The 230686-nt window shown below is 53.6% G+C and carries 186 protein-coding genes, 17 pseudogenes and 1 other annotated feature (2 of these 204 cut by a window edge); of the genes and pseudogenes, 81 read left to right on the top strand and 122 right to left on the bottom strand.

Going from position 1 to position 230686, the window contains the following annotated elements; translation table 11 throughout:
- The 3 genes from rssA to galU form a co-directional block, all read left to right on the top strand.
- Positions 1 to 870: the 3' portion of a patatin-like phospholipase RssA gene (gene rssA, locus K6K13_RS10370; protein WP_222160710.1), read on the top strand. The gene continues 45 nt to the left of window position 1, outside the view; the window shows 870 of its 915 coding nt (coding positions 46-915); its start codon lies beyond the left edge, outside the window; its stop codon occupies positions 868 to 870.
- Between the two features lie 111 nt (positions 871 to 981).
- The gene (rssB, locus tag K6K13_RS10365; RefSeq protein WP_222160709.1) at positions 982 to 1998 is read left to right on the top strand and encodes a two-component system response regulator RssB; all 1017 of its coding nucleotides are present in this window, start codon (positions 982 to 984) and stop codon (positions 1996 to 1998) included.
- 236 nt (positions 1999 to 2234) lie between these two features.
- Positions 2235 to 3149, top strand: coding sequence for a UTP--glucose-1-phosphate uridylyltransferase GalU (galU, locus tag K6K13_RS10360; protein ID WP_222161046.1), 915 nt, complete (start codon positions 2235 to 2237; stop codon positions 3147 to 3149).
- Between the two features lie 114 nt (positions 3150 to 3263).
- Here galU and hns read toward each other — a convergent pair whose 3' ends face one another.
- Positions 3264 to 3671, bottom strand: coding sequence for a histone-like nucleoid-structuring protein H-NS (hns, locus tag K6K13_RS10355; RefSeq protein WP_222160708.1), 408 nt, complete (start codon positions 3669 to 3671; stop codon positions 3264 to 3266).
- A 161-nt stretch (positions 3672 to 3832) separates the two neighbouring features.
- On the opposite strand from hns, the gene K6K13_RS10350 reads away from it, so the two are divergent.
- The 4 genes from K6K13_RS10350 to K6K13_RS10340 all read left to right on the top strand — a co-directional run bounded on the left by K6K13_RS10350 (position 3833) and on the right by K6K13_RS10340 (position 5731).
- Entirely contained in the window at positions 3833 to 4024 is a 192-nt protein-coding gene (locus K6K13_RS10350) for a hypothetical protein (RefSeq protein WP_222160707.1), read from the top strand.
- Between the two features lie 81 nt (positions 4025 to 4105).
- Positions 4106 to 4237: a hypothetical protein gene (locus K6K13_RS23440; protein WP_286206788.1), complete on the top strand. Its 132-nt coding sequence runs from the start codon at positions 4106 to 4108 to the stop codon at positions 4235 to 4237.
- A 53-nt stretch (positions 4238 to 4290) separates the two neighbouring features.
- Positions 4291 to 4899: a thymidine kinase gene (locus K6K13_RS10345; protein ID WP_222160706.1), complete on the top strand. Its 609-nt coding sequence runs from the start codon at positions 4291 to 4293 to the stop codon at positions 4897 to 4899.
- Between the two features lie 80 nt (positions 4900 to 4979).
- A protein-coding gene (locus K6K13_RS10340; RefSeq protein ID WP_252120469.1) for an IS5 family transposase occupies positions 4980 to 5731 on the top strand; the annotation gives its coding sequence in 2 pieces (ribosomal slippage) (positions 4980 to 5313 and positions 5313 to 5731; 753 coding nt in all).
- 361 nt (positions 5732 to 6092) lie between these two features.
- On the opposite strand, the pseudogene K6K13_RS10335 reads toward K6K13_RS10340, so the two are convergent.
- A pseudogene (locus tag K6K13_RS10335) lies at positions 6093 to 7640 on the bottom strand (iron-containing alcohol dehydrogenase); the annotation flags it as partial.
- 259 nt (positions 7641 to 7899) lie between these two features.
- Here K6K13_RS10335 and K6K13_RS10330 point away from each other — a divergent pair.
- From K6K13_RS10330 to oppF, 5 genes are all read left to right on the top strand, one after another.
- Complete coding sequence (locus K6K13_RS10330; protein ID WP_222160705.1) at positions 7900 to 8823, top strand: IS5 family transposase; 924 nt, start codon at positions 7900 to 7902, stop codon at positions 8821 to 8823.
- A 172-nt stretch (positions 8824 to 8995) separates the two neighbouring features.
- Entirely contained in the window at positions 8996 to 9916 is a 921-nt protein-coding gene (oppB, locus tag K6K13_RS10325) for an oligopeptide ABC transporter permease OppB (protein WP_222160704.1), read from the top strand.
- Between the two features lie 11 nt (positions 9917 to 9927).
- Entirely contained in the window at positions 9928 to 10833 is a 906-nt protein-coding gene (gene oppC / locus K6K13_RS10320) for an oligopeptide ABC transporter permease OppC (protein WP_222160703.1), read from the top strand.
- Positions 10834 to 10842: 9 nt separating this feature from the next.
- Positions 10843 to 11856, top strand: coding sequence for an oligopeptide ABC transporter ATP-binding protein OppD (gene oppD / locus K6K13_RS10315; RefSeq protein WP_222160702.1), 1014 nt, complete (start codon positions 10843 to 10845; stop codon positions 11854 to 11856).
- Positions 11853 to 12860 carry a murein tripeptide/oligopeptide ABC transporter ATP binding protein OppF gene (oppF, locus tag K6K13_RS10310; RefSeq protein ID WP_222160701.1) on the top strand — a complete coding sequence of 336 codons (1008 nt, stop codon included), beginning with the start codon at positions 11853 to 11855 and terminating at the stop codon, positions 12858 to 12860. The genes oppD and oppF overlap by 4 nt, the downstream gene beginning before the upstream one ends.
- Before the next feature lie 43 nt (positions 12861 to 12903).
- On the opposite strand, the gene K6K13_RS10305 is transcribed toward oppF, so the two are convergent.
- Both K6K13_RS10305 and cls read right to left on the bottom strand, forming a co-directional pair.
- Entirely contained in the window at positions 12904 to 13227 is a 324-nt protein-coding gene (locus tag K6K13_RS10305; protein WP_222160700.1) for an HI1450 family dsDNA-mimic protein, read from the bottom strand.
- A 94-nt stretch (positions 13228 to 13321) separates the two neighbouring features.
- Positions 13322 to 14782 carry a cardiolipin synthase gene (gene cls, locus K6K13_RS10300; RefSeq protein WP_222160699.1) on the bottom strand — a complete coding sequence of 487 codons (1461 nt, stop codon included), beginning with the start codon at positions 14780 to 14782 and terminating at the stop codon, positions 13322 to 13324.
- Positions 14783 to 14984: 202 nt separating this feature from the next.
- On the opposite strand from cls, the gene K6K13_RS10295 reads away from it, so the two are divergent.
- Positions 14985 to 15161 carry a YciY family protein gene (locus K6K13_RS10295; RefSeq protein WP_196907077.1) on the top strand — a complete coding sequence of 59 codons (177 nt, stop codon included), beginning with the start codon at positions 14985 to 14987 and terminating at the stop codon, positions 15159 to 15161.
- 76 nt (positions 15162 to 15237) lie between these two features.
- Here the strand turns inward: K6K13_RS10295 and K6K13_RS10290 are convergent, their stop codons facing one another.
- Positions 15238 to 16893, bottom strand: a complete 1656-nt coding sequence (locus tag K6K13_RS10290; protein ID WP_222160698.1) for a methyl-accepting chemotaxis protein — start codon at positions 16891 to 16893, stop codon at positions 15238 to 15240.
- A gap of 216 nt (positions 16894 to 17109) precedes the next feature.
- Positions 17110 to 17406: a YciI family protein gene (locus tag K6K13_RS10285; protein ID WP_222161045.1), complete on the bottom strand. Its 297-nt coding sequence runs from the start codon at positions 17404 to 17406 to the stop codon at positions 17110 to 17112.
- Positions 17407 to 17544: 138 nt separating this feature from the next.
- Here K6K13_RS10285 and tonB point away from each other — a divergent pair, with 138 nt between their 5' ends.
- Positions 17545 to 18309, top strand: coding sequence for a TonB system transport protein TonB (tonB, locus tag K6K13_RS10280; RefSeq protein ID WP_222160697.1), 765 nt, complete (start codon positions 17545 to 17547; stop codon positions 18307 to 18309).
- 87 nt (positions 18310 to 18396) lie between these two features.
- On the opposite strand, the gene yciA is transcribed toward tonB, so the two are convergent.
- The 4 genes from yciA to K6K13_RS10260 all read right to left on the bottom strand — a co-directional run bounded on the left by yciA (position 18397) and on the right by K6K13_RS10260 (position 20853).
- Positions 18397 to 18831, bottom strand: a complete 435-nt coding sequence (gene yciA, locus K6K13_RS10275) for an acyl-CoA thioester hydrolase YciA (RefSeq protein ID WP_222160696.1) — start codon at positions 18829 to 18831, stop codon at positions 18397 to 18399.
- Positions 18832 to 18858: 27 nt separating this feature from the next.
- The gene (locus K6K13_RS10270) at positions 18859 to 19413 is read right to left on the bottom strand and encodes a septation protein A (RefSeq protein ID WP_222160695.1); all 555 of its coding nucleotides are present in this window, start codon (positions 19411 to 19413) and stop codon (positions 18859 to 18861) included.
- 188 nt (positions 19414 to 19601) lie between these two features.
- The gene (locus K6K13_RS10265; RefSeq protein WP_222160694.1) at positions 19602 to 20354 is read right to left on the bottom strand and encodes a YciC family protein; all 753 of its coding nucleotides are present in this window, start codon (positions 20352 to 20354) and stop codon (positions 19602 to 19604) included.
- A 136-nt stretch (positions 20355 to 20490) separates the two neighbouring features.
- Positions 20491 to 20853: a YkgJ family cysteine cluster protein gene (locus tag K6K13_RS10260; protein WP_222160693.1), complete on the bottom strand. Its 363-nt coding sequence runs from the start codon at positions 20851 to 20853 to the stop codon at positions 20491 to 20493.
- A 283-nt stretch (positions 20854 to 21136) separates the two neighbouring features.
- Here K6K13_RS10260 and ompW point away from each other — a divergent pair, with 283 nt between their 5' ends.
- A complete protein-coding gene (gene ompW, locus K6K13_RS10255) occupies positions 21137 to 21769 on the top strand; it encodes an outer membrane protein OmpW (protein WP_222160692.1) in 633 nt (210 codons plus the stop codon).
- A gap of 187 nt (positions 21770 to 21956) precedes the next feature.
- On the opposite strand, the pseudogene K6K13_RS10250 reads toward ompW, so the two are convergent.
- The 6 genes and pseudogenes from K6K13_RS10250 to K6K13_RS10220 form a co-directional block, all read right to left on the bottom strand.
- Positions 21957 to 22674 (bottom strand): annotated as a pseudogene (locus K6K13_RS10250) (oligogalacturonate-specific porin KdgM family protein).
- A gap of 496 nt (positions 22675 to 23170) precedes the next feature.
- Entirely contained in the window at positions 23171 to 23977 is an 807-nt protein-coding gene (trpA, locus tag K6K13_RS10245; protein ID WP_222160691.1) for a tryptophan synthase subunit alpha, read from the bottom strand.
- Positions 23977 to 25170 (bottom strand): tryptophan synthase subunit beta, encoded by a 1194-nt coding sequence (trpB, locus tag K6K13_RS10240; protein WP_222161044.1) that lies wholly within the window; start codon positions 25168 to 25170, stop codon positions 23977 to 23979. The genes trpA and trpB overlap by 1 nt, the downstream gene beginning before the upstream one ends.
- A gap of 83 nt (positions 25171 to 25253) precedes the next feature.
- Positions 25254 to 26630, bottom strand: a complete 1377-nt coding sequence (gene trpCF / locus K6K13_RS10235) for a bifunctional indole-3-glycerol-phosphate synthase TrpC/phosphoribosylanthranilate isomerase TrpF (protein WP_252120468.1) — start codon at positions 26628 to 26630, stop codon at positions 25254 to 25256.
- 7 nt (positions 26631 to 26637) lie between these two features.
- Positions 26638 to 28319: pseudogene (gene trpD, locus K6K13_RS23190) on the bottom strand (anthranilate phosphoribosyltransferase).
- On the bottom strand, positions 28319 to 29905 hold the full coding sequence (locus tag K6K13_RS10220; protein ID WP_222160688.1) for an anthranilate synthase component 1: 1587 nt from the start codon (positions 29903 to 29905) through the stop codon (positions 28319 to 28321). Before K6K13_RS10220 ends, trpD begins: the two are co-directional and overlap by 1 nt.
- 66 nt (positions 29906 to 29971) lie before the next feature.
- Positions 29972 to 30075 (bottom strand) — a sequence feature (Trp leader region).
- 249 nt (positions 30076 to 30324) lie between these two features.
- On the opposite strand from K6K13_RS10220, the gene rnm reads away from it, so the two are divergent.
- Both rnm and K6K13_RS10210 read left to right on the top strand, forming a co-directional pair.
- Positions 30325 to 31248, top strand: a complete 924-nt coding sequence (rnm, locus tag K6K13_RS10215) for an RNase RNM (protein WP_252120467.1) — start codon at positions 30325 to 30327, stop codon at positions 31246 to 31248.
- Between the two features lie 22 nt (positions 31249 to 31270).
- On the top strand, positions 31271 to 31891 hold the full coding sequence (locus K6K13_RS10210; RefSeq protein WP_222160687.1) for an L-threonylcarbamoyladenylate synthase: 621 nt from the start codon (positions 31271 to 31273) through the stop codon (positions 31889 to 31891).
- A gap of 25 nt (positions 31892 to 31916) precedes the next feature.
- Here K6K13_RS10210 and K6K13_RS10205 read toward each other — a convergent pair whose 3' ends face one another.
- On the bottom strand, positions 31917 to 32762 hold the full coding sequence (locus K6K13_RS10205) for a GNAT family N-acetyltransferase (protein ID WP_222160686.1): 846 nt from the start codon (positions 32760 to 32762) through the stop codon (positions 31917 to 31919).
- A gap of 279 nt (positions 32763 to 33041) precedes the next feature.
- Between K6K13_RS10205 and rluB the strand changes: the two genes are divergently transcribed.
- Positions 33042 to 33914 (top strand): 23S rRNA pseudouridine(2605) synthase RluB, encoded by an 873-nt coding sequence (rluB, locus tag K6K13_RS10200; protein ID WP_222160685.1) that lies wholly within the window; start codon positions 33042 to 33044, stop codon positions 33912 to 33914.
- Between the two features lie 74 nt (positions 33915 to 33988).
- Here the strand turns inward: rluB and cobO are convergent, their stop codons facing one another.
- Both cobO and K6K13_RS10190 read right to left on the bottom strand, forming a co-directional pair.
- Positions 33989 to 34579 carry a cob(I)yrinic acid a,c-diamide adenosyltransferase gene (cobO, locus tag K6K13_RS10195; protein ID WP_222160684.1) on the bottom strand — a complete coding sequence of 197 codons (591 nt, stop codon included), beginning with the start codon at positions 34577 to 34579 and terminating at the stop codon, positions 33989 to 33991.
- Between the two features lie 13 nt (positions 34580 to 34592).
- A complete protein-coding gene (locus tag K6K13_RS10190; RefSeq protein ID WP_222160683.1) occupies positions 34593 to 35354 on the bottom strand; it encodes a YciK family oxidoreductase in 762 nt (253 codons plus the stop codon).
- A 314-nt stretch (positions 35355 to 35668) separates the two neighbouring features.
- Between K6K13_RS10190 and sohB the strand changes: the two genes are divergently transcribed.
- Complete coding sequence (gene sohB / locus K6K13_RS10185) at positions 35669 to 36718, top strand: protease SohB (protein WP_222160682.1); 1050 nt, start codon at positions 35669 to 35671, stop codon at positions 36716 to 36718.
- 51 nt (positions 36719 to 36769) lie between these two features.
- Here sohB and K6K13_RS10180 read toward each other — a convergent pair whose 3' ends face one another.
- Positions 36770 to 37054, bottom strand: a complete 285-nt coding sequence (locus tag K6K13_RS10180) for a YciN family protein (protein ID WP_252120466.1) — start codon at positions 37052 to 37054, stop codon at positions 36770 to 36772.
- A 513-nt stretch (positions 37055 to 37567) separates the two neighbouring features.
- Here K6K13_RS10180 and topA point away from each other — a divergent pair.
- From topA to K6K13_RS10165, 3 genes are all read left to right on the top strand, one after another.
- The gene (gene topA, locus K6K13_RS10175) at positions 37568 to 40159 is read left to right on the top strand and encodes a type I DNA topoisomerase (RefSeq protein WP_222160681.1); all 2592 of its coding nucleotides are present in this window, start codon (positions 37568 to 37570) and stop codon (positions 40157 to 40159) included.
- Positions 40160 to 40444: 285 nt separating this feature from the next.
- Positions 40445 to 41419 (top strand): HTH-type transcriptional regulator CysB, encoded by a 975-nt coding sequence (gene cysB / locus K6K13_RS10170; RefSeq protein WP_222160680.1) that lies wholly within the window; start codon positions 40445 to 40447, stop codon positions 41417 to 41419.
- A gap of 30 nt (positions 41420 to 41449) precedes the next feature.
- Positions 41450 to 42457, top strand: coding sequence for an alpha/beta hydrolase family protein (locus K6K13_RS10165; protein ID WP_222160679.1), 1008 nt, complete (start codon positions 41450 to 41452; stop codon positions 42455 to 42457).
- A 15-nt stretch (positions 42458 to 42472) separates the two neighbouring features.
- On the opposite strand, the gene nth is transcribed toward K6K13_RS10165, so the two are convergent.
- The 10 genes from nth to K6K13_RS10115 all read right to left on the bottom strand — a co-directional run bounded on the left by nth (position 42473) and on the right by K6K13_RS10115 (position 52501).
- Positions 42473 to 43108 carry an endonuclease III gene (gene nth, locus K6K13_RS10160; protein ID WP_222160678.1) on the bottom strand — a complete coding sequence of 212 codons (636 nt, stop codon included), beginning with the start codon at positions 43106 to 43108 and terminating at the stop codon, positions 42473 to 42475.
- A 16-nt stretch (positions 43109 to 43124) separates the two neighbouring features.
- Positions 43125 to 43829, bottom strand: coding sequence for an electron transport complex subunit E (locus K6K13_RS10155; protein WP_222160677.1), 705 nt, complete (start codon positions 43827 to 43829; stop codon positions 43125 to 43127).
- A 1-nt stretch (position 43830) separates the two neighbouring features.
- A complete protein-coding gene (gene rsxG / locus K6K13_RS10150) occupies positions 43831 to 44457 on the bottom strand; it encodes an electron transport complex subunit RsxG (protein WP_222160676.1) in 627 nt (208 codons plus the stop codon).
- Between the two features lie 9 nt (positions 44458 to 44466).
- Positions 44467 to 45522 carry an electron transport complex subunit RsxD gene (gene rsxD / locus K6K13_RS10145; RefSeq protein ID WP_222160675.1) on the bottom strand — a complete coding sequence of 352 codons (1056 nt, stop codon included), beginning with the start codon at positions 45520 to 45522 and terminating at the stop codon, positions 44467 to 44469.
- The gene (gene rsxC, locus K6K13_RS10140; RefSeq protein ID WP_222160674.1) at positions 45523 to 47565 is read right to left on the bottom strand and encodes an electron transport complex subunit RsxC; all 2043 of its coding nucleotides are present in this window, start codon (positions 47563 to 47565) and stop codon (positions 45523 to 45525) included.
- Positions 47558 to 48136 (bottom strand): electron transport complex subunit RsxB, encoded by a 579-nt coding sequence (rsxB, locus tag K6K13_RS10135; protein WP_222160673.1) that lies wholly within the window; start codon positions 48134 to 48136, stop codon positions 47558 to 47560. The genes rsxC and rsxB overlap by 8 nt, the downstream gene beginning before the upstream one ends.
- Entirely contained in the window at positions 48136 to 48717 is a 582-nt protein-coding gene (rsxA, locus tag K6K13_RS10130; RefSeq protein ID WP_222160672.1) for an electron transport complex subunit RsxA, read from the bottom strand. Before rsxA ends, rsxB begins: the two co-directional genes overlap by 1 nt.
- 199 nt (positions 48718 to 48916) lie before the next feature.
- Entirely contained in the window at positions 48917 to 49132 is a 216-nt protein-coding gene (gene ydgT, locus K6K13_RS10125) for a transcription modulator YdgT (RefSeq protein ID WP_222160671.1), read from the bottom strand.
- Between the two features lie 129 nt (positions 49133 to 49261).
- Positions 49262 to 50767 carry an L-arabinose isomerase gene (gene araA, locus K6K13_RS10120; protein ID WP_222160670.1) on the bottom strand — a complete coding sequence of 502 codons (1506 nt, stop codon included), beginning with the start codon at positions 50765 to 50767 and terminating at the stop codon, positions 49262 to 49264.
- A 48-nt stretch (positions 50768 to 50815) separates the two neighbouring features.
- Positions 50816 to 52501, bottom strand: a complete 1686-nt coding sequence (locus tag K6K13_RS10115) for a ribulokinase (protein ID WP_222160669.1) — start codon at positions 52499 to 52501, stop codon at positions 50816 to 50818.
- 442 nt (positions 52502 to 52943) lie between these two features.
- On the opposite strand from K6K13_RS10115, the gene K6K13_RS10110 reads away from it, so the two are divergent.
- From K6K13_RS10110 to araC, 4 genes are all read left to right on the top strand, one after another.
- Positions 52944 to 53927 (top strand): arabinose ABC transporter substrate-binding protein, encoded by a 984-nt coding sequence (locus K6K13_RS10110; protein ID WP_222160668.1) that lies wholly within the window; start codon positions 52944 to 52946, stop codon positions 53925 to 53927.
- A 121-nt stretch (positions 53928 to 54048) separates the two neighbouring features.
- Complete coding sequence (gene araG / locus K6K13_RS10105) at positions 54049 to 55572, top strand: L-arabinose ABC transporter ATP-binding protein AraG (protein ID WP_222161040.1); 1524 nt, start codon at positions 54049 to 54051, stop codon at positions 55570 to 55572.
- Between the two features lie 20 nt (positions 55573 to 55592).
- On the top strand, positions 55593 to 56579 hold the full coding sequence (gene araH / locus K6K13_RS10100; RefSeq protein WP_434064600.1) for an L-arabinose ABC transporter permease AraH: 987 nt from the start codon (positions 55593 to 55595) through the stop codon (positions 56577 to 56579).
- 121 nt (positions 56580 to 56700) lie between these two features.
- Positions 56701 to 57636: an arabinose operon transcriptional regulator AraC gene (gene araC / locus K6K13_RS10095; RefSeq protein WP_222161038.1), complete on the top strand. Its 936-nt coding sequence runs from the start codon at positions 56701 to 56703 to the stop codon at positions 57634 to 57636.
- A 71-nt stretch (positions 57637 to 57707) separates the two neighbouring features.
- Here the strand turns inward: araC and K6K13_RS10090 are convergent, their stop codons facing one another.
- Positions 57708 to 58607, bottom strand: coding sequence for a YopJ family acetyltransferase (locus tag K6K13_RS10090; protein ID WP_222160667.1), 900 nt, complete (start codon positions 58605 to 58607; stop codon positions 57708 to 57710).
- Positions 58608 to 58813: 206 nt separating this feature from the next.
- On the opposite strand from K6K13_RS10090, the gene K6K13_RS10085 reads away from it, so the two are divergent.
- Positions 58814 to 59860 carry an oxidoreductase gene (locus tag K6K13_RS10085; RefSeq protein WP_222160666.1) on the top strand — a complete coding sequence of 349 codons (1047 nt, stop codon included), beginning with the start codon at positions 58814 to 58816 and terminating at the stop codon, positions 59858 to 59860.
- A gap of 25 nt (positions 59861 to 59885) precedes the next feature.
- On the opposite strand, the gene K6K13_RS10080 is transcribed toward K6K13_RS10085, so the two are convergent.
- Positions 59886 to 60023 carry a hypothetical protein gene (locus K6K13_RS10080; RefSeq protein WP_222160665.1) on the bottom strand — a complete coding sequence of 46 codons (138 nt, stop codon included), beginning with the start codon at positions 60021 to 60023 and terminating at the stop codon, positions 59886 to 59888.
- An 8-nt stretch (positions 60024 to 60031) separates the two neighbouring features.
- On the opposite strand from K6K13_RS10080, the gene K6K13_RS10075 reads away from it, so the two are divergent.
- Together K6K13_RS10075 and K6K13_RS10070 are read left to right on the top strand one after the other, a co-directional pair.
- A complete protein-coding gene (locus K6K13_RS10075; RefSeq protein WP_222161037.1) occupies positions 60032 to 61024 on the top strand; it encodes a bile acid:sodium symporter family protein in 993 nt (330 codons plus the stop codon).
- Between the two features lie 160 nt (positions 61025 to 61184).
- Positions 61185 to 62231, top strand: coding sequence for an acyltransferase (locus K6K13_RS10070; protein WP_222160664.1), 1047 nt, complete (start codon positions 61185 to 61187; stop codon positions 62229 to 62231).
- 30 nt (positions 62232 to 62261) lie between these two features.
- Here the strand turns inward: K6K13_RS10070 and add are convergent, their stop codons facing one another.
- From add to manA, 4 genes are all read right to left on the bottom strand, one after another.
- Positions 62262 to 63275: an adenosine deaminase gene (add, locus tag K6K13_RS10065; protein ID WP_222160663.1), complete on the bottom strand. Its 1014-nt coding sequence runs from the start codon at positions 63273 to 63275 to the stop codon at positions 62262 to 62264.
- 98 nt (positions 63276 to 63373) lie between these two features.
- Positions 63374 to 64360: an arsenic resistance protein gene (locus K6K13_RS10060; RefSeq protein WP_222160662.1), complete on the bottom strand. Its 987-nt coding sequence runs from the start codon at positions 64358 to 64360 to the stop codon at positions 63374 to 63376.
- 55 nt (positions 64361 to 64415) lie between these two features.
- Positions 64416 to 65978 (bottom strand): YdgA family protein, encoded by a 1563-nt coding sequence (locus K6K13_RS10055; RefSeq protein WP_222160661.1) that lies wholly within the window; start codon positions 65976 to 65978, stop codon positions 64416 to 64418.
- A gap of 46 nt (positions 65979 to 66024) precedes the next feature.
- Complete coding sequence (gene manA, locus K6K13_RS10050) at positions 66025 to 67197, bottom strand: mannose-6-phosphate isomerase (RefSeq protein ID WP_222160660.1); 1173 nt, start codon at positions 67195 to 67197, stop codon at positions 66025 to 66027.
- A gap of 190 nt (positions 67198 to 67387) precedes the next feature.
- Between manA and fumC the strand changes: the two genes are divergently transcribed.
- Positions 67388 to 68785 carry a class II fumarate hydratase gene (fumC, locus tag K6K13_RS10045; RefSeq protein WP_222160659.1) on the top strand — a complete coding sequence of 466 codons (1398 nt, stop codon included), beginning with the start codon at positions 67388 to 67390 and terminating at the stop codon, positions 68783 to 68785.
- Between the two features lie 10 nt (positions 68786 to 68795).
- Here the strand turns inward: fumC and tus are convergent, their stop codons facing one another.
- The gene (gene tus / locus K6K13_RS10040) at positions 68796 to 69725 is read right to left on the bottom strand and encodes a DNA replication terminus site-binding protein (RefSeq protein WP_222160658.1); all 930 of its coding nucleotides are present in this window, start codon (positions 69723 to 69725) and stop codon (positions 68796 to 68798) included.
- A 233-nt stretch (positions 69726 to 69958) separates the two neighbouring features.
- Between tus and K6K13_RS10035 the strand changes: the two genes are divergently transcribed.
- Positions 69959 to 70435, top strand: a complete 477-nt coding sequence (locus tag K6K13_RS10035; protein ID WP_222160657.1) for an OsmC family protein — start codon at positions 69959 to 69961, stop codon at positions 70433 to 70435.
- A 61-nt stretch (positions 70436 to 70496) separates the two neighbouring features.
- Here the strand turns inward: K6K13_RS10035 and K6K13_RS10030 are convergent.
- Positions 70497 to 71736, bottom strand: a pseudogene (locus K6K13_RS10030) (MFS transporter).
- A 222-nt stretch (positions 71737 to 71958) separates the two neighbouring features.
- Between K6K13_RS10030 and K6K13_RS10025 the strand changes: the two are divergent.
- A pseudogene (locus K6K13_RS10025) lies at positions 71959 to 72108 on the top strand (LysR family transcriptional regulator); the annotation flags it as partial.
- A 194-nt stretch (positions 72109 to 72302) separates the two neighbouring features.
- Here the strand turns inward: K6K13_RS10025 and K6K13_RS10020 are convergent.
- The gene (locus K6K13_RS10020; RefSeq protein WP_222160656.1) at positions 72303 to 72653 is read right to left on the bottom strand and encodes a DUF1283 family protein; all 351 of its coding nucleotides are present in this window, start codon (positions 72651 to 72653) and stop codon (positions 72303 to 72305) included.
- A 160-nt stretch (positions 72654 to 72813) separates the two neighbouring features.
- Entirely contained in the window at positions 72814 to 73563 is a 750-nt protein-coding gene (ydfG, locus tag K6K13_RS10015; RefSeq protein ID WP_222160655.1) for a bifunctional NADP-dependent 3-hydroxy acid dehydrogenase/3-hydroxypropionate dehydrogenase YdfG, read from the bottom strand.
- A gap of 115 nt (positions 73564 to 73678) precedes the next feature.
- On the opposite strand from ydfG, the pseudogene K6K13_RS10010 reads away from it, so the two are divergent.
- Together K6K13_RS10010 and K6K13_RS10005 are read left to right on the top strand one after the other, a co-directional pair.
- Positions 73679 to 74053: pseudogene (locus K6K13_RS10010) on the top strand (cache domain-containing protein); the annotation flags it as partial.
- Positions 74054 to 74355: 302 nt separating this feature from the next.
- On the top strand, positions 74356 to 75279 hold the full coding sequence (locus K6K13_RS10005; RefSeq protein WP_222160654.1) for a hypothetical protein: 924 nt from the start codon (positions 74356 to 74358) through the stop codon (positions 75277 to 75279).
- Between the two features lie 282 nt (positions 75280 to 75561).
- Here the strand turns inward: K6K13_RS10005 and K6K13_RS10000 are convergent.
- The 3 genes and pseudogenes from K6K13_RS10000 to K6K13_RS09990 form a co-directional block, all read right to left on the bottom strand.
- A pseudogene (locus K6K13_RS10000) lies at positions 75562 to 75873 on the bottom strand (serine hydrolase); the annotation flags it as partial.
- A gap of 61 nt (positions 75874 to 75934) precedes the next feature.
- Positions 75935 to 77398, bottom strand: a complete 1464-nt coding sequence (locus tag K6K13_RS09995) for a pyridoxal phosphate-dependent decarboxylase family protein (protein ID WP_222160652.1) — start codon at positions 77396 to 77398, stop codon at positions 75935 to 75937.
- A 17-nt stretch (positions 77399 to 77415) separates the two neighbouring features.
- Positions 77416 to 78798 (bottom strand): diaminobutyrate--2-oxoglutarate transaminase, encoded by a 1383-nt coding sequence (locus tag K6K13_RS09990; RefSeq protein WP_222161036.1) that lies wholly within the window; start codon positions 78796 to 78798, stop codon positions 77416 to 77418.
- Positions 78799 to 79088: 290 nt separating this feature from the next.
- Here K6K13_RS09990 and K6K13_RS09985 point away from each other — a divergent pair, with 290 nt between their 5' ends.
- Positions 79089 to 79370: a VF530 family protein gene (locus tag K6K13_RS09985; protein WP_222160651.1), complete on the top strand. Its 282-nt coding sequence runs from the start codon at positions 79089 to 79091 to the stop codon at positions 79368 to 79370.
- A gap of 68 nt (positions 79371 to 79438) precedes the next feature.
- Here the strand turns inward: K6K13_RS09985 and K6K13_RS09980 are convergent.
- The 4 genes and pseudogenes from K6K13_RS09980 to K6K13_RS09970 all read right to left on the bottom strand — a co-directional run.
- Positions 79439 to 81230: pseudogene (locus K6K13_RS09980) on the bottom strand (HAD-IC family P-type ATPase); the annotation flags it as partial.
- Positions 81194 to 82399 carry a pectinesterase PemB gene (gene pemB / locus K6K13_RS09975; protein WP_252120507.1) on the bottom strand — a complete coding sequence of 402 codons (1206 nt, stop codon included), beginning with the start codon at positions 82397 to 82399 and terminating at the stop codon, positions 81194 to 81196. The pseudogene K6K13_RS09980 and the gene pemB, both read right to left, overlap by 37 nt.
- 288 nt (positions 82400 to 82687) lie before the next feature.
- Complete coding sequence (locus tag K6K13_RS23740) at positions 82688 to 82864, bottom strand: hypothetical protein (protein WP_434064599.1); 177 nt, start codon at positions 82862 to 82864, stop codon at positions 82688 to 82690.
- Positions 82821 to 83252 carry a carbohydrate kinase family protein gene (locus K6K13_RS09970; RefSeq protein ID WP_434064598.1) on the bottom strand — a complete coding sequence of 144 codons (432 nt, stop codon included), beginning with the start codon at positions 83250 to 83252 and terminating at the stop codon, positions 82821 to 82823. Before K6K13_RS09970 ends, K6K13_RS23740 begins: the two co-directional genes overlap by 44 nt.
- 169 nt (positions 83253 to 83421) lie before the next feature.
- Between K6K13_RS09970 and hisN the strand changes: the two genes are divergently transcribed.
- Positions 83422 to 84213 (top strand): histidinol-phosphatase, encoded by a 792-nt coding sequence (hisN, locus tag K6K13_RS09965; protein ID WP_222161035.1) that lies wholly within the window; start codon positions 83422 to 83424, stop codon positions 84211 to 84213.
- Between the two features lie 6 nt (positions 84214 to 84219).
- Here hisN and K6K13_RS09960 read toward each other — a convergent pair whose 3' ends face one another.
- The 4 genes from K6K13_RS09960 to K6K13_RS09945 form a co-directional block, all read right to left on the bottom strand.
- Entirely contained in the window at positions 84220 to 85257 is a 1038-nt protein-coding gene (locus K6K13_RS09960; RefSeq protein ID WP_222160649.1) for an AI-2E family transporter, read from the bottom strand.
- A gap of 135 nt (positions 85258 to 85392) precedes the next feature.
- Positions 85393 to 86682 carry a glycoside hydrolase family 10-like protein gene (locus tag K6K13_RS09955; RefSeq protein ID WP_222160648.1) on the bottom strand — a complete coding sequence of 430 codons (1290 nt, stop codon included), beginning with the start codon at positions 86680 to 86682 and terminating at the stop codon, positions 85393 to 85395.
- Between the two features lie 42 nt (positions 86683 to 86724).
- Positions 86725 to 87561, bottom strand: coding sequence for an N-acetylmuramoyl-L-alanine amidase (locus tag K6K13_RS09950; protein ID WP_286206790.1), 837 nt, complete (start codon positions 87559 to 87561; stop codon positions 86725 to 86727).
- Between the two features lie 329 nt (positions 87562 to 87890).
- On the bottom strand, positions 87891 to 89114 hold the full coding sequence (locus K6K13_RS09945; RefSeq protein ID WP_222160646.1) for an MFS transporter: 1224 nt from the start codon (positions 89112 to 89114) through the stop codon (positions 87891 to 87893).
- 115 nt (positions 89115 to 89229) lie between these two features.
- On the opposite strand from K6K13_RS09945, the gene K6K13_RS09940 reads away from it, so the two are divergent.
- The 4 genes from K6K13_RS09940 to K6K13_RS09925 all read left to right on the top strand — a co-directional run bounded on the left by K6K13_RS09940 (position 89230) and on the right by K6K13_RS09925 (position 97156).
- On the top strand, positions 89230 to 90318 hold the full coding sequence (locus K6K13_RS09940; RefSeq protein WP_222160645.1) for an MBL fold metallo-hydrolase: 1089 nt from the start codon (positions 89230 to 89232) through the stop codon (positions 90316 to 90318).
- Between the two features lie 175 nt (positions 90319 to 90493).
- A complete protein-coding gene (locus K6K13_RS09935) occupies positions 90494 to 91900 on the top strand; it encodes an SrfA family protein (protein ID WP_222160644.1) in 1407 nt (468 codons plus the stop codon).
- A gap of 4 nt (positions 91901 to 91904) precedes the next feature.
- The gene (locus tag K6K13_RS09930) at positions 91905 to 94892 is read left to right on the top strand and encodes a virulence factor SrfB (RefSeq protein ID WP_222160643.1); all 2988 of its coding nucleotides are present in this window, start codon (positions 91905 to 91907) and stop codon (positions 94890 to 94892) included.
- Entirely contained in the window at positions 94889 to 97156 is a 2268-nt protein-coding gene (locus K6K13_RS09925) for a virulence factor SrfC family protein (protein ID WP_222160642.1), read from the top strand. The genes K6K13_RS09930 and K6K13_RS09925 overlap by 4 nt, the downstream gene beginning before the upstream one ends.
- A 50-nt stretch (positions 97157 to 97206) precedes the next feature.
- On the opposite strand, the gene K6K13_RS09920 is transcribed toward K6K13_RS09925, so the two are convergent.
- From K6K13_RS09920 to K6K13_RS09900, 5 genes and pseudogenes are all read right to left on the bottom strand, one after another.
- Positions 97207 to 97767 carry a hypothetical protein gene (locus tag K6K13_RS09920; protein WP_222160641.1) on the bottom strand — a complete coding sequence of 187 codons (561 nt, stop codon included), beginning with the start codon at positions 97765 to 97767 and terminating at the stop codon, positions 97207 to 97209.
- A 63-nt stretch (positions 97768 to 97830) separates the two neighbouring features.
- Positions 97831 to 98298: a hypothetical protein gene (locus K6K13_RS09915; protein ID WP_222160640.1), complete on the bottom strand. Its 468-nt coding sequence runs from the start codon at positions 98296 to 98298 to the stop codon at positions 97831 to 97833.
- A gap of 121 nt (positions 98299 to 98419) precedes the next feature.
- Positions 98420 to 99013 carry a HupE/UreJ family protein gene (locus tag K6K13_RS09910; protein WP_252120465.1) on the bottom strand — a complete coding sequence of 198 codons (594 nt, stop codon included), beginning with the start codon at positions 99011 to 99013 and terminating at the stop codon, positions 98420 to 98422.
- A 278-nt stretch (positions 99014 to 99291) separates the two neighbouring features.
- A complete protein-coding gene (locus K6K13_RS09905) occupies positions 99292 to 100500 on the bottom strand; it encodes an ABC transporter substrate-binding protein (protein WP_252120464.1) in 1209 nt (402 codons plus the stop codon).
- 348 nt (positions 100501 to 100848) lie between these two features.
- A pseudogene (locus K6K13_RS09900) lies at positions 100849 to 102139 on the bottom strand (Gfo/Idh/MocA family oxidoreductase).
- 149 nt (positions 102140 to 102288) lie between these two features.
- Between K6K13_RS09900 and K6K13_RS09895 the strand changes: the two are divergent.
- From K6K13_RS09895 to K6K13_RS09875, 5 genes are all read left to right on the top strand, one after another.
- Positions 102289 to 103905 (top strand): hypothetical protein, encoded by a 1617-nt coding sequence (locus K6K13_RS09895; protein WP_222160638.1) that lies wholly within the window; start codon positions 102289 to 102291, stop codon positions 103903 to 103905.
- Positions 103906 to 104194: 289 nt separating this feature from the next.
- Entirely contained in the window at positions 104195 to 104740 is a 546-nt protein-coding gene (gene ogt, locus K6K13_RS09890) for a methylated-DNA--[protein]-cysteine S-methyltransferase (RefSeq protein WP_222160637.1), read from the top strand.
- Positions 104741 to 104912: 172 nt separating this feature from the next.
- Entirely contained in the window at positions 104913 to 105665 is a 753-nt protein-coding gene (fnr, locus tag K6K13_RS09885) for a fumarate/nitrate reduction transcriptional regulator Fnr (RefSeq protein ID WP_222160636.1), read from the top strand.
- Positions 105666 to 105785: 120 nt separating this feature from the next.
- Entirely contained in the window at positions 105786 to 106724 is a 939-nt protein-coding gene (gene uspE, locus K6K13_RS09880) for a universal stress protein UspE (RefSeq protein ID WP_222160635.1), read from the top strand.
- Positions 106725 to 106941: 217 nt separating this feature from the next.
- Positions 106942 to 108714 carry a glycoside hydrolase family 3 protein gene (locus tag K6K13_RS09875; RefSeq protein ID WP_222160634.1) on the top strand — a complete coding sequence of 591 codons (1773 nt, stop codon included), beginning with the start codon at positions 106942 to 106944 and terminating at the stop codon, positions 108712 to 108714.
- A 67-nt stretch (positions 108715 to 108781) separates the two neighbouring features.
- On the opposite strand, the gene pntB is transcribed toward K6K13_RS09875, so the two are convergent.
- Together pntB and pntA are read right to left on the bottom strand one after the other, a co-directional pair.
- Entirely contained in the window at positions 108782 to 110170 is a 1389-nt protein-coding gene (pntB, locus tag K6K13_RS09870) for a Re/Si-specific NAD(P)(+) transhydrogenase subunit beta (RefSeq protein WP_222160633.1), read from the bottom strand.
- Between the two features lie 10 nt (positions 110171 to 110180).
- Positions 110181 to 111710 (bottom strand): Re/Si-specific NAD(P)(+) transhydrogenase subunit alpha, encoded by a 1530-nt coding sequence (gene pntA / locus K6K13_RS09865; protein ID WP_222160632.1) that lies wholly within the window; start codon positions 111708 to 111710, stop codon positions 110181 to 110183.
- Positions 111711 to 112235: 525 nt separating this feature from the next.
- On the opposite strand from pntA, the gene ydgH reads away from it, so the two are divergent.
- Positions 112236 to 113186 (top strand): DUF1471 family protein YdgH, encoded by a 951-nt coding sequence (gene ydgH, locus K6K13_RS09860; RefSeq protein WP_222160631.1) that lies wholly within the window; start codon positions 112236 to 112238, stop codon positions 113184 to 113186.
- Positions 113187 to 113273: 87 nt separating this feature from the next.
- Here the strand turns inward: ydgH and kdsA are convergent, their stop codons facing one another.
- Genes kdsA through hemA form a run of 6 tightly spaced genes read right to left on the bottom strand, consistent with a single transcriptional unit; the run spans position 113274 to position 118602 of the window.
- Complete coding sequence (gene kdsA / locus K6K13_RS09855; RefSeq protein ID WP_222160630.1) at positions 113274 to 114128, bottom strand: 3-deoxy-8-phosphooctulonate synthase; 855 nt, start codon at positions 114126 to 114128, stop codon at positions 113274 to 113276.
- A gap of 40 nt (positions 114129 to 114168) precedes the next feature.
- Entirely contained in the window at positions 114169 to 114978 is an 810-nt protein-coding gene (gene sirB1, locus K6K13_RS09850) for an invasion regulator SirB1 (protein WP_222160629.1), read from the bottom strand.
- A 2-nt stretch (positions 114979 to 114980) separates the two neighbouring features.
- Complete coding sequence (locus K6K13_RS09845) at positions 114981 to 115373, bottom strand: SirB2 family protein (protein ID WP_222160628.1); 393 nt, start codon at positions 115371 to 115373, stop codon at positions 114981 to 114983.
- Complete coding sequence (gene prmC, locus K6K13_RS09840; RefSeq protein ID WP_222160627.1) at positions 115373 to 116224, bottom strand: peptide chain release factor N(5)-glutamine methyltransferase; 852 nt, start codon at positions 116222 to 116224, stop codon at positions 115373 to 115375. The genes K6K13_RS09845 and prmC overlap by 1 nt, the downstream gene beginning before the upstream one ends.
- Positions 116224 to 117306, bottom strand: a complete 1083-nt coding sequence (prfA, locus tag K6K13_RS09835) for a peptide chain release factor 1 (protein ID WP_222160626.1) — start codon at positions 117304 to 117306, stop codon at positions 116224 to 116226. Before prfA ends, prmC begins: the two co-directional genes overlap by 1 nt.
- Positions 117307 to 117345: 39 nt before the next feature.
- A complete protein-coding gene (hemA, locus tag K6K13_RS09830; protein WP_222160625.1) occupies positions 117346 to 118602 on the bottom strand; it encodes a glutamyl-tRNA reductase in 1257 nt (418 codons plus the stop codon).
- A gap of 257 nt (positions 118603 to 118859) precedes the next feature.
- On the opposite strand from hemA, the gene lolB reads away from it, so the two are divergent.
- From lolB to prs, 3 genes are all read left to right on the top strand, one after another.
- A complete protein-coding gene (gene lolB / locus K6K13_RS09825; protein ID WP_222160624.1) occupies positions 118860 to 119483 on the top strand; it encodes a lipoprotein insertase outer membrane protein LolB in 624 nt (207 codons plus the stop codon).
- A gap of 2 nt (positions 119484 to 119485) precedes the next feature.
- Positions 119486 to 120361 carry a 4-(cytidine 5'-diphospho)-2-C-methyl-D-erythritol kinase gene (gene ispE, locus K6K13_RS09820; RefSeq protein ID WP_222160623.1) on the top strand — a complete coding sequence of 292 codons (876 nt, stop codon included), beginning with the start codon at positions 119486 to 119488 and terminating at the stop codon, positions 120359 to 120361.
- 153 nt (positions 120362 to 120514) lie between these two features.
- Positions 120515 to 121462 carry a ribose-phosphate diphosphokinase gene (prs, locus tag K6K13_RS09815; RefSeq protein WP_222160622.1) on the top strand — a complete coding sequence of 316 codons (948 nt, stop codon included), beginning with the start codon at positions 120515 to 120517 and terminating at the stop codon, positions 121460 to 121462.
- Between the two features lie 259 nt (positions 121463 to 121721).
- On the opposite strand, the gene ychH is transcribed toward prs, so the two are convergent.
- The gene (gene ychH / locus K6K13_RS09810) at positions 121722 to 121994 is read right to left on the bottom strand and encodes a stress-induced protein YchH (RefSeq protein WP_222160621.1); all 273 of its coding nucleotides are present in this window, start codon (positions 121992 to 121994) and stop codon (positions 121722 to 121724) included.
- A 364-nt stretch (positions 121995 to 122358) separates the two neighbouring features.
- Here ychH and pth point away from each other — a divergent pair, with 364 nt between their 5' ends.
- Together pth and ychF are read left to right on the top strand one after the other, a co-directional pair.
- Positions 122359 to 122946: an aminoacyl-tRNA hydrolase gene (pth, locus tag K6K13_RS09805; protein ID WP_222160620.1), complete on the top strand. Its 588-nt coding sequence runs from the start codon at positions 122359 to 122361 to the stop codon at positions 122944 to 122946.
- Positions 122947 to 123074: 128 nt separating this feature from the next.
- Positions 123075 to 124166 carry a redox-regulated ATPase YchF gene (ychF, locus tag K6K13_RS09800; RefSeq protein WP_222160619.1) on the top strand — a complete coding sequence of 364 codons (1092 nt, stop codon included), beginning with the start codon at positions 123075 to 123077 and terminating at the stop codon, positions 124164 to 124166.
- Between the two features lie 286 nt (positions 124167 to 124452).
- On the opposite strand, the gene K6K13_RS09795 is transcribed toward ychF, so the two are convergent.
- From K6K13_RS09795 to K6K13_RS09775, 5 genes are all read right to left on the bottom strand, one after another.
- Positions 124453 to 125955 (bottom strand): tripartite tricarboxylate transporter permease, encoded by a 1503-nt coding sequence (locus tag K6K13_RS09795; RefSeq protein WP_222160618.1) that lies wholly within the window; start codon positions 125953 to 125955, stop codon positions 124453 to 124455.
- Positions 125955 to 126422 carry a tripartite tricarboxylate transporter TctB family protein gene (locus tag K6K13_RS09790; protein WP_222160617.1) on the bottom strand — a complete coding sequence of 156 codons (468 nt, stop codon included), beginning with the start codon at positions 126420 to 126422 and terminating at the stop codon, positions 125955 to 125957. Before K6K13_RS09790 ends, K6K13_RS09795 begins: the two co-directional genes overlap by 1 nt.
- A gap of 68 nt (positions 126423 to 126490) precedes the next feature.
- Positions 126491 to 127459 carry a Bug family tripartite tricarboxylate transporter substrate binding protein gene (locus tag K6K13_RS09785; RefSeq protein WP_222160616.1) on the bottom strand — a complete coding sequence of 323 codons (969 nt, stop codon included), beginning with the start codon at positions 127457 to 127459 and terminating at the stop codon, positions 126491 to 126493.
- 471 nt (positions 127460 to 127930) lie between these two features.
- Complete coding sequence (locus K6K13_RS09780) at positions 127931 to 128707, bottom strand: transporter substrate-binding domain-containing protein (protein WP_222160615.1); 777 nt, start codon at positions 128705 to 128707, stop codon at positions 127931 to 127933.
- Between the two features lie 99 nt (positions 128708 to 128806).
- Positions 128807 to 129979: a methionine aminotransferase gene (locus K6K13_RS09775; protein ID WP_222160614.1), complete on the bottom strand. Its 1173-nt coding sequence runs from the start codon at positions 129977 to 129979 to the stop codon at positions 128807 to 128809.
- Positions 129980 to 130336: 357 nt separating this feature from the next.
- Between K6K13_RS09775 and K6K13_RS09770 the strand changes: the two are divergent.
- Positions 130337 to 131233: pseudogene (locus K6K13_RS09770) on the top strand (LysR substrate-binding domain-containing protein).
- Between the two features lie 22 nt (positions 131234 to 131255).
- Here K6K13_RS09770 and K6K13_RS09765 read toward each other — a convergent pair.
- Positions 131256 to 132143, bottom strand: a complete 888-nt coding sequence (locus K6K13_RS09765) for a LysR substrate-binding domain-containing protein (RefSeq protein ID WP_222160613.1) — start codon at positions 132141 to 132143, stop codon at positions 131256 to 131258.
- A 155-nt stretch (positions 132144 to 132298) separates the two neighbouring features.
- On the opposite strand from K6K13_RS09765, the gene K6K13_RS09760 reads away from it, so the two are divergent.
- Positions 132299 to 133138, top strand: coding sequence for an MBL fold metallo-hydrolase (locus tag K6K13_RS09760; RefSeq protein WP_222160612.1), 840 nt, complete (start codon positions 132299 to 132301; stop codon positions 133136 to 133138).
- A gap of 51 nt (positions 133139 to 133189) precedes the next feature.
- On the opposite strand, the pseudogene K6K13_RS09755 reads toward K6K13_RS09760, so the two are convergent.
- Positions 133190 to 133625, bottom strand: a pseudogene (locus tag K6K13_RS09755) (carboxymuconolactone decarboxylase family protein).
- Between the two features lie 59 nt (positions 133626 to 133684).
- Complete coding sequence (locus K6K13_RS09750) at positions 133685 to 134116, bottom strand: GNAT family N-acetyltransferase (RefSeq protein WP_222160611.1); 432 nt, start codon at positions 134114 to 134116, stop codon at positions 133685 to 133687.
- Between the two features lie 91 nt (positions 134117 to 134207).
- Between K6K13_RS09750 and pdxR the strand changes: the two genes are divergently transcribed.
- The 3 genes from pdxR (at position 134208) to K6K13_RS09735 (ending at position 137069) form a co-directional block, all read left to right on the top strand.
- Positions 134208 to 135632, top strand: coding sequence for a MocR-like pyridoxine biosynthesis transcription factor PdxR (pdxR, locus tag K6K13_RS09745; RefSeq protein ID WP_222160610.1), 1425 nt, complete (start codon positions 134208 to 134210; stop codon positions 135630 to 135632).
- Positions 135633 to 135788: 156 nt separating this feature from the next.
- Positions 135789 to 136601 carry an AraC family transcriptional regulator gene (locus K6K13_RS09740; protein ID WP_222160609.1) on the top strand — a complete coding sequence of 271 codons (813 nt, stop codon included), beginning with the start codon at positions 135789 to 135791 and terminating at the stop codon, positions 136599 to 136601.
- A 93-nt stretch (positions 136602 to 136694) separates the two neighbouring features.
- Positions 136695 to 137069 carry a cupin domain-containing protein gene (locus K6K13_RS09735; protein WP_222160608.1) on the top strand — a complete coding sequence of 125 codons (375 nt, stop codon included), beginning with the start codon at positions 136695 to 136697 and terminating at the stop codon, positions 137067 to 137069.
- Positions 137070 to 137210: 141 nt separating this feature from the next.
- Here the strand turns inward: K6K13_RS09735 and K6K13_RS23185 are convergent, their stop codons facing one another.
- Positions 137211 to 137435, bottom strand: a complete 225-nt coding sequence (locus K6K13_RS23185; RefSeq protein WP_252120463.1) for a hypothetical protein — start codon at positions 137433 to 137435, stop codon at positions 137211 to 137213.
- Between the two features lie 241 nt (positions 137436 to 137676).
- Between K6K13_RS23185 and K6K13_RS09725 the strand changes: the two genes are divergently transcribed.
- The 4 genes from K6K13_RS09725 (at position 137677) to gap (ending at position 141979) form a co-directional block, all read left to right on the top strand.
- The gene (locus tag K6K13_RS09725; RefSeq protein WP_222160607.1) at positions 137677 to 139092 is read left to right on the top strand and encodes a hypothetical protein; all 1416 of its coding nucleotides are present in this window, start codon (positions 137677 to 137679) and stop codon (positions 139090 to 139092) included.
- 140 nt (positions 139093 to 139232) lie between these two features.
- Entirely contained in the window at positions 139233 to 139805 is a 573-nt protein-coding gene (locus tag K6K13_RS09720) for a GNAT family N-acetyltransferase (protein WP_222160606.1), read from the top strand.
- Positions 139806 to 139906: 101 nt separating this feature from the next.
- On the top strand, positions 139907 to 140887 hold the full coding sequence (locus K6K13_RS09715; protein ID WP_222160605.1) for a GlxA family transcriptional regulator: 981 nt from the start codon (positions 139907 to 139909) through the stop codon (positions 140885 to 140887).
- A gap of 78 nt (positions 140888 to 140965) precedes the next feature.
- Positions 140966 to 141979 (top strand): type I glyceraldehyde-3-phosphate dehydrogenase, encoded by a 1014-nt coding sequence (gene gap, locus K6K13_RS09710; RefSeq protein ID WP_222160604.1) that lies wholly within the window; start codon positions 140966 to 140968, stop codon positions 141977 to 141979.
- A gap of 34 nt (positions 141980 to 142013) precedes the next feature.
- Here gap and K6K13_RS09705 read toward each other — a convergent pair whose 3' ends face one another.
- The gene (locus tag K6K13_RS09705) at positions 142014 to 142349 is read right to left on the bottom strand and encodes a hypothetical protein (protein WP_222160603.1); all 336 of its coding nucleotides are present in this window, start codon (positions 142347 to 142349) and stop codon (positions 142014 to 142016) included.
- Positions 142350 to 142447: 98 nt separating this feature from the next.
- Between K6K13_RS09705 and K6K13_RS09700 the strand changes: the two genes are divergently transcribed.
- A complete protein-coding gene (locus K6K13_RS09700) occupies positions 142448 to 143158 on the top strand; it encodes a response regulator transcription factor (RefSeq protein WP_222160602.1) in 711 nt (236 codons plus the stop codon).
- A 10-nt stretch (positions 143159 to 143168) separates the two neighbouring features.
- Positions 143169 to 144401: a sensor histidine kinase gene (locus tag K6K13_RS09695; RefSeq protein WP_222160601.1), complete on the top strand. Its 1233-nt coding sequence runs from the start codon at positions 143169 to 143171 to the stop codon at positions 144399 to 144401.
- Positions 144402 to 144423: 22 nt separating this feature from the next.
- Here K6K13_RS09695 and K6K13_RS09690 read toward each other — a convergent pair whose 3' ends face one another.
- Complete coding sequence (locus K6K13_RS09690; protein ID WP_222160600.1) at positions 144424 to 145323, bottom strand: DKNYY domain-containing protein; 900 nt, start codon at positions 145321 to 145323, stop codon at positions 144424 to 144426.
- Positions 145324 to 145851: 528 nt separating this feature from the next.
- On the opposite strand from K6K13_RS09690, the gene blc reads away from it, so the two are divergent.
- Entirely contained in the window at positions 145852 to 146400 is a 549-nt protein-coding gene (blc, locus tag K6K13_RS09685) for an outer membrane lipoprotein Blc (protein WP_222160599.1), read from the top strand.
- A 43-nt stretch (positions 146401 to 146443) separates the two neighbouring features.
- Here blc and hypB read toward each other — a convergent pair whose 3' ends face one another.
- The 4 genes from hypB to K6K13_RS09665 are packed head-to-tail and all read right to left on the bottom strand — an operon-like array spanning position 146444 to position 148026.
- Complete coding sequence (gene hypB / locus K6K13_RS09680) at positions 146444 to 147196, bottom strand: hydrogenase nickel incorporation protein HypB (protein ID WP_222160598.1); 753 nt, start codon at positions 147194 to 147196, stop codon at positions 146444 to 146446.
- A gap of 18 nt (positions 147197 to 147214) precedes the next feature.
- Positions 147215 to 147442 carry a DUF8180 domain-containing protein gene (locus K6K13_RS09675; protein ID WP_222160597.1) on the bottom strand — a complete coding sequence of 76 codons (228 nt, stop codon included), beginning with the start codon at positions 147440 to 147442 and terminating at the stop codon, positions 147215 to 147217.
- Positions 147439 to 147660, bottom strand: coding sequence for a CooT family nickel-binding protein (locus K6K13_RS09670; protein WP_222160596.1), 222 nt, complete (start codon positions 147658 to 147660; stop codon positions 147439 to 147441). Before K6K13_RS09670 ends, K6K13_RS09675 begins: the two co-directional genes overlap by 4 nt.
- A gap of 3 nt (positions 147661 to 147663) precedes the next feature.
- Positions 147664 to 148026, bottom strand: a complete 363-nt coding sequence (locus K6K13_RS09665; protein ID WP_222161242.1) for an ATP-binding protein — start codon at positions 148024 to 148026, stop codon at positions 147664 to 147666.
- Between the two features lie 52 nt (positions 148027 to 148078).
- Between K6K13_RS09665 and K6K13_RS09660 the strand changes: the two are divergent.
- Positions 148079 to 155104, top strand: a pseudogene (locus tag K6K13_RS09660) (GH36-type glycosyl hydrolase domain-containing protein); the annotation flags it as partial.
- 53 nt (positions 155105 to 155157) lie between these two features.
- Here the strand turns inward: K6K13_RS09660 and K6K13_RS09655 are convergent.
- From K6K13_RS09655 to K6K13_RS09570, 20 genes and pseudogenes are all read right to left on the bottom strand, one after another.
- Positions 155158 to 156043, bottom strand: a pseudogene (locus tag K6K13_RS09655) (ABC transporter permease).
- Between the two features lie 774 nt (positions 156044 to 156817).
- Entirely contained in the window at positions 156818 to 158095 is a 1278-nt protein-coding gene (locus K6K13_RS09650; RefSeq protein WP_222160595.1) for a cytochrome P450, read from the bottom strand.
- Positions 158088 to 159857: an ABC transporter ATP-binding protein gene (locus K6K13_RS09645; RefSeq protein ID WP_222160594.1), complete on the bottom strand. Its 1770-nt coding sequence runs from the start codon at positions 159855 to 159857 to the stop codon at positions 158088 to 158090. Before K6K13_RS09645 ends, K6K13_RS09650 begins: the two co-directional genes overlap by 8 nt.
- The gene (locus K6K13_RS09640; RefSeq protein ID WP_222160593.1) at positions 159848 to 161635 is read right to left on the bottom strand and encodes an ABC transporter ATP-binding protein; all 1788 of its coding nucleotides are present in this window, start codon (positions 161633 to 161635) and stop codon (positions 159848 to 159850) included. Before K6K13_RS09640 ends, K6K13_RS09645 begins: the two co-directional genes overlap by 10 nt.
- The gene (locus K6K13_RS09635) at positions 161598 to 163097 is read right to left on the bottom strand and encodes an ABC transporter ATP-binding protein (protein ID WP_222160592.1); all 1500 of its coding nucleotides are present in this window, start codon (positions 163095 to 163097) and stop codon (positions 161598 to 161600) included. Before K6K13_RS09635 ends, K6K13_RS09640 begins: the two co-directional genes overlap by 38 nt.
- A 17-nt stretch (positions 163098 to 163114) precedes the next feature.
- Entirely contained in the window at positions 163115 to 163867 is a 753-nt protein-coding gene (locus tag K6K13_RS09630) for an ABC transporter permease (RefSeq protein WP_222160591.1), read from the bottom strand.
- Positions 163864 to 164817, bottom strand: coding sequence for an ABC transporter permease (locus K6K13_RS09625; protein WP_222160590.1), 954 nt, complete (start codon positions 164815 to 164817; stop codon positions 163864 to 163866). The genes K6K13_RS09630 and K6K13_RS09625 overlap by 4 nt, the downstream gene beginning before the upstream one ends.
- Entirely contained in the window at positions 164807 to 166342 is a 1536-nt protein-coding gene (locus tag K6K13_RS09620) for an ABC transporter substrate-binding protein (RefSeq protein ID WP_222160589.1), read from the bottom strand. The genes K6K13_RS09625 and K6K13_RS09620 overlap by 11 nt, the downstream gene beginning before the upstream one ends.
- Before the next feature lie 54 nt (positions 166343 to 166396).
- Complete coding sequence (locus tag K6K13_RS09615; protein WP_222160588.1) at positions 166397 to 168616, bottom strand: TonB-dependent receptor; 2220 nt, start codon at positions 168614 to 168616, stop codon at positions 166397 to 166399.
- A 132-nt stretch (positions 168617 to 168748) separates the two neighbouring features.
- Positions 168749 to 169702: a helix-turn-helix transcriptional regulator gene (locus tag K6K13_RS09610; RefSeq protein ID WP_222160587.1), complete on the bottom strand. Its 954-nt coding sequence runs from the start codon at positions 169700 to 169702 to the stop codon at positions 168749 to 168751.
- 34 nt (positions 169703 to 169736) lie between these two features.
- Positions 169737 to 171080 (bottom strand): salicylate synthase, encoded by a 1344-nt coding sequence (locus tag K6K13_RS09605; RefSeq protein WP_222161034.1) that lies wholly within the window; start codon positions 171078 to 171080, stop codon positions 169737 to 169739.
- Entirely contained in the window at positions 171080 to 172744 is a 1665-nt protein-coding gene (locus K6K13_RS09600) for a (2,3-dihydroxybenzoyl)adenylate synthase (protein WP_222160586.1), read from the bottom strand. The genes K6K13_RS09605 and K6K13_RS09600 overlap by 1 nt, the downstream gene beginning before the upstream one ends.
- Entirely contained in the window at positions 172737 to 173441 is a 705-nt protein-coding gene (locus K6K13_RS09595) for a class I SAM-dependent methyltransferase (protein WP_222160585.1), read from the bottom strand. Before K6K13_RS09595 ends, K6K13_RS09600 begins: the two co-directional genes overlap by 8 nt.
- 3 nt (positions 173442 to 173444) lie before the next feature.
- Positions 173445 to 174206: a thioesterase II family protein gene (locus K6K13_RS09590; RefSeq protein WP_222160584.1), complete on the bottom strand. Its 762-nt coding sequence runs from the start codon at positions 174204 to 174206 to the stop codon at positions 173445 to 173447.
- A complete protein-coding gene (locus K6K13_RS09585) occupies positions 174203 to 175282 on the bottom strand; it encodes a Gfo/Idh/MocA family oxidoreductase (RefSeq protein ID WP_222160583.1) in 1080 nt (359 codons plus the stop codon). The genes K6K13_RS09590 and K6K13_RS09585 overlap by 4 nt, the downstream gene beginning before the upstream one ends.
- Positions 175279 to 176403 (bottom strand): saccharopine dehydrogenase NADP-binding domain-containing protein, encoded by a 1125-nt coding sequence (locus K6K13_RS09580; protein ID WP_222160582.1) that lies wholly within the window; start codon positions 176401 to 176403, stop codon positions 175279 to 175281. Before K6K13_RS09580 ends, K6K13_RS09585 begins: the two co-directional genes overlap by 4 nt.
- A complete protein-coding gene (locus K6K13_RS09575) occupies positions 176400 to 181814 on the bottom strand; it encodes a non-ribosomal peptide synthetase (RefSeq protein ID WP_222160581.1) in 5415 nt (1804 codons plus the stop codon). The genes K6K13_RS09580 and K6K13_RS09575 overlap by 4 nt, the downstream gene beginning before the upstream one ends.
- Positions 181811 to 181981: a phosphopantetheine-binding protein gene (locus tag K6K13_RS23735; protein WP_434064609.1), complete on the bottom strand. Its 171-nt coding sequence runs from the start codon at positions 181979 to 181981 to the stop codon at positions 181811 to 181813. Before K6K13_RS23735 ends, K6K13_RS09575 begins: the two co-directional genes overlap by 4 nt.
- A 186-nt stretch (positions 181982 to 182167) precedes the next feature.
- Positions 182168 to 183499: pseudogene (locus K6K13_RS23730) on the bottom strand (amino acid adenylation domain-containing protein); the annotation flags it as partial.
- Positions 183500 to 183736: 237 nt separating this feature from the next.
- A pseudogene (locus tag K6K13_RS09570) lies at positions 183737 to 191455 on the bottom strand (amino acid adenylation domain-containing protein); the annotation flags it as partial.
- 456 nt (positions 191456 to 191911) lie between these two features.
- Here K6K13_RS09570 and K6K13_RS09565 point away from each other — a divergent pair.
- Entirely contained in the window at positions 191912 to 193144 is a 1233-nt protein-coding gene (locus K6K13_RS09565) for an amidohydrolase (RefSeq protein WP_222160579.1), read from the top strand.
- Positions 193145 to 193158: 14 nt separating this feature from the next.
- Here the strand turns inward: K6K13_RS09565 and K6K13_RS09560 are convergent.
- Positions 193159 to 194187: pseudogene (locus K6K13_RS09560) on the bottom strand (Gfo/Idh/MocA family protein).
- Between the two features lie 172 nt (positions 194188 to 194359).
- On the opposite strand from K6K13_RS09560, the gene K6K13_RS09555 reads away from it, so the two are divergent.
- The gene (locus tag K6K13_RS09555; RefSeq protein ID WP_222160578.1) at positions 194360 to 194521 is read left to right on the top strand and encodes a hypothetical protein; all 162 of its coding nucleotides are present in this window, start codon (positions 194360 to 194362) and stop codon (positions 194519 to 194521) included.
- A gap of 37 nt (positions 194522 to 194558) precedes the next feature.
- Here K6K13_RS09555 and K6K13_RS09550 read toward each other — a convergent pair whose 3' ends face one another.
- Positions 194559 to 195437 (bottom strand): hypothetical protein, encoded by an 879-nt coding sequence (locus tag K6K13_RS09550; protein WP_222160577.1) that lies wholly within the window; start codon positions 195435 to 195437, stop codon positions 194559 to 194561.
- A gap of 188 nt (positions 195438 to 195625) precedes the next feature.
- On the opposite strand from K6K13_RS09550, the gene kptA reads away from it, so the two are divergent.
- Complete coding sequence (gene kptA / locus K6K13_RS09545) at positions 195626 to 196168, top strand: RNA 2'-phosphotransferase (RefSeq protein ID WP_222160576.1); 543 nt, start codon at positions 195626 to 195628, stop codon at positions 196166 to 196168.
- Between the two features lie 339 nt (positions 196169 to 196507).
- Here the strand turns inward: kptA and K6K13_RS23180 are convergent, their stop codons facing one another.
- Together K6K13_RS23180 and K6K13_RS09535 are read right to left on the bottom strand one after the other, a co-directional pair.
- Positions 196508 to 196711, bottom strand: a complete 204-nt coding sequence (locus tag K6K13_RS23180; protein ID WP_252120462.1) for an HrpE/YscL family type III secretion apparatus protein — start codon at positions 196709 to 196711, stop codon at positions 196508 to 196510.
- 292 nt (positions 196712 to 197003) lie between these two features.
- Positions 197004 to 197948: a LysR family transcriptional regulator gene (locus tag K6K13_RS09535; RefSeq protein ID WP_222160574.1), complete on the bottom strand. Its 945-nt coding sequence runs from the start codon at positions 197946 to 197948 to the stop codon at positions 197004 to 197006.
- Positions 197949 to 198083: 135 nt separating this feature from the next.
- Here K6K13_RS09535 and K6K13_RS09530 point away from each other — a divergent pair, with 135 nt between their 5' ends.
- Entirely contained in the window at positions 198084 to 199499 is a 1416-nt protein-coding gene (locus tag K6K13_RS09530; protein ID WP_222160573.1) for a M20 family metallopeptidase, read from the top strand.
- 50 nt (positions 199500 to 199549) lie between these two features.
- On the opposite strand, the gene K6K13_RS09525 is transcribed toward K6K13_RS09530, so the two are convergent.
- The 4 genes from K6K13_RS09525 to K6K13_RS09510 form a co-directional block, all read right to left on the bottom strand.
- Complete coding sequence (locus tag K6K13_RS09525) at positions 199550 to 200377, bottom strand: MetQ/NlpA family ABC transporter substrate-binding protein (RefSeq protein WP_222160572.1); 828 nt, start codon at positions 200375 to 200377, stop codon at positions 199550 to 199552.
- 67 nt (positions 200378 to 200444) lie between these two features.
- Positions 200445 to 201557, bottom strand: coding sequence for an o-succinylbenzoate synthase (menC, locus tag K6K13_RS09520; RefSeq protein WP_222160571.1), 1113 nt, complete (start codon positions 201555 to 201557; stop codon positions 200445 to 200447).
- Between the two features lie 33 nt (positions 201558 to 201590).
- Positions 201591 to 202250 carry a methionine ABC transporter permease gene (locus K6K13_RS09515; RefSeq protein WP_222160570.1) on the bottom strand — a complete coding sequence of 220 codons (660 nt, stop codon included), beginning with the start codon at positions 202248 to 202250 and terminating at the stop codon, positions 201591 to 201593.
- The gene (locus tag K6K13_RS09510; protein ID WP_222160569.1) at positions 202243 to 203265 is read right to left on the bottom strand and encodes a methionine ABC transporter ATP-binding protein; all 1023 of its coding nucleotides are present in this window, start codon (positions 203263 to 203265) and stop codon (positions 202243 to 202245) included. Before K6K13_RS09510 ends, K6K13_RS09515 begins: the two co-directional genes overlap by 8 nt.
- 267 nt (positions 203266 to 203532) lie before the next feature.
- Here K6K13_RS09510 and K6K13_RS09505 point away from each other — a divergent pair, with 267 nt between their 5' ends.
- Entirely contained in the window at positions 203533 to 204324 is a 792-nt protein-coding gene (locus K6K13_RS09505; RefSeq protein ID WP_222160568.1) for an alpha/beta hydrolase, read from the top strand.
- A 109-nt stretch (positions 204325 to 204433) separates the two neighbouring features.
- Here K6K13_RS09505 and K6K13_RS09500 read toward each other — a convergent pair whose 3' ends face one another.
- The 3 genes from K6K13_RS09500 to K6K13_RS09490 all read right to left on the bottom strand — a co-directional run bounded on the left by K6K13_RS09500 (position 204434) and on the right by K6K13_RS09490 (position 206457).
- A complete protein-coding gene (locus K6K13_RS09500) occupies positions 204434 to 204742 on the bottom strand; it encodes an AzlD domain-containing protein (protein ID WP_222160567.1) in 309 nt (102 codons plus the stop codon).
- Positions 204739 to 205389 carry an AzlC family ABC transporter permease gene (locus K6K13_RS09495; RefSeq protein ID WP_434064608.1) on the bottom strand — a complete coding sequence of 217 codons (651 nt, stop codon included), beginning with the start codon at positions 205387 to 205389 and terminating at the stop codon, positions 204739 to 204741. The genes K6K13_RS09500 and K6K13_RS09495 overlap by 4 nt, the downstream gene beginning before the upstream one ends.
- A 201-nt stretch (positions 205390 to 205590) precedes the next feature.
- On the bottom strand, positions 205591 to 206457 hold the full coding sequence (locus K6K13_RS09490; RefSeq protein WP_222160565.1) for an AraC family transcriptional regulator: 867 nt from the start codon (positions 206455 to 206457) through the stop codon (positions 205591 to 205593).
- A 230-nt stretch (positions 206458 to 206687) separates the two neighbouring features.
- Here K6K13_RS09490 and K6K13_RS09485 point away from each other — a divergent pair, with 230 nt between their 5' ends.
- The 7 genes from K6K13_RS09485 to K6K13_RS09455 all read left to right on the top strand — a co-directional run bounded on the left by K6K13_RS09485 (position 206688) and on the right by K6K13_RS09455 (position 213888).
- Positions 206688 to 207371 carry a GntR family transcriptional regulator gene (locus tag K6K13_RS09485; protein ID WP_222160564.1) on the top strand — a complete coding sequence of 228 codons (684 nt, stop codon included), beginning with the start codon at positions 206688 to 206690 and terminating at the stop codon, positions 207369 to 207371.
- Positions 207372 to 207506: 135 nt separating this feature from the next.
- The gene (locus K6K13_RS09480) at positions 207507 to 208958 is read left to right on the top strand and encodes an NAD(P)-binding domain-containing protein (RefSeq protein ID WP_222160563.1); all 1452 of its coding nucleotides are present in this window, start codon (positions 207507 to 207509) and stop codon (positions 208956 to 208958) included.
- 17 nt (positions 208959 to 208975) lie between these two features.
- Positions 208976 to 210010 (top strand): dipeptidase, encoded by a 1035-nt coding sequence (locus K6K13_RS09475; RefSeq protein ID WP_222160562.1) that lies wholly within the window; start codon positions 208976 to 208978, stop codon positions 210008 to 210010.
- Positions 210011 to 210051: 41 nt separating this feature from the next.
- Positions 210052 to 211095, top strand: a complete 1044-nt coding sequence (locus tag K6K13_RS09470) for an ABC transporter substrate-binding protein (protein ID WP_222160561.1) — start codon at positions 210052 to 210054, stop codon at positions 211093 to 211095.
- A gap of 51 nt (positions 211096 to 211146) precedes the next feature.
- Positions 211147 to 212220: an ABC transporter ATP-binding protein gene (locus K6K13_RS09465; protein WP_222160560.1), complete on the top strand. Its 1074-nt coding sequence runs from the start codon at positions 211147 to 211149 to the stop codon at positions 212218 to 212220.
- Positions 212217 to 213083: an ABC transporter permease gene (locus tag K6K13_RS09460; protein WP_252120461.1), complete on the top strand. Its 867-nt coding sequence runs from the start codon at positions 212217 to 212219 to the stop codon at positions 213081 to 213083. The genes K6K13_RS09465 and K6K13_RS09460 overlap by 4 nt, the downstream gene beginning before the upstream one ends.
- Before the next feature lie 7 nt (positions 213084 to 213090).
- Complete coding sequence (locus K6K13_RS09455; protein WP_222160559.1) at positions 213091 to 213888, top strand: ABC transporter permease; 798 nt, start codon at positions 213091 to 213093, stop codon at positions 213886 to 213888.
- A 32-nt stretch (positions 213889 to 213920) separates the two neighbouring features.
- Here the strand turns inward: K6K13_RS09455 and K6K13_RS09450 are convergent, their stop codons facing one another.
- From K6K13_RS09450 to K6K13_RS09440, 3 genes are read right to left on the bottom strand one after another with little or no spacing between them, the layout of a single operon-like run.
- Positions 213921 to 214511, bottom strand: coding sequence for a peroxidase-related enzyme (locus K6K13_RS09450; RefSeq protein WP_222160558.1), 591 nt, complete (start codon positions 214509 to 214511; stop codon positions 213921 to 213923).
- Positions 214508 to 215029 (bottom strand): carboxymuconolactone decarboxylase family protein, encoded by a 522-nt coding sequence (locus K6K13_RS09445; RefSeq protein ID WP_222160557.1) that lies wholly within the window; start codon positions 215027 to 215029, stop codon positions 214508 to 214510. The genes K6K13_RS09450 and K6K13_RS09445 overlap by 4 nt, the downstream gene beginning before the upstream one ends.
- Positions 215013 to 216458: an NAD(P)-binding domain-containing protein gene (locus K6K13_RS09440; RefSeq protein WP_222160556.1), complete on the bottom strand. Its 1446-nt coding sequence runs from the start codon at positions 216456 to 216458 to the stop codon at positions 215013 to 215015. The genes K6K13_RS09445 and K6K13_RS09440 overlap by 17 nt, the downstream gene beginning before the upstream one ends.
- A gap of 260 nt (positions 216459 to 216718) precedes the next feature.
- On the opposite strand from K6K13_RS09440, the gene K6K13_RS09435 reads away from it, so the two are divergent.
- The 5 genes from K6K13_RS09435 to K6K13_RS09415 all read left to right on the top strand — a co-directional run bounded on the left by K6K13_RS09435 (position 216719) and on the right by K6K13_RS09415 (position 222009).
- Positions 216719 to 217684: a LysR family transcriptional regulator gene (locus K6K13_RS09435; RefSeq protein ID WP_222160555.1), complete on the top strand. Its 966-nt coding sequence runs from the start codon at positions 216719 to 216721 to the stop codon at positions 217682 to 217684.
- 247 nt (positions 217685 to 217931) lie between these two features.
- Positions 217932 to 218861 carry a tripartite tricarboxylate transporter substrate binding protein gene (locus K6K13_RS09430; protein ID WP_222160554.1) on the top strand — a complete coding sequence of 310 codons (930 nt, stop codon included), beginning with the start codon at positions 217932 to 217934 and terminating at the stop codon, positions 218859 to 218861.
- Complete coding sequence (locus tag K6K13_RS09425; protein ID WP_222160553.1) at positions 218852 to 219322, top strand: tripartite tricarboxylate transporter TctB family protein; 471 nt, start codon at positions 218852 to 218854, stop codon at positions 219320 to 219322. The genes K6K13_RS09430 and K6K13_RS09425 overlap by 10 nt, the downstream gene beginning before the upstream one ends.
- Entirely contained in the window at positions 219319 to 220809 is a 1491-nt protein-coding gene (locus K6K13_RS09420; RefSeq protein WP_222160552.1) for a tripartite tricarboxylate transporter permease, read from the top strand. The genes K6K13_RS09425 and K6K13_RS09420 overlap by 4 nt, the downstream gene beginning before the upstream one ends.
- Positions 220810 to 220911: 102 nt before the next feature.
- Positions 220912 to 222009 (top strand): NAD/NADP-dependent octopine/nopaline dehydrogenase family protein, encoded by a 1098-nt coding sequence (locus tag K6K13_RS09415; RefSeq protein ID WP_222160551.1) that lies wholly within the window; start codon positions 220912 to 220914, stop codon positions 222007 to 222009.
- A 29-nt stretch (positions 222010 to 222038) separates the two neighbouring features.
- Here K6K13_RS09415 and K6K13_RS09410 read toward each other — a convergent pair whose 3' ends face one another.
- From K6K13_RS09410 to K6K13_RS09375, 8 genes and pseudogenes are all read right to left on the bottom strand, one after another.
- A complete protein-coding gene (locus tag K6K13_RS09410) occupies positions 222039 to 223328 on the bottom strand; it encodes an aspartate aminotransferase family protein (RefSeq protein ID WP_222160550.1) in 1290 nt (429 codons plus the stop codon).
- On the bottom strand, positions 223321 to 224379 hold the full coding sequence (locus K6K13_RS09405; RefSeq protein ID WP_252120460.1) for a phosphotransferase: 1059 nt from the start codon (positions 224377 to 224379) through the stop codon (positions 223321 to 223323). Before K6K13_RS09405 ends, K6K13_RS09410 begins: the two co-directional genes overlap by 8 nt.
- Positions 224372 to 225106 (bottom strand): SDR family NAD(P)-dependent oxidoreductase, encoded by a 735-nt coding sequence (locus K6K13_RS09400; RefSeq protein ID WP_222160548.1) that lies wholly within the window; start codon positions 225104 to 225106, stop codon positions 224372 to 224374. Before K6K13_RS09400 ends, K6K13_RS09405 begins: the two co-directional genes overlap by 8 nt.
- 220 nt (positions 225107 to 225326) lie before the next feature.
- Positions 225327 to 226145: an ABC transporter permease gene (locus K6K13_RS09395; protein WP_222160547.1), complete on the bottom strand. Its 819-nt coding sequence runs from the start codon at positions 226143 to 226145 to the stop codon at positions 225327 to 225329.
- Between the two features lie 18 nt (positions 226146 to 226163).
- Entirely contained in the window at positions 226164 to 227435 is a 1272-nt protein-coding gene (locus K6K13_RS09390) for an ABC transporter permease (protein ID WP_222160546.1), read from the bottom strand.
- Positions 227436 to 227471: 36 nt separating this feature from the next.
- On the bottom strand, positions 227472 to 228533 hold the full coding sequence (locus K6K13_RS09385) for an ABC transporter substrate-binding protein (RefSeq protein ID WP_222160545.1): 1062 nt from the start codon (positions 228531 to 228533) through the stop codon (positions 227472 to 227474).
- 324 nt (positions 228534 to 228857) lie between these two features.
- Positions 228858 to 230309, bottom strand: a pseudogene (locus K6K13_RS09380) (NAD-dependent succinate-semialdehyde dehydrogenase).
- Positions 230310 to 230322: 13 nt separating this feature from the next.
- Positions 230323 to 230686: the 3' portion of a 4-aminobutyrate--2-oxoglutarate transaminase gene (locus K6K13_RS09375; RefSeq protein WP_222160544.1), read on the bottom strand. Its footprint extends 902 nt past the window's final position; 364 of the gene's 1266 nt are visible here — the last part of the coding sequence; its start codon lies beyond the right edge, outside the window; the stop codon is at positions 230323 to 230325.

Below are 230686 nucleotides of genomic sequence, written 5' to 3'. Positions count from 1 at the left end.
AAAGGATGGGCCCATATTGGTGTCATTCAGGCATTGACTGAAATGGGTATTGTGGTCGATGTGGTAGCCGGTTGCTCTGTAGGCGCTTTAGTGGGTGCGGCTTATGCGACTAACCGACTGAATGCCATGGCGCGCTGGGTGAGTGGGTTTCATCATTGGGATGTGATTCGCCTGATGGATCTATCTTGGCAGCGGGGTGGGTTACTGCGTGGCGATCGGGTATTTAATCAGGTACGACACATCTTGCGTACCCAGCAGATAGAGGAGTGTGCTATCAAGTTCGGTGCGGTGGCTACCAACCTGACAACAGCGCGAGAACTGTGGCTTACCGAGGGCGATCTGCACCATGCGATCCGCGCTTCATGCAGCATGCCGGGATTGCTCGCACCGGTGCGACACAATGACTATTGGTTGGTTGATGGTGCAGTGGTGAACCCGGTGCCTGTTTCTCTGGCACGCGCACTGGGCGCTGACGTGGTAATTGCCGTGGATTTGCAGCATAACGCCACGCTGGGGCATGACGACATGCTGTCGGTGGCCGCGATGGCTGAGGAGACGCATGCGGATTCGACGCCGCTCAACTGGCAGCACAAGCTTCGGCAGCGCTTGTCCATGGGGTTGCAGCGTCAGCGTGCCAACCGTGCACCTTCCGCGATGGATATCATGACGGCCTCCATTCAGGTGCTGGAAAACCGTTTAAAAATGCATCGTATGGCTGGCGACCCGCCTGATGTGGTGGTGCAGCCCTATTGTCCACAAATCGCCACGCTGGATTTTCATCGCGCGCATGAGGCGATTGCGGCAGGGCGACTGGCCGTTGAGAAAAAGCAGGATGAATTGCAACTGCTGGTAAACCGAGACGCAGGCTAATGCGAAACGCGGCGCCTGATAAGTGTCAAAAAGGGTAAAAGTGTGGAGTGGCAGGGGTTAAGGCCGAACAACGCGAGGGAATATGCATGAAGTTGACGTATGAGGTCATCAATGGGGCAGCCATTAACAGATAAGCACATATTGATTGTTGAAGATGAGGCGGTATTTCGTTCCGTGATCGCTGGCTATCTGACATCGCTGGGTGCGTCTGTGCGTGAAGCTGTCAATGGGGTGGATGCATTGGCCGTAATGCAAGGCTATCACCCTGATTTGATCGTGTGCGATTTGGAAATGCCACTGATGGGGGGCATTGAGTTCGTTGAAACGCTCAGGTTGCAAGATAATCGCACGCCCATTCTGGTGGTGTCTGCTACCAGCCAGATGGGGGATGTCGCCAAAGTGCTGCGTCTGGGCGTACAGGATGTGATGCTTAAGCCTATCCGCGATTATGCGCGCTTGCGCGAGGCCGTGATGACCTGCATGTATCCCGACATGTTTACTTCTCAACTGAGTGAAGTTGAGCAGTTGATGGAGGATATGGATTCACTCAATCAATCGCCAGATGCTGTTAATAAACTGCTGGCGCAGCTACAGCCGCCGGTGCATCAAAAAATAGCAGGTTGCAGCGTGCGTTACCGCCAATTGACGTCATTAGAGCAGCCGGGTTTGGTACTGGATATTGCCGCATTGTCTGATGATGATTTGGCGTTCTATTGTCTTGATGTGACACAAGCCGCTAATAATAACGGCACGCTGGCGGCTTTGCTGCTGCGCACACTGTTTAACGGATTGTTGCAAGAGCATCTGGCTAATCAGCAACACCGTCTACCTGAATTGCCTGTATTGCTGCGACAGGTCAATCAATTGCTGCGTCAGGCCAATCTTAATGGGCGTTTCCCGTTGCTAGTGGGCTACTATCACCGAGGATTGCAACGACTCATTCTTATTTCAGCCGGTTTGCATGCCATGCTGAACGCGGGAGAGGAGCAGTTGGTGTTAAACAATGGTATTCCACTCGGCACCCTCGATGGAGCATATCTTAACCAATTAAACCATGAGTGCTCCGCTTTTGAATGTCAGGTATGGGGACGCGGTGGACGCTTACGACTGATGTTATCAGCAGATTGAATGCCAACGCAGTGTGATGAGGCCTACGGAATAGTCTGATAGGCGCTCATCATGCAATTTGTTGCATACTCTTCGCTTTCGAAATTAATTTTTATTTCCTACTATATAAAGCGTTGTTTTATTTTTATCATAGCCATCGCGTTTACCGGGTGTCGTCTCTGGCCGAGCAGGCTGGTGTATCCCGAATTAAACCCGGCAATAAAGTTCATTATTTGAACGGTATATCAGAGGTTGTTATGTCAACGGTGAATAAAAAAGTTAGAAAAGCGGTCATCCCCGTCGCAGGGCTAGGGACTCGGATGCTGCCGGCAACAAAAGCGATTCCAAAAGAAATGTTGCCGCTGGTTGATAAGCCGCTCATTCAATACGTCGTCAATGAGTGTATCGCCGCAGGCTTGAACGAAATTATTTTAGTTACACACTCATCTAAGAATTCTATTGAAAACCACTTCGATACCAGTTTTGAGCTGGAAGCGATATTGGAGAAGCGTGTTAAACGCCAATTGTTGGAAGAAGTTCAGTCTATTTGCCCGAAGCACGTCACCATCATGCAAGTGCGTCAGGGGTTGGCAAAAGGGTTGGGACACGCTGTGATGTGCGCACACCCGTTAGTCGGGGATGAGCCGGTCGCCGTTATTTTGCCCGACGTTATCATTGATGAATTTGAATCCAACCTGAAAAAAGACAACCTGAGTGAAATGCTGGCGCGTTTTTCTGAAACGGGTCATAGCCAAATTATGGTTGAACCGGTTGAAGAAGTCAGCAGCTATGGTGTTGTTGACTGCAAAGGGCAAACATTACAGCCGGGCGACAGTGCGCCAATGGTGGGCGTCGTGGAAAAACCCAAGGCGTCAGAGGCACCGTCCAATTTGGCCATTGTCGGTCGCTATGTGCTATCGGCTGATATTTGGTCTCTGCTGGAAAAAACACCGCCGGGAGCGGGTAATGAAATCCAGTTAACGGATGCCATTGCCATGTTGATGGAAAAAGAAACCGTAGAGGCTTACCACCTTAAAGGGGGCAGTCACGACTGCGGAAACAAATTGGGTTACATGCGTGCATTTGTAGAATACGGCCTGCGTCACAATACGCTGGGTAATGATTTTGCTGCATGGCTTAATGAAACCGTTAATGAAAATGATGTGAAATAACCTGATTCGATGGCGCTTTGCCTTGTGGTTCGCGGAGCGTCACGAAAAATGGATATAAAAAACCCCGTTAAACGGGGTTTTTTGTTAAATAAGCACAAGAATTCCGATTGGGAATTACAGCAGGAAATCGTCCAGCGATTTACCTTGCTCTTCAATGGCTTTCTTGATCACGGCAGGGGTGCGGCCTTGGCCAGTCCACGTTCTTGCTTCGCCGTTTTCATCGGTATATTGATATTTTGCAGGGCGTGCGGCGCGTTTGCTTTTGCCCGGTGTTTTTGCTGCACCCAAAGATTGCAACAGTTCATTCGGGTCGATGCCATCAGCAATCAACATATCACGATATTGTTGTAATTTACGGGTACGTTCTTCGATTTCTGCCTGAGCCTGATTATCTTCGTCACGACGCTCATTGACAACGACTTCCAGTTTTTCCAGCATTTCTTCCAAAGTATCCAGGCTGCATTCTCTCGCTTGGGCGCGCAGAGTACGGATGTTGTTTAGAACCTTTAGTGCTTCGCTCATTGTGATAATCTCAAATAATATTATTGGTGGCGTATGTAGGGTGATAATAGATGGCTATTTTATTTTCTGCAATAGTCAAATTTGTAAGATTGTTAAAAAATGGCGTTTTTAAAACCGATATCACGTTGCCGCTGGGGTAAATAAAACTGCGGTGTTAACAAATGAAATACCTGTTACTTGAGTATTACTCTGGGCGCAGCGTTAAAACGGTCAACGGTGATGTGGACAGAGAGCGATATAAGCATTTTTTATACCCGGTAACGTTTACCGGTTGTCAGGTTGGCGGTGTCGATAAACACAAATCAAGTTACTCGTTCCCTTACGCTGAAGAGGGCGATTCCATGCCTTTCTGACCGATATCATACAATGCTAATTATTTACGCTAAATATCGCTCATGCTGTTAATGTTTTCCTCTGTATAGGAATTTTCGCAATTGCCCATTGCTTTATATACCCCGATTACCCACGCCATTGCGGCGGTGATGGCGTTGTTATCCCACTGTGCTGTCTCTCACGGCCCTTGGGGCCGCATCGGCAGTGGGCACGTCGGTTATTTCAAAATATGATACAATGCGCCGCCGCGCGTTGCGCGGGTAAGCGCTCTTTTGGGGTTATAAACATGGCACAACTTTATTTTTATTACTCGGCAATGAACGCGGGAAAGTCTACCGCATTATTACAGTCCTCTTATAACTACCAGGAACGGGGGATGAGGACGCTGATTTTAACGGCTGAAATAGACCAGCGCGATGGTATCGGGCGGGTCAGCTCGCGCATTGGACTTTCCGCCCCGGCCCTGGTGTTTAATTTAGAAACTGATTTGTTGACCTTGTTGGTTAATGTGCAACGTGAGCAGCCTGTGCACTGTATATTAATCGATGAGTGCCAGTTTCTAACCCGCGAGCAGGTGAATCAACTGTCAGACATTGTCGATGAATTGGATATTCCGGTGCTGTGCTACGGTCTACGCACTGATTTTCAGGGCGAATTATTCTCCGGTAGCCAGTATTTGCTCGCCTGGGCGGATAAGCTGATCGAGTTGAAAACGGTCTGTCATTGCGGGCGCAAAGCGAATAGGGTACTGCGACTTGATGCGCAGGGCAACCCGCTGCGCGAAGGTGAGCAGGTGGTGATCGGGGGCAATGAGCGCTATGTGTCAGTCTGCCGTAAACACTATAAAAGCGCATTGGGATTAATCCACGCTTCACTCTCTGCAGATAGCCACTAGGGCCTGTTGACAATCATCGCCAAGAACCTGTTTTTTTGTAAAAGAATCTGTTTACATTCTGTCTTTTTTGGAAAAGCAGAATGCCAAGATTGATGCTCAGTGATGACCAATACGAACGGATTAGCCCGTTTTTGCCGGGAAAGGATTCGGAGCCGGGACGAACAGCAGCAGATAATCGGCTTTTTGTCGAAGCGGTTTTATGGATCGCCCGAACTGGAAGCCCATGGAGAGATTTACCACCCGATTTCGGACTCTGGAACAGTGTGTACAAACGCTTTGCCAGATGGTCACGGGCAGAAATATGGCATTCCGTTTTTGCTGAACTTGCGGGCGATGCCGATTTCGAGGAAATCTTCATCGACAGCACTATCGTACGGGTTCATCAGCATGCAGCGGGCGCTCCCAAAAAAACGGTGACCAGTCGATTGGTCGTTCTCGCGGGGGATTGACAACCAAGATTCACGCTCTGGTTGATGGGCTGGGCATGCTTGCCCGTTTTAGTTTGACTGGTGGTCAAAAGAGCGACACCAGAGAAGCATTGCCTTTACTTGGTGAATTGAAACCTTCAAGCTTGGCTGCAGACAAAGCCTACGATACGAATGTGATTCTACAATATCTGGAGTCGGTAGGCATTCAGGCTGTCATCCCCAGCAAAGAGAATCGCCGTGAGCAACGCCCACTGGACAAACATCTTTACGCTTCACGCAATTTGATCGAACGTTTCTTTTGCCGTATCAAGCAATTTCGACGCGTAGCTACACGCTTCGACAAACTCTCAAAACGCTTCGCATCATTCGTTGCGCTCGCTGCTGCATTCGTCTGGCTGTGTTAATTGTCAACAGCCCCTAGGCGGCTGCTAGAAAATAGGTGGATAAAAAACCCCAGTGACGCGCTGCGTCACTGGGGGGAGGTATTATACCCGTCATACGTCAAGTTGCAGGTGTGTTGGCTACGCTCGTTATTCGGCCCATCCCAGGGCCTCACCTCTTACGAGGCCGCCGCTAGCGGCGTACAAATCTGCTCTTGGCAGATTTGTCACCCGAATCACTTACTTGAGTAAGCTCATCGGGATGCCTTCTCTTGCCGCGTTATGAGACGCATAAATGCGTCTCGCTCTAAAGGGCCAACGCAAGCGCTGTTCAAAACGTAAACGTTTTGTCCTGCAACGCGAATTATTTAGGGTATATCGCTTCTCAGTTAGCCTTCTTACCTTTTTTCTCGGTTTTGGCCGGGGCTTTCTCTTCTTCAACACTTTCCGTATACGGACGGCCGTAGAAAGTGTCCAGCATGATCTGTTTCAGTTCAGCGATTAGCGGATAGCGCGGGTTGGCACCGGTACACTGATCGTCAAAGGCATCTTCAGACAGTTTGTCGACTTTCGCCAGGAAATCGGCTTCTTGCACGCCTGCTTCACGAATTGAAGTGGGGATGCCCAGTTCAGTTTTAATTTCATCTAACCAGGTCAACAGTTTCTCAATCTTCGCTGCGGTGCGATCGCCGGGGGCGCTCAGTCCCAGGTGATCGGCCACTTCGGCATAACGACGACGCGCTTGTGGGCGATCGTACTGACTGAATGCGGTTTGCTTGGTCGGATTGTCATTCGCGTTATACCGGATCACGTTAGCGATCAACAGGGCATTGGCCAAACCGTGCGGAATGTGGAACTCGGAGCCCAGCTTGTGCGCCATGGAGTGGCAGACCCCCAGGAAGGCGTTGGCAAAGGCGATACCGGCGATGGTGGAGGCTTTGTGAACGCTCTCACGTGCAACCGGGTTTTTCGCGCCGTCACGGTAGCTGGCCGGCAGGTTCTCTTTGAGCAGCTTCAATGCCTGTAGCGCTTGTCCGTCGGAATATTCGTTGGCAAGTACCGATACGTAGGCTTCGAGTGAGTGGGTAACCGCATCCAGGCCGCCAAAGGCGCACAGGGATTTTGGCATGTTCATCACCAGATTCGCATCAACGATCGCCATGTCCGGGGTGAGTGCATAGTCCGCCAACGGGTATTTTTGCCCGGTGGCATCATCCGTTACTACGGCGAACGGCGTCACTTCAGAACCGGTACCGGAGGTGGTGGTAACGGCGATCATCTTCGCCTTCACACCCATTTTCGGGAATTTGTAGATACGCTTGCGAATATCCATAAAGCGCAGCGCTAACTCTTCAAAATGGGTATCCGGATGTTCGTACATGACCCACATGATTTTGGCTGCGTCCATCGGTGAACCGCCGCCGAGCGCGATGATCACGTCAGGCTTGAACGCTTGCATCTGCTCAGCGCCTTTGCGCACGATACTCAGGGTCGGATCGGCTTCCACTTCAAAGAAAACATCGGTTTCCATTCCGTGCTGTTTCAGCACCGAACTGATTTGATCCACGTAGCCGTTGTTGAACAAGAAACGGTCCGTCACGATAAAGGCGCGTTTGTGGACATCCTCGGCCACTTCTTCCAGTGCGATAGGCAAGGAGCCACGACGGAAATAGATGGATTTCGGAAGTTTATGCCACAACATATTTTCAGCTCGCTTGGCTACCGTTTTCTTGTTAATCAAGTGTTTGGGTCCGACATTTTCTGAAATTGAGTTACCGCCCCAGGAGCCGCAGCCCAGTGTCAGCGACGGTGCCAGCTTGAAGTTGTACAGATCGCCGATACCCCCCTGAGAGGCTGGCGTATTGATCAGAATACGCGCGGTTTTCATCATCGCCCCAAAATGGTTGACGCGTGCTACCTGGTTATCCTGATCGGGACTTTGTTGAATAAATCGAACTTTTAGGTGATTGGCGCATCTGATGGCTAAATTCGTTTCAACATCAGGTCCCCATGGGCTTTGTTGAATAATAGTGAATAATGCTATTTTTACATGCAAGTTTTGGTTGAAAATGCTTGTCACATCAGGTGTGCAGTTTTCTCATGAGGCCTAACTGCATGATTTTGCGTTGAGAGGATCTGTCGTTTCACCGGTGGTGCAGCATAAAATATGTTTATTCAACAAAGCCGTCCCCATGGCAAAGCAAAAGTTTAAAATCACCAACTGGCCTGCGTACAACAAAGCACTCAGACAACGCGGTTCCCTGACAGTCTGGCTTGATCAGTCGGCCATCGCTGCATGGACTGACAGTTCTTCGCCTGAAGGTCGTGGCCGGCCGCTTTACTACAGCGATATGGCTGTTACCACAGTCCTGATGATGAAGCGTGTGTTTAACCTGTCGCTCCGGGCATTACAGGGCTTCGTTGATTCGATTTTTAAACTCATGTCTTTGCCGCTGTGCTGCCCGGACTACTCGCTGGTCAGCAGACGAGCAAAGAGCGTCAACATCAGCATAAAAACGCCAACGCGTGGTGAAATCTCGCATCTGGTCATCGACAGTACCGGTCTGAAGGTCTTTGGCGAAGGTGAATGGAAAGTCAGGCAGCATGGGGCTGACAGACGAAGAGTGTGGCGCAAGCTTCATCTGGCAGCAGACAGTGCGACGCATGAGATTATCTGTGCCGACTTATCGCTCAGCGGAACGACAGATGCCCAGGCACTGCCGGGCTTGATTAACCAAACCCACCGGAAAATCAGGGAAGTGTCAGCAGACGGTGCTTATGACGCCCGTTACTGCCACGATGCGTTGCTAAGAAAGAAAATCAGGCCGCTTATCCCGCCGCGAAGCGGAGCGAAATACTGGCCGGACAAGTACCATGAACGTAACCATGCGGTGGCGAATCAGCGTCTGAGCGGGAGTAATGATATGTGGAAAAAGAAAGTGGGTTATCACCGGCGTTCAGTGGCTGAAACAGCCATGTTCCGCATAAAAACTTTGCTGGGTGGCCATCTGAGCCTGCGTGACTACGATGCTCAGGTGGGTGAAGCCATGGCGATGGTCAAAGCGCTGAACCGTATGACCTTGTTGGGGATGCCACACAGCGTCAGGATCGGATAACAGGTGTAGCAGAGGGAGCCATCCTGTCGGCTAATTCTGATTTATTCAACAAAGCCCCTGATCGGTATACAGGCACGAGGTATGACCGATATCGCTTCTCTCTTGCCGAAAAAATGATCGGTAGAGAGAAGACGAACACAGAAACAGGTGCAATGCCTTTATAGGTAGAACCATGCTGAAATTTATTCTGCGTCGTTGTCTGGAAGCGATACCGACGCTGTTTATATTGATTACGATCTCGTTCTTTATGATGCGGTTAGCGCCGGGAAGTCCCTTTACTGGCGAACGAAACTTGCCTCCGGAAGTGATGGCGAATATTGAGGCCAAATACCATCTTAACGATCCGGTATTGAAACAATATGGTAATTATTTGCTGCAATTGGCGCAGGGGGATTTTGGCCCGTCCTTTAAATATAAGGACTACTCGGTTAACGAGTTGGTGGCGAGTGCGTTTCCCGTTTCCGCTAAACTTGGTGCGGCCGCTTTTGTGTTTGCGGTGATCCTGGGCGTGACGGCAGGTACTGTAGCAGCGCTGTACCAAAAAAGTCGTTGGGACTACACCATTATGGGATTTGCCATGACCGGCGTGGTGATCCCCAGTTTTGTGGTTGCACCACTTTTGGTGCTGGTGTTCTCGATCACGCTGCGCTGGCTGCCCGCCGGGGGATGGAACGGTGGGGCAGGCAAATATGTGTTACTGCCGATGGTGGCGCTTTCACTCTCTTATATCGCCAGTATCGCACGCATCACGCGTGGCGCGATGATTGAAGTGCTGCACGCCAATTTTATCCGCACCGCGCGCGCTAAAGGGTTGCCAATGCGTCACATCATTTTGCGTCACGCGTTGAAACCGGCCTTGCTGCCGGTGCTTTCCTACATGGGCCCGGCGTTTGTCGGCATTATCACCGGTTCAATGGTGATCGAGACCATTTTCGGTCTGCCAGGCATCGGGCAACTGTTTGTTAACGGTGCATTGAACCGAGACTATTCTCTGGTGCTTAGCCTGACCATACTGGTGGGCGGTTTGACGATTCTGTTTAACGCCATCATCGATGTGCTGTATGCCGTCATCGATCCCAAAATTCGTTATTGAGTGAGGTGAGGATGTTCAGAAAACAAAATCATCACGCGCTGATGAATATGGGACAATCATTGGAAACTAAGGGGCGCAGCCTATGGCAGGACGCCGGGCGGCGGTTTATGCATCACCGCTCTGCCGTGGCAAGCCTGATGGTACTGGTGGGCATTACGCTGTTTGTTACGCTGGCTCCGCTGTTGTCCCCCTTCAATTTTGCCGATACGGATTTTGCCATGATGTCGCAGGCACCGGATTTGGCTTCAAAACACTACTTTGGCACCGATTCTAACGGCCGCGATCTGTTGGTTCGTGTTGCCATTGGCGGAAGAATTTCATTGCTGGTGGGCATCGCTGCCGCGCTGATTGCGGTGCTGGTAGGCACCTTGTACGGGGCCATTTCTGGCTATGCGGGCGGCAAAGTGGATTCCGTCATGATGCGCTGGCTGGAGATCCTGAACTCCTTCCCTTTTATGTTTTTCGTCATCTTGCTGGTGACCTTTTTTGGACAGCAACTACTGCTGATCTTCATCGCGATTGGCATGGTGTCGTGGCTTGATATGGCGAGAATTGTGCGCGGGCAGACGCTTAGCCTGAAACGTAAAGAGTTTATTGAAGCTGCAGTGGTGTGCGGGGTGTCTACCACGGGCATTGTGTTGCGGCATATCGTGCCCAATGTGCTGGGCGTTGTCGTGGTTTACGCGTCATTGCTGGTTCCCAGCATGATTCTGTTCGAATCGTTTTTAAGTTTTCTGGGGCTGGGCGTGCAAGAGCCTCTCAGCAGTTGGGGCTCGCTGCTCAATGATGGGGCGAACTCAATGGAAGTGTCGCCTTGGCTGCTGCTGTTTCCGGCCGCATTTTTGGTTGTCACCCTGTTTTGTTTTAATTTTATCGGCGATGGCTTACGGGATGCCTTGGACCCGAAGGATCGTTGAGGAGCCGCTATGATTGCGAAACACGCAGAACAGAAAGGGAATAACCTGCGCGCGCTGCACCCGTTACTGAGCGTCACGGATCTCAACGTGCGATTCGCCACGGAGGAAGGCGAGGTCACGGCAATGAACGCGCTGACGTTTACTGTAGAACAAGGTGAAACGCTGGGTATTGTTGGCGAGTCAGGCTCGGGAAAATCGCAGACCGCGTTTGCGCTGATGGGGTTGCTGGCGGCCAATGGTCAAGCCAGCGGGTCGGCTCGCTTCATGGGGCATGAAATCCTCAATCTGCCTGAAAAATCGTTGAACAGGCTGCGTGCGAAAGAGATCGCCATGATTTTTCAGGATCCGATGACCTCGCTTAATCCTTATATGCGCGTCGGAGAACAGTTGATGGAAGTCCTGATGTTTCATCAAGGATGCAGTCGCAGCGAGGCGTTCGACGGCGCGGTGAATATGCTGGATGCGGTGCGAATGCCAGAGGCGCGTCAGCGTATGAAAATGTATCCCCATGAGTTTTCGGGGGGGATGCGTCAGCGTGTCATGATTGCTATGGCGCTGCTATGTCAGCCCAAACTGCTGATTGCCGATGAGCCGACCACGGCACTGGATGTGACCGTTCAGGCACAAATGATGATGTTGCTTGCGGATTTAAAACGGGAATTCAACACCTCTATCATCATGATTACCCATGATTTAGGCGTGGTGGCAGGCATTTGTGACAAGGTGTTGGTGATGTATGCGGGTCGCACCATGGAGTATGGCAGCGCGCGCGATGTATTTTATCGTCCGTCGCACCCTTATTCGGTAGGGTTGCTTAACGCGGTGCCACGTCTCGATGTCAGTGACGAAACGCTGGCCACGATCCCCGGTAATCCGCCCAATTTGTTGCATCTGCCGCAGGGATGTCCCTTTCTTCCCCGGTGTCCTTACGCCATGGAACGCTGCAAGGAAGTGCCTGCGTTGACCTCGTTTGATGCGGGGCGGATGCGGGCCTGTTTTCGCGCAGTGGAGGAGGTGCTATGACCACCCAACAGGAAAAACGCGTCATCCTCGACGTGCGTGACCTCTGCGTACACTTTGCCGTCAATGCACGCAAAAAATGGTTTTGGCAACCGCCACAATCGCTCAGAGCGGTAGATGGCGTCACGTTTCGTCTCTATGAAGGGGAGACCCTGGGTATTGTCGGCGAATCGGGTTGCGGTAAATCGACCCTGGCGCGCGCCATTATTGGGTTGGTGAAAGCCACCAGCGGGCAGATTTGCTGGCTGGGCCAAGATTTGTGCCACATCCATCAGGATGGATGGCGTCACGTCCGCAACGATATTCAGATGATATTTCAAGACCCGCTGGCTTCGCTTAATCCGCGCATGACGGTGGGTGAGATCATCGCCGAGCCGCTGCGCACGTATCGTGACGATCTGTCCCGACAAGTGATTGACGAACGTGTCAAAAATATGATGCAGAAGGTGGGGTTACTGCCTAACCAGATTAACCGCTATCCTCATGAGTTTTCTGGCGGCCAGTGTCAGCGAATCGGCATTGCCCGGGCATTGATTTTACGCCCCAAGCTGATTATTTGTGATGAGCCTGTATCGGCGCTTGATGTGTCGATACAGGCGCAGGTAGTGAACCTGCTGCGGCAGTTGCAGAAGGAAATGCAACTGTCACTGATTTTTATTGCGCACGACCTTTCGGTGGTTAAGCACATATCCGATCGCGTACTGGTGATGTATCTCGGTCACGCCGTGGAATTGGCCACCGATGACGCCTTATTTGGCAATCCGTTACACCCTTATACCCAGGCGTTGATGTCGGCAGTACCGATCCCCGATCCCGACAAAGAGCGCGGCAAACGTATACAGCTGCTGGAGGGAGAGTTGCCTTCACCCATTAACCCGCCCACGGGCTGCGTATTTTGTACCCGTTGCCCGATAGCCAGTGAAACCTGTGTTAAGACGCGCCCGTTGTTGGAAGGCAATTTTACCCATGCGGTCTCATGCCTGAAAGTCGATCCGCTACAAGGCTGACCATAAAAAAGGCCTGCGTAGTAGCAGGCTGTTAGGAGAGGGGTTACTCACGCCACAAGATATGACACATCTTGTTGTCTTTTTCACGGCAAATCAAAATACGCGCAAACACATCGTTGATTGGGTCGCCATCTTTTTCCGCCAAACCAATCACTACTTCGGCAAAAAAGTCGGGATTCAAATCGACATCGACATGTTCTTGCCAGTCCTCGGCGGGATCAAATAATTCTGCACCGCCGCGCTCCTCAAACTGAAGATTGAACAGGATGATATCCGCCGGGTCGAGGTTGTCAGACGCCAGTTCAAGAAAGATATCGTAAGCTTGCTCAAGCGTTTCATCTTCCGTAAGACGGTTGTTCAGGTCCATAACACATTTCCATAGATTCATTAATGACACTATTAGAGCATGACGGCTCGGCTATTGACAGCGTAACACGCGGCGTTTGTCGGGAACCTGAGCATCATAAAAATGGGCTGAAAAAGTAAAACAGACGCTCGACAATACGCTGCCAGTAGGGCCGCTGTTGCCATTTGCTCTCATCCATCAGACGCGAGCGTGCAATATAGTCTTCCTGTACGCAGGCCAGATCGCTGCCGAAACCGTCATCGTCGATCACCAGCGTGATTTCAAAGTTGAGCCACAGGCTACGCATGTCCAGGTTGACGGTGCCCACCAGGCTGAGTTGTCCGTCCACCAACACGCTTTTGGTGTGCAGCAATCCATCCTGAAACTGATAGATTTTTACCCCTGCGGCAAACAGTTCATTGAAAAACGCACGGCTGGCCCAGCCGACCAACACGGAGTCGTTTTTGTGCGGCAGGATAATGCTGACATCGACGCCGCGCTGTGCCGCCGTGCAGATGGCGTGCAACAGGTCGTCACTGGGCACGAAGTAGGGTGTGGTCATGATCAACTGGTGTCGCGCGGAGTAGACCGCCGTCAGTAGCGCTTGGTGGATCATATCTTCGGGATAGCCCGGGCCGGATGCAATCACCTGCACGGTATGCCCTTGCTCCTGCTCGAACGGCATCAGGCCGACATCCGGCGGTGGTGGCAACAAGCGTTGACCTGTTTCCATTTCCCAGTCGCAGCAATAGATGATGCCCATGGTGGTGGTGATCGGCCCTTCGATACGCGCCATCAAATCGACCCACTGGCCCACGCCCGCATCCTGTTTGAAAAAGCGCGGATCGACCATGTTCATGCTGCCGGTATAGGCAATCCGGTTATCAATCAGAACCACTTTGCGGTGCTGACGCAAATCCATACGGCGCAGAAAAGCACGAAACAGGTTTACCTTGAGGGCTTCGACAACCTCAATTCCTGCTTCGCGCATCTGTGTAGGATAGGTGCTGTGAAAGAAATCGACGCTGCCTGCGGAATCGAGCAAAATTCGACAGGTTACACCGCGCTGAGCCGCTTTTTTCAAAGCGGCAGTGACCTCTTCTACCAGCCCACCAGGTTGCCAGATGTAAAACACCATCTCGATGTCGCTGCGCGCCAGGTCGATATCACGCACCAGCCCTCTGATGGTGTCTTCGAACGTGGTTAACAACTGCAACTGGTTTCCTTTGATGCCGCCAATCCCCTGACGACGTTCGCACAACTGGAACAGTGAACGTGCCACTTCGCTATTCTCAGTGGCAAAAATTTGCCGATATTCGGCCAACTCACGCAGCCATTTGGCCGTCGATGGCCACATACGGCTGGCACGTTCGGCGCGCCGCTTACCCAGATGTAACTCACCAAACGAGAGGTAAGCGATAATACCGACCAGAGGCAGAATATAAATGACCAGTAACCAGGCCATTGCAGAAGGAACCGCACGGCGCTTCATCAAAACGCGAAGCGTGACGCCAGCGATCAGCAGCCAGTAACCCAGAACCAGTAGCCAACTCAACATAGTATAAAAAGTCGTCATAGCAGCGCACAGATCCCTTCGGCACACGATTGACATAAAGTGTACGCATAGTTTGTCAAAAGAGGAAATTCCTTTCGTCTGAATAGAATAGGGAGACATTGCCGGTATGGCCGCTGCAAAAAGCGCGCGGCGCTTGGATTGACCTGAGAACGCGCTATACTACCACGCCGCACCCCTCCCGTTTTCGATAAAGAGTGTTGTCATGAGACGCAGCAGGAATGAAGTGATCCGGTGGCGCATGTTACGCCAGGTTCAGCGGCGCAGAGGCCGTTGGTTGGAAGCCCAGTCACGCACTTATCGGCATATTCACTATGCCCGTTATCTGCAACAGAAACATCAGCGTCGTGCTCTGCTGTATGCGGTGGCCTACGAGTGGTAGTCGTCTAAACGGACTTGTTAGCAGCCTGAACGGCCACGTATTGTGGCCGTTGTTTTTTCTTGTTATCCGTGTGCTGTTAGCGCGCGATACCTAATCGTGCTGATACTACGGGTTGCCCCATTTCCAGCGCATCTGAGATTGGCAGGGTGAAGAGAGTGACGGATGAGCGCAACAGCTCGGTCTGCGCCAGTAACGCGTTAAACGTATCAGCGCTGGCTTCCACCTGGCTGACATTCTGTTTGACCGTATCGTTCAGGGTTTGAATGCGCGCTGTCACCGCCTGAATATGCTGGGTTTGCTGCGCAGAAATATCGGCGATCTCATTGAGGAAGGTGCCAGTGCCTTGTGCGGAGCTGATGATGTTTTGCAGGCTGTCGCTCAATTTCTTGACCAATTTGGCACCGGTGTCGACGCTGCTGTCTGAGTCGCGAATCAGCACATTAATGTGCTGTGCCGACTGGCTACTCTGTGCTGCCAGTGTACCAACCTCACGGGCGACCACCGCGAAACCGCGACCCAGTTCACCCGCTCGCGCAGCTTCAATGGCGGCATTCAATGAAAGAATGTGCGTTTGAAACGCCACGTTTTCAATCATCCCGATGGCATCCGTCATCTCTTTGGTGCGTCCGGTAATGTCGGACATTGCGGCATGCACGTCATTCATCATCAACTCACCGTGAGCCGCCATGGTGCTGGTGTTCAGGGCATGTTGACTGGCCTGCTCGGTATGCTGGGTGTGCTGCGCCAGTTGCGCATTTAACTGAAGAATGTTGTCCGTGGTCGCTTTTAGTTCATTGGCTTGCAGACGAGCCTGTGAAAACAGCGCCTGATTATCCACTGAGACGCGGTCAACGTGCTGTGTCATGCCGTCAATACCGTGGCGTACTTGGCTAACGAGGTCGGTCAACCCGATTTGCATTTGTGTCATGCTGTGATTTAACACGGCGATCTCACGGGTACAACCGCTGTTCTCATCAAGTTGCTGTGAGAGGTCGCCTGACGCAATGCGTCCCAGGTGCTGAATAATGTGATTGAGAGGGCGAATGATGATCCGGTTCACAATAGCCCACACGCCAAACGAAACGGCCAGCAGCAGTCCGAGTACCACCATAAAGATGGTGTGGGTACGCTCGAGGGAAATCAGAAATTGTTCCCCGTGCTGCTTCTGGCGTGCGGCATTATTCGCCAGATAGTGTCCGTACTTTTGTGTGAAATCATTCTGGTAAGCCTGAATCGGCACCATAAAAAAGATATCGATCTGATTGCTCTGTTTGATGCCATCAGCCAACTCAACCAACCCTTGATACAATTGTTGGTAGCTACGCAGTAACGCCTGACTGTCGCTGTCAGTGTCATCAGGTTTTTCGATCTGTTGATAATAGTCCTGAGCCTGTTTGAGTGAGACTTGTGCCTCTTCCATCAGACTATTCCAACTGCCTACTGAGCCGGTCTCTTTATCTACCATCAGATAGATCCCCGCCCGGTTTAATTTATCGCTGGCGTTCATCGCCGCCATCCGCGCCTGATCCAACAGCGCCTGTTGTTCACGTAAACGATCGTTGGCCGTAGTATCTCGCTGTACCTGGTTCATGGTGTTGGAAATAATCGCGATCGACATCAGTTGCAGCAGAGAAAATAAACCGATAATCAGCAATAACCCCAAAAAAATACTGGGTCGGAATCTGCGGAGCAATGTCCCTTTTCCCTTCAGAAACGCGAATCGTGGTAGCATAAGTCCTGGCTCTCAATCAACAAGAGCCAGCACCATAGCATTGTTAAATGACTATATTATTTCAGCTTTTTCACTCAGTTACTCAGATTGTTCAAATTCACTGAAATAGATACGGCGTTGAATTACGGCCGCTAACACAGCAAAACGTGCAAAACCGGGCGTTTTTACTGCCTCATAGATGCTGTCTTAAACAAAATAACCGTTGGTAATGCAGGGTTAAAATACCTTTTTGTACGGTTTTACGGTTACGCTGTGGTACACGCCTGCGGCCACGTAAGGGTCAGCATCGGCCCAGCGCTGTGCGTCGGTCAGAGAGGGGAATTCGGCAATAACTGCAGAACCGGTAAACCCTACCTCTCCGGGGTTTTCACTATCAACGGCGGGGAGTGGGCCTGCCGTAAGCAGCCGCCCTTCATCGCGCAAGGTTTGCAACCGTGCCAAATGGGCAGGGCGTGCAGCCAGACGATTTGACAATGAACCAGAAACGTCCTGAGCAAAAATGATGTACAAAATCTTGATAATCCTCAAGGGAATAGCGTGAAAACACCATCATACTCTGCCCGTGGTTTTTTTAACAAACTATCGGGTTCTTATTGAATATGATTGCTATTTGCATTTAAACTTGGGCGGCTAAGAGGACAACGAAAAATTATGCCGCAAACAACTTTATTAGGAATCCGCCGCCAATCATGGTCTTTTTTACTTTCTGTTGGCGCTCATGGTGGATTAATCGCCGTATTGTTATACGCATCGTTTAATGACGCACTTGAACTTCCTCAGGCGACGAAACCGATCAGCGTCGTGATGGTCGCGCCTGCGGCGACGGAAGCGGCTCCTGCACCTCAGGCTGCTCAGCCTGAGCCAGAGCCAGAACCACAGGTCGAAGCCGTGAAACAACCTGAGCCAGAGCCGGAACCGTTACCGCAGCCTGTCGCGATCCCATTGCCAGAGCCAAAGCCAGAACCGAAACCCAAGCCGAAACCGAAAACGGAGCCGGTGAAGAAAAAAGTTGAGCAACCGAAGAAAACGCAAGAGAAAGCGGATGAGAAACAGCCTCCCTCGCCATTTACCTCAGAGGATGCCAGTAAAACCCGCGACAATGCGCCCGTGCGACAAGCCCCGGCACCGTCTGCCTCTGCGCAGTCGTCAGGTCCGCGGCCGCTGAGCCGTGCGCAACCGCAGTATCCGGCTCGCGCGTTTGCGCTGCGCGTGGAAGGTCGGGCAACACTTCAGTTTGATGTGGATAGTGAAGGGCGAGTAGACAATATTCGCGTGTTGAACGCGCAGCCGCGCAACATGTTTGAACGCGATATACGTCAGGCAATGCGTAAATGGCGCTACGAAGCGGGAAAACCAGGCAAAGATTTGCAAGTCACTATCATCTTTAAAATTGATGGCGGCGCGGTGGTTGAATAAAATCACTGTGGCATACCAATAAAAAAAGAACCGCATTTGCGGTTCTTTTTTTTCGTCAGGGCCCGATCGCGTTAATGGCGTTCAGGGTTATTCCTGGGCTGGATCGGGTGCGGTAAAGTGGCTTTTCCCGGCCGGTAATTCGCAGGGATGACCCGCTTCGTCTACGGCTACGTAGGTGAAAAGCGCCTGCGTTGCACGGTAGCGTTGCCCGATGGGGGCCGTGGAAACCTTTTTCACCCACACTTCAACATTGATGTCCAGTGAACTGCGACCGGTGCGCAGGCAGCGGGCATAGCAGCACACCACATCCCCCACGGCGACGGGTTTGAGGAAACTCATGCCGTCAACGCGTACCGTGACAACGCGTCCTTCGGCAATCTCTTTCGCCATAATGGCACCGCCAATGTCCATTTGCGACATCAGCCAGCCACCAAAGATATCGCCATTGGCATTGGTATCCGCGGGCATGGCCAGCGTGCGCAAAACCAGCTCACCGTGAGGTGCTGTTTGAGTAGGGCTCATCGTCGTCTCAGGTTAACGTTTAAAGGATTACTGTTTGCTTTCGTTATTGTTCTGCTCAGGCGGCAGATGGCGGTAGATGTAAACGCCACAGGCCAGTGTAAACAACAAGGTGAGCCCTGTCAGCCCGAATACTTTGAAGTTCATCCACAGACCTTCCGACAACCAGAATGCAACATAGATATTAAGCAATCCACAGGCAATGAAGAACAGCGCCCAGGCGGTATTCAGCTTGCGCCACACCGGTTGTGGCAGCGTGATCTCTTTGCCCAGCATGCTCTGAATCAGCGACTTGTTGAAAAACCATTGACCGATCAGTAACGCACCGGCGAACAATGCGTAGATGATGGTGACTTTCCATTTTATGAATTCGGGATTATGGAAATAGATGGTTAGCCCGCCGAACACCGCTACCAACACCACGGTGACCAGCATGGTTTTTTCCACTTTGCGGAATTTGTACCAGCTATAGAGAAAAGCGGCGAGTGTGGCAGCGATCAGCGCACCGGTTGCCCAAAAGATATCGTGCAGTTTGTATACGACGAAAAAGATAACTAAAGGTAAAAAATCAAGAAGTTGCTTCATTATATCGACCCATTACAACGCGAGGTGCCAAAGATTAACCACATTCACCCGTAGGCGATCGTCTGCTGCTGGCTGTCATTATCCTTGATTGCGCCATCCGCTTCCTGTTTTATCGTAAGAATTTGCAGAACATTACTTTTCTGTTAATTAAACCTGCCGTCCACAGACGCAGACGGCAGGTTCGCACATTATTGACGCAGCAACATATACAAACGGAAAAGATAGATCAAAAAGATGGCAGATACCAGGTTACTCACCCCGTTCATCAGGATTGCCATGGTGGTCGGCGATGCCAGTGGCAGACGCGCAACCAACATCAGCAGGGCCACTTTTGCTAATAGCCAAAAAAGCACGGCAGGGGCGACCAGCTTCAGATTGCTATAGGCGAGCTTTGCACTGAGGCGGATAGAGGCGAAAACGCCTTTATTTTCTACTGCGGCGATCACCGGTGATAAACTCACCGCGATGGCGAGTAACACCCCCGGTACGATGAGCAGCAGCATGCCCAACTGCACCAAAATAGTACCTACCAGAATCAAAAAGAACAGTCGCGGCAGCAGCGGCGCAGAGGCACCAATCGAACGTAGCGCACTGGTCGGTTGTCCGGCCGAGACCTGTCTCACCAGCGTCAGCACGCCGCCAGTCAGCAACGCATTGCCGACCAGTGCTGCAAAGGTGCTGGCAGCGGAAACTTTGAGTAGCACCATCTGTTGCTCGGGCGTCATTTGTTGAATCAGGTCGTGCAGCCCTAATTGACCGGTGCTGGAGAGATCGCCGCTTACATTACTTAATAGCTGTAACTGTTCCGGCGCGGGTATCAATGCCTGATTTAACATGACAGTAATGACCGCCGTGAGCAATGACAGCAACAACAGGCCGATAAGTTGGTTACGCGTAAAATTCATAGTGTCACGGTAGAGGGTACCGGCCGTGATAGACATGAAGGCTCCTTGGCTATTCAACAGGGAAAACGACGCGTCATCGCGCCCAATGATCCACATTGTAACCTGTTACCTCAAAAGGTTGCACCTTGCTGCGCGTCTGAAAAGGGTATTCGCTGCAATTTTATTCGGTAGGTTAAAGCGGGGGCAAGCCATAGCGAGCTCTGGCTCGGTTGCAGGCGCCATTTTCCTGACCGTTCTCGCCCGATCGTAAAAACTCACGGCACGGCGAAGGGCGTTGTGCATAGATGTTGCAACTGACAGCCTGACCGATCTCGCCCTCAAGCGCAGTGCAACGACAGTGCACTGTGCTGTTGGTGCCCTGCATACAGCGAATAAACGGCGTAATCGGTTCTGTCAGGCTTGCTGGCGTCAATCCGCCACCATCATCAGCCTCTGCCCAGTAAAATGAGACACGAAAAAAACCGCAGCAGGCACCGCATTGCAGGCAACTGTTGAGATTGTCACCGTTATTTGATTTCGGGTTCGACGCGTCCATGGTTTACCTCTTCCACAACGTCATCACAGGGTGCCGGACTGTCGCTCACTATAGCGTCAACGCTTCAGCGGTGTGAAGGCGCAGCATTAACCTGAGCACTAATTGCACTTTAGGTTGAAAATTGATGCAGATCAATTTTAGTTTTTTTAAGTATTTAGCGCATCTTGATGTGTTTTGAATTTCGCTTTTTCAGCGTGAAAGTTGTGATCTGGCTTAAAACAAGAATACCTACTTAGAGGTATTCTGCGCTCGACTTTAAACCATATAAAGGGAGTGGGTAATAATGAAAAAAACGTCTTTGGCTCTACTCGTCGCAACGTTGCTGCCTGTCTTCGCTCAGGCGCATCAGGCTGGTGATTTTATTGTGCGTGCAGGAACCGCTACCGTGCGTCCGAATGCGGGTGGGGACACGGTGCTTAACGTCAGCTCTTTTAAGGTCGACAACGATACGCAGTTGGGGCTGACGTTCAGCTACATGGTCACCGATAACATTGGCGTGGAATTGCTGGCTGCAACCCCGGTTACACACAATGTAGGGTTGCAAACTGTCGGTAACGTTGCACAGGTGAGTCATTTGCCCCCGTCTTTAATGGCGCAGTATTATTTCCGTGATGCGAAAGACAAACTGCGTCCTTATCTTGGTGTCGGGATCAACTACACGATGTTCTTTGATGAGAAATTCAACGATCACGGTAAAAGTATGGGGTTAAGCGATCTCAGTGCGAAAAACTCGTGGGGAGTCGCGGCACAGGCTGGGTTGGATTATAACCTGGATAATAACTGGCTGATTAACGCTTCACTCTGGTGGATGGATATTGATACTGATGTGCGTTTTAATTCTCCTGCCGGTCCCCAATCGATCAGTACCCGTCTCGATCCATTTACCTTTATGTTTGGCGTCGGCTATCGCTTTTAATATAGTCATAACTTGAAATTAACAATTATATCTACGGCACTTTCGAGTGTCGTATTTATTTTCATATAAACTATCACGCACTAAACTATATTTTTCCCGGGCACAAAAAAACGGCGGGTATTAATCCGCCGTTTTTCAACACAGGGTAAAACCAACCAATAAGGCTAACGTAATAAACGGTTAGCGATTAGAAGTTGTATTGAACACCAACACGGAAGCGAGTTTGACGTTCGTCAGTGGTTTTGCTGCCTTCGACGTTGCCCACTTCAGCATACGGGGTCCAGTTTTTGTCATATTTGTACGCCAGCTTGACGTTGTGAGTCATGTTGTCGTTTTCTTTGTCGGCGATATAGCCAGCAGAACCCGCTCTGGTGTTTTTGTTGTATTCGAATTCATACTCAACGTTGAAGTTGGCAGGCAGTTTATAACCCAGGGTGCTGGTGATAGTATAACCGCTCATGTCAGTGTTAGCGCCGCCGATGTTACCGCTGTTACGCTGGTAGAACGGACGATAGCGCAGGCCTGCGTACAGAGAATCAGTGATGTTCGCGGTGCCCTTGACGTAAGGACGGTATTTGGCGCTAACAGAGTCAGATACGAAGTTCAGACCAGCTTCCTGACCAAATGGTTTTGTCAAACTTGTACAGATAGCTTGCAGTCACTTCGGTACCGTTGCTGACAGGCTCGCTGTACGGTCTGTTCGGCGTAGTGTCTTTACCGCTTTGTGCCCATTTACCTTCCATGGACAGACCAAAACCGTTGTCAAAACGGTTAGAAATCAACAAACGGTCTTGATGGTTTGCAGATTTGGTATCTTTCATTTCATGACGGTAGTCGATGGTAACAGCCATGGTGCTCATGCTGACTAACGAAGTTACCAACACCGCGAGTAATTTAGCTTTCATTATATTATCCCATGTCAAGAGAATTATTATTAAAGAGAAGACGCTACTTTTTTATAGCAAGTTCATTGTATGTATTCTTTCTTACAGTAATGTGAACAAGATCTTCAAAATCAGATATTAGTTCAGCTATTTCATTTTTGTGATTTCGTTCAATTAATCAAGCGATATTTTATGTATTTAAATTTGAAATATCGTTTTAAATTTTATATTTTTCCGTTTTGAAGTTTATCTTTCAATTTGAAATTAATTTTACAAATTAAAGTAATTTGAAATATATTTATTATTGCTTATTTAGATATATTAAAAATCGTTTTTGTGTTTGGTGAATACCTTCAAAAAATAATCATAAACAGGGTATTGCCAGTGCGAAAAAATATTTTTTCCACTGCCCTATGCGGGAACAGATTCGATAAACGGTGGGGTTGGCAAGACAACCTAGTGAAAAATGCTGTCCCCGTCAGAGAGAAACCCGACGGGGAAGGGAAAACAGCCTGGATTAGCCGCGCGTGGCGGCTTTCATACGGCTGACAAAATCATGCAGTTTTGCCAGCATCACGTCTGGCTGATGCCGATGTTGTTCAATGATGCGCACGATGGCTGAGCCTGAAATTGCCCCCGCGGCGCCGGAAGCGATAGCCTCTTTAACCTGTGACGGTTCCGAAATACCGAAGCCTTGTAGCGCAGGCGCAGCGTGATATTCCGTCAGCGTGGCTATCAGGTGGTGCAACGGCAGTTCAGCGCGCTTCTCCGCGCCTGTCACGCCAGCTCGGGATAACAGATAGGTATAACCACGGCCATGAGAGGCAATCTCTCTGAGCAAGGCGTCATTCGCGTTAGGCGGGCAGATAAAGATGGGCGCAACGTTATGTCGCAACGCGGCGGCGCGGAAGGGGGCAGATTCTTCAATCGGCACGTCGGCGATCAACACGGAATCAACGCCCGCGTCGGCGCAGCGCTGGTAAAAGGCATCGATACCGTTGCTGAAAACCAGATTGGCGTACATCAACAGGCCAATCGGCATGGTAGGGGGCTTCTGGCGGATGGCTGCCAGCATCTCAAAACAGTGGCTGGGGGTCACGCCCGCTTCAAAGGCACGCAGGGTTGCGGCCTGAATCGTGGGGCCGTCTGCCAGAGGATCGGAAAACGGGATGCCTAATTCTAATGCATCGGCACCAGCATCAATCAGTGTGTCGATAATCTGCAATGAGAGTGCCGGCGTCGGATCGCCTAAGGTAACGAAGGGAACAAAGGCACCTTCCTGCTTTTCTGCCAACTGTGCAAACCGTTGTTGATAACGCTCCATCAGATCTCCCCCCGACCTTTCAAAATATCGTGCACTGTAAATATGTCTTTATCGCCACGGCCAGAGAGGTTAACCACCAGCAACTGCTCTTTCTCAGGCTCCTGACGAATCATCTTCAAGGCATGTGCCAATGCGTGGGAAGATTCCAGTGCTGGAATGATCCCTTCATGGCGGGACAATTCCTGAAACGCGTCGAGTGCTTCATCATCGGTAATCGAGACGTAGTCGGCGCGCCCGATACTATTCAGGTGGGCATGCTGCGGTCCCACTGACGGGAAATCCAGCCCGGCAGAAATGGAGTAGGACTCTTCGATTTGGCCGTCGGAGGTCTGCATCATGGGTGATTTCATCCCAAAGTAGATCCCGACACGGCCATGTTTCAGCGGGGCACCATGTTGTCCGCTTTCAATACCCAGCCCCGCCGGTTCAACGCCAATCAAACGCACCGGGGTTTCTTCGATGAAATCGGCAAACATGCCAATGGCGTTGGAGCCGCCGCCCACGCAAGCGATGACGGCATCAGGCAAACGCCCTTCGTGCGCCAGAATCTGCGCTTTGGTTTCTTCGCCAATCATGCGTTGGAATTCACGCACAATGGTCGGGAACGGGTGCGGACCGGCTGCAGTACCTAATAGATAGTGAGCCTTGTCATAACTGCCGGACCAGTCCCGTAGCGCCTCGTTACAGGCATCTTTCAGGGTAGAAGATCCGCTGTGCACCGGGATCACCTCGGCCCCCATCAGACGCATACGGAACACGTTAGGTGACTGACGCTCAACGTCTTTGGCACCCATATAGATGCGACATTTCAGGCCGAGCAGGGCACATGCCAGCGCGGTTGCCACACCGTGCTGTCCAGCGCCGGTTTCAGCGATAATTTCGGTTTTCCCCATGCGCTTGGCTAGCAGCGCCTGACCCAACACCTGGTTGGTTTTGTGCGCGCCGCCGTGCAACAGATCTTCGCGCTTAAGGTACAGCGTAGCACGCGTGCCCTGGGTCAGGTTACGGCAACGGGTGAGCGCCGTGGGGCGACCGGCATAGTTTTTCAACAAATCGGTAAAGGCAGCCTGAAATTCAGGATCTTTTTGTGCGTCTACAAAGGCCTGTTCCAATTGTTGTAACGCAGGGATCAGTATCTGCGGTACATACTGTCCGCCGAATTCACCAAAGTAAGGATTAAGTAACGTCATAATGTTCCTGTCTGTCCTGTCTGTCCTGTCTGTCCTGTCAGTGCTAATCAAAAAATTAAAGCGTGCCGCGCCGTGCTGGCCGGCGATTATTGCGGATAGAGTGGGGCAAAGGCGGCATGTATTTTCACCGCGTCTTTGATCCCAGGCTCGCTTTCGACACCAGAGTTAACGTCCAGCCCGGCACAGCCGAACTGCGCGGCTTTAGCGCTATTGAACACATTCACGCCCCCCGCCAGCAGTACGTTACTCAGATCGGCATCATGCAATAAATTCCAGTCAAAACGCTCACCGCTACCGCCTTGTCCGTTATCGAACAGGTAGCGATTCACAGCGGCAAAATCGCGTTTGGGCAGCTTTTTCTCAACGCTGAGCGCCTTCCAGATCTGGCAGGCGGTGGGCAGCAACGCGCGCAGGTCATCAATGGCGGTCTGGTTTTCGTTGCCGTGCAATTGCACGGCGAACAACCCCAGTTGTCGGGCCGTTTGCGCAATCTCAGCGGCGGGCGCGTTACGAAACACGCCGACGTAGCGCAACGGTGCACCGGACATTACCGTCAGGGCGAATTCCGGTGTTACACAACGCGGTGAAGAGGGGACAAAGATCAAGCCACCGTACACTGCGCCGGCGTTATACGCCGCAGCAGCATCTATCGCACGCGTAAGTCCGCACACTTTATTTTCGCCCAGGATAAGACGGCGCACCGCCAATGACAGATTGGGCTCTGACATCAGCGAACTGCCTACCAGAAAGCCGTTCGCGTAGGCGCTGAGTTCGCGAATTTGTGCCGCGTTATGAATCCCTGACTCACTGATAACGGTAACATTTTTGGGTAAGCGCGGGGCCAGTGTGCGAGTGCGTTCGAGATCGATAGACAGATCGCGCAGATCGCGATTATTGATACCGACCACGCGGGCGTTGAGCGCGATAGCCCGTTCCAGTTCAGCCTCGTTACTCACTTCTGTCAACACGCCCATTTTCAGGCTGTGTGCAACCTGGGCCAGTTCCCGGTATTCATGATCGTCCAGTACGGAGAGCATCAACAGAATGGCGTCGGCCTGGTAATGGCGCGCCAGATAAATCTGGTATTCCAAGATGATAAAATCTTTGCACAGCACCGGTTGTCTGACGACAGCGCTGATGCGCGGTAAAAAATCAAAACTGCCCTGAAAATATTTCTCATCGGTCAGCACCGAGATGGCAGAAGCGTAATCGCTGTAGACGCGTGCAATGGCCACCGGATCAAAATCTTCGCGAATCAGCCCCTTGGAAGGCGATGCTTTTTTGCATTCCAGAATAAACGCGGGCTTTTTATGTTTGAGCGCCGCATAAAAATCGCGCTGGCTAGGAACAAGGTCCGCTTGAAAGCTGGATAACGGCTGTGCTTGCTGGCGCGCAACAATCCAACTCACTTTATCCTTTACGATTTTACCCAATACGGTCTTGTTCAGTTCTGATTCTTGCATAGCACCTTTACCCTCTGGCGGCGAGCGCTGTCACGCGCTGATAAGCCTGCCCGCTGTGAATAATATCCAATGCCTGCTGCGCGTTCTGGCGCAAATCTTCTTGTCCGAACAGACGCAACAGTAATGCAACGTTGGCGGCCACGGCATTTTCCTGCGCGCGTTCGCCTTTGCCTTGTAACAGGCGCGCCAGAATATCACGGTTTTCTTCGGGCAGCCCGCCCTGGAGTGCAGAAAGCGGGGCGCTATCGAGACCAAAATCGCGGTGGGTCAGCTCGTAGGTTTCCACCTTGCCATCGCGCAATTCCGCCACTTGAGTTGGGGCATGCAGCGCGACTTCATCCATACCGCCGCCGTGCACGACGGCTGCACGTTGGTAGCCGAGCACACGCAGCGTTTCAGCGATGGGGGTCACCAGATGCGGACTGTAAACCCCAATCAGCGCCAGCGGCGGACGTGCCGGGTTAATCAGCGGTCCCAGCACGTTAAACAGCGTGCGGGTTTTCAGTAACTGACGCACTGGCATCGCGTGGCGAAATCCGGTGTGGTACTGCGGTGCAAACAAAAAACAAACGCCGAGATCGTCCAGCGCCTGACGTGATTGTTCGGGTGCCATATCCAATTTAATGCCGAAGGCAGACAGCAAATCGGAAGAGCCGGAACGGCTGGAGACGCTGCGGTTGCCGTGCTTGGCGACCTTCACGCCGCAACTGGCGGCAACGAACGCGCTGGCCGTTGAGATATTGATGCTATTGGTGCCATCTCCGCCGGTGCCGACGATATCGGCAAACAGGTAGTCAGGGCGTGGGAACGGTTGCGCGTCCGCCAGTAAGGCCGCCGCCGCGCCCGCGATCTCTTCCGGGTGTTCACCGCGCACTTTCATACTGATCAGTGCGGCTGCCAACTGCGCAGGTTCTAACTCGCCATGCACAATCGCGCTAAACAGCGCCTGGCTCTCAGCGCGGGAAATGGCCTGAGCACCAAACAGTTTCTCCAGAATAGCCTGTGTTTCCAGGGGGGCATCGAGCGGAGCGGCGGTCAGCGTGTTTACAGAAGCGTACATACTATATCCTTAAATTCGGTAATGGTTTTCGTTGTGGGTCGCGATAAGGCCTATGCCAGCGCCCACGCCAGCGTCTGCTCCAGCAGACGGGCACCGTGAGTGGTCAGGATAGATTCAGGGTGAAACTGGAAGCCGCAGACGCGATCGGCGTCGTGACGCACTGCCATCACCATGCCATTAAAATGGGCATTGACCGTGAGTTCATCAGGCACCTGACTGCCTACCAGGGAGTGGTAACGCGCCACCGGCAAGGGGTTAGGCAATCCCTGAAACATCGCCAGGCCATCGTGTTCAATGGACGAGGCTTTGCCGTGCAGGATTTCACCGGCTTGGCCCACGTGGCCGCCATAGGCTTCAACAATCGCCTGATGCCCCAGACAGACGCCAATGATCGGCAAACGTCCGCGCAGTTGGGTTAACAGTGCAGGCATGCAGCCGGCCTGTGCCGGAGTGCCGGGACCGGGGGAAAGCATCAGAACCGGTTTTTCCAGGGTTTTCAGTCTGGCAATGATGGTGTCTACCGGCACCTGATTGCGGTAAATCACCACGTTATGGCAGCTGGCGCGCAGTTGGTCCACCAGGTTGTAGGTGAAAGAGTCAATGTTATCGAGCAACAGGATATCGGCCATCAGAAGATCTCCTTGGCATGGTGAGCCGTGGCAATGGCGCGAAGCACCGCGCGCGCTTTATTTCGGGTTTCATCCGCTTCCGCCTGCGGCTGTGAGTCGAGCACTACGCCCGCACCGGCCTGAACAGTAGCGATACCTTCTTCAACATAAGCAGAGCGGATGACGATGCAGGTGTCTAAATCGCCGTGCGCGTTGAAATACCCCACGGCGCCGCCGTAGCTGCCGCGTCGCGTTTTCTCACTGTCGGCAATCAACTGCATGGCGCGTACTTTCGGCGCGCCGCTCAGTGTGCCCATGTTCATGCAAGCCCGGTAGGCATGCAGTACATCCAAATCCTTACGCAACGTACCGACAACGCGGGATACCAGATGCATTACGAACGAGTAGCGATCCACTTTGGTCAGATCGGCCACATAGCGGCTACCGGCTTCACAAATACGCGCCAGATCGTTACGCGCCAGATCGACCAGCATCAGGTGCTCAGCCAGCTCTTTATGGTCAGTGCGCATTTCCAATTCGATGCGGCTGTCGAGATCGCGATCCAGTGAACCATCTGCCCGACGGCCGCGCGGACGGGTACCGGCAATGGGGTAGATTTCGATCTGTCGAGAATCCGCGTCGTATTTCAGCGAGCTTTCAGGAGAGGCACCAAATAAGGTGAAGTCCTGATCCTGCATAAAGAACATATAGGGGCTGGGATTGTTCTCTTTTAGCGTCTGGTACGCGGCCAGCGGCGATGGGCACGGCAGGGAGAAACGGCGTGATGGCACCACCTGGAAGATTTCACCAATGCGAATCGCTTCCTGCATTTGACGTACCACGTCACCGTATTCTTCGTCGCTCTGGTTACAACTGAGCGTCATATCCGTCAGCGTCTGACGCGGCAGCGCGGGTGCCGGTTGCTGCAACTGGTCCCCTAACTGTGCCAGGCGATGTTGCAGGCGCTGACGTTCGGTGGCATCTGGTGTGAACAAGCTGGCCTGTAAATGCGTGACGCGCTGTTGGTGATCCAGAATCAACAAGGTCTCTGCCAGATAAAAGCAGTAATCCGGGCAGCGTTGTTGTTGGCTGAGTGGCGGCAATGCCTCAAACCCGGCAACCAAATCGTAAGCAAACAGGCCACCGAAGAACATCGCTTCCCGCTCACTCGCTGGGCTGGTTACCAGCGTTTGCAGCAAACGCAGTGCGTCAAAAACGGACAGCGAACGCAGACGGGCATCTTCATCTTGCAGGGTATCCACGGCGGGAAAGGTTAATTCACGACCGTTGGGACGCACGGCGACATCGATATCAGCCGGTAACAGTTGGTCAAGCAGTGGCAGCAGTGTCGCACCGTTAGTGGTAAATGCCTGAATGGAAACCTGCTGTCCCAGTGCGGTGATACGCAGTGCGCTATCAATGATCAACAGGCTTTTCAGATCCTGTTTACTGTCAATTTCAGCGGATTCCAGCAGCAGCGTGGCTGGCCGGGCACCGCACAGTTGATGGAAAACCGCGCTCGGATTATCGCGATAAGCGGCTTCGATGCGCAGCAGTTCAAGCTGCGGCTTATCGGTGGATGAAGATATCGTTGCTGATGTTTGCATCGTCGCTACTCTGGTTGTCTGCTGCCCGTTTTAAGTCGGTTTCACGGCATCGCACAGCAGTAAGTCATAAAAAAAACCGCCAATTAAGCGGGTTTAGAGATTTTGCATGTTGTGATAACAGCTATGCGTTAATACTCCACCCGCCATAGGGAAGAGCGCCACCAACCACCGGTTTTGAAGCTGCCGCGCGGGCTGCTGTTTACCATTGCGAGAAAGTGCGTTGCCATTATCACGTTTCCACTTATTTACTGAATATGTGTACTAGTTAACTAGTTCATGAGCGCATTGTCAACGGGTTAACACATTTTATTTTATCAATACCGTACCGCTGTCGTGTGGTTCCCCTCCGACGGTGTTTAATGGCATGATGTCCAGCGCCTCAGATCCCCTGAGCCGCATTAACAACCATAGGTGCCTGTGTGTCCGAACTTTCCGTTGCCCTGTCCGCTAGCCCACTGTTTGATCTGCACAGCCACACCACCGCTTCGGATGGAGAACTGTCGCCCGGTGATCTGGTGCAACGCGCCGTCGAGATGCGCGTTGGTGTTCTGGCGATCACCGATCACGATACCGTGGCTGGCCTGGCGACTGCACAGCAGGCGATAGCCACAGGCAATCTGCCATTACGGCTGGTGTGTGGTGTTGAGATCTCCACCCTGTGGGAAAACCATGAGATTCATATTGTCGGTTTAGGCATTGATCCCGACCACGTCGCCCTCACACGGCTACTCGAACAACAGAAGGCGCGCCGCTGGCAGCGTGCGCAGGCCATCAGTGAACGGTTGGAGAAAGCACGTATTTCGGGCGCACTGGAAGGGGCACAGCGCCTTGCTGGAGAGGGCGAAATCACGCGTGGTCATTTTGCCCGTTTTCTGGTGGAGCAGGGCAAAGCCAACAATGTAGGGCAGGTGTTCAAATCCTATCTGGCAAAAGGGAAAACCGGATATGTCCCGCCGCAGTGGTGTACAATAGCAGAAGCCGTTGATGTTATTCATCATGCGGGCGGTGTCGCGGTACTGGCACATCCTGGGCGCTATGATTTGTCGCCCAAATGGCTCAAACGGGTGCTGGCCAGTTTTGTGGCCGCTACGGGGGATGCGATGGAGGTCGCCCAGTGCCAACAAGCGCCGGACGAACGTACTCAACTGGCGCGTTATGCGCAGGATTTTCAGCTCTATGCCTCACAGGGCTCTGATTTTCACCGTCCCTGTGCCTGGATAGAGTTGGGGCGCAAGCTGTGGTTGCCCGGCGGGGTGACGCCAGTGTGGCAACATCCCGTGCTGGCCGCTTTGCTGTTGACCGCAGACGCAGTGCCCCCCGACGGATGCGAAGCGTCGCGCTAAATTCGATGTTTAAGGACGTATTATGAGTCAGTTTTTTTATATTCATCCACAAAACCCGCAGCCCCGGTTGATCAATCAATCTGTGGATGTGCTACGTAAAGGTGGCGTGCTGGTCTATCCCACCGATTCTGGTTATGCATTGGGATGTATGCTGGGCGAGAAGAACGCGATGGAGCGCATTTGTCAAATTCGCCATCTGGACAGCAACCATAACTTCACCATCGTATGTCGCGATCTTTCCGAAATATCTACCTATGCCTATGTGGATAATGCGGCGTTTCGCCTGATCAAGAACAATACGCCCGGTAACTACACCTTTATTTTGAAAGCCACCAAAGAAGTACCGCGCCGATTGATGAGTGAAAAACGTAAAACCATCGGCCTGCGTGTGCCCTCTAACGAGATAGCACTGGCGCTGTTGGAAGCGCTGAATGAGCCGCTAATGTCGACCACATTGATGCTGCCGGGCAATGATTTTGCGGAGTCCGATCCGGAAGAGATTCAAGATCATTTGGGCAAACGGGTGGATTTAATTATCCACGGTGGATTTCTGGGACAAAAACCCACAACGGTGATTGATCTGACCGACTCGGCGCCGGTTGTGGTGCGTGAAGGCACCGGCGATATTTCACCGTTTCAGTGATTAAGGCTCGCTCGCTGCTTTGCGCTCAGCGTTCTGTTTCCGTCAACGAATGGCACAGCGTAAATTGGGTCGTCGGGTGCTGTTCCCAACCAGCCTGTAAAAATAACGGGGTCAACGCCTGCGGTACCGCAACCGGGGTATAAATCCCCTCGAACTGCGCGGCCAGCGCTTGCAGTAGTCGCCGTGCATGACCTTGCCGCCGGGCGGTGGGCGCGACATAAAGCGTCCGCAACTGTGGATTGGTAAACGCAGTGGCAACAATGGCGTAGGCATCATTGCCGCTGTGATATCCCTGTGCCGGCAGGGCGACCGTGCCCAACGGGTCGATCATCCAGGGTAGCCCGTTATCCGGTGCTGCGATCATGCTGCCGATAATGGTGACCGGATCACAACGCGTTAATGTTACAGAACTGTTTTTTGTTCCATTGCCCTGTGGTGCAGCAAAACCGCACAGGGTGTCCTGACGTACAAATCCCATCTTGTCATACAAAGCAATGCCCGCTGCATTGCAGCTAATCACCTCAAGCCACAGGGCGCAGTCGCCTCGTTGACGTGCTTCATTCAGCAATTGTTCTAACAACGCGGTTCCTAATCCGCCACGGCGCCAGCGCGGATGAACGGCAAAGGCGGCCAAACGGCAACGCGAGCCGCGCCGCACCATGATTGCCAACGCCACCGGATTATTGTTAGCACTCCAGATGCGACTCTCGGTCAATGAAAGTCCCTCGGCGTTAAAGCGTGTGGCAAACGTTGGGCCATCAAGGGTGAAAGGGACCACGTAATCCGTGAAACACTCGGTTAATATGGCGGCGATCTGATGGCTGTTGTAGTGCGTGGCATCACGGCAGACCAGCGGTGAAATCGATGTCATGGACGTTTCCTGTAGTGTCGGCGCTAGCGTATACGGCTCCCTGTAAACAGGATTATCGGTCGATATGCCGTTGTACTCAAACAAGATGCGCTTTTTAGCCTAAAATTCATGTAGAATGATCGGCCACTCGCGCTAGGGGTACGGCGATGTGGCGATAAGCAGGGGGGCATTGCCCGAATTCCTCTGTTAAACAGATACTCATCAGTGAGTTATGCGGTAATTAACGTTGACTCATTGTTTTATCCGACGCCTGTGAAGGCGACACTCTGAGGCTGCTCAATGAGCGAAAAGTTACAAAAAGTGCTGGCGCGCGCTGGCCACGGCTCACGCCGCGAGATTGAAGGCATTATCCAGGCAGGCCGTGTGAGCGTGGACGGAAAAATCGCGACGCTGGGCGACCGCGTCGAGGTGACCAAGGCAACCCGCATTCGTATCGATGGTCACGTGGTTTCTGTGAAGGAAACCGAAGAAGCGGTGTGTCGCGTACTGATCTATTACAAGCCGGAAGGTGAGCTGTGCACCCGCAGCGATCCCGATGGTCGCCCGACGGTATTCGACCGCTTGCCGAAAATGCGCGATTCGCGCTGGGTAGCGGTAGGGCGTCTGGATGTGAATACCTCTGGCCTGTTGTTGTTCACCACCGACGGCGAATTGGCAAACCGCTTGATGCACCCCAGTCATGAAGTAGAACGTGAATATGCGGTGCGGGTGTTTGGTGAAGTGGATGAGGATAAACTCAAACTACTGACCAAAGGTGTACAGCTTGATGACGGTCCTGCATCGTTCTGCACCCTGAAGTACAGCGGTGGTGAAGGATTGAACCAGTGGTATAACGTCACACTGACAGAAGGGCGCAACCGTGAAGTGCGTCGTCTGTGGGAAGCGGTCGGCGTGCAGGTGAGCCGCCTGATTCGTGTGCGCTATGGTGACATCCCATTACCAAAAGGGTTGCCGCGCGGTGGGTGGACAGAAATGCCGCTCGAGCAGCTTAACTATCTGCGTGAGCTGGTGCAATTGCCGGCGGAAACTACCAGTAAATTGCCGGTGGAGCGCGAGCGTCGTCGGGTGAAAGCCAATCAAATTCGTCGTGCGGTCAAAAGCCACGGTCAGGCTGGTCCCGCGCGGCGCAGTGCGCCAAAGCGTAACGGCTAAGTGTGATGTATAGATAGTCGGTTTTACACGGGGTGTGCAGTCGCTACACCCCGCAATATCAATAGCGTATTTTCTTACCAATCGATGCCTTGCTGAGCCTTTATACCCGCATCAAACGCGTGTTTTGTCGGCCGCATTTCCGTTACCGTATCCGCCAATTCCAGCAATTCGCGGTGGCAGCCGCGACCAGTAATAATCACGCTCTGATGGGACGGTCGCTGTTGTAATGCGTTCACTACCTCTTCAAGTGCCAGATAGTCATAGCTCACCATGTAGGTAAACTCATCCAGGATCACCAGATCGAGCGAAGGATCGGACAACATGCGTTTACCGTGTTGCCAGACGGCCTGCGCTGCCAGCGTATCGCCAGTGCGATCCTGCGTATCCCAGGTAAAACCGGTTGCCATCACCTGAAATTCAACGCCGTGCTCGGCGAGCAGATTACGCTCGCCGTTAGGCCATTCACCTTTGATAAATTGAATCACGCCGACGCGCAGGCCATGGCCTACCGCGCGTGTTGCGGTGCCAAAGGCCGCAGTGGTTTTTCCTTTGCCATTACTGGTGAAAACCATCAGGATGCCGCGCACCTCGTTGGCCGCTGCAATACGTTCGTCAATCCGTTGTTTCAGCTTTTGCTGGCGCTGCTTGTGGCGATCGTTATCCATTGTTGAGGCTCCCTTATACGGCTGGACCGGGCTTTCTTCCCGGCTGTGCGTCGAAACTCATGCCGGTTTTGCGTTTGCTGTCATCGCCCATCAAATAAAGGTAGAGCGGCATAATCTCGGCTGGGGTTTTGAGACGTTGCGGATCTTCATCCGGGAATGCGCTGGCGCGCATTGCGGTGCGTGTTCCCCCCGGATTGATGCAGTTAACGCGCAAATGCTGATTGCGATACTCGTCGGCTAATACCTGCATTAGCCCTTCTGTGGCGAATTTGGAAACCGCATAGGCTCCCCATTCTGCACGGCCCACGCGACCCACGCTGGAACTGGTGAACACCAGTGAGGGGCTGGCGGCTTTTAGCAACAGGGGTAACAATGCCTGCGTCAGCATAAAGGTGGCGTTCACGTTAACTTGCATCACCTGATGCCAGGTGGCCGGATCCTGTCCAGCAATCGGTGCGATATCCCCGAGCAACCCCGCGTTATGCAGCACGCCGTCAAGGTGGGGTATCTGTTTTTCCAGATCCGTTGCCAGCGTAGTGCAGGCCTGTTCCGTTATCGTCAATAAATCGCAGGGCACAATCAGTGAGTGAGTCCCCGTTTCACGCAGGATTTCTGCTTGCACGTCCTGTAATTTATGTTCGGTGCGCCCCAGCAGGATCAACCGGGCACCGTGGCGCGCGTAGGTGAGCGCGGCTTCACGCCCGATACCATCGCCCGCGCCTGTGACCAGGATAAGGCGGTGTTTGAGAAGGTCATTCATAGGTTGATAATGCACGGTGCTTTCCTCTCTACGCCGCAAATCCTAAGAAGTAACGGCAGTTATGCCTCAATGCGCCAGTGAATTCAATGCGCGTCGGGCGCATTCTTAGGCCACTGCGTTAAAAAACAGCAACAGGCGTAAAAAACCCATGAATAACATCGCCATATTTCACGCCATACGTTAGGCTGTCTCTTTGCTCTCGCGCCGGTTTGATGAAAACCGTGGAGTGGCGTAAGACGAGCGGTATGATGGTGTGGTGTGTCGCAGGCAACTGCGCAGGTAACATCGGCGGCGTCATGATATGACTCAGTGAACGAGGGACGGTATTTGTGGAATTGCTTTCTCAGTACGGCTTATTTCTGGCAAAAGTAGTTACGATAGTGCTGGCCATTGGCGCACTGGTCGTGTTGACCTTTGGTGTCACGCAGCGAAAACGCCCACGCAAAGGGGAGTTGCAGGTGATGAACCTGGGCGAACAGTATCGCGAAATGCAAAATGAAATGCGCGACACCTGCATGAGTGATACGGAACGCAAACTGGTTGCGAAGCGTAAGAAAAAAGAGGACAAGGCTGCCGCCAAAGAAGAAAAACTGCGCGCCAAACGCGGCGATGAGAAAGTGGTGAAACCACGTCTTTACGTATTGGATTTTAACGGCAGCATGGACGCCGGTGAAGTTTCTGCGCTGCGTGAAGAGGTCTCGGCGGTGCTGGCGGTCGCTACGCCGCAGGATGAAGTGCTGTTGCGCCTGGAAAGCCCCGGTGGTGTGGTTCACGGCTACAGGTTAGCGGCTTCTCAGTTACAGCGCCTGCGTGACGGCGGTATTCGGTTGACCGTCGCCGTGGACAAGGTTGCTGCCAGCGGTGGATACATGATGGCGTGTGTGGCCGATCGTATTGTAGCAGCCCCGTTTGCCATCATCGGCTCTATCGGCGTGGTGGCTCAGATCCCCAACTTTAATCGGTTGCTGAAAAACAATGATATCGATGTGGAGTTGCATACCGCCGGTGAATACAAGCGTACCCTGACGCTGTTTGGGGAGAATAATACCGAGCAAGGGCGTGAAAAATTCCGTGAAGAACTGAACGTGACCCACGGTCTGTTTAAACAGTTTGTCAAAGAGATGCAACCCACGCTGGATATCGATAAAACGGCCACGGGCGAGCATTGGTTTGGCACACAGGCGCAAACGTTAGGGCTGGTCGATGCAATTGGCACCAGTGACGATTTACTGATCCAGGAAATCACCACGCATGAAGTGCTGAGCGTGCGCTATACGCGTCGCAAGCGCCTGCTGGATAAAATCATGGGAAACGCGGGTGACTCCGCTGAGCGTCTGTTGCTGCGTTGGTGGCAGCGGGGCAGCCACCCGTTCGTTTGATGCGCATACTCCTGTGCGCGGCAAGATAGACCGCGTACAGGGTGTACTCACTTAGTCGATCAGTTGATACTTTTCTGACAATTCATGCGCCAAATGCTTGAACATGTTAAACACTGCCGTGGTTTTTAATGTCGGCAGGCCGTTATCATCCAGAAAATAATCCCCTTTAAATACCAGCACGCCATTCTTTTGGTCAACGTCGGTGGCAATCATGCCGTGCAGATAGTCATCGTGGTTCTGAATCAGACGGTTAGCTTCTTCTAACAGCGTCTGGCGGTCGAGCGGGGTTCTCTCTGTGGCGCTGGTCACTGCGCCCATGGTCACGTTGTCTGACATGGTGTTACTCCTGCTGAAACTCATGGCGCCATTCTAACGCCACCCCGACGCCATTCGCTCGTGCTTTTTTGCGCTTTTTTTTCTGAACTGTTGAAAACAGGTTGATAAGACGACGTAATTTTTTTGAAGACTACGCCGTTTTCAGCCGATAACTATGAGCAGTAGGGGTTGGCGAAAACCGCGTTTCCATGCTAATTAGGTTGCGTGGCGGCATTTATCAGGTAGAGTGTGGGATTTTGTATCGTTAAGCGGAAAAAATTCTTTACGGTGTTGCGGCAGCATGAGCGGCACCGCGGGCAGTTAACCGTCATTACAGCAAAAAAACGTGGATGGTCATGTGGTTATGGAATGGTTTATTGACCGTTATGTACTCTTGAATCTCCACCTAGTGAAGCTGGAAGTACGCGAACAGGCGTAGCGGTAGAGAATAAATGACGTATATGCCCCTTGAAAAAGGGACCAGACGCCCTCAACAACACGTTAATATGAAGCATTCGGTAGGTAACAATACATATGGGTAAAGCTCTCGTCATAGTTGAGTCCCCGGCCAAAGCCAAAACAATCAACAAATATCTGGGCAATGACTACGTGGTGAAATCGAGCGTCGGTCATGTGCGTGATTTGCCGACCAGCGGTTCCGCGGCGGCAAAGAAGAGCGCTGAGCCTGGTAAAGCGAAAAAAGCCGGCAAAAAAGATGAGCGCACCGCGCTGGTCAATCGTATGGGCGTTGATCCGTACCACGGCTGGCAGGCTGATTACGAAATATTGCCCGGCAAAGAGAAAGTCGTCTCTGAACTGAAAACGTTGGCGGCCAATGCCGACCACGTCTATCTCGCAACCGACCTTGACCGCGAAGGGGAAGCCATTGCCTGGCACCTGCGGGAAATCATTGGTGGCGATGAAGGCCGTTTCAGCCGCGTGGTGTTTAACGAAATCACCAAGAACGCGATCAAGCAGGCGTTTGAAAAACCAGATAAATTAAATATCGATAGGGTCAATGCGCAGCAAGCGCGGCGTTTTATGGACCGTGTCGTGGGCTACATGGTTTCTCCACTGTTGTGGAAAAAAATTGCCCGTGGGCTGTCTGCCGGTCGTGTTCAGTCCGTTGCGGTACGTCTGGTGGTGGAGCGCGAACGCGAAATCAAAGCCTTCATCCCGGAAGAGTACTGGGAACTGCATGCGGATTTGCAGTCATCAAGCGCTGCACTGCAAATGCAGGTGACGCATGTTGATGGCAAACCGTTCAAGCCGGTCAATAAAGCGCAAACCGCAGCGGCGGTCAGCGTGCTGGAGGCCGCGCGTTATGTGGTCGCGGAGCGCGAAGACAAGCCTACCAGCAGCAAGCCGGGGGCTCCTTTCATCACCTCCACGCTGCAACAGGCGGCAAGCACCCGCCTGGGATTTGGCGTTAAAAAAACCATGATGATGGCGCAGCGCTTGTACGAAGCGGGTTACATCACCTACATGCGTACTGACTCCACCAACCTGAGTCAGGATGCGCTGACCATGGCGCGCGATTACATTGCGTCCAGCTTTGGCAACGCTTACCTGCCGGAGAGTGCGAACCTCTACAGCAGTAAAGAAAACTCGCAGGAAGCGCATGAAGCTATCCGCCCCTCGGACGTCGCCGTTCTGGCGGATGCGCTGAAGGATATGGAAGCGGATGCCCAGAAACTTTACCAGTTGATCTGGCGTCAATTTGTCGCTTGTCAAATGACGCCGGCCAAATATGACTCCACAACGCTGTCGGTGAATGCGGAAGGTTATCAACTGCGTGCCAAAGGGCGCACCCTGCGTTTTGACGGCTGGACCAAAGTGATGCCAGCGCTGCGCAAAGGTGATGAAGATCGCACGCTGCCGACCGTTGAGGTAGGCGAAGTAATGACCCTGGATAAATTGCTGCCGAGCCAGCACTTTACCAAACCACCTGCGCGTTATAGCGATGCCTCGCTGGTAAAAGAGCTGGAAAAACGCGGCATTGGTCGTCCGTCAACTTACGCCTCCATCATTTCAACCATTCAGGATCGTGGCTATGTGCGGGTGGAAAACCGCCGTTTCTACGCGGAAAAAATGGGTGAAATTGTTACCGACCGTCTGGAAGAAAATTTCCGTGAGTTGATGAACTACGATTTTACTGCGCGTATGGAAAGCAGCCTTGATCAGGTCGCCAACAACCAGGCGGAATGGAAAGGGGTGCTGGATGAGTTTTTTGCCGAATTCAGCCAGCAGTTGGAAAAAGCGGAAATGGATCCGGAAGTCGGGGGGATGCGCCCCAATGCCATGGTGCTGACTACCATCGATTGCCCGACCTGTGGACGTAAAATGGGGATTCGCACCGCCAGCACTGGCGTGTTCCTCGGTTGTTCCGGCTATGCGTTGACACCAAAAGAGCGTTGCAAAACCACCATCAACCTGATCCCTGAAGCCGAAGTGTTGAACGTGCTGGAAGGGGATGAGGCGGAAACCAATGCGCTGCGTGCCCGTCGTCGTTGTGGCAAATGCGGCACGGCCATGGACAGCTACCTGATCGATAACCAGCGCAAGCTGCATGTGTGCGGCAATAACCCGGCATGTGATGGCTACGAGATCGAAAACGGTGAGTTTCGTATCAAGGGCTACGACGGTCCGGTGGTGGAGTGCGACAAATGCGGTTCTGATATGCACCTGAAAATGGGGCGTTTTGGTAAATACATGGCCTGCACCAACGAAAGCTGCACCAATACCCGCAAGATTTTGCGCAATGGTGAGGTCGCGCCGCCGAAGGAAGATCCGGTTCCCTTACCCGAACTGCCTTGCGAAAAATCCGATGCATACTTTGTGTTGCGTGACGGCGCTGCTGGGGTCTTCCTGGCTGCCAATACCTTCCCTAAATCGCGAGAAACCCGCGCGCCGTTAGTGGAAGAGCTGGTGCGATTCCGCGATCGCCTGCCGGAAAAACTGCGCTATCTGGCCGATGCGCCAGTGGAAGATGCCGAGGGCAACAAAGCGGTGGTTCGCTTTAGTCGTAAAACCAAGCAGCAATACGTTGCGTCGGAGAAAAACGGTAAGGCGACGGGCTGGTCCGCATTCTATGTAGACGGCAAATGGACCTCTGAGAAAAAATAATTCGCTGCCAGATCTGGGTAGGAAGATAGCGATCTAGGTGAGAGGATCACGCCGCCGTGCGCTAGAATGAGCGCCCTCACTCAGCTCAGGTTGAGGGCGCTATTTTTATCGATGTAAAGATAATAGTTATATAAAAATATTTTTTATGATTAAATGACCTTAATATGATGAAATAACCGTCTGCTTTTCATGGCACTGCAAATGTTGCGGCATCATGAAAAAGTAAAGCAACGGTAGATAATTTATTCGTGCCTGATGCACATGCTCAATAACATGGGATGACATATGAAATTGCAACAGCTTCGTTATATCGTTGAAGTTGTTAATCATAACCTGAACGTTTCCTCAACGGCTGAGGGTTTGTATACCTCGCAACCGGGGATCAGTAAACAGGTGAGAATGCTGGAAGATGAGCTCGGAATTCAAATCTTTGCGCGCAGCGGTAAACACCTGACTCAGGTAACGCCGGCAGGCCAGGAAGTGGTGCGAATCGCCCGGGAAGTGCTTTCCAAGGTAGATGCCATCAAGGCAGTAGCCGGAGAACACACCTATCCTGATAAAGGTTCGCTCTATGTGGCGACCACGCATACGCAGGCGCGTTACGCACTGCCGGATGTCATCAAAGGTTTTATTGAGCGCTATCCTCGCGTTTCACTGCACATGCATCAGGGGTCGCCAACGCAGATAGCCGAAGCGGTCGCGAAAGGGACGGCAGATTTTGCCATCGCCACTGAGGCGCTGCATCTGTATGACGATTTGATCATGCTGCAGTGCTACCACTGGAATCGCGCGGTGGTGGTGAAACCCGATCATCCGTTGGCAACGAAAAAAGATATCACCATTGAAGAGCTGGCAGCGTATCCGATCGTTACCTACACCTTCGGTTTTACCGGCCGTTCTGAGCTGGATACCGCATTCAACCGCGCAGGGTTGACGCCGCGCATCGTGTTTACCGCCACGGATGCCGACGTGATCAAAACCTACGTGCGTCTGGGATTAGGCGTTGGTGTTATTGCCAACATGGCCGTCGATCCGCGCACGGAGACGGATCTGATGACCATTAACGCCAATAGCATTTTCAGCTACAGCACCACCAAGATCGGGTTCCGCCGCAGTACCTTCCTGCGCAGCTACATGTATGATTTTATTCAGCGCTTTGCGCCGCACCTCACGCGTGATGTGGTGGATTCTGCCATTGCCCTACGTTCAAATGAAGAAATTGAAGCTATGTTCAAGGATATAACGCTGCCAGTAAAATAGTGTCGATTATTCATCAAAGAGGTGCATGGCATGATCAAGCTTGTGCTATCAGTGGTAGCCTTTGCGCTAATAGTAATATCAGGCATCGTGTTACATGGCCTCTCTGCTTTTGAACTCCCTGAACGCGCCCAGCAGACATTATCGTTTTCGCTGGGCGATACCCACCTTGAAGGCACGCTGTTGCTGCCTGATAACACACAAAATCCGCCTGTGGTGTTGCTGGTGCACGGCGACGGGGCTCAGGATCGTTGGTCTGATGGGGGTTACCTTCCGCTGGTCAATGCCCTGGTTGCCCAGGGGATTGGCGTCTTTTCCTGGGATAAACCCGGCGTGGCGGCCAGTAGCGGTGAGTGGCTGGCACAAACGTTGGGCGATCGCGCGGATGAAGCGGTTGCCGCGCTGCATGCGTTACGCTCTCGCCCCGAATTGAAAGGGAGTCGCCTGGGATTTCTCGGTTTTTCTCAAGCGGGATGGGTGGTCCCCAATGCCAGTCAGCGCGCTACGGCAGATTTTATCGTGTTGATTGGCCCCGCGATAAACTGGCGCGATCAAAGTCTCTACTACATGCAGCAGCGTTTAGCCGCAGAAGGGGCTGAATCGTCGGCGATTGCCGCGGCTATTGCGACAGAACGCGCGGCTTATTCACAACGCTTTACCCCGCAAACGGTGATGCAACCTTGCGCGTCACGTTGTACGCGAGACGATTTTGAGCGGCGTAATGCGCTAGCCGACGCGCGTCAGGACATTGCCGCACAGCGTGCGCCGGTGATGGTGCTGATGGGGGCACAGGATCTCAATGTTTCTTCGACGGAAACGTTAACGGTGTGGAGCCGGTTACTGCCGGTGGCAACCTCCCGTTGTTTGCGCGAAGTCAAAGATGCCACCCACGGTTTGCTGCGCGCCAAATGGTTTAATTATCAGTTGAGCGAACAATGGCCGCGCTGGACGCAGTGGGGATTTTTAGCCGCGGGGCAATCTGCCTACGCGCCCGGTGCCCTGGACGCGATCGCAGAATGGATCTTGGAGAGACGTTGCTGAGCGGGTTGAGTGATTTCAGGCGTAAACCTTGTCACCGAACTCGCACAAATCTTCAATCAGGCAGGAGCCACAGCGTGGTTTACGGGCGATGCAGGTGTAACGTCCGTGCAGAATCAGCCAGTGGTGGCAGTCGATTTTGAATTCAGCGGGCACCACCTTCAATAGCTTTTCTTCTACCGTATCCACATTTTTTCCCGGCGCAAAACCGGTGCGGTTGCACACACGAAAAATGTGCGTGTCAACGGCGATGGTGGGCCAACCAAAGGCAGTGTTTAATACCACATTAGCGGTTTTTCGGCCGACACCGGGCAGTGCTTCCAGCGCTTCGCGATTTTCCGGCACCTGCCCTTGATGCTTGTCTAACAGGATCCGGCAGGTCTTGATGATGTTTTCAGCCTTGCTGTTAAACAGGCCGATGGTGCGGATATAATCTTTCACCCCGTCCACGCCAAGCGCCAATAAGGCTTCTGGCGTGTTCGCGACCGGGTAGAGTTTTGCCGTGGCTTTATTCACGCTGACGTCCGTGGCCTGGGCGGATAGCAGTACGGCAATCAGCAGCTCGAACGGTGTCTCAAAGCGTAGTTCGGTGGTCGGATGGGGATTCGCATCGCGCAGACGACGCAAGATTTCGCCGCGTTTTTCCTTGTTCATCGTCTTGTCCTTGTGCTTATGGTGCGATTCCGGTCAGCGTATCAACAGCCGTAACGCTCTGTCTTGCCTCACTGACAGCACGACGGCGTTTCATTTTTTCGTCAATCAGGTATTTGGCGGCAAGCAACAGCGCCAAGCCAATAAACGCCCCCGGAGGCAGCATGGCCAGTAAGAAAGGGGTATCAACCTGGATCACTTCAATGCGCAGCGCTTTGGCCCAATCGCCGAGCAGTAGGTCTGCACCGTCAAATAACGTGCCGTTACCCAGCAATTCGCGCAGCGAACCCAAGACGAACATCGTACAGGTCGCCCCCATACCCATAGCGAAACCATCCAACGCCGACAGGGCAACAGGGTTTTGCGCCGCGTAGGCTTCCGCACGGCCAATAACCAAACAGTTAGTGACGATCAGCGGGATAAAAATGCCCAGCGACTGGTATAAGCCATAGGCGTAAGCGTTAATCAACATTTCCACCGAGCTGACCACGGCCGCAATAATCATCACATAAATAGGGATGCGGATTTCAGACGGCACCCAACGGCGCATTGCGGAAATCGCTGCATTGGTACAGGTCAGTACCAGCGTGGTGGCTAACCCTAAGCCCAATGCGTTGGTGGCAGTAGAGGTGACGGCCAGCAGCGGGCACATGCCTAACAGTTGCACCAGCGCCGAGTTGTTTTTCCAAAGCCCCTGGGCCAGAAGGTGTTTCACTTCACTCATGTTACTCTGCTCCACAATTCGGCAATGTTGCCAGGCGCGCCGGGAGGGTCTGCATAAAAAGCGCAGTCCGTTTGCTTGCATTTACCACGGCGCGGGGCGTGATGGTGGCACCAGTGAACTGATCGTATTCACCGCCATCCTTTTTGACGGCCCACTGACGATCGTCAGCACCTTGCACGGTGCGCCCTGTAAAACGGGTTATCCAGTCGGATATTCGCAGATCAATTTTGTCGCCCAGACCTGGTGTTTCATGATGCTCAGTCACCCGAACACCGAGTACCTTACCATGGAAATCGGCCCCTATCAGCAGATGAATGGCACCGGAATAGCCATCCGGTGCGCTGGATTCAATGGCTGCTGCCACCGGAGTATCACCTTTGCGAGCAATATAGAGATGGCGCGCGGATGTCGTGCCCAGCGCCACATCAGTGACGAGGTAACATTCTTGCAGAATATTGTTGTCGTAAATATCCGGCGGAATCACCTGATCCAGCAATGCCTTTTGTTGCAACTGCGCCTGATGGGCAATGGTAGGTTTGGTCAGGGTATTGACCATGGCTGTCAAGCCGGTGGTCAAGGCAGCAAACAGCGCCAGCGTGGTCGCGTGACGTCGCATCGTACTGATCATGCTATTTCCTTATCGACGATGGCCATAGGCGCGTGGCTGGGTATAGTAATCGATGAGCGGCACGGTAATGTTCGCCAGCAACACCGCAAACGCGATGCCATCCGGGTATCCACCGTAGGTACGGATCAACCACACCAGCAGGCCAATCAGTGCGCCAAACAACAAGCGCCCTTTGTTGGTGGTGGAGGCCGTCACGGGGTCGGTGGCGATGAAGAAAGCACCGAGCATAGTGGCACCGGAGAACAGATGCAGCAGCGGTGGCGCAGATTTTTCCGGCATCAATATCCAACCAAGCGCGGCACACAGCAGCAAAGAGAGCAGCATGCTGACAGGAATATGCCAACGAATGGAGCGGGTCAATAATAAAAGGATACCACCTGCAAGGTACGCCAGATTGACCCATTGCCAGCCCACGCCAGCCAGGCTCTCGGCAAAGATCGGGTGTTGTAACACTTGTGCCGGTGTTTCCCCGGCACGCAGGCCGGTTTTGAAGCTATCTAACGGCGTGGCCTGGGTCATGCCATCAATGTTCTGCATTAAGCCCTGAATGTGCAAACCCGCATCGGTTTTTCCGGTGAAAATCACATGCAGTGCATCAATGAAGGTGACCGGTGCTACCTGCAATGTGGTGGGCGGTAGCCAACTGGTCATCTGGACCGGGAAGGAGATTAACAATACCACGTAGCCGACCATGGCCGGATTAAAGGGGTTGTTTCCTAATCCACCATAAAGTTGTTTGGCGATCACGATAGCGAAAAACGTGGCAAGGACCACCATCCACCAGGGCGCCAATGGGGGCAAGCTGACGCCGAGCAGAATGGCGGTTAACAGCGCGGATTGATCCGCCAGCGTAGTACGTACTGCAAATTTTCTCAGTGACAACGTCACCGCTTCCGCCGTTAGCGCGGTGACTGAGGCGAGCGCGATTTGTATCAACGTCCCGACGCCAAAAAACAGGGTCTGGGCAACGATACCGGGCACACAGGCGAGTATCACCCACAGCATGATGCGCTGTGTGCGCTGATGGTTATGGGTAAAAGGCGAACTTGCGATCTTGAAAGCCATCTATTCCTCGTGAGTGTGGATTAACGCCTGTTCGGCTTTACGTGCTTTAACGCGGGCAATGGCAGCGGCTACGGCGGCCTTGCGTGGGTCACTCAGTTCAGGGGCAGGTTCCGCTTCGGGGACTGGTGTGGCGACACCCGCAGGGGTGATAGCTTCCGGTGCCTGCTGAGCGGCTTTTTTAGCTTTAACGCGGGCAATGGCAGCGGCTACGGCGGCCTTGCGTGGGTCACTCAGTTCAGGGGCAGGTTCCGCTTCGGGGACTGGTGTGGCGACATCCGCAGGGGTGATAACTTCCGGTGCCTGCTGAGCGGCTTTTTTAGCTTTAACGCGAGCAATGGCCGCAGCTACCGCAGCTTGTCGTGGATCCTCTGGCACAGTGGCAATCGGGTGGGCTTGTTCATCTTCTGCCTGTATCCGTTGCTTCTCGCGCGCCTGGGCTTTTCGCGCTTCGCGCGCCGCGATGACCGCACTGTTATCCGGCGTGCGGTCAGGATTTATCGCAATCGGAGCAAGCGTTTCAGTAAGCGCATTTTTGCTGCGCACGCGCTCCAGCGCAGCCTGAACGGCCTGTTTATCCGTCGTAGACACCGTGGCAGCCGCTTGCTGATGTCGCCGTTCACGCGCCGCTTTTTCTCGCTCCAAACGCAGCTGTTTCGCATCAAAACGCGCTTTCGCCTGTTGCGCCCGCGATGCTTCAAGATCGAGGGTGCGGATTTCAGCTTTTTCCTGACGGTAGTATTGCACCAATGGAATGTTGCTTGGGCAGACATAAGCACAAGCACCGCATTCAATGCAGTCAAATAAATGATGTGCGCGCGCTTTTTCATGTTCCTGACCGCGGCTGAACCAATAAAGCTGTTGTGGTAACAGGCCTGCCGGACAGGCATCAGCACACTTACTGCACCGAATGCAGGATTGTTCTTGCTCTGGTGCCTGAATTTCACTCACCGACGGAGCAAGAATACAGTTGCTGATTTTGACAATAGGAACATCAAGCGCGGGCAGGGTGAAGCCCATCAACGGCCCACCCATGATCACCATCGGGGTTTTGTTTTCGGCATGAAACCCAGCTTGTTTAAGCAAGTGGCGCACCGGTGTGCCGAGGCGTGCCCAGACATTGCCTGGTTGGCGCAGTGCCTCTCCAGTCAAGGTAACCACCCGCTCCGTCAAGGCTTCACCGTCGATCACCGCGCGTTTGATGGCATAAGCGGTGCCGACGTTTTGCATCAATACGCCGATGGAGGCGGAGTGTTTGCCAAACGGCACTTCCTTACCGGTCAAAATCTTGGTGAGCTGCTTGGCTCCACCGGAGGGATATTTGGTGGGAATGACCCGCAACCGAATATCTGCGCGATTGGCCAGTGCCTGGCGCAGCGCCTGAATGGCTTCCGGCTTGTTGTCTTCAATGCCGATCAAGGTACGTTCTGGTGAAAGTAAATGCATCAGGATCTCAATCCCTTGCACAATTTCACGGGCGTACTCTTGCATCAACCGGTCGTCGGCGGTGATATAAGGTTCACATTCGGCAGCGTTGATGATCAACGTTGCGATACCACGCAGTCCGCCTTTGAGTTTGGCTGAGGTCGGGAAACCTGCGCCGCCCAGACCCGCGATGCCTGCCTGATGTAAATGTGCGAGCAGAGTATCTATCGAATGCTGTTGATAATCGGGCAAGCACTGACGGTCGCACCAGCGATCTTCGCCGTCCGGAATAATAATGATGCTTAACTCAGGCAAGGCCGAAGGGTGTGCCGTCATGTGCGGACGGATAGCGTTTACCGTACCGGAGGTGGGGGCGTGTACCGGCAGCATACGTCCCGTGCCGCGCGTCAGGGGTTGACCGCGCAGTACGCGATCGCCAACGTTCACGCAGAGTTCGCCTTCCGGCCCGAGATGCTGTTTCAACGGAATGATAAACTGTTCCGGCAGCGGGATGTGACGCATCGGCACACGGCTGGATTGGGTTTTCATCTCCGGTGGATGAATACCACCGTCGAAATCCCAAATTCTTTCTTTACGAAACAGAGTTAACAGCTTAAGCATGATGGTCTACTTGGATAAGGAGAACCGGGATGGTTTCGAGATCCCATTTCCAGTTGGATGTCGTGGTGGCTACCGGGTGCAGTTCAATGCAATCTGTCGGGCAAGGGGCAACACACAGGTCACAGCCGGTACAGAGATCGCTCACCACGGTGTGCACCGCGCGGGTGGTGCCAATAATGGCATCAACCGGGCAGGCTTGAATACATTTGGTGCAGCCGATGCAGTTACTTTCGTCGATCCAGGCCACTTTGAGCGCCGGTTGCAGATCCGGCGCGTCGCCATCGAGCGGCTGCGGGTCAATATTGAGTTTCTCGGCCAGCTTCAACATCATCGCCTCGCCGCCGGGGCCGCACTTGTTGATCTGCTCACCGTGCAAGGCCACGGCTTCGGCATAAGGGCGACAGCCCGGATAACCGCATTGACCACATTGGCTTTGCGGTAGCATGGCTTCGACCTGCTCGACGATAGGATCAGCATCAACGTGAAAACGACGCGAAGCAAAACCAAGAATCAAGCCGGAAACCAGCGCCAGCACACTCAACGCGGCAATCGCAATCCAAATGGCATTCATTAGAATTTCACCAACCCGGTAAAGCCCATAAATGCGAGCGACATCAACCCAGCGGTGACCAGTGCAATCGATGACCCCCGGAACGGCGCAGGGACATCCGACACGGCAATACGTTCACGAATGGCGGCGAACAACACCATAACCAATGAGAAGCCTGCAGCGGCGCTGAATCCATAAACCGTTGATTGCAAGAAATTGTGTGACAGGTTGACGCTGATCAGCGCAACGCCCAACACGGCGCAGTTGGTGGTGATCAACGGCAGGAAAATGCCCAGCAGGCGGTAGAGTTCTGGACTGGTTTTACGCACGGCCATTTCGGTGAACTGCACCACGACCGCCAGAATCAGAATAAATGCCATGGTACGCAGGTAGACGATCCCCAGCGGCAGCAGCACATACTCATTCACCAGCCAGGAAAACATCGAGCCGAGCGTCATGACGAAGGTTGTTGCCAACCCCATACCAATGGCGGTTTCCAGTTTCTTGGACACGCCCATAAAGGGACAAAGTCCAAGAAATTTCACCAGAACAAAATTGTTCACCAGCAGCGTGCTGACGAAAAGAAGTAGATAGTCGGTCATTACCATGCCTAAAAAACAAAACCGGACCATTATCCGGCATTTTAAGGCTTTCGACAACACACCCAAAATAGGGATATTCACCAAAAGCGCATATTTACTCCGCCGTTGGCAGAGTAAACCGTCACAGTGAAAGCCTTTTGGGCCAGTAACGCAAGGCAAGAGTAAACAGGCCGCTCATAAAACGACCCGTTGTCAGGGCTTAAAGCACAAAACGCCAGACGGATTTGGGAATGCAACCGAGATCGAACAACTTCTCGCCAGCGGAAAGTTCGGCACGACGGTGATCGGCTGCGCGTGACATATTGATAATCTCCTTATTATCCGTCAGTGAATAATTTAAATGGTCGTAGAGTTTTTCTAGGCTGTCCAGAGTGTTCACTTTGCGAAACTTGAGTAAGTATTCAGCAGTGGTCATGATTTTTAATTTAATAATTATGTGGATAGGGTATTTCAGTATATGCCAGAGAAGACAGGTGTCTAGCGCAATAGGAATTATGAATGAGAGATGGAACCCGATCTTGACAATCGGGTTCCTTGCTACCGCTTAGCGTGAGGTGAGTTTGTAGTACATCTCATTCCAGCGCAGTGCATCTTTGAATGCCGGAATGCGGGTTTCGTTATCAATGACCAGCAGTTCGATATGATTAATTTCTGCATAGAGGCGCAGATAATCCAAATCTAACGCCTGACTGAATACCGTATGGTGCGCGCCGCCCGCCAGAATCCAGGCTACGGCAGCCTCCTCCAACGACGGTTGTGCCTGCCAGATGGCTCGGGCAACCGGCAGTTTGGGCAAAGGGTGCGGTTGTTCAATGGTGTCCACCACGTTGACCAACATGCGGAAACGATCGCCCATGTCGATGACGCTGGCATTGAGTGCTGGTCCGGCCGGGGTGGAGAAGATCAGCCGTGCAGGATCGGCTTTGCCACCAATACCCAGATGTTGCGCATCCAATATCGGTTTCGCCTCTTTGGCGATACTCGGGCACACTTCCAGCATATGGGAGCCCACAACCAGATTATTGCCGGGGACGAAATGGTAGGTGTAATCTTCCATAAAGGAGGTGCCGCCCGGCAAGCCTTCTGCCATCACCTTCATGATGCGTAACAACGCTGCGGTTTTCCAATCTCCTTCGCCGCCAAAACCGTAGCCTTTTTGCATCAGGCGCTGGACGGACAGACCGGGTAACTGCTTCAGTCCGTAAAGATTTTCAAAATCGGTAGTGAACGCGCGATAACCGCCTTTTTCCAGAAAACGGGTGAGACCCAGTTCAATTTGGGCTGCGTCCAGCAGATTCTGACGGTTAGGGCCGTGGAGTTTAACGGCGTCGGTTAACTGGTAGCTGGCCTCATACTCATCAATCAGCGCGTCGATATCCCCTTTGCTTACCGCATCCACTTCGCCGGCAAGATCGCCCAATCCCCAGGCGCTGACGGAATAACCGAATTGGATCTGTGCTCCCACCTTATCCCCTTCGGTTACCGCCACTTCCCGCATATTATCGCCAAAACGCGCCACTTTAAGCTGTTGGCTTTCCGCAATCGCAGCGGCGACGCGCATCCATTTGGCAATACGTTGATGGGCTTTTTTATCTTTCCAGTGGCCTACCGCGACCTGATGCGATTGGCGCATACGCGCGCCGATAAACCCGAACTCACGCCCGCCATGCGCCGTCTGGTTCAGGTTCATGAAATCCATGTCCATGGTGTCCCAGGGGATTTCAGCATTGAACTGGGTGTGGAACTGCATCAGCGGCTTGGTCAATACGCTCAGTCCGGCAATCCACATTTTGGCGGGAGAGAAGGTGTGCAGCCACACCAGCAAACCGATACAGCTATCCTGATAGTTGGCATCGCGACACAGCGCCAGAATTTCGTCTGGCGATTTGGCAACCGGTTTTAGCACCAGTTTTACCGGCAGTCCGGCATCCTGATTCAGCCCTTGCACCACTTTTTCAGCATTCTCTTTTACCTGACGTAAGGTTTCCGGGCCGTAGAGATGTTGGCTGCCAATAACAAACCAGACTTCACGCTGTTGTAAATTCCCCATGATAACTCCTGCTTGCACGTAGCTTCAAAAACGGAAAATAACCGGTGATCAGTTTGTCGCTTTACGCTGCGCGGCATACGCAGGCTCGGCGAGATGACACCACTGTTGATAACGTTCATACAGCGCCTGATAGCGGGCCACGCGTGTGGCATCGGGCGTCAAGGTGCGCTCGATACGGCTGGCCATGTGGCGCTGCGCGGTCGGAATATCGGGGTGTACCCCAGCGGCCACGGCACCGAAGATAGCGGCCCCCAGTGCGCAGCATTGATCGGACGCCACCACCTGTAACGGGCGATTCATCACATCGGTGCACACTTGCATGATGGTTGGGGATTTGCGGGCGATGCCGCCCAGCGCCAGCAGGTTTTCCACCGGCACCCCTTGAGATTCGAAACATTCCATAATGGCGCGGGCGCCAAAGGCGGTGGCGGCGATAAACCCGCCAAACAGTACCGGGGCATCCGTCCCCAGGTTGAGATCGGTGATCACGCCTTTCAGTCGCTGATTGGCAAACGGGGTGCGTCGGCCGTTAAACCAGTCCAGCACCACCGGAAGATGATCGAGTGAGGGATTGTCCGCCCAGCGTTGGGTCAAGGCTTCCAACAATTTATCCTGCGTTTGTGCCAACTGCGGCACAAGTTCGGGATGTTGTTGGGCGGCAAGTTGTAATGACCAGCCCAATAAACGGCCAAACCAGGCATACATATCGCCAAACGCGGACTGTCCTGCTTCCAGTCCAACAAAGCCTGGCACTACGCTGCCGTCGACCTGACCGCAGATCCCGGCAACGGGTGTAGTCCCCACGCGTGCCTCATCGGCGATCAGAATATCGCAGGTGGAGGTGCCGATAACTTTGACCAAGGTATAGGGTTGTGCGCCCGCGCCCACGGCACCCATGTGGCAATCAAACGCACCGCCCGCCAGCACCGTGTTGGTGGGAACCCCCAATCGTGCAGCCCATTCAGAGGTGATGGTTCCCACCGGTAAATCGGCGGTCCAGGTGTCGGTGAACAGGGGATACTGCAAATGGTCGGTCAGCAGCGGATCGAGCGCGTGAAGAAAATCTTTTGGCGGCACGCCGCCCCATTCCGGATGCCACAGTGATTTATGACCGGCACTGCAACGCCCGCGTTTTATCTGGTGGGGCGCTTGCGTTCCCGAGAGCAGTGCCGGAACCCAGTCACACAGCTCAATCCAGGAGACCGCAGCCTGATGTACGGCGCTGTCAGCGCGTGAGACGTGCAAAATTTTGGCCCAGAACCATTCTGATGAGTACACACCGCCGATGTATTTGGTGTAATCAGGGAACTGACCGCTACGACACAGCGTATTGATGGCTTCCGCTTCTTCAATAGCGGTGTGATCTTTCCACAACACAAACATGGCATTGGGATTGTCGGCAAATTCCGGGCGCAGCGCCAACACCTGGCCTTGCTCATCAATCGGGGCAGGCGTCGAGCCGGTGGTATCGACCCCGATGGCGCGGATCTGCGCGCGTTGCTCGGGAGCTAATCGCTGCACCACCACCTGAACGGCCTGTTCCAGTGCTTCTATATAGTCGAGCGGGTGATGCCGAAATTGATTCTCCGCAGGCAGACAATAGCGTCCTTCCCGCCACCGTGGGTAGTAGACCACCTCGGTTTCTAACTCCTGTCCAGATTGACAGTCAACGGCCAGTGCACGCACTGAATCGCTGCCAAAATCCAGGCCGATTACTATTGCACCCGCGTTCATCGTTCAGCTCCTGTTGTTGCGTCACTGTGGGGAGGGTGGATCGCGCTTAAAGGTGCGTGTTGCCATAGGACGGGATAAGCGGGAACGCACATTCCGGATGCATCTACGATAGTCAGCAGAAAAGCGCGCAGTGAGGATGGGTTAGCTGGAAGTATGCATTTTTCTGCCACCTGTCATAGTTTTGTGACATCAATCAAAGGTTAACGGCTGGTTAAATTCGCTAAATCTATGCACAAACCTGTCATTGTTTCGGGATGTGATAACGCTCTAGATTCTTGCGCAAAATACCCGCTACAAATACAGCGTCTGAATGTTGCACTGTGGAGGATAAATACTAAGTCCGTGTTTTTTCTCTAACCAGATTGAATGTGTCTTACCGAGAGTGATAACGCAGGCTGTGGAGAGCAACCTGCAAAAAAGAGAACCCCTACCGGAGAACATCATGCATAAATTCACTAAGGTGCTGGCTGCCATTGGACTGGCGACAGTTATGTCACAATCAGCTATGGCTGAAAATCTTAAGCTGGGGTTTCTGGTGAAACAGCCGGAAGAGCCCTGGTTCCAAACTGAATGGAAATTTGCCGATCAGGCCGGGAAAGATCTTGGCTTTGACGTGATTAAAATTGCGGTGCCCGACGGCGAGAAAACGCTGAACGCGATCGATAGCCTGGCGGCCAGCGGTGCGAAGGGGTTTGTTATCTGTACGCCAGACCCTAAATTGGGGCCAGCCATTATCGCCAAGGCGCGCAGCTATGATCTGAAAGTCATCGCGGTGGACGATCAGTTCGTCAACGCTAAAGGTGAACCGATGGATACGGTGCCCTTAGTGATGATGGCAGCGACCAAAATCGGTGAGCGCCAGGGGGAAGAACTCTGGAAAGAGATGAACAAGCGTGGCTGGAAAGTGGATGAAACCGGGGTGATGGCGATCACCGCCAACGAACTGGATACTGCACGCCGTCGTACTTCCGGCTCGATGGAAGCGCTGAAAGTCGCGGGCTTCCCGGAAAAACAGATTTATCAGGTTCCCACCAAATCCAACGATATCCCCGGTGCCTTTGACGCCGCCAACTCGCTGTTGGTACAGCATCCTAAAGTGAAAAACTGGCTGATTATCGGCATGAACGATAACACGGTACTGGGTGGTGTGCGTGCGACAGAAGGTCAGGGCTTCAAAGCGCCCAACGTGATTGGTATCGGTATCAACGGTGTGGATGCGGTGAATGAATTGTCCAAAGGGCAAGCCACCGGCTTCTTCGGCTCGCTGCTGCCAAGCCCGGACGTTCATGGCTACAAGAGTATCCAGATGCTGAATGAGTGGGTGACTAAAGGCGTTGAACCGCAGAAATTCACGGAAGTGACCGATGTGGTGCTGATCACACGTGAAAACTTCAAAGAAGAGTTGAAGAAAAAAGGCTTGATGTAACCACGGTGATACCGCCTCGGTATGGGGCGGTATCGTTAATCGTGTCAACCAATCTTGACTGTGACGACCCCTTGCTTGCAAGGGGGTCCTCGTGTGGAGCACTACGATGGAGCACAACGACATGGCAGCATCGTCGCCTTATTTGTCGTTTCACGGCATAGGGAAGATTTTTCCCGGTGTGAAAGCCCTCGATGATATTACTTTTTCATGCCACGCCGGGCAAATACACGCGCTGATGGGAGAAAATGGCGCCGGTAAATCGACGCTGCTGAAGATCCTCAGCGGTAACTATCTGCCTTCCTCTGGTGAAGTGCATATCAAAGGGCAGCCAGTCCATTTCGCCAATACCATGGACGCGCTCAACGCCGGGGTGGCGATCATCTATCAGGAGTTGCATCTGGTGCCAGAAATGACGGTGGCGGAGAATATCTACCTGGGTCAGTTACCGCACAAGAAGGGCATCGTCAATAAAACCCTGTTACGTTACGAATCCAAGCTGCAACTGGAACACCTTGGGCTGGATATTGATCCGGATACGCCGCTCAAATACCTCTCTATCGGGCAATGGCAGATGGTGGAAATTGCCAAAGCATTGGCCCGTAATGCCAAGATCATCGCCTTTGATGAACCTACCAGTTCGCTGTCCGCACGGGAGATCGAGCAATTGTTTCGCGTGATTCGCGAACTGCGCAGTGAAGGGCGGGTGATCCTGTACGTGTCGCACCGTATGGAAGAAATTTTTGCGCTGAGCGATGCCATCACCGTGTTTAAAGATGGCAAATATGTTCGCACCTTTGACGATACGGCGGCGGTGAATCATGAAATGCTGGTCCAGGCGATGGTCGGACGCGATTTGGGCGATATCTACGGTTATGCCCCGCGCGCATTGGGGCCAGAGCGTTTTACGTTGCGTGAGGTAAAAGCACCGGGCGTGAAGAGCCCAATTTCGCTCAGCGTCAGGCAGGGGGAAATCGTTGGTTTGTTTGGGCTGGTGGGGGCCGGACGCAGCGAATTAATGAAAGCGCTGTTCGGCGGTACGCGCATCACCGGCGGTGATGTGTTGCTGGACGGCGAATCGCAGACGATCAAAACCCCGATGGATGCTATTCGTCAGGGCATCATGCTGTGCCCGGAGGATCGTAAAGCGGACGGCATCATTCCGGTGCATTCGGTACGCGATAACATCAACATCAGCGCGCGCCGCAAAAGCCTCAAAGCAGGGTTTGTGATTAATAACCAGTGGGAAGAAGAGAATGCGGAGCGTCGAATTCAGGCGTTAAACATTAAAACCCCCTCCGCTGAACAGTTGATCATGAACCTTTCCGGTGGCAATCAGCAAAAAGCAATATTAGGCCGTTGGCTCTCCGAAGAGATGAAAGTGATCCTGCTGGATGAACCGACGCGTGGCATTGATGTAGGGGCTAAGCATGAAATTTACAACGTCATTTATGCGTTGGCCAAGCAGGGGATCGCGGTGCTGTTTGCCTCAAGCGATTTGCCCGAAGTGCTGGGACTGGCCGACCGTATCATCGTGATGCGCGAGGGTGCCATTTCAGGCGAACTTTCACACGACGAGGCCAGCGAGCAGAAAGCGCTGAGCCTGGCGATGTTACGAACTCCCGAAATCAACGCTGTGGTCGCGTAAACGCGAAGGAGCACACAATTATGTCAACGGTTACGTCTGCTTCACCTGAAAAAAACAAGCGCGCCGGGGGAATGTCGCGCATCTGGGATAACTACGGCATGCTGGTGGTGTTTGCCGTGCTGTTTTTGGCCTGCGCACTGTTTGTCCCCAATTTTGCCTCCTTCATCAATATGAAAGGTCTGGGGCTGGCTATTTCCATGTCCGGTATGGTGGCCTGTGGGATGTTGTTCTGCCTGGCATCGGGTGACTTTGACCTGTCAGTCGCCTCGGTCATTGCCTGTGCCGGGGTGGCTACCGCGGTGGTGATTAATCTCACTGAAAGCCTATGGATCGGTGTCGGTGCCGGTTTGTTGCTGGGTGTTGCTTTCGGATTACTTAACGGCTTTGTTATTGCTCAGCTCAAAATTAACGCCCTGATCACCACCCTCGCCACCATGCAGATTGCGCGCGGTTTGGCATATATCATTTCTGATGGTAAAGCGGTAGGAATTGTCGATGAGCGCTTCTTTGCGCTGGGGTATGCCAACTGGCTGGGGCTGCCTGCGCCGATTTGGATTACGGTAGTATGCATGATTTTATTTGGCCTGCTGCTGAATAAAACCACCTTCGGTCGCAATACCCTGGCGATTGGCGGCAATGAGGAAGCCGCGCGTCTGGCCGGTGTCCCGGTGGTACGCACCAAAATCATTATTTTCGCCTTGTCTGGATTAGTGTCGGCAGCCGCGGGGATCATCCTGGCGTCGCGCATGACCAGCGGACAACCCATGACCTCTATCGGCTATGAGCTGATCGTTATCTCTGCCTGTGTGCTGGGCGGCGTCTCCCTGAAAGGGGGGATTGGCAAGATTTCTTACGTGGTGGCGGGGGTTTTGATTCTCGGTACGGTTGAAAATGCGATGAACCTGCTCAATATCTCGCCGTTCGCGCAGTATGTGGTGCGTGGTTTGATTTTGCTTGCTGCGGTCATTTTCGACCGCTACAAACAAATGGCGAAGAAAACCGTATAGCCGTATCAGCAGTAAGGGGGTTATGGGCTATTTGTCTGAGAGGATGTCGGGTAGCAGTGACAATGTCACTTATTGCGCTGCTGCCTGGTTCTGTTTGCACCCGATGATTTCCGGAGGGCCGATGTACCAGCGCATGACGCATGAGTCGCAATCAAACCCATTGCTGCCAGGTTATTCTTTTAACGCGTATCTGGTGGCAGGTTTAACGCCCATCCTGGCTGACGGGCCGCTTGATTTCTTTATCGACCGTCCGGATGGGATGAAAGGCTATATTATTAACCTGACCATCAAAGGCCAAGGCAGAGTATCTGACGGGGAAACCGATTTTTTCTGTAATCCGGGGGATTTACTGCTTTTCCCACCGAAATCGAAACATTTCTACGGTCGCTCGCCGCACAGTGATTGCTGGTATCACCGCTGGGTCTATTTTCGTCCTCGCGCCTACTGGGCCGATTGGCTGGAATGGCACAGTAAACAGTGTGACATTGGCCGCCTGACGTTACCCAACAACCATCTGCTGTTGGAGTTTGATCGCCTGTTTGCCAATATAGAGCAGACCCATCGCTCGGGGCGGCGCTTTTCCGAAGAGTTAGGCATGAATCTGCTGGAACGGTTGTTGATCCGTGCCATGGAAGAGGATCCGCAAAGCCCGCAGCGGATTATGGATCCGCGGGTGATTGAAGCGTGCCAGTTCATCACCAGTAATCTCTCCGGTGAGCTGCGTATTGATGAGGTGGCGCGCCATGTCTGCTTATCGCCTTCACGTCTGGCCCATTTGTTCCGTGAGCAGGTGGGCGTCAACATTTTGCGCTGGCGTGAAGATCAGCGGGTGATTCGTGCCAAGCTGTTACTGCAAACCACGCAGGAATCTATTGCCAATATCGGGCGCGTGGTTGGCTATGACGATCAGCTCTATTTTTCTCGCGTGTTTCGTAAACGCGTTGGCGTCAGCCCAAGCGATTTTCGGCGTCGCAGCAGTGAAATAAATTATCCCGCAGCTGCAAAAACGGAATCGGTAAATTGGCATGGCCAGAGTGCGCAAGCAGTCAGCGTGTAAAATATCACTGTTAGTGCTAAGCGAGAGGCAAGGTTGCTTACCTTGCCTCTCGGAAGGAGAGTGGAAATATTTTATTTTATAAGGTCAGAGTGATCGTTAAAAAAATCGTCTCGTAGTGCTTTGTATTCTGTGAGTCGCTTTAAATGGATCGATTTTGAAATTAATTTCCCATCAATATGGGTATAGCTGGCTTTGATATGATTCATGATTTGTTTATGTTTGCCACTGATTTGATGATGAATACTTTCTGGTTTTGCTTCTAAGTATTCACTTAACCGTTTTAACCCCTGAGTATGTTTATAACAAATCACAGGCAGAAATTTGTCTGTGATGCTTTTGCACTCCGCTAACGTTACTTTCTCAAATTTTTTCGCGGCGATTTCATGGTGTAACTTGAGGACACATTCGTCGTTTTTATGCGTTTTTTTGGCCAAAGCCAGGCTAAAAATGCCACATTCATAATCACTTCTTTGTATATCCACCTGTAATGCAAAAGGTTTTTTTACACCTGGCATGTCTTGCTCAAGGGCCGAGTTAATTCTCAAAGCCAGCAGGGCTGGTGCTGTAAAATTTAACGATGTCGGCTCAAATAAAATCATTGATAGCTTATTATCAATAAATCTTGCATCAAGCATGCCCGTATGCATTTTATCATCACCGGTACAGATAATATATTTATTGGGATGATAGTCATTAGGCGAAAGTGACATCAGGTGGGCGGGTAAATCATAGGGGGAATCGATATATACCAAATTCAAAGCTGGATTTCTTTTGTTAGCCAATGCCACTAAATGTGGCATCACTTTACGATCTGTTATGGCAAGTTGCAGATCCATCCATGTGTTATTATTGAGGCTTGTTTCTATTTTGTCGATATATTCACCAAGCATGTGTATCGATAGATAGTTAGCATCATTATTCGCAGAGAATAAATACGCTGAATTGATGTTGTTCTCGCTAACCTTAAACATGAAATGTCCTTATTTTATAATGAGTATAGAGGGGTAATTCTAGGGTAAATAAGCGTAACCCAAATTTTTATACATGGCTTAGGCAGTATTCTTTTCTTATATTTTCACTCTTGTCGGTCATTAAAGCGCATACAGGGCTGCCTTTGTTGATGCTATACTCATGCTAATGCCTTGATGACAAGGACAATACTACCGAGGGGACATTCATGAGTGATACCATTCGCGTCGGGCTGGTAGGGTATGGCTATGCCAGCAAGACGTTTCATGCGCCGTTGATCACTGCGGTGCCGGGTATGGAACTGGTTGCCGTGTCGAGCAGTGATGCGCAGAAAGTGCATGCGGATTGGGCTGACGTCATCGTGGTTGACGCGCCGCAGGCGCTGTTCAGCCGTGCCGATATTGATCTTGTTGTTATTCCAACCCCGAATGCAACCCATTTCCCTTTGGCCAAACAGGCGCTGTTAGCGGGGAAACACGTGGTGGTTGATAAACCTTTCACCGTGACATTGTCACAAGCAAAAGAGCTGGCGCAGGTGGCGGCCCACAGCGGAAAGCTGTTGTCTGTGTTCCACAATCGTCGCTGGGACAGCGATTTTCTCACGCTAAAACAGTTAGTTGATACCGGTGTATTGGGCGAAGTCGTTTATCTTGAGTCCCATTTTGATCGTTTCCGCCCTGAAGTGCGTCAGCGCTGGCGTGAAGATGGCAGTGTAGGAAGCGGAATCTGGTATGACTTAGGTCCGCATCTGTTGGATCAAGCGCTGCAACTGTTTGGGTTACCAGTGGCTATCAATGTGGATTTGGCACAACTGCGCCCTGGCGGCAAAGCGACGGATTATTTCCATGCCACCTTGATTTATCCACAGCGCCGTGTGGTGTTGCATGCCAGTATGCTGGTGGCCGCCGAGTCTGCGCGTTATACAGTGCACGGAACCAAAGGCAGCTTCATTAAATATGGCCTTGATCCGCAAGAAGATCGTTTGAAAACCGGCGTGCGTCTGCCGCAGACAGATTGGGGGCAGGATTCGCGTCATGGTGTGCTAACGCTGCATCAGGATGGGGTGATGGCTGAGCAGACGGTAACGACGTTGCCTGGTAACTATCCTGCCTATTACGCTGCAGTGCGTGATGCGCTGCAAGGCAAGGGTGAAAACCCGCTGCCCGCTGAGCAGGCGATACAGGTGATGGAGTTGATTGAGATTGGTCTGCTCTCTCATCAGGAACGCCGTGCGGTGATGGTCAAAAACCAATGATCCCGAAATCGGATAGCATCATGCCTTACCATTTCATCTCCTTATGATGCAAGGTTAGTTTTGATCTTGTTGGTGTTTTGTTGATAAAGGCGATCGTAAGATTGCCTTTATTTTTTTCAAAAACAGCTTTTTTTAAAACAGCAGGTTCCTGTAATGGCTTCATTCTCTCCCTTGTCATGGTTACAACGCCTTCGTATTGATAAATTTTTACTGGTATTGATTGTGGTGGTGCTTACGGCATCGGTTTTTCCGTGCGAAGGTAACGTGAAAACGTTTTTTGAATACCTGACCACGGCAGCTATCGCGCTGCTGTTTTTTATGCACGGCGCAAAACTCTCACGTGAAGCCATTACCGCAGGCATGGGGCACTGGCGTTTGCATTTGGTGGTGTTCGCCAGCACCTTTTTGCTCTTTCCGCTATTGGGTATGGGGATGAATGCATTGGTGCCTACCGTGTTGACGCCGACACTCTATCTTGGGTTTCTCTACCTGTGTGCACTGCCTGCTACGGTGCAATCAGCGATTGCCTATACCTCAATGGCGGGAGGCAACGTGGCGGCTGCTATTTGCAGCGCGTCAGCGTCCAGCATTCTTGGCGTGTTTTTATCTCCCATTCTTGTCGGTTTGTTGATGCACACCCAGGGCGGGGAAACGGATACGCTGCACGCGATTGGCTCGATTATCCTGCAACTGATGGTGCCGTTTGTGTTAGGGCATCTTTCTCGTCCACTGATTGCGGGCTGGGTTGAACGCCATCGCAAATTGATTAATATTACTGACCGGTCATCGATTCTTTTGGTGGTCTATGTGGCCTTCAGTGAAGCCGTAGTGCAGGGGATTTGGACACAAATTAACGGCTGGTCGCTGCTGGCAGTGGTCGTCTGTTCGATTGTGCTGCTGGCGATTGTGCTGTTGGTTAATACCTTGGCGGCGCGTAAATTGGGCTTCAATACTGCAGATGAGATCACCATCGTGTTTTGCGGTTCCAAAAAGAGTCTGGCGAACGGTATTCCTATGGCTAATGTGCTGTTTCCCGCGGCTGCCGTTGGCGCAATGGTGTTGCCGTTAATGATATTTCATCAGATTCAATTAATGGTGTGCGCCGCCTTGGCACAGCGTTATGCTAATAAAAAGGCCAAGACGCAACCGGTGAAACCGGCCTAATAGTTCAAACTGTTTAGTCTTATTCTCTGGCCGGATAACCGTCCGGCCTTAACTCGCTTCTTTGGCCAGAATCGTTTTCTGCATTATATCATTGTAAAAATAACCAATACTTCTCAAACGTGAGTTATTTCGAATGTTATCTTGGTCATAAGGGCGAGGTATGCGAATCTATAGTCTCGATTTGATGAAAATTGTTGCGATTTTTTTGGTTATTGTTTCACATGTCTCGCTCTATTTTATGAATCGGGATCCTCAGGATTTTGGCGTATTGTTTATTCGTCAGACCGGACAATTTGGGGTGGCGATGTTTTATATGGCGAGTGGCTATTTTTTATTGAATAATCGCCATGAGGATCAATTTCGTTATGTGATGACTAAATCCAAAGCCATCACGATCGCACTGGTTTTCTGGCTCTTTTTTTATTATTTGTATGACACTGTTGTGTTGACGCGCGTGCTCGGTGCACCGCATTACGATTTCTGGGCGTACCTCAACACCGATCGCACTGCGAGTGAGGCCATCCACCTGTGGTTTTTATTCTCGATTATTGGTCTCTATTTTATCGTGCCCTTGCTGCGTCCGGTGTTTGTTAATGCCAACCGGCAGATGCTAATGTACGTTATCGCTGCGCTCTTTCTATTAGCTAATTTGACGCTGGTAGAGAAAATCATGAATAGCCTGTTCGGTATTCCCCCGTTTATTCATCCGGCATTGTTAATGTCCCGCCAGGTATTTGGTCTGGTCAGTTTTCTTATTGGTGGTTATTTTGGCCTGGTGTATCAACCTACCTCGTTATCGGCACGCCACTATTTACCGGGAATTGCGCTGGCATTACTTAGTTTCTGTGTGTTGACCCTGCTAACCCAGCATTGGGGGATCGTTTTTTTCTACGGTAAATTCTATAACCTGCCACTGCAAGTCTCAGCCGTTTGCCTGTTTTATTTAATGTTACATACCCGTTTTGCCTGGCTTGAAGGGATGATCGGTCGGGTTGGTGGTAAAACGTTGGGGATTTATCTGGTGCACAATATCTTCGTCATAGAAATTAACAACACCGCGCTTTATGACCGGTTATACCTGATGTTCAGCTTTTTGTCCGTCTATGGTTTTATTGTGCTCTATGGCGCGTTGACCTTTGCGCTGTCATACCTGATTTGCTGTCTGTTAAGCCGGTTACGCTGGATTAATCGTGTAATAACCCTGTAGGGGCGAACTGTCGCCCCGGTGTGCCTGAGCTTATACGCGAGCGCGCTTGCGGTGAACTTTTTCACGAATACGTTGTTTGTCCTGATCGGAAAGAAACGCGACTGCCAATCCATTGCTCTGCGCCTGACGAATTTCATCGGTGGTCAGGCCAGCCTGCGGGGCGGCAGTGTGATATTCGTGTGCTATTTCTATCCCTTGTACCGCCGGATCGTCAGTATTGATGGTCGCGGGGATACCGTGACGCAGAAAGTGGGGCAGAGGATGTTCCGCTAACGACATGACAGTACTGGTTTGAATATTTGACGTCAGGCAGGATTCAATGGCGATCTGTTGCTGCGCCATGTGTGTCATTAGCATTTTATCCACAATGGCGGCTACGCCGTGACCGATGCGCTCTGCCCCTAATTGACGAATCGCCTGCCAGATACTTTCAGCATCCGCCGCTTCACCGGCATGAACGGTAATATGCCAACCGTTATCACGCGCCTGACGAAAGTGCGAAGTAAACAGACTGCCCGGGAAGCCCAGTTCATCGCCAGCCAAATCGAGTGCTACGATATTGTCTCGGCAAGCTTGCAGGGCGTTCAACTCTTGCTGGCACGCCTCTGACCCAAAGGTGCGGCTCATGATACCAATCAGTTGGATATCGGTATCGTAATCGCGGCAGCCCGCTTGTATGCCATCAATAACCGCTTCGACCACGCCTTGCAGCGGAAGTGCATGGCGCTGTGCCATGTAGTAGGGGGAGAACCGCAACTCGGTGTAATCCAGACCGGCGCGCACCGCATCTTCCACGTTTTCATAAGCAACGCGTCGGCAGGCATCGAGAGAACCGAGCACGGCTACACCCCAATCCAGTTTTTGCAGAAAGCCAAGTAAATTAGCCGCTTTGTCGATGACCTGTACGTGCGGGATCAGTGTTTCAAGCGTCTGCGCGGGGAGGGTGACGTTAAACTGGTGTGCTAAATCGAGGATCGTTTGTGCGCTAATGTTGCCATCAAGGTGGCGGTGGATATCTGTCAACGGGATTGAGGGATCGATCATAATGGCTTCTTTCGCTCCGCGCACCAAGGTGCGTTGAGCCGTTAAATTATTAAGGTACTGTTTAGTATAAACAATAAGACATGGAATACCATTGCCGATTACGGTAATGGGCGCTTTCTGCCTGTGGCACGCACCAGACGAGGAATTACGCGCACATAACAGGATTCCGCGATCAGTTCGATCATGGTTTGTGCCACCAGGATCGCTGGCAGTACTGGCATGGCTCCAGGGATCGATAAGGCCAGTGGCAGGATCACTAACGAATTGCGTGTAGCGCAGCTAAATGCCACGGCACGACGGCTTGCGGTGTTCAAGCCAAACAGGCGTGCCGTCAATGTCCCAATACAAGGCGCGGCTACGGCAAACAGCAGGTAAAACGGCAGTGCCTGATGCACCGGCCCGATCGCCAGTTCCAACTGCGGCACGACAGACGCCACCACTAAAAAGATCACCACGGCCGTTGCGGGCACCGGCAGCCAACTTGCGCCCGTGACGATCCGTTGGGCAATAAAAAAGCGCGATTGGACTTTTTGTAATATGCCTGCGCCGATAAGCGGCACCAGGATCAGCCAGATAAAGGCTTGCGCAAACGGGGTTGGCGAGATTAACGCTGCGGCCGAGTCATCCAGAAACAGCGCCAGATAAAGCGGTAACAACAGCAGTTGTATCGCCAGCAGCAATGGGGTGCAGGCGAGTAAACGGGCAGCATCACCGCGCCCGAGGTGGCAGAAGGTCACGACATAATCGATACAGGGTGCCAACAGCACCAGCAGAATGCCAAATTGCACCAGAGGAACGTCCGGCAACCACGGGCGGATAAGCAACAGTAATAGCGGGACACCGATGAAGTTGGCGGCCATCAGCGCGCCAATAAAACGCAGATTACGCAACCCATCAAGCAAGGTTGCCAGTGGCACCTGCATAAAGGTCACGAACAGCATGATGGCTAACGCCGGGTTGATCAGACTTAGCCAGCCATCCGTTTCAGAAAAAACCTGTGCTGCCAGCCAGGCCAGTGCCATTGCAGCAAAATAAAGTACGCTCTGGCGCGACTCGAGTGTGTGTTTATCCAACGGTATGACCATTTACTCAGTGAACGCTAGGGGGACCGCCTGCCAGAATGCGCAGGCGGTATAGGCATTACTGCGCTTGCGGGGGCACGACTGCCGGTGTGTCTTGTGTTTCCGGCTCGGCATCATCGCCTTCGTCACCTTCATCGGTAGGGATATCGATAAAGGGGGCAATAAACTCTGCCAGTGAGATTTTGCGTCCGTTGAACTCCACCTGGTTGTCCGCATAGTGCAGCGAACTGGTGATAGCATCATCTTTGGTGACGGTAATTTGGTTCATTTCGCCTACGCCAGCCAGCATTTTCACTTGCTCTTGCGCACTGGTAATCAGTTGCTGATGCTCTTGCTCTGATTGTGCTTGTCCTCCGGCCTGAACAATGCCTTCAGCCAGCATGGACATTGGTGCGTTCAACGTCACATCCAGTTGTTTAACCGCGCGACGGATAACGCCTTCTTCATCACTTTGTGCCGGCGGCGTTAACGCTGTGGATTGCGCCGGATTTGTCAAATTAAGTGAGGCGTTGAGAGTGCTTTCACCTTTGGCATTTTTCCAACTCAAGGGGGCGATGGTAAAGTTAGGGTTGCCTTTCAGCAAGCCAGGCAGGGCCTTGCGTAACGATTGCCCAAGCTCATACTGGAAACGCAGTGGGTCCATGGCGGACGGCGACTCCAGGAATGACGCACTCAAGGCCTTATAGGTTTTGGCGAACTGTTGTGTCGCTTCGCCATCGAGTTGGTTAAAGTTGAAGGCAAACTTCATGCTACCCAAGTCGCGTTCTTTGAGCAGCAGTGCGTCTAATGACACTGTTATCGCGCCAGCGATGTTTTTGTCGTCTTCGCTCATGGTGCTTTTGATCACGAAGTTGTTCAGCGTGACAGGGTCACTTGTTGGTGGTGTCACCTTCATTGATTTCAGAGTGACGCTACCATCGCCAAGATCCAGATTAAACTTGCCGCGGTGATTGTTCGCTTCCAACCCAAGGCCTTCGAGAACGATAGTCTCTTTGCCGCCTTCGTAGTTGGTGGTTTCTGATAAAAAGTGAGAAACCGAGCCTGAAATTCGGCTGCTACGTAGATCGTGAGCAAGGTCTAACGCAATATCAGTGCCGCTGAAGGCAAATTTGGTGCCTTCACTGTCAATATCGAGTGGGCGCAGAGAGATAACAGATGACGTATCACCATTGAATGCCACACGTGTTTCTGCGCTCCGGAACGGCTGATTCTGAAGCACATCAAACAGTTCTTTGGTCGCTTCGGTATTAGCCAATTCACTGTGGATATGCGCCATGCTGGGACGTAAATTCAATTTTTTCAGCAGGGCGAGCGGGAGTGGACCGTGTGAAACGGTTTCGTTGAGCACTATTTCATTTTTGGGAGCTAACGGACGCGTTTCTGATGCAGAACCGTCAGGCTGTAACACCAGAGAAAACGTACTGCTAAACACGCCCCCTTGGTAATCACGATACACCAGCTTGAACCCTGAATTCGGATAGGCTTCCTGCAACTGCTTGTTAAATTCAGCGGTGACCGTATCGATGTTTTGTGCCAATTGCTTGCCCGTATACCATGACGCACCTGTCCACACGGCGCCCAGCGCGACGATAACTCCGACGGCAATCAGAGACTTCTTCATAGTGTGATTCCTTTTCTAAGTAAGCATCCCTAAAGGGAGAAAGTTTCTAACCATTATACACGCGTGCCAGTCGTCCACTTCCCTCTACGCTGACGGGAGACTCTGACGCACGCAAAAAACAGGATTCGCCGGGACAAAGCGTAAGCTGCTGACCATTTTTCATCAACGTGGCTTTTCCATCGATACAAAAGACAACGGCAGCACTCTGTTGGTTCAGCGTTTGTGGCTGACCCTTCAGATGATGCAGGGAAAAGGCAAAATCGGCGACCGGTACGGGAAAATAGCAGGTTGCACCGTCTTCAATCGGCTGAGTTAACAACTGATTCGCCGGTTTAGGGATGAATTTTACGTTCGCCAGCAGCTCTGGAATATCGATGTATTTAGGGGTGAGTCCAGCCCGCAGTACGTTATCCGAATTTGCCATTACCTCGAGCGCCACGCCGTGCAGATAAGCATGCGGGGTTTCCGCATAAAGAAACATCGCTTGTCCCGGTTGCAGAGTGATGACGTTGAGCAACAACGGGGAAAACAGCCCGCTGTCATTAGGGTATTCCTGAATGATGTTGCGCAGCGTCGCCCAGGGTTCACCCTGTTGTGAGGTGAGCGCGGCTTTTAACACCGCCAGAGCGCGATCTTTGATCTCTGCGCGCATACTTAATAAATTGGCAAACAGCATCGACAGGTTTTTGTCATCGGGCTGCTGCAAATAGGCGGCAATGGACGGATGTGCGCTGGCAACGGGCTGCAATAGCGCCACAATATCGTCGTGCTCTCGAAAACCGTTCATCGCTTGAAAGGGCGTTAAGGCAAACACCAGCTCTGGCTTGTGGTTGGCATCCTTGTAGTTGCGATGTGGCGCATCGAGCGGGATCGCGAGCCTGTTCTCTTTGGCAAAACCTTGCTCTGCGGCGGATTTGCTGGGGTGAACCTGAATGGAGAGCGGCTGTGCCGCGCAGAGCACTTTAAACAGAAAAGGCAGTTCACCAAACTGTGTCGCGATAGACGCTCCCAATGTCTCCACGGGCGCATCGCTGATGACGTCACGTAAACGCTGTTCCTCACCCTGTTCATTCAGCACCCACGAACTGCTTTTGGGATGCGCCCCCATCCAAAGCTCTGCCATTGGTCGATTGTCTTTATTCTCAATGCCGTAGAGTTCTGTTAATGCTGTTGTACTTCCCCAGGCATAGTACTGGATGCTATTGCGCATTTTTTGCATATTCACACTCGATTGTTATGTAATTTGTTAATATATGTGACTATAGAGGTTAATAAAGGCGGTGAATATGAATACACTGCCTTAGCTTGCAGACGATGGCGCTTGATGTGCATGTTAATGTTTTCTCAATCACGATGCCAGACAAGGCCATGATCCCCGTCCTTTTTAGGAATGTTAGGAGAAAAAACCAATGACGACTCGTATCGAAAAAGATTCCATGGGCCCGATTGATGTTCCCGCCAATAAGCTGTGGGGGGCTCAAACCCAGCGCTCTTTGGAGCATTTTCGTATCTCTGAGGAGAAAATGCCGCAAGCGCTGATTTTCGCCTTGGCGTTGACCAAACGTGCAGCCGCACAGGTCAATAACACGCTCGGCCTGCTGCCAGATGACAAGAGCGCGGCGATCATTGAGGCCGCTGATGAGGTATTAGCCAAGAAACACCCCAGCGAATTTCCTTTAGCGATTTGGCAGACCGGTTCTGGCACGCAAAGCAACATGAACATGAACGAAGTGCTGGCCAACCGTGCCAGCGAAATACTGGGGGGAGAACGCGGTAATGCACGTTTAGTGCACCCCAATGATGATGTTAACAAAAGCCAAAGTTCGAACGATGTATTTCCTACGGCAATGCACGTAGCTGCCGTTATCGCCCTCAATACCCATCTGTTGCCGGAGCTTGATGCGCTGTTGGCTACGTTACAGGCGAAAGCCGAGGCGTTCAGCGATATCGTTAAAATCGGGCGTACCCATTTGCAAGATGCCACGCCGTTGACCTTGGGGCAGGAGATTTCCGGTTGGGTTGCCATGTTGCAACATAACCGCAAGCATATTGAGAACAGCATTCCCCATTTGAGCGAATTGGCTCTCGGTGGCACGGCGGTGGGGACGGGCCTTAACACCCACCCTGAATATGCCGTTCGCGTTGCTAGCGCGCTGGCCGAATTGACCGGACAACCGTTTATTACCGCCCCCAATAAATTCGAAGCTTTGGCAACTTGTGATGCACTGGTGCATGGGCACGGAGCGTTGAAAGGGTTGGCAGCATCACTGATGAAAATAGCCAACGATGTGCGCTGGCTGGCGTCTGGGCCACGCTGCGGCATCGGGGAGTTGAGCATCCCTGAAAATGAGCCTGGCAGTTCCATCATGCCAGGGAAAGTGAACCCGACTCAGTGTGAAGCGCTGACCATGCTGTGTTGCCAGGTGATGGGTAATGATGTGGCGGTTAATATAGGGGGGGCGTCGGGGAATTTTGAGCTCAATGTCTATCGCCCCATGGTGATCCACAATTTCCTGCAATCGGTTCGTTTGCTGGCAGATGGCATGAAGAGCTTTGATGAGCACTGCGCTATCGGTATTGAGCCTAACCGCGATCGTATTGAACAGTTGCTGAATGACTCTTTGATGTTGGTTACCGCGTTAAACACCCACATCGGTTACGATAAAGCCGCAGAGATTGCCAAAAAAGCGCATAAAGAGGGATTAACGCTCAAAGCCGCCGCGCTTAAACTCGGTTATTTAACCGAGTCGCAGTTCGATGAGTGGGTGCGTCCGCAGGATATGGTGGGTAGCTTGCATATTGGATAAGGGGCGAGCCTTACGCGCTTTCATCCAGATAGAGGTGGAGGCGCGGAATCAGCAATCTCAGCGCTTTCGCTTTCGGTCTGAATTTGGGTTGAGCGCTGTCAGCCAGATAGTTTCCCAACTCACCAATGACTGGAATGCGTGACGGATCGCGGCACAGCACCAATAACGGTGACGGGCAGGGGTGTTGCACCTGTTTCTGCGCGTCCTGATACCAAACTCGGGCGATAGGTTGTACTTTCACCGGCCGTTTAATCTTCAACACGGCATCTTGCGGCAGTTTTTTGATATCAATAAGTTCCTGGGTTACCCGAGCGTGCCAAGTGGCTTTTTCTGTCGGTGAAATTCCTCGGGTTGCCTGAAGGCTTTTCTCCAGTTTTTCTAATACCGCCTCGCGGGTCAGCGTATTCACTACGTGCTTATTTGCCCAGCCAAAGCGCACGGTGTCGGGTTCTATCAACAGCGTGAGTGAGCGATAGGCACTCAGCGTGATCAAGCCGGGTAGGTGGGCGTGCACGAATTCAAATCGTTGCTCGGCTGCCAAACCGGATTCGCGCGTAATCAATTGCTCCAGCGTCGCTTTCAAGGTGTTAATCGATCCGGCGGCGTGTCGGATATATTCGCATTCAGCCTCCGTTACCAGAAAACACAGTGCGCCCGGTAAGCGAATAGCCGCTTTGCTACTTACTGTCTCGGCATAATGATGAATAAACAAACGTTGAACGTGTGCCAGACCCGCCGCACAGGCCGCCTCACCTTGCAACGCCGTAACGGGGATCTGAGTGATGGGATCGTGCTCTTTCCCTTTTTCGACGGTCGGGAGGGCGAACACGCGAGCATTGAGCAGGGGACGCGAGGCCAAACGCTGGCGAAATTCTGCAAGCTGCTGTTCCAGTGAGGTAAAAGTCTCATGAAGGGCAGCAATCAGTTGATAGTGGTCCATAGTCCCTAAGAACAGATCATTTTAGTTACAACATACTTATAATGTATCAAGACTATTCCAGCTCAGCAACAGTGCTATCGAAGATAGCCTACTAGCGAGAAAGAGGATTTACAGAGGCTCGCTTCTGCCAGCGTTCAACGAATGACGCGGTAAATTACTGGACGGTGTCCATGTTAAGGATGCATCGTAGTCTTGCAACGTACTTTTTCTAAAAACTATCAGAGATAACCGTTATGCCGCACCGTGAACACCATTATCAGGTCAATATTGAATGGACTGGCAACAAGGGAAGTGGAACTGAGTCCTATAAAGCCTACAGCCGTGATTATGATATATCGTCGGGAAATAAACGGGCTATTGCCGGCTCATCCGATCCCGCCTTTTTGGGAGACGCGACACGCTGGAACCCAGAAGATCTGCTTGTCGCTTCAGCATCGGCATGCCATAAACTCTGGTACCTGCACCTGTGTGCTGAGGCTGGCATATCGGTTTGTAATTATCGAGACAGAGCAGAGGGTACGATGGTGGAAGGTAAAAAGGGGGCGTTCACGCAGATTGTGCTTAAACCTGAAATTACGCTGCGTCCCGGCGATGACCTGGAACGTGCATATGCGTTACATCATCAAGCGCATGAACTCTGTTTCATCGCCAATTCACTTAATTTCCCAGTGACTTGCGAACCCATTATTAAACATCATCCTGCTTTGTGATGTGGGGCGGTATGTTCAAGGGCGCTGAACATACCGTCTGAAGTCTATTGCCGCAATTGATTTACAGGTTACGTCGTAAATACAGGCTGACATAGAGCGCAATCAGCAGCAGCAGTCCGATAAACAGCGCCACGCCCAGCCAGCCATAATGTGACCAGAATACGCCGCCGAGCGTACCCGCCAGGCTGGAGCCCAGATAGTAACAAAACAGATACATAGAGGAGGCTTGGCCGCGCGCACGGCGTGCTCTAACACCAATCCAACCGCTGGCAACGGCGTGTGCCGCAAAGAAACCGGCGGTAAACAGCATCATGCCGATAAAAATAAGCCACAATGCACCAAAGGCAGTCAGGCATAGCCCCGCAAGCATCAGCCCGACGGAGCCAGCCATCACCGCACCGCGCCCATAGCGTGCTGTCATTGCGCCAGCGCGCGGTGAACTGATGCTGCCGGTGAGATACACCACCGAGAGCAAGCCAACAATGGCCTGATTCAGGGTGTAGGGTGGTGCCAGTAGCCGGTAGCCAATGTAGTTGAACAGGGTAACAAAGGCCCCCATCAGTAAAAATCCCTGAAGGAAAAGCCAGGGCAACCCGGCGTCATGCCAGTGAATCTTGGTGTTAATCAGCAATGATTTGGGCCGCAGTGAGCCGGGGCGAAAATGGCGCGAATCCGGCAAAATACGCCAGAACATCAACGCCGCAAACAGTGCGAGAACGCCCATAACCCCGATGGCCACGCGCCAGGGGAAATAATCGGTAAGAACCCCCAGTGACCAAACGACCACTCATGCCACCGATAGAGTTCCCGCTGATGTACAACCCCATGGAGAAGGCCAGGAAACTGGGATGAATCTCTTCGCTTAGGTAGCTCATGGCCACCGCCGCCACGCCGCTTAATGAGAGCCCAATCAGCGCACGCATTAACAACACACCGTGCCAACTGGTCATAAAGGCGCAAATAAGCGTGCAAAATGCGGCCAACAGCAGCGAGATCACCATTACATTTTTGCGACCCAGCGTGTCGGAAAGTGGACCGGTAAACAATAACCCGACCGCAAGCATCATCGTAGCAATCGATAATGACAGGCTACTGGTTGCTGGTGAAATACCAAAATCCTGCGACAGCACGGGTAAAATCGGTTGTACGCAATACAGCAAGGCAAAGGTCGCAAGCCCGGCGGAAAACAGTGCCAGCGTAACGCGAATAAATGCAGGCGTGCCACGGGTGATATACGGTGATTTGGGCGCGACGGGGATTTTACGATTCAGAGGTTCTTCGCGTCGATCGTCATCTGGCACGGTGACCGAATCAGATACTGAAGAAAGTGACGTACTCAAAACTATTCCTTGGCAACAGGGGGAAAGTAGCAAATTTATGCGGCATTCTGCGTGCGATGCAGTGTATGACGCGTTAAGGATCATAGAAGGGTAAAAATGTTTTGTATAATATATTAATAATACCAATTGATATTTTTAAAATATTACTTGTGGATCTCTACTCTCTGAACGAGGAGGCTTGCCATCAACATCGAACTGCGCCATCTACGCTATTTTCTTGCTGTCGCTGAAGAACTGCATTTTGGCCGGGCAGCAGAGAAACTCAACATTTCACAGCCGCCACTGAGCCAACAAATTCAGGCATTAGAGGCGCAAATCGGCGCGACTTATCTCGGATTTGCTTATGCCCATAACCAGAACAGAAAAAATCCCGAACCTGAAGCAACGGAAATGGAAAGTATAAAAACAGAGGAAAATCTGGAAACAGAACCACATAATGCGGTGAACATGAACGGGATATCCGGTCTATGATTCCGTCAGAACAACATGCCTGGCGTTGAAGCCAGGCATAAACGCAATAGATAATATCAAGGCGCTATCGCACGACCCGTGCGGCGATCCAGGCAACGGTCGCTATTGGCTTCCCAATAGGCATTAACGTTGCTGCTGGTGTTGCATTTCTCTTGTAAATCAATGGATTTATCGAACTTGTCGAATTCTTTCTCTCTGCGGTTATTCACTTTGTTACGCAGTGAACGGGTGCTATCCCATTGCTCTTTGCTTTGGCGCGCCGCTTCTTTGGAGAGCGCGCTATCGCCTGATTCCACAATGATGTGGCGAGTATCTGCGAGAGCAGTAGTCTGCCATGCACCGGCCAAAACGACCAGCGACAGGGGGAACAGTGCACGTCGCAGTAATTTGAGGGTTTGATGGTTCATGTTTCATCCTGACGAACTAAAGGGTGATGACCCGCGATGTTTCCACAAACGCGCTGATTGCGCGGGTATCAGCATCGCAACAGAAACACTATAGCATTCTTGTCTGCAATAACTCTATAACACCACGCGCATGGTAGGACACCGGCAGGAGAGATAAGTTTTATGCGTAGCGGTGTACGCTCAACCCCGCATAGGATTGACTCACCGGCATCATCTCCAAGGTATTGATATTGACGTGTGCGGGCAGCGTTGCCACCCAGAACACCGCTTCAGCAACGTCCTCAGCGGTTAGCGGTTGGGTGTTGTCGTAAGTTTTGGAAACCTTGTCCTCATTGCCTTTGAATCTGATCGATGAGAATTCGGTGCCGCCAACCAGCCCCGGCTCGATATTGGTAACGCGTACCTGAGTACCGAACAGGTCAGCGCGCAGGCCCAGGCTAAACTGACGAACAAACGCCTTGGTAGCACCATAAACGTTCCCGCCAGCATAGGGCCAGTTGCCTGCGGTAGAGCCAATATTGATCACATGCCCCTGATTGCGCTTCACCATTTCTGGCAATACGGCACGAGTCATATAAACCAGCCCTTTGTTATTGGTATCGATCATCGTTTCCCAATCATCCAACTGGGTGTTATAAGCAGGCTCTAACCCAAGCGCCAACCCTGCGTTGTTAACCAGTACGTCAACGTCGCGCCAGTCGGCGGGCAGGGCAGCAATCGCACTTTCAACCGATTGACGATCGCGCACGTCAAACGTCACGGTGTATACCGATGCCCCCAGTTCCGCCTTCAGCGCATCCAAACGATCCTGACGTCGACCATTGGCAATAACGCGGTGACCCGCCTGAATAAATTTACGCGTAATCGCCGTACCGAAACCCGCTGTTGCGCCAGTAACAAAAATAATCATGGTAGTCCTCACGTCTGATTCCATTAGTGCAAACTCGTCATGATCCACAGCGGGTCATGGCGGAATGTCAGAGATGGCACCAGCTTACCGGAAAAAGGCATGCAGTGACTACTCAGACGCGTTCGACGGGCGGGATGCGGAGTTTGCCGTACAGCCTGGTCAGGCACCAAACGGTCGCTATGCCTGGTTTGTCGATCGCGATCAGGCCGGAGCATTTAACATGCACCCGCTGTTATCTTATGCGACACCGGGACAGGGCGATTACTACCTGTTGCCGCAAAAGAGTCAAAAAGATACGCTGATTGAACCCTATTCCTATGCCTACAACGGTGTTCCAACGCTGTTGACTTCTGTAGCAGCGCCCATTGTGTCACAGGGGAAGCTGTGGGGCGTTGTGACCTCGGATATTTCTCTCGCGTCATTACAACAGCGTGTTAACCAGATAAAACCCTGGGAAGGCGGTGGCTATGCGATGTTGCACAACGCAGCGCCAGTGCGGTTAAGGATAAGATGAGCAGGCAAAAGGCATCAGCCAGGTCAGCATTGCCGTCAATGAAATGGATGGCGTAACCCAGCAAAACTCAGCATTGGTTCAGGAGATGTCCGCTGCGGCCAGTTCGCTTGAGGAGCAATCCTTGTTGCTGGCACAAACCATTTGTAGAGCAAACTCGCTAATTTTACATTGGTTTCAATGCCATTGAACGTCAACTGCTTATATATAGGTCCTGACGGTTAAAGTGTTTCAGATTATAACCAGTGAATGTGTTACCAGGAAAAAATGAAAGGATGCTTATGAAGAAAATTTGGGTGTTAATGGTTGCCTCAACGTTGAATATATTTTTACCTACTAATGCCCAAGGCACTCTGTCAACAACACCGCCACGAATGGAGAGTGTCGACAAATTTTACACATCAAGTGGCCGAGCAGGGATTATTCCTACAAACAGACTGGTTGTTTATTATGGTAATTTCAACTCCCGAAGAATGGGCATATTAGGGGAATATCCGGCTCCTGAACTGTGGAAAAAATTAACCGCTGAAGCGCAGGAATGGGAAAAGGCAGACCCATCAAAGCCTGTCATTCCGGGATTGGAGTATATTGCTACCGTAGCAAGCAATCAGCCTGGGCGTGACGGATTCTACCGTAACCGTATGAGTAATATGCAAATAGATAAAGCGCTGTCTGTGGTGAGGATGACACCAGGTGCAGTTCTGATTCTGGATGTTCAGCCTGGACTGAGCGATTTGCACCGTGAGATATCCCGTCTTGAACCTTTCCTTATTGAGTCGGATGTACATCTGGGCATAGACCCTGAATTTATTATGATGGGGAAATCCATTCCGGGTGCCAGAATTGGCACAATTAACGACAAGGATATCAACAGAGTCGTTGATTATCTTTCTGCTTTGGTTGTGAAATATAATCTGCCACCGAAAGTGTTAGTTGTTCATCGTTTCACCAAAAAGATGGTGACGGGATTTGATAAAGTAAAATCAGATCCTAACGTGCAGGTCATATTGAGCATGGACGGGGCGGGTGCTCCAGAAACCAAAATGGCGACCTATGAAAAAGTCGTCTCTGCTGAACATAGCGTGTTGTATCCGGGCATCAAGATTTTCTACAAGAACGATATGAGAAAACCGCCACACAGACTGTTATCCAAGGCTGAAGTGCTACGTTTGCAGCCTCAGCCGGTTTATATTCAATATCAGTAGTTGGGATATGTTTGATGCACGCTCATGCATGTTAATGTGGCGACCGTCAGTGTTAGTGGATTCGCATTGAACATGGAAGGCAGAGTCCGAGAGTTTATACGCAGATCATTCTAACGTGTAAGTTTATGGACATAGCAGCGAGTTAGGACATTTGAAAATCGAAGGTAAGAGAACATATCAACGACATCGGATGAAGCCAATCACGCTGATCACAGAGTCAGATTACTTCTCTTTATCCATTGGTTCGCATAATGTATATTATGTTAAATTTAATGTTGAGCTATATTTAGGGGCGGGGTCGCTTAGCGAGATCTCACCCTTCTCTACCGCCACACCGCCAAGTACACCATTAAACGTTTTACTGACCGATCCCAGCTCAAAAAGCGTGTTTTGTGTGACCGGTCTGGCGGATTTCAGATCGGCCAAACCATAATTAAAGAAGTAAGGTTTGCCATGCACCAACACGGCCACAGCCATACCGGGGATGTCCTGTTCTTTGAGTAAAGGCTCAATGGCTTCATTAACTGTGTGGGTTACATTTGGAGCGGCTAATGCCATGCTGGAAAAGCATAGACACAGTGTGGCTTTAACCAAAATAGCAGGAGAGACTGAAAAGCCGACAACAGAAATGCTGTCGGCTTTTATTTTTAGATCACTACGCTTTTAGTAGTTGCAACCCGCACGCTTTCACACTTTCCAGCAGGATTTTTACATCTGCCAGGCAAACGGTAGGATTCAGCAAGGTCAGTTTCAGGCAGGTCACCCCGTCGGCTTCGGTAACACCCACATTTGCGCTGCCAGAAGCGAGCAGTGAGTCACCAATGCGTTGGTTCAGTAAAGCAACAGCCGCCACGTCGCCAGACGCCGGGCGGAAACGGAACAGTACGCTGGCCAGTTGTGGCTGCATCACCAGTTCCAGATGCTGCTGTTCTGTGACAAACTGTGCAACCTGTTGTGCCAGCGTTACACCATTATCAATGATTTCGGCGTACCGCTTTTTACCCAATGCTTCAAGGCCCATCCACAATTTAAGAGCATCAAATCGGCGCGTAGTTTGCAGCGATTTCGACACCAGATTAGGCACGCCCTGCTCTTCATCAAAGCCTGAATTGAGGTAAGCCGCCTGATAGCGCATCAGTTCATAGTGACGGGCATCTTTCAGCAAAAATGCGCCGCAGCTGATGGTCTGGAAAAATTGCTTATGGAAATCTAACGTGACGGAATCGGCTAACTCAAGGCCATCCAGGTAGTGGCGGTATTTCTCAGAAAGCAACAGCGCGCCGCCCCATGCTGCGTCAACGTGCAGCCAGATGTGCCGTTCGGCGGCCATAGCCGCAATCTCAGCTAAGGGATCGATGGCACCGGCATCAGTAGTTCCGGCCGTTGCAACAATGGCCAGCACCTGCTCACCATTGGCGGCGGCCTGCGCCAATTTTTCGGCCAAATCGCTGAGATCCATGCGCGAGAATGCATCCGTTTTTACCAGCGTAACGGATTGATATCCCAGCCCCATCAGTGCCATGTTTTTTTGCACGGAAAAATGGGCATTTTCAGAACACAGCACTTTGATTTTACTCAGCTCGCCGGTTAAACCGTGCTGCTGAACGGAATGCCCCTTACGCGCAAAAAAAGCATCTCGCGCCAACATCAATCCCATCAGATTGCTTTGGGTACCGCCGCTGGTGAAAACACCCGCGTCACCTGCGGTGTAACCGACTTGCTGGCGTAACCATTCGATCAGCTTCATCTCAATGATTGTGGCTGAAGGGCTCTGATCCCAGGAGTCCATGCTTTGGTTGGTGGCATTAATCAGCACTTCTGCCGCCTGACTGATCACCAAACTCGGGCAATGCAAGTGCGCGACACATTGCGCGTGATGCACGGACAAACTGTCTCTAAGAAAGTATTCAACAGCACGTTCAATGGCGACCTGGTTGCCCAGCCCCTGAGACGTGAAGGACAAATGAATACGCTCACGCAATTGCTCAACGGTCTTGCCTTGATACATCTCGGGCTGCTGTAACCACGCCACGACAGCCTGAGTGCTCTGCTCGATGGCGTCCTGATAGGCGGCAATGCTCTGCGCTGAACCTGACAGAATAGGTTTGATATCAGACATTTGATGGCTCACTCCACTTAAACAGGCTTGACGCCAGCGCTCAGCAAGGCACTTTCGAATTTATCGAGGAAAATATCCAACTCGGCATTGGTGATGAGCAGTGAAGGCAACAGACGCAATACGCAACCGTTGCGGCCACCTCTTTCAAGGATCAGGCCAGCTTCAAAACATTTTTTCTGCAACAGTGCAGAAAGCTCACCATCCGCAGGGTGGCATCCCATCTGATCCTGCGCTTCATGAGGTTTGACGATCTCTATGCCGATCATTAAACCCAGTCCGCGTACATGCCCCATCACCGGGTAGCGTTTTTGCAGTTCGGCCAACTTGGCTTTCAGCCATTCGCCCTGTACTGCCACTTTATCTGCAATCCGATCGTCTTTAAGGATTTTGAGCGTAGTCAGACCGGTGGCCATTGCCAGCTGGTTACCACGGAAAGTGCCGGTGTGGTGACCTGGCGCCCAGGCATCGAACTGCTTTTTGATGCCAAGCACTGCCAGCGGTAAACCGCCACCGACCGCTTTAGACATGACAATGATATCAGGTTCGATGCCTGCGTGTTCAAACGCGAACAGTTTACCGGTACGAGCAAAACCGGCCTGTACTTCATCGATAATCAGGACAATGCAATGTTCCTGAGTCACTTTGCGAATACGTTGCAGCCACTCGGCAGGTGCCGGGTTGACGCCCCCTTCTCCTTGAAGGGCTTCAAGGATTACCGCTGCAGGCTTGCGCACCCCACTTTCGACATCGTTGATCAGATTGTCAAAGTAGTAGGTCAGCGCGTTAACGCCAGCCTCGCCGCCAATGCCCAGCGGGCAACGGTATTGGTTCGGGTAAGGCATAAACTGCACTTCAGGCATCATGCCATCGACAGCTTCTTTCGGTGACAGGTTACCCGTGACAGCGAGCGCCCCGTGGGTCATTCCGTGATAGCCCCCGGAGAAACTGATCACACCTGAACGACCGGTCACTTTTTTAGCCAGTTTTAGTGCAGCCTCAACGGCATCGGCACCGGAAGGCCCAGTAAACTGCAAGCAATACTCTTTGCCCTGGCCCGGTAGCAATGACAGCAGATAAGAGGAGAATTCATCTTTTAACGGCGTGGTCAGGTCAAGGGTGTGTAACGGTAAGCCACTGGTAATGACACTTTGAATGCTTTGAAGCACATCAGGATGATTATGGCCGAGAGCCAAGGTTCCGGCACCGGCAAGGCAGTCAAGATATTGATTATTCTCAACATCAGTAATCCAAACGCCCTGCGCTTTGGCAATGGCCAAGGGCAATTTGCGGGGATAGCTCCTGACATTAGATTCAAATTCAGCTTGTCTTGCTAAAAAGGTTTCATTGCGTTGCGGTAATGAATTAGCACTCAAAGTATCAATACGGACTTTATCCGTCATCATATCACTCCTACAACCGGGGGTATGGTTAACGCCGGGTTGAATAATGGTTAAGGGGTAAAAAACGCGGCTAATATATGTTGTTTGAGCAGTGGACTCAATATTTTATTTTGTGGGGACATTGCTGGGATTTCGTGCAGAAATAAATAACAAAAAACAGCATCAGGCAGACTTAATTTAGTTAAATTGTAACTAATTATACCATTGCTGATTGTATGCTTTTCTTGTAATCTGCCGGGGTTTCAGACGCGTTTTCTTAATCACAAAAATATGACCTTACCGGACGTTACATGACTGCTCACATTTCAAAAGATCCTCTTCATGGCATAACCCTTGAAATGCAAGTCAATGCGTTGGTTGAACGTTTTGGCTGGGTTAAACTGGGCCAACTGGTTAATATCAATTGTTTTAAAAGCGATCCCAGCGTCAAATCCAGTTTAACATTTTTGCGTCGAACTCCGTGGGCGCGCGCTGAGGTCGAAGCGCTGTATCTTAATTCGTTGAAAGATGCGCCTGCCGCAAAAGTTGATGATGTCGATCCGTGGGCAAACAGCCGTGGAAACAAACGTTAACCTTTCCTTCTCCCAACGTTGAGACTGGGTGTGTGCCGCTCAGCAAAAGCGGCACACCGTGATCGGCGTTACGATGAGCGCCAGCGACGCGTCAACGGTTTCTCCGCTTCCACAATCAAGAACATGACAAACCCAATGGCAAAGGTGATGAGCCAGTAACGGAATGGCAACGCCTCGGTGCCAAACAGCATTTGCATAAAGGGAAGATAGATAATCGCCAGTTGCAGCATGAGCAATACCCCGCTGACAATCCAAATTCCCCGGTTGGCTAATAATCCCTTGGTTAGGGAGAAGCCGTTTGATACCCGACAGTTAAGCATATAGAACCACTGTGCAGTAACCAGCGTCTGTAGCAGGACCGTGCGAATCAGCTCGGCGGAATGGCCTTGCAGTTGGAGCCAGGCTTCCAGTGCGAAGGCGCTGAGCGCAATCATGGTGCCGACAAACGCCAAACGCGATGATGATCAGTAAGCCTTGCGCCAGGTTGGTTGGCATAATAAACAGGATGGTTTTTTTCAAGTTGTCGTAGACGCGCCGCCCTTCTTTCACGGCGCTGGCGATGGTGGCAAAATTGTCATCGGTCAATACCATATCTGCCGCTTCTTTGGTCACCTCCGTGCCCTTTATCCCCATCGCAATCCCGACGTCCGCTTGCTTCAACGCTGGTGCATCGTTCACACCATCGCCGGTCATACCAACAATCTCTTTTTTGGTTTGCAGCGCCTGCACCAGTCGGAACTTGTCCTCGGGGCTGGTTCGGGCAAAGATGTCGTAATTCTGAGCCGCTGCACTGAGCGCTTCGGCATCCATTTTTTCCAGCTCGCGACCGGTGATCGCGTTGTCAGCATTGCCAATACCGAGCATTTTCCCTATGCTCATCGCCGTTTCCGGATGGTCACCGGTGATCATCTTGACGCGAATGCCTGCCTGCAAACAGTCGCTGATTGCCGTAATAGCCTCTGGACGTGGCGGATCCATCATGCCTGCGATGCCAAGAAATACCGCGCCCTGCTCCAGGTCCTGATGTGTCAGCGCGTCTTGTCCTTCAGCGGTGGGTTTCCAGGCGGCGGCAACCATACGCAGCCCTTCCCGCGCGTACTCTGCCATTTTGCTTTCCCAATAACGCAAATCAAACGGTTGAACGCCACGATCTGTCAGCTGCTGCTGACACAGTCTGAACAGCACATCGGGGGCACCGGTGATCAAAATCTGCTCTTCGGTGCCGACCCGATAATGGGTTGCCATATACTTGTATTGAGAATCAAACGGGATTTTACTGCGCAGTTCTGTTTCCACCGCAGGCAACGTTGCTTTGGCGGCCAGCACTTTGAGTGCCCCTTCGGTTGGGCCTCCGGTGATTTTCCAAAAACCGCTATCGTCTTTGATCAGTTGGCTGTCATTGCATAAATCGATGGTACGCAGATAGCGCGCAAGCAATGACTCTGGGGCAATGGATACCGGCTGAGAATCGTCCAGTGAGTGGATCGCGCCTACCGGTTCGTAACTGTCGCCATCGACACGATAGACCGTATCCGCAGTGATAATGGCTTTGACCGTCATTTCGTTCATGGTCAGGGTGCCGGTTTTATCAGAGCAGATAACCGTCATCGCCCCCAGGGTCTCTACCGTGGGTAGTTTGCGAATAATGGCGCGTTGACGCGCCATGGCCTGCACACCCAACGATAGGATGATCGAAATAATTGCAGGCAACCCTTCCGGTACGGAGGCAACTGCCAGGCTAATTAATGAGAGCGTTAATTCAGAAACCGGCATATCGCGGAACAGGATGCTGAAAACAAACAGGGCTGCCATCATGACCAAAATCAGGATGAAAATCGCCTTGCCCAGTTTGTCCAATTGCCTTTGAATGGTCTGCTGGTCGTGGCGGCTGCACTCCACGGATTGAGCAAATCATAGCCGCTATCAACGGTGCTATCGCGAATCACTAACTGGCCATTTGCCGTTTTGCCGGGCAAATAACCGGTTTGACGCGCCCCCTGATCCCAGACCCGGCCCATGTTTGCCCTTTGCTTACCTGATTTATAGCCACTGTCGGATGTCAGCGCGCTGTTGATCACCAGGAAACCGTGTTTTACCCACGGCATGGTATCGGGGGCGAACACATAGGCTTCTTTTGATTTCCGCGTAGATACGGTATGGAAGCGTACGTTATCAAACACGGCAGTGGCACGGCCAAAAACGTAGTCAACATCACCTTCGATATAGCTGTCTTTGATATAGGCGCGGCTGTAGTGATCGGTGACGTAATTATTCTTTTTATCACTGGTGTTGACGAAGAAGGTATCTTGCCGCCCAATCAAGCGCACCTGCTCTAGTTGAACCTTATCGCCATCTGTTCGTAGCGCGACGCCCTGATGTGTACCACTGTCTACCGTATCCAGCAGCGAGTTCACCACTGTCAGGTTTTTTAACTGAAACTCATCGCTCTGTGACCATAAAACCGCAGCGCAGATGGTATCAATCGTTTTGTTCTGCTTCGATGCACAAACGTCATACATATACCAGGCAGGATCGCCAGACTGATATTGTTGATTAGCATTCACCAGCGTGCGGTAGGTGGCCGGTGAAATCATCGAGTCTAATCCCAGTGAGATGACGGTTTTTTCCGGTGTATCGCCTGCGCCAAACAGCGTGATCGGCGGCGCTTCGGCAGGCACATAAACCGTGCCGATGTAAGTTCCTGGCTGCACTTTGATATAAATACGCTGATTGCCTTTCTGCTGCTGCAATGCCGCATTTACTGCGTCTTGAATCTGCGTGTAACTAGCGCCATCAATCCCTTTGCTGGGGCCCACCACATAGGGCGTATTCACTGAAGCGATGTTGATAGGCTGCGGAGTCCAGGCGTCAGCAATGGGTGAAGCATAGAGGCCACGATAGGCAAAATAGTGCTGTTGCGTAAAACGCGCGGCCTCATCGCTGGAAAGCACAGGTCGTTGTGTCGTTCCTGGGAATGAAGGCTGATACTGCGCCTGTGGCGGCGTTGCTGTTTGACAAGCCGCTAGCAGCAACGAAACGGACACCGCAGCAGCAATACCGGAGAATGGCTGATATTTCACTTCTCACCCCATGCAGATTAATAAAATGAAATCGAGTTTCAATTCTATTTGCAAGCACAAGAAAAAAAGTGAAGCGCGATCATGGTTTTAGTATCGCCTGCCCTTCAGATACTGCTGATTGGGTTTTATTCATAAAATCGATTATCACAGGAGTGTGGTAGTTAATAAAATAAAATATATGTTGTAACTAAAACAGAGTTACAACAATACGCATTGATTGTCACTGTCGTTATCCCCTTACACCAATGGAGCCAGGCAAAGCTCTTCACTTTCGGCCAACTGGGTTTTCAACACGGAGCGTTCCACCTGATAACAGGCATGTTGAGCAGCGTGGGCCGGAGATTGCCCTGCGAGTAACGCTGCGGTCAGTTCAGCACAGAACAGATCGCCAGTGCCTTTCGGCGCAATCGGCAAGCGGTTGTGCTGTGTCCGGCCAAGAGGTGCGCACCTGTTTAAGCCAGGCTACTAACGGCGGCACCAGTGTGGTCGTGCCGATATAGCCAATGACGATAGCACGTGCATGGGTCAATGCCCCCCGCTCCAGCAGACCTTGCAGAAAACCTTCAAACCATTCGACCGGAATTTTCCCGCCATAACAGCTAGGATAATGAGGCGTATTGCTAAGAATGACGGTAGGCACCAATGCCACGCGCAACCCATGTTGCGATAGCGCCGGTACCGCGATACTGTTCCCTACGCAACCATAAACCACCTGTGACTGAATGGATATCACATCATAGTGTGCAGGCCCGGAATGAAAATGGGCGCTTTCCGCGTCCGGCGTAATGGGTACGTACTGCATGTTATTCCTTTATCTAGATGATAACGTTATCGTTAACATCCGTAGTGAAGACCATCGAGTTCAAGGTGTCAGGATAGCGCAAACGCGCAATCCTGAATACCGACAGAAGCGCGCGTTGCTGAACAAGCAGCGGCATTGCCGAAACTAGAACTGCATTAGAAGGGACATCATCGTGCATAACTTACCTGATATTGCTTTTTTTCACACGCTGACCGATGCCGCAGCCGAGCAGACCCTCCCTCGCTATCGTTCAACGCAAAACCTCCACATTGGCAATAAGCCAAAGGAAGGTTTTCGCTTCGACCCGGTGACTGACGCCGATCGAGAAGCGGAGCGCGCCATTCGCGCACTGATTAGCGCACATTACCCTGAACATGCGATTTTGGGCGAGGAGTTCGGCGCAGTTGGTGATGGTGAAACCCAATGGATATTAGATCCGGTTGACGGAACCCGGCCCTTTCTGTGCGGCATTCCCGTGTGGGGAACGCTGATGGGGTTACTGCATCACGGGCGCGCCGTTATGGGCATGATGAGTCAGCCGTTTACGCAAGAACGCTTCTGGGCCGATGGGGTTCAATCCTGGTATCGGGGCCCCTATGGTGAGCATGCGTTGCAAACGCGTAAAAATCTATCGCTGTCGCAAGCTATTCTACACACCACCTCCCCCGAACCGGTTCCACGCCATCCTGGCATCCATTTTCAGCCCCTGACACAGCAAACCCTGATGACCCGTTATGGCGGAGAGTGCTATGCCATGGCTATGCTGGCCGCTGGCCACATTGATATCAGCGTGGAATATGGCCTGCAACCTTATGATATCGCTGCGCTGATCCCGATTATTGAGCAGGCAGGCGGCATCGTGACCACCCTTGATGGCGGACGTCCTGAAGGCGGTGGGAATATCGTTGCTTCAGGCGATCCGCAGCTTCACCAGCAGGTATTAGCCCTACTCAATGGCTGACCGACGTTAGTTTTCTTTTCCCCCCTCCAACAGGCGCGCCCAACGCGCGCCGCCATCAACCTGTTCGACAATCAACTTCAGCGTCATGGTCAGCGGCACGGCCAACAAAATGCCGATCAGTCCCAACAACCCCTGCCACACCAGCAGAGAAATCAAGACCACACTGGTGGCAATGTTCAGCTTCCGGCCACACAGGTATGGGTCCACAATCCAGCCCAATATCAGGTTGATGATCAGAAATGCCGCCAGTGCCGCCATACCTGTACTCATGCCGTTAAAGGCAAATGCCTGAATGATAGGCGGCACTGCCGCCAGAATAGATCCCAGCACGGGAATAAAATTCAGCAGAAAGGCCAGCACAGCCCAAATAAAGGCGAACTTAACCTGCAAAATGGTTAACAGCACCCAGATTGCTACGCCGTTTAACACGCTCATCAGCGTTTTAAGCATCAGATACTGCGTTACGCTATCAATGCCGCGACGCACGGCTTTCATGCCAGAGGATTCCGCGCGAAACAACCGTTGGATTTTCTCTACTAATACCGGCACCTCAATCAGCATGAAAATAACGGTCAGAAACACCACCAGTGCCGATGAAAAAAAACTGGATACATGGCTGAGCATACGGGTGATCAGTCCAAGAAATTGCCCAGGGTCAATCAGCGACATCGCCGCTTCCGGCGAGAGCGTTAGCCCCAATTCCTGCAATGGCGCCATACCGACGGCAAGCTGACGCGTCAGCAGGCTGCGCATTTGCAGGCTCATTTGATTTAACTCAGGCAACGCCGCCACCATCCGGAGCAGGACGTAAACCAACAGCATCAACAATACGCCGCCCAGCAACACCACAACCAGAGAACGCGGTAGACGTGTACGACACAATAGCGCCACTACCGGCTCAAGCACGATAGCCAAAAACAGGGAGAGCAGAATGATGGAGAGGATGGATGCCGCCAGATGGATCCCCATCATGACGATAGCCAATGCCGCTAACAGCAACACGCGGTTCAGCAACATATCATCGGAAAATACAGGTGTTTTCATGGTGGCCTGCTTAGGGTTAACACGACGTTTAAATCCTGCCGCACGCGATAAAATCCATTTTTGCAAATGCGCGTCGGACAGTTTGTTCTTCAACAGAAAATATAGCGGCTTTTCGCCGCAACGTCGTTTTTAACGCTATTTACCCCAGTGCGTTTTGAGGTAATCCACCGCAGGACCGGTTTGAGGTTGATGAAGAAATCCCTCACGAAAGAGCACACTGCCTTTCACTTCCGGCAGCGCTTCATTGAGCGCCAACTGCCGCCGCAGTTCAGGCACGCCGCCGTCCTGCGCCCAATCAGGCTCCTTTTGGGAAGGCACACCGACTTTATACAGTGCAATACCAATGTAGAGGCGCGTTTTTGTTGGCTTTACCACATCCGCCCACCATTTTACCAGTGTGTCATAACGGACAATTTCTCGTGAGAAAGGCCAGTAGATTTGCGGGATGATGTAGTCAATCAGGCCGCGTTCCACCCACAACCGAGTGTCTGCATAAGAGATGTCATAGGCCGCCCCCCCGCGCGTATCCGAACCGCGAGCGTCATTCTCCGCATTGCGCCACACGCCCGACGGACTGATGCCAAACTCAACCTGCGGTTTGACCGCTTTGATTGCCATCGATACTTGCTCAATCAACAGCAAGGTATTATTGCGCCGCCAGTCCCCTTTCAGGGCGAACCCCTGTCCGTACTGCCGATAGGTAGCATCGTCTTGCAAACGAGAAGCCGGGGTTTCGTAGTAGAAGTAATCATCAAAATGGATGCCATCTACAGCGTAGTTGTTAATCAGTTCCACCACCACGTTGGTGATCCACTGACGCACCTCTGGGATACCAGGATCCAACACAAACCGGTCGCTCGCCGTGCGTATCCATTCTGGGTGCAACGCATACACGCTCGAGGGCGAGGCACTAAGGGTGCGGCGCAGCGCGGTCACCGTTTTCTGCTGGGTATTGCTGGTCACACGGTAAGGATTAAGCCAGGCGTGAATGCGTAATCCACGCTTATGCCCTTCAGACAACATGAAGGCCAAAGGATCGTAACCAGGATCTTTGCCCACCACGCCGGTTAAGACATCAGACCACGGCAGTAAGGCCGAACGGTATAACGCAGTGCCATCCGGCTTTACCTGAAAAAAAATCGTGTTAACGCCCAGGCTAACCAGATTGTCAAGCTTGTCGATCAGCGCCTGTTTTTGTAACGCAATGCGGCGCTCATCAGAAGGTTCATCACTTGACGCAGGCGTCGGCCAGTCAAGACCGGATAGCGTGGTCAGCCAAACCCCCTTAACGTTCTCCGGCACAGCCGGAGAAACGCGGACCGGAGCCTCAACCACCACGGGAGAGATGATGTTCCCTTTACTACTGCACCCAAGCACCCCGCACACCAAGCACAGCAGAAAAAAACGACGTTGATGATTCAGCATGTTTGGGCAATTCCTTGGCAGTAGAAAGGGCAATCATGGGGTTCAGGTTCGGTATTTTTCCACCAGCGCTTTGGCAATTGCCTCCGTTTGCGCATCGGCATTGCCTTCGATGTCCGTCGGGCGGAAATGCATTTGAAACGCGCTGATGGTCAAACGTGTTTCTTTATCCAGCTCACCGTTTTGTGGAATTTTATCATAGCCATACTGATGCAGTGCTTTCTGAAGCGTCAACACATCCGTCGGCGCACTCGGTTGCCGTCCAGCCAGATACTTGTTCACCGTTGCATCATCAGGCCAGGCACCAACGCCCATCTCCGCAAACCGTTTCCAGGGGAACAGTTTTCCAGGGTCCTGTTTGCGCAGCGGTGCAATATCGCTGTGCCCCAGCACATTATCCGGCGTGATGTTGTTACGCTTGATAATGTCTTTGGTCAGCGCAGCCAGCGCGGTGATTTGCGTTTCATTGTAAGGATACCAAGTACGAACACCAAGCATGTTATCGGTAAATCCAAGGTTGACAATCTCAATGCCTACCGACGAGTCATTGATATTTACCCGACCATTCCAATTACTGACACCCGCATGCCAGGCTCTCATATCCTCTGGTACCAGTTGCATCACTACGGGCTTTTTATCGCGCAGCGGTGGATTTTTCGCAACCAGATAATGCGCACTTACCTGCCCCTGGGTTAATACCTTTAACGAACGCGCATCATCCAGTGCGGTGTAATGTAAAATCAGAAATCGGACACGCTCATTCTGGCCCTTAGCCGGATGAGTGGTATCCACGATGTAATCGCCACGATCCACTAACGTTGAACGTGGCGTAGAACATCCGGCAACAATCAATGCGAGCATTCCCACGGTGAGCAATTTCAGCCCACCTGGACGAGTGGTAGACAAAACAGAATTGAATATCATAGAAAAGAAAAATTCACCTCCTTGGCGATCATTAGCAGCAATAAACATCACGATAAGCCCGTAAACAGGCACTTTATTCTAATAATAAATGGTTGCTATTAAATCATCGCTAAACCGTTACGATATTTAATCGTTTTATAGCATTTCCAAGGAATAATTACCCTTTTCAACACCCAAAAAGTGACACTGTCACCTTAAAGATTAACCCTATTGCGGTAAACGTTTCTATAAAGCAGGCGTAAAAAACGGGAGCCACCCGGCTCCCGTTTTTCCTTCGATGCTGGGTGCTACAGTGCACGCTGCCGCGTTTCCTGCCCCAACAGCATAATAGCCAAGACAGCAAGCAGTATTGCCAGACTAAACAAGGCAAAAATACCACTGATGGGCACGCCGCTTGCCACCAAAGCACCAACCAACAGTGGGCCAAAAATCCCACCGATGCGCCCTACTGCTGCTGCCATTCCTGCACCGGTAGCGCGAATGGACGTCGCATATTGCTCTGGCGTATAGGCATACAGCGCCCCCCAGGCCCCGAGGTTGAAAAACGACAGCAGCGAGCCGGAAAGCAGCAGTTGTGGGGCACTGCTGGCAACACCGAAAAAATAGGCGCTGATCAGCGTTCCCAACAAATAGACCACCAGCACAGCCTTTCGCCCTGCACGTTCAATCAGCCAGGCAACGGTAAAATAGCCGGGTAACTGCGCCAGCGTCATCACCAGCACGTAACCGAAACTTTTCACCATATCAAACCCTTTGAGCATCATCACGCTCGGCAACCACAAGAACATGCCGTAATAGGAGAACACCACGCAAAACCAGACAATCCACAGCATTACGCTGGCACGCCGCAACTCCGGCGCCCAGAGTGCTGCAATCTTATGGCGAAAAGCGCTTTTTTTCTCTTTCTGGCTCAGTTGCAGATAGTGCGGCGAATCCGGCAAACGAAAGCGCAAGTAGAGCGCATAGAAGGCGGGCAACGCACACAGGATCATGGCACCGCGCCAGCCAACGCTCGGCAAGGGAATAAGGAAGTAGGCGATTAATGCGGCCAGCAGCCAGCCGACAGCCCAAAAGCTTTCGAGCAGCACCACGACGCGTCCTCGTACTTCTGGGGGCACACTTTCACTGACCAGCGTAGATGCCACCGGCAATTCACCGCCTAATCCCATGCCGATAAAGAAGCGCAACACCAGCAAACTGCCGAATCCCCAGGCAAAGGCGCTTAATCCGCTGGCGATGCTGAACATCAGCAACGTGATCATAAAGGCAGATTTACGCCCTTTACGATCGGCATAAAGGCCGAAAACAAATGCGCCAACCGCCATGCCAATGGAGTTAACGCTACCAATTAGCCCTAACTGCGCGGCAGAAAGCCCCCACTCCAGCTTCAGCGCCGCCAGAACAAAAGATAATAGCCCGACATCCATAGCATCAAACAACCAGCCGGTGCCACAAATGAGCAATAACTTATTACTGGATAACGCACCCTGTCTTACCTGAGATAAAATCATGATATTGTTATGTCATCGTCAATCACGGTTTGTTTAGCATACTAAACACGCATGACGCTGTCATGCAGCTTTTTTACTCAGACAGCACAATTTCACCTTAGGGCGGAGTGACACCATGACCGAAAAGGCGATATCGAACACCACGCCTCCTCACTATTCTGCGGCTGACCAGCGCTTTCACAACGTGCGACCCAGCGTATACCTGCACATGGGTTGGCGTGAGCGGCTTTCGGTACTCAGGCGCCTGTTGTTTACTGCACGATCCCGTATGCCGGAACAACGTTTGCCCGAAGTCACGCCGAATTGGCGGGAGTTTCTCAAACCTGACACCAAAACCCGCGTCATCTGGTTTGTTCACTCCACTCTGTTACTGAACATGGATGGCGTCACCGTATTGATCGACCCGGTATTTTCTGCATCCGCTGCCCCCTTTCCTTTTCGTATCAAACGCTTTCAACCGTCGGTGGTCCCGATGGAAGCCTTACCCGCCATCGATGTGATCGTGCTTTCACATAACCATTACGATCATCTGGACCGCGTGACCATCGATTTTTTCCGCGATAAGAAAAGCTATTTTGTTACTCCGCTCGGCATGGGAAAAACCCTGCAAAAATGGGGGATCGCCGCAGAACGCATTACCGAACGGGATTGGTATGAGGAATGTGCGTGGAAGACGCTGAAATTAACTGCGGCGCCAGCGCGTCATGCCTCCGGTCGCCCCCCCTTCGATCATAACCGCACGCTCTGGTGCTCCTGGGTGCTACAGAGCCCGCATGAAACGCTGTATTACAGCGGGGACTCCGCCTACGATGACCACTTCACGGCCATCAGAGAACGCTTTGGCCCTATCGACCTTGCGTTTGTCGAGAATGGGCAATACAACCGACGCTGGCCCGATTCACACATGACACCAGAACAAACCCTGCAAGCGGTATGCGATCTGGCGCCGCGTACCTTTGTTCCTATTCACTGGGGCATGTTTACGCTGTCACTGCATCATTGGACAGAACCGGTACAGCGCAGCTGCGCGTTGGCCGCTCAGAAAGGCATTCAAGTGCTCTGCCCACGTCTGGGGGAAGTGGTGGACAGCCATTCGTTATCCGCCCCACCGTTATGGTGGATGCCCTTTGTGCCCGAAAAGACGTCGGTTCCCTTCCCACCCGCATCACAAGACACGGCATACTCGGAAAACGATAGCCCATAGAAAAAAACGGCCCTTACACGACGCGAAACCCAAGAAACGGCGTTTATAGGTCAAATATTTAGTGGTTTTGTCGTTTCTTTATCCGTTTGACATTGCCATTTCCGGTTTAAAGTACATTTTATAGTAAACTGATTTGATTTCAGATTTTAACCTTCCATTTAATAAGGTCTTTTTCTTGGCAAAATCATTACTACGCAGCGGAAGTTTGGCCGATTTTTTTGCGCTGGGCGAAAATGGGCAACCGGTGTATGCATCGGCACTTCAGTTGCGGGAAACTCTACGTTTACGGCGACAACAAACGATCGCTGACTGCCTGGCCATTCCGCAGCCTAATGAAACGGGCGACCGTCTTGATTGGTACGCTCCCGGCGAAGGAAAAGTGACCTCATGGATGGCCGCGGGCGAAACAGAACGGGAGGCCGCGCTGGAGCAGTTGCAAACCTGCCTAACCACCGTTGCAGCGCTGAGTGAGCGCGCGTTGGCATCAGACAATGCGGCACAGCAACGATTTGGTGCCCTGCTCGCCAAGGCGTTCCAATTCCCCGCAGCAAATTACGTTTATCTGGTCGGTGGCCGCCCCGTCATCACCTTTTGGGGTTTTATTAATATTGACCAAAAACCGCGAACCGACGCCTTGGAGTGCCTGCGCGAAGCCTTGCCGGTCCTCACGTCACAACCGCTGGTCGATCCGATTGCACCGCCCATTGCGCAACCCAACGCTGCCGCCGTCTATGCGGAAACGGCGTCGTTACCGGTTGAGCCAGACAGCGAACCCGACGACGCGCCCAGGGTCGCTATTCCTCCTGTGCCGTCCGCAGCTCAAGGGAAATCAGCCTTACGCCGCTGGTGGTGGGTTGCACCGGGCGTAGCACTCGCCGGTGCGTTAGTGTGGCAGTTCCGCGCGGGCGCGCCAAGCCAACCGATAACGGCCGAACCGGTGGTCGCACATACGCCAGAAAAACGCGTGCTACCTGCTACGGAAAAAACCAAAGAAGCCGAGATCATTGCACAAAATGCCACACCGATAGCGCCACCACCGGTTGCTGCTGAAACGCCGCCCGAGGCAGTAAAAGCGCCCGTAGTTGCACATCCTGAAACCGCGCCGGTGGTGGCCCAGAAACCGGCCCCGACGCCCAGCACGCCACCGGTTGAAACAGTGGTTGCAGAAGTCAAACCGGAAGAAGCCAAACCGGTAGACAAAAATGCGCTGGTGATGCCGATATTATCGGTCAAGCTGGGAAAAACGGATTTCCTAAATGGCACCTGGCGCGTGACGGCTGATACCAAAACCCCCACTATTGGCAAACCGGCCAGCCTGCGTTATCAACTCAAAGATGGTCAGGGTACGGTACGCCTCACTCATGGTGAAGGCGTCAGTTGCCGCGCCAACGTCACTGCCGGATTGATGCAATCGGGCAATCTGATTATCAACAGCCGGGTTAAAGCGCGCTGTAGCGATGGATCACGCTATCAAATGCCAGAAATTGTTTGTTGTCAGGGGGCCAGCGGCCCGGCTGAGTGCTCAGGCCGTTATGACGACGACAACCTGATCCCTTTGACTTTCAAGCGTGAGAGCGAATAACCCTATGCTGGCCACGATTACGGACTATAAACAAAAGATCACCCTTATCCAGGACAGCGGTCTGCAATTTTTGGATTTTGCGCTTAAACCGGCTATCGATGCTCAAGGCCCAGGCAAGTTCGTCCGCAAGACGGCAAACGGCCCTTTATTGCGCTTGATCCTCAATGAGGAGAACGGCAAATATCTTCTGCCTGCACCGCTGGGATCTGCGCCAGAAGTCGTACGCCCTGAGTCCAGTTTCTCGCTGGGCCAATCGCTGCTGCTGTTGAGTAATGTCTGGCTGCCGCTCCCGTTTATGCGTTTCAACCCACCGCGTACCTTTATCGGTGGCCCGGATAACTGGGCACGCATGAAGGTCGTGCCCCTGCCAAGACCGGATCAGGATGGCAATACCCACCGTATTTGCATCGTCTTCGACACCAAAGTCTATCCTGACGGCGATGAGAACGAGCTGCTCGTCCCGACCGAAAGCGACATTACTGCCGGTTTGAAGTTTACGCTGGCGTATCACAGTGAAGAGCTGGGGGAATTCCTCGATTTAACCTGGGTCGATGGCTGGCTACGCGAAGTCTTTACCCACCATGCCACCGAGCGTGAACAGCGTAGTGACGCTGACCAGCGCACTGCATTGCGTGGTTTTGAGTATCAGGCGCACTACCTGAACCTGCTGGATATGCTGGGCAAGCAACTGCGGATACCGGAAATCACGCTGGTTGCAGGCACACGGCAAGAGCCGGATATCGGCGTTGATCTCATTCTGGATGTTGGCAACTCGCACACCTGCGGCATTCTGGTCGAAGATCATCCTGAGGCGCATAACGGGCTGAGCCAGAGCTATGAGCTGCAATTGCGCGATCTGGAACAGCCGCATCACATCTACAATGAGATGTTTGAAAGCCGCATTGAATTTGCACACGCGCAGTTTGGCAAGCCTAACTTTTCGTTGGAAAGTGGCCGCGAAGACGCCTTCCTCTGGCCGTCTATCGTGCGGGTTGGCCGGGAAGCCAGTCGCATGGCGCTGGCACGTCTTGGCACTGAAGGTGCCAGCGGCCTCTCCAGCCCACGCCGCTACCTGTGGGATGAAGAGAGCTACGCGCCCGGCTGGCGGTTCAGCAAAACCGTCGGAAATGCCGCGCTGGAGCCACACGCCATCGCCGCACCGTTCACACATTTGATCAATGATGACGGTCAGCCGCTGTTCACGGTGCCGTTCGACGATCGTCTTCCGGTATTCTCGGCACAATACAGTCGCAGTTCACTGATGACGCTGATGCTGTGCGAGCTGCTGGCACAGGCGTTAAGCCAAATGAACAGCGCGGCACAGCGTGCGAAAATGATGAACGACAGCGCTCCGCGCCGCCTGCGTAACATCATACTGACGCTGCCCTCCGCCATGCCGAAACCTGAGCGAGAAATTTTCCGCCGTCGTATGCAGGAAGCCATTGGCCTGGTCTGGAAAGCGATGGGATGGCACCCAGCGGATGATGGCTTCAGTACGGAACAAGAAAAAGCGGCCAGTCGCTTCCCCGCACCTGATGTGCAAATGGAATGGGATGAAGCTACCTGCGGTCAGATGGTCTATCTCTACAACGAAAGCCAGGTCAATTTTGGTGGCAATACCAAAGCCTTTTTCGCCAGCCAAGCGCGACCTGACCGGGTGCGAGATGCCGATGAGCAGCCGGGACAAACCCTGCGCGTTGCATCGATTGATATCGGCGGCGGCACCACCGATCTCGCGGTAACACAGTACACACTGGATGACAGCATCGGCAGTAACGTCAAAATCAGCCCGTTGTTGATGTTCCGCGAAGGCTTCAAAGTGGCGGGCGACGATATCTTGCTGGATATGATCCAGCTCTACGTGCTGCCTGCACTGCATGCATCACTGAAAAAAGCCGGGATCGCTACACCGGATAGCCTGATGGACAAGCTGTTTGGCAACGCGGGCAGAATGGATGGTCAATCTACCCTGCGCCAGCAGTCCACTCTGCAAATCCTGATGCCGATTGGGCGTGCGATCCTCGAAGCCTATGAAGGGTTCGATCCGCTCGACATGAGCGCCGAACTGGAAGCCAGCTTTGGTGAACTGCTGCCACAGCGGCCGACCGGCAAGGTGCTGGACTATTTGAACGGCGAAATTCAGCGTGAACAACCGGCGGATGCTACCGCATTTGATATCCTGCATACGCCACTCATCGTTCGTCTTAGCAAGTTGCACGGCGAGTTCTTGTCCAACCGCATCAGCATCACGCAAAATTTGCGTTCTCTGTGCGAGGTGGTGGCACTCTATGATTGTGATGTGTTGCTGCTTACTGGCCGCCCGTCGCGGTTCCCCGGCATACAGGCACTGTTCCGTTATCTTCAACCGTTGCCCATCAGCCGCATCGTGTCACTGGATGGCTACCACACCAGCGATTGGTATCCGTTCAATAAATTCGGCCGTATCGAGAACCCGAAATCCACAGCGGCGGTTGGCGCCATGCTATGCCTGTTGGCACTGGACCTGCGCCTGCCAGGCTTTTATTTCAAAGCGGGGGATTTCGAACCCTACTCCACTATCCGCTATTTCGGCATGATCGATGCCAACCAGCAGTTGACGCAGGATAACCTCTATTACAGCGATATCGATTTGGATGCCGCCGATTTTGAATTGGACAAACGCGGCTACTTCTCGGTGCGCGGCGGTATTGGGCTGGGTTTCCGTCAGTTGGATAACGAGCGCTGGCCCGCCACGCCGCTTTACACGCTGACCATTATCGATCAGCCGCTGGCCCGTAAGCTTGCGGGTGACAGCGTATTGCATCTGCGTTTAGCGGTGGCACGCGAGGCAGGACAATCGACACCAGAACGTTTCGACATTGCCGACGCCACGCTACAAGATGGCAGCAAAGTTCCGCTTCACTATCTGCGGCTGCGGCTTAACACGCTGGCTGACAGCGCTTCCGGCGCAACACACTACTGGATCGACAGCGGGAGCGTATTCAGCAAATGAGAGCACTGACGCCAAAACAACTTTCGACCCGGTTAACCACGCAGTTGACTGCCGCATCAGAAGGCATTGAACAGGCCATTAAGTGGGTAGAGAACAACCGTCCCCGCTCGCCGCGTTTGGAGATGGAAGCCGATACGCTAACCATCAAACTGCGCCGGCATCGCAACAAGGCACAACGGCTGGCAGACAGCGCCGGAAAAGAGATGGCCATCGGGCTATTCGGTCAGGCACAGGAAGGCAAAACCTACCTGATTTCCGCGTTAGCCGCGGGCGAAAATGGTCGACTGGAGAGCGATCTCGGCGGCCATACCCTAGACTATCAGGCGCATATCAATCCTGAAAACCAGCTCGCCGGTCTGGTAACCCGCTTTACCCGTCAACCTGGCGTGAAAAATGCCACCTATCCGGTTCAATTGTTGTTGTTAAGCGAAGCGGACATCGTCAATATTCTGGCACAGGCCTATTTGTCCACGGCCGTAGCACCGCCGTCGCCCCGTAGTTTGGCCGAGGATGAACAGCAACTCATCGAGCAGATGGCACTGTTGGCGATGCATCGTCAACCCGAGACTATCCCGGGATTCAGTAGCGATGAAGTCATTGCTCTGTGGGACAGCCTGGCGCGTCACGATGGCAAACGGCAAAAATGGCTTGAGACCCACTTCTGGCCCGCTGCCATTGCCCTTACCCCAGCGTTGACCATTGACGATCGCGCGCGGTTGTTCTCGGTGTTGTGGCAGGGCAAAGAAGAGTATACGGCGACCTATCGCCAGTTTGCGCATACGCTACAGCGCCTGAATTACAGCCATAAAGTGTTGGCACCGCTTAGCGTACTGGTTGATGACGTCTTGCTGCCTACCGATGGCATCATGAACCTGTCCACCGTCGCCTATCTCAATACCTCTTCCGATCCCAGCGTGCATGTGCGCCCCGTCATCAATAATCGGGCCAGCAAACCGGTTGAGCTTTCACTGGCGGAGTTGGCTTTCCTCGCCGTTGAACTGGTGGTGACGCTACAGTCACCAACGCGCGAGCCGCTGTTTGAGCAAGTCGACCTGCTGGATATTCCGGGTTTCAACCCACTCAGCAATGTACACGCCGCTTCCAGTAACGATCGTGAGCACGGTGCAGTGCAACGCTACAAATTCGATCAGCGTGTCATCCACAACACCCACTACGATGAAGGCGTTCAACGCTACGTGGGTAATCCGGGTGAATCCTGGGGGACCATGCTGGCAACTGACGATCGTGGTGTAAAACGCATGGCTAACTGGCTGAATACCGAAGTCAAACGGGAAAACAAGCTGGCGCGATTGTCAGAACAGTTGCATGACATGCAAAATGAACTGTTCGAACACATCCTCGGCGGCTGGTATCAGTCGGACAGTGAAATTTCGGCGATGAGAAAGCAGAAAGTGGCCGAATCCGTGTTGAAATCGCTCCAGACGCGGCCTGGCGTACACGGCGAATTGCTGGAGCGCATGTTGCCGACGCGGGATGAGCTGCGGCGTCTCTATCAACAGCAGCGTCAATCCGGCGTTAGCGCGGTCGCCCACCCGGCTCTGGATAACAGCAGTACCCTGACCAACGCCGATCCGTTTGGCATTGGCATGGATATCGATTTATTCAGCGACACACCGCTGGATGTGACACAGGCTGACGACATCCACACGCCAAGCGATGTGGATACCAATGCGATCTTTGCCCGTCAGGTTTTGCGTTTTTGGATAAACCACATGCGCAACCTGCCAGACAACGCACCGCTGGTCGAATTGCTCGGGTTGAGTAAACCGACGTTGGAGATGCTGATGGAAGAAGTCATCACCGCCGGTCTGCGTCAAGGTATTAATCAGGCGCTGCACGCGACGCTGAACCAGGACGATCACCCCAGCGCCTACACGGACAATGAGATAGACAGCCAGGTTTCTCGCGCCCTGACGGTGCTCGGCGATTATATCGCCTGGTTCGGTTTCCAGAAAATGACCGAGGAACAGCGACCGGAAAGCCGCATTAACCGTGGCCGTAAAATCTTCGCCAAGCCGGAAAAACAGGCCGTCAGTTGGGGCAGCGCCAAACGGTTAACCAAGTTGTCGCTCACCCCCACCAATAATACGGCGTTTTACGTGTACGATTGGCTGATTGGGCTCAATACCCTGATTCTGCAAAATGCCGGGCATTCCGCCGGTGGCGAACTGGATGCCGAACAGCGCAAACAGTTGGGTGCCATTCTGCAAATATTCAAACCCACCGCATCCGGCGCAAAATAAGTGATCTGCCCCTGCTCAATGCAGGGGCAAAACCAGCCCCCGCTCTCCGTTTACGGATAGTGTTCAATACGGGTCGCATTTATCTCGAGTGTGGCGAGTGATGATGAATGCGGACTGTCGATGATGTAATCACGCAGTCGTGCCAGACTAACGTCATAATCAGACACGCAGCATACGGCGTAGTAAAGATCGTTTTCATCTGCCATCGCGGTAACGTAGCGCTCAACGGCGCGCTTGATATCCGATATCGTCATTTCGGTAGCCGACGTCGACGCTTGTGTGGTTTTTGCCTGTTCCAGAAGCGGAATACAGGCTGCTTTCATCATCAAACTTCTTGGCGCTTGCGTCGACAACACCTCACAGCCCCCGAATTTATTGACGTGGCACTTCAAAATGCTGCCCAGCGTCGCGATACGATCGCCACGCGCCAGCATCGCCATCGCATGATCCACCTGCTCTTTATATTCAGGGTCGCAGGCGATCAAATAGAGACAATTGGCGTCGGCGATATCCTCAACGGGGCGGCCCTTGATCGACATGCTTTGCGGATCGATGCTCGCCCTGCCTAAAACCTGTGACGATGACGTCGGTGGATCGATTATCAGTAGCACGGTAGCCCCACAGCCTCTGTCGTTAGTTGCGCCATTTCCGCCCGTACTGGTAGTGAAATAGTGTTATTCCGAACCGTAAACAGCCAGTTTTCCCGCCGTTAACCCGGCAAAGTCATCCAGACTGTCGCGGTAGGAAAGGCAACGGTGAACCCCATCGGGCCCGTATTCAATATCAATGACCCGCCAATTTATGTCCTGATACCCATGGCCTTGCAATTGCCTATGAATAAAGGATTCCATCAACACCCCACCAGCACCAAGTGAAATCAGCGTCAAAGGCCGATCCCGGTTGGGCATCGTCTGCACGATATGGTTAACCACCGCGTTGAGGTAACTCACCCGACTGTGCAACGAGGAGACATCATCATGCTCACACCAAAAGAGCCGGTCCTGAAAACGATACATCAATTGTCCATGTGAACGGAGGTGGGTTTGATTCATTACTGAAGTGGGTGTCAAGGCAGCTTGCTGCCGATCGCGGGAATAGAGGGGTAACAGAGCGATAGCTTCGGAAGTCACTGCTGGCAACATGGCGATATTCCCTGGAATTCAGTGGATTACACGATAGCAGTTGCCGGGTCAGCCTGCGTTGTAAAATCCGATATCCCACCGCATCAGGCGGTGGGAACCGGTGTCATCATCAAGAAAATGCTCAGGCAAAGAAGCCACTCAACAACCCTACGCCAAGCAGCGCAGAGCTTGCGCCGATAACGCGCGGCCACCACACGCTGCGTTTCGCTGCCAGCATGGCGTAGCCCAACGCCAGCCCGCCGATGTGTAGCAGCGCAGTCGCGACCACCATCCCTGACAGGGCGGCAAAGGAGTGAGATAACTCAGCGCCGTGCGCCAAACCATGAAACAGGGCAAAAGCGCCGACCAGCACTGCGCCAGTGGAAGCTGACAGCTTCAGTTGCATGGCCACCATCAGCCCCAGAACCAACAGCGAAGCCGCAACAATATGTTCAGTCGCAGGCACAACCAGTCCCGCCATGCCAATCAGTGCGCCTACCAGCAACAGGCTGGCAAACGAGAGAGGTGCCAGCCACCATTTTTGGGTATTCATGGCACTCCACACGCCGACCAGCGTCATGGCAAACAGGTGATCGAGGCCAGTAAGCGGATGGATAAATCCCTGCATAAAGCCAGTCACATGGTGGGCCCCCTCATCGGCACCGATATGGGCAAAGGCAGCAACGGGCAAGGCAAAGAGTGCAGCAGTAAACAGTACCTTCATTGGGTTATTCATTTTCAATTCCATTAACAGGTTGGGAAGACAGATAGCAACGCAACCGTTTTACCCAATGCAGCGATACTGCATTATGATTTAAATTAATTTTGTATGAACTATGGTTTTTAATACCCAGATTAAAATAAATACGGAGATAAAAATAAGTTTATGTGAGGATAATAGCGTTAAATATCGAATAAATGATAATGAGTTATTTTATCGATACCATCGGGGTGAGAGAAAAGGCGTTATACCGTTGTGTTGATATAACGCCTTAACAGCATTATAAAGAAGGCTTAGCGGATTGCGCGTTTCAAAATACGATTGGCGTTGTTGTAAAAGTCATCCGCGACCTCATTGAGCGCCCCTTTACCGTAATCAAGACGCTGAACGCTGGTGGTCCACAGTTGCACCAGTTCCTGATTCTCCATGTAAGGGGATACCGCTACTTGAGTGGCTGGCTGTTCAGCTGCTGCCTTATAGGCATTTGCCAGCAGATTGGTCGGCGTGATCACCCCACTTTGTTCCAGCAACGTTACCGCTTTCGGGTTTGCCGGCATGCCGTTTTGCAATGCCAGCGCTTTGATGCCTTCCGGGTTACTCAACAAAAAGCCGATCAGCATCGCGGATTCTTTGGGATGCTTGGTGTTTTTACCCACTGCAAACAGTGAAGACGGCTTGGTGTTGATCGCTGAGTCTTTGGCGTTACTCAGCATGGGGTACGGCCCTGGCTCCAGCACAGTTTCTTTTGGCATGTTGCTGGCGTAGGTGTAGATGGCGGAATCCCATAAATACATGCCCCCCATTTCACCGTTGATCCATGGACGAATCTCATACACGTTGGTGCGGCCAAAGGACGAGAAATAACGCTGATCGGGTATCACATGGTTATCCACCAGCTTTTTATAGAAACCGAACAGTTCGCGTACCTGCTCGCGATTATAGGCCAGGCTCTGCTTGCTCTCGGCAATCATATCGATGCCATATTTCTGCGCCATGTAGGCGCGCCCCAGCGTCAGAATATCCAGTACGTCAGAAGATCCCTGTGCCACGCCGAGGGGGTAGAAGTTGTCACCCAACGCTTTTTTAAACGCGGGGCCAGACGCAAACAATTCATCCCAAGTTTTCGGGTAAGCAACGCCCGCTTTATCCCAGGTGCCCTTGTTATAAATAAACCCACGCGACGTCATGGAAATCGGCACCCCTTGGAGTTTGCCTTTCACTTCGCCGGTTCTCAGATACAGGGGCGGAAAATCCGTTAACGCCAGCGCATCGCGCTGTTTATACAGATCGTAAAAGCCATCACCGTTGCGCGAAAACTGGGGCAGCCAGTTCCAGTCAATGCGGATCACATCCGGCTCTTGCCCGCCCGCCATCTGGGTTGACAGACGCGACAGGTAACCATCCCACCCCGCGTATTCGGCTTTCACTTTGATCTCCGGATGCACCTTTTGGAAGGCGTTGATGGCGGCCAGAGTGGCTTCATGTCGCTGATTGCCCCACACCAGGAGATACGAACTTCAACAGGATCGGCAGCATGAACGGCAACGCTGCTGATTGGTAATGCGGCACATAACAGTAGGATACGAGGAATACGATGCAAGACTTTCGTCATAATAGAACCCTTAGTTATAGTCATTGTGCTGGTATCACCCACACAGCAGAATATCGTGGGTACTCTATTCCATCGAAAAAGGTAGAGCTCATCAAAAAACGTAGGGTCGCGCTGGGCCGAGTGTCCACCTCGCAAGCGACAGCTGGGTACTCGCAGTTTGTGTTAGGTGGCCTCCCATGGCTATTTGCAGGTTTATTGTGGGCGATGCGTAAGCGTTACACCCCGCCCTGTGTATCCGTCAGTCCGGCAGATTGACGGCGAGATCGGCGATTTTCACTGGCTGTTCCAGCCGCAACGAACGGTTAGCGGCTATCCCGGTTAGGATGGAACGCGCTCCGTCGCGGTAGTCCGCCGCCCGCTGTAGCGGATCGGGATCCGGCGTGCCGAACAGATCGTTTAACATCACCAGATCGCCTCCGCCGTGCCCACCCGCCTGGTACACCACCGGCACCTTGTAGGGGGCATCAAACATGGGATAAACCGTGATTTCACACTGATCCAGTGCGCCTTCGTCCTCTTTCAGCCCACCGCCGTTGACATACGATTTCTCAACCAGTTTCATCTCCAACCGCCCTTTACTGCCGTTGAACACCACGTTCAGCCCTTCCCAAGGCAGGTAGGCATTGAGCGAGTAGGTCATGATCGCTTTGTTTTTGTAACGCACCATAACGCCCATCACGTCTTCAATGTTGATGCCGTCGTCAAACACACTCTTATCACGGTAGTAACCATCCTCATGTTCGGCATCCAAATAGAGCGCTGTGAGCTGGGCGCTTTCACTCATCTGCAAGGCAAAAGGATCGTCCTTGGCCGCCTCCGCTATTATGCGAACGCGCGTAGAACTCGGTTACGCCTCGCGCTTCCGCGTTAGCCTTACCGTAAAAGCGCAAATCCCCCTGGGCATAGACCGTTTCCGGTTCGGAGTGCAGCCAGAAATTCACCAGATCGAAATGGTGGGTGGATTTGTGCACCAGCAGCCCGCCGCTGTTGCGTTTGTCACGGTGCCAGCGACGGAAATAGTCAGCACCGTGCTGTGTATTCAGCAACCATTCAAAGTGCACGGAGAACACATCGCCTATCACACCGGAAGCGATCAGTTCACGAATCTTGCTGTGGTGCGGCGCGTAGCGATAGTTGAAGGTGACGCGCAGTTTACGCCCGGTACGGGCAATAGCATTGATGATGGCCTGACATTTCTCTTCGTCAATCGTCATCGGTTTTTCGCTGATCACATCGCAGCCCAGTTCCATCGCCCGAATAATATAGTGGTGATGGGTGCGATCGATGGAGGTCACGATCACGATGTCCGGTTTACACTCGGCGATCATGGTCTCGAACTGGTCAGCGCTGAAGCACGGCACTGGCGTATGTCCCCACTCGCCAATCATTTTATTGGCATACTGCATGCGCGTCTGGTTGGTGTCGCAAAAGGCGACAAAGGTGCTGGTTTGTTGGTAATCTCTGGCGATTGCGGTTAAATAGAGGCCGGCACGCCCTCCGGTGCCGACAACGGCATATTTCTTCTTCATTCATGTCATTCCTTCTTTTCTGACGTTAACGCAATGTATCGTCGCCATTTTTCGAGCGCGTTAACCAATATCGCGTGCGCTCATTGACAACGCTTGATGACTCTTTGCTATGCTGAGGCGATGCATGACAACCACAGCGCTGTAACCTGATGAATGTGCTCCCCCCTTTACGCTTGCTGGAGGTCAATACGCCATTGATTTGGCACTGGCCGCATTTTCTCGAGGTGATTGACCTCATTGCGCGGTATCGCTTCAACGGGCTGATCGTGCATCAACAAAATATCCTGGCGTTACTGGCGCGCCCGCCGGCGCACAACAAAAATCCCGGGATTGAAAATCTGCATCATGAGCGCGAAAGTACCTTGAGCTATCTGCAACGGGTGTCACACCATTGCCAGTCGCGCCATATTCAACTGTGGATCCAGGGTGAAGCTTTTCCCGGTGACGCCAAGATCAAACAAAAATTTCCTGAATTCTTTTTGGACGAGGATTCTGTCACGACTAATACCTCGTTTCTGACGCGCTTTTACAGTGAAACCGTGGATGAGATGCTGGTAGCGCTGCCGGACATCAGCGGACTGATTCTCAGTCTGCAAACCCCAACGTTTCATCCCGAGCAGTGGAAACAGAGCATGAAAATGCTGCACCGCATTTTGCGTCTGCACGGCAAAAAACTGGTGCTGTGTGATTACCTTGATGACAGTTGGCCACGCCGCCAATTGCACAACACCCTGAGTAGCCTGCCGGACGATGTGCGCGTTTCGATGAAAGCCACGGCGATGGATTACCGTCCCGGGTTTGCCAATAATCCTGAACTGACGTCTTTTCCCGGCAATAAAAAATGGATTGAATTTGATTTGTGGGGCATCGATTACGGCTGGACGCTGCTGCCCTGCATGCTGGTGGACGAAATTCAGGGGCGCTTGAGCTGGGCACATGCCGTGGCGGGAGATGAACTGGAAGCCATCAGTGCCCGCATTAGCTGGGAGTGGATCAGCAACAGTTCGCTGCTGGAATCGATCAATGAGATCAACCTGTACGGACTGGCACAATTGATTAACCACTCTGAGCACGGGGAGCTTCATGCCGCCGCCCTGTTTCAACGTTGGTTGCAGGACAACCATGCCGTCAATGTCACTGCCACTACCAGCAATACCGCCGTCAAACGGATTGATAGCGTGCAGTCGCTGTTTTTCAACAGCTATGACTGGATGTGTAAGACACCGTATTTCCTTGGACGCTTGTTGCATCGCCACAGTCAATTACCCCACACCCTGGAACAGGCCATTCCGTTGTTGCATGCAGAAACCCGAAGCGCCAACTGGACTCACGCTTTTCAACCGCTATTCCCAACGGACGATCGCGGATTGGGAAGCCATCAATATGAGTTGGTGACCCTTGAACGCCAGCAATCTCATTTCTTTGCCCATCACCTGCGTCAATCCGCGCGTGAAATTCACCATGCCCGGATATTGCCTGAGCCGCTCTGCGCACGATTGGCCGCAAGTTGGGACTGCGCCTGGTGGTATACCGAACTGTGCGACCATGCGAAACAACTGATTGCCGATGCGCTCTTTAGTCTGAGCTACGGTGGTACCGTCACCGCCCGTGAACAACACTGTAATGACGCCCAGGCATTTGCTGAAAAATTGCATCACTGGCTGGCACAGCATCAGTACGACTATCCACATTTTCTGCCCATGCTGATGGCACCTGAGCGTTTACACCACCTCGCCGAATCTTGCCGCCACCCCGCATCCGATTGAATGACAGTGGCAGTGAGTGGGTGTCAGCATAAGCGTTGCACCGTTCAGGTGAAACGCTGTTTTGAAAGGGAAATTCGGCGAAAAGAGAATATGTCATCGAGTTGTGAGAGTTATCGCAAATGCCACGGTTCATCGGTGACTTGCATCACATTTCCATGGCATTAAAACGTGATGTCATTCACTCTTCCCGCCGTTTTTCGTGATGACGATCTCAATTTATTTTCATTCGTCCAGCGAGTCGGCAATAATGGCGGCAATTAATGGACATGTGCGTTAAGGGACCTGAATCATGCCACAACGCTTTTTACTGGATACGTTATCCACCCCGCTCGGAGATTTATTGATTATCGCCGATGAACAACAGCGGTTGCGCGCCGTGGAGTGGAAAGACTATGAAGAGAAATTATATCGCCTGCTGGCTCGGCGTTATAAAAATGATCCCTTCACGTTAACAGAAGCGGTCAATCCAGGCGGATTAACCCAGGCACTGGCGCGCTATTTTTCCGGGGACTTACAGGCTATCAATACGCTTGCCGTCGCCAGCCTTGGCACACCGTTTCAACAGCGAGTATGGCAGGAACTGCGAAAAATCCCTTGTGGCACCACCATCACCTACGGTGAATTGGCTTCCCGTCTTGGCGCGCCCACGGCATCACGCGCGGTCGGCATGGCGAACGGCAGCAACCCTGTCAGTATTGTCGTTCCTTGTCACCGCGTTATTGGTGCCAATGGCGCATTGACCGGCTATGCAGGCGGCGTACAACGTAAAGCGTGGTTGCTGGCTCATGAGGGGGCCATTGCGCGTCAGGGCACGCTATCGCTATATAATTCATGATATATCGAACACTGATTGAATAACGGGTAAAAAGATGTGACGGCTACCGTTTTTCTTTTAATGGCTCGCTATGTCCCCTATTTATTCGTTTGATATACGAATGACGACACTTACCATCACCGATAAAAGCTGTTAAAATTGACCGATATCAATTATCGACTGAGCAAAGTCTATGATCCCGGAAAAGCGAATTATTCGGCGCATTCAGTCTGGTGGTTGTGCAATCCATTGCCAGGATTGCAGCATCAGCCAGCTGTGCATTCCTTTTACATTAAATGAGCACGAGCTTGATCAGCTCGATAATATCATTGAAAGGAAAAAACCGATCCAAAAGGGACAAGCACTGTTCAAAGCCGGTGATGAACTGAAATCACTGTACGCGATCCGTTCCGGGACCATTAAAAGTTACACCATCACCGAACAGGGTGACGAACAAATTACCGGTTTCCATTTGGCAGGCGATCTGGTTGGTTTCGATGCCATTGGCAATGCCCAGCATCCCAGCTTTGCGCAGGCGTTGGAAACCTCGATGGTGTGTGAAATCCCCTTCGAGACGCTGGACGACCTGTCTGGCAAAATGCCGAATTTGCGCCAGCAGATGATGCGCCTGATGAGCGGTGAGATTCGTAGCGATCAAGACATGATACTGCTGCTGTCGAAAAAGAACGCCGAAGAGCGTCTGGCTGCATTTATCTACAACCTGTCTCGCCGTTTCGCCCAGCGTGGTTTCTCTCCACGCGAGTTCCGACTGACCATGACACGCGGTGATATCGGTAACTACTTAGGGCTTACCGTGGAAACCATCAGCCGTTTGCTCGGTCGCTTCCAGAAAGGCGGTATTCTGGCCGTAAAAGGAAAATACATCACCATCGAGAATATCGATGCCCTGTCAGAACTGGCCGGAACCGTGCGCGTTAAAGCCTAACCTATTGCCGGGTCATTGTTTTTATTTTATTGATCCGGCGCTCATCACCAGTTGTTAAAAGCAATTCTCATGAGGTACTCTTAATTACCGGCTGTAAGGTGACAGCTGTTAGGAGGACCTATGGCAACATATCAGAACTTACTGGTAGCTATTGACCCGAATCAGGATGACCAACCTGCGCTGCGACGCGCGGCATACCTGGTTCAGCGGTTAGGCGGTCGTATCAAGGCATTCCTGCCGATTTATGATTTCTCTTACGAAATGACCACCTTGCTCTCGCCAGACGAACGCACGGAAATGCGCCAGGGTGTCATTGAACAGCGGAAAGCGTGGATTGCAGAACAGTGCGCCTACTACATTGAAGCCGGTATCCCCATCGATATCAAAGTGGTATGGCACAATAAACCTTATGTCGCCATTATTCAGGAAGTGATCACTCATCAGCACGATTTGGTGTTGAAAATGGCTCACCAGCACGACAGGCTGGAGGCCGTCATTTTTACCCCGCTGGATTGGCAATTGCTGCGTAAATGCCCCTGCCCGATGTGGATGGTGAAAGACCAACCCTGGCCTGATAATGGCCGTGCGCTGGTCGCCGTTAACCTTGCCAGTGAAGACCCTTATCACGATCCGCTCAATATCAAGCTGGTGTCTGAAACGATTGCGCTTGCCAAGCAGGTTGACCAAACCGAAGTCCATCTTGTCGGCGCCTATCCGGTTACCCCTATCAATATTGCCATTGAGCTGCCGGATTTCGATCCCGGTGTTTACAATGACGCTATTCGTGGCCAGCATTTGATTGCCATGAAATCCTTACGCCAGAAATTTTCGCTGGATGAACGCCTGACACATGTCGAAAAAGGGTTACCGGAAGAAGTTATCCCCGACCTGGCGGAACACTTGCAGGCGGGCGTGGTGGTGCTGGGCTCGCTGGGACGCACCGGTCTGTCAGCGGCCTTTATCGGCAACACCGTTGAACATGTTATCGATCACCTTAAATGTGACCTGCTCGCTATCAAGCCCAATGATTTTATTTCCCCTGTCACCCTCGATGACTAAGGTGAAGATACCAAAGCCTAGCGCTTCAAGGTTATAATCTGTTTCTCTGGACGAAATCGACCTGACGGCCGATTTCGTTTTTTTATGCGCTCGCAACCGTCCTCTGACACGTTGTGGCGTAATCTCGTTTATGTTGCCAAACGGTTTAGCGCATTTTCTCGTTTATGCTTGTCTTAGAGAGGACGAGTTAACACGCCATTGATACAGGAGACCGACCATGGACGTTCAGCAAATCCTACATGCCATGACGCTGGAAGAAAAAATAGGGCAAAAAATCATGCTGGATTTTCGCCTCTGGCAGCAGCAGGACATGATCGAACCCAACGGCGTCATCGCAAACCTGCTACGCGTCAACCACATCGGTGGCGTAATTCTTTTTGCCAACAATCTGAAAAACAAAGCGCAAATTAAGACACTGACCTCCTGGTACGCCTCGTTGGAAACCCTTTCTGGCGTTCGGCTATTTATCGGTACTGATAATGAAGGCGGAAATGTATTTCGCTTGCCGCGCGATGAGTATGCCCCGTTTTCAGGCAACATGGCGCTGGCTGCGGCCGTAACCGGCGGCGGAGATAGCCAACTGGCCTACGCGCAGGGCGTGCATATGGGGCACGATCTGCGGACGTTAAACATCAATACCAACTTTGCCCAGGTGGTCGACGTTAACAGCAACCCGCTCAACCCGGTGATTAATGTGCGCAGTTTTAGTGATGACGTCGCAACCGTCACGACACTGGCAGAAAAAGTCTCGGCGGGCATGCAACAACAAGGGGTAATGACGGCCTATAAACACTTTCCCGGGCACGGAGATACCTCCACCGACTCCCATACCTCTCTGCCACGGGTTGATCGCTCGAGCCATGATGCTTTCGCCATCGATATCGCCCCCTTTGCGCAAGCCATCGAACACGGGTCTGCACCCGATATGATCATGACAGCGCACATTCAGTACCCCGCGCTGGATAACAGCCACATCACGACCTGCAACGGCGAAAGCATCATTGTGCCAGCAACCATGTCGCGAGAAATACAAAGCAACCTGCTGCGCCAACAGTTGCATTATCAGGGCGTCACTATCACCGATGCGTTAGACATGGGCGCGATTGCCGACCACTTCACGCAGCAAGACGCACTGGATGCAGTGTTTAAAGCTGGCGTGGATATCGCGCTAATGCCGGTCAGCATAACCACACCGGAACAGGGCGCAGCACTATCCGCCTTGATTAACCGTATTGTTGAGAAAGTGAAACAGGGTGACTACAGTGAGGCAGAAATCAACGCATCCGTAGCGCGTATCCTCACGCTGAAACAGCGCTACCACCTGCTGGGCAACGCCAGTGCTCCCGCCATCGCTCCGCCCAACGACAATACCGAAGCGCTGATTGCCGATCGTTCGATCACCGCCGTGGTTAATCACCGTGCCACACTGCCGTTGCTGGAAAAAAACTTACGCTACTTTATCCTGACCCCCTGGATGGAGCAGGCAGACGGCATCAAAATAATGATGCAGCAATACGGCTACGCGCACGTTGATGTCGCCAAGGAATCGCAGTTAACCGACAAAGAAATTCGCCAGCGCATAGCACACTGTGATGTGTTTCTGCTCGGAACCCTCTCGACCCGTTTTACCCCAGTAGAAAAAGACGGTATTACAACAGCTGAAAACGCGCAGCAAAACGATACCGCGCGCTACCTGGGCTGGTTGCGTTATGCGGGTGGGCTCGCCAAAACACGGGTACATTTGTCCCTGCGTGCACCTTATGACATCGCCCTTTATGCCAATGACGTTGAGGCCGCCGTTGCCAGCTACGCCTATTATGGCTGTGACAACGGTGTGTGGCGCGGAAAATCCATAATGGCGCTGGCAAAAGTGCTGACAGGAAACGCCTCGCCGCAGGGCAAGTTGCCGGTGATGGTGTGGAAAGACTATGACGCGGAAACCAATACGGGCACGGTCGCCTTTCCGCGCGGTTTTGGTTTAAGCTGGTAACGGAGCATTAATAAAAAGGGCAGGATATCTCCTGCCCTTCGCAACATACGTTCAGGTCATAAACCTGTTACAACGCTTTCAGGATCGCTTCCACGCTTTCTTTGGCATCGCCAAACAGCATTTGCGTATTTTCTTTGAAGAACAGCGGGTTCTGCACCCCGGCATAGCCGGTGTTCATAGAACGTTTAAACACAACAACGTTCTGCGCTTTCCACACTTCCAACACCGGCATTCCTGCAATCGGGCTACCCGGATCTTCCTGTGCCGCCGGGTTAACCGTATCGTTAGCACCAATGACCAGCACGGTATCGGTATCGGCGAAATCATCATTGATCTCGTCCATTTCCAGCACCACATCGTAAGGTACTTTGGCTTCCGCCAGCAGCACGTTCATATGGCCCGGCAAACGCCCAGCGACCGGGTGGATACCGAAACGCACTTTGATACCACGCGCACGCAGTTTAGCCGTGATGTCATGCACCGGATATTGCGCCTGAGCCACCGCCATACCGTATCCCGGCGTAATGATCACCGAACTGGAGTTTTTCAGCAGTTCCGCAACGTCTTCCGCCGAGGCCTCACGGTATTCGCCCACTTCTTCACTGGCGCCGGTAGAAGAACCGTCGGTGCCGAATCCGCCAGCAATGACGCTAAAGAAAGAGCGGTTCATCGCCTTACACATGATGTAAGAGAGGATCGCACCCGAAGAACCGACCAGCGCACCGGTAACGATCAGCAAGTCGTTGCTGAGCATGAAACCCGCCGCCGCTGCTGCCCAACCGGAGTAGGAGTTCAGCATCGATACCACAACAGGCATGTCAGCCCCACCGATGGATGCCACCAGGTGCCAACCGAACACCAGTGCAATGGCGGTCATGAACAGCAGCGCAATGCTCTGTCCTGCCACACTGCCGGTATTGACAAACCACAGTAGCAGCAGGAACGACACCACCAGCGCGGCCAGGTTCATCTTATGGCGATGCGGCAACATCAGCGGTTTGGATGAAATAATACCGCGCAGTTTACCGAAGGCTACCACGGAACCGGTAAAGGTGACCGCACCGATAAAGATGCCAAGGAATACTTCCGTCAGATGGATATTCACCATCACCGGATCGGTGATTTCACCGTGATCCAGGAAGCTGTTAAACCCAACCAGCACGGCGGCCATGCCGACGAAGCTGTGCAGAATAGCGACCAGTTCCGGCATTTCAGTCATTTCGACTTTACGCGCCAGGTAGATACCGACTGCGCCACCAATCGCCATCGCAGCAATAATCCAACCCACGTTTCCGGCATTCGGCCCGAGAATGGTGGCAATCAGCGCAATCGCCATCCCGGTAACGCCAAAGATATTACCCTGACGTGATGTTTCATGTTTCGACAGCCCTGCCAGACTGAAAATAAACAAAATAGCGGCAACAATGTATGCAGCTGTAACCAATCCTCCAGACATGTGTTACCCCTTAGTTTTTACGGAACATTTTCAGCATGCGCTGGGTGACGGTGAAACCACCGAATATATTGATGCTGGCGATCAGTACGGCTATGAAGGAGAAGAATGACACCCATCCGCCATGACCGATCTGCAACAGCGCCCCCACCACAATAATGCCCGAAATCGCATTGGTAACGGACATCAGCGGCGTATGCAGCGCATGACTGACGTTCCACACCACGTAGTAACCCACCACGCACGACAACGCGAACACGGTGAAATGCGATAAAAACTCTTTCGGAGCCACATTGGCCAGCCAGCCGAACAACAAAATAGCCAGCGCCATGAAGGCGTATTTTTTCCACGGTGAAGCCGGTGCAGCCTCCACTTTTGGCGCAGCAGCGGCCGCCTTGGCCTGTTGCGGTTGGGCAGAAACCTGAATCGGCGGTGCCGGCCAGGTGACATCCCCTTCTTTCACCACGGTAACGCCGCGGATCACCACGTCATCGAAATCAACGGTGATGGTGCCGTCTTTCTCTTTGCACAACAGTTTCAGCAGGTTAACCAGGTTAGTGGCATACAACTGCGAGGACTGTGTCGGTAAACGGCTCGGCAAATCGGTGTAACCGATAATTTTTACGCCGTTCTCAGTGACGGTCACCCGATCGGCCACGGTGAGTTCACAGTTACCACCGGTTTGTGCCGCCAGATCGACAATCACGCTGCCCGGCTTCATGCTCAGCACCATCTCTTTGGTGATCAAGCGCGGTGCCGGTTTGCCGGGGATCAAGGCGGTGGTCACGATAATGTCGACATCTTTCGCCTGCGCGGCGAACAGTTCCATTTCCGCTTTGATAAAGGCTTCGGACATCACTTTGGCATAGCCGTCGCCGCTGCCCGCTTCTTCTTCAAAATCCAGTTCAAGGAATTCGGCGCCCATGCTCTGCACCTGTTCCTTGACCTCCGGGCGGGTGTCGAACGCACGCACAATCGCGCCCAGACTGCCTGCCGCACCGACAGCGGCCAGCCCGGCAACGCCCGCACCGATCACCATCACTTTTGCAGGCGGTACTTTACCCGCCGCGGTAATCTGGCCGGTGAAGAAGCGACCAAACTCATGGGCGGCTTCCACAATGGCGCGATAACCCGCGATATTGGCCATGGAGCTTAAGGCATCCAAGGATTGCGCGCGCGAAATCCGCGGCACGGAATCCATGGCCATCACGGTTACCTGACGCTCTGCCAGTTTTTCCAGCAATGCCGGATTCTGCGCGGGCCAAATAAAACTCACCAGCGTGCTGCCTGCACGCAATAACGCCGTTTCATCCTCTGCCGGCGCATTCACTTTGAAAATGATGTCGGATTGCCAGACATCTGCCGATTCCGCAATCGCTGCGCCCGCAGCGGCGTAAGCGGCATCGTCGAAACTGGCCAATTTGCCCGCGTCACGTTCTACTGAGACCTCGAAGCCGAGTTTCAGCAACTGTTCCACCGTTTTCGGCGTTGCTGCGACACGCGCTTCATTGGCCAACCGTTCTTTTGGTATACCAATACGCATACTGATTCCCTATCGCTTATTTATACGAAGTTTTTATCGTCACCCCACCTGATAACTCGATTGCCCGGCAATGCTTGCGCAACGTTCTGTTATCAACAATCACAAGGCAATGACATATAACCTACTGAAAATGTGATCGATGATCCATATATAAAATCACTTTCCTGCAAATGCTTAGCAAACTTCGGCGAATGGCTCAAATTCAGGAGAAAAGCCGCCGCTATCTACCTTGTTTTTATCATTATCTTCCAAAACGTATTTAGCGGTAATTCACAAAACTCGCTTGTTACAAGGTTGTTATTAGCGACAATCCTTATAAATCTCACTTATCGCATGCAAATTATCATTAATGGGTATTATTCCCTTTTTTGTGCCACGAATGCTTTCCCTCCTGACGATACACCGCCGCCAGATAAAATGCTGAGGCGAACGCGCTGATTACGTGCCATAATCGGCACCACGTTGTGTCATCAGGTGATGACGTTTTATGTCGCAACTTCCCTGCGTCAGGCGAAAGGATTTTTTATGAAGCTGAAGACCCGCGTTATCGCGTCTACCCTCCTCTCTCTCGCGGCTTTTTCTGCCCACGCGGCACAGGAATTGACACCAGAGCAGGCTGCTGCGGTAAAACCGTTCGATCGAATTTCGTTTAGTGGCCGGTTTGATGCCATTTTTGATGCGGTGGCTGAAGCGTCAAAACGTGCTGACAAAGCCGGTGCTGATGCGTTTTACATTCAGGCGATCAACGAGAAAAACCGAGGCAACAGTCAGACGGTTTACGTCGATCTGTACCATAAAGAGGCACCAAAAGCCGATGCCACTCCGGCACAGCGCACCTTCGATGGCATTCGCGAACTGCCACAATATGATGCTTACCATCTTGAGCCGTTTGATACCGTATCGGTCAGCGGGTATTTCTCTACCCAGCCGGACATCAATGCCGCCATCGCCAAAGCCGCTAAAGAAAAGAATGCAGCCTCGTTCTTTATCGTGCGTCAGGTCGATATCAACAGCACCGGCACTAACCAGAAGATCACCGCTTACGTCTATAAAGCCGATGCGCCCAAGCGCGTTGTGCAGAGCACCGATGTTATCCCCGCCGATTCTGACGCGGGTCTCGCTGCGCTTGCCGCGGGTGGTGAAGCGGCGGCGAAAGTGGAAATCCCAGGTGTTGCCATGTCTGGCAGCCCGAGCCGTAACGTGGGTAATTTCTACGAAACGCAGACATCTAAAGGTGGACGCTATACGGTGAATTTGGCCGATGGCAAAAGTATTCAGGAAGTGAACAAGGCCACCGCTGCACAGATGACCCCCTTCGACTCGATAACCTTCCGGGGCAACTTCAACGGAACGACTGATGTGTCAGAAGCCGTGGCAAAACGTGCCGCCGACAAAGGTGCCAAGTACTACCACATTACCAAGCAGTGGTTTAATAAAGGCAGCAATATGACCATCAGCGCGGATCTGTATAAATAAGAGCGTGCTGGAATTTTTTTTGCTGAAGTGACAGATTCCCGCCAAGGCGGGAATCTGTGTTTAACGGGGATAGCGAACAGCGGACAATCAGTTGTTGGTATCCAGTTCAGGGAACTGTTTGACCAGGTCATCAATTGCTTTCATTTGCTGCAAGAAGGGTTCCAGTTTATTCAGCGGCAATGCAGACGGGCCATCGCACTTCGCGTTAGCCGGGTCCGGATGCGCTTCAATAAACAACCCAGCCAACCCAACCGCCATGCCAGCACGAGCCAACTCAGTAACCTGACCACGACGACCGCCGGAGGCAGCACCGAACGGATCGCGACACTGCAATGCGTGAGTCACGTCAAAAATCACCGGGCAGCCACCAGACACCTGCTTCATGACGTTGAAACCCAACATGTCCACAACCAAATTGTCATAACCAAAATTGCTGCCACGATCGCACAAAATAACCTGCTCGTTGCCACCTTCCTTGAACTTGTCAACGATATTGCCGATTTGTCCCGGGCTGATAAACTGCGGTTTTTTCACATTGATCACCGCGCCGGTTTTCGCCATCGCCTCTACCAGATCGGTTTGACGGGCCAAAAATGCCGGTAGCTGGATCACATCCACCACGTCGGCGACAGCTTGCGCCTGCTGTGCTTCGTGCACATCTGTTATCACCTTCACACCGAAGGTCTGTTTCAGTTCCAGGAAGATTTTCATGCCCTCTTCCAGACCCGGTCCACGATAAGAGTGAATGGAGGAGCGGTTAGCCTTGTCGAATGAGGCCTTAAACACGTAGGGAATGCCCAGTTTTTGCGTGACGGTGACGTAATGTTCGCAAATACGCATGGCGAGATCGCGCGATTCAAGCACATTCATACCGCCAAACAGGACAAAAGGCGCGTCGTTGGCAACAGGAATATCACCAACCTTGACCACTTTGTTCTTCATGCTGTTACCTTATCGGAGTGATTAACATTAAAAAAACGCGTTAGTGCAATACAATATGTTTTTGCTCTATCGAATGGATTTGCACTTTGATCATTTCGCTGACCGGATCTTCAGGGCACTGCTCCACGAAGTAGCTTAAATCAGACACGGCGATATGGTCACAGTCCAATTGCGCATAGATCAAGCCGCGATCGCGAATTTCATAGGGATCTTCTGGGTCAAATTGCAACACAGCCTCGCTGGCCTGCAGCGCAAGCTCCATCTGCTTCTCTTCCATCAGCGCCACTTTTAACGTATCAAGCAATTTGCGCACAATCAGCACGTTTTCCGCTTCGTCCAGATCCTCATCCATCAGTTGCGTCGACGGGCCAATGTTACCTTTAAGCCACACATCCAGCACATGCTCACTCAGGGTGTCGCCATTGAGCGGATTGATCAGCCACATCTCGTTATCCATCCAGTCCGCGCGCAGGATCAACTGTGTCGGAAAAATCACAGGCATCATGGGGAGATCCAAAGCGTGAGCAATATGCAGAAACACAATCCCCAGCGATACCGGCATCCCCTGACGGGATTCCAGTACCTTATCTAACCACAGCGCATCGGATAAACGGTAAACGCCACCGGCTCCCCCAAATCCCCAAGTGCCGTAGAACAGCGTCAACAACATCTCCAATTGTTGATCCTGGTCCAGATCGCGGGGAATGGCTTTATGCGCTTCATCGACCAACTGTTGCAGTTTCTTGCGTACATTCAGGGCGGAGAAGTCACTTCGCACTCTCTGTGAAACTAAAATAACCCCTTCACTTAACGGCGACTGATTGAATTCAAAATCCGCAATAGAACTCATAGTTATTCCATCAGAAATGCGAGTTTAGTGATTGCTGCCTGTGCAATCAGAAAGAAACACATCAAAGCAAGGATAAACGTCACCCAGCGCAGACTCAGGCTACGTTGGCGTCGACCCAGCGCGATGTGTCCCAGTAAAATGTAAATGATAACGCCAAACAGCTTCGCCGTCAGCCAGCTTTCTTGCGCAGAGAAAGGATAAAAGCGATTGATAACGATCAGGGCAATACCGCTGGCTAACAGTAGCGTATCGTTAATGTGCGGTACGACTTTGACCCAGCGCTGTTGCAACGTGGGAGAGTGGCGACACAGCCAATAAAAACGCGTTACAAACAGGCAGAGCGTGACCACAGCGGCCAGCACGTGCAGCGTGAGAACAACGGCGTGGTACGACATTATGCTTCTCCCTCTGCCGCTAGCCACTGCCCCAGCGTCACGCGCTCATTGCCGCCATAATCGCGACAGGTGGCAACCTGTTCAAAACCGCGCTGTGACAACAACTGTCGCACCGCTTCGCCTTGCTGCCAACCGTGTTCTAACAGCAGCCAGCCCGTATTTTTCAAATGTTGCGGGGCCTGTTGAATAATCCAACGTAAATCAGCTAACCCACCTTCGGCAGCCACCAGCGCGCTAAGCGGTTCAAAGCGCACATCCCCTTCACGCAAATGGGTATCTTCGGCGTCGATATAAGGCGGGTTGCTCACAATCAGAGAAAAGCTCGCGGGTGCCACGGGCTCAAACCAGCTGCCATGCAGAAATTGCACATTAGACAATTGCAACGTTGTCGCATTGCGTTGTGCCAATGCCACGGCATCCGGCTGAACGTCAACCCCGGTCACCCTGCAGTCCGGGCGTTCGCTCGCCAAAGCCAGCGCAATCGCCCCAGTGCCTGTGCCCAAATCCAGCACCGTCGGTACAGTAAACTGTGCCATGCACTGCAACGCCTGTTCCACCAGACATTCCGTGTCGGGGCGAGGAATCAGCGTTGCCGATGAGACAGCCAGTGGCAGAGACCAAAACTCACGTTCTCCCGTCAAATACGCTACTGGCTCACCGTTGATGCGACGGGTCAGCAGCGCCGACAGGCGTTGAAGCTGTGCGTCATCAAGCCGGGTTTCGCCAAACGCCAACAAAAACGTGCGTCCTTTACCCGTGACGTGTTCCAGCAGAATTTCAGCGTCACGCTTCGGGCTTTCACTGTGTACCAGTTGCTGTAACGCCGTCGCCACCCAGGTGCGGTAATCCATTATTCCTGCTCGGACAGCGCAGCCAACTGATCGGCCTGATACTCTTGCACCACGGGCTGGATCAACATATCCATCTTGCCTTCCATCGCTTCATCCAGTCGGTAAAGCGTCAGGTTAATGCGGTGATCGGTCACGCGCCCCTGCGGGAAGTTATACGTACGAATACGATCGGAACGGTCGCCGCTGCCCAACAAGTTACGGCGTGTCGACGCTTCTTCCAATTGACGTTTTTGCATTTCTGCCGCGCGTATGCGTGCTACCAGCACCGACATGGCCTTCGCCTTGTTTTTGTGCTGGGAACGCTCATCCTGACATTCGACCACAATCCCGGTCGGTAAGTGGGTGATACGAATGGCTGAGTCGGTGGTGTTAACGTGCTGACCACCGGCACCGGAGGAGCGGAAGGTATCAATACGCAAATCGGCCGGATTGATATCAGGGGTTTCCGCTTCGGGCACCTCGGGCATCACAGCAACCGTACAGGCTGAAGTATGAATACGCCCCTGCGATTCTGTGGCAGGCACGCGCTGCACGCGGTGGCCGCCCGACTCAAATTTCAACTGGCCATAGACGCCATCGCCACTCACTTTGGCGATCACTTCTTTATAGCCGCCGTGCTCACCGTCGCTGGCGCTCATGATTTCCACCCGCCAGCGGCGCGATTCGGCATAACGGCTGTACATGCGAAACAGATCGCCAGCAAACAGCGCCGCTTCATCACCGCCGGTCCCAGCACGCACTTCAAGGAAGCAACCGCGTTCATCGTCCGGATCTTTGGGTAATAACAGCACCTGAAGCTGCTGTTCCAGCGCTTCACCATCAATTTTCAACTGTTTTAATTCTTCTTGCGCCATATCGCGCATTTCCGCATCGTCCAGCATCAATTCTGCGGTTTCGCTGTCTTCTTGCACCTGCTGCCAGCGTTGAAAACAGCGCGTGATGTCCGCCAACTGGGCATATTCGCGAGATAAGGCCCGAAAGCGTTCCATATCAGAGATAACGCTCGGCTCACCCAGCAGGGCTTGTACTTCCTCGTGACGTTCTTGTAACGCTTCCAGTTTGGCAACAATAGAAGGCTTCATGCGTGCGGTTAATTCCTGTCAACTAAGAATGGAGGGGTGCTAGTCCAGCCCAAGGCTGTCGCGTAAAATGTGTAATCGGTTCAAGTCGCCATCGCGGGCAGCCTGCTGCAACGCGGTGGTAGGCGCATGAATAAGGCGGTTAGTAAGACGCGAGGTTAACGCGTCCAGCACCGCTTCGACGTCATTGCCTTGCTGAATGGCCGTAAGCGCTTTCGCCGTCATCTCCGCGCGAATCGCGTCTGCCTGTGAACGGTATTCTCGGATGGTTTCTACCGCAGATTGCGCACGCATCCAGGCCATAAAATCGGCAGATTCTTGCTGCACGATGGATTCAGCCTGCACCGCCGCAGCCTGGCGCTGCGCCATGTTGTGCTGAATGATGGCATGCAAATCGTCTACGCTGTACAGATAGACGTTGGGTAACTTACCCACTTCCGGTTCGATATCGCGTGGCACGGCGATGTCCACCATCAGCATGGGCTGGTTGCGTCGCGCTTTCAGCGTCCGTTCCATCATGCCTTTCCCAATAATCGGCAACGTACTCGCGGTGGAGCTGATCACGATATCGGCCTGTGCCAGATAATCGTCCAGTTCGCCCAGCGTGATCACTTCTGCACCCACTTCTGTGGCAAGGGCTTGCGCACGTTCGCGGGTGCGATTGGCAATCACCATGCGTTTCACCTGATGTTCACGTAGATGACGTGCCACCAGTTCGATGGTTTCTCCCGCACCGACCAGCAGCACGGTAACCCCCACCAGTGATTCAAAAATCTGCCGCGCCAACGCGCAGGCAGCAAACGCCACCGACACCGCGCTGGCACCGATATCCGTCTCCGTGCGCACCCGTTTTGCCACTGAGAACGAGCGCTGGAACAAGCGTTCCAACTCACTGGAGAGCGAGTGACCGCGTTGGGATTCAGCAAAGGCTTTTTTTACCTGCCCAAGAATTTGCGGCTCGCCCAGCACCAACGAATCCAATCCGCTGGCAACACGCATCAGGTGATTAACCGCCGCATTATCCTGATGCCAGTAGAGGCTGTTTTTCAGTTCATCAGGGTGCAGGTGGTGGAACTGGCACAGCCAGTCGACCACCTGTTCGCGCTGGTTCTCCCGCTCATCGACACTGAGATACAGCTCAGTCCGATTACAGGTAGACAGCACAACCCCGCCCTGCACCAGCGGCTGCGCAAGCATGCTGTGCAAAGCATCGCCCAGCGCATCAGGGGAAAACGCGATACGTTCCCTTAGTGATACTGGAGCGGTTTTGTGGTTGATGCCAAGCGCAAGCAGGGTCATTGGGTCATTCTTGAATAAACGCCGTCAAGAGTAATGCCGACATTAGTATGGTCTTCGAGTAGGGGCATTCTACTTGATGCTGCGCAGCATGAAAAGCGACGCGGCGCGAAGTACCTCTATTGATGTAGTTGGTATTGCGTGCCGCATTGCTTTTTATCTGCCATACATTGCCGCTGGGCATCGCTTGCAACGCATGGCACACTGTATCCATTCGACATGATGACGGGGTTATCTACCCTTAATAGGATACATGCAACATGTTAAGTCACACCGCCCGCGCCTTACGTCTCCTGCCTTTAGCCAGTTTACTGCTGACTGCTTGTACGCTGACCAAACCCTCTGGTCCCAATGCAACGTCGGACTCTCCAGCCTGGTTGCAACATAAGCAGCAGGTACAACAATTAAGCCAGTATCAGACGCGTGGCGCATTTGCCTATCTCTCCGATAGCAAGAAACTTTCAGCCAACTTTTTCTGGCAAGAGTCCTCTGCGCAGCGCTACCGCCTGCTGCTGACTAACCCGTTTGGCGGCACAGAGTTGGAACTGCGCGCGCAGCCTGATGGCATTCAAATCACCGATGGACAAGGCAAACGTTATATCGGCAAAGATGCCGAGTACATGCTGTCTCAACTGACCGGAATGCGTATTCCGTTGACCAATCTGCGCCAATGGATGATTGGCCTGCCGGGAGATGCGCAGCAGTTTACGCTGGATGAGCACGCGCGACTCAGTACGGCAACGCTGGTACAAAACGGCTTGACGTGGGAAGTGAAATACCTCGGTTACGATGATAGCGTCACGCCCACGCTGCCCAACGCCCTGGAACTGACGCAAGGCGAGCAACGCATCAAGCTGAAAATGAATAACTGGACGGTGCAATAAGCATGAGTGATGTGTCACAGCTAACGCACTGGCCATCCCCGGCCAAACTCAACCTGTTTCTGTATATCACCGGTCAGCGTGCCGACGGTTATCACCTGTTGCAAACGCTGTTTCAGTTTCTGGACTATGGCGACACGGTTGACATCAAGTTACGCAACGACGGCGTTATCCAGCTACTCACCCCGCTGCCCGGCGTACCTGACGACACCAATCTGGCGGTGCGCGCAGCACGCCTGTTACAGGCCTACTGCCATGAGCAGGGCCGCGCACTCGCCTATAACGGTGCCGCTATCGCTATCGATAAACGCCTGCCCATGGGCGGCGGTTTGGGAGGTGGCTCTTCCAACGCCGCGACGGTGTTGGTTGCGTTGAATCACCTGTGGCAATGCGGCCTTGATGAGGACACGCTGGCGCAGTTGGGATTACGATTAGGCGCAGACGTGCCGGTATTTGTGCGTGGGCATGCCGCCTTTGCCGAAGGCGTTGGGGAGATACTGACACCCGCTTCGCCGCCGGAAAAATGGTATCTGGTGGTGCACCCTGGCGTCACCATTCCGACGCCGTTGGTATTTGGCGATCCTGACTTACCGCGCAACACACCGGTACGCACATTAGATGAGCTACAAAAACAGACCTTCGTCAATGATTGTGAATCTACCGTAAGAAAACGTTTTCGCGAGGTTGAACAGCGACTTTCTTGGCTGCTAGAATACGCACCGGCGCGCCTGACAGGAACGGGAGCTTGTGTGTTTGCCGAATTCGACACCGAATCCGCCGCCCGTCAGGTGCTTGACCAGGCCCCGGAAACGCTAAACGGTTTTGTTGCGCGTGGCGTGAATACCTCGCCGCTGCACCGTGTGCTTTCTGGGCAACGTTAAGCGTTGAAAACATTTTTACCCCGTATGGCGGGTTTATGCCTTAAGTTCAACGCTTAACTCATACACCCGTATGCATATTTTACCCGCTGCCTCGCAACGCCCTCGAGACACCGGGTACAATATTTCTCTGGACGCAAGCCTGAGGTTCTTCTCGTGCCTGATATGAAGCTTTTTGCTGGTAACGCTATCCCCGAACTAGCGCAACGTATTGCCAACCGTTTATACACCAGCCTGGGAGACGCCGCTGTAGGTCGCTTTAGCGACGGTGAAGTCAGCGTGCAAGTCAATGAAAACGTTCGTGGTGGCGACATTTTCATCATCCAGTCCACCTGTGCACCAACCAATGACAACCTGATGGAGCTGGTTGTGATGGTCGATGCTCTACGCCGCGCGTCAGCGGGACGTATTACCGCCGTTATCCCCTATTTCGGCTATGCTCGTCAGGACCGACGTGTGCGTTCTGCGCGTGTGCCGATCACCGCCAAAGTGGTCGCTGACTTTCTGTCAAGCGTCGGGGTTGACCGTGTCCTGACCGTGGACCTGCACGCAGAACAGATTCAAGGCTTCTTCGACGTTCCGGTCGATAACGTTTTCGGCAGCCCCATTCTGCTGGAAGACATGTTGCAGCAGAATCTGGAAAACCCGATTGTGGTTTCTCCGGATATCGGTGGCGTTGTGCGCGCACGTGCTATTGCTAAACTGCTGAACGACACTGACATGGCGATCATCGACAAGCGTCGTCCGCGCGCCAACGTTTCTCAAGTGATGCACATCATTGGTGATGTCGCTGGGCGCGACTGTATTCTGGTCGACGACATGATCGATACCGGTGGCACACTGTGCAAAGCGGCAGAAGCATTAAAAGAACGCGGTGCCAAACGCGTCTTTGCTTATGCCACTCACCCGATTTTCTCTGGCAATGCGTATGACAACATCAAGAATTCGGTGATTGATGAAGTGATCGTCTGCGATACCATTCCGCTCTCGGAAAATATCAAAGCACAGCCTAACGTGCGCACGCTGACACTTTCGGGCATGTTGGCAGAAGCTATTCGTCGCATCAGCAACGAAGAGTCTATTTCTGCCATGTTTGAGCATTAATCAACAGCGTCCATTTCTGTTGTCAATGTGTTATTAATAAAAAACGCCACCTTCGGGTGGCGTTTTTTATTATCGTATGGGTACGTTTACCTGCTGGACATAATACTGTTCAGCGCGACAATAATATTGCTGATGAACAATGGCGATAATTATTATCGGGTCTATTACCGCAGGAGGAATATGATAAGCGTGCAAAGCAGATACTTTCTGCAGCAGAAAGTATCCCAACGCCTGCCGCACAGGCAGGCGTCTGGTATTATCAGGAATGCGGTTGCTGGCGGCGGCAGCGTTTATCGAAATGCTTCACCCACCAATAGCGATCGGCAACGGCTTCACGTCCGCCAATGCGCGCCCCAACCAACCAGGTCATGGCACCAGCGAAGATGGCCATCAGGTCGAAATAGGTAAAATAGGCGGGTAAGTTTAGCTCCGGTAATTGGCTGATAATGGTGAAGGCGATCCCCCCGACCATTAACACCATACCGATACCCATAAATACGTTGCCTAGCATGACAGCATTTTTGCGTTTCATCTGTCACCTCCTGTAAGGGTCAGGTAAAATACGTGACCGTTCGGAAAAATGAAAATGCTACGTAACCGTCCTTGTTCTGATGTAATTATAGACGCTGTAGGCAATAAGGTATTGCGTAGGCGATCACAGATAAGCAAGTGTAGAAACGTTTTTTTACATTTAGTGCTGACAGAGTGCGAATATAATTAATAACGAAATTGAATTATTGCAAAAGTAAATCGTTTCCAACCATTTTCTGCTGCATGCCCATCGAACGCACGACAAACAACCTGCTGAAGGCTTTTTCACTGCCCTACACCTGTGTAAACTACGCGTTTGACTTTCTGTTATCGGGCGTCATAAGACGCAAAATCTGGGACTTAACGTGAGCAGTATCAAATTGATCGTCGGATTGGCGAATCCGGGAGCCGAATACGCCGCCACGCGCCACAATGCCGGTGCCTGGTATGTTGACCAGTTAGCTGAGGTTTATCGGCAATCGCTTAAGGAAGAGGCCAAATTCTTTGGCTATACCGCACGCCTCACGCTGGCTGGCCACGATGTTCGTCTGCTGGTGCCAACCACCTTTATGAACCTCAGTGGTAAAGCGGTGGCGGCAATGGCAACTTTTTACCGCATCCAACCGGATGAAATTCTGGTGGCGCACGATGAACTGGATCTTTTACCGGGGGTTGCCAAACTAAAACTGGGCGGTGGACACGGCGGACACAACGGCTTGAAAGACATCATGAGCAAATTAGGGAACAACCCTAATTTTCACCGTTTGCGCATTGGTATCGGCCATCCCGGCGATAAAAGTAAGGTTACCGGTTTTGTGCTGGGCAAACCGCCCGCCAGTGAGCAGACGCTGATCGACGGCGCGATCGACGAAGCCATTCGCTGCACCGAGATTTTGCTGAAAGACGATATGGTAAAAGCAATGAATCGACTGCACGCCTATAAACCTGCGTAAAGTGATATTCGCGCGCAGGCGGTTCGAGTTAATGCGCCATTCCGTGTATAATCGGCGCTAACGTATTTATTTGTTCAGATGACAAACCACAATCATCTGATTGATAAGCTATTTAAGGTGATAAAAGTATGGGATTCAAATGCGGTATCGTTGGGCTGCCTAACGTGGGTAAATCTACGCTGTTCAATGCATTGACCAAAGCCGGTATCGAAGCGGCCAACTTTCCGTTTTGCACCATAGAGCCCAACACTGGCGTGGTGCCGATGCCCGATCCGCGTTTGGACAAGCTGGCCGAGATTGTTAAGCCGCAGCGTATTCTCCCCACCACGATGGAGTTTGTTGATATCGCAGGTCTGGTAAAAGGCGCATCCAAAGGTGAAGGCTTGGGTAACCAATTCCTGACTAACATCCGCGAAACGGAAGCGATCGGTCACGTAGTGCGCTGCTTCGAAAACGACAACATTATCCACGTTGCGGGCAAAGTTGATCCGGCTGACGACATCGATACCATCAACACCGAACTGGCGCTGGCGGATCTCGATACCTGCGAACGTGCACTGCACCGCGTGCAGAAGAAAGCCAAAGGCGGTGACAAAGACGCCAAAATTGAACAGGCCGCGCTGGAAAAATGTCTGCCGCAGTTGGAAAAAGCGGGAATGTTGCGCGCCCTGGATCTGAATGCTGAAGAGAAAGCGGCCATTCGTTACCTGAGCTTCCTGACGCTCAAGCCCACCATGTATATCGCTAACGTCAATGAAGATGGCTTTGAAAACAACCCCTACCTGGATCGAGTACGTGAAATCGCTGCCAGTGAGGGTTCTGTGGTTGTCCCGGTTTGTGCTGCGGTGGAATCAGACATTGCCGAACTGGATGACGCCGATCGCGACGAATTCATGGCAGAGTTGGGGCTGGAAGAACCGGGCCTGAACCGCGTGATTCGCGCCGGTTATGAATTGCTTAACCTGCAAACCTACTTTACCGCAGGCGTAAAAGAAGTGCGCGCCTGGACCATCCCTGTCGGCGCTACTGCCCCACAGGCCGCCGGTAAAATCCATACCGACTTTGAAAAAGGCTTTATCCGCGCCCAAACCATCGCGTATGAAGACTTCATCACCTACAAAAGTGAGCAAGGCGCGAAAGAAGCAGGGAAAATGCGTTCTGAAGGGAAAGAATACATAGTTAAAGATGGCGATGTGATGAATTTCTTGTTTAACGTCTAAGTTGATTCTATTGTCTCATGCGATATCAATGCATCGCATAAAGGCCACAAAACCTCATAAAATCCACGCAGTTGCGTGGATTTTATGTTTTCATCATGTCTCACGCTATCACAGCGTAATAACACGATCGGGCTGAAATAACTACTGGGCCTCGACTTCAGCAACATAGTGCGTTCGATTTTATACTTCAGAATCGTAACTGCTTTCCGGGTATGGCGGTGCACTGTTCAAAACCGGGGTGGATAACGCCTATCGCGCATGCACCACCGACAGGCCGCAAGCGTCATCATTCAGTAAAAATATGCTCACGCTTTGTTTTGATCGAAGGGAGTACGGTGATCGCTAGCAACGCCAATGCCATTAGCAGCAAACAGAGACTGATGGGTTCTTCGATGAAAATGGCATAACGCCCTCGCGACATCATCATGGCCCGACGTAGGTTCTCCTCCATCAACGGCCCGAGAATAAAGCCCATCAGTAAGGGGGCAGGCTCGTAATCATATGCCACCAACGCAAATCCAATCAGTCCGAATAGCGCCGCCGTAAAAATATCGAATGAACTGCTTGCCACACTGTATATACCAATGCAACAGAACATGATAATAACCGGATACAGTAGCCGATAGGGAATTCGCAATAATTGTACCCATACCCCAACCAGTGGCAGATTAAGCGCCAGCAGCATGATATTGCCAATCCACATACTCGCAATCACACTCCAGAACAGAGTGGGTTGGTCCGTGATAAATTGTGGGCCAGGAGTAATACCGTGGATCATCATCGCCCCCGCCATCAAAGCCATCGTACCATTGGAGGGGAGACCCAGCGTTAATAAGGGAATAAACGACGTTTGTGCCGCCGCATTATTTGCGGACTCAGGCCCCGCGACACCGGCAATCGCGCCGTGACCAAATTGCTCAGGATTTGCCGACACCTTTTTTTCTACCGTATACGAGCAGAACGTTGCCAGCGCCCCACCGCCACCTGGCAGCAGTCCAAACAACGAGCCAATCAGCGTACCGCGTAACACAGGTCCCGCCGATTGACGGAGATCGTCACGGCTTAGCAAAACGCGCCCATGGGGAATAACGTTACCCGTAGCTTGTTCCCGAAGGGAAACCACACGGATAATTTCGCTGATACCAAACAGTCCCATCGCCAGCGCAACGAAACTGATACCGTCCGTGAGTTGGATAATGCCAAAGGTATAACGCACCGCCCCGGAGTTGACATCAACCCCCATCAATCCGAGTAGCATCCCTAGCACCATTACCGCAAACGCCTTAAGCAACGATCCCTGTGCCAGAACAATCGCACCGACAAGGCCAAGCAGCATTAAGGAGAAATAATCAGCAGGTCCAAAAAGTAATGCCAGAGAGGACAGTAGCGGCGCACAGAGTGCGATAATGATCGTCGCAACACTGCCTGCGAAAAATGAGCCAATTGCAGAGATAGCCAGTGCTGGACCTGCCCTGCCTTGCCGCGCCATCGCATGGCCATCGAGGCAGGTAATTACCGATGAGGTTTCACCTGGAATATTGAGCAAAATTGACGTGGTAGAGCCACCATAGGCAGAACCGTAATAAATCCCCGCTAACATAATCAGCGCAGCACTGGGATCGAGTAAAAAAGTGAACGGCAGCAACAGTGCAATCGTTACCAGAGGCCCAACACCGGGCAAGACGCCGACAAATGTCCCTAACAGGGCGCCGAGAAAACAATAGAAGAGATTATTCAGGGTGAATACGGCATCAAGACCGCTGGCAAAACCGTTAAATAATTCACTCATTACAGAGGCCACTCGTTAAATGGAATAGCGAGAACTTTTACAAAGAAAATATCCGATAGCCCGGCCATAATAATCGCTAGAATAATAATTTCTTTGGTTCGAGTTTCTCGCGTACCCAGTGCGGCGCCAGCAATAGCCAACGCACTGGAAACAATCACCCCTGCGACGCTGATGATGTATCCAAACAGGATAATCACACCGAGAATAAAAAACAGCGGACGCATAGCCGAATGAAATTTATCGGTTTTCCAAACCTGACTTAACGTGCCTCGCAATGCAATAATAAAACCCAACAGAGCAAGCAATCCGCCAAGAAGCGCGGGAACATAGCCCGGCCCCATTTGCGATGCGTTTCCTAAAGGGTATTTGAGGATCGCCATCGTCATTGCAGCGCCACCGATAAGCAGTAAAAACCCGCCCGACACGGTATCGTCACGCGTATACAATAATGACTTATCAGACATCATCAATCGCTTCCGAAAAGCCCCACGAGAACGTGATATCAGCAGGGTAAATCGTTATCCCGCCATCACGATTATTTTGCTTCAATACCCGCCAGTTTCGATAAGCGTGCCCATTCAGCAATTTCGCTCTTCACAAAATCACGCAATGCTGGTGACGCTATATTTCCATAGGGTTGATAGCCAAGCTCGGTCAATTTAGCGCGAATAGCCGGATCATTAATTGCCTGATTAAAGGCTGCATTAAGTTTTTCCACCACGGGCTGAGGTGTCCCCGCAGGCGCAAAGACAGCTGCCCAGGCATTAGCATTGATCCCTTTGATGCCGAGTTCATCCAATGTCGGTATCGTGGGATATTCCGGAAGACGCTGCGGAGAGGAAATAGCCAGTATCTTCAATTTATTCGCTTTCACCAAAGGCGCCGTTGCCGCTATACCATCAAACATTAATGCAACGCGACCAGCCACAAGATCCACCAGCGCAGGAGCGGAACCACTGTAAGGGATTTCGACGGTATTAACGCCTGCAATTTGATTAAACAAGATGGCTTTGAATCGCGTGGGTGAACCTTGCCCTGCAGAAGCGTAATTGTATTTACCCGGATTTGCTTTCAGCAATTGGATCAACTCATCAACCGAATTAACCGGTAAACTCGCAGTGACCACCAACGGTGAAATAAATTCGGCCAACAGTGCCACGGGTTCAAAATCCGTGACCGGGTTGTAGGAAAGCCCCGCTATCTGTGACACGTTCGCTGCATGGGTCGATGAACTCCCCAACCCGATGGTATAACCATCAGGTTTTGCATTAGCAACCGCCAATGCCCCTAATGTACCAGCCGCACCGGGTCGATTCTCTACCACAAGCTGCTGTCCGAGGATATTACTGACTTTAGGCGTAATATGCCGAATAAGGATGTCTTGGCCGCCACCGGGATTAAACGGCACAATAAAGCGAATGGGTCGTTCGGGATAAGCCTGCGCGGAGAAAACAGCAGAGATCATGAAAAATAAAAAGAGTATAATACGGCTAACAGTGTTCATTATTATTGACCCTGTGTAATAAAAAGCCATCATTTAAAATGCTATATACCTGTCATGCTCCAAGTTACAGATGCACTGACTGCACCCGTTCACCCGAATCACTTAGGGTATAAAATAGTTGTAGCTATAGGTGAATATTTTTATTATCACTTAATCTGGATAAAACAAATGAATAATACTGATAAAATAAAGCCTCTCATGCAGTTTATTTCCTGTCAAAGACATTTTTTTGCTTTGCTTTCTCAAAATCACACAAGCAGACTGCAATCTGTTGCGCTTTGGTAATATCTACACGGCCGATAATAAATTGCGATTTATAGAGCCATGTGAAGTATTGCCTTTGCCAATTCGGTTAATGTATTAATATTCCCGGTTTATTAGAAAGTCGTTGCCAACAACAAGGCCCACGCAATCGCGCAGGCCTTGTTGTTTTTTTTGGCGCGCTAACGGAAAGCCGCGCAAAAGCGTAGGTTACTGCACCCGTACATCAAAACCAGGGAAATACTTTTTCGCCAGTTTCTCAACCGTGCCGTCGTCCTGCACCTGTTTAATCGCTTTATCCAATTCCACTTTCAACGCCGTGTCGCTTTTACGCAGGCCGAAACCGATGCCGCTACCGAGAATAGTCGCGTCGTCCACGGCCTTACCAATAAAGCCAAAACCTTTGCCTTCCGGTTTATCCAAGAAACCAGATTGTCCCGCTGCGGCCATCACCAGCGTGCCGTCCAGGCGGCCTGCTGCCAGATCTTCATAGGCCAAATTCTGGTCTTTGTAAGCGGTCACGGTAACCCCTTTCGGCTCCCAATGCGCCTTCGCGTAAACTTCCTGAATCGATCCCTGCAATACGCCGATATTCTTGCCTTTCAGCGCTTCTGGCGTCGGAGCCAGACCTGTGTCGGGCTTGCCAAGCAGTTGGGTCGGAATGCGATAAATGGGCACGGTAAAGTCTATGGCTTCCTTACGCTTTTCGGTGATGTTCATCGCAGAGTTGATGGCGTCGAACTTTTTAGCTTGTAGCGACGGAATCAGAGCATCAAATGAGGTTTCAACCCAGGTACATTTGAAATTGCCCGCCTCACAAATGGCATGACCCAGATCGATATCGAAACCTTCCAACTGGCCCTTGGTATTTTTGCTTTCAAACGGCGGGTATTCTGCCTCCAGCCCAAAACGCAATTCGGTCTGCGCCAGCACGATAGAGGAGGACAGTAAACCCAGTGATAACATCAATATATTTAATTTTTTCATATCTGGAACGATCTCCGGTAAATCAATGAGTAGTCTTTAAACCGCTATCAACATCACACCATGCATGCACCAAATACACATCGCGCACAACCACGTTTATCACCGGCGCTCCGCCGCCTGACACAGCGCTTTCGCCCCCGCCAGCAACGTCGCGTCATCTTTCGAGAACGACAGACGAATCAATTTATTGTCGGTGCCGTCGGTGTAAAACGCCGACAGCGGGATAGTCGCCACCCCGAGCTCGACAATCAATCGTTTTACTATGTCGCTGTCACTTTCGTCGCTGAAATTGGCAAAGCTCGCTAACATGAAGAATGAGCCGGCGGAGGGCAATAATTCAAATGGACCGTTCTGCAAGGCACTCGCCAGTAGATCGCGTTTATGTTGATAGAACGTTCCGAGCGACAGATAGGTTGCCGGGTCCGCCATATACTCCGCAAAGGCGTATTGCATCGGCGTGTCGGCGGAAAACATCATAAACTGGTGGACTTTGAGGATCTCGTCCATCAACGCGGCGGGAGCCAGGCAGTAACCGACTCGCCAGCCAGTGACATGAAACGTTTTACCGAACGATGAGACAATCACGCTACGTGATGCCAGTTCGTTGTGCGTCGCCATGCTGTGATGACGCTGACCGTCAAACACCACGTGTTCGTACACTTCGTCAGAAAGGATCACAATATCGGTGTTGTGTGTCAGTCGCGCCAATTGCGCCAAATCGTCAGCGCCTAGCACCTGGCCGCTCGGATTATGCGGCGAATTGAGAATGATCATGCGGGTGCGCGGGGTGATGGCAGCCTGCACGTCATCCCAATTGATGGTAAAGCTCGGTACGGCGAGTTTCAGCGCCACGGGCGCTGCGCCTTGCAACCGGACGATGGGTGCATAGCTATCAAATGACGGCTCAAAATAAATCACCTCATCACTGGGATGTACTAGCGCGGAAATCGCCGAATACAGCCCTTCGCTGGCGCTGGCGGTAATGGTTACCTCCCGCCCGGCGTCGTAGTGCTGGCCGTACAATCGTTTGACTTTCTCCGCGACCACTTCTTTGAGCGATACCAGTCCGGACATCGACGCGTACTGGTTATGACCCAAACTCATGGCACGCGTTACCCCGGCGATCAGTTCGGGAGAACAGGGAAAACTGGGCGCTCCCTGAGAAAGGTTGATGGCGTGGTACTGGCTGGATAACTGACCGATAACAGTAAAAATCGTCGTGCCCACATCCGGTAATTTAGAACTGAACTGCACCGGGGTTTGAATCGGCATGGAGTCTCCGTTAAATGCCATAGCAGACCAGCTTGTATACGAACGGTACGCCAGTGAAGCCTAGCCTGCTAAAGTTTATTGGTTTTTGATGAATAACTATTCATGCATCAAACGTTTCTACCGGTAGTACTACAATCGAATTGTTGTCATAATAGCCATGAAAAAACGCATGGCTCGAGTTCGCCATTTATAGCAATGGAAGCAATACGATAATGTGCCGAGTGCTGAGACGTAACCTTAAACAGGGAAAGTCGATGCCATTTCCCTTGAAAAATCAGGCTTAGCGCCGCGCGACTTTATCTGCATAGTTATGTAATCGATTTTCTTATGGATGTCTGACGGAGCGTGTGCATGACCATGAATAATCGCATCCCACCGCTGAATGCATTGCACGCTTTTGTGGTGACGGCGCGTCACCTCAATTTCACCCGAGCTGCGGAGGAACTTTTCGTCACGCAAGGGGCAGTCAGTCGGCAGGTCGCATCGCTGGAAGCCTGGTTGGGTTTCTCGTTATTTCAACGTCATGCCCGTGGTTTACGGTTGACGTCGCAAGGCAGTCAGTTGTTACCGGAAGTGCGCGACGTTTTTGAGCAACTGTTTCGGGTCACAAACCGGGTGAAGGAGGGACGTTCCATTCGCATGAAAGCCCCCACCTGCGCCATGCGCTGGTTAGTGGCTCATTTGATGATGCTGGAACAGCGACGACCGGATATCCATGTCTCGCTAACGACCACCACAGAACACGGCATCGATTTTCGTCATGAAGATTTTGATGTCGCGGTGGTATTCGCACCGGATGGCGCACCGCGTCACTATTACAGTAAATTGTTCGACGAAGTGCTATCGCCGGTAATGGCCCCCCATCTGTTGCTTGCCGGGCAAACGACATTGTTGCCGGACCAACTGACACGTCTGACACAGTTGCATCCCACCCATGACCAACGTGATTGGAAACTGTGGCTAAAGACACATCGCATTAACGAACCGGTCATGCGCCGCAATCAACAGTTCGACACCATGGACTTAGCCATCAGTGCGGCGATTCAAGGCTTTGGCATCGCGATGGCGGATGTGACGTTGGTGGCAGAAGATATCCGTCGGCAGCGGCTGGTGATGCCGTTTACCTAAACGGTGAAAACCGGCGCGGCTTATTATCTGGTGCATCGCCCTGGACTGGGAGGACGCGTGCAGGCGGAATGGTTAACGGACTTTCTTGCCACCTTTACCGATTGCCTGACGGCGGATGCGACCTGAATAAATCACATAGTCTCACGACTCAACCACGATCCGCTTCGTCCAGGATCCATCGAGCAAAGGCCTGTAGTGGCTCACTGCTCAATTCGATAGACGCGGGAAGAATAAGGCAGAACGTTTTGGAAATGGTTTTTCCATCTGGCCAAGGCGCAACCAACTGGCCTTGCGCCAGTTCTTTTTCAACGTAAAGGCGCGGGACTAGAGCAACGCCGAGACCTGCCAATGCAGCCTCGATCAACATCGCATGCAGGTCGTAGCGCGCCCCCCTCGCGGGATTGGTCAGCGGGATTGCTGTCTCCTGGGCATAACGTTGCCATGCATCGGAATTCTGTCGTCGGTGTAGGCGCGGTAAACTGTCCAGGGTAACTGTCCCACGGTTTTTTTCTACAAGGTCTGGGCGACACACCGGAACCATGATCTCACTCAACAGGCGGTGCGTATGCATTCCCGTCCAAGCGGCATGTTCGAAATGGATGGCCGCATCGAATCCGCTTCCTGCCAGGACGAAGGGTTCCATCCGCTCGGCAAGGTGCACGGTAATGTTCGGGTGTTTCTGCTGGAATCGTTCCAAGCGAGGAATAAGCCATCGCATCCCAAATGTCGGGATGGTGGCAATATCCAAACTTGCGCTGTCGTGAGGCTGCCCCATCAGATACACACTATCCCGCTCCAAGCGTTCGAGCACTTCACGAACTTGATCCGCGTAGCGCTCCCCGTTGGGGAGGAGCCTGACCCGATTTCCGATTCGCTCGAACAACCTAACGCCAAGGAATGTTTCTAAACGGCCGATCTGGCGGCTGATAGCGCCTTCAGTGAGAGACAATTCGTCTGCCGCGCGCGCGAAACTGCCATGACGAGCCGCAGTCTCGAATGCCATGAGTGAAGTGTTGATAGGGAGCTTCCGACGCATGAGTGTTCCTGGTTTATGCCTGCATGGCGGCTAAGCATGATTTTTTGTCACTGAATCATACCAAAAATTCGATTTATAAGCTGTTTTTAGGGTTCTATCATGACTAAACATCAATACAAGGAACCCAGGCACGTAAGTCGGGCAAGAATACAATTATGAATGAAATAACACTCCCAGGTCATCAAATTGGCGACTTCACAATAACAGCCATCAGTGATGGATACCTTTCTGCGAGCCTTGATTTACTCTCAAATATAAATTCAATATCTGCATCCGAATTACAGAAAAACGCAGGTGCTCACGACCCATCGTCTATTCACATTAATTGCTACTTGATTCGTGGTCGTGGCCACACGATCCTGATTGATGCTGGCGCAGGAGGATTTAAACAGTGGGGAGGCACGCTGCAAGCGAATCTGGCACTTACAGGCGTGCAGCCTTCCGACATTGACACCATTCTTCTGACCCATGCCCATCCTGATCATATCGGGGGGTTGATTAACTCGCTCGGGGAAGCAGCATTCCCCAATGCAGAGTTAGTCGTCCATCAGAATGAAGTGGCTTTCTGGCAGGACGCTGGCAACCTCAGCAGAGCCAGTGCGCAGACTCGGGGAAACTTTCTCTTTGCCGAAACGGTGTTCGATAAGTATCGCAAAAGGCTGCGCAGATTTACCAATAACGACATCCTTCCCGGAATTAGTGCCGTTCCTCTGCCGGGACATACTGCTGGTCATTCTGGCTATCGGATTGAATCAAGAGATAGTAGTCTACTGATTTGGGTGGATATTGTTCATTTTCCTCTCATTCAAATTCCCCACCCCGCTGTGTCCATTGCCTTCGACCAGGATCCGATACTTGCAGCCGACACGCGCTCGAAACTGTTGGATATTGTCAGTTCGGACAAACTCCTTATTGCTGGTATGCACCTTGGCGAGCGTGGATTTGCACATATAGAACGAACGGGTAATACCTATAATATTTGCTACGAAACGTGAGGGGGTGAACGCCAGTCCCCTATCGCGCCCCCCTGTACCCAATGCGTATAGCTACTGACGCATGCCGATCGCCAAACGATTGAAAGCGCTCATCAACGCGATGGCGAAACTCAGATCGGCAATCTCCTCATCGCTAAAATGCATCTTAAGTGGATCGAAGTCCTCATCAGGTGCATGCGTGTGTGCCACGTCAACGAGCGATTCAGTCCATGCCAATGCGGCGCGTTCGCGGTCATTAAATTGGCCGCTAACACGCCAGCCAGCCAGCCAGACTGTCTAACTTCACATCCGGCATTCCACCGGCACGCAGAGCCGCTGCATGCATCTCCAGACAAAAGGCACAGCCGTTGATCTGCGAAACGCGCAGATAGACCAACTCAATGAGCTGTTTTCCAAGACGGCTGTTGTCCAACGCTTTCTTGGTGAGGCTGAAACCGTGGTAAGCCTCACGCGCAAGCGTGTGGTAAGGCAAGCGAAGGGTGTTCATAAAAGATCTCCGATAGAAATATATTCCAGGTAAAGTCGTTGATTTATGCAGTGCAGCATCTATATCGCTTGGCTGAAATGCAGCCCTTTGGGCAATAGGTCATGGCGGAAATAGAAGCGTTGCGCCAATCCATTGCTCAAGGCGGTATCGAGAACCAGATGGCCGCAGCCTTGCCGTCTCGCCTCCTCTTGCATCGCCCCGATCAGCACGCCGCCTAAACCCTGTCTGCGGGCACAGGAAATCGCGATCAAATCATCGATATAGAGAAAGCGTCCGTACAGCAGATTTTCTTGTACACGATAGCCTGCCAACCCTGCGACCTGATCGCCCTGCCACGCAGCAAGTAAGCGGTAGCCTTGCTCTGCTTGGCGCCGGGCCTGGACGGCAAATGCAGCAGCATCGGTCAGGTGGGGCCGTAACGCGCGCATGACCGCAAAACAGGCCACGTAGTCATGGTCGCTAGCAATAATGCTCAATCGAAAAGTGCTCATGTCGATTTCCTTGTTTTAAGGCCGCCACTTTAGGAAAATGATGCCCCATCTAAAAGGTGCAAGATTCAATTAAATGAATAGGACATAGAAAATGGATGTTCAGCAGTTGAAACCACGCCGCGATCGCGATGCACCGATTTATTTGCAGTTGTATCGTCGCTACCGAGATGTGATCGCGGCGGGAAAACTGCGTCCCGGTGATCGCGTGCCCTCCGTGCGCAGCCTTGCCAGTGAACTGAACGTGGCCCGAGGCACGGTTGAGTTGGCCTACCAGATGTTGACCAGCGAGGGGTATTTCTTGGCGCGTGGGCCCGCTGGCACGATCGTCTCGCCCCACCTGGAAAACCTCGGCGGTTCAGTACTCGGCACCACGACAACGTCCGCAAAGACACACTCGGCACCAAGAACACCGTCAACCGCTGCGCCGCTTCCCTTCCAGCTTGGTTTACCTGCACTGGATGCTTTCCCCCGCAAGACCTGGGCCCGCTTGGCCAGTCACCATCTCCGTACGCTGGATGCGGTCACGATGAGCTATCCCGATCCATTGGGATACGAACCGCTGCGCCGCGCTATTGCGACCTATCTCGCCATTTCGCGCGGCATCACCTGCTCACACGAACAGGTGTTTGTCACGGTTGGCTACCGTGGCGCACTGGAATTGGTGTGCCGCACATTACTGCGCTCTGGTGATGTTGGATGGTTTGAAGACCCTGGCTACCGCTATGCACGACAGTGTTTAACACATGCAGGTATGCGTCTTACGCCTGTGCCCGTCGATGAAGAGGGTTTGAATGTCGATATCGGACAACAGCGTTATCCCGATGCACGCTTTGCCATCGTGACACCGACACACCAGAGTCCGATGGGCGTAGCGCTGTCACTTCCGAGACGGTTACAACTGCTCGAGTGGGCCCGGCGCCGCAACGCGTGGATCATTGAGGATGACTACGATAGCGAGTTTCGCTATCACGGAAGACCATTGCCACCGCTTAAAAGCCTGGATCGAGACGAGCGCGTGCTGTACACCGGCACCTTCAGCAAGGTGCTGTTCCCTGGCTTGCGTCTTGCCTATCTGGTTGTCCCTGCGTCGCACGTTGAGCGGTTCAGGGACATGGCGAATCACCTTTGCGGCCCTGGCGCGACGCTAAACCAAGCAACGGTTGCCGACTTTATGGAACAAGGTCACTTCGCACGCCACCTGCGCAAGATGCGTTCGCTGTATGCCGTGAGGCGTGGTTATCTGGTCGATGCGCTGTTAGACACACTGGGTTCACGCATTGATATTCAGCCCCAAGCCGGTGGTATTCATGTATTGGCAAAGCTGACCGGCCGCCAGAGTGACACGTCTCTGGCGGCAGCGGCCCAAAGCAACGGCCTCGCCATCCAGGCACTCACGCACTGGCAAGTGTGTAACACACTGCACGGCGGCCTGCTGATGGGATTTGCCAACGTCACCGAACCAGAGATAGCGAAATCATGGGTCAAGCAATTGATGGCGGTTATTCAGTCGCAGTGAAAGCGCTACCAGCAACTGGCTCACGTTGCCGCTCAATCTCCCACGCCGAGCAGCCGGTGATGTGTAAATTTCTCTATCCATCATCATCGATGGAGAAGTAGGATGGATAGCTTGTGAACCGAGGGATTGTCAGGTCACGTTTCTACGCGGGTGAATATGGTTAAAACAACAACACCTTACGATTGGGTTCATCACGCCACCCAACCGGGAAAGATCGAACGCATCGAAGCCTATTTCGGTGGGCATGGCTATACCCCACACCGACACGACACGTATGCTATCGGCTGCACCTTGGCGGGTGTTCAGTGTTTTCATTATCGCAAATCCCAGCGCCATAGCCTACCCGGGACCATTTTGGTGCTTCACCCCGATGAACTCCATGATGGAGAAGCCGGAACCGAAGCGGGATTTCATTACCGGATGACGTACATCGAGCCCGCCTTGATCCAACAGATCCTTGGCGGCAAGCCACTCCCTTTCATCGAGGGCGGTTTGTCCAGCGACCCACGAATTCAGGCGGCGATTGCCCCATTATTGCAGGACATGAACAGCAGCATTGACCCGATAGAAGAGGATGATGCGCTGTACGATCTGGCCCATGCGCTGGAAACGGTTGCCGGGCAGCGCCGAATTCGACGCCATCCTGATTTCGTGGCAGTGGAACGCGCTCGGGCCTTCATCCATGAAACGCTGGAGCAGACCATCACGCTAGAGGCGCTCGCCGAGGCCAGCGAATTGGATCATTGGCAGCTATGCCGGGATTTCCGGGCACTCTACGGTACCAGCCCCTATCGCTACCTGAGTATGCGCCGCCTGGATTACGCCCGTCGATTGATGCTATCGGGTCAGTCCATCGCCGAGACGGCAGTAATGGCAGGTTTCTTTGATCAAAGCCACATGGCACGCCACTTCACGTCTGCCTATGGCGTTTCGCCGGGACGATGGTTGAAACGTATTAAAGCGTCCTAAATAGCGCGAAACCATAACCTGCACAATCGTACAAGACCCCTTAACGCGCTTTCTCTACCATGCTGGCTTCAAATCTTCAATAAGGATTCCAGCATGAGTACCGGCCGTTATACCGCCATCAACGTCGCACAAAAGTTCACCCTTTTCAGTGAGCAGTGGACACCCAAAGTCGTAGCAGAAATGAACGACTACCAATTCAAGATCGTTCGCCTGAAAGGCGATTTCATCTGGCACGTTCATGCTGATACTGACGAAGCCTTCCTGGTACTCGATGGCGAATTGCGCATCGACTTCCGCGATGGCAACGTTCTGCTTCAGCAAGGCGAGTTGTTTGTTGTTCCCAGAGGGGTTGAGCACAAACCCTATGCCGAGTCTGAAGTGAAACTGATGCTGATAGAACCGCGTGGCGTGCTCAACACAGGAGGCGAAACGGGAGAACGGACGGCACAGAATGATGTTTGGATCTAACTGACATTCCGCGGCTCCCATTTGCCTGGCGTAGCACTGGCCTGGATTACGCCTCAAGCCACCTGCTTGTCGCGCATGCACAGAGGGTTGCCGAGTATTGCTATGACCCGTATGGTGATCGGTAGGCTAGCGACTTCACGATTAACAGAACGGGTCATTGCACCCACTTCGCTCATCCTTTGGTCCAGACACCGCGAACGGTAAGCACTGGCCTGGAGAAAGGGAAATAAGCGGATCAGCCCGCCAGCACATCTGGCAGATAGTCACCACATCGACCGTTTCAATATTGTGCCGCGCATTAAAGGTATTCGCCTTGTCCCACCACATGCCATCGCCCAATGCGAAAGCGGCACGGTAGCGTATCATGACGTTATCCGGTGTAAGCGCGAGATCGGCACGCAATTTGTCCTGCGTCCACAGCGTCGCCCCCTAATATACACACCGTTGCGTGGCTTTTTTATGTCATCTCACGTCATCTCACCGCTACGCAGCCAAAAATGAGCCGCGCGACATGCCACGTGGTGGCGTATCTCGTTAAAATCAAATTAAAAATCTTCGACATAATGCCGATACCTTTGTGCATTAATGACTCTGTGAAGGAACCTATATGTACTGCATTCGCGCGTTAATACGCCCTCTTCTTTTTCTGTCTCTGTTGCCGATCCCTTTGGCGTCGGCGGCGGATATACCCACAGTGGAGAGTGGCGGCATTAATCCTTTGTCTGTCGTCAAAATTAACGATCGTGTGAATTACATGGTTTCATTAAAATTCAGTGACGGTAAAACCGTTCAGCAATGGCGATCGGTTGATTGCAAGCAGGGAAAAGCAGAACTGCTTTACAAGGATTTATTGAATCAAGAAGGCCTGACTAGAGCTCGCTATTACGGTAACAGCTACCTGCGCTATGCACCTGCTCAGGATGATAAGCAGATAACGGCTGAGGATATCCGCATCACATGTCAGCACCCGATAAAAGACATGCTGTGGGAAAAATTATCAACCACCGCTTCGGGCATGTTTACTGACCTTGTCGATATCAATAGCATTAAACGCTCAGACGACATCCTCTCGGTACGTCTGGGATTTGACTCGGCGGATATCCTCTGGGAACCGCCTTACGATGCGCCATATGGATTAAAAATTGAGCACTTTTTTTATAATTGCATCACCCATCAGGGTGGCGCGGTTGCTGCAATGAATATCGATAGCGAGGGGCGCGTTACCGACTCACTTATCACTGCTGATATTGTACGCCGTAAGAAAGACTTTGAAATCGATAAGAAAATGTCTGAACGGTTTGACCAGATGTGCCAGTTACCAGCAGGACAAACCTTCAAAGCCCAAGGGCATTTTGTGCCTGCTACCCAGAAGCCAGCATCAACGCTAATGGGCCCATCCTTGCCCGAGCTGAGCAATAACGATCCACAGTGGTTGGCGAAGTTCCCACTGTCAGCCGCCATTGAACAGCAAACGCAGTCACTGATTAAGTCATGGGCAATGCCGCGTTTTAAACAGCTTCGTTATACAGAGGTGAGCGCACTCGGTAAGGTCAATGTGCAATTAGAGGCGCAACCCGATGGCTATGTGCGCAAACTGGAAGATTATGGTATTTGGAAGGTGCAACGCTTAACGCTGGCGAATCAACTACAACTGAAGTTTGTCATGTCCATCAGCAGTGAAACGACACTGCTTGACCAGTTGCAGACTGATTTGCGTTTCCCGCTGGTAGCGGGTCAACATTATAAGGCGCAATGGAACAGTATTGATTCCGACAAAAAAGTACCGATTTCAGGGGCGCTGCGTTGTGAGGCCACAGTAGAAGGAGAGGCGAGTCGCCTTGCGCCTGAGTTTACGGGGAAATATCTTTTAGTTGAGTGTCAGCAAACCGACAAAGGTCAGCCAAAAAGCAATAGCAAGGCCGCCTGGCTGAAAGATCTCAATGTATTTGTGCCGGTTACCCAGCAGCTGGGTGATAAGCCTGAAAGTCAGGTGAAACTGGAAAATGTCAGCGTAATACGTTAATGAACAAGCAGGTTCATCGCGTCAAGGGGTAAACCTGTTCACTATTGCAGCTACACGTCAGCGCGGATAAAGCGCGTGTCACATCCTCAGCACGAGAAGGCGTAGAATAAGAACCGCTCGTTTATTTCGGAGAAACACATATGGAGATGCGTCAAGGGAGTATCACCGTTAGATCGGCGGGATTGGCTGATATTCAACACGTGAAAGCGCTGCTTGAACGCTATCATGCAAAAAATCTCATTGCCGATCAACGCGATAATGGCTTCGTGACGACGGACATGACGGTTGAGCAACTCGACACGCTGCGCCTCGCTGAAAACGGTGTCACCGTTGCTGTTGATGAGGGGAACAACCGCGTGGTGGGGTTGCTTCTCGGGGCATCCTGGGCATTCCTCCAACCCTGGCCAATGTTTGACTATATGGCCAGCATTCTCAATGCGTATACCTTTAACGATCATAAACTTGATCCGGCACATTCTTATCAATACGGCCCGATTTGTATTGCCGAAGCGTACCGGGGCCGAGGGATCGGTGAATTACTGTTAGCCCATCAACAACAGATTTTTGCTACACGTTACCCTGTTGTAGTCACTTTTGTGAATGTGCTGAACCCACGATCTTATGCATTCCACTCAAGGAACCAGTTTGAGGATGTCGGCTTTTTTAGTTTCAATGGCAATAACTATCATATGATGGCCTTGCCGACCTGTTAGCGTTATCGCACGCGTTGCATCATGCAATTCGGGGTCATGTCTGAATGAAGCAAAGGGTATTGCGCTGTTGACTTATTTTGCAAAAAGTATATTTTTCGGACATGAAGAAGATCCTGATTATCGTTCCTGATGGCGGCATGCTGTTTGAGTCTGCCGGTATTGCCGACATCCTGATGCAAGCAAACCAACTGCATACTGACGGGTTGGCGACACCTCGTTATCACATCAATATTGCCACCACACAGCCGCATCAGGTGATCCACGGTCAATCCGGGCTGAATCTGCTGGCGGATCACCGTTTGCATGAGATAGATCCCCGTGAGCCGCTCGACACCATACTGATCACGGGCCGAGGTCAAAATGAGCAGGAAGGCACTGCCGTAGTGGATTGGCTGCGCCTTGCCGCGCCACATGCGCACCGCATTGCTTCTATTTGTGGCGGTGCGATGTTGCTCGCTCAGAGCGGCTTGCTCAATGGAAGACGAGCGACCACACACTGGAAACTGCTGGAAGCTATGCAGGCAACCTTCCCTAAGGTAAAGGTCGAAGCCGGCCCCCTGTATATACAGGATGGTCCTATCTGGACCTCTGGCGGTGTCAGCTCTGGGTTTGATCTGACACTGGCGCTGGTTGAGGAGGATTACGGCTTCAGTCTTGCCCGTGATGTCGCGCAGGATTTGGTGATGTATCTGCATCGTCCGGGCAGTCAATTACAGTTTAGCCGTTACAACTTGCACCAAACCAGCAATGCAGGTCCGATCGGTGATTTGCAAACATGGATACTCGACAACATCACTGCCGATCTCTGCGTCGATGTGTTGGCTGAAAAAGTCGCCATGAGTCCGCGTAATTTTACCCGCGTATTTACCCGTGAAACCGGCGTTTCCCCAGCGCGCTATGTGTCAGAAGCGCGCCTTGCCGCAGCACGACAACATCTGGAACAAACTACCGATACGCTGGAGCGCATTGCCGCCAATACAGGGTTTGGCAGCAGCATTAACCTGCGTCGTATTTTTGAAAAACAGCTGCAATTAACCCCCGGAGAATATCGCCAGCGCTTCCACTGTCGAAAAATGGCGTAATGTGATCCTTTTTTGTCATTTACGCCAACAGCCCCATGGCCTACAGTCACTCCAGAGACAACCACTAAGGAGTTCATCATGGTCAAGGTCGGTATCAATGGTTTCGGCAGAATCGGTCGCAACGTCCTGCGTGCTGCGTTGGGCAACCCCGACATACAAATTGTGGCAATCAACGATTTGACGGACAGCAAAACGCTGGCCCACCTGCTGAAATATGACTCTCTGCTGGGCACACTCTCGGCCCCTGTTGAGGCAACCCACGGGCAACTCCGCGTGAATGGCAACCCTATCACCGTGTTCAGCGAGCGCGATCCTGCGCGTATTCCCTGGCGTGATGCTGAGGTGGACATCGTGATTGAAGCGACGGGTTTTTTCACCGAACGCGAAAAAGCGGCAGTGCATATTGAGAGCGGTGGAGCCAAGCGCGTCATCATCTCTGCGCCGGGCAAGAATGACGATTTGACGGTGGTTATGGGCGTGAACCATGAGTTATACGATCCACAAAAGCACTATGTCGTCAGCAATGGGAGTTGCACCACCAACGGACTGGCTCCGGCGGCACAGGTTTTGCACCAGCATTTTGGTATTAAACATGGCCTGATGAATACCACTCACGCCTACACCAACAGCCAGGCATTGCACGATCAGCCGGAAAAAGACCTACGCGGTGCGCGCGCCGCCGCGTTATCGATTGTGCCCTACTCCAGTGGCGCCGCCAAAGCGCTAGGGAAAGTAATCCCTGAACTGGAGGGGCGATTGACCGGCTATTCCCTGCGCGTACCGGTTCCTGTGGTATCAATTGTCGATCTCACGGTAACCCTTGAGCGCGAGGTAAGCATAGAGGACGTCAACAATGCGTTTCGTGAAGCAGCGGCTTCCGGCCCATTGCAAGGTATTCTCGGCTATAGCGACGAACCGTTGGTCTCGAGCGATTATCAGGGCGATCCGCGTTCGTCCATTATTGACGGACTCTCGACGCTGGTTATCGGCGGTAATATGGTCAAAATCCTCGCCTGGTACGACAACGAATGGGGATTTTCAAACCGCCTTGTCGATTTAGCACTGCTGATAAGCCAACGCGAACCCGCATAAATGCAGCGACTGAACACCCGGTTTAACTGGGTGTTCAGCGCCTCATAAACACCACCACGCTCGGCGGTACGAATCGGCAATACCCCTCTCGTCTGAACACCTGCGGCTGCATTCTCGGACGTTTGGCATCCTTATCCAGTGCACGCAAGAGCTGTGACGTGGTGCGCTTCAAGCCGTGTTTCACATAGCCGATAATAGTGCGTATAAGGGTTAAAGGCCGCGCTGTTTCTTGGGTTTGCAGGCTGTTGATCTCCGCGTTAGGCTCTGGCGTTTGCCACTGCATACCGCATCCAATGGCGGTAAAGAACAGCCCGACTGCCCAGGTCAACGATAACAGAGTGAATCGCTTGGATATCGGACAGGTATACACGCACAATTCCCCATCAATGAAAGGCCTGTGCAGTATCAAAAAGCGCGTGTCAGGAAGTTGTTAAGATGTCGTTTATCTTTTAAGGATGTCGATGACCGATGACGCGCCTGCTTATCATTGAAGACAACCCAGAGTTGGTCGCCAATCTGTACGATTTTTTTGAGCCACTGGGTTATGTGCTCGACGACGCACGTGACGGTGTCACAGGTCTGCGTATGGCGACGCAGCATGATTATGACGCCATTTTGTTGGATTTAATGCTGCCGCGTTTGGACGGCATGACACTATGCAGCAAACTTCGGGCGGAATTTCAGAACCCCGTGCCGGTACTGATGCTGACCGCACGCGATCCCGTCGAAGACCGGGTGCGGGGCCTGGCGTTGGGTGCCGACGATTATCTGGTCAAACCCTTTTCACTCAAGGAACTCGATGCCCGCATCAAGGCGCTAGTACGCCGTGCCCAAGGCCGGCAGGTGCAAGGCACGCTGGCCTGGGACGATCTGTTAGTGGACACCCGCGCACCGCAGGCATGGCGGCAAGGCCAGACTATCAACCTGACACCCACCACGCACAAGTTGCTGCTGTGTCTGGTCCGCGCCGCACCTGACGTGGTTAAAAAGCAGCAAATGGAATACCTGCTGTGGGGCGACGAACCGCCTGAAAGTGGTGCGCTGCGCACACACATTCATGACCTGCGCCAGCGAATTGACAAAAACTTCACATCGGCTCTGATAGAAACGGTGCATGGCGTCGGTTTACGTCTCCATACGCCCGGGGAGGTTGCGCCGGAATTATCACACAGCGAGTAGACCCAGCATCATGAAATCCCTTTACCAGCAAATGACGCTCAAGACCCGCATTACGATTTCATTTGTACTACTGATGGTAGCCGTCATGGGGGTTGTCGTTATCGCGGAGCAGCTTGATTACGATGAGGTTCGATCGTACGTCATCGCAAAAAGCCTGCACGACGAGGTGCCTCGGCTGGAAAATGCTATTGTCAAAGGCATTGATCCCCCCCTGCCGGCAGGCAGCCAGTTTTACGATGTGCAGACCGTACCCGATGCCCTGCGAGATTACGCTCCGGGTTACCACCGACTGGAACAACCCGAACATTGGTATCTGCTGGTATTTACACGCGATGCTCAGCGTTACTACCTGTTACAGGATGGCAAGTACTACCGATTTTTGGAATACCTGATTGACGGCTTCGCACCGCTGGTGATTCTGGTGTGTATTCTGTGCGCGTTCTGGATTGGAAGATTGACGTCGGCGCGCGTTACCGCGCCCATTACGCACCTGGCCGACGTGGTGCAGCGTAAGCAGAAGCCCTTGCCGTTTCAGGATGCGAGCGATGAAATCGGCGTGTTGGCGCGCGCGTTTGCTCAGCACAGTGATGAACTGGAGCAGTTTCTGCACCGTGAGCGATGCTTTGTCAGCGATACCAGCCATGAGTTGCGCACGCCGCTGGCTATTATCGGCGGTGCGGCGGAAACCATCGTGCATCAATTGCCTGCCGGCAGCCACTTGATAGCCAGCGCTGAGCGCATCGTACGCACCACGCAGGAAATGCAACGCCAACTGACCTGCCTGCTATTGCTGTCACGCGATCCGCACACGTTGGCGCGCGACGACGTGCCGCTGCGTCCGTTGATCGAGGAGTGTATTACGCGCTGCCAACCCTGGCTGGCAAAAAAACCGGTGACGCTGGTTCTGGAGGCACCGCAAGCCCCTCACACGTACACCAATGCTGAACTGGCGCGCAGTATTATCTGGAACCTGCTGCGCAATGCCTGTCAGTACACGGAGCAAGGTGAAGTACGAATTGCCTTGCACGGCACGACACTTATCGTTTCTTACACCGGTCCTGGCCTGCCGCCTAGCATCGATCCGCAGCAATTTCAGCGTTTTCTGCACAGTGCGCAGCAACGAGGCGAAGGACTTGGCTTATCGATTGTGCAGCGCATCGTGGAACATCTGGGCTGGCGCATGCACGTCGATAGCTCAGAAAAAGGCTGTCGCTTTACGCTGGAAATGCGTCGCCCAGAATGACGCATTTCCACACGGCAACAATTTATTTTTTAGTACACATCGCTTCTCCCGGCGATTTCAAGTCTTCGCAGTGCCATTCATTCACCCCATCAGAGATGACGTTCTCATTAACGTTCACCTTACTCGCATCCAATCCGGCTAACCGCTCTGGCTCAATTTTCACGAACCAGACTGACTTACCGTCGGTGACAACATGATCGGATAATGCTTTGAGGTTTTTCACATCGGTATCCGGTGTAAAAATCGGGAAAGGCTTACCGTAAATATAAAAACCTTTTTTATCCGCCGTCACACTAAACGAGAGGCAGGTAAAGGTACTGGCATCAAATTCGCTGTTTTTTTCACCGCGAAAATAAAGCGCATCATCGATAGTCGCCCAACCAAAGCACTTTTCATGAATGTTGACGCTCTTTTTATAAGGGATGGTGGCTGAATCACTTTCTCTGAAGTAATACTGTTTTTTATCGAAGGCCTGATTGGTTCCTTTAGTCTGGAACGTCGCAACGTCAGCGCCTTTTAACACCGAACCGTCACGCATAAAGATACGTTTGCCATCACTGAAAAAAGGGAAATCCAGCGCTTCAAATTTCGTCCAGTCGATGTCAACGGTCATTTTTTTGCAATAGGCATAGGTTCCAACATCACTAACCAGATAGGAATCAATCGCTTTGGCTTTTTCCGGATTAAATGCCTTGGGCAAAGCGACGGCGTTGCAATAATAGGTGCCATTGGCTTTTCCTACGCCAAAAGCCGTATCGGAATAGATCACCGAGAAATTCTCCGGCTTGACGTTTTTCATCGGCACGGCGGGCAGATTCACGGCACTTTGATAGTGTAATACACCGTTAATCACTTTATACGGGTATTTCACACCGCTGTAGGTGGCCGTGGTCTTTTCTGCTGAAATAGCGGATAAATGCATAAGTGTAAACATCCCACAGATGATCGCCGCACATAAATTAAGGGGTCCTTTTCTCACGTTCTTTTCTCCTTTTAATTTTTCACATAAGCAAACCATATCCTCCCAGCCAGAGGATAATCGTTTTTTACGGATATAATTTGCTGCGATAAAATATCAATTCCTGCACATGGCGTAAATTACGAAAGACATATTAGGTATATCTAAAACAAATCCATAAAAACGCTGATCGCTCATGTTTTGCAAACGCAAAAAATCAGAATAAAACGCCGATGGAAATGATTTTAATGCCAAAAAATCACTGCATTCTCCACGTTTTCCTGCATAGCTACGCGATGTATATACCCTAAATAATTCGAATTGCAGGAAGGCGGCAAGGGAGAGAATCCCGATGAGCTTTCATAAGTAAGTGATTCGGGTGAATGAGTGAAGCCAACGCATCAGCAATTTGAAGTATGACGGGTATACAGTAAAAACAGCATTTCCCCTCTATACTTGCACACTCCCTCAAAAAATACGCAAGGAGTACGCATGAAAATGTGGCCAATCCTTACTGGTATCGCGTTATCACTGGCGCTGGTTGCCTGTAAGTCACCCTCACCCCCCAAAGGGGTAAATCCTGTTGCCGATTTTGATGCCGAGCGTTATCTGGGGAAATGGTATGAAATAGCGCGTTTGGAAAACCGTTTTGAGCGAGGTTTGCAACAGGTGACGGCAACCTATGGAAAACGCCGCGACGGGGGATTGACCGTGCTGAATCAAGGCTACGATCCGCTAAAGAAACAGTGGAAATCGAGCGAAGGCAAGGCCTATTTCACCGGTAGAACCACAACGGCGGCGCTCAAGGTCTCCTTTTTTGGTCCCTTTTATGGCGGCTATAACGTGATCGCACTGGATAATGATTACCAATACGCATTGGTCAGCGGACCAAACCGCGATTATTTATGGTTACTGTCGCGCACACCAGAGCTGCCGGCTGAGGTAAAACAGCGCTATGTGTCCATCGCGAAAAACCTCGGTTTTGCGGTGGACGATCTGGTTTGGGTCAATCAGCAGCCGCAGAAAGATAACTCACCGTGATCCATCAGCGAAGACAGGGAAGCCACCCTCGCTGATGCATGTGTCAGTTCACGCACCGATCGCCGAGCCATGCTACCCATTGTGCCCAATTCTGCGTGGTTTTGGTCGAAAGCGGTAATATGTCACTTCCTGGTGCCAAGAGCGCGACCTCCTCTCGCACGCGTTCAAGGCTGAACTCGGTAAAATAGGGTAATAAATCCACCTTGGTTACCAACACCGCTTCCGCCTGGCGGAACATCACCGGGTATTTCTCCGGTTTGTCATCGCCCTCCGGCACTGAGAGCAGCACCACGTTATGGTGTTGACCAAGATCGAAACTGGCCGGACACACCAGATTGCCAACGTTTTCGATAAACAAGATGTCCACCGGTTCAGAACAAAGCGTTTGCCAGGCCGTGTTAACCATTTGCGCATCGAGATGGCAGGCCATTCCCGTCGTGATTTGCACAACCGGGACACCTTTGCGGCGCAGGCGCAAGGCATCATTTTCGGTTTCCAAATCCCCTTCTATCACCGCCACGTTAACACCGCGCGCCGTGAGTTGTTCGAGGGTGACTTCCAGCAGTGAGGTCTTACCGCTGCCCGGTGAGGACATCAGGTTGAACACGCGCGTTCCATGGGCATCAAATTGCTGACGGTTAAGCGCCGCCCGATCGTTATTCTCTTGCAACAGGTTCTGCATCACCGCCAGCGTGCGCGGTTCAGCTGCGTTGAATGGCCTTATCGCCCGGATGGTGCCGTTAGCCAAGTGCACCTGGCTGGCATGCGGTATATTGCAGCCACAGTTATCACACATCGTCTCTCCCTCGCCTCGTCAGCCGCGCAGTGAGACAGGCTTGAGTTGCTGCGCCATCAGGGTGAGCTTTTCACTCACCGCCGTCATTTGTGCAATAACATCACGGCAGTGTTGCGCCAGTTCGTTTTGCCCATCCATTTCCAATGCACGCAGATACTTTTCCATGTCTGCAATATGCTCATCGTTATGTTCGATCCAATGCGGCACCAGCACATTGAGTTTCTTCATTAAGGGAATAGCAATCATGGGTGTTCTCCGTTTTGTTTTTCGACGCTACGCTGAACCAGCAACACTTCGTTGCGCAGACTATCAATGTGTTGAATATCAAAACCGCACAGCTCGCGCGGCGGCTCAAACAGCGCTGAAAGCGTAATGCTGTCCGGCGCAACCTGAATCGCTGCGATATCGTTCAATAACGCTTCGCGCCGATCGGCATACCGCAGTCGGACTCGCAGTTGGCACATGGGCTAGGCTCCTTGATACAGGGCGGCAAGACGCTGTCCAATCACGGCCAGTTCCGTCATAAACGCGCCGCCAAGATCGTAAGGCGCGCTGCCGCTAAGATCTGCATCACGAATGGTGTCATTCAGTGACAGGTAACCCAGTAACGGCGCGCTATCCAGCGCCGCTGCCAAAAAATCCCTGTCGGAGGGTTTGGCGATTTTACTGCCGACATACACCACGTTATGAATGCCAATTTCAGCGGCCAAGCCGCCAATCTGACGCGCGGTCTGAATGCTGCGTTGCCCCGGTTCCACCACCACAATCAGCACATCCACCGCTTCCGCGGTGGAACGCCCCAAATGTTCGATACCGGCCTCCATATCCATGATCACCACCTCTTCCCGTTCGAGCAGCAGGTGGCTCATTAAACGGCGCAGCAGTGAGCACCTCTATTTTGCGCTGCTCACCGACTTTATGGACAGTACAGCCCCTGAAACTCAGGAGCACAACGATCTCCTGGCCTGGGCAGAAGAACAGACCCGCGCGCTCAACCGCCGCTATGCCCGTGACAGCGATCCGGTCTTTTATCTGCTGCACCGCGCCCCCGCGTGGAACCCAAAACAAGGGGTATGGATGGGATATGAGCGAAAACGCGGCAAGCTGGCCCTGTTAAACCACTGGCTACGCCATCCGAATGAGCAATTTTCCCACATTGTCGGTAACGCAACGGGCCCGGTAAACACGATAAAATATGTCATCACGCTGGATTGCGATACCGTGCTGCCGCGCGACACGGCACACAAACTGATCGCTACGCTGGCTCATCCGCTCAACCATCCGCAGTACGATCCGGCCAGCCAGCGCGTGGTTGCAGGTTATGGCATTTTGCAGCCGGGAATGGCAGAAGAGATCCCCCGTTATGGGCAAGGTCGATATGCCACGCTGTTCAGCGGTGCGGCAGGCAACGATCCCTACACCATGATGTCATCCGACATTTATCAGGATCTGTTTGGCGAAGGCTCCTTTATCGGCAAAGGCATCTACGATGTGGATACTTTTACTGCCGCAACGCAGTACGTTTGCCCGGAAGATTTGGTACTAAGCCACGATCTGCTAGAAGGCTGTTATGCCCGTTCGGGGCTAGTCAGCAACGTGCTGTTGTATGAGCAGTACCCAAACCATTATCTCACCGATGTGGCGCGGCGCACACGGTGGATTAGGGGTGATTGGCAACTGCTTAACTGGTTAAAAACCCATGTGATACGTGCCGATGGATCGCTCTGCACAAACCCATTGAGTCTGCTTTCGCGTTGGAAACTGTTCGATAATTTGCGCCGCAGCCTGGTGCCACCTGCGTTTTTAACCCTGTTGCTCTGCGCCCTGTTGATCGTGCCTAACAAAGCCTATTGGCTATCAGCGTTAACGTTGACAGTGCTGCTCCCGACGCTGTTATCGACGTTTCAAGACATCATCAGTAAACCTCGCCGACGTCCGTTCGAGCAGCATGTGCGGTTAGTGATTCGCGGCGCACGCCAACGTTTACTGCGTATGGGCGTAGAGATCCTCACTTTGCCGCACCGCGCAGGGTATTCATTACACGCCGTTGCCATCACCCTGTGGCGACTCGGTGTCAGCCGACGTAATCTACATCAATGGACCCCCTTTGCACAAAGCAACGCGCTGCGCGACACCACGGCAGGTCGTTTTTACCGCGCCATGTGGCTCAACGTGGCAGCAGGGTTGGCACTCCCGCTGCTTAGCGTACAGTATGCCCCCCTGTCGCTGGTAGTGGCACTGCCTCTTGGGGCGCTCTGGTGTCTCACGCCGTTACTGCTGAGCTGGATGAGCCGCGAACCGCAACGCCAGCGAACAGCGCTGACGAGCAAGCAACAGCGACGGCTACGACAAAACTGTCGAGAAATCTGGGCATTTTTCGATACCTTTGTCACCCCAGACGACAACTGGCTGCCGCCGGACAATTATCAGGAAACACCGCACGCGGTCATTGCTCATCGCACCTCGCCCACCAACATTGGCCTGTCACTGATGGCAACACTGACTGCCCGTGATTTCGGCTATCTGCCGCTGGAAGGTGCCCTGACGCGCATCGCATCCACGTTGGATACGCTGGATAAACTGGAGCATTATCGCGGTCATTTGTATAACTGGTATGACACTCGCACCCTGGCCCCGCTGGCCCCGCGCTACATCTCCAGCGTTGACAGTGGAAATATGGCCGGTCACCTGCTCACGCTGCATGCGGCCATGCGTTCACTGCGTCACCAGCCGGTTTTTGATGCCGAGCAGGTTGTGGCCGGCCTTGATGACACGCTGCGGATTCTGGCCAGGCTCTGGAGCCGTAATGCGCCAACCACACTGCGCCAAATGCAGCGCCACTGTATCCGCGCCGCCACACTCGCACCGGCGGCTCTGTTTGGCGAACTGATGCATATGCGCGATCTCACCAGTCGCTTACTCAACCTGTGTCATGCGGATGAGGAGCTGGTTCACCGCTGGGTTGAACGCCTTCATCAACAGTTGAGTGCGCTGTGCGACGCCTGGTCGACACTGCTTGGCTGGCTGCCGGAGGATTGGGGCGATGCCCCGCTACCATCGCTCTCCTGGCTGGCTCAGGCCATCTCTGCCGGTTCGGACACGCCTGACGCAGCAACGGTGCACGCTGCACACGCACAGCTCAGCCTGATGGCAGAGATCGAACAGCGTCTGTACCAACATGCCCAGATGGATTTTGCTTTTCTCTACAATGTCACGACCAACCGGCTCAGCGTGGGGTTCAGCGTTGAAAATAACGCACTGGATAGCAGCCACTACGATCTGTTGCCCTCAGAAATTCGTCTGACCAGTTTCGTGGCCATCGCCACCAACCAGTTGCCGGTGAAAAGTTGGTCGGCGCTGGGGCGGTTGTTCACCAAAATCGACAATGAAACGGCGCTGATGTCGTGGAGTGGTTCGATGTTCGAATACCTGATGCCCAATCTGGTGATGCCAACCTATCCCGGCAGTTTGCTGGAGAAGATGAGTCAATCTGCCGTCGAGCGCCAGATACGCTGGGGACGAGAGCGCGGCGTGCCATGGGGTATTTCCGAATCGGGTTATTATGCTTTCGATGCCGCGCAAAATTACCAGTACCATGCGTTCGGTGTACCGGGCCTCGGCCTGCGTCGCGGCTTGGCCGATGATACGGTGATCGCCCCTTACGCCACGTTAATGGCGCTGATGAACGCCCCGGACAAGGCCTGCGACAATCTCGCGCGGCTGAAAAAACTCGGTGCTCACGGTGAATATGGCTTCTATGAGGCACTGGATTACACGCCATCGCGTTTAGCCAGCGGACAGACCTATGCCATCGTGCGTTCGTGGATGGCACACCATCAGGGCATGGCCTTTCAGGCACTCTCTTATGTGTTATTGGGTGCGCCGATGATCGAACGTTTTATGTCCAGCGCGGCGTTTCAATCGGCACGCTTACTGCTGCAAGAACGTGTTCCCGAAGCTATAGAGCTCTACAGCCCACGCCGGCACTTTGATGCCTACGATGGCCGCCTCAAACCGGCACAATACCAGCCGCGCCGTTTTCAGGACGCTGATACGCTGCTTCCTGAAGTGCAGTTGCTCTCCAATCATGACTATCACCTGATGGTTACGCAGTCGGGCGGTGGCTACAGCCGATGGCGTGACATCGCTCTCACCCGCTGACGCAGCGATACGACCTGCGATAACTGGGGAAGTTATTGCTACCTCAGCGATCCGCAAACCGGTGACGTGTGGAATAGCACCTGGCAAGCTGACGGCGATGTGGCCAGCCACTACGAGGTGATTTTCACGGATGCCGGCGCCGAATTCACCCGCAAAGCGGATAGCCTGCGCGTAAAAAACCATATTGTGGTATCGCCGGAAGATGATATCGAACTGCGCCGGATAACCCTGCTGCATCGCGGTCGTCAGCCACGCACCCTTGCACTGACCACTTATGCTGAGGTGGTGCTGGCGCCCATGGCAAGCGATCTGGCCCATCCGGCATTCAGCAACCTGTTTGTGCAAACCGAACTGGTCCCTGAGCACGATGCCATTTTGTGCCACCGCCGCCCACGCGCCCCGGAAGAACGCGGCCCGTGGCTGTTCCACATGGTGGTGGTGCGCGGACAAGTGGAAAGCACGGTATCATTTGATACTGACCGAGCCGCTTTCCTGGGGCGTGGCCGTATTCCCGCCACGGCCACTGCGCTGCGCCAACCGGGCCCACTCAGCAACAGCGCCGGTGCCGTACTCGATCCTATCCTGGCGATACGCCAGTGCGTGGTATTGCCACCCGGCGTTCCGGTCACCATAGACGTGTTCTATGGCGTGACGGAAAGCCGCACACACAGTCAGGCGCTGATGGAGAAATACCGCGATGGGCCGATTGCCAACCGGGTATTTGAATTGGCGAGTTCCCACAGCCATATTTTGCTGCGGCAAATCAATGCCAATGAGGATGACGCCGCGCTGTTCAACCGCCTTGCCAGCGCCGTGCTGTTCCCGGTGGCGGAATTACGCGCCGAAGGGAATATCATCACGCGTAACCGTCGCGGGCAATCGGGTCTGTGGGGATGGGGGATATCTGGCGACGTGCCGATTGTACTGTTGACCGTCACCAGCGATGAAAGCATGACGCTGATCGCCACATTGATCCAGGCGCACCACTACTGGCGGCTAAAAGGCCTGAAAGTGGATATGGTCATCCTCAACACCCATCAGGGTGGCTACCAGCAGGAGTTGCATCATCGCATTATTAACCTGATCGCCGCGTGCGCAGAAGGCAATCAAATCGACAAGCCAGGCGGTATCTTCGTGCGCAACGGTGAACAGCTTTCCGCTGAGGATCGCCTGCTGTTGATGAGCGTGGCGCATATTTTTCTCGACGATCGTGCCGGTGAGCTATCGACACAGTTGACCCAAAAACTGTCCGGTGCCGTTGCTCCTCAGCCCCTGCGTGTAGCGCGAGCGGCAGGCGACAACACGCACTATCATCCCTGGCATCCCGACACGCACAACTTGCAATTTTTTAATGGGCTCGGAGGATTTTCAGCGGATGGCCGGGAATATCACATCGTGTTGAACGAGGGCGACACCACTCCTGCCCCCTGGTCGAATGTGCTGGCGAATACCCAGTTCGGCAGCGTCGTGTCAGAGGCGGGACAAGCCTACACCTGGTACGAAAACGCCCATGAATACCGGTTAACACCGTGGGAAAACGATCCGATCAGCGATCGCTCTGGGGAATCCTTTTACTTGCGTGATGAGGAGAGCGGTGCCGTGTGGTCGCCCACCACGCTGCCCTTACGCGGTCAGGGGGCTTACCTGTCGCGTCACGGCTTTGGCTATAGCGTATTTGCGCATCGCGAAACCGGCATTGACAGCGAATTAACCGTACTGGTCGCGCGGGATGCCCCAGTGAAACTCATGATGCTCACCCTTCACAACCGTTCAGGTCGCACGCGCACACTGTCTGCAACCGGCTATGTGGAATGGGTGCTCGGCGTTTCTCGTCTTTCCAGCGCGCTGCATGTCGCGACGCGCCCGGCCAACGTGCACAAAGGCTGCGGAATTCTGGCCACTAACCATTACGGCAGCAACGGGTCGGAGCAAACGGCATTTTTTGCCGTCAGCGGCACACAGTGCTCCTTTACCGCCGATCGGCGAGAGTTTCTCGGACGCAACGGATCGCGCTATCGCCCGGCAGCCATGGCACAAGTGACGCTGTCGGAGAAAACCGGAGCTGGATTCGATCCCTGTGCAGCCGTGCAGTCCGTTGTCTCATTGATCGACGGCGATCGGCAAACGCTGGTGTTCACGCTCGGCATCGGTAGCACCCCACAGGAAGCCGAAGCGCTGATCGCGCGTTACCTTAATGAAACCGCCGCCCAATGTGCGTTGGCCGACGTACACCGTTATTGGCATCAGATGCTTGATACCGTCATCGTTAATACGCCCGATGCCGCCGTTAATCTGTTAGCCAACGGCTGGCTGCTGTACCAGACGCTGGCGTGTCGCATCATGGCGCGCAGCGGTTATTACCAATCCGGCGGGGCCTTCGGCTTTCGCGATCAGCTTCAGGACACGCTGGCACTCAGCCATGCGGCCCCCGAGCGGCTGCACGATCAACTTTTACTCTGTGCCTCACGCCAGTTTATTGAAGGAGATGTGCAACACTGGTGGCATCCCCCTTTAGGCAATGGGGTGCGCACCCGCTGCTCGGATGATTATCTGTGGCTACCCCTGGCACTGTGTCACTACGTGGAAACCACGGGCGATCTGTCCATTCTGGAACAGACGGTGCCCTATCTGGAAGGACGGCAACTGCTGCCCGGCGAAGAATCGGCCTATGAGCAGCCAGTGGTCAGCGCGCAGTGTGAAACGCTGTGGCAACACTGTGTGCGTGCTATCGAGCACGGGCTTGCCACCGGTCGCCACGGTTTGCCCCTGATAGGAGCCGGGGACTGGAACGATGGCATGAATCTGGTCGGGCTGGAAGGCAAAGGCGAAAGCGTCTGGCTGGCCTTTTTCCTCTACGATATTTTGCAGCGTTTTGCCGCACTGGCCGAGCGTCGCCAGGAGCACAGCCTTGCCGCTCGCTGCCGCGAACACGCGGCGCAATTGCAGCAAAATATTGAAACCCATGCCTGGGACGGTGCCTGGTATCGTCGTGGCTACTTTGACAACGGAGAGCCACTGGGGTCGCACCTGTCAACGGAGTGCCAGATCGATGCCATTGCCCAAAGCTGGTCGGTGCTGTCAGGCGCGGGCAAACCACAACGCTGTGCGCAGGCCATGAAGGCATTGGATACCTACCTGGTCAATCAGGACGCCGGATTCATTCAACTACTGACACCGCCGTTTAATGGCAACGGGCCAAACCCGGGATACATCCAAGGCTACGTTCCCGGCGTGCGGGAAAACGGCGGACAATACACCCATGGCGCGATTTGGGCGATCATGGCGTTTGCGCACAGCGGGAATCGCGCGCGCGCCTGGGAGCTTTGGTCGATGATCAATCCGATCAACCACAGCCTGACACCGCATGCTGCGTCGCGTTATAAAGTCGAACCCTATGTGATGACGGCGGATATCTATAGCGTCGAACCCCATACCGGGCGCGGCGGCTGGAGTTGGTATACGGGTTCGGCAGGCTGGGCCTATCGCCTGATTGTCGAAACGCTACTGGGGGTGACACGCCACGGTGATGCGCTCGCCATTGCTACCGAACTGCCCCACGACTGGCCGTCGGCCAGCCTCAGCTATCAGTACGGTAATAGCCGCTATGACATCACCCTGCGCAACAGCAGCGGCGAATATCGCCTGACGCTGGACGGTACCGAACTGCCACAAGGCAAGATACCGCTCATCGACGACGGGCAATCCCATCAGGTGGAGATTGCCTTAGGGAATAACGCGGTTGGATAAACGCCGCTGGCGTGCCGGTAGCAGACGGCAGAGTGTCTGCTACCGGGCCATGGTTATGCTTTGCTGAGCCCCAATTGCCCTTTCACACCGATGAAACACAGTAGCAGAGCCCCCCACAGCGCCAGGGTCAGATACGGACTGACGCCCATAATATTAAACCCGCTTTCAATGGTTTGCAGCAGAATCAGAGCCAGTGCCATGCCGATAATCTTTCCACTGCCACCATCGGGATTCCCCCCCCCAACACCACTGCCAGAATGGCGGTCAGCAAATAAGACTCCCCGTATGAAGCTTTGGCGGAATTGAGTTTTGACATCATTAAAAATGCTGCCACAGCGCACAACAGTGCGGAAATGACATACACCCACAGCAGCACCTGACGCGTATTGATGCCGGAATACCCGGTGGCACGTTCATTGGAGCCGATGAAATAAATCGCCCTGCCCAGCGTGCTGCGCTCCAGTACCAGCCAGAGCACGATGGCAACCACCACAAACAACCACATCGGAAGCGGCACACCAAACCACTGTGCACGATTTAACCACAGTACCCATTCGGGATAATTGGCAATGGCGCTGCCGCCGGTAATCAAAATATTGATCCCCTTGAGCAACGTCATCATGCCAAGCGTCGCCAGGATGGGCGACACCCGGAGGCCGGCAATCAACACCCCGTTACACAGTCCAATCAGCGCTGCCGCCCCAACGCCCGCCACCAGCGTGGCAGCGACGGCGGGTAACTGACGGCCACCCAGGCCATCACTAACGAGCAGGCATTTGCCGTTGAAATGATCGACAAGTTGATGCCACCGCACAGCATGGTGACGGCCATCGCCAGCGTTAATATGCCGAGAACCGGCATCTGAGAGGCAATTTTTATCTCCTGCAAAATAACCGATTTATCGACATCCAACCAATTTTCATTTCTATCACGTAGCATCAAGGCCGCACGAAACTGGCAAGCACCGTCTTGAGGCAACATGTAGCGCAGTTGACGGTTGTTGTCGTTGAAAGTGGCGTAATCTACCGCATCAAACGTCCCTTGCTCCGGTGTATACCACTTCGGTTTGACGGGCAAACTATCAAGATCCATGATTTTTTCTTTCACCAGGGCCGGTATATTATCCGTACAGGGTTCTTCGTCTTTGAGGTGCGTGCCGGCAATAAACAACAGCGCAAACCGGTCTTGTAGAAACGTATTGTTGATCCACTGGGGGAAATCTGTGATTAACGATTGACACTGCGCGCGCGCCTTTTTGGCGACGTTGGCAGCACCGTCTTCATCCTGGCACACAATACGACAGAGGTAATCCTGGGTAAGCGTTGCAATCTCGCCTTTCCCAAGAGCGATATTTTGTAATAACTCAATGCTCTCACAACAGTTATTTTTTGCCCGATGGTATACGCTATCAAGGTGTTGTTTTATCGTGGCACCATCACCACCATCACAATGCAAAGGCGTTCCCTCGATAGCCGCTGAAATAAGTATGCCGAGCCGATGGCTATGCGCATCTGAATCATATAAAGGGGATGATGGAATAAGTGTTGAGCACGATCGATGCGGTATCAATGTAGACATGAGAATAACTTAGCGTATTGAACGGATACTGATTTTTACACCGTAAACACAGAATATTCATTCAAAAAATAAGCCGTTATTTTTTAACGGCTATTACTACTCTTCATCACAAGAGAGCATTGCCGCACTCTATCGCTATAACCCTTTGTAGCGCAGCGGCATACGCCGAATACCGGTGTGCTTGTTGCTGCGCACCCATTCCACGGGACCGTTTAAGGCGAAGGTATCAATGTGGTTTAGCAATTCCCGAAAGACAACCCGCATCTCCAGCGTCGCCAACTGCGCCCCCAGACAGCTGTGTCCCCCACTACCGAACGCTAAATGGGCATTTTTTTCCCGACAGATATCAAAAGCAAAGGGGTTTTCAAACTGCTGTTCATCGCGATTGGCAGAAGCCCACCACAGTGTCACTTTCTCGCCAGCTTTGATGCGCTTACCCGCGACGTCAACATCACGCGTCGCGGTGCGGCGGTTGTACGGCGTGGGAGAGGTCCAGCGTAGAATTTCCTCCAGCGCCCGGTTCATTCGCACAGGTTCACGTTGCAACAGCAGCCACTGCTGCGGATGCTGAATAAACGTCAGTATTCCCCCCGCAATAGCATTACGCGTGGTTTCCAAGCCGGCCACCATCACCACGCTAAACACCATCACTTGCTCCATCGGCGTTAAGCTGCCCAGTTCGGCAGACAGTTCTCCCGCAATTGCCAGCGAAACAATGTCATCACCGGGAGCCTGACGGCGTTGTTCCACAAAGCGCTGCGCGTAAGCCATAAACTGCTGCATGCCTTGCTGACTGCTGGCACTGCTCTGCCCTAATTGACGATCGGCATAATCAAGCACCGCGTTAATCCACCCCGAGATCGGGTGCCGATCTTCAGGAGGAATCCCGACCAAATGCGCAATGGCAAACAGCGGAAGTTCGGCGGCAATATCCGACACAAAATCCCCTTCGCCTTTGGTTAATGCGCTCACGATGGCCTGACGTGCCGCCACGGTGAGAACCGGCTCCAGCGCAGCAATGCGCCCACGGGTGATCCCCGGAGCCATCAGACGCCGCAACGCTTTGTGACGCGGATCGTCCATCATATTGATGACGGTCCCTGGCCCTGCGGCGCTGGGAAGATCCTCAATCATGGTTCCGCCTCCGGTACGAGCGCCACCACGGTGTGAGGAGAAGGTATCGATATCTCTGGCGAGCGGTACAATATCCTGATAGCGAGTGAACACCCAAAAACCTTCATTATCCGGCGTTAACGGCGTAGCCGGATGATACAGCACGCCATCATTCTGTCGTAATTGAGTGAACACGTCATGGGGGAAGCCCTGAGAGAACAGCGTCAAATCCGTTAAATCAACATCAGGCAACGGCCAATACGTCGCGCAACGTTCACTGTCACAAAGATGCTCAGACATTATCTCCTCCTTGATCTTCTCGGGGATGAACAATACGCCATCCTTCAGCGCGAACTTTTGCCTGCCAAAGGGCCGCGTAGCGTCCATTCTTGGCCAACAACTGTTGATGATTGCCCTGTTCCACAATTTGCCCGTGGTCAAGCACTAAAATGTTGTCTGCATTGCGGATAGTGTGCAGTTGATGGGCAATGACCAGCATGGTGCAGTGACCACGCAACGCGTTAAGCCCCTGCGCGATCGCTTCCTGGTTTTCCGGATCCAACGCACCGGTCGCCTCATCCAGCAGCAGGATTGGCGCATTTTTCAGCAATGCACGTGCCAGTGCGGCACGCTGGCGTTCCCCCCCCGACAGAAATCCGCCCCCTTCTCCAACCCGACTATCGAGTCCCAGCGGTAAGCGCTGCACAACCTCGTCCAAACGCGTCAGTTTCAGAACGTTTTTCAAGGTGTCATCATCAGCGGCCGGGTTTCCCATCATCAGGTTTTCCCGCAGAGTACCACTGAACAGATAATTGTCCTGAAACACTTGTGAAATCATATTCATGTGTTGCATGACAGGGAAACTCTTCACATTAATGCCGCCAATAGCAATCACCCCATTATCCGGATCGAAAAAACGGGCAATCAATTTGGTCAAGGTGGTTTTTCCCGAACCGGATGCTCCTACCACGGCGGTCACGCTATTAGCTGGCAACGTCGCGGAAACACGCTGCAGCGCCCTAACACCGGGCTGATAGCTGAAGGTCACATCACGTAATTCGATGGTGTAGTGTTGTGGTAAAGGCACGGGCTCTGTCGGTGCCGGTAACGACAGTTGTGACAACACGTTTTCAGCCGCTTCCATTTGGGCTGACGCCATACGGATACCTGAGCCATAAGAGGCCACCTCACTGAGGGGATCGATAACCCTGCTCACCAGCACCAGTAAGGCAAACAGCGTGGTTTGCTGCGCCGCATCGCCTTCCATCACCACCAGCCAGGTAATCCCTGCCATCAGCCCCATCAACGCCAATTGCCCCAACCAGGTGTTTAACAGCAACGGCGGCAACACCAGCCATAACTGACGCCGCCCAGCCCGGCTTTGCGCCACAAGTGCCTGATCAAACTGTTGATATCCCTGTGCGGACTTGCCATAGGTGCGTAACACCGGCTGACTTTGCGCAAACTCCACCATGCGATCGCACGCCTGTGCATTGGCCGTCTGAACGGCTCGATCAGCGGTGCGCCCCAGCCGTCCGGCCCACCAATACACCAGCCCCAGCATGGGAAACAGAAACGCCGCGCACAGTGCTACGCGCCAGTCGAAAAAACTGGTTGCCACCACCACCACCGCTGGCGTGATCACCGCCCGTAACAAGGGGGTTAACTGGTGGGCAGGCAATCCCAGGATCTCCATCACGCCCTGACTGAGTAATAGGCCCAATCGGCTGGTATTGGCGCGCACAAACCAGCCCAGTGGTAATGTGACCACATGATCGCCAATGCGACGACGCAATTGGCTCATTAACGTTGCCGCCACCTGAAATCCACTGTACGCCGCGCGATAGTGCAAATACCCGGTTAGCACCACCCCCACGCCTAACGGCAGCAACCACATCAACGCATCGTCCACGCGCAGATCCAGCAGAGCGTGGATAATGGGCACCACCAGTACAAACGTCAGCCCCTGCATCAGACAATAGCTAAACACCCATAGCAAATAATGCCGCAGCAACAACGCGTGAGATTTCCCCATCAGTCTGGTCAGGCGCATCAACAGCATATTGCCTCCTGTTGCCCTTGTTGTACCGCCCACAGCCGTGCATATTCACCGCCACCGGCCAACAAATCGGCATGACACCCTTGCGCGTCAATACGGCCATGCGACAGCACGACAATGTTATCTGCGTGCGTGATGGTCTCCAGCCGGTGGGCGATCACCAGCACCACCTGACGACGTTGGTGCGCGATCAATGCATTGAACGCTGACTGTATCGCGGCTTCTGATTCCGCATCCGCCTGCGCGGTGGGCTCATCCAACACCAGCACGGCAGGTTTCAGTAACAGCGCGCGGGCAATGCTAACCCGCTGTTCCTCACCGCCTGACAGTGTGGCATCATCGCCGTATACCGATTGATAACCGCGCGGTAAACACAGAATGCGCTCGTGAATATGCGCCGCCTTGGCGGCGGCGACCACCTGCTCTTTACTGGCCTGCGGATCGCCCAGCGCAATGTTGTCATACAAACTCATTCGCAACAGTCGCGTGTCCTGAAACACAGTACCGATCTGGCGGTATAAATGTCGGCTGTCAATCTGGCTCAACTCAATGCCACCCAAGGTAATTTGGCCGTGGTCGGGCACATCGAAGCGCAACAATAAGCGCGCCAGCGTTGATTTTCCCGCGCCAGAGGCACCCACCAGCGCGGTTACCGTGCCTGGCGTGAGGGTGAGCGAGATGTTGTGTAACAGGGTGGTACCAGGCTGATAACCAAAATCAATCTGGTCAAACACTACCTCGTTATTCTGAGGAAACCGGCTCAGCGTCGGCTCCGGTTGCAGCGGGATCGTCAACAGTGTGGCAAGCCGCTCTAACGCGGCTTTCGCCATACGCAGGGATTGCGCGCTATGGCTCAGTGTGGTCACGGGCACAGAGATCCCGAGCGCAATCACCAGAAACGGGAGCAGTTGTGTCATCCCAAGCATCCCCTGATGCATCAACCCGATGCCGCCGACCAGCATCAACATCAGCATAGTAATGGGCGCGATCATCACAGCAGACAAACACTCAGGCTTGATCAGCGGCAGCGCCCAATCCAAGAAGAAACGTTGAAACCCCGTTGTTGCCTGACAATAAGCCTGATGGGCTTTACCGCTGAGCCCAAAAGTCTTGACCACGGTGATGCCCTGAACGTACTCCACCACCGATTGGTTTACCTGTGTCAGCGCTGTACCGTATTCTGACATTTTGCGTTGACACCCTTTCTGCACTTGCCGATAGAACACCGTAAACAGCAGCAGCGGCACCAGCGCCACCAGCGTCATACGCCAGTCAACCCACAGCAGATAACCGTAGACAAACAGCAATGTGGCGCTCGCATTGGTGATATTGAGCCAGGCATGCGCTACCAGATGATGAATTGCCGTAACGTCATCCTGAAGCCCTTGTTTGATCCGTCCGCTGGTCTGGGCAGTAAACCAGCCGAGCGGTGCCTGAGACAGGCGTTGCGCTAATTGGCGGCGTAGCGATAAGGCCAAACGATTATCGGCCAGATGAGTAATCAGTTCCGCCAGGCCGCGCAGGGCCAAACCGGAAGCCAGACAGGCGCAGGCCAGCATAATGACGTGCCAGGCCTCCTTATGTCGCGTCAGCGACGTACTCATCAACACCTGGATCAGTTCACACAATTCAACCAGCGGTACCAACACCAACCCCGCCGAAAACAGTTGCAGCACTGCGGCAAACGTGATCCAACCACGAATAGGCGCTAACAGTGACGTCGGATTGATACTCTCAAGCGAATCAGTAGGTGATGATAGAGGGGTTATCGGCTCCGTCATTAACGGGCTCTCCTTGTTGCTGGGGTAATGAAGGGGTGATGCCCGACGCGGGGCTAAGCAGTAACACCCGATGGCACAGCGCACGTACGCTTTCCACCTGATGCGTGATCAACAACAGTGCCATGTGGTGTTCATGGCAAAGACGTTGTAAAAGCACAAGAATTTGTCTGGCGGTGAGCGCATCCAGCGCTGAAGTGACTTCATCACAAATCAACACGGTAGGTTTAGCGGCCAGCGCGCGTGCCAAAGCAACCCGCTGCAATTCCCCACCGGATAGCTGTGCCGGAAAGCGCAGGGCACAAGCCGCTGGCAAGGCCACCGCCGCCAGTAAGTGTTCAACGCTGTACTCCTGATGGAGGCCGTAACGCCGCAGTGCCTGATATAACTGCGCACCAACGCGCCGAAAGGGATTGAGGGTTCTCGCCGGATCCTGCGGCACCAACGCTACCGCCTGCTGTTGACCACGTTGACGCTGTTGAACCGCCGTCGCCAACGGTTCCCCAGCTAAGCGCAGCGTTCCTTGCCGAGGTGCCAGAAGCCCGATCACGGTTTTAGCGAGCGTACTTTTCCCCACGCCGGACACGCCGTGTAATGCCACCATTTCTCCGGCATAAAGCTGCAAGGACAACGGCGGCAGCAGGTTTTCTGAGTACGGCAGAGACAGCAACAGGCTGTCGAGTTCAAGCACAGGGCGCGAGCGCGTAGCGACCGATAGCGAGATCGGTGCGCTATCCGGTACCTGCCACGGGTTCAACAAGGGAATATCTTTCTGCGCCAGCAGACTGTCCACGTGGCCGTAAGCCTGCTGCTGCCCGTGCTGTAACACCAGGATATGGGTTGCCAAGTCACGCACACTGGTTGCATCATGGCTGATAAACAGCAACGCACCGCGATGCCCTCGCTGCCAATGCCTCAGCACCGCAATCATGTTATACCGCTGTGCGTCATCAATACCGGCGAAAGGCTCATCCAACAGGAGTAAGCGAGGCCGCTTGAGCAGCACGCGAATTAACGCCACACGCCGCCGTTGACCGCCAGACAGTTGATGCGGATAACGACGCAGGAAAGTGTTATCCGTGGGTAATCCTATCGCGCGCAGTAACGTGACAGCGTCACTTAATGTTTCAGGTGTTTTTGATACAAAACCCAGCAACAGTTGTTCAACCCGCTGAGTGGGCACCAGTTCCTGTGCCGGATCCTGCCCCAGCCAGGCGCACTGCTGTGCACGCAACGTTCGTAAACGTTCACCGTCGGCATCATGAACTGCGCAACCGCAACAGAAGATCTCCCCTGCCACCCGACGCATTCCCGGTGCAAGTTCCCCGAGCAGCGATCGCAGCAGGGTACTCTTCCCCGCCCCGCTGCACCCGACAACGGCCAGCACGTCATCGATACCAAGACAGAAAGAGATGCCGGCCAGCACCGGGTTACCTACAGCGTCTTCAACGCCTAATTTCGTCACCTGCAACACCAGCGACCTCATCGGAACCCCCGGCGGTCCACGGCCCGATTGATCAATATCATCACGCTGGCGATGCTGACCGCAGGCAAGAACAAGGCACAGGGATTGAGCGCCATCCCTTCCAGGCTCTCGCGGACCATGCTCGCCCAGTCATTCCCCTGTCCGACTGCATTGATGCCCAGAAAGCTGGCCGCAGAAAACAGATAAAATGCCCCCACCAGCCGCGTTGCACCATCGCCCAACAGCGCCGGACACACCCCCGGCAGGATTTCACGTCGAAGCAACAGACCGGTAGAATCGCCTGCGGCACGGGCCACCATCACGTAATCGCTGTCCAGCATCGGCTCTGCCAGCGCGCGGATGAACCGTGCAGTAAAGGGCACGTTCAGCAGTATGATGGCGAATAGTAGGGTTAGGGGTGAGGGACCGAGCGCATAATAGGTCATCATCACGATCAACAGCGGCGGCAACATCAGGATACTGTCTAACAGCGCCGTCACTGCATACCCGCGATCGGGTAACACCAGCAGCCCCATGCCCGTGACGAGTCCGACCATGGACGCCACCAATGTAGCCATCAGCGAAAACAGCAACATGGCAACGCCACCGTGCAGGGTACGGCTTAGCACATCACGCCCCAACGCGTCGGTTCCACACCAAAACAGCGCATCCGGCACTTGCCACGGCAACCCTACGCTACGCGCCGGATCATACGGCGCTAAAAACGGCGCGAACAGAACGCACAACAGCACCAATACCACCGTTTTCATACCGTACTACGCCGCGCGATCAGTGTGGAAAGGCTATCCGCGACCAGCCAGCACACAGCGGTATTCAGCGCCAGCAGCATCACAATCGCCTGAAGTAAAGCGCCGTCTCGGGCATTAAATGCGTCAACCCACATACTGCCCAGACCGGGGTAGCCAAACAGGCGCTCAACCACAATTGCTCCACCCAATAGATAAGGAAGGGTAACAGCAACAATCGGAATAAACGACGCCGCCGCGTTCGGCAATAGATAGTCGCGCAGTAGAGCCCCCGTCGTTACACCGTTTAATCGGGCACTGATGAACCACGGAGCCTGAACCTGCTGTAACAACGTAATACGCACCATCCGCTGCAGGTAGCACCCGGCAACCAGCCCTAATGTCAATGCAGGCAGCACCAGATTACGCACCTGCTCGGCAACACTGGCAGTGTCAACCGAGAGGGATACCGCTGGCAGCACACCCATCCACACTGAAAAGATCAGAATGAGCAGTGTGGCAATCACAAACTCAGGGATACTCAGCCCAGCCAGGGCGAGCGCGGATAACCATCGATCGGGCCATGCCCTGTGACAGAGTGCCGAGATAATCCCGCCAGAGAACCCCAGCAACAACATCACAACGGCCGCACAGGTCGCCAGCGTGGCACTGCGCTTCATGGCGGGCAGAACCACATCTGTCACGGGCCGCTGGCTCGTCAGTGAATGGCCCCATTCACCACTTAACGCGCCCTTAAACCAGTGCAAATAGCGCACCATTACCGGTTTATCCAGCCCGTATTGATGACGCCAGTAGGCCAGCGCCGACGGCGTTGCCCGATCGCCCAGTGCCCTGTTCACCGCATCACCGGGGGCCGTTGCCACCGCATAAAACGTCAGTACGCTCACCAACCACAGAGAAAACAGCGTGGTCAGCACCCGCAGCAGGCAGAATCGCCTGAGATTAACGGCCATTTGCCGACGCACCTTTTATCCAGTCTGCATAAGCAAACAGCGGTACCCCCTGGCTTAATTCCACGCCCTGCAAGTCAGTAACTGCCGCTGACAATTGATCGCGGTAACCCCACACCAGATAGGGCCCGTCATGCATGACTTGCCTTTGCAATTGTTGCAACAGCGGTTGCTGTAACGACGGTTCGGGCGTGGCGCGCAGGCGAGTCACTCGCTCTACCATACTGGAGGGATACCATCCGCCGTAGTTATAGGGATTATTGTCGCCAAACAGCACGGGTAGCGCGGCGACAAAGGGGCGATTGAGGGCAAACATGGCCATTAACGGCGCTTGATGGAGCCGCCGAATGTCACTGAGATAGTCTGCCGGGTTAAGCCGCACCAGCGTCAGCGTGACGTCAATCTCTGCCAGTTGCTGGCGCAGCAGTTCGGCGGCGTTGTTAAGCCCAGGGGTCAAGTCGGCCGTCAGCAGGGTTAATGCAGTAATGCCTTTTTGCGCAAACACCTGACGAGCGGCCTCAACATCGTGTTTTATCGGCCAGGCCAGCGTATTCCCCCCGGGCAGACCTTGACCAAACAAATCGTTACCCGGATAACCATACCCTTCCAACACCACATCCACTAACTGTTGACGATTCACCAGCGCCTTCAATGCCTGACGCACTTCAACGTCGTTAAAAGGCGGAATACGCGTGTTCATTGAAAAATAGAAGGCGTTGGCACCGACGATACCGCTGCGCAGCACGCGGTATTTGGGCTGTCCGTTCAACATGCGCGCACTGCTCACGGGAATATCAAACGCATAATCGGCGGCACCGCTGAGCAACGCATTGACACGCGCAGCCGCATCGGCCAAGGGACGGATTACGATGCGTTCAAAGTAAACGACAGGTTGCCAGGCATACGGGTTACGCGTGAGTTCGGCACCGTTGATGCCGTCAAAGAGGCTCACCTGCCAGGGACCGCTGCACACGGGGAAATCGCCGGTCTGCGTACCCGCTTTCCACACCATACTGGCCGCCGCCAGCACCGCAGGAACCAGATCGGCGCGCGGATGGTGCAGTTGTAACCTCAGCGTCAAGGCATCCGTTACAACACTCCGCGTAAAATCAACATCCTGAAAAAAACTGCCAAAGCCGATGGACTGCGACAACTGCTGTAGGCTGGTCAACACGTTGGTAGCCGATAATCGGCTACCATCAGAGAAATAGACATCGGGACGCAGACGTATCGTCCAGCGAGTTGCATCTTCATTCGGTTCAATGGCCGTTGCCAACTGGTACTCCAGCCGCCCATTGCGCCATCTGACCAGCACATCACACACGTTTCCCATCACCGCCCAGGGAAAGTAGGTTTGGGCCTGACCATACTCCAGCGTCTCATTTTGACTGCCAAGCATGACCACACGCAGCGTTTTGTCATCACGCGAGGTATCAGCGATGTCGCTATGTCTCCAGAAGAACCCAACGGCAGCAACCAGCAGAGCAAGAAGTGCAACAACCCACAGTGTTTTTCTCTGTTTTCTCATTCGAATCCTGAATCCTGATAATGCCAACGGGCGCCGCACAGTACGGCACAACGGCTACATGTGTACCTTCATTCCGGCACCGATCACCCGTCCGTGTCCCACGGTGACTACGTTCACGCCGGGCATATAGCTAATGCCGGTATACTGGGGCCGCTCATTCGTCACATTTTGCGCAAACAGGTACACATCCAGTGACGGAAACTCTAACCCAGCCCTGAGATTGATCTGGCGATAAGCGGGCAATGTGAAGTTGTTATTCACATTCGCCTCACGCTGAGCGATAAACTGATGCTGTGCCAGCGCAAACACATTGGCGGCTGGGATGCCCAGCACGTCGGCTGAGTCGTAATAGGCCATGGTCAGCGAGGTGGTAAAACGGGGAACGGCAGGAACACGATAACCATCGCGCGCCCCAGTTTTATCAGCCACATTGCTGGGCACATTGCGCAACTCGGCATGGGTGTACCCGACACCACCGCCAAGCCGCCAGTGCTCCGCCACTTGCCATCCGCCTTCCAACTCCGCGCCATAGCTGGCGGTATCGATGGATTGTGGTGTAAAGGCCATCAAATTACGTTCTTTGGCAAACAGGTGCTCGTTTCGCACCTGGTTGTAAAACAGCGCCAGATTCCATTCGCCACGTCCGCCAGCGACACGGTTCTTGCTGCCAACCTCATAACTCCACGACGAGGACGCCTGATAGGGTTCATCTCTCATACCGCTCGGCGCATTATTGGTGAAGTTGGGGAAGCCCCCACTTTTGGCTCCGCGCGCCACGCTGGTATACAACATGGCATCGCGTGTCAGTTGATAGTGTAGCGCTGCACGTCCGGTCAACATGTCATATTGCAATCTTCCTTGCTGATCGAAGGCGGCAACGTTACCGGGGTGACCATTATTTTGAAAATGCGCTTGATACCCTTTGCTGTCGTGGGTATAACGTAACCCCAGCGTGCCTTTTAATTTTTCGCTATCCGTCAGCGCCGTGGTCAGTTCGCCGAACAGCGCGTAGCTGTCCGTTTGATAATGGTTATTACGCCTTCCATTGATCACCGAACTGACGTTGCTCGGTGCCAACAGCGAGGTCGTGGTGTAATCGTTCATCAGGCGATAGTCGTCGTGCAGGTAATTCATGCCGGCAACCCACCCCACCCGGGCCTTGTCAAGACTGCTCATCCGCAGTTCCTGATAGAAGCTGCGCTGTTTTTCGTCATAGGTACTCCAGTCAAGCGCAGGGAGAAATGCTGCACTGGGCTGGTTAAACCAGGTTCCATAGGTGAGTGCTTCAGAATTGTTCGTCAGGTTGTCGAAATCGTAGCGATTGAATGCGGTCACCGAGGTCACTTGCAAGGTACGCAGCGTGCGATTGGCGGTCAGCGACAGGGCCCCGGTTTCCCGGTGTGCCCACCCTTTGGGATCCAGCGCCACGCTGGGAAAATTCGGTGTACCTTCTTGCAGCACAAAATTGGACGGCATCAGACGATCGCGCCCATAGCTTAGCGCCAGCACCAGTTGGGTGATATCATCGGGCGTTGCCAACAGCGTAGTGCGCATTGCACCGTTCTGCTCGCGTCCCATCCATCCTCCGACCTGATTGCGCACGTCACCGCCCTGATCGGCGTAGGCAGCAGAAAAACTGCCTTTCAACATATCGTCACGCAGCGGACCGGAAAACGTTAACTGCCCAAGATTTTGGGAATGTCTATCCAGCGCACCTTCCGCACGCAGGGTGTGTTGGGCGTCATCGCTCGGTTGACGCGTGATGATATTGATAGCGCCGGCCTGGGCATTGCGCCCGAACACCGTGCCTTGAGGACCGCGTAGCACTTCTATACGTTCAACGTCGAGAAAACGCAAATCAGAACCAAACAGCGGCTGCGGTACGCCATCAATATAAGTGACGACCGAGGTGTCATCGTGCCCAAGGGGCTGTGCCAACGTGCCCACGCCTCTCATGGAAAGATGCGTGGATCGCCCATCGCCCAGCGCACTCATGCCAATGTTCGGCACATCGCGGATCAACCGGGCAATATCATCGATACGGCGGTCTTCAATCATTTGTTTGTCGAACACGCTCAAACTGAGCGGCACACGCAGGGAATCCTCTTTAATTTTTCGGGCTGTAACCCACACAACGCTGTCATCCTCCTGCTCCGTAGGGGGTTGCGCAGTATCAACTGGCGTTGCTGCCACTGCCCCACACAGCACACACCCGGCGCATACGCACAGCGGGTAAGTTACTCGCTTGTGACAAAAGTATTTGTTGTTCAGCATGTCCATCCCTCAACGCAGCGAAAAAAAGAAATGATAATTATTTTCAGTGCGGAGAGTGTAGGGGGAGGCCCGACGCCACCCCAGCGAACTTAACTATGATAAAAGCTAAAACAGCTGTGATTGGAGCCAGCATCAAGCATTGAGCGCATCACGGGGACAGCGACCAAACTTGCGGCGGTAGGCGGTTGAGAAATTACTGGGATGCTGATAGCCGACATAATAGGCGGCTTGTTTCACCGTCCATCCTTCCGATTCCAGCCCTTTTCGCGCACGCATCAGTCGCTGCTCCCGCAAAAAAGAAAACACGGATTGCCCCATCACCGCCGTAAATTTGCTTTTGAGCGCACTGATGCTGATCCCGGCTTCACGAGCCAAATCAAACAGACAGTGATTGTTATCCAACTGTGCGAGCAGCTTGTCGCGAACTTTCAGAATGCGCACTGTATCCCGACAGGGTGTGGTGTAGGGCATCAAGGACGGTGTCTGTTCTGCGGCGCGCAGACCCTGCGCCAACAGATCCAACACGCAGCTATGAATATGTAAACGTCCAGGCACACAGCTATCGCACAGGGTAAACAGGTTTTCGGCCAGCGTCAGGGTGTGATAGGGCACCATAAAACTGTAAATACCTTCATGCTGTAGCAAGCGTTCAATCTGCTGCGCCAATTCGCCATCAACAATGCGACGTGGTGCCGCCTGAATAACCAAACTACGGCTATGATGACCACGCGGATTGCGGCACCAGAGGCGGAGCGGGCTGCGAGTGGCAATCACTTTGGCCACACCAAGCTCCATCACCAGCATGCTGCCATCATCCAGATAATAATTTGGCGTGTCCCCGTCCAAGGTCAACAGGATGGTCAAACACTGTTTAAGCGTGGCACTGCGAGAGTCTTCCTCACGGGTAGTAATGTCGTTAAGACAAAGATCGATCCCATACGGCAACGTCACGGCCCGCAGCGTGCCCTCTAACGCGATCTCATGGGTCGGGCTTTTGCCTGCCGCGACCATGTCACATTCATAGTCCCAATGACGTGCCAAATCGCTTAATTGCTTTAGCGATGAGAGGTGTTGTACTGATGACATGTAACCCTTCCTCCAGTCCCTCGATGTTGCTTCCTTACCGCGTTTTTTGTTGGAAGACCAGATAAGGAGCAATACTGTCCAATTTTTCTTGCGTTTCAGTAAGTTCCCGTATGGGGGATGACTGCGCAATCACCCCTGCCCCGGCCTGTAACCAGCGCTGGTGGCTATCCTGAAATGCAGAGCGCAGCACCAGTGCCGCTTCGAAATGCGTTTTGCCGTCCAGCCAAAGTATGGCGCCGGAGTAAAGTTCGCGCGGTGACGATTCAAGTCGGGCAATTGCCGACAGCGCGGCGCCCTTCGGTACACCCGTGGCAGTTATCGCGGGAAACAGGGCATCAAAAGCATCCCATGCATCTTTCCCGAAGCCCAATTCACCGCTGACGCGCGAGCCGAGGTGCTGCACGTTGCCGCGCTGACGTACCGACATTAAATCATTGATAACGACACTCTCCGGCTGGCACAGCCCTTTCATTTCCTCAACCGCCGCTCTGACTGACATCACATGCTCAACAATCTCTTTGTCGTCGCTCAAGGAATGGTTCAGCAATGCATTTGACCGGGCCGTATCCTGATGCTGTACGCAGGTGCCCGCCAGCGTATCGGTGCTCACCCTATCCTGCTCGACGGACATCACCAACTCAGGACAAAAACCGACGGCTTCCCGGTCTCCCTGTCGCAATAAAAACGTGCGTACCGGCGTATTCGCCTGGCGTCCACGCAGCAGCGTTGCTGCCATATCCACCGATTGTTTAAGGGGCAAGACGCGTGCCAGGATCACCTTGCTGTAGTGGGCATCGTTAATTTCTTCAATCGCCTGGCATACACGCTGGCAGTAGTCGCCCTGATCGCAGGCGAGTTCGGCAATGTGAGCCAGTCTGGCATCCCCACCGCGACGTTTCGCCACGGCTGCGGCACTCAGTATCCAATCAGACAGTTGCCGACAACGCAGCGCATTCTCCGCCAACACCGTGACGCCGTTATCGCAAAAAATCAGCTCTTCACGCGGCACGATCAGGTTCAGCACCGGCCAGCGCCCCGGTTTGTAAGCGTGCTCCTGAACACAAAGCGCATAGTGAAATCCCGCTTCGCCATAAATGCGCAGATTGTCACCGCCATGTGCCGCTTGAAAGCGACGGGCATACTCCGCTGGCGATCCCTTGACGCGGGTGGTATTGATGCCGTTATCGGTAATGGTGGTCGCCTGCTCGCCAGCGGCATCGACGGTCAACGATGCCCGTTGCCCTAACGCGAGATACCAGCAGGATTGACGTTCGTAGACATAGTGGTCTTCCCCTTTCAACTGGTTGAGCAGTTCCGCGATGATTGGCAGCGATTGCGCCTCAGGCAAAATCAGATGCCGTCTACTGTGATATCCCATCATGGTTGCTCCTTTACCTGTTCCTTTACACGACCGAGAAGGCGCGCCGTTAGTGCCTGTTTATTAATTTTACCCATTGGGGTAAGCGGCAATGTTTTTACCACGCTCAGCGCGTCGGGCCATCGGGATAAGGGCACGCCCTGTTGTTCCAAAAAAGCACATAAATCCGCCAACAACAGCGAACGCTTGGCAACCACCACCGCATGCACCGTTTCATCCAGACCCGTCACAACGGCCACGTCACGCACAGCAGGATGCAGGCGCAACGCATCCTCAATATCCCCTGCTGCCACGGATTCGCCGTGGCGGTTGATGGTTTCCTTGATGCGCCCTTCGACGCAAAGATTGCCATCCGGCAAACATCGAACCCGATCGCCGCTACGGTAAAATCCCTCGGACGTGAATGGCTGCATATCTGAAGGGCGAACACGGAAATACCCTCGAATCGTATAGGGTCCGCGCACCCATAGCTCACCCGAGTCACCGGGGGAGACCGCGTTCCCCGCGGGATCTACAATGCGAATATCGTCATCCTCACACAGCGGTCGCCCTTGCGTGGTAAGAATGGTGTGTGGTGTATCGTCCAGTCGGGTCGCGGTGATCAACCCTTCAGCCATACCAAAGACTTGCTGCAATTGGCATCCGAAACGATTCAGCATTGCACCGGCCCGATTAGCATCAAGTTTGGCTCCGCCCACCTGAATCAGACGCAGTGAGCGCAAATCAGGAAGCTCACTGTCCAGCGCTTCCAGCCAACATTGGCTTAACGAAGGCACCAACGCGGTGAGCGTGACACCAAAACGGGCAATCGCTGCGAAAGCATCCTCAGGCGCTGGCGTGGCAGGAACCACCACACAACCGCCGCGCGACCACACCCCTAACGCGCCGGGACACGCCAACGAAAAATTGTGCGCCATCGGCAAGGCGGCCAAATAGCGATCCCGTTCGCTCAACGCGCACAGTTCAGCACAGCGCTGAAAGTTATAGACATAATCTGCATGGGTGCGCGGGATCAGTTTCGGTGTGCCCGTTGTTCCACCGGACAGTAACAGCAGCGCAATATTGCCCGCCTCATCCCCCGGCGGCGGTGCAGCGATCATCGTCTCCTGGCAAAAACAAAAGCGATCCGTTTTGCCACTGAAGAGTGTACGGCACCCGTATTCAGCCAGTTGCGTGGTCAACGCCTCGTTTTCACTCTGGAAGATACGTGCGCTGCCCAGGTAACGTCGGGCGCGAGCCTGCACCGCCACCTGAAGTACCGTTTTGGGACACAGTGTCGGCACCACCAATACCGGTACAGCGCCAATCAGCAATACCGCAAACAGGGCAACGGCGAAATCAGCGCCATTGGGCAACTGCACCAACACCGGATCGCCGGGAGAGACCCCATGTTGACGGAGCATGGTGGCAAAACGCCTGCCCTGACCAATCAGTTTCCAATAGGGCCAGGCGTGGCCCTCGGCGATCAAGGCAATGTGTTCGCTGTAAACCTGTTGCCAACGGAGTATATGGGTTGATAGCGTATCCGCTTGCCAGTAGCCCACATCCTGATAGCGCTGGACGGCATCCGGCGGCCAGGCAAGCGGTGGCGGCAATCGCCGCGCATCGGTATCGAACAAACGGGTATCGGTCAGATAAGCATCCTGCGCATCGTTATTATGCATAAAGCACCCCGGCCTGAGCGGTGAGACGTTCTGCACGCAACCGCGTTTCCTGCGCAAGTTCCGCCAGACTAAATGTGTGCCAGACGCTCTGATTACGGATCACCTGCGCCGGGCAAGGCCCGCCGCGTATCGTCCAGCAGGACGTCAGCAGCATAGTATCGTCTGGCCCCGGTTCGCCTTGCAATGATGCGGTGTAATGCCGTTTACCTACCGTTTCACAAGCGAGCGGAAAGGCGGGCAGTACAATGGGTTTTTCCAGCGGCAACAGTTCAACAAAAATCGGAGCGCCAGCTGACAGGCGCGGTAACAGTAGCTGCCATAGCTGCTGGCGTTTTTCCCGACACAGATGCCCCAATACGCCATAGGCCACCACGGCGCCCAGTTTGTCAGGCAGGTGCAATTTATCCACAGGTTCAGCGACTACCGTCACGCGCTGACGCAGATGCGGATCGTTGACAACGCGGTGCATCAACACGGCGCGCATGGCCGGTGCCGGTTCCACCGCCAAAATGTCACACTGCGGCACGCTCTCAGCAATGGCCGCGACCGTGCGCCCGGTTCCCGCGCCAAGATCCAGGATCGGTTCGCCATTTAACGCAGTGGCCGCCAGGCGTTCCCGAAGCACGGTATCGCCTTCTGAATGCGCTCTGGCCACCAGGTCATAATATTCCGCTACGGGTGAGTAGAAATCGTCCATCGTTTATCCTTTTGTGCAGGGGGTGAGCGAGGAGAGAAACGCCTGCTGCACGGTGTCAACCACCGCATCGCGTTGCTGATTGATAAAGAAATGGTCACCAGGAAAAATATGCACCTGACACGATGCGGAGGTGTAATCGGCCCAGGCGCAGGCTTGTTCGGCGGGAAGATCGGGATCGTCCCGTCCGGCGAGCACATCAATCGGACACCCAATCACAGGCGTGTTATGAGGCCGATAGTTTTCGATCAAGCGATAGTCACTGCGGATAATCGGCACCAGCAGCGCCGCTAATTCCGGCGATTCCACCAGCGCATTGTTGCGCGGATTCAAACGGCGCAGCTCAGCCAGAATATCGCTGTCACTGCTGCGATGGACAGCGCTGTCGCGCGGGTGATAACGGGGGGGTTGCCGGCCAGAAATAAACAGATGTCGCGGCGGCATATCCTGTGCTTCCAACTGGATAGCCAACTCATGCGCAATCGCACCGCCCATGCTGTGCCCCAGCAGCGCGTAGGGCCGGGTCGCGATATCGCGTTGCAATTCGGTCATCAGCGTGGTCAGCAAGCGTGACATGTCATCGATAGTCGCTTCGGTAAAACGATCTTCTCGCCCTGGATATTGCACGGCAGCCACGGCGATCTGCGTATCAAACAGCGTTGACCAGGCGCGAAATGCGCTGGCTCCGCCGCCGGCATAGGGCAGACAAACCAGCAGCGGTTGCGACGCCGAGGGCGGAGTAAAAAAACGCAAGAAATGACGGGTCATTCGGCCTCCTGTTGACACAATTGCTGGCACAGCGACACCTCGGGTGGCGTCTCGGGTTCAATCAACACGGGGGGACCGAGCAGGGTTGAAATCTGATGCCAACTGCGCGTAACGCTCAATGTCCACGCGGATTGGCTCTGGGCCAAGGCCGGGTTTCCGATACTGATGATAAAAGCATCCAGCGCCCGATTGATCGCCTGCGGCCATTGGCTATCGAACACGGCGCGAAAGGTGTCAGGCTCACTGCCCGGCAGGGTGCTACTGCTCAGCGCCGCCAAGCGTTCTGTGCCCGGTCCGTCCAACACCAAACGGTGCGTGGCATCACGGTGGGTGTGCAAGCGAGGTTGCCACAGGGCTGGACCGTGCGTATCTGCCAATGTCAAAACGCCGCTGTCCGTCGCCAGCGTCATGCGGTGCAGCAAAAACGCATGGTTATCGGCATCCCCCGGATGGATCTGGTTTTGTACGCGCAGAGTCACCGGGACACCACCAATATCGCCCTGAATCATGGTATAGGGGCCGGTATGCGCCGGCTGCGCCAACGCCAGTCGACAAGGTTGCAAACGCCCCAGCGCCCGCGCCGCCATATCCAGCCAGGGATACAACACTTGTGCGCCACATACCCCCTCCAGATAAGCGATCGGTTGTTGCTTGCGCAGCAACGCCGCGGCCTGCAAGAAGCGCATCACTGCGCGCACATGGGGATAAAATGCATTGACGTCATAGCGCACACCATACTGATACGCAGTACGAAAACAGTGCGCCAGTTCATCAGGGTGCAGTGGGTGCTCCTGCAAAACGTGGATCCCACGGCGCAGCAACGCACACGCGACCTCTGCACCGTTGCCGCCGGATACCCCAGCGCGCACCACCACGCAGGCCAGCGTTATCGTATCCGGCAATTCATCCACCGAGTGATAATGCGCAATACCCATCTCGCAGGCACAGCGTACGGAGGCCTCAGAGCCACGCGACAAGATCCCAACCAGTTCAATGTTCGGATGTATCGCCAATGCATGAAGATAAAAACGGCCAAACGCGGTGCCGCACACGACAGCCTTTATTTTGCGGGTCATAGTTTTCCCTCTTCGAGGCGTTCATCAGGCAGGTATTGGCGAATCTGCGTACCCGGATGTAGGCGGATAACGTCGTTAAAGGTTTGTGTCGCCATCAGGACGTCATCCGCGAAATGCACGCCTGGGGCAATGTCACCCCGTAATAGCGCATTCACCGTGCTCACCGTAACGGCGGCGGTTAACGCCGCGCTGCTGTCGGTGGAGATCACCGCGCGGCGGCGCGGTGTGTGGTGAGGGATAAGATCGAACACCAGCCGGTAATACGGCGAGTGCCCCAGCAGATCGAGTTCACTGGCCTGCTCAACCTGAGCCACCGCCTGCGCCAGACGTTCAGCACTGTTGACCCAACCGCGTAAACCGGTCAGCGTCTCACGCAAGAAGCCGCCGCTAAACACGTTATACCAGCGCAGTTCGCGCAATTGATGCCGTAATGCCAGGCGCTCAGCATCGCTACTGAGAAACGGAAGCAACGTTACTTCACCGGGAAAATGCGCCAAATCATGGCGCAACTCTGTCGGTAGCCGGCGTAAATGCGGCTCTCCCTTGACCCAGAAAGAGCTCGCTTCGCCATACCAGTAGCTACTGGCCGCTACCGTGCCGTACTGATCGTTGACCGACAGCACCAGATCCCCCGCTGCCGCACCGCGTACACTTTCGCGTCCGCCGCTGTATACGGTAATGGCATCATCAGGCAACACGCCCAGCCAATCTGGCATCAAATTGGCCAATCCCGGCAACATGCCCGCCGAGAGCACTGCGATCCAGCCCCGTGAGCAGGTTGGTGTTTGTTGCAGCAAATGCCATACCGGCGCATCGCCGGACACATCGATATAATGTGCACCGGCCCGAGCGGCACTGCGCGCAACCCGATCAAGCACCAGATAGGACGGTCCCGCACAGTTCACCACCAGTGCGCAGCCCTGACTAAAGGCATCCAATTCCGCTTGCTGGTAGAGATCGACCACCTGCGCCTGCGCGTTAACCCGCTGTGCCAGCGCGGACAGCGCCTCGGGCTGCCTGGCGCCAAGGCGTAATGTGTATCCCGCCGCGCCTAGCCAATGGGTAACTTCTCGTCCGATACTGCCTGTCGCCCCCAGAATCGCGATGCAAAACCGCTTCACAGCACCGCCTCCGGACGCGTGTGCCGTGCGATACAGTCAGCCAGAGACGCAGCATGTTGCTGCGTCATGCAACTGAAATGATCGCCAGGCGTGTCCACCACGGTCAGATCGCCAAGGCTTAGACGTCGCCAATAGTCGGTGACATCCTGCGGCGTACCCGGCAATAGTGGATCGCTCGCACTGTTACGTATCAGCACGGTTTTTCCCGTCCAGGGCGCAGGCTGGTGTTCACCCACGGCGGCCATGCAGTGATGGAACAGCGCATGGCGCTCCGCAAAGGCCTGCACTTCACCGGCGGGAGCAAGGTATGCTCCCTGCGCATCTCCACCGGCCTGCAAGACACGCAATCGCTCATTCAGCGGTTTCATCGCCCATTGACTCAGTGCGTCACCGACTGGCTGATAGGCTTCAGGCAGGCGGTCGAATGCACCAGCGGGGATGTGGGACGGTGTTTCACGCAGCACGTAATGAACAACCTCTGCCAGTGCCGATTCCGACGGCAAACGCAACGCCTCCATGCATGCGCCGTGTGAACGGGCAAACACGTACTCAACCAGACGCACATCGTCCACGCGCGGCGGCTGCCAGGCGCTAATTACCACCAATTGTTGCACGCTGACACCGCGCTCACTGAGCTGACGAGCCATTTCTGCTGCCAGCAATCCCCCCAAACAGTAGCCGATTAGCGTGAAGCGCTCTCCCCGTTCGCAAAGTGCATCAGCATACTGTCCCGCCAGTCTGAGCAGCGCCTGCGACGGGGGTAACGCCATAAACGCCGTCAGTGAAGGCAGTTCAATCCCGATCCCGCAGGAATAGCCTGATTTATCCAATTCCGGCAGCACGTGTCGATAGGGCTGCATATCGCCACTACCCGCATGTAACAACACACAGGCGTGTGATGACACGCCCGCCGTTTCCCATAAGGCCACCAGAGGAACCTGTGTGGGGGATGCCACCGTTTGTTGTTTTTCGACCTGACGCAGCCTTGCAGAAAGGGATTTTAGCGTGGGTTCTTGCAGCAAATGACGCAGCAAACTTCCCCAGGTCAGCGCGTTGGCCGCAGGGACGCGCTCGCGCAGTCGGCCAATCATGCGCGACAGCAACAGCGAATCGCCGCCACAGGCATAAAAATCGGCGTCCCGTGTAACGATCTCCGTGTCGAGGACCTCGCTCCAGATGGCAGCAATATCCTTTTCCAGTGCGTCACTCAGCGCATCACCCAGCACCTGCGATGTCGCGATTGACCCGTGGCTCACCAGCATTTTCGCCAGCATCGGTCTGTCTATTTTGCCGCTCGAAGTGCGCGGCAAAGCATCCCAGACATGCAACTGTGTCGGTATCATGTACACCGGTAGCCGCGTTTGCAGGTACGTCCGCAGACGCGCATCAGACACACTGGCACGGTCGGTTTTAAACTGAGCGATAAAGACGCCCTGCCCCGACGTTGCCAAGGCGCTGTGCGCAGCAGGTGAGCAGTCAAGCAGCGTCGCGCCCGCCTGCTGCAATAAATCGAGCCACTGTTCACGGGTAAAGAAGGTCTGATCGGTTTCTGCACGCAGATCGGTGAATCCGGTCAGTTCGGGGAAAAACTCCATCGACACTAACAGCGGGTAGTTATGGCGCCGCACCGGTTCAATAAACACCAGAATGCCGCCCGGTGTCAGCAATTGCGCCAGACCGGCCAGCACCTCACCCGCGTGTCGTGCATTGTGCAACACGTTGGCGCACAGGATAACGTCCATACTGTTGGCCTGCATGCCCTGCGCCGCGGCGGGTAGGTTCATATCAAACAGGCCGTAGTGCATACCGTCGTAGTCAGCAAAGCGTTTACGCGCTTCTGTCAGGAAGAACGTCGACAAATCAGTAAACCAGTATTCAGTACCATAGGCAGCCAGCGCAGGAACCAACTCGCTGGCCGTCCCCGCCACCCCGGCTCCCACTTCCAGCAAGCGCAATGGCCGATCGCACTGCTTCGCAAATTCGGTAATGGCTGCAATAGCAATGGCATTCATGCTGCGGCTCGCCACGTTATCGCGGTAGGCGGCCTGCGCCGTCGAGAGTTCGCCTTGTGGAAACAGCAGCCCACGCACATCTCGCTCACCGCGTAATAGCCCTGCCAGATCTTCACTGCACGCCCGGATGTAATTCAATGTCAGACTGCCATAGCGAGTACGCTGTTCGAGGCGGTCAACCTGTTGCCAGGCATCGTCAAGCGCCGCTGTATCACTCGGTATCAAGTCACGGTAATGACCTTGTGCATCGCGCGTTAACGCCCGCGCCCCGACTAAGGCATCCAACCAACGACGCAGCAAGCGCTGATGCGTCTGCGCCACATGCGTTGCCTGATATATCTCGTCTAATGAATGGTAAACCGCCTCCGCGCCGAATAACCCATCGGCCCGTAACCGGGCTGCCATCGCCAGCATGGCTACCCGGTCCGCCGCTGCCATCAATGCCGTGAACGCCGGGGCATCCATCCCCCGTTCGAGTTGATCTGCGCAGTATCGGGCAGCATCAGTCACCGAGGTGGCGGCGGACTGTTGTCCGGCAGCCATTTCGACTACACCGTGCAACGTCCCCTCTGCCGTCAGCAGCGCAATGCCATCCGCAACCGCCGGATGTTGGCGCAGCGTCGCGGTGATCTCGCCCAGTTCCACCCGGTGACCGTGGATTTTCACCTGCTGGTCATAGCGACCTCGAAATTCGATACGACCGTCGGGCCAATAACGCCCTCGATCGCCAGTAAGGTAGCGACGCTCACCATTGCGCGCGGTGACAAAACGTTGCGCCGTCTTTTCGGCATCCTGCCAGTATCCGTCGGCCAGGCTGGCTCCGGCGATGGCAATTTCTCCCTCTACCCAATCGGGACGGTCATTCATTGCGTCGTCCAGAACGTACAGGCGCTGGTTGGCGAGGGGCGCGCCATAAGGGGCATGAACCCAGTGGGCCTCCAGCGCATTGACTGGGCAGCACACCGACCAAATGCCCGCTTCAGTGGCCCCCCCCAGGGCAAACAGCTCAGCGGATGCCTGTAACGCCGACAGCGATTCCGTCAGGCTACGCGGCACCCAATCCCCGGAGACCAGCACCACGCGCAGCGGTGCCAACGGTTGCCGGACATCGCACAGCATCTGCAACTGTGACGGCACGCTGTTCCACAAGGTGATGTCATGATGCTGAATCTGCTGCGCCCAGTGCGCCGGATCGCCCTGCTGAGCCGCATGGGGATAGACCAGACGCCCTCCGGCGGCCAGCACGCCAAATAGGTCGTAAACGGCGAGATCGAAGGAGAGATTAGCCAAAGCCAGCACCGCATCCTGCGGCCCCACGGCAAAGCGGTGGTTGATGTCGGCCAGCGTATTCCAGGCAGCCTGATGAGACATCACCACCCCTTTTGGTGTGCCGGTAGAACCTGAGGTATAAATCAGGTATGCGGGCTGCTCCGGTGCCACCGATACCGGTGTGAAGTCGCACACTGGTGTTTCACACCGCCAGTTAAACACCTGGATACCTGCGGGAAGCAAAGTGAGATCGTCGGCAACGGCCCACGCAATGTCAGCATCTTGCAACATCAGGTCGCGACGCGCCGTCGGTTGCTTCAAGTAAAACGGCACATAGCATCCCCCGCACAGTAGCGTTGCAAGCACGGATAGTGCCTGTCCCCGCCCCTTATCACAGAAAATGGCAACCCGTTGTGTAGGTTGATGCCCCGCCTGCTGCAACCGTGCGGCCAGCCTGCAGGCCTGCGCCAGCAGTTGTTGGTAGCTCAGCGCACCGTGTTCATCAATGACTGCGATAGCTTCGGGACGCCGTTCAGCCTGCACCACAATCCCCTGATGCAGTAACTGGGCCGGATGAGCCCTACAGGTCGCGTTGGCATACTGACGCGCATGGCACAATGAGGCGGGCAGCGGCACCGGGCGGACCTGCAGCATGCAGCCCTCACCGTCTTCAATCAGCCGATTGATAAAACTGCTATACAGTTCGAACGCATGCTCAATCAAGGCCGGAGGAAACAGCGCCTCGCGCGAATCCCATGCCACCAGGATCCCTTCTGGTTGCTCCACTACCTGACAATCGATCAGCACCTGCGGCGTCTGCGTCATGCCTTGAACAAGGTGATAGCAAGGCTTTTTCCCCTCGCGGTGTCCGCGTTGCCCCAATGTGCTGGTAAACACCACGGGCATTATTTGGGCGTCCCCGAGACGGCGAGAAAGCGCTCTGAGCACTTCTAACCCGGAGTAACTGACGTGATCCATCGCGTCACACAGGCGCTGACTGAGCACACGCAGTTGTTCGCCAAACGGGACTACACCTTGTAAATCAACCTCAAGCAGCACGGTGTCAGTAAAATCTCCCACCACGCGCTGGATATCGGGGTGCCGTTGATCGCGCCTAGACACGGGCAAATTCAGCGTGAAATGACGCTGTTGACTGTACAGCGCCAGCACCTGGGCAAACGCCCCGAGCAACAATACACTCAAAGTCACCTGATGTTCGCCAGCCAGTGAGCCGAGCTGTCTGACCTGACTCGCCGACAGCAGCCGATAACGGCGCAGAAAAGGCGCATCGGCCGCGGCTTCCGCCAGCGGCAGTTGCGGCGCGTCAGGCAGGGCATCAAGGCGTGCCAGCCAATAGTGTCGATCGTCTCGATAGCGTTTTCCTTCACGTGCGGCACGCCGTGCAATCACGCAGTCACGAAAGGTAATGTCAGGCGCAGGGAGAAGCTGTTCCGGATTGAACAACAGCAGCGCAAGCTCATCGACCAACAGATAGAGGCTGGCCGCATCCAATGCGATCAGTTCAACGGCCAACAGCAACTGTGTCTCACGGGCCAACCGCACCGCATGCGCCGCGAACAGCGGCCAGGTGGCGTAATCAGACGGGGCCGACAACAGGGTATCGCGTAGCCGCTCCACGGCGCGCTGCGCCGCTTCAGTACCAAGATGGCGTAGATCGCTGGTGGGCAGCGTATAATCAGGCACCGTTGACAGAACGCGCTGAAAGCCTTCCTCTTTCACCACCACCCGTAGCATGTCGTGGCGAGCAATCAACTGCTGCAATGCCTGCTCCAGCCGCACGGGCTCCAGCACAGCGGGGAAACTCACAGCAAGAAACCCACGACACGCAAGACCGCCGTAAGCGAAAGCGCTGTGACGCCCGATCAGCCACGCCTGCTGAGTTTCCGTCAGGGGGAATGGCGTAAAACGACTTTGACGATCGCAGTGAATCGCCTCGCTCTCATTCCGGCTTGCCAGATAGACTAATAGCGCAGGCTTGTGTTCGCGCAACGCTTCTTTCACCGTTTCATTCAAAGTTCCGGCAGGCGCCCGAAAGTGCAGATGATTCCCTTCGCTCCACAACTCGATGCCATGCAACTCCAGCGTGGCAACAAAATCGGCGATATTCATAGCGTTCCCTCCTCCATTCGAGCGCGGTCGGCTAAATGCCGTTCAACACAGGCACACAGACCAGATAAGGTTGCATCATAGAAAAACTCCTTTATGGTCAGATTGATAGAAAATCGTTCACACACCTGAGCGACTAATTTTGTCCCCAGCAACGAGTTACCGCCCACGCGGAAGAAGGAGTCAGTGCCCAATGGCAGCGGCCCTTCCACGAGTTGTTGCCACAACACGGCAACCACATGCTGCAACTCGCTGATCTTCTTGGGTTGGTGGGACGTTGGGTGCGGTGACGGTATCGCTAACTGACACCTGTCGATTTTTCCGTTGGGCGTCAGCGGCCAGGTGGTAACAGGCGATATTGCCGCCGGAATCGCATAGCCCGGCAAGGTGATACGCAGTTCATGGTGCAGTGCACTCAGAAGCGCGTTGAACGCTTCTTCAGCAACATCCATCTGGACATAAGCGTGCAATCCTGCCGTAGCGCCATCGCCCTGCACTACGGCAACCGCCTGACGCACCTGTGGGTGACGCTGCAAGATGGATTCAATTTCACTCAGTTCAATTCTGTGACCCTGTAACTTAATTTGATTATCGATGCGTCCCAAAAACTCCAGCACACCGTTTGGGCGGTAGCGAGCGCGATCGCCGGTACGATACCAACGCCACGGGTAATCACCGTTGAAGTGCAGCGCCGTCAAGCGCGCATCCGCACAATAACCGCGTGCTATCCCCAACCCGCCAATCCACAGTTCACCGGGCACCCAGTCAGGCGTGTCATTGCCCAATGTGTCCACTACGCGGAAACGCTGATTTCTCAGAGGGAAGCCGTAGGGCACCGAGTGGCATCCTTCCGGTCGTGGTGAGGAGAGCGGCCATATCGAGGACCAGATTGCGGCCTCGGTAGCCCCGCCCAACGCAAACCCCTGTGCTGACGGCGCGAACGTGCGTAGCCGTTCTCCGCTATCAGGCTCCACCCAATCTCCCGATAACAAGGCAATACGCAGATCGGGCAGTGTCACCTGCCGCGCACGCGCGAGGGTATGCAGCATATCGAACAACGACGGCACACTGTTCCATACGCTGACACCGTGGGTAGACATCAGCGTTAACCAGCGATCTGCATCATGATGGGGCGAGTCTTCCACCAACACCACCAGCCCGCCCACGCTCAGCGCGGCGAACAGATCAAACACCGACAGGTCAAAATCCAGCGCGGAAACGGCCAGAAAGACATCCTGCGCCGAGATATCAAGTTGCTGACACACCGTCTCCAGCGTATTGAGCACATTACGGTGTTCAACCATCACGCCTTTGGGCTCCCCGGTGGTTCCAGAGGTAAACAGCACGTAGGCAAGCGTATCGTCCGGCGGAATAATCGGTGCCGTTAACGGCGCGTTGGCCCGTAATGAGGACAGCGAGTAGGTCGGTAAGGCGAACGATAGTTCGTTGTCGCAAATAACGGCCTTCGCGCGCCCCTTACGGCAAAGCAGGGCGTGGCGCGCGATGGGGTGCGCCTGATTGAGGGGCAAATAGGCCGCACCAGCGGCAAGGATGCCAAGCAGCGCCACCATGCGCTCGCTACCTGACGGCAAGCACAATGCGACACAATCTCCCGCGTGAATACCGTGGTGTAGCAGTCCGGCCGCAACCGTCAGCGCCTGTTCCCGCAGCGCACCGTAGCTCAGGTGGCCGTTCACGCTATCCCACAGCGCTGGGCGCTCGGGCCACTGCTGCGCCTGGCTGAAAAAGGCGTCATGCAGCGCCCGATGGTTTGGCATCGGGCCGCCGGTCGTGTTGGCCTGGAGTCGTATCTGGCGCTGCGCAACGGGCAAATCCCTCATCGGCGGCGCCAGCCAATCATTGCCTGCCAACGCGCGCAGCGTGTGGCAGTACCAGGCAAACATCTGCTCAATCATGTCCGGTAAAAACAGCTCTTCCAGATAATCCCAACTGAGCAACACACCATCGGCTAAATCAATGGCCTGATGATCAAGCCACACCTGCGGCGTTTGCGAACAGGTGTAGTTCGGCCAGGGCACCGCTTTAGCCAGCGTATCGGCCACACCCAGCATACTGGTGAACACCACGGGTGCGGCCTGCATCTCATTGCCTGCTCGCTGTGCCAGCGCGCGTTGTACCGAAATCGCAGACACGGAGGCGTGGCCAAGATCGCGCCACACTTGCTCCTGCAACCGCTGGGCGTGCCTTAGCCAGCTCTCGGCGTTATCGGCGTGATACTCTGCCAGCGTCAGCGAGGTAAAATCACCCACGACACGGTTGATGTCGGGATGAAGCGGTTGGCGGTCGAACTGCGTCAAGGTGATCACCAACGCTTTTTGCCCACTCCACCGACTCAATGTTTCCGCAAAGCAGGTCAAGAGCAGCACTGAGGGGGTAATTTGCACCTGACGCGCGCGATCGCTGAGCTGTCGCCACAGTGCGGGTTCGAGCTGCGCTTCCAGTCGACGAAAACGCGGCGTGATGATGGCAGCAGGCACCATCCGTGTCGGCAATGCGGGCGCTGGCGGCAACGCATCAAAGCGCTGCTGCCAGTAGACGATATCCTCTTGCGCCTGTCCCTGCTGCGCACGCCAGCACTGATAATCACGGAACTGTATCGCCAGCGGGGGGAGTTCAGTCTCCGGATTTTGGTAGCATTCGAACCATTCACTAAACAGCGTCAACATGCTTAAACCATCGACAATCAAATTATCGAACAGCACCGCAAGGCGCGATTTCCCAGCACCATAGTCAATCAACGTAATGTCGTAGAGCCTGCCGCTGCTGGCAGACAGAATCTGATGCGCCATTCGGTTTCTGAGCAATGCCAACTGTGCTGACGCATCGGTCAAATGGCGTAAGTCGTGGTAACGGAAGTAAAAATAGGGGACCTCTTCCATGATGGACTGTTGACCATCCTCACTGATAACGCAGCGCAGCATGTCATGCCGCATCACCAACTGGTTCCAGGCGTGCTCAAGTCGCATCAGATCGGCGTGTTGCAGTTCGTATTCGTGGTAGCACTGAGCGGCAATACCTCCCAATACAAACCCGTCGCGCCGCCCCAGCCAATAGGCCTCTTGCACGTCATTCAGCGGGAACGGGTGATAACGCTGCGCGGCGTCATGGTGTAAGCGGATTGGTTGTTCAGGCGTAGCATCCCGCAGCGTTGCCGCAAACGCGTGCAACACCGGCTGGCGAAACAGTGACGCCAGCGAGCCGTGAAACCCCTCCTGGGGCAAGCGGCTGATTAGCCGGGTAGCAATCAGGCTGTCGCCACCGAGTGAAAAAAAGTTCGCCTCACGCGTAACCGTATCCAGATCGAGCAATGCGCCCCACAGCGTTGCCAGAACCTGCTCTGCCCGGCCGACGGGGCGTTCCCCTCCCCGTTCATCACGCAGGCCATTCAGATAGGACTGCATCTCGTCACGAATGGCTGCTCGGTCAATCTTGCCATTGGCCGTCAAGGGCACACGGGCGATGCGTATCAGGTGTTCAGGCACTTCATACTCAGGTAACCACGCCTGCAGCGTTAACTTGATCTCCGCCATCTCGGTGGTCTCAGGACACACCAGTGCGGCAGCTACCTGCGGCGAAGGCGCATCCAGAAGCACGGCAACCGCCTCGTCCACTTCCGGCAGTCGGGTTAACGCGCCTTCGATTTCCGCCAGTTCGATGCGATATCCTCGCACTTTGACTTGCCCATCAGTGCGCCCACAGAAAATCAGAACGCCGTCGTCGCGGTAATAGGCCCGGTCACCAGTGCGGTACCAAGTGGTACCCTGGCGCACAACAAACTTCTCCGCGCTGCGTTGCGCATCACCCATATAACCGTCGGCAAGTCCAGCACCACTGATCCACAGTTCACCTTTCACCCCATTCGGACAATCGCGTTCCTGTCCATCGACAACCCGACAGCGCATGTTCGCCAGCGGCTCGCCATACGGGGCCGCTGGCCACCAGAGGTCATCGGGGGTGACGATGTAGCAAGTCGCGTGGATTGCCGCCTCCGTCATACCGCCCAGGGCCGCAAAGCGCGCTTGAGGCGCCAGCGCCCATAGCTGATGCGGCAAGGCGTACAAGATACGATCGCCGCCCACCATCACCAGCCGCAGCGACTGTGGCAACCCACCGTCATGGGCTGCAATGGTCAACATCTCCACTTGCGCTGGCACGGCGCTGATCACGCTAACCTGCCAGCGAGTCATCAACACCGCCCAGGCGGCCGCATCACGCCACTGAGGCTCTTCGACCACGGCCAGCGAAGCACCGATGCCGAGGAAGGTGAAAATATCAAAAGCCGACAGATCAAAATCCAGTGCAGAAAGCGTCATGGAACGATCGCTGACGCTGAGATCAAAGCGTCGGGTGACGGCATCAATAGTATTGGCAACCGCACGATGGCTCACCACCACCCCTTTGGGTGCTCCAGTGCTACCTGAGGTAAAAATAACGTAGATCGGCGCATGACCCGGCTGAATGACAGGTTCTTGTAACGGGGCACAAGCCAGCGCGGTGCTGAGCGCCACGACGGGAAACGCGGCAGGCCAATCGAGATGTGTCAGGCTCATATCGTCAGTCAGAACACAGCGTACCCGAGCCGCCTGGTAAATCTGCTCGCGGCGTGCCAGCGGTAACGCGATACTGCAAGGAACATAGCAGCCTCCCGCTGCCAACACGCCTAGCACCCCGACAATCTGCGCCGCTCCCTTGCGGTGTGTGATGGCCACCTTGTCACCTGGCTGCATGCCCTGTTGCACCAGATATGCCGCCACGCTCAACGCTTGACGCGTCATCTCACCGTAATGCATTACGCCATGATCGCCCCATACCAGCGCCGTCGCTTGCGGGGCACGTTGTGCTTGAGCAAAAACGCGCAGGTAAGGCACGGTGTTATCACCGAAATCCATCGCCGTTTGGTTGATTTGTGCCCTTAGACGCTGCTGTTCTGTGGGAAGCGACAACGATATTGGCTGGCACCAGTCTGCCTGTACCAGACTTTCGACCAGATGGCAGTATGCGGCAAACAGGCTGTCGATAACGCCGGGTGGAAACAGGGCTTCCACCACGTCCCACTCCAGCAGCAGACACCCATGCGATTCGCTGACTTTGGCATCGAGCCACACCTGCGGCGTTTGCGTCAGCGAATAATGTACGCGGGGAAACGCGTCCGACAGCGCCATCGATGCATCCTTTTCCAGCCCGAGCACGCTGGTGAACACGACGGGCATCGTAGCCATGCTTTGGTCGTGATAACGGGCCAGTTCACGCAAAACCTGCACCCCAGAAAACTGCCGATGGCTTAGCCCTTCCCCCACTTGCTGCTGCAACTGCATGGTCGCTTGACAAAAATCTCTACCCTGCGCAGTTTCATAACCGAGCAGCAGGATAGAGGCGAAATCCCCCACCACGCGGTTAATATCGGGATGCAATGGCTGCCTATCGAACAGCGTGAAGTTCAGCGCCAGTGCAGACTGATTGCTCCAGAACGCCAGCACTTCACCGTAGGCCGCCGCCAGCGCCACGCTGACGGTGATACCATGCCGCTGCGCCTGCGACATAAAACGCTGCCATGACTCCGCGGGTAACACATAGCGCCTGCGCTGGAAGCGGGGTTTCACCACCGTCTCGGGTCTTACCGCCAACGGTAAGGCGGGCGCTGCGGGCAACGTCTTCAGTTGCTCCAGCCAGTAGGCCTTCGCCTGCGGCATCAGTGCCGCACTATGATCCGCCAGCCCACATTGATAATCCCGATAATGGATGCGCAACGCGGGTAATTCCACCGTCGGATTGCGGTATAAAGCATCCCATTCAGTGAACAGGATCATGATGCTACGCCCATCGAACATCATGCTGTCGAGGCTGACCATCAGCCGCTGGCGCGCGTCCCCCCCTTGTTGGTAATCCACCACATGAAGGGAAAACAGCGGCCACTCACGCACATCGTAAACCCGGTGCGACAGCGTATCGCGCCAGGTCTGCAACGCCCCTTCAACATCATCGCAGGCGGTATGGCGTTCAATATGATAAAGCCGCGTGTCGGGTAGCACCTGCTGCTCCCCGGCGTCGGTCACCACCGCACGCAGCATGGCGTGACGCGCGATCAACTGTTGCCAGGCGACTTCAAGGCGTGCGACATCCAGCCCTTCACCATCAAATTCGATATAAAAATGCGAGCCGACGCCGCCCAGCGTCATCTGTTCACTACGACCAATCCAGAAGGCACGCTGAATATCACTGAGTGGAAAGGGTTGATAGCGCGCGGCGTCATCGGCGACCAGCATAGGCAGTGAAACAGCGACTTCTGCTTGAACATAATGGCAAAAATCGCGCAGTTCGGGGGACGTGAATAAAGCATGTAACGGCGCGCTCAACTGCCGTTCGCGTAGCGCCGCAATCAAGCGCGTGGCAATAAGGCTGTCGCCACCCAGAACGAAAAAATTATCCTCACGGCTCACGCTGTCAACGTTCAACAGCATGGCCCACAGCGCGGCAACCTGCCGTTCGATATCGTTTTCAGGCGTGCTACGCGGGGTGCGCGCCAGGTTAATCTGCGATGCGGCGAGGTATTCTACGCTCGCCCTGTCCGTTTTGCCGTTTTCCGTTACCGGCATCGCGGGTATAACTACGTAATGTTCGGGAATGGCATAGCGTGGCAGCAGCGGCTGCAACCAGCCTTGCCAGACGCTGGCGCTATTATTTTCATCGGTCACCAGCGTGGCGCAGAGTTGACGGGTCGCCTGTGCCACTACCGTTACGCAGGCGCTGTGAATGGCGGGATGGCGCATCAGGGCCGCTTCCACCTCACCCGGCTCGATGCGGTGCCCGCGAATCTTGATCTGCTGGTCATTACGCCCGAGATACTCAATGGTGTCATCGGGCCAATAGCGGGCGCGGTCACCACTGCGATACCAGCGTCGCCCGGCACATGCCACAAACTTCACCGCGGTGCGCTCCGCATCGTTACGATACCCCAGCGCCAATCCCGGGCCGCTGACCCACAGTTCTCCGACCACCCAAGGTGGGCAATCCCGCCCCAGAGCATCCACAATACGGCAATACATATTGGGTAGAGGCGTACCAAAAGGCACCAGCGTCCAGCGTGGATCGTCGGCATGCAGCACGAATAACGTGGAGTGGATTGCAGCCTCCGTCATGCCACCCAACCCGACGAAAGGTGCTCCTGCCGTGCGCCGCCACCACCGCTCCGCCAATGCCACCGGAATACGATCGCCCCCCAGCATAACCAGCCGGGCAGAAGACAGTGGCGTGTCTCCGGCTGCGGTGAGGATCATATCCAACAGCGCAGGCACACAACTGATGATGCTGACACCATAGCGCTGTATCAGCGCCAGCCAGGCATGGGCATCCCGGCGTTGCTGTTCGTCAACCACGGCCACGCGAGCGCCGCGGCTCAGGCAGGAGAAAATATCGTAGGCAGAGAGATCGAAATCAAGCGCGGATAGCGTGATCGTACAATCGCTGGGTGTAACAGTGAAATGCGAATCAACACCGTCCACCGTATTGGCAACCGCGCGGTGCGAAACCGCAACGCCTTTCGGTTGCCCGGTGGTGCCGGAGGTAAAGATGACATACATCGCCCGCTGTTCATCCACCTCGGCCGATGCCGCAAGCGGCAACGCCTGCAGCCCTTGCACCAGCGGAAGCACCGGGATACCCCGCGGCCATTCAGGCTGATAAGCACTGTGGGAGTCACAAAGCACCAGTGCTACATTCGCCAGACGATACACGGCTTCGCGGCGCGCCAGCGGAATATCAATACCGCAAGGAACATAGGTTGCCCCCGCAGCCAGAACGCCTAATACTGCCATCACCTGCTCCGGCCCCTTCCCCATACTGATGGCAACACTGTCACCCGTTTTGATGCCCTGCTCATGGAGAAAACGCGCAATGCACAAGGCATTTTGCGCCAATTCACCGTAATGCAGTACGCCGTGCTCCCCCCACTGCAAGGCGATAGCATCGGGATCTCGCTCGGCGTGCATGAAGAATCGATGCAGCAGCGTCGGCGCATTGGCCGGTTCGGCAATCTCTGGCGGCCAGGGGGCTACCGGCGGTGGCACTGGCTGTGGGCGCTGCCAGCACGTAATATCGTTAAGTAACGCGTGCACCTGTTGCTGAAATCCCTCGAACATGGCATCGATCACACCGGGTGCAAATCTGTCAGCACGCACATCCCAATTCAGCATGATGCCGTTCAGGTATTCAGTAGCCTGTGCATCAATCAACACCTGCGGCCCCTGAGAAACCGACCACACGGGCTCCCCTAACACCGCGCGCACTGGTGGTTCAAAGAGATCGCCCAGCGCCAATGCGCTGGTAAACACCACCGGAGCCAGACTGGCATTGATCTGTTGCTGCCGCGACAGATCGCGTAGCACATCAACGCCACTCCACGCCGTATGTGCCAGCGCCCGGTGAAGCTGGGTTTGCAGTTGACGCGCCTGCTCGATAATGCTCGCAGCACTGCTCGGCTCAACGTTAATCAGCACTGAGCTGGAAAAATCGCCCACCAACCGATCGGCGTCTTCTATCTCTTCATCGCGGGAAAACACTGGTAAATTCAACAGAAAGGGGGCACCGCCGCTCCATAAACCAATACACTCGCCAAAAATCGTTGCCAGCACGACCGGGACGCTTAGCCCGAATTGGTGACTCATCGTCGTCAATTGCTGCTGCTGCGTAGGGTTGAGCCACAGATAGCGTCTTTCGGTTACCGGTACGGTTTTTTCTGATGATTGAAGGGGCAAAGCGGGCGATGTCGCCAAGCGGGATAACTGCGTTTGCCACCATGCTCTGTCCTGCTCACGACGGTGTTCATGCTTCTCTTGCCAGCGCTGTTGGTAGTCACGATAGCTTGACCGCAACGGCGGTAACGCATAATCCGGTTGGCGATAGCTTTGCGCCAACTCACGCAGCAAGAGACGCAGGCTCGTGGCATCGCCAGCGATCATATCCAAATCGATATGCAGCCGACTGTCTCCTGTTGGCAGCAGCGATAACGCCAACATCAGCGTTTCACCATTGGCAATATCCAACTGCTGATGGGTATAGCGCTGACGCAACGCGGCCAGACTCCCATGACACTGCTCCGCAGACAGCTCGCGCAAATCATTGATCTGTAGCTGACAAGGGCTATCTGGCGCAATGTGCAAACGCGCGTCCTGATCAATACGCAACCGTAGCATGTCATGGCGTTGAATCAGGCGGTTCAGCGCGTTCGCCAGCCGTTCTGGATCGAGCGCTTTACCGTCCAATTCAGCATAAAAATGAGCGCTTACACCTCCAAGTTGTTGCCGCTCGTTACGCCCAATCCAAAAGGCGTGCTGCATAGTGGCAAGTTCGAACCCTGGCGTATCGCACGGCGGGGCATCCGTATCGGCCACCGTGCGATAGGCTTTTGCAGCAGAGATCACCTCACGCCACTCTTTAACGGTCCGTTTATCGATAAAATCTGAGAAAGTGACGGCGATCCCCTCGCGCCGTAACCAGGTCGCGGCACGCATGGTGCGCATCGAGTACATGCCATAGTGCATCAGATTACTGTCGTCGTGTAATGCTGCTTCGGGAACATCGAGTATCCTGCTCAATAAAGGGATCAACAGCGCATCCTTTTTGGCCATCTGGTTCACTCTCCTTTTGCTTGCCGAAGTCCGACTTCGGCTTGACTCACTGACAGAGACCTATGATGTTTATTTATTGCTGCCAAGATCATGTTTTATAAGCTATGCCAAAAGACATTCACCTATGTGTTCAGCTAAAATAACGGCAACGTTGAGATTTCTGCATTCAGAAAACAGGAATACCTTGTTTAAATCTGCCACGTTTAAACCCAGCGATATGCTATCCCTGCTTTTTCGTTGGCCTTTTCTCTTTGTGAAATAAATATTTATACGCGGCATATAAGCACGTAGGAAAATATAAGCAGGTGCATTATTCTGCTTTTATTCACCGTGCGGAAAAGCGCGAGCGGCAGCGGTCGTTCTGCTTTACAGTCATAAAATATAACCAGACGATATTTATTTCGCGTCAAGGGATCCGCTACGGTTGATAGCAGGCAATCCATGGGGAGAAGTGAGATGACAACCCGTAAACCTGCGCCAGATGCGCCCTGTAGTATCAATCCGCTTAGCATTGATTCGTTAGCACGTCGCGTTATTGAATGGCGTCGTGAGCTCCATCAATTTCCTGAACTGTCTGAGCAGGAGTACCAGACCACCCAACGCATTACCCGCTGGCTGCACCAACTGTCGATCGCCCCTTTACCCATTCCGTTGCAAACCGGCGTTGTCGCCGATATCGGTGCATCTTCGGGGCCAGTGGTTGCGCTACGCGCGGATATTGATGCGTTACCGATCGTCGAAGACACCGATGTCCCCTTCCCCTCACAACATTCTGGCGTGATGCACGCATGCGGACATGATTTTCATACTGCGGTGATGCTCGGTGCAGCGGGACTGCTGAAAGCCCGAGAAGCGCAGTTGCCGGGCCGCGTACGCCTGCTGTTTCAACCCGCGGAAGAGGTTTCTGTCGGTGCACGACAACTGATTCACGCCGGCGCGCTACAGCCCGTCTCCGCCGTGTTTGGCTTACACAACGCGCCGGAGTTGCCAAGCGGCACATTTGCTACGCGCTCAGGAGCCTTTTACGCCAACGTTGACCGATTCTCTATTCGTATCACCGGTAAAGGGGCTCATGCCGCCAAGCCGGAAGAAGGGATCGACAGCATTATCGCCGCCAGTCACATTGTCATCGCTCTGCAAACGCTTCCCAGTCGCCGGGTCAGTTCACTGGAATCGCTGGTGGTTAGCGTGACGCGCATCGAAGGCGGCAATACCTGGAATGTGTTACCACAAACGGTCGAATTGGAAGGAACGGTACGAACCTACAGCACGCAGGTACGGGAACAGGTGCCAGACATGATGCGTCAGGTTATCCACGGTACCGCTGCCGCACTGGGCGCACAGGCCGAGTTGGCGTGGCACCCCGGCCCCCCTTCGGTGGTCAATACGCCGTTTTGGGCTGACTTCAGTAGACAAGTTGCCGCAGAACAAGGTTATCAGGTTGAAATCGCTGAACGGCAGATGGGTGGAGAAGACTTTGCGCTTTATTTGCAAAGTGGCCCCGGTACGTTTGTCAGTATCGGTTCTGGCAGCCCGTTTGGCCTGCACCATCCAGGTTTCAATCCTGATGAATCGGCTATCTATCCTGCATCGCGCTATTTTGCAGCACTGGCAGAAGCCGCATTGCATCAACTGGCGCAAGAGCAACACACGGCAGCGACGAGCAAGGCAACGTCACCAACGGCGTGATGCCGTTTAGCAGATTATTCCCCCCTGGTTGGAGTAATCTGCTGCGCCATGCGTTGAGCGCGCAGCGCCAATTCCGTCACGGTGAACACCCATTGCTGCGTCATGGCGTTTTCGGTGCGGTGTAGGCAATCCTGCACAAATTCGTGGAAAAAGCGCCGCTCGACGTTGCCCGCTGTCGCAATACGCTGCTCGCCATCCTTGTTGACCAGATAGAGGATGTTACTTTCGCCGCGGGTGATGTCGACATATTTACGCAGTTCAATATATCCCTCGGTGCCCAAAATGGTAAGGCGCCCATCGCCCCAGGCGCTAAGCCCATCCGGCGTAAACCAGTCACAGCGAAAATAGCCTGTGGCTCCATTTTCACCGCGCAGCATGGCATCGCCAAAATCCTCGAACTCAGGCGCGTGTGGGTGTTGATAATTGGCCACCTGACTGGCAACCACGCTCGCCGCCGTATTGCCGGTAAAATAGAGGAACTGCTCGATTTGATGAATACCAATGTCACATAAAATACCGCCGTAGCGGTGGCGCTGGTAAAACCAGTCAGGGCGTGCACCGCGCTCACGATGCGGCCCGACGCCGATCGTCTGGAGAACCCGCCCTATCGCACCTTGCCGCACCAATTCTCACGCGTACAACACACTGTCCACCACCACATGCTCATTAAAATAAACGGCATATTTTCGCCCGGTCTGTGCCACTGCGGCTTTTACCGCATTCAACTGCGCCAAGGTGGTCAGCGGCGGTTTGTCAGTAAAATAGTCTTTACCTGCCGCCATGACACACAGCCCCAGATCGGCACGTTCATCAGGCACCGCCGCGCTTGCTACCAGTTGGATCGCTGGGTTTGTCAGAATAGCGTCAACGCTGCTCGCCATCGCCACCTCTGGAAAACGCGCGGCAAAGCGTTCACGCTTCATCGGATCAGGATCGTACACTGCAACCAGCTCCGCGCCTGCACCCATCAGATGGCTGCACATATCATAGATATGGGTGTGCTCTAACTGCACTGCGGCAAAACGCAGTTTCTCGACGCTCATATGACCTCCGGTATCCTACGGGACGGCGGGAAGACAGTGGGCGTAAAAACCTTTACACTGTGCGTTCCTCATCCGTTGTGATCTGACTAGCATGTTGGTCAGACGCCGTGTAGCCCATGCCCGTTCCGAGCACGGTAACATGTACAGCATTATTCAATGAAATAGTCTGCTTATGACCAAAAAATGTCTGCTGATCGCCATCATAGTGTTACTGCTTTATCTCAATCGCGATGCCCTGAACCCGTTTAAACCCGATTGCACGACGATACCCGCTGGCGCCCCCAAACCCGATGCCTGCCAGGTAAAAGAGGTCGCGCCGGGATTTGAGATTTGACGCGTCTTACACCGGGATTTTGCTCGGGCAAGTACATTTAGTTGGTTAGCACCGTGCGGATCACGGCTGCGGCTTGTTGTGGCGGCAGTGCCAGAATGTGACGATACAGTTGTAATGTAATATCACAGGCTTTTTTGCGATCAACCTGTTTTGCCGCGGGATCTGCAATCATTTGCAAATCAGCGCCGTATTGCCCGTATAACCGCTGTATTACCGGCTGTAATGCGTGTGCAGCGGCGGCGTCTTCTCGCGGTTTATCGGCGACTCGTGGGGAGGTATACGACGCCGCCACTAATTCACTATCCGCATTCATTCGACGCTGAATAAGCTCAGCCGAATTCAGCGCTAGCGGATTCACGCCGCCGCTGACAAAAGGAAAGAAAAATTTGAAACAGGCCTCATCGCTCTGCTGTTGAATATTCTCACCCTGTTCCAGCATTACTTTCAGCGTAGAGATAACCTTGTCATCAGGCGCAGGATAAAGACGGGACAGTAAAAAAGCCGATGAATCAGCCTGCACCAGATCGATCGCCTGCTGAAGATCTTTGCCCTCAGCTTTAGCGTCAACAACTTTTTCCTTGAGGGCCTGATAGGTATCCGGGGCATATTGTTTAATGGCTTGAAAAATTGGCAGTTTCACCATTGATGATTCTGCATATTGCAATTCCAGTGAACGTGCTTTATCCGGCATCAGGTACGCCGTATCAATCACATTCCACCCGATAATCACAGCAACGAAGATAACAACCCACGTAGTTTTACCAATCCATTGTTTCTTCCTCATCAACGTGAGAACGCTTGCCACGACAAGCGCAACGGCCGCCGAGAAGAACACATGCTGCCAATTCATCGAAACTCCTTGTAAGTTTTTTTTACGCTTTTGTTGCGCTGAAAAACAATGCGCATTTTGCTCCACGTGGCTTTAGTATACCGTTGTTTTGCGACATGCCAGCGTAGATCGCTGCCTTTGGTTCCGTACCACCGGGTAAAAGATGGCGGTGATCGCTGAGCTGGCGCTATTGATTATCATGTTGGCGAGCTAACTACAATCATATGATCTATAAATAAAACCCATTGCTTCCAACGTTATTGGCGAGGTTCAACATGAGCAAAAAACATACCGAAGTAAGCCAATTTTTAAGTTACGTCTTACGCCATCAACCTCAGTCAATTGGCTTAACTTTAGACAGTGAAGGTTTGGCGGATATCAACACATTGATTGCCTGTGCTAGCAAGGCTAAAAACATGCTTACTCAACAACTTATCCACGCTGTTGTTGAGAGTAGTGATAAAAAACGGTTTGCTATTTCAGAGGATGGACGCTGCATCCGAGCTGTTCAAGGGCATTCAGTGCAACAAGTAGATATTTGCTTTAACGAGAAAATGCCCCCAGAATTCTTGTATCATGGCACTGCAACACGTTTTTTGGAGGCTATCAAAGAACAAGGTCTACTGGCTGGATCACGCCAATATGTACATTTGTCGAGTGATGAAACTACGGCTATAGCCATTGGACAACGACACGGTAAACCAACTGTATTAAAAATTAATGCCTTATTAATGTACCAACAGGGCATTAAATTCTACCAAGCACCGAATGGTGTTTGGATGAGTAAAACGGTACCTACTGGGTTCATTGATTTGTAATGATAGTTTCATTTCCTAACGTCACTCTATCAGCAAAGACCTCGACCACTCTATTTTCAGATAAGAAAGCAATCTGGTCGTGTTTTACGGGTCTGATACGCGCTGTTAACAACGCGCACTGTGATTAATGTTGTTTGGGATAATAGAGGGAAAAATGGAAAACGTTATAAAGCGCCAGAGAGTTGCATTGGCGGATTTTATTGACATTGGTGCGTGACTTTATTTCACTACGGAAAAAACAAAGGGCTTTATTATTCCGTGAAGCTGCTGAAATCCACCTGTAACACTTTATTTTAGCCAATCGTCATTCCCATAATAAGAGATCATGCTATAAAGGCGTTACCACCTCAAGGCAAATGCGCCCCCTTCCGTCATTAACCGCATTTCACCCGGCAGTAATTTTGCGTCGGCTTCAAGACGCCAGCCTAAATGCGTGTGTTGACTCAACCACGCTGCCACGTCGGTTTGTTGCTGTGGATGGCAATACAGTACGCCCCGCCCCTCACCGCCTTGGCGGCGTAACGCCCCTCGCAGCAGGGCCATTGAAAAGGTTTGTTTAGGTGAAAACGCTTTTATGGGGTAAACAGCGTCAAATCGGTAGATAACAGGGCCATAAAAACAAACAGCGTCTTTCCTGTTGGCATAACATGCCATCGGCCGCTTGCGTAACATAACGAATCTCCATGTGTTTGTTCAACAAAGAACCGTCAACCCTACAAGACGGCTAGAACAACGCGAGTTGCTTTGCCGATGCATCGTCTATGCTACCGCAATGTTATCGAGGTTGTTCTGAACACAAAATCCGATTTTTACCTGAAGTCATCAGTGAACGGCTTTAGCTCACGGTCAGCGACTCATCGCTCTCAAACAGCGAATCACAGTAACGCTCCGCATCGTAAAATTCGTCTTGCATCATCGCGATAAACGCCTGCTGCACATATGTGAGTGTATGTCCGGACTGGATTTGCACCTGCAAGGCACGCTGTTCCAGTTGTCGCATCGCCAACTTCGCCAGCCGGAGCGGCGCTTGTCGGCACTTATACATCACCGAATAAAAGCTACATGCCGTTACCGCCTGCGGCGTGGAAAGTACATAGTGATAGAGGGTGGTAAAGTTGCTGCAACAGAGCGTGGGCTCCAGATAAGTGCCCTGCATGCGGCAGGAGAGATCGAACAGTTGACGCAGCGTGGTGGTCGGTTCAGGCAATGCCAACGGGTAAGTGGCCAGATCGGCTAACAGAACGGTGTTGCCTGCCAGCGGGTGATCCTCCGCCATCAACAGCAGTAACGGCGCAGGTAGCGAAAGCAGTACTTCAACACCGTGCTCTGGCGCAAACGCAAATTGCAACGCGATGTCCACTTCACCGTGACGAACCATCTGCGAGACCTGTTGTGCCGATCCCACTTTTAAGTGGAACGCGGTTTCCGGGTGGGATTGCTGAAACCGGGCAAACAGATTGGGCAATGCATCGAAAGCCATTCCTTCGGTGCATCCGACGCTAATCTGCGTTTTATGTTGCGCGCTCAGTCCCTGAATTTCTGCCACCGCCGCGTCTAAATCCATCATGCTTTTACGCACATGATTTTCCAGAATACGGCCTGCATCAGTCAAAATCATGCCGCGCGCGTGGCGCTCAAACAGAGACACGCCCATACGTTCTTCCAAACGCTGAACCTGTCGACTGATGGCGGACACCGCCACGAAGAGCTGCTGACTGGCGGCACTCAGTGAGCCCGTCGTTGCCACAGCCAGAAAATAACGGAGTTCACTGCTCAACATAATCTAAGAAATTCCCAATAGGCCGTTCGAGGTTTATATGAAAAGCAAAGCTTGATTGCAAATTTTATTATGGTGGCAAACCCCGTTTTTCCCTTAAATAGCCTTTGCTTTTCCAAAACAATCATAAAGGAATCTATGACACGTTCCGATGTCATTCGCCGCGCCACCCGCTGTGTGACGCGTGGTGATTTTGCTCACACGCTGGCGCGCCGCCTGGCGCTGGCCACCGAGAGCCAGAAACCCGATAATCATGCCGCCTTGCGCGCTTATCTGAGCGATGAGCTGCGTCCGGCATTGGAAACCATGGGCTTTATCTGCCATTTTCTTACCACAGAGGCCGCACCGGAGATGCCCTTTATGTTGGCAGAGCGCATCGAAGATCCTGCGTTCCCCACTCTCCTTTCTTATGGGCACGGGGATGTGGTGTTCGGTGATGCGGCCAACTGGCGCGCAGGCTTGGATCCGTGGCAACTGATCGCAGAGCAGGACCGCTGGTACGGACGCGGCAGCGCGGATAATAAAGGCCAGCACACGATCAATTTACTGGCGCTGGAACAGGTCTATCTGGCACGCGGTGCGCGGCTGGGGTTCAACTGCAAGCTGTTGTTTGAAATGGGCGAAGAGATTGGTTCTCCGGGGCTGGCCGAAGTATGTCGCCAACACGCAGCGCTGCTGGCAGCGGATATTTTTATCGCCTCCGATGGTCCACGCTTGCATGCCGATCGTCCAACGCTGTTTTTAGGCTCCCGCGGCTGCATTAACTTTAAACTGCATGTGCGCGGGCGCGATCGCGCCTATCACTCTGGCAACTGGGGGGGACGGCTCAGCAACCCCGGCACACAGCTTGCCAACGCCATCGCCACGCTGGTTGACGGCAGCGGCAAGATTCTGATCGACGATTTACTGCCGCCACCGATGACGCCTGCGCTGCGCACGATACTGCAAGATGTGATACCGGCGGGTAATCCAGGCGACCCAGACATCGACCCACACTGGGGTGAGCCGGGTCTGAGCGCCGCAGAGAAATTGCTGGGATGGAACGCGCTTGAGGTGCTCTCGTTTGTTACCGGCAATCCGCCACGTCCGGTCAACGCCATTCCGGCGTCGGCGACGGCCGTATGCCAACTGCGCTTTGTGGTCGGTACTGACAGTGACCGGCTGATTGACCATGTGCGTCGTCATTTGGCCCAGCACGGCTACGGGCATATTGACGTTGAACTGCTCAACAGCTCCCCCGCCACCCGTTTTGATCCACAAAATCCGCTGGTAGATTGGACACTGGACCTAATGCGCGAAATCAGCGGTAAGTCACCAACGCTGCTGCCCAATCTGGGTGGCTCACTGCCCAATGATGTATTTGCGGATATTCTGGGATTGCCGACACTGTGGATCCCCCACTCTTATCCCACCTGCGGACAGCATGCGGTCAATGAGCACCTGCTAAAACCAGTGGTGGAGGAAGGTACGGCGATCATGACAGGGTTGTTCTGGGAACTGGGAGAACAAGGTAGCGCCCTGTTGGCAAAACATCGCGAGTATAGCCAGGAATAAAGTACGAAAAAGGCCGCTTACGCGGCCTTTGCAAAGTGGAGAGAACAGGATTACGGTTTGTGACGCGCCGTCATCCATTCTGGTTTCTGGAACGCAGAGAACATGGTGTCTTTACGATCGAAAAAGGCTTCAAACTCCGGTGATTCAACAGCCGCTTTCAAATCCTGCGCAAAAGGCTTATCGGCATCTTCTGTTCGCACCACGATCATGTTTTTCAGGTCTTCCGGCAGAATATCCAACTGAATGGCATCGGCCAATTTCAAACCCGCAGAAATGGCAAAATTGGCGTTGATCAGTGACCCGGTTACGCCGCCTAGCGCGCGTGGCAGTTGTGCCGCTTCCAACGGTTTAAACACCAAACCCTTGGGGTTTTCGGTGATATCGCGTAGCGATGCCTTGGTGGGGGTAATATCCGGGTTAATCTTGATCAGCCCATATTTCTGCAAAAAATCTAACGAACGCGCCAGATTGGACGGATCGTTCGGCAGCGTCACCACATCACCGGCTTTCAGTTCATCAAGATGTTTCACCTTGTTGGAATAGAAGCCCATGCTCGCCGTCGGTACGGTGATCACTTCAGACAGTTTCAATCCTTTGTCAGCGCTAAAACGATCCAGATAGCGGCGGTTTTGGAACAAGTTGGCATCAATGCTGTTGTTGGACAGCGCCAAATTAGGCTGAATATAGTCACTGAATTCGCGCACAGTTACGGTATAGCCTTTCTTAGCCAGCTCCGGTTTGATGGCTTGTTTTACCATATCGCCATAGGGACCGGGTGAAACGCCGATCGTGATCTCTTTAGCCGCATCAGCGGCATAAGCTTGTCCGAACCCCAGCAAGGGAACGAGCAGCAGCGGTAACCATTTTTTGAATGTCATGTTGCGTTTCCTGTTTTAGTAGAGTGGGCGTTTCCCTGGTGTTGACGCCCCAATGCTGAATCCAGCATTAAAATTGAAACGTTTCTTCGCCGTAGCAGTAGCGTTGATACAGCGTGGGATTGATATCAAAACCAATCCCGGGTGCGTTTGGCACCGCGACACAGCTATCCGCATCCATTTCCACCAGCGGTAGCATAAAATCTTCATGCCAGTAGCGGCTGGAAGGCGGAATATCGTGGGCGTAAACGAAGTTGGGCAACGTCGCCACCGCAATGTTGTGCGCTTTGCCCACCGTGGTGTCTAGCATGCCACCACACCATACGGGGATCTGGTTCGCCTGACAGTAGTCATGGATCAGTAGGGTCTCGGTGATACCACCCACCCGCGCCACTTTGATATTGATGATGCGGGCGCTGCCCAACTCGATGGCTTTGCGCGCGTCTTCTACTGAGGCAATGCTTTCATCCAAACAAATGGGGGTAGCAATCGCCGCCTGAAGTTTGCGGTGATCGACGATGTCATCGTGCGCTAGTGGCTGTTCAATCATCAACAAATTGAAACGGTCGAGACGCTTGAAGAAATCGATATCGTCCAACGAATAGGCGGAGTTGGCATCGGCCATCAGTGTGATATCGCCAAAGGTGCTGCGCAGCGCCTCGATGTAATCGATATCCTTGCCCGGTTTGATTTTTATCTTGATACGGCGATAGCCCTCTTCCAGATAGCCAGCGACCACCTCGACCAACTTTTGCGGGGAAGATTGAATACCGATGCTGACCCCCGCTTCCACCCGATCGCGCGTGCCACCAATCGCCTGATGCAGCGAAATGCCTTGCTGCTTGGCAAAGGCATCCCAGATACCGCCTTCAATCGCCGCTTTAGCACAATTATTGCGTTTAACCGGCATAAAGATTTCACGCACTTCAGAGGGATGGGAAATCGTTCCGGCCTGTTTCACCATCGGGATCAGAAAATCCCGCATGATGTGCCAGGCAGTAACGTTCGTCTCTTCGTTATAGAACGGCAACGAAATCGCGGAGCAGTCACCGTAACCGATAACGCCTCCGGCATGGACTTCCGCAATGGTAAAGTGCTTTTCCGTTTGGGTGGCAAAACTGGTGGTAAACGGCGTCTTCAGCGCCATCTTCATTTTGCGCAGTACAATCTTGTCAATTTTCATGCGTCTTTAACCCTGTATTCTCAGTGTCTGGCCTCAGCGTTTCTCACGCTTGTTGGCCCGGCGTGATACCCAATCCCCGGCGGTTTGCACCAGTTGCACCAGTACGACCAGCGCGATCACGGTGATCACCATCACTTCGGTTTCATAACGGTAATAGCCAAAACGGATCGCCAGATCTCCGACGCCACCGCCACCCACAATACCGGCCATCGCCGAATAACCAATCAGGCTGACCAGTGTAATAGTCAATCCACGCAGCAGCCCCGCCAACGCTTCCGGCAACAAAACGGTAGCAATGATCCGCATCGGGCTGGCACCAAACGCCTCAGCCGCTTCCACGATACCGGGATCAACCTCACGCAGCGCGGAGTCCACCAGTCGGGCATAAAATGCGATGGCCGCCACCGACATCGGCACTGCCGCCGCCACCGGACCAATGGTGCTGCCCAACAACCACTGCGTAAGCGGCAACAGCAACACCAGCAGAATCACAAACGGCACCGAGCGGATAATATTGACCAGCACGGTGGAGAGCAGGTAGACCACGCGGTTCTGCCAGAAAAGATGCCGATCGGTCACATAAATGGCGATACCGAGCGGCAACCCAAGCAACACCGCGCCCAACGTCGAAATCGACACCATGGTAAAGGTTTCACCAAACGCAACGCTCAATTCACCCATTAACTCATTCATGGACAACCTCCACGCCAAAGGTGTGTTGACCAATATAGGCCAGTGCGGCACCGACGTTCTCTGCCTGTGCGCCATCCTGATGCGAAATCTGAGCAACGATATGCCCGAGCGCACGCTCATTGATGTATTCAATATTGCCGTGCAGGATATTGATTGAAACCTGAAAACGCTGAGCCACTTCGGATAGCACCGGTTGCTCTACGGAGTCATCGGCAAACATGATTTTCAGCAACGGGCCTTTGTCTGAGCGATAAAACCGCTCGGGTAAATCTATCTTGTTGGCGTGCTGCACCAACTGCCGGGTAAAAGGGTGTTTTGGCGCGCAGAACACATCAAACACATCCCCTTCCTCCACGATATTGCCGCCATTCATCACCGCCATACGGTGGCAGATGCTTTTGATGACGTTCATTTCGTGGGAGATAAGCACCATGGTAATGCCCAACTGGCGATTAATATTTTTCAGTAGTGCCAGAATCGATGCTGAGGTTTCCAGATCGAGCGCCGAGGTCGGTTCATCGCACAACAACACATCAGGATGGTTGGCAATGGCGCGAGCAATACCCACCCGTTGTTTTTGTCCGCCGCTCAACTGCGCCGGATAGGCATCACCACGTTCGGACAGCCCGACCAGTTCAAGAATTTCCGGCACCCGTTGCGCGATCTCCGCGCGGGATTTCCCGGCGGCACGCAAACTAAATGCCACGTTTTCAAACACGGTGCGGGTATGCATCAGGTTAAAATGCTGGAATATCATACCAATACGCTGACGATGCTGGCGTAATTCGCGTCCCGACGCCTGGCTGATGAGCGTCTCACCGATACGGATACGGCCCTGCGTAGGACGTTGCAACATATTGATAGTGCGTAGCAGCGTGCTTTTCCCTGCACCGCTGGTGCCGACAATGCCGAATACTTCGCCGGAGCGGATCGTTAAATTAACATCGTTGACGGCTCTGACCTGACCGGTGTTACCACCGGGAAAGTCCACGCACACGCCTTCTAACCGAATCATGACCGGGTTAACTCCTCTCGTGAATGCGGATAATGGATACGTTGCAGGAACATCGCTACTGACGGAATACGGCTGTGCGCGGCCTGTCTGTTTGGCTACTTATTTATGTCACGAGGGGAACGTCAAGATAAATAACATATATAAAACAACAATATAAACATTATTATATCGTTATGTTAAAGTAGTGAGAAATGAGCGTTGCGTCAATGAATAAAAAAGCAAACCAGCTTTCTCATTTTTAGAAGAGAGGACTAAGGAAACAGGGTTATGCACAACAACCTGCAATATCAGGTTTTTACGGAACAATATGGTACTGACCCGCACCAGACCGGGGATTTATACATCCCCGCCCAGAAAAGTAAAGGGACCGTCTGCCTGTTCCATGGCGGTTTCTGGAAAATGCCTTACGATAAAAGCCAACTCGATGCGGTGGCAGTAAAACTGGTTGAGAACACCTTTTGTGTCTGGAATATCGAATATCGTCGAGTCGGCTATCTCCCGCAAGGATACCCTGAGACGTTTATTGATGCGATCGCCGCCATCAATCAATTAGCGCCGTTAAGTAAAAAATATCCCCAGTTGGCTCCGCGTCCATTATATGTCGCCGGTCATTCTGCGGGAGGGCATTTGAGTCTGTGGCTAGGCAATCATAAAGCTCGCTTGGGTAAGCATGCATTGACCATTGTTCCCGACGTGTTCATCGGTCTGGCCCCAGTGGTTGATTTAGTAGAAAGCTACCGCGACATGCAACGACGGGAATTTATCACGGCATTCCTCGGTTGCACGCCCGATGAAAATAGGGATATTTACCACCAGACCTCTCCTATCGCCCTGCTACCTGCACAGGGTAAACAGGTTATTTTTCACGGCGAGCATGATGAAGTACTCCCGATTGGCGAAATAGACGACTATGCACGGCAAGCTCGGCAAAATGGCACTCCCGTCGAACAAATATACATCGCGCAGGGAACCCACATGGATTTTTGCGATCCGGATAGCTCATCAACCTCTCGTTTTATCCATTGGCTCAATGCGCAATCTGAGCTGCAGGCCGTGTAACCATGTTGCAAATTCAACGTGAGATGCGATGAGACAAAAAGCGCAGTCCCCCCAGAACAGGGATGGATATACTGCGCCTTGCATAATAAACCGCCTTTACGATCGTCGATTAGAGCGAAAGCAGGAGCGCAAAAAAGATCAAACTCAGCACCACCGCCAGCAGCATATTGCGGATAAAGAACGCGATAATCACGCTGAACAGCGCCCCCCACAAATAGGGGTTATCGTCGAGCGGTCGCACAATACCGTGATCCATTAAGATGATCGGACCGCATATCGCCGTCAGCAGGCAGGGGGCTGAATATTTCAGCGCTTGCTGTACCAGTGCAGGCAAGCGAATCGGCAGACGCGGTTCCAGAAAAAGATAGCGATTGAAAAACACAATGCCCGCCAGCGCAAATAACAGTGCACCACTCATAGTACGTCCTCCCTGCGTCGTGACAGCAACGCTGAAAAGAACATGCCGCTCAGACCGGCGATCACCACTGCACCTTCTACGTGGAATAAGGCCAGCACCATCGAGAGCGCCAGCGACAGCACCACGCCCAGCAACGTACTGATGCTGCGTACCATCGGTACAACGATGGTAATAAAGGTGGCAATAATCGAGAAATCCAAATGATAGCGGGCCAAATCAGGTATCCGTGTAGCCATGACGATACCGGCAAGGCTAAAGATCACCCAACAGACATAAAAAAAACCACCCGCAGCAATCAAATAGCTGACAGAACGCGGCTGCTGTGCCGATTTGCCTCCGCTCAGCGCAAACAGTTCATCCGTCAGCAAGAAGCCTATCGGCAGACGATAGCGCAGCGCCAGGCGGGACACGTAATCACGCAAGGTCAACGCGTAGATAATATGTTGGGTGGTGATGAAGAAAACGGTGATCAAAATCGTGACGACATTGGCACCGCTCATGACTAATCCCAGCGTGACCAACTGTGCAGCACCCGCGAACACCAGCGCCGACAACCCAATGGATTGCCAGAGCGGCAACCCAGCCTGCACGGCCATTGAACCTGCCAGAATGCCCCAGGGCAGTACCGCCAGACAAAACGGAAACATATCAAGAACACCGGCGCGAATGTCGCGCCACCGCGAATCGGGTAAGCTGGCGTTTGGCGCAGCGCCCGGTTGTGATAAAGCATGCTTTTCCATAGCGACCTGAGACCTTTGTAATAGATGCGGTCATTCAGGCTAGCTAAACCTCGGGGACAGCGTATTGAACAAGATTGCTGCCTAACCCGGTCGTTGTAACGCGATTAATTACCCCAACAGCGGCTCACGCGTCGAATGATCCCAAACGATGCTTTGAATAAAACTGCCGGGCGTTGCACCAAATGCATTTTTAAAATGACGGGTGAAGTGACTATGATCGGAAAAACCGCACTGCGACGACACGGCTGCGAGCGCATGCCCATGCAGCATCAGCGTTTTCGCTTTGCGCAACCGCGCCTGCACTTGATATGCATGTGGCGGAATGCCCACCAGCGCCTTAAATTGGCGTAAGTAGTGCCACGGACTCAGTTCTGCCATCGCTGCTAACGTGGTCAACGACCACTCTTGCTCTGGCGTATCATCCAGCAGCATTTTGGTCTGTAACACGCGCAGTTCGGAAAAGGGCAGCGGGCGCGGCGGACGACGGGTTTTGCTGTAACGCAACATCAACCAACTTAGCGATGAAAACAGCAGCGTCTCTTTTAACAACGTGTTGCCCGGCTGAGCCAATAAGCGAAACGCCATCTGTAACTGCTGCGCCAGCCCCGGATCGTGCAGCACCGCATCAGGAAACCACGGCACTGTTCCCTCGGCGTGGTGGAGATCCTGGGAGATCGCGCGAAACAGATCCGGATGTGGGTAAATGGCGCGATAGGCCCAGCCGTTCTCTCGGGCCGAGCACCCGGTATGCACATCATCCGCATTGACCAAAATGATGTCGCCCTGCGGCGCAACGTGCTCCCCACCGGTGCGGTAAAAACGCTGAGCGCCTTCTTCAATCACACCAACACAAAACGTGTCATGCACATGGCGGGAAAAGCGTTGGCGATAATAGCGCGCTTGCAACATTTCCAAGCCACCGAAGGCTTCTAATCGATGGTACTGCGCCTGTTCACGTGGCGTTGATTTGCTCATAGAGTGCCCCTACTGTTACCGCTTCTGTTAGCAGTATCCGGATATTCACACCATTGTCACTCCGCATTCTCACTGGGTTTAGAACAAAATTGCGCTGCCACGCATTTTTCTCTTCACCTACGCCGAGGAAAACGGTTTTCTTTTTCGGCTAGCCGGTGCGCGATGATGCATCATATTGTATAATGCGCCAATTGAAGCGACAGGACTGCGCTGTTTCTCGGGGTGAATGCGTGAATTATCCAATTGGGCAAATCAACCACAGTTATCTGGGTTCCAGTGTGTACACCATGCTGCGCGAAGCGCTGATTATGGGGCGGCTAAAACCGGACGATCGGCTGCGCATTCGCGAGTTGGCCGCCCAGGTTGGCACCAGCGTCACCCCGGTGCGTGATGCCATCCTGCAACTCGCCAAAGAACAGGCGCTGATCCTGAAAACGCCGCGCGATATCCGCGTCCCGCTGCTCACCTGTGCACAGTTTATTGAGATTCGTACCTTGCGCGTGTCGCTGGAAGGCAGCGGCGCGCTGCACGCTGCTGCGCTGATGACACCGAGTAAGCTTGCCGAATTGGACGCCAATATCACGCAAAATCTTCAGGCGATTGATGATAACGATTTAAGCGCGGCGTTGCGTCTTAACAGCGAGTTTCACCTCATGCTGGCACAGATGGCTGATATGCCGCTGCTCAGCCAATTTATCGGCAGTTTGTGGATGCGCACCGGCCCACTGATTGCCCAGGCCTATGCCCATTTCTCCCATCAGATGGCAATTGAGCACCATCAAGAGGTAGTGGCAGCCCTGCGCCATCAGGATGGAACCGCCGCACAGCATGCCATTCAGCAGGATATCCTCGATGGCAGCGACACCATGTTGGCGTTCATCGAGCACGCCGAGGAGAATCAGCCACAAGCGTAGTTCCCCTCATAAGCAAATGCGATTAAAGCATTTAAATATCACATGATCAGCCTGTAATAATGCGAATTAATAATTATTCGCCACGTACTGCCCTGCTCTGCAGCGGTACGACTTTAGACCAGGTATCACACGATCATGACACACCCAGAACCCCCTCTCTCTCAATTGGCACAACGCCTGAGTGCCGATCTGGCACTGTTGGAATTACCTGCACGCCCCTGGTTGAAGGAGAGCGCACCCGATTACGATGTGATCATCGTCGGTGCCGGGCTGTGCGGTTTGACCGCCGCCGCCGCACTCACGCTGGCAGGCGTAACCCGCATTCTGTGCCTGGATAAAGCCCCCGCCGGACAGGAAGGCCCGTGGATCACCTCCGCGCGCATGGACGATCTGCGCACGCGTAAAGAAGCCGCAGGACCGGCGCTCGGCATTCCCTCTCTCACCTTCCGCGCTTGGTATGAAGCCCAATATGGCACATCGGCCTATCAGGCCATGGCGCGCATTCCGCGCGCACTGTGGATGGCTTACCTGACCTGGTATCGCACGGTGTTGAACCTGCCTGTGCGTAACCACGCGCCGGTGACGCGGGTCGAACCGGGCCAACAGGGCTGGGTTGAGGTGGATATCGCGACGGCACAAGGAAAGCAGCAACTGCGTGCCCGGCGCGTCGTTCTGGCTACCGGTATTGATGGGCTAGGTGGGCCCACATTGCCCCCTGTCGCTCGGCAGATACCGGCGCGTTACATCGCCCACAGCGCAGATATCATCCCTCCCACACAGGTTGCCGGAAAGCGCGTGGCCGTGGTTGGTTCCGGCGCGTCGGCAATGGACAATGCCGCCTTTGCCCTGGAAAACGGTGCCGAACGGGTCGACATTTTCTATCGTCGCACCACCTTGCCACGCATTGATAAATTTACCGGTATCGGCCATCAGGGGCTTACGCTGGGGTATGTCCATCTGCCCGATGAAACCAAATGGCAGTTGATGCTGGCGGGAGAGCACGCCCAAATCCCGCCACCGCGTCACAGCGTGCAGCGCGTAACAAAGCATGCCAACGTCGCCTTCCACCGTGCCAGTCCACTGACTTCACTGCGCGAGCAGGATGAGGCGATTGCGCTGCAAACGCCACACGGCCAGTTCCACGTTGACTTTATTATTTTTGCGACTGGTTTTCGTGTGGATTTTCAGGCGCGCCCTGAATTTGCCTCTTTCGCCAACACTATCTGCCAGTGGCGCGATCGCTATCACCCCGCCGCGGACCAGCAACATGACGGGCTAGCGTCTGCGCCTTATCTGGGCAAACACTTTGAATTGTTGCCCAAGCCGGGCGTGGATGCCGAACCAGCAACGATATCGACCCTCTACTGTTTCGCGTTCCCGGCAGTGCTGAGTCACGGCAAATTAACCAGCGGTATCCCCTCAATCGCCGAAGGTGCCCAACGCTTAACCCGCGGCATTGTCAGTTCGCTGTTGCGCGAAGACCGCGCCGAACTGCTTGCCCGGTTTCAGGCTTACGACACGCCGGAACTGCTCGGCGATGAGTGGCAGGAAACCGCCCCTTTCAGCGCGCTGCCACTCGCACCATAGTCAACCAGGGAGTCATTATGTCCATCGAGCAAGAGACGCTGCACCAACAATCCATCGTGATTGATGGCCTGCAAACCTGCGACTGGAGTCGCGCCATATTTGAAGAGATGCGCGAAGGGGGCATTACTGCCGTTAACTGCGCCTCCCTGCTGTGGGAAAACTTTCGGGAAGGCATCGATTATGTCTCGCAGTGGAAACGGTTTTGGCGTGAAAACGATGACCTGATTAGGCCCGTGCGCACGCTGACAGACATCTACGCCGCCAAAGCAGAGCAACGGACCGGGATTATCCTCGGTTGGCAAAATACCTCCCCGTTGGAAGACAACCTGGAATACGTCGAGATATTCAAAGACCTCGGCGTCGGAGTGATGCAGTTAACCTATAACACCCAAAACTACTCGGGTGCGGGCTATCTGGAAACCCGGGACAGCGGCTTAACCGGGTTTGGTTACGAGGTGCTGGCAGAGATGAACCGTGTAGGGGTGCTGTGTGACCTTAGCCACGTTGGCGATCGCACCAGCGCCGATGTTATCGCGGCATCACGAGCGCCGGTGTGTATTTCTCATGTGTTACCCCGCGCGCTCAAAGACGTCAAACGCAACAAACCCGATGAGTTGCTGGTCGGCTGTGCTCAAGGGGGCGGCATTATTGGTATCAGCCTGTTCTCACCCGGTCTGGCAGCAGGCAATGATGCCACGATCGAAGACTATCTGGATGCCATGAGCTATGTCATCGATCTGGTCGGGGAAGACCACGTGGGTATCGGCACTGACTTTTCTCAGGATCGCCCGCGTCCGGGGCCCTGGTTGCTGTGGGCCAATCGCGACAAGGGAACGGCACGCACATTGACCCCCTTCGGGTCAGCAACGATCAATAAACCTCAGGGCATTGCGCGCATTCGGGAGTTCCCCAACCTCACTGCCCGGATGCTGGCGCGCGGATGGAGTGAAGCGCGCGTGCGCAAACTGCTGGGAGAGAACTGGCTTCGGGTTCTGGGCACCGCCTGGCAACCCGCTGCGCGCAAGACGCCCTCCTTGCTACCACCACAATAATAACCACCACAATAACAATCATAATCACCAGGAGATTCACCATGTCTGCTACTACAGGTTTGCATCGCAGCATCCTCGCACTCACGCTGTTGCCGTTGTTTGCGCAGGCGGCCCCCACTACCGTCAACGTGGTAGGGTTTTCCGGCGTGTTTGCTGACAACTACCAGAAACTGGTTATCGCCCCCTTCGAGGCACAGCACCCGGATATCAAGATAAATTACCAGCAAAGCAAGAACTCCGCGGAATCGCTGGCGCTACTGACCTTGCAGCGTAACGACCCCCATGTGGACGTAGCGCTGCTGGATATTTCCGTTGCCATCCGCGCCAATACCCAGGATTTATTTGCGCCACTGGATAACGGCGAGGTCAAAAATCTGCATGCCCAGCCCGACTGGGCGGTTATCGGTGGACAACGCTCTGTCGCTTTTTCACAGGATAACCTCGCCATCCTCTATAACACCGATCGGGTCAAACAACCGCCAACCAGTTGGAACGATCTGACCGATGCCAAATATAAAGGACGCATTGCGGCACCGTTAGCGGATACCCGTGGCGTCACACTGCTGCCTATCCTCACCCGGTTAAAAGGCGGTGACTACAAGCAGGATATTGAACCGGGTTTTACCGTGCTGAAGGCCATCGCCCCTAATGTCGCCACCTGGGATCCCGCCCCTGACTGCTATGCGGTGGTCCAGAGTGGTGAAGTGGATCTGGCTATCTGCTGGAACGGGCGTGCACAGTATCTGCATGATAAACAAGATGGAAAAATTGGTATCGCATTACCGCGGGAAGGCAGCATCGGTCAGATCAATACCATTAGTCTGGTAAAAGGCTCCAAACAGGCCAGTGCGGCGCAGCAATTTATTGACTACGCGCTCAGCGCCGAGGCGCAGCGCACCTTCGCCGAGCAAAGTTTCTATGGGCCCGTCAACACGCAAGTGACCTTGAGTGCACCAGCGGCAGCGCGCATTTATGGCAGTAAAGAGGCACAGCAGGCGCAATGGGCGCTCGACTGGCCTTGGGTTGCAGAACGCTACGCGCCGTGGATCCAACGGATTCGTCGCGACGTGATCGCGCTGCATTGATGACTGACACGCCACGATTACCCCTGTTATCGCTCATGAGATAGACGCCATATGTCCGATGTTCACCTTTCCGTCAACCAATTGGCGAAATCCTATCCGGGGGCGCAGGCCCCCGCCGTTGATGACGTCAGTCTGCACGTGCCGCGCGGCGAAATGCTGGCGCTGCTCGGCCCGTCGGGCTGTGGAAAAACTACCCTGCTGCGCATGATCGCGGGTTTGATTGCGCCCACATCAGGCAGTATTCAGCTTAATGGCCGGGACATTTCGGCCATTCCCGTGCATCAGCGCAACATGGGCATGGTGTTTCAAGCCTATGCGCTATTTCCCCACCTGAGCGTGGCGCAAAACATCGCGTTCGGGCTCGAGATGCGTGGCATCAAACGCGCCGAGCGCGCCAAACGGGTACAGCAGGCGCTGGCGTTGGTCAAACTCGAGGGGTTAGGCGATCGCCGCGTCAGCCAACTCTCCGGTGGGCAGCAACAGCGCGCCGCCATCGCCCGTTCGTTGGTGATTGAGCCAGAACTCCTGCTGTTTGATGAGCCGCTGTCAAATCTGGATGCCAAACTGCGTGATGAAATGCGTGATGAAATTCGCGATCTGCAACGCCGTACCGGCATCACCGCGCTGTTCGTCACGCACGATCAGGATGAAGCGCTGTCGATGGCCGATCGCATTGCCGTGATGTCGCAGGGAAAACTTGAGCAGATCGGCACCCCGGATGCCATATTCGACCAACCGGAAACCGAGTTCGTGGCGCGTTTTATCGGTAACGGTAATTTTTTTGACGCCACGGTACTCCAGCCTCATCGGGTCCACATCGAAGGCCTGGGACAACTGCACCTCGCCGATGCGTTAACGCCCGGCACCCGCGTGCGCTTGCTGATTCGCCCACACCGCCTGCGCTGTGTGCCCTCTGGCTCGCCGTTACCGCTCAACGCGTTTTCAGGCCGTGTCACACAGCGCGTTTATCGCGGACAGCATCACACCCTCGGCGTGCAGGTCGGCCCACATTACTTACTCGCCGATCTGCCTACCCAGGCTGGCAGCACGCCAGCGCAGGGTGACAGCCTGATGCTGACGGTAGCGCCCGCCGATATCACCTCGGTTGGGAGGCACACGCCATGACAGTAATGCGCCCAACGACACGGCATTCCCGACTGCTCCTGCTGGCATTGTTGCTGCCAGGGCTGCTGACACTCGGGATCACCTTTGCCGCCCCGTTGGCATGGTTGATTCGCGCCTCCTTCAGCCCCATCGGCAGTATGATCGCCCCATCCGCCCCCTGGAGCACCAGCGCCTATGCCGCCGTGCTGTTCGATCCTTTTTACTGGCGCGTGGCCGGCAATACCCTATGGCTGGGGCTGATGGTTAGTCTGCCTGCCGTTGCACTCGCCTACCCGCTCGCCCTGTTCCTGCACCGCAGCACCAGCCGCTGGAAAGGCGTGCTGACCGCATTAGCCATCGCCCCGTTGCTGACATCCTCCGTGGTGCGTACCTACGGCTGGATGGTGCTGTTGGGGGACAGAGGGGTCATCAATGCGACGCTGCAGGCGTTATCGCTGACCACAACGCCCTGGCGTCTGAGCAACAATACGCTCGGCGCTACCCTTGCGCTAATTGAAATCCTGATGCCCTACGTCATTCTCGCCATGCTGAGCGGGTTCGGGCGGCTGAGTCAGCCACTGGAAGAGGCGGCGCAGATGCTGGTAGCCGCGCGTTGGCGCGTGTTTTTACGCATCACGCTGCCGCTCAGTTTGCCGGGGGTCTTAACCGCTGCTCTGCTGGTTTTCGTGCTGGCCATCTCGGCGTTTGTCACACCGCGTCTGATGGGCGGTGGACGGGTGTTTGTGCTGGGTACCGAAATTTTCAGCGAGGCTACCGTGACCCTCAATTGGCCGCTGGCAGCAGCGCTTTCCGTACTGTTGCTGGTATTGTTCAGCAGCGTTATTGTGCTTTACCAACGCGCCTTGCGGGCGCTGGAACAGTGAGAACATCATGATATCTCGCGCTTGGCAGCCGGGCACTATCGCCTGGCACAGCCTGATCTTTCTGCTTTATCTTTTTCTGCTGGCACCGATTATCATCGTGTTTATCATCTCATTCGACACACGCCAGTATCTTGCCTTCCCTCCCGTCGATCTGTCGCTGGGTTCTTATATCAAGGTTCTGAATAATCCGGTGTTTATTGCCGCGTTTGGGCGCAGTTTGACGCTGGGTATTTCCGTAGGCGCGGGGGCCATTGTAGTGGGCGTGCTGCTGGCTTTCGCCCTGACGCGCTTTCAGTTTCGCGGTCGGTCGGTTATCGCTTTTCTGGCTGTGGCACCGTTTTTGGTACCGCATATCGTATTGGCCGTGGGGCTGATGTTGGTATTGGCACCGCTAGGCCTGCTCGATACCTATACCGGCATTGCGGTAGCGCACCTGGGCATTACGCTGCCTTATACGGTCAGAACCATCACCATGAGTCTGCTCGCCGTCGATGTGCGTATTGAAGAGGCAGCGCGTATCCACGGCGCATCGCCCTGGCAGGTGTTTCATCGCATCACGCTGCCGCTGATTCGTCCGGGTATTGTGGCGGGTGGCGCAATCGCCTTCTTGATCTCCTTCGATGAGGCCACCCTGTCCCTGTTTCTGGTATCCACACGCACTTCCACGTTGCCGACCGAGATTTACCGCTATCTTGAATACGCCACTGACCCGCAGATAGCGGCGTTGTCAGTGATTTTAATCCTGATATCCCTTGCTGTGGTGGTGGTGTTGGAGCGGCTGATCGGGCTACGCAAAGCGTTATAAGCTGCCGGGAATGTCCCGGCATAGCGGCAGGATTAACGGCGCTGGGAATGACCAAGGGTGTGCATCAAGCGGTTGGCCCAGCCAAAGATCGCTGCGGAATGCACCAGATCAATAATGTCAGCGTCGTTAAATCCCTGTTGGCGCAAAGCAGTGACATGATGAGGTTCAAGCGCCACAGGTGTCTGCGACAGGGCACGGCAAAAATCGACAAGCGCCTGAGTCTTTTCATCGAAAGGCGCATCTAACCCACGCGTGTATATCGCACTGACCACATCGTTGCGCCCTGACAGCGTTTCATAACGCCGTGCGTGAACCGAACCACAATACGCGCAGCCGTTAACGGCGGAAGCCACCAGCGCGCCCAATTCTCGTTCTGCGCGCCCTAATCCACCGTCACTGTACATAATGGCGTTAAACAGCGTGGTACGCGCCACATAGGAGTCAGGATCGTGTGCCAGAGTGCGCACATAGGGAGAAACGTGAGTGCTTGACGGCGTCACCTGCATCGCGATCCGTTGAGCGGGCGTAGCGTTATTCAGATCCACCGGGGTCAGATAGGGATGCCAGGTCAGAGGCAACACACGGACCTTTACCGCAGGTATCGTGGTTTTTTCACGCTTCATTGTCCTTCACCTAATGCTGATAGCCCAACCACAAGGCGTGATTCAAAATTGATAAAAGCGATCAGTTCGGACAGCGCAATGATTTGCGGCGTTGTCCACCCTGCCTGCTGTAAATGCTCAAGATCCTGTTGTGAACTCGCGGCGGGATTATTAGTGACAACGTCACAATGATAAACCAGCGCCTGAAAAGCGCGCGTTCCCTGCTTACCGTCAGCGTTTAACGCCAGATCCGTCTGCGAGGATGGCAAACTATCGACGAGCCGTTGGTAAAAGGCCACCTGTGCTGACACACCCAATGTGCGCGCCATACGCAGGGCGAGCAACGCACGCAGCGCCGCCGGTAATCCCTGATCGTCGTGCGGCGTCAACACGCTGCAACGGCAAGCCTCCACGCCAGAAACATAGTCCGGACGTAGCCGACGTAGCCTATCGCGCGTTGAGCCTGCATCAATACCCGCCATCTGATTAATGAGGTCGTTTTCCGACTCCTGCAAGGTGATATTACTGTGCCTCAGCATCGTGCCACTCATCTCCCACTAATTCTGGCGTATCAAACGCCGTTAACGCGTCATAATGCAGCGCGCAATCCTCGACAAACAGGTGGCGCGCAATCCCCTGAGCCAACCGTTTTGCGCCTTCGCTTACCGCAGGAATATCCCCCGATAACTTGCCGTGCGTGAGCGTCGAGGGGTAATTGAAACAATGCAGACGTGAAATCAACGGGCTGTTCTCCGGCGTTTTAGCCTGAAGCTCAAAGGCCGGGCCCAGGTATGGCGCTGACGCCAGCTCGCGGTTTTCCATCCCCACGGGCGGCGTATACACATCCGACCAAAACAGCATCTCATGAGCAAAATGGTGCAACTCACCGCGCTTAGAGACATCAACATCAAAACCCGTAGCAAAAATCACGAAATCGACCTCGTAGCGCCCTTTGGGCGTGGCCAACACCAGGTGTTGTTGCTCCTCCTCCAGGTCAACGATCGGGTTTGCCAGATGAAAATGCGCGTTGGCATGGCGTGACACCCGACGCGTAGAATCGCGCGGTGGCGGCGTTTGTGCCGAGAGCGTCGTAGCAAGAAACTGCCACTTCCAGGCATCGCTAAGTCCGACAAATCCCTGAACTACCCCCTGGCTGGAAATTCCGGTGAATTTATTCACGCGTGGGATATCGTCGCGCCGAATAAAGAGATCGACGCGCTGTGCGCCTGCCTCCAACGCCGTGGCCGCGTTATCCATGGCGGAGGCTCCGGCCCCAACAACCGCCACCCGTTTACCTTGCAACGCAGAGAAATCGATCGGTTGCGCCGAGTGTGCCCAATAGCGTCGGGCAATCCGGTGCGCGAGATCCGGCACGGCGGGCCCACCTAAACCATCGCGACCATTCGCCAATACCACACGGCGCGCGTAGTACCGCCGCGTTTCGCCGGTGAGTCGATGACGCGTATCCACCGCGATAAGCTTGTGCTGATAAGGTGTCAACGCCACAATTTCCGTGTGATTGGCCACCGGCAACCTTAGCACGCGGCGATACCAGATGAGATAATCCATCCACTGGGTTCGGGGGATTTTATCCAGCGCATCCCACGCCGCAGCGCCGAATTGTGCCTGATACCAGGCACGAAACGTTAACGTGGGCAATCCCAACGCCGGGCCGGTCAACTGCTTTGGCGAACGCAAGGTTTCCATGCGCGCATAGGTTCCCCACGGGCCTTCCTGACCTGCGGGTGCCCGATCGAAACAGAGAACATTATCCACCCCAATCATGCGTAGCGCCGCTGCCGCGGTCAGGCCACACATGCCCGCACCGAGGATAGCCACATCCAATACCGGCTGTTGCTCGACATAGTGCAACGGCACCCAGGATTTGGCTGGCAGTTCCAGCAGGCTCAGATCGTCATATAACCGTGCTTCCAGCGCAGAGAGTCCAGCGCCATCACTTGTGATCATTCAGCTCTGCTCCTTTCATCATGTTGCCTATTCGTTACCACTTTAATTATGCGTTACTTGAATTATCATTCATTGTTCATGCTTATTCTTAATAATTATTCCGCATGAAGATATGCGAAAAAGGAAATATACAGACCGCGCATTTTCACGCATGCTTGGCACCATGCATTACCATCACGCCAACGCGTCGCTTGGCAGGTACACCGTGAGATTAGGGTGTATAATGACAGGCTGGCTTCCTGGTTGGAAAATAACGGAATATGTTGAAAACGCCTTTGATCGACGATTTGGATCTACGCCAGTTGGACGCTTTTTCTGCGGTGATTTCTGCGGGAAGCATTACGGCCGCCGCCAAGCAGTTACATCGTTCCCAACCCGCCGTGACACGATTGATTCAGGAATTTGAAAACAAGATTGGCTATCCGCTGTTTGTGCGCAAAGGGCCACGCATCCACCCCACTGAGCAGGCATTACAGCTGCACGAATCGGTGGAACATGCGTTGATTTCACTGCATCAGGTGCAGGTGCGCGCTCAGGAGATCAGTGCAGCGGAAGAGAAACCGCTGGTGATTGCCGCCACGCCAGCCATGGCGGCGGGATTATTGCCTGACGCGCTGGCCAAACTGGCGCTGACCATGCCGCTGCAAATCCTCAGTTATACAGCGGAACAGGCGGTACACAGCGTGATTGAGGGGCGAGCGGACATGGCTATCAGCAGTTTGCCGCTGGAGCACAAAAACGTTGAACGGCACTGGATCGGACAAACGCGCTGCGTTGTGGTGTTACACGAGGACGATCCGCTAGCACAGCAGGAGCGTATCGCATTAGAGGCTCTGGCGGCGCGTAAAATCATTACGCTGTACAATCCGTATCGCCAGCGCCACCGTTTTGAGCTGGCAATGAAGAAGGCCAAGATTACACCGCAATACGTGATTGAAACCAACGCGTCAGCCAATCTGTTGGCATGCGTCTGCAGCGGATTGGGGGTTGCCATTACGGAACCGGTGACAGCCTATGGCTTCCCCTTGCACGGAGTGGCAGTCAGAGAACTGGACGTGGATATTCCCTATTACTTTGGCGTTATTACGCCTCAGGCAAAAACAGTGCGCCCTATCGTTGTGCAATTAATTGATGCACTGGAACAACGCGCGCGGGAATTACTTCCGGCATTTACGCTATTTCATTCTGATGAGCACCATAAAATTATGGTGTCACTTAATAGTTAATGTTGGGAACAGTATAAGCGTCATTTAATTTTCGCCACGTAAGTGGCGCATAAATACAGCACTTTTATTTTTGTCATCCCTGACAAGAACGGACGCTCATACCCTTAATACGGGGTTATTACTAAAACACTATCAGGAATTATTTCTCCGGACTATTTTTTAACGCTGATTTCTTTACACTATCACGATAAGGAAATATATGTTGCCAATAATATCTCGTGGAACGCATTACCGTGCGGTTTTTATTATGCTAACCGCCGCATTACCGGTTAGCAGTTACGCTGCCTACCCGAATAAACCCATCGAAATGCTGGTCGCTTTTGCGCCCGGCGGCGGCACCGATATTGCCGCACGCTCTATTGCGCATTATCTGGAAAAACATTTAGGTAATAATGCGCGTATCGCCGTGATCAATAAACCGGGCGCAGGTGGAGAAATTGGCTGGACCGCGCTGGCACGCGCCAAGCCTGACGGTTATACCATCGGCATGATCAATCCTCCGGCCATTAACGGACTTGTGGTGGAAGGCAAAGCCAAGTTCACCATGAGTGACTATCAGCCCATCGCCAATATTGTGTACGACCCGGCGATCCTGGTCGTGAACAAAGACAGCCCTTACCACACCTTAAACCAGCTTATCAGCGCAGCACAGCAAGCACCGGAAAAGCTGGTGATAGGCACGTCCGGCGCATCAGGCTCTTCGGAGCATATCGCCATCCTAAACCTCAATCGCCTGACAGGGGTGACGTTTACCCCCGCGTTCTTTGGCAGCACGGCACCGGTGCGCCAGGCGATTCTGGGGGGACACGTTCCCGCCGCAACCATGAACCTGAGCGAAGCCTTGCAATTGGCCCGCGACGGTCAAATCCGCGTACTGGGGCTGATGGCAGACAAACGTGCCGATTATCTGCCTAACGCCCCTACCTTTCGTGAGCAAAATATCGATCTGATTGCCGGCGCTTCGCGCGGTATTGCCGCGCCGAAAGGCACGCCGCCAGAAATTGTCCACGCACTGGAAAAAGCGCTGGCAGGCGTCATCACCGATCCCGAGTATCTCGCGGCGGCGCAAAAAGCGGAGATCCCCCTTAACTATCTTAATGCGGTGGAATATCGCACGCTCATCGACCGCATCAGTGCCGATCTTTCTGACACATGGAAGGTGACACCATGGCGTTAAGTGCTTCACTGACACATCGGCGTGCGGATATCGCGTTTGCGAGCGTCTTGATACTAGCCGCAGGCATGCTTTATCAGGAAGCGGGCCATTTCAGTAGCACCGGAGCCGCCTTTCCACGCGTGTTAACCGTACTGCTGGCGGTGTGTGCGTTGGTGATCATCGTGCGTGAAATCAAGTTTCCGGCAGAGGCTGAACGCCCACTGTTCGCACAGCCGGCACGCGTAGTCATGGGCTTTTTGCTGATGTTTGCTTATATCACGGCGATGGATGCGATCGGCTATGTTCTCGCCAGCGTGATTTTTGGCCTCGGAATACCGTGGCTGTTCGGTTACCGACACTGGCGTCTATCACTGCCCGTGGTGTTGGGCACACTCTGTTTTATTCTGGTGGTGTTTCGCCTGCTGCTTGAGCGCCCTCTGCCTTCAGGCGTGATAACTGCATTATTGGAGCCCCTACTATGATTGACGCGCTGCTCAGTGCATTGCCGCACGTGTTTGCACCGGCCAATCTCTTTGCCGTGGCGCTGGGCACCGTGGCGGGACTGGTTGTGGGAGCACTACCCGGCCTGACGGTCACCACCGGCATCGCCATCCTGATCCCCCTGACGTTCGGCGTCGATCCGCTGTTTGCACTCGGCATGATGGCCGGGATGTATAACGGCGGCAGCTATGGGGGGGCCATTCCGGCCATTTTGTTACGCATTCCCGGCACCCCGGCATCCGTGGCTACCGTACTGGATGGCTACGCCCTGACCCGGCAAGGAAAGACAGCCTATGCGTTGCAGGTGGCGGTTGCGTCAGGGGTGATCGGCAGTGCACTTTCAGCCCTGGCCCTGATTCTGTTCGCACCGGGCCTGGCCTCGATGAGCTTGTTTTTTGGTCCGGCGGAGTATTTCTGGATGGCGCTGTTGGGCCTGGCAACCGTAACCTCGTTACTCGGTGATGATTTTATCAAAGGTATTATTGCCGCCATTGTCGGTCTGTTGATCGGCACCGTAGGGCTGGATATTTCCACCGGCGATGAGCGCTACACCTTTGGTATTCTTGAATTGACCGAGGGGCTGGATCTGGTGGTGTTGTTAACCGCGCTGTTCGCGTTCCCTCCTCTGATTCATATGCTGGAACAGCCGATTAGCGCAGGCATGCCCGGGCACCTGCTGAAACTCAAACGACAGGGGTCGGTACTCGCGCAATGGCGTACCTTCTTACCCGTTTGGCTGCGAAGCTCGGTGATTGGCATTATCGTTGGCGTGCTGCCGGGGGCTGGCGGCAGCATGTCTTGTTATCTGGCTTATAACGACGCAAAGCGGCACGACAGCGACCCGGATAGCTACGGTAAGGGGAATCCCAAAGGCGTCGCCGCCTCAGAAGCCGGTAACGGAGCCGATAACGCTGCCTCACTGATTCCGGCCTTAACACTGGGTATTCCCGGTTCGGGAATTGCGGCGGTGATCTTGGGTGGTCTGCTGGTACAAGGGTTACGCCCCGGTCCGCAACTGTTTCAGGATTACCCCGATATTGTCTACGGATTTATGCTGCAAATGCTGTTGTCTGCATTGTTACTGGCCGTGGTCGGGGGATTAACCGCCACGCGATTATTTGGTCAGGTATTAAGACTCCCCACTATATTGCTGGTGCCAGTCATCATGCTGTTTATTACCGTTGGGGTCTATGCGGTTAATAACACCCTCTTCGATCTGTATCTCTTTTTTGCTATTGGCGTGGTCGCCTATTTTCTGGAAAAACTGGACTACCCGAGTGCACCGATTATTTTGGGGGTGATCCTTGGCCCTATTGCAGAAACACAATTACATCTCGCATTGACTATTTCCGGCGGTAATACCCTCGCGTTAGTCAGTTCGCCGCTGTCTATTATTCTGGTGCTGCTTACACTCTTTATTTTTGTTACCCCTTATTGGCGTTTTCGCCGCAAGCTACGTCCAGCCTGAAATAGCCAGGGTTTGAAAACACGACTACCTATTGTATTACGCAAGGTGAAATATTCACCTTGCCTGATACCGACTTTCGCGTGATTGAAAGGATTATCACAGATGAAAATAGCACTGTTAGGTGCAGGGAATATCGGGTTTGCCAGCGCGGCCTGGCTGTGCCATCACGGTCACCAGACGGTGCTTTGGGCAAGGGAAGCACATGCGTTGGCAGGCATTTCTAACGCCCACTCCGGGCTACACTACACTGGCGTGATTGAAGGGGAATGTCGCCCAGCCGTTACCACCGACATCGCCACTGCGGTACGCGGTGCCGATGCGGTGCTGCTGTGCGTTCCAGGCTATGGTCACCGTACGGTGATGGAAGCGCTGGCCCCCCATCTGACCACGGGACAACCGGTTATCATCAATTCCGCGTGCTCATTAAGCGCGTTGTTTTTGTCACAGTTGCTGGCACAACGCGCCATTCGCACCCCGATTATTACCTGGGGAACCACCGCGTTCACCGCCCGACGCAAAGAGGAAAACAGCGTCACCCTGATGACCGCACGCCGCTGTGTGCATGTCGCCACGCTCCCTGCCGAACAGAATGCGGCGGCCATCACCCTGTGTGAGCAGCTGTTTGGCAAACGGTTCCAGCCACAATCCAATATCCTGGCGACCTCATTAATCAATATCAATCCCATTGCGCATCTGGGATTGGCGCTGTGCAATGTCACACGCATCGAGCATCAGGAACGCTGGCCGCAATATCACTATATGACCGATGGGGTGGCGAATCTGATTCTGGCACTGGAGCAGGAACGTCAGGCCTTGGCACACGCCTTTGGCCTGAGACTGCACAGCATTGAAGCGCATTTTCAGCAATCATTCGATGTTTCCTGCCATACGCTGAGTGAGATCGCCGCCGAGTTGCACCGCCGACGCGGTGGACCACCCGGCCCGATCGACATGAATACCCGTTTTATTTTGGAAGATACACCCTATGGATTGGTATTTGCCGAAGCGATCGCACGCAAAGCGGGGATCGCGCTGCCGCTACACAGTGCATCGATTACCCTTGCCAGCGCCGTATGGCAATGCGACCTTCGGAGCCAAAATGATGTGCTGCCCTCCCTGAAACTCGATGCACTCTCTTTCACTGAGTTTACCCGAACGTTGCAAGAAGGCGTCAGCACATCACAGGCGCGCGTGTGGTAATCGCAACGTCTACCTGACGGGTGCAGCCATTAGCGCTGCGCCACTTCTGTCAGCACGGCGTCCAGCGTATCGAGAAACAGCGCGGCATGCTCTTCCCTGAACACCAGCGGTGGCCGGATCTTCAGAATATTGCCCGCTGGCCCCGTAGCGCTGATCAACACGCCGCGCTGGCGCATGGTATTCACCACCGCTACCGCCTCAGCGCTGGCTGGCGTTTTGTTTTCACGGTCGCTAACCAGTTCCGCACCGACAAACAGCCCGCTGCCGCGCACATCGCCCAACAGTGCATGATGCTGTGCTAACGCTTGCAACCCTTCACGCAGGCAATGCCCGACCCACAACGCGTTCTGTTGCAGTTGCTCTTCGCGGATCACACGCAACACCGCATGTGCCGCCTGACACGACACCGGGTTACCACCAAAAGTATTAAAATAGCTAACATCACGACCAAATGCGGCAAACAGCGCCGATTTTCCTACCAATCCTGCGATCGGATGCCCGTTGCCCATCGGCTTGCCTAAGCTGACCAGATCCGGCACCACCTGATGGCGGGCGAATCCCCACATGGCTTCACCGGTGCGGCCAAAACCCGGCTGCACTTCATCGGCAATAAACAGTCCCCCAGCATCGCGCACCCACTGTACCGCTTGCGCCACTTCTCCAGCCAACGGGGAAAAGACGCCATCACTGGAAAAAATGGTATCGAACAGCAGCGCCGCAGGACGGATGCCTTCTGCACGCATCTCTGCCAATGCGGCCTGCACCGACGCCAAAAATGCACCGGGCTGACGATAGTTGTCTGGCGCATCAATCAGTTTTACATAATTGCCGCGTGTCACGCCGTCGCCGAGTGACGGAGAAAGTTCTGCCAACGCACTGGTAACGCCGTGATAAGCCCAACGTGTCACGATAACCCCGGTGCCGCCCGTCACATGTCGCGCAATGCGCAGGGCCAAATCGTTAGCCTCACTGCCGGTGCAGGTCAGCATCAGGTTATCCAGGTCAGCCGGGAATTCACGCAGCAAATCTTCGGCAAAATCAACGATAGCATGATGCAGATAGCGGGTATGGGTATTAAGCTGTGCACTCTGCCGAGCAATGGCGTCCACTACCGCCGGATGGCAATGCCCGACCGACGCTACGTTGTTGTACACATCCAGATAGCGCTTGCCCTGCGCATCGAACAGCCATACCCCCTCGCCGCGCACCGGATGCAACGGCTCCTGATAAAAGAGTCGATAACCCTGGCCCAATACGCGCTGGCGACGCGCCAAGAGTTCAGCGCTGGCATTTACTGGTGACGTTGTCACTTCAGTCATGATTTATCTCCTTTATCCCCTGCCATATCCGCTGGCAGAACTGGTCGTGCGAATAACGGGTTATCTGTTGCAGGCTGCGCCAACTGCGCGGCAAATTGCGCAACAAATAGTCACGATTCTCCGGATAGCGTGCGGCACGCCACTGTGCGATGGTCATGATCAGCGCCAGGCGCGTCATGATGAGATCGGGCAACAGCGCGATCTCCTGCTCGGTCAACGGCAGATGCGCATGATAAGACGCGATAAACGGCACGATAAAAGCGAAGGGATCCTCCCCGTCATGTATCTGATACGCTAACGCCGTCGCCAGGTCATTGATCAATGGTGCATAAAGAGCATCACCGAAATCGATGATACCGCTGACGCGCGTTGCGTCCCCCACGTCTGCCAGCACGTTGTGTGGGTTCATGTCGTTATGGATAGTCTGTTGACGCAGCGTTTTTAGCTGCGGTGTCACATGGCTATCGTAGCGTTGCAGGATCTGCGTGATGGCCGCTTGCTGTTCAATGTCATGTACAAACGCAAGATAAGGACGAATTTGCTCAGCGCGGCTTATGTCCCACAACAGTTGCCGCTGTTCCGCCGGATGAGAAAAGCGGCTCAGTGCCACATCTAACTGTGCCAGCGTGCTTCCTAAACTTTCCATCAGCGCGATAGACGGTGTTACCGCATACAGCGGCGTGCCTTCCAGAAAGCTCACCAGACGAATGCGCAACGCGTTGCCGTCAATATCCACTACCGGTTCCGCCTGTTGATAGCGCGTCAGTACCACGCGTGGTACCGGCAGCGCCGCCGCTTGCTGAGCGACATGCAGCAACAGCGCAGTCTGATAGTGGCTTTCGGCGACAGATTCGGCAGCATTGATCACTTTCAACATATAGCGACGCCCGGAGGGCACGGTCAGGCAAAAATTTTTATCCCGTTCGCCGGTGAGCAGGGTGACATCCCCTTGCAGACCATAGTATTGCCAGATCAGCGCCTGCGCCTGCTGGCAAGAAACCTCCGGTACCGCCTGCGTCATTAGCGTGCCCGTGTCCTGCGCGTCACACATGCTGGCCTCCGTTAACCTGAATTTCCGCCCCATTGACATAGGAGGCACCGCTGTTGCACAGGAAATAGATCAGGCTAGCCACCTCTTCGGGTTTACCCAAACGCTGCATCGGGACCTGACGAGCTACGATCTCATCGGTACCCGGCGACAGGATGCTGGTTTCAATTTCCCCCGGCGCAATCGCATTGACGCGAATACCGTAGCGGCCAAACTCGTTTGCCATTTCCCGCGTCAGCGCTGAGAGTGCCGCTTTGGAGCTGGCATAGGCGCTACCAGCAAACGGATGCACGCGCGCACCGGCAATGGAGGTGATATTGATGATGCTGCCCTGACTGGCACGCAGTTCATCAAACAGTCCATTGGCCAGCAATGCGCAGGAAAACAGGTTGACGTTAAACACCCTGAGCCAAGTGGCGTAGTCGGTCTGGCGCACGCCAAGGCGACTGCCATCCACGCCCTTGGGCGAAATACCGGCGTTATCGACCAACGCATCCAGCCTGCCGCCGAGTTTTTCTTTGATCAGCGGCAGCGTCTCCTGCACGCTATCGATATCTTCCAGATCGAAGTGGATATGGTTTAGCACCCCTTCCACCCACGGACAATCCTCTACCCAGTTCTGCCGTGAGGCAGTGAAAATACGCCATCCAGCCGCATGGAAATGCTTCACCGTGGCGTGACCGATCCCGCGACTCGCGCCGGTCAACAACAAGGTCTTTTGCTCGGACATAGGCACCTCATTAGATATTTGATGCATCATAAATTTAGCGTTAAAAAAAACTGAAACAGCACGCTGTTCAGCAAAATCTGCACCGATAAGCTCTGCATACGGTATACAGGCAGCGGTGTGAAATTTTCGGCGTTTAGGCAGCCGGATTTTTCAGTCTCCCGCGAAGTTCACACCCAATGCGGGAGACTCACAATCAAAAAACAGTACTCGACTGACCGTACTAGCGACCACCTCTGAGTTTCTCCGCACGACGGCGCAGCACTTCCATCACAATCAGCAGCACCAGCGCTGCCCCCACCATCATAGAGGCAGCAGCAGCAATGGTGGGATCGAGGTTTTCCCTGATACCGGCAAACATTTGCAGCGGCAGTGTGCGCTGGCGCGGACTGGCGAGAAACAGCGTGACGATCACTTCATCGAACGAGGTGGCGAAGGCAAACAGCGCACCGGAGAACACGCCCGGCGCGATAAGCGGCAACGTCACTTTGCGAAACGCATACAGCGGTGGCGCGCCCAGGCTGGCGGCTGCACGGGTCAGGTTATGATCGTAATTTTTCAACACGGCCGTTACGGTGATCACCACAAAGGGGACGCCGAGCATCGCATGGGCCAACACCAAGCCGAGATAACTATTGAGCAGCGAAAGTTTGGCGAAGAAAAAGAACATCCCGACCGCCACAATGACTACCGGCGCGATCATCGGGGAGATCAGCACCGCCATCACCAACGCTTTGCCGCGAAACTCACCGCGTACCAGACCTATGGAGGCCAGCACACCAAGCACCGTGGCTAACAGCGTTGATAACGGGGCAATCATCAGGCTGTTGCCCAACGCGCCTAACCAGGCGCTTGAACTGAAAAATTCCTGATACCAGCGCAACGAAAATCCGGTCAGCGGATAGCTGAGAAAAGAGCCGGCATTAAACGACAGCGGCACGATAACCAGCACCGGCACCACCAAGAACAGCAGCATCGCTGCACCGTAAAAATTAAAGAAGCCTTTCCATAAACGCAGGACCACGGCACCTTGTTGTCTCATCAGGGTTCTCCTTGCGTCTTAACGCGCCGCCGCTTCGGCGTCGGTGCGGGTCACGCGAATATAAACAATATAGAGCAGCGTTACGATAATCAGCAGTTGTGTACCCAGCGCTGCCGCCATCCCCCAGTTCATGGTGGTGTTGGTGAAGAACGCCACGAAGTAACTCAGCATCTGATCGCTGGGCCCACCCAGCAAGGCCGGTGTGATGTAGTAGCCGATCGCCATCATGAACACCAGCAGCGCACCGGCGGTGATCCCGGCGTAGGTTTGCGGCACATAAACACGCCAGAACGCTTCAAACGGATGCGCACCCAGCGAAATGGCCGCGCGCATATAGCTGGGAGAAATGCCCTTCATCACCGCATACAGCGGCAGGATCAAAAACGGCAACAGAATGTGCGTCATCGAGATATAGACACCAATGCGGTTAAACACCATCACCAGCGGCTCATTGATAATGCCGATACTTAGCAAGGCACGGTTAATCAGTCCGCCCGATTGCAACAGCACAATCCAACTGGCAGTACGCACAATCAGCGAGGTCCAGAATGGCAGCAACACCAGGATAATCAGCAAGTTAGCGCGGTTTGTCGGCTGTTTTGCCAGCCAATAGGCCAGCGGATAGCCGAAGCCAACGCACAGCAGCGTCACGACACCGGCCATCAGCAGCGTGCGCAACAGCACATCAACATACAGCGATTGCTCCGGCGGTTGGGCAACAATGTTTCCTGATGCCGGATCGACGCGATGATCAAACACTGCCAGCAGGTAATAGCTGGTGAAAGGACGCGAGGCGCGATCCAGCGTGCGCCAGGTGGAGAGCTCTCCCCACATTGGTTGCGTTTGTATCAGTTGTTCACGCACGTTACCGCTGTCGAGCGTAGGCAGTTGGCGCAATGTGCGGTTAATCAGGGTACGGTAATCCGATCCTTCGTAGCCGAGGCGTTTGGTGATCATGGCAACCTGCCCAGCGCTACGCGCCTGGCGCAAATCGGCAGCCACGGCATTAAACGCCGCGTCATTGGGTAATTCGTTGCCAGACCATTGCCGCAACGCGGCAATGGTCATCGGCATGGCTTCCCGCAGTTCTGGATTCGAGATACTTTTTCCCAGAATCGAAAATATCGGAAAGAGAAAGCTAACCACCAAAAAAAGGAACAGCGGCGCAATCAACAACAAAGAACGCTTTTTATACAGCGCTTCGGCCGTTTTAAGCTGCTGTTTGAGCAGCGGGCTCCCTTCTCTTTCGTTGGCTGGCGGCAGCGCCGCGGCCAGGTTATTCTGGGACATACTTTCACCTCCAATCACAGATACGGCAAAACCAACTTACTGCGCAGCCCAGGCGTTAAAGCGCTGTTCCAGTTCTTCGCCGTGGTCAATCCAAAACTCAGTGTCTACTTGCAAGGCCTGTGCCAGGTTATCCGGCGCGGTCGGCAGGTTTCTCACCACGTCAGGAGAAATCAGGCTGGTCGTTTTAACGTGCGTTGGACCATAGGGGATGGTCTCAGCAAACACTTTCTGGTTTTCCGGCTGGTTGGCAAAGGCAATAAACTGTTCTGCCAGCGCTTTGTGTTTGGTGCCTTTAACAATGGCCCAACTGTCCAGATCGTAAATACTGTCATTCCACACGATGCGGAAGTCATGCCCTTCTTTCTGTGCCGCAGTAACGCGACCGTTGTAGGCGGAGGTCATCACCACATCGCCAGACACCAGCCATTGCAGCGGCTGCGCGCCGGATTCCCACCATTGGATATTCGGTTTGATTTGGTCCAGCTTCTTGAACGCGCGGTCAACACCCGCAGGGGTTGCCAGCACTTTATAGAGATCTTCGCGTTTTACGCCATCCGCCAGCAGCGCGAACTCCAGCGTAAACTTGGCGCTTTTACGCAGGGCACGTTTGCCGGGGAAGGTTTTCACATCCCAGAAATCGGCCCAGCTTTTCGGTGCCTGCGGCAGTTTGGCCGCGTTATAGGTCAATACGGTAGACCAGAGGAAAATCCCTGCGCCGCACTCAGAAACCGCGCCCTGCACAAAGTCAGAAGGGTTACCCAGTTTTTTCCAATCCAGCGGCTCAAACATCCCTTCGTTACAGCCGCGTACCAGCTCCGGCCCTTCCACTTCAACCACATCCCAGCCAACCTGACCGTTTTCCACCATCGCGCGAATACGGGCCATCTCCCCGTTGTATTCACCCGCTTCTACCGTGCCTTTGCCCGCCGCAGCGAAAGGTTTGTAGAAAGCTTTGTCCTGAGCGTCCTTGTTCAAGCCGCCAAACGAGACAACGGTTACGGTTTCGGCATAGGCCTGTGAAGCCATGGCAGTAACCAGCGCGCCGAGCGCCATTTTTTTCACTGCGGACATCTTGGACGGTAACTTCTTGGTCAACATAGTGCGGCTCCTGGAGAGTTCGTCAACGTAAAATGCGGGCTGTACCCATCACAATTTTTTTGATGCATCATGCATCAAAAAAAAGCATAATCTGTGCCATGAATTCGGATTCCCCCTGGTTGATTAGCTGAATTACCGCGATTGGAGCCTGAAAAAGGCATAGGGAATTTTTATGGCTGGCTACACTGTCCTGACACCGCGTTTTTTGCTTTGTTGTGGTGCATCGTGTTACACGCTGCACCAGCAAAAGGCGGAGACTGCCAGAACATCGCGCCAGAATGCGGCACGGCCAGAAACGGGTTTCTGAACCGTACCACCTTGGCATTACGATAAATCGACGCAGAGATATTTCATCTCCAGATAATCTTCAATGCCGAAACGCGAGCCTTCACGTCCTAACCCCGACTGTTTCACCCCACCAAACGGTGCCACTTCGTTGGAGATAAGACCGGTATTGATACCGACCATGCCGTAATCCAACGCTTCCGGCACCTTCCACTGGCGTACCGCATCACGGGTATACACGTAGGCCGCCAGACCAAACTCCGTGTCGTTGGCCATGGCGATAACCTCGGCGTCATCCTTAAACGGGAACAACGGTGCCACCGGGCCAAAGGTCTATTCGCGCGCAAAGCGCATTTGCGGTGTAACATCGGCAATCACGGTCGGCGTAAAGAACGTGCCGCCCAGCGCATGCAACTTGCCACCGGTCAGTAACGTTGCGCCTTTACCCAGCGCATCGGCAATGTGTTGCTCGACTTTATCGACGGCATCAGCATCGATCAGCGGCCCTTGCGTGACACCAGGCTGCGTACCTTCACCCACTTTCAGCTTCTCAACCTCTTCAACCAGCCGCTGTTTCAGCGCCGGGTAGATGCCCTGCTGTACGTAGATGCGGTTCGCACAAACGCAAGTTTGCCCGCTGTTACGAAACTTCGAGGCCAGAATGCCTTTGATGGCGGATTCCAAATCAGCATCATCAAACACGATAAACGGGGCGTTGCCACCGAGTTCGAGCGACAATTTTTTCACCGTCGGCGCACTCTGCGCCATCAGGATGCGGCCCACTTCCGTTGACCCGGTAAAACTCAGCTTGCGGATCACCGGGCTGTCGCACAGCACTTTACCCACGTCAGCCGCTTCACCGGTGATCACCTGCAACACGCCGCGCGGAATGCCTGCCTGATTAGCCAGCTCCGCCAACGCTAACGCGGTAAAGGGCGTTTGCTCAGCCGGTTTAACGATCATGGTGCAGCCTGCTGCCAGTGCCGGCCCCACTTTGCGCGTGATCATTGCCGCCGGGAAATTCCACGGGGTGATAGCCGCACACACGCCGATCGGCTGTTTGATCACCAATAAACGTTGATGCCCTTGCGGTGTCTGCAACACGCTGCCTTCGATGCGTTTTGCCTCTTCGGCAAACCACTCAATAAAGGAAGCGGCATAGGTGATTTCACCTTTGGCTTCCGCCAGTGGTTTGCCCTGCTCAGCCGTCAAGATCGCCGCCAGCGCATCCTGATGTTCTACGATCAGACGAGCCCAGGTTTGCAGCAGGCTGGCACGGGCTTTCCCCGTCAACGCCCGCCAGCTCACCAGCGCCTTTTCCGCTGCTGCGATGGCTATCGACGTTTGTGACGCCGTCACTAATGGTACAGAACCAAGCACTGCCCCGGTCGCCGGGTTAGTCACCGCCAGGGTGTCACTGCGTTCGCTGTTCTGCCATTCACCGTCAATCAAACATTGCTGACGGAAAAGCACGTTGTTTTTCAATTGCATAATATTCCTCTGGTTACTTCGCCAACACGCTGGTCAAAATCTTCAGCGCCTGACGAAACTGCGCATCGGGGATGGTCAGCGGATACAGGAAACGAATCACGTTGCCGTGTACCCCACAGGTTAACAGTAGCAGACCTTGTTCCAACGCCGCCTGTTGGTAACGGCGCGTCAGTTCAGCGGAAGGTTTGCCCGTCGCCGGATCGTTAAACTCAACGGCCACCATTGCCCCTTGGGCGCGGATCGCCACAATCCCCGGACAAGATGCCTTGGCACCTTGCAACGTTTCCACCAACTGCGCCCCGAGGCGTTGCGCTCGTTGGCACAGCTGTTCTTCGTCGATAATATCGAGCACGGTCAGTGCAGAAGCAACGGCCAGC

The sequence above is a fragment of the Symbiopectobacterium purcellii genome (assembly GCF_019797845.1).
Taxonomy (GTDB): domain Bacteria; phylum Pseudomonadota; class Gammaproteobacteria; order Enterobacterales; family Enterobacteriaceae; genus Symbiopectobacterium; species Symbiopectobacterium purcellii.
Note: the sequence above shows the minus strand (reverse complement) of the source record. Positions and strands in the feature narration are given on the sequence as shown.

Coding starts and splice junctions, on each gene's coding strand:
- K6K13_RS09640 (WP_222160593.1), bottom strand. CDS start 161,635: ATGACGGAGCCGATAACCCCTCTATCATCACCTACTGATTCGCTTGAG.
- nth (WP_222160678.1), bottom strand. CDS start 43,108: ATGAACAAGGAAAAACGCGGCGAAATCTTGCGTCGTCTGCGCGATGCG.
- lolB (WP_222160624.1), top strand. CDS start 118,860: ATGTTAAGTCACACCGCCCGCGCCTTACGTCTCCTGCCTTTAGCCAGT.
- hns (WP_222160708.1), bottom strand. CDS start 3,671: ATGAGCGAAGCACTAAAGGTTCTAAACAACATCCGTACTCTGCGCGCC.
- K6K13_RS09690 (WP_222160600.1), bottom strand. CDS start 145,323: ATGCATTTATCCGCTATTTCAGCAGAAAAGACCACGGCCACCTACAGC.
- K6K13_RS09910 (WP_252120465.1), bottom strand. CDS start 99,013: ATGAATAACCCAATGAAGGTACTGTTTACTGCTGCACTCTTTGCCTTG.
- rsxD (WP_222160675.1), bottom strand. CDS start 45,522: ATGGCTTTCAAGATCGCAAGTTCGCCTTTTACCCATAACCATCAGCGC.
- K6K13_RS10290 (WP_222160698.1), bottom strand. CDS start 16,893: ATGCTACCACGATTCGCGTTTCTGAAGGGAAAAGGGACATTGCTCCGC.
- K6K13_RS09940 (WP_222160645.1), top strand. CDS start 89,230: ATGACCGAAAAGGCGATATCGAACACCACGCCTCCTCACTATTCTGCG.
- K6K13_RS09575 (WP_222160581.1), bottom strand. CDS start 181,814: ATGAATATCGCCGATTTTGTTGCCACGCTGGAGTTGCATGGCATCGAG.
- ompW (WP_222160692.1), top strand. CDS start 21,137: ATGAAAAAAACGTCTTTGGCTCTACTCGTCGCAACGTTGCTGCCTGTC.
- topA (WP_222160681.1), top strand. CDS start 37,568: ATGGGTAAAGCTCTCGTCATAGTTGAGTCCCCGGCCAAAGCCAAAACA.
- K6K13_RS09405 (WP_252120460.1), bottom strand. CDS start 224,379: ATGTGTGACGCGCAGGACACGGGCACGCTAATGACGCAGGCGGTACCG.
- cysB (WP_222160680.1), top strand. CDS start 40,445: ATGAAATTGCAACAGCTTCGTTATATCGTTGAAGTTGTTAATCATAAC.
- K6K13_RS09970 (WP_434064598.1), bottom strand. CDS start 83,252: ATGCAGTACGTACCCATTACGCCGGACGCGGAAAGCGCCCATTTTCAT.
- cls (WP_222160699.1), bottom strand. CDS start 14,782: ATGACGACTTTTTATACTATGTTGAGTTGGCTACTGGTTCTGGGTTAC.
- K6K13_RS09495 (WP_434064608.1), bottom strand. CDS start 205,389: ATGTTTCCGTTTTGTCTGGCGGTACTGCCCTGGGGCATTCTGGCAGGT.
- K6K13_RS09785 (WP_222160616.1), bottom strand. CDS start 127,459: ATGAACACTGTTAGCCGTATTATACTCTTTTTATTTTTCATGATCTCT.
- gap (WP_222160604.1), top strand. CDS start 140,966: ATGGTCAAGGTCGGTATCAATGGTTTCGGCAGAATCGGTCGCAACGTC.
- araA (WP_222160670.1), bottom strand. CDS start 50,767: ATGGGGAATTTACAACAGCGTGAAGTCTGGTTTGTTATTGGCAGCCAA.
- oppC (WP_222160703.1), top strand. CDS start 9,928: ATGTTCAGAAAACAAAATCATCACGCGCTGATGAATATGGGACAATCA.
- K6K13_RS09665 (WP_222161242.1), bottom strand. CDS start 148,026: ATGGATATGGAGGCCGGTATCGAACATTTGGGGCGTTCCACCGCGGAA.
- K6K13_RS09480 (WP_222160563.1), top strand. CDS start 207,507: ATGACACACCCAGAACCCCCTCTCTCTCAATTGGCACAACGCCTGAGT.
- K6K13_RS09555 (WP_222160578.1), top strand. CDS start 194,360: ATGACCAAAAAATGTCTGCTGATCGCCATCATAGTGTTACTGCTTTAT.
- K6K13_RS09875 (WP_222160634.1), top strand. CDS start 106,942: ATGGACGTTCAGCAAATCCTACATGCCATGACGCTGGAAGAAAAAATA.
- K6K13_RS10220 (WP_222160688.1), bottom strand. CDS start 29,905: ATGCAAACATCAGCAACGATATCTTCATCCACCGATAAGCCGCAGCTT.
- K6K13_RS09565 (WP_222160579.1), top strand. CDS start 191,912: ATGACAACCCGTAAACCTGCGCCAGATGCGCCCTGTAGTATCAATCCG.
- K6K13_RS09790 (WP_222160617.1), bottom strand. CDS start 126,422: ATGATGTCTGATAAGTCATTATTGTATACGCGTGACGATACCGTGTCG.
- araH (WP_434064600.1), top strand. CDS start 55,593: ATGTCAACGGTTACGTCTGCTTCACCTGAAAAAAACAAGCGCGCCGGG.
- K6K13_RS10270 (WP_222160695.1), bottom strand. CDS start 19,413: ATGAAGCAACTTCTTGATTTTTTACCTTTAGTTATCTTTTTCGTCGTA.
- K6K13_RS10265 (WP_222160694.1), bottom strand. CDS start 20,354: ATGTCTATCACGGCCGGTACCCTCTACCGTGACACTATGAATTTTACG.
- K6K13_RS09985 (WP_222160651.1), top strand. CDS start 79,089: ATGACTGCTCACATTTCAAAAGATCCTCTTCATGGCATAACCCTTGAA.
- K6K13_RS10305 (WP_222160700.1), bottom strand. CDS start 13,227: ATGGACCTGAACAACCGTCTTACGGAAGATGAAACGCTTGAGCAAGCT.
- K6K13_RS09445 (WP_222160557.1), bottom strand. CDS start 215,029: ATGCTGAGGCACAGTAATATCACCTTGCAGGAGTCGGAAAACGACCTC.
- prmC (WP_222160627.1), bottom strand. CDS start 116,224: ATGGATTACCGCACCTGGGTGGCGACGGCGTTACAGCAACTGGTACAC.
- blc (WP_222160599.1), top strand. CDS start 145,852: ATGAAAATGTGGCCAATCCTTACTGGTATCGCGTTATCACTGGCGCTG.
- K6K13_RS09645 (WP_222160594.1), bottom strand. CDS start 159,857: ATGCTGTTGATGCGCCTGACCAGACTGATGGGGAAATCTCACGCGTTG.
- K6K13_RS10080 (WP_222160665.1), bottom strand. CDS start 60,023: ATGAAGCCATTACAGGAACCTGCTGTTTTAAAAAAAGCTGTTTTTGAA.
- K6K13_RS10115 (WP_222160669.1), bottom strand. CDS start 52,501: ATGAACGCGGGTGCAATAGTAATCGGCCTGGATTTTGGCAGCGATTCA.
- K6K13_RS10020 (WP_222160656.1), bottom strand. CDS start 72,653: ATGAACCATCAAACCCTCAAATTACTGCGACGTGCACTGTTCCCCCTG.
- uspE (WP_222160635.1), top strand. CDS start 105,786: ATGGCAACATATCAGAACTTACTGGTAGCTATTGACCCGAATCAGGAT.
- kptA (WP_222160576.1), top strand. CDS start 195,626: ATGAGCAAAAAACATACCGAAGTAAGCCAATTTTTAAGTTACGTCTTA.
- fnr (WP_222160636.1), top strand. CDS start 104,913: ATGATCCCGGAAAAGCGAATTATTCGGCGCATTCAGTCTGGTGGTTGT.
- K6K13_RS10295 (WP_196907077.1), top strand. CDS start 14,985: ATGAGACGCAGCAGGAATGAAGTGATCCGGTGGCGCATGTTACGCCAG.
- K6K13_RS09460 (WP_252120461.1), top strand. CDS start 212,217: ATGACAGTAATGCGCCCAACGACACGGCATTCCCGACTGCTCCTGCTG.
- K6K13_RS09535 (WP_222160574.1), bottom strand. CDS start 197,948: ATGTTGAGCAGTGAACTCCGTTATTTTCTGGCTGTGGCAACGACGGGC.
- K6K13_RS09410 (WP_222160550.1), bottom strand. CDS start 223,328: ATGACTGAAGTGACAACGTCACCAGTAAATGCCAGCGCTGAACTCTTG.
- K6K13_RS10180 (WP_252120466.1), bottom strand. CDS start 37,054: ATGTCAGACAACGTGACCATGGGCGCAGTGACCAGCGCCACAGAGAGA.
- K6K13_RS10085 (WP_222160666.1), top strand. CDS start 58,814: ATGAGTGATACCATTCGCGTCGGGCTGGTAGGGTATGGCTATGCCAGC.
- K6K13_RS09525 (WP_222160572.1), bottom strand. CDS start 200,377: ATGACATTCAAAAAATGGTTACCGCTGCTGCTCGTTCCCTTGCTGGGG.
- araG (WP_222161040.1), top strand. CDS start 54,049: ATGGCAGCATCGTCGCCTTATTTGTCGTTTCACGGCATAGGGAAGATT.
- ispE (WP_222160623.1), top strand. CDS start 119,486: ATGAGTGATGTGTCACAGCTAACGCACTGGCCATCCCCGGCCAAACTC.
- rsxA (WP_222160672.1), bottom strand. CDS start 48,717: ATGACCGACTATCTACTTCTTTTCGTCAGCACGCTGCTGGTGAACAAT.
- ychH (WP_222160621.1), bottom strand. CDS start 121,994: ATGAAACGCAAAAATGCTGTCATGCTAGGCAACGTATTTATGGGTATC.
- K6K13_RS09530 (WP_222160573.1), top strand. CDS start 198,084: ATGACACGTTCCGATGTCATTCGCCGCGCCACCCGCTGTGTGACGCGT.
- K6K13_RS09510 (WP_222160569.1), bottom strand. CDS start 203,265: ATGATTCGGTTAGAAGGCGTGTGCGTGGACTTTCCCGGTGGTAACACC.
- K6K13_RS10205 (WP_222160686.1), bottom strand. CDS start 32,762: ATGACATCGATTTCACCGCTGGTCTGCCGTGATGCCACGCACTACAAC.
- K6K13_RS09740 (WP_222160609.1), top strand. CDS start 135,789: ATGGTTAAAACAACAACACCTTACGATTGGGTTCATCACGCCACCCAA.
- K6K13_RS09775 (WP_222160614.1), bottom strand. CDS start 129,979: ATGCCGATTCAAACCCCGGTGCAGTTCAGTTCTAAATTACCGGATGTG.
- K6K13_RS09425 (WP_222160553.1), top strand. CDS start 218,852: ATGGCGTTAAGTGCTTCACTGACACATCGGCGTGCGGATATCGCGTTT.
- K6K13_RS09995 (WP_222160652.1), bottom strand. CDS start 77,398: ATGTCTGATATCAAACCTATTCTGTCAGGTTCAGCGCAGAGCATTGCC.
- K6K13_RS09400 (WP_222160548.1), bottom strand. CDS start 225,106: ATGTCCGAGCAAAAGACCTTGTTGTTGACCGGCGCGAGTCGCGGGATC.
- K6K13_RS09470 (WP_222160561.1), top strand. CDS start 210,052: ATGTCTGCTACTACAGGTTTGCATCGCAGCATCCTCGCACTCACGCTG.
- K6K13_RS09420 (WP_222160552.1), top strand. CDS start 219,319: ATGATTGACGCGCTGCTCAGTGCATTGCCGCACGTGTTTGCACCGGCC.
- K6K13_RS10005 (WP_222160654.1), top strand. CDS start 74,356: ATGAAGAAAATTTGGGTGTTAATGGTTGCCTCAACGTTGAATATATTT.
- trpCF (WP_252120468.1), bottom strand. CDS start 26,630: ATGCAAGAATCAGAACTGAACAAGACCGTATTGGGTAAAATCGTAAAG.
- K6K13_RS09955 (WP_222160648.1), bottom strand. CDS start 86,682: ATGCTGAATCATCAACGTCGTTTTTTTCTGCTGTGCTTGGTGTGCGGG.
- K6K13_RS09450 (WP_222160558.1), bottom strand. CDS start 214,511: ATGAAGCGTGAAAAAACCACGATACCTGCGGTAAAGGTCCGTGTGTTG.
- K6K13_RS09585 (WP_222160583.1), bottom strand. CDS start 175,282: ATGACCCGCAAAATAAAGGCTGTCGTGTGCGGCACCGCGTTTGGCCGT.
- K6K13_RS09500 (WP_222160567.1), bottom strand. CDS start 204,742: ATGAGTGGTGCACTGTTATTTGCGCTGGCGGGCATTGTGTTTTTCAAT.
- K6K13_RS09750 (WP_222160611.1), bottom strand. CDS start 134,116: ATGAGCACTTTTCGATTGAGCATTATTGCTAGCGACCATGACTACGTG.
- pntB (WP_222160633.1), bottom strand. CDS start 110,170: ATGTCTGGAGGATTGGTTACAGCTGCATACATTGTTGCCGCTATTTTG.
- K6K13_RS09595 (WP_222160585.1), bottom strand. CDS start 173,441: ATGGACGATTTCTACTCACCCGTAGCGGAATATTATGACCTGGTGGCC.
- K6K13_RS10035 (WP_222160657.1), top strand. CDS start 69,959: ATGCCGCACCGTGAACACCATTATCAGGTCAATATTGAATGGACTGGC.
- ogt (WP_222160637.1), top strand. CDS start 104,195: ATGCCACAACGCTTTTTACTGGATACGTTATCCACCCCGCTCGGAGAT.
- cobO (WP_222160684.1), bottom strand. CDS start 34,579: ATGGATAACGATCGCCACAAGCAGCGCCAGCAAAAGCTGAAACAACGG.
- K6K13_RS09490 (WP_222160565.1), bottom strand. CDS start 206,457: ATGAGCAAATCAACGCCACGTGAACAGGCGCAGTACCATCGATTAGAA.
- K6K13_RS09610 (WP_222160587.1), bottom strand. CDS start 169,702: ATGTCATCAGTACAACACCTCTCATCGCTAAAGCAATTAAGCGATTTG.
- K6K13_RS09700 (WP_222160602.1), top strand. CDS start 142,448: ATGACGCGCCTGCTTATCATTGAAGACAACCCAGAGTTGGTCGCCAAT.
- K6K13_RS10350 (WP_222160707.1), top strand. CDS start 3,833: ATGAAATACCTGTTACTTGAGTATTACTCTGGGCGCAGCGTTAAAACG.
- K6K13_RS09455 (WP_222160559.1), top strand. CDS start 213,091: ATGATATCTCGCGCTTGGCAGCCGGGCACTATCGCCTGGCACAGCCTG.
- ychF (WP_222160619.1), top strand. CDS start 123,075: ATGGGATTCAAATGCGGTATCGTTGGGCTGCCTAACGTGGGTAAATCT.
- pntA (WP_222160632.1), bottom strand. CDS start 111,710: ATGCGTATTGGTATACCAAAAGAACGGTTGGCCAATGAAGCGCGTGTC.
- rssB (WP_222160709.1), top strand. CDS start 982: ATGGGGCAGCCATTAACAGATAAGCACATATTGATTGTTGAAGATGAG.
- oppF (WP_222160701.1), top strand. CDS start 11,853: ATGACCACCCAACAGGAAAAACGCGTCATCCTCGACGTGCGTGACCTC.
- oppB (WP_222160704.1), top strand. CDS start 8,996: ATGCTGAAATTTATTCTGCGTCGTTGTCTGGAAGCGATACCGACGCTG.
- K6K13_RS09990 (WP_222161036.1), bottom strand. CDS start 78,798: ATGACGGATAAAGTCCGTATTGATACTTTGAGTGCTAATTCATTACCG.
- K6K13_RS10060 (WP_222160662.1), bottom strand. CDS start 64,360: ATGGTCATACCGTTGGATAAACACACACTCGAGTCGCGCCAGAGCGTA.
- K6K13_RS10345 (WP_222160706.1), top strand. CDS start 4,291: ATGGCACAACTTTATTTTTATTACTCGGCAATGAACGCGGGAAAGTCT.
- ydgT (WP_222160671.1), bottom strand. CDS start 49,132: ATGACCACTGCTGAATACTTACTCAAGTTTCGCAAAGTGAACACTCTG.
- K6K13_RS09505 (WP_222160568.1), top strand. CDS start 203,533: ATGCACAACAACCTGCAATATCAGGTTTTTACGGAACAATATGGTACT.
- K6K13_RS09715 (WP_222160605.1), top strand. CDS start 139,907: ATGAAGAAGATCCTGATTATCGTTCCTGATGGCGGCATGCTGTTTGAG.
- K6K13_RS23185 (WP_252120463.1), bottom strand. CDS start 137,435: ATGATACGCTACCGTGCCGCTTTCGCATTGGGCGATGGCATGTGGTGG.
- K6K13_RS09915 (WP_222160640.1), bottom strand. CDS start 98,298: ATGTTGCCAGCAGTGACTTCCGAAGCTATCGCTCTGTTACCCCTCTAT.
- K6K13_RS23180 (WP_252120462.1), bottom strand. CDS start 196,711: ATGGCCCTGCTGCGAGGGGCGTTACGCCGCCAAGGCGGTGAGGGGCGG.
- pdxR (WP_222160610.1), top strand. CDS start 134,208: ATGGATGTTCAGCAGTTGAAACCACGCCGCGATCGCGATGCACCGATT.
- araC (WP_222161038.1), top strand. CDS start 56,701: ATGTACCAGCGCATGACGCATGAGTCGCAATCAAACCCATTGCTGCCA.
- K6K13_RS09475 (WP_222160562.1), top strand. CDS start 208,976: ATGTCCATCGAGCAAGAGACGCTGCACCAACAATCCATCGTGATTGAT.
- K6K13_RS09895 (WP_222160638.1), top strand. CDS start 102,289: ATGAATGTGCTCCCCCCTTTACGCTTGCTGGAGGTCAATACGCCATTG.
- K6K13_RS10090 (WP_222160667.1), bottom strand. CDS start 58,607: ATGTTTAAGGTTAGCGAGAACAACATCAATTCAGCGTATTTATTCTCT.
- K6K13_RS09720 (WP_222160606.1), top strand. CDS start 139,233: ATGGAGATGCGTCAAGGGAGTATCACCGTTAGATCGGCGGGATTGGCT.
- K6K13_RS09675 (WP_222160597.1), bottom strand. CDS start 147,442: ATGATTGCTATTCCCTTAATGAAGAAACTCAATGTGCTGGTGCCGCAT.
- K6K13_RS09625 (WP_222160590.1), bottom strand. CDS start 164,817: ATGGCCGTTAATCTCAGGCGATTCTGCCTGCTGCGGGTGCTGACCACG.
- K6K13_RS09760 (WP_222160612.1), top strand. CDS start 132,299: ATGAATGAAATAACACTCCCAGGTCATCAAATTGGCGACTTCACAATA.
- sirB1 (WP_222160629.1), bottom strand. CDS start 114,978: ATGAGTTCTATTGCGGATTTTGAATTCAATCAGTCGCCGTTAAGTGAA.
- tus (WP_222160658.1), bottom strand. CDS start 69,725: ATGGACCACTATCAACTGATTGCTGCCCTTCATGAGACTTTTACCTCA.
- K6K13_RS10210 (WP_222160687.1), top strand. CDS start 31,271: ATGAGTCAGTTTTTTTATATTCATCCACAAAACCCGCAGCCCCGGTTG.
- prfA (WP_222160626.1), bottom strand. CDS start 117,306: ATGAAGCCTTCTATTGTTGCCAAACTGGAAGCGTTACAAGAACGTCAC.
- K6K13_RS09945 (WP_222160646.1), bottom strand. CDS start 89,114: ATGATTTTATCTCAGGTAAGACAGGGTGCGTTATCCAGTAATAAGTTA.
- K6K13_RS10110 (WP_222160668.1), top strand. CDS start 52,944: ATGCATAAATTCACTAAGGTGCTGGCTGCCATTGGACTGGCGACAGTT.
- oppD (WP_222160702.1), top strand. CDS start 10,843: ATGATTGCGAAACACGCAGAACAGAAAGGGAATAACCTGCGCGCGCTG.
- rluB (WP_222160685.1), top strand. CDS start 33,042: ATGAGCGAAAAGTTACAAAAAGTGCTGGCGCGCGCTGGCCACGGCTCA.
- galU (WP_222161046.1), top strand. CDS start 2,235: ATGTCAACGGTGAATAAAAAAGTTAGAAAAGCGGTCATCCCCGTCGCA.
- K6K13_RS10165 (WP_222160679.1), top strand. CDS start 41,450: ATGATCAAGCTTGTGCTATCAGTGGTAGCCTTTGCGCTAATAGTAATA.
- K6K13_RS09515 (WP_222160570.1), bottom strand. CDS start 202,250: ATGAATGAGTTAATGGGTGAATTGAGCGTTGCGTTTGGTGAAACCTTT.
- rsxG (WP_222160676.1), bottom strand. CDS start 44,457: ATGATCAGTACGATGCGACGTCACGCGACCACGCTGGCGCTGTTTGCT.
- K6K13_RS09695 (WP_222160601.1), top strand. CDS start 143,169: ATGAAATCCCTTTACCAGCAAATGACGCTCAAGACCCGCATTACGATT.
- K6K13_RS10055 (WP_222160661.1), bottom strand. CDS start 65,978: ATGAAGAAGTCTCTGATTGCCGTCGGAGTTATCGTCGCGCTGGGCGCC.
- K6K13_RS09670 (WP_222160596.1), bottom strand. CDS start 147,660: ATGTGCCAACTGCGAGTCCGACTGCGGTATGCCGATCGGCGCGAAGCG.
- K6K13_RS09650 (WP_222160595.1), bottom strand. CDS start 158,095: ATGTCTGAGCATCTTTGTGACAGTGAACGTTGCGCGACGTATTGGCCG.
- K6K13_RS09620 (WP_222160589.1), bottom strand. CDS start 166,342: ATGAGAAAACAGAGAAAAACACTGTGGGTTGTTGCACTTCTTGCTCTG.
- K6K13_RS09630 (WP_222160591.1), bottom strand. CDS start 163,867: ATGAAAACGGTGGTATTGGTGCTGTTGTGCGTTCTGTTCGCGCCGTTT.
- K6K13_RS09390 (WP_222160546.1), bottom strand. CDS start 227,435: ATGTCCCAGAATAACCTGGCCGCGGCGCTGCCGCCAGCCAACGAAAGA.
- ydfG (WP_222160655.1), bottom strand. CDS start 73,563: ATGATTATTTTTGTTACTGGCGCAACAGCGGGTTTCGGTACGGCGATT.
- yciA (WP_222160696.1), bottom strand. CDS start 18,831: ATGAGCCCTACTCAAACAGCACCTCACGGTGAGCTGGTTTTGCGCACG.
- K6K13_RS09930 (WP_222160643.1), top strand. CDS start 91,905: ATGCTGGCCACGATTACGGACTATAAACAAAAGATCACCCTTATCCAG.
- rsxB (WP_222160673.1), bottom strand. CDS start 48,136: ATGAATGCCATTTGGATTGCGATTGCCGCGTTGAGTGTGCTGGCGCTG.
- K6K13_RS09615 (WP_222160588.1), bottom strand. CDS start 168,616: ATGCTGAACAACAAATACTTTTGTCACAAGCGAGTAACTTACCCGCTG.
- K6K13_RS10260 (WP_222160693.1), bottom strand. CDS start 20,853: ATGGACGCGTCGAACCCGAAATCAAATAACGGTGACAATCTCAACAGT.
- K6K13_RS09605 (WP_222161034.1), bottom strand. CDS start 171,080: ATGGGATATCACAGTAGACGGCATCTGATTTTGCCTGAGGCGCAATCG.
- K6K13_RS09845 (WP_222160628.1), bottom strand. CDS start 115,373: ATGTCGTACCACGCCGTTGTTCTCACGCTGCACGTGCTGGCCGCTGTG.
- K6K13_RS09925 (WP_222160642.1), top strand. CDS start 94,889: ATGAGAGCACTGACGCCAAAACAACTTTCGACCCGGTTAACCACGCAG.
- rsxC (WP_222160674.1), bottom strand. CDS start 47,565: ATGCTTAAGCTGTTAACTCTGTTTCGTAAAGAAAGAATTTGGGATTTC.
- K6K13_RS09600 (WP_222160586.1), bottom strand. CDS start 172,744: ATGCATAATAACGATGCGCAGGATGCTTATCTGACCGATACCCGTTTG.
- K6K13_RS10070 (WP_222160664.1), top strand. CDS start 61,185: ATGCGAATCTATAGTCTCGATTTGATGAAAATTGTTGCGATTTTTTTG.
- K6K13_RS09415 (WP_222160551.1), top strand. CDS start 220,912: ATGAAAATAGCACTGTTAGGTGCAGGGAATATCGGGTTTGCCAGCGCG.
- kdsA (WP_222160630.1), bottom strand. CDS start 114,128: ATGAAGAACAAAGTGGTCAAGGTTGGTGATATTCCTGTTGCCAACGAC.
- trpA (WP_222160691.1), bottom strand. CDS start 23,977: ATGGAGCGTTATCAACAACGGTTTGCACAGTTGGCAGAAAAGCAGGAA.
- add (WP_222160663.1), bottom strand. CDS start 63,275: ATGATCGATCCCTCAATCCCGTTGACAGATATCCACCGCCACCTTGAT.
- K6K13_RS09765 (WP_222160613.1), bottom strand. CDS start 132,143: ATGCGTCGGAAGCTCCCTATCAACACTTCACTCATGGCATTCGAGACT.
- K6K13_RS09385 (WP_222160545.1), bottom strand. CDS start 228,533: ATGTTGACCAAGAAGTTACCGTCCAAGATGTCCGCAGTGAAAAAAATG.
- hemA (WP_222160625.1), bottom strand. CDS start 118,602: ATGACCCTGCTTGCGCTTGGCATCAACCACAAAACCGCTCCAGTATCA.
- K6K13_RS09395 (WP_222160547.1), bottom strand. CDS start 226,145: ATGAGACAACAAGGTGCCGTGGTCCTGCGTTTATGGAAAGGCTTCTTT.
- hypB (WP_222160598.1), bottom strand. CDS start 147,196: ATGTGTGATAACTGTGGCTGCAATATACCGCATGCCAGCCAGGTGCAC.
- K6K13_RS10155 (WP_222160677.1), bottom strand. CDS start 43,829: ATGAGTGAAGTGAAACACCTTCTGGCCCAGGGGCTTTGGAAAAACAAC.
- ydgH (WP_222160631.1), top strand. CDS start 112,236: ATGAAGCTGAAGACCCGCGTTATCGCGTCTACCCTCCTCTCTCTCGCG.
- K6K13_RS09465 (WP_222160560.1), top strand. CDS start 211,147: ATGTCCGATGTTCACCTTTCCGTCAACCAATTGGCGAAATCCTATCCG.
- K6K13_RS09795 (WP_222160618.1), bottom strand. CDS start 125,955: ATGAGTGAATTATTTAACGGTTTTGCCAGCGGTCTTGATGCCGTATTC.
- fumC (WP_222160659.1), top strand. CDS start 67,388: ATGACGACTCGTATCGAAAAAGATTCCATGGGCCCGATTGATGTTCCC.
- tonB (WP_222160697.1), top strand. CDS start 17,545: ATGCCGCAAACAACTTTATTAGGAATCCGCCGCCAATCATGGTCTTTT.
- K6K13_RS09960 (WP_222160649.1), bottom strand. CDS start 85,257: ATGAAAACACCTGTATTTTCCGATGATATGTTGCTGAACCGCGTGTTG.
- manA (WP_222160660.1), bottom strand. CDS start 67,197: ATGCAAAAAATGCGCAATAGCATCCAGTACTATGCCTGGGGAAGTACA.
- K6K13_RS09430 (WP_222160554.1), top strand. CDS start 217,932: ATGCTAACCGCCGCATTACCGGTTAGCAGTTACGCTGCCTACCCGAAT.
- K6K13_RS09440 (WP_222160556.1), bottom strand. CDS start 216,458: ATGATCACAAGTGATGGCGCTGGACTCTCTGCGCTGGAAGCACGGTTA.
- K6K13_RS09590 (WP_222160584.1), bottom strand. CDS start 174,206: ATGACCCGTCATTTCTTGCGTTTTTTTACTCCGCCCTCGGCGTCGCAA.
- K6K13_RS09735 (WP_222160608.1), top strand. CDS start 136,695: ATGAGTACCGGCCGTTATACCGCCATCAACGTCGCACAAAAGTTCACC.
- menC (WP_222160571.1), bottom strand. CDS start 201,557: ATGAAAATTGACAAGATTGTACTGCGCAAAATGAAGATGGCGCTGAAG.
- K6K13_RS10330 (WP_222160705.1), top strand. CDS start 7,900: ATGGCAAAGCAAAAGTTTAAAATCACCAACTGGCCTGCGTACAACAAA.
- K6K13_RS09780 (WP_222160615.1), bottom strand. CDS start 128,707: ATGAAAAAATTAAATATATTGATGTTATCACTGGGTTTACTGTCCTCC.
- K6K13_RS09435 (WP_222160555.1), top strand. CDS start 216,719: ATGTTGAAAACGCCTTTGATCGACGATTTGGATCTACGCCAGTTGGAC.
- K6K13_RS09725 (WP_222160607.1), top strand. CDS start 137,677: ATGTACTGCATTCGCGCGTTAATACGCCCTCTTCTTTTTCTGTCTCTG.